The sequence below is a fragment of the Sporosarcina sp. G11-34 genome, from assembly GCF_026931025.1.
In genome coordinates this window covers 57,672-288,357 of sequence record NZ_JAHNZW010000005.1, presented here as the reverse complement: position 1 = coordinate 288,357, position 230,686 = coordinate 57,672, and the positions used below count along the sequence as shown (strand labels likewise).

General features: G+C 38.0%; 180 protein-coding genes, 2 pseudogenes and 1 riboswitch (2 of these 183 only partly in view). Of the genes and pseudogenes, 133 read left to right on the top strand and 49 right to left on the bottom strand.

Annotated features, from left to right (window positions below):
- The 4 genes from KSU66_RS09280 to KSU66_RS09265 all read left to right on the top strand — a co-directional run.
- Positions 1 to 1,116, top strand: the 3' portion of a protein-coding gene (locus KSU66_RS09280; protein WP_269051158.1) for a uracil/xanthine transporter. Its footprint begins 177 nt before the window's first position; only the last 1,116 of its 1,293 coding nucleotides appear in the window; the start codon falls outside the window, past its left edge; the stop codon is at positions 1,114 to 1,116.
- A gap of 20 nt (positions 1,117 to 1,136) precedes the next feature.
- On the top strand, positions 1,137 to 2,741 hold the full coding sequence (locus KSU66_RS09275; protein ID WP_269051157.1) for a gamma-glutamyltransferase family protein: 1,605 nt from the start codon (positions 1,137 to 1,139) through the stop codon (positions 2,739 to 2,741).
- Positions 2,742 to 2,879: 138 nt separating this feature from the next.
- Positions 2,880 to 3,788: a DMT family transporter gene (locus tag KSU66_RS09270; protein WP_269051156.1), complete on the top strand. Its 909-nt coding sequence runs from the start codon at positions 2,880 to 2,882 to the stop codon at positions 3,786 to 3,788.
- A gap of 148 nt (positions 3,789 to 3,936) precedes the next feature.
- Positions 3,937 to 4,848 carry a DMT family transporter gene (locus KSU66_RS09265; protein ID WP_269051155.1) on the top strand — a complete coding sequence of 304 codons (912 nt, stop codon included), beginning with the start codon at positions 3,937 to 3,939 and terminating at the stop codon, positions 4,846 to 4,848.
- Positions 4,849 to 4,907: 59 nt separating this feature from the next.
- On the opposite strand, the gene KSU66_RS09260 is transcribed toward KSU66_RS09265, so the two are convergent.
- On the bottom strand, positions 4,908 to 5,504 hold the full coding sequence (locus KSU66_RS09260) for a helix-turn-helix domain-containing protein (protein ID WP_269051154.1): 597 nt from the start codon (positions 5,502 to 5,504) through the stop codon (positions 4,908 to 4,910).
- Positions 5,505 to 5,901: 397 nt separating this feature from the next.
- Here KSU66_RS09260 and KSU66_RS09255 point away from each other — a divergent pair, with 397 nt between their 5' ends.
- The 3 genes from KSU66_RS09255 (at position 5,902) to KSU66_RS09245 (ending at position 10,852) form a co-directional block, all read left to right on the top strand.
- Complete coding sequence (locus KSU66_RS09255) at positions 5,902 to 7,242, top strand: aldehyde dehydrogenase family protein (protein ID WP_269051153.1); 1,341 nt, start codon at positions 5,902 to 5,904, stop codon at positions 7,240 to 7,242.
- A 401-nt stretch (positions 7,243 to 7,643) separates the two neighbouring features.
- Complete coding sequence (locus tag KSU66_RS09250; protein WP_269051152.1) at positions 7,644 to 9,470, top strand: N-acetylmuramoyl-L-alanine amidase; 1,827 nt, start codon at positions 7,644 to 7,646, stop codon at positions 9,468 to 9,470.
- A 185-nt stretch (positions 9,471 to 9,655) separates the two neighbouring features.
- On the top strand, positions 9,656 to 10,852 hold the full coding sequence (locus KSU66_RS09245) for an aminotransferase class I/II-fold pyridoxal phosphate-dependent enzyme (RefSeq protein WP_269051151.1): 1,197 nt from the start codon (positions 9,656 to 9,658) through the stop codon (positions 10,850 to 10,852).
- Between the two features lie 269 nt (positions 10,853 to 11,121).
- On the opposite strand, the gene KSU66_RS09240 is transcribed toward KSU66_RS09245, so the two are convergent.
- From KSU66_RS09240 to KSU66_RS09205, 8 genes are all read right to left on the bottom strand, one after another.
- Positions 11,122 to 12,225 (bottom strand): C40 family peptidase, encoded by a 1,104-nt coding sequence (locus tag KSU66_RS09240; RefSeq protein WP_269051150.1) that lies wholly within the window; start codon positions 12,223 to 12,225, stop codon positions 11,122 to 11,124.
- 121 nt (positions 12,226 to 12,346) lie between these two features.
- Positions 12,347 to 13,441, bottom strand: a complete 1,095-nt coding sequence (locus KSU66_RS09235) for a CapA family protein (protein WP_269051149.1) — start codon at positions 13,439 to 13,441, stop codon at positions 12,347 to 12,349.
- A 66-nt stretch (positions 13,442 to 13,507) separates the two neighbouring features.
- The gene (locus tag KSU66_RS09230) at positions 13,508 to 14,677 is read right to left on the bottom strand and encodes an acyltransferase (protein ID WP_269051148.1); all 1,170 of its coding nucleotides are present in this window, start codon (positions 14,675 to 14,677) and stop codon (positions 13,508 to 13,510) included.
- A 322-nt stretch (positions 14,678 to 14,999) separates the two neighbouring features.
- The gene (locus KSU66_RS09225; protein ID WP_269051147.1) at positions 15,000 to 16,169 is read right to left on the bottom strand and encodes a CDP-glycerol glycerophosphotransferase family protein; all 1,170 of its coding nucleotides are present in this window, start codon (positions 16,167 to 16,169) and stop codon (positions 15,000 to 15,002) included.
- Positions 16,170 to 16,558: 389 nt separating this feature from the next.
- Positions 16,559 to 19,219, bottom strand: coding sequence for a CDP-glycerol glycerophosphotransferase family protein (locus KSU66_RS09220; RefSeq protein WP_269051146.1), 2,661 nt, complete (start codon positions 19,217 to 19,219; stop codon positions 16,559 to 16,561).
- A gap of 532 nt (positions 19,220 to 19,751) precedes the next feature.
- Positions 19,752 to 21,821: a CDP-glycerol glycerophosphotransferase family protein gene (locus tag KSU66_RS09215; protein WP_269051145.1), complete on the bottom strand. Its 2,070-nt coding sequence runs from the start codon at positions 21,819 to 21,821 to the stop codon at positions 19,752 to 19,754.
- Positions 21,822 to 21,943: 122 nt separating this feature from the next.
- The gene (locus KSU66_RS09210) at positions 21,944 to 24,151 is read right to left on the bottom strand and encodes a CDP-glycerol glycerophosphotransferase family protein (protein ID WP_269051144.1); all 2,208 of its coding nucleotides are present in this window, start codon (positions 24,149 to 24,151) and stop codon (positions 21,944 to 21,946) included.
- A 64-nt stretch (positions 24,152 to 24,215) separates the two neighbouring features.
- On the bottom strand, positions 24,216 to 25,106 hold the full coding sequence (locus KSU66_RS09205; RefSeq protein ID WP_269051143.1) for an O-antigen ligase family protein: 891 nt from the start codon (positions 25,104 to 25,106) through the stop codon (positions 24,216 to 24,218).
- Positions 25,107 to 25,569: 463 nt separating this feature from the next.
- Between KSU66_RS09205 and KSU66_RS09200 the strand changes: the two genes are divergently transcribed.
- The 9 genes from KSU66_RS09200 (at position 25,570) to KSU66_RS09160 (ending at position 38,479) form a co-directional block, all read left to right on the top strand.
- A complete protein-coding gene (locus KSU66_RS09200) occupies positions 25,570 to 27,951 on the top strand; it encodes an SH3 domain-containing protein (protein WP_269051142.1) in 2,382 nt (793 codons plus the stop codon).
- Between the two features lie 198 nt (positions 27,952 to 28,149).
- The gene (tagD, locus tag KSU66_RS09195) at positions 28,150 to 28,539 is read left to right on the top strand and encodes a glycerol-3-phosphate cytidylyltransferase (protein ID WP_269051141.1); all 390 of its coding nucleotides are present in this window, start codon (positions 28,150 to 28,152) and stop codon (positions 28,537 to 28,539) included.
- A 278-nt stretch (positions 28,540 to 28,817) separates the two neighbouring features.
- Complete coding sequence (locus KSU66_RS09190; RefSeq protein ID WP_269051227.1) at positions 28,818 to 29,942, top strand: CDP-glycerol glycerophosphotransferase family protein; 1,125 nt, start codon at positions 28,818 to 28,820, stop codon at positions 29,940 to 29,942.
- Positions 29,943 to 30,152: 210 nt separating this feature from the next.
- Complete coding sequence (locus KSU66_RS09185) at positions 30,153 to 30,971, top strand: ABC transporter permease (protein WP_269051140.1); 819 nt, start codon at positions 30,153 to 30,155, stop codon at positions 30,969 to 30,971.
- 14 nt (positions 30,972 to 30,985) lie between these two features.
- Positions 30,986 to 31,783: a teichoic acids export ABC transporter ATP-binding subunit TagH gene (tagH, locus tag KSU66_RS09180; protein WP_269051139.1), complete on the top strand. Its 798-nt coding sequence runs from the start codon at positions 30,986 to 30,988 to the stop codon at positions 31,781 to 31,783.
- A 367-nt stretch (positions 31,784 to 32,150) separates the two neighbouring features.
- Complete coding sequence (locus tag KSU66_RS09175; protein ID WP_269051138.1) at positions 32,151 to 33,146, top strand: YcjF family protein; 996 nt, start codon at positions 32,151 to 32,153, stop codon at positions 33,144 to 33,146.
- Between the two features lie 503 nt (positions 33,147 to 33,649).
- The gene (locus KSU66_RS09170; RefSeq protein WP_269051137.1) at positions 33,650 to 36,883 is read left to right on the top strand and encodes an InlB B-repeat-containing protein; all 3,234 of its coding nucleotides are present in this window, start codon (positions 33,650 to 33,652) and stop codon (positions 36,881 to 36,883) included.
- Between the two features lie 425 nt (positions 36,884 to 37,308).
- A complete protein-coding gene (locus KSU66_RS09165) occupies positions 37,309 to 38,169 on the top strand; it encodes a ComEC/Rec2 family competence protein (RefSeq protein WP_269051136.1) in 861 nt (286 codons plus the stop codon).
- Between the two features lie 97 nt (positions 38,170 to 38,266).
- The gene (locus KSU66_RS09160) at positions 38,267 to 38,479 is read left to right on the top strand and encodes a DUF3006 domain-containing protein (RefSeq protein ID WP_269051135.1); all 213 of its coding nucleotides are present in this window, start codon (positions 38,267 to 38,269) and stop codon (positions 38,477 to 38,479) included.
- 350 nt (positions 38,480 to 38,829) lie between these two features.
- On the opposite strand, the gene KSU66_RS09155 is transcribed toward KSU66_RS09160, so the two are convergent.
- Positions 38,830 to 39,558 carry a WecB/TagA/CpsF family glycosyltransferase gene (locus KSU66_RS09155; RefSeq protein WP_269051134.1) on the bottom strand — a complete coding sequence of 243 codons (729 nt, stop codon included), beginning with the start codon at positions 39,556 to 39,558 and terminating at the stop codon, positions 38,830 to 38,832.
- A 502-nt stretch (positions 39,559 to 40,060) separates the two neighbouring features.
- Between KSU66_RS09155 and KSU66_RS09150 the strand changes: the two genes are divergently transcribed.
- Positions 40,061 to 41,413 (top strand): S1C family serine protease, encoded by a 1,353-nt coding sequence (locus KSU66_RS09150; RefSeq protein WP_269051133.1) that lies wholly within the window; start codon positions 40,061 to 40,063, stop codon positions 41,411 to 41,413.
- A 43-nt stretch (positions 41,414 to 41,456) separates the two neighbouring features.
- On the opposite strand, the gene KSU66_RS09145 is transcribed toward KSU66_RS09150, so the two are convergent.
- Positions 41,457 to 42,533 (bottom strand): C40 family peptidase, encoded by a 1,077-nt coding sequence (locus tag KSU66_RS09145; RefSeq protein ID WP_269051132.1) that lies wholly within the window; start codon positions 42,531 to 42,533, stop codon positions 41,457 to 41,459.
- A 658-nt stretch (positions 42,534 to 43,191) separates the two neighbouring features.
- Here KSU66_RS09145 and KSU66_RS09140 point away from each other — a divergent pair.
- Entirely contained in the window at positions 43,192 to 44,253 is a 1,062-nt protein-coding gene (locus KSU66_RS09140) for a nuclease-related domain-containing protein (protein ID WP_329958799.1), read from the top strand.
- Positions 44,254 to 45,328: 1,075 nt separating this feature from the next.
- On the opposite strand, the gene tagU is transcribed toward KSU66_RS09140, so the two are convergent.
- Both tagU and KSU66_RS09130 read right to left on the bottom strand, forming a co-directional pair.
- On the bottom strand, positions 45,329 to 46,261 hold the full coding sequence (tagU, locus tag KSU66_RS09135; RefSeq protein ID WP_269051131.1) for a polyisoprenyl-teichoic acid--peptidoglycan teichoic acid transferase TagU: 933 nt from the start codon (positions 46,259 to 46,261) through the stop codon (positions 45,329 to 45,331).
- A 48-nt stretch (positions 46,262 to 46,309) separates the two neighbouring features.
- Positions 46,310 to 47,113, bottom strand: coding sequence for an SGNH/GDSL hydrolase family protein (locus KSU66_RS09130; RefSeq protein ID WP_269051130.1), 804 nt, complete (start codon positions 47,111 to 47,113; stop codon positions 46,310 to 46,312).
- Positions 47,114 to 47,277: 164 nt separating this feature from the next.
- On the opposite strand from KSU66_RS09130, the gene KSU66_RS09125 reads away from it, so the two are divergent.
- The 18 genes from KSU66_RS09125 (at position 47,278) to KSU66_RS09040 (ending at position 70,676) form a co-directional block, all read left to right on the top strand.
- Positions 47,278 to 48,003, top strand: a complete 726-nt coding sequence (locus KSU66_RS09125; RefSeq protein ID WP_269051129.1) for a YveK family protein — start codon at positions 47,278 to 47,280, stop codon at positions 48,001 to 48,003.
- Between the two features lies 1 nt (position 48,004).
- Positions 48,005 to 48,715 (top strand): CpsD/CapB family tyrosine-protein kinase, encoded by a 711-nt coding sequence (locus KSU66_RS09120; RefSeq protein WP_329958795.1) that lies wholly within the window; start codon positions 48,005 to 48,007, stop codon positions 48,713 to 48,715.
- 443 nt (positions 48,716 to 49,158) lie between these two features.
- Positions 49,159 to 50,988 (top strand): polysaccharide biosynthesis protein, encoded by a 1,830-nt coding sequence (locus KSU66_RS09115; protein ID WP_269051128.1) that lies wholly within the window; start codon positions 49,159 to 49,161, stop codon positions 50,986 to 50,988.
- Between the two features lie 508 nt (positions 50,989 to 51,496).
- Positions 51,497 to 52,945: a lipopolysaccharide biosynthesis protein gene (locus tag KSU66_RS09110; protein ID WP_269051127.1), complete on the top strand. Its 1,449-nt coding sequence runs from the start codon at positions 51,497 to 51,499 to the stop codon at positions 52,943 to 52,945.
- Between the two features lies 1 nt (position 52,946).
- Complete coding sequence (locus KSU66_RS09105) at positions 52,947 to 54,272, top strand: O-antigen ligase family protein (protein WP_269051126.1); 1,326 nt, start codon at positions 52,947 to 52,949, stop codon at positions 54,270 to 54,272.
- Positions 54,238 to 55,308: a hypothetical protein gene (locus KSU66_RS09100; RefSeq protein ID WP_269051125.1), complete on the top strand. Its 1,071-nt coding sequence runs from the start codon at positions 54,238 to 54,240 to the stop codon at positions 55,306 to 55,308. The genes KSU66_RS09105 and KSU66_RS09100 overlap by 35 nt, the downstream gene beginning before the upstream one ends.
- Positions 55,309 to 55,362: 54 nt before the next feature.
- A complete protein-coding gene (locus KSU66_RS09095) occupies positions 55,363 to 56,373 on the top strand; it encodes an NAD-dependent epimerase (RefSeq protein ID WP_269051124.1) in 1,011 nt (336 codons plus the stop codon).
- An 11-nt stretch (positions 56,374 to 56,384) separates the two neighbouring features.
- Entirely contained in the window at positions 56,385 to 57,665 is a 1,281-nt protein-coding gene (locus KSU66_RS09090) for a nucleotide sugar dehydrogenase (RefSeq protein WP_269051123.1), read from the top strand.
- Positions 57,666 to 57,691: 26 nt separating this feature from the next.
- Positions 57,692 to 58,831 (top strand): glycosyltransferase family 4 protein, encoded by a 1,140-nt coding sequence (locus KSU66_RS09085; protein WP_269051122.1) that lies wholly within the window; start codon positions 57,692 to 57,694, stop codon positions 58,829 to 58,831.
- Between the two features lie 2,718 nt (positions 58,832 to 61,549).
- Positions 61,550 to 62,725, top strand: a complete 1,176-nt coding sequence (locus KSU66_RS09080; protein ID WP_269051121.1) for a glycosyltransferase family 4 protein — start codon at positions 61,550 to 61,552, stop codon at positions 62,723 to 62,725.
- Between the two features lie 814 nt (positions 62,726 to 63,539).
- On the top strand, positions 63,540 to 64,616 hold the full coding sequence (locus KSU66_RS09075; RefSeq protein ID WP_269051120.1) for a DegT/DnrJ/EryC1/StrS family aminotransferase: 1,077 nt from the start codon (positions 63,540 to 63,542) through the stop codon (positions 64,614 to 64,616).
- 4 nt (positions 64,617 to 64,620) lie between these two features.
- The gene (locus tag KSU66_RS09070) at positions 64,621 to 65,655 is read left to right on the top strand and encodes a lipid II:glycine glycyltransferase FemX (protein WP_269051119.1); all 1,035 of its coding nucleotides are present in this window, start codon (positions 64,621 to 64,623) and stop codon (positions 65,653 to 65,655) included.
- 43 nt (positions 65,656 to 65,698) lie between these two features.
- Positions 65,699 to 66,532, top strand: a complete 834-nt coding sequence (locus KSU66_RS09065; protein WP_269051118.1) for an aldolase/citrate lyase family protein — start codon at positions 65,699 to 65,701, stop codon at positions 66,530 to 66,532.
- On the top strand, positions 66,516 to 66,986 hold the full coding sequence (locus KSU66_RS09060) for a MaoC family dehydratase (protein WP_269051117.1): 471 nt from the start codon (positions 66,516 to 66,518) through the stop codon (positions 66,984 to 66,986). Before KSU66_RS09065 ends, KSU66_RS09060 begins: the two co-directional genes overlap by 17 nt.
- Complete coding sequence (locus KSU66_RS09055; RefSeq protein ID WP_269051116.1) at positions 66,976 to 67,869, top strand: HpcH/HpaI aldolase/citrate lyase family protein; 894 nt, start codon at positions 66,976 to 66,978, stop codon at positions 67,867 to 67,869. The genes KSU66_RS09060 and KSU66_RS09055 overlap by 11 nt, the downstream gene beginning before the upstream one ends.
- Before the next feature lie 47 nt (positions 67,870 to 67,916).
- Entirely contained in the window at positions 67,917 to 68,585 is a 669-nt protein-coding gene (locus tag KSU66_RS09050; RefSeq protein WP_269051115.1) for a hypothetical protein, read from the top strand.
- Positions 68,586 to 68,657: 72 nt separating this feature from the next.
- On the top strand, positions 68,658 to 69,308 hold the full coding sequence (locus KSU66_RS09045; protein WP_269051114.1) for a sugar transferase: 651 nt from the start codon (positions 68,658 to 68,660) through the stop codon (positions 69,306 to 69,308).
- 213 nt (positions 69,309 to 69,521) lie between these two features.
- On the top strand, positions 69,522 to 70,676 hold the full coding sequence (locus KSU66_RS09040) for an aminotransferase class I/II-fold pyridoxal phosphate-dependent enzyme (protein WP_329958794.1): 1,155 nt from the start codon (positions 69,522 to 69,524) through the stop codon (positions 70,674 to 70,676).
- Positions 70,677 to 71,713: 1,037 nt separating this feature from the next.
- Here the strand turns inward: KSU66_RS09040 and KSU66_RS09035 are convergent.
- From KSU66_RS09035 to KSU66_RS09010, 6 genes are all read right to left on the bottom strand, one after another.
- Entirely contained in the window at positions 71,714 to 71,962 is a 249-nt protein-coding gene (locus KSU66_RS09035; protein WP_269051112.1) for a transposase, read from the bottom strand.
- Between the two features lie 5 nt (positions 71,963 to 71,967).
- On the bottom strand, positions 71,968 to 72,807 hold the full coding sequence (locus tag KSU66_RS09030) for an IS110 family transposase (protein WP_269051111.1): 840 nt from the start codon (positions 72,805 to 72,807) through the stop codon (positions 71,968 to 71,970).
- 158 nt (positions 72,808 to 72,965) lie between these two features.
- A complete protein-coding gene (locus KSU66_RS09025; protein ID WP_269051110.1) occupies positions 72,966 to 73,388 on the bottom strand; it encodes a transposase in 423 nt (140 codons plus the stop codon).
- Between the two features lie 168 nt (positions 73,389 to 73,556).
- Positions 73,557 to 74,339, bottom strand: a complete 783-nt coding sequence (locus KSU66_RS09020; protein WP_269051109.1) for an ATP-binding protein — start codon at positions 74,337 to 74,339, stop codon at positions 73,557 to 73,559.
- On the bottom strand, positions 74,318 to 75,226 hold the full coding sequence (locus tag KSU66_RS09015) for a magnesium chelatase domain-containing protein (protein WP_269051108.1): 909 nt from the start codon (positions 75,224 to 75,226) through the stop codon (positions 74,318 to 74,320). The genes KSU66_RS09020 and KSU66_RS09015 overlap by 22 nt, the downstream gene beginning before the upstream one ends.
- 399 nt (positions 75,227 to 75,625) lie before the next feature.
- The gene (locus KSU66_RS09010) at positions 75,626 to 76,108 is read right to left on the bottom strand and encodes a sigma-70 family RNA polymerase sigma factor (protein ID WP_269051107.1); all 483 of its coding nucleotides are present in this window, start codon (positions 76,106 to 76,108) and stop codon (positions 75,626 to 75,628) included.
- A 726-nt stretch (positions 76,109 to 76,834) separates the two neighbouring features.
- Between KSU66_RS09010 and KSU66_RS09005 the strand changes: the two genes are divergently transcribed.
- The 16 genes from KSU66_RS09005 (at position 76,835) to KSU66_RS08930 (ending at position 94,922) form a co-directional block, all read left to right on the top strand.
- On the top strand, positions 76,835 to 77,611 hold the full coding sequence (locus tag KSU66_RS09005) for a DNA sulfur modification protein DndB (protein WP_329958798.1): 777 nt from the start codon (positions 76,835 to 76,837) through the stop codon (positions 77,609 to 77,611).
- Between the two features lie 207 nt (positions 77,612 to 77,818).
- Positions 77,819 to 78,184, top strand: a complete 366-nt coding sequence (locus KSU66_RS09000) for a hypothetical protein (protein WP_269051106.1) — start codon at positions 77,819 to 77,821, stop codon at positions 78,182 to 78,184.
- Positions 78,135 to 78,869 (top strand): DNA sulfur modification protein DndB, encoded by a 735-nt coding sequence (locus KSU66_RS08995; RefSeq protein WP_269051105.1) that lies wholly within the window; start codon positions 78,135 to 78,137, stop codon positions 78,867 to 78,869. Before KSU66_RS09000 ends, KSU66_RS08995 begins: the two co-directional genes overlap by 50 nt.
- Positions 78,870 to 79,018: 149 nt before the next feature.
- Positions 79,019 to 79,600 carry a competence protein ComK gene (locus KSU66_RS08990; RefSeq protein ID WP_269051104.1) on the top strand — a complete coding sequence of 194 codons (582 nt, stop codon included), beginning with the start codon at positions 79,019 to 79,021 and terminating at the stop codon, positions 79,598 to 79,600.
- Positions 79,601 to 79,866: 266 nt separating this feature from the next.
- On the top strand, positions 79,867 to 81,915 hold the full coding sequence (locus tag KSU66_RS08985; protein WP_269051103.1) for a BglG family transcription antiterminator: 2,049 nt from the start codon (positions 79,867 to 79,869) through the stop codon (positions 81,913 to 81,915).
- A 61-nt stretch (positions 81,916 to 81,976) separates the two neighbouring features.
- Positions 81,977 to 82,252: a PTS sugar transporter subunit IIB gene (locus KSU66_RS08980; RefSeq protein ID WP_269051102.1), complete on the top strand. Its 276-nt coding sequence runs from the start codon at positions 81,977 to 81,979 to the stop codon at positions 82,250 to 82,252.
- 1 nt (position 82,253) lies between these two features.
- Entirely contained in the window at positions 82,254 to 83,516 is a 1,263-nt protein-coding gene (locus KSU66_RS08975; protein WP_269051101.1) for a PTS ascorbate transporter subunit IIC, read from the top strand.
- 765 nt (positions 83,517 to 84,281) lie between these two features.
- A complete protein-coding gene (locus KSU66_RS08970) occupies positions 84,282 to 85,298 on the top strand; it encodes a DctP family TRAP transporter solute-binding subunit (RefSeq protein ID WP_269051100.1) in 1,017 nt (338 codons plus the stop codon).
- A gap of 462 nt (positions 85,299 to 85,760) precedes the next feature.
- A complete protein-coding gene (locus KSU66_RS08965) occupies positions 85,761 to 86,240 on the top strand; it encodes a TRAP transporter small permease (protein WP_269051099.1) in 480 nt (159 codons plus the stop codon).
- Positions 86,237 to 87,517: a TRAP transporter large permease gene (locus KSU66_RS08960; protein ID WP_269051098.1), complete on the top strand. Its 1,281-nt coding sequence runs from the start codon at positions 86,237 to 86,239 to the stop codon at positions 87,515 to 87,517. Before KSU66_RS08965 ends, KSU66_RS08960 begins: the two co-directional genes overlap by 4 nt.
- 12 nt (positions 87,518 to 87,529) lie before the next feature.
- Positions 87,530 to 87,868, top strand: a complete 339-nt coding sequence (locus tag KSU66_RS08955; RefSeq protein ID WP_269051097.1) for a cupin domain-containing protein — start codon at positions 87,530 to 87,532, stop codon at positions 87,866 to 87,868.
- A gap of 47 nt (positions 87,869 to 87,915) precedes the next feature.
- Positions 87,916 to 88,581: a GntR family transcriptional regulator gene (locus KSU66_RS08950; protein ID WP_269051096.1), complete on the top strand. Its 666-nt coding sequence runs from the start codon at positions 87,916 to 87,918 to the stop codon at positions 88,579 to 88,581.
- Between the two features lie 95 nt (positions 88,582 to 88,676).
- Positions 88,677 to 89,837 (top strand): aminotransferase class I/II-fold pyridoxal phosphate-dependent enzyme, encoded by a 1,161-nt coding sequence (locus tag KSU66_RS08945; RefSeq protein ID WP_269051095.1) that lies wholly within the window; start codon positions 88,677 to 88,679, stop codon positions 89,835 to 89,837.
- Positions 89,838 to 90,169: 332 nt separating this feature from the next.
- The gene (locus tag KSU66_RS08940) at positions 90,170 to 91,774 is read left to right on the top strand and encodes a M20/M25/M40 family metallo-hydrolase (protein WP_269051094.1); all 1,605 of its coding nucleotides are present in this window, start codon (positions 90,170 to 90,172) and stop codon (positions 91,772 to 91,774) included.
- Between the two features lie 257 nt (positions 91,775 to 92,031).
- Positions 92,032 to 92,137, top strand: a riboswitch (SAM riboswitch).
- 150 nt (positions 92,138 to 92,287) lie between these two features.
- Positions 92,288 to 93,880: a glutathione ABC transporter substrate-binding protein gene (locus KSU66_RS08935; protein ID WP_269051093.1), complete on the top strand. Its 1,593-nt coding sequence runs from the start codon at positions 92,288 to 92,290 to the stop codon at positions 93,878 to 93,880.
- Positions 93,881 to 94,052: 172 nt separating this feature from the next.
- Positions 94,053 to 94,922 carry a hypothetical protein gene (locus KSU66_RS08930; RefSeq protein WP_269051092.1) on the top strand — a complete coding sequence of 290 codons (870 nt, stop codon included), beginning with the start codon at positions 94,053 to 94,055 and terminating at the stop codon, positions 94,920 to 94,922.
- A gap of 385 nt (positions 94,923 to 95,307) precedes the next feature.
- Here the strand turns inward: KSU66_RS08930 and KSU66_RS08925 are convergent, their stop codons facing one another.
- Positions 95,308 to 96,468, bottom strand: coding sequence for an ROK family transcriptional regulator (locus KSU66_RS08925; protein WP_269051091.1), 1,161 nt, complete (start codon positions 96,466 to 96,468; stop codon positions 95,308 to 95,310).
- Positions 96,469 to 96,621: 153 nt separating this feature from the next.
- Between KSU66_RS08925 and xylA the strand changes: the two genes are divergently transcribed.
- The 3 genes from xylA to xylE all read left to right on the top strand — a co-directional run bounded on the left by xylA (position 96,622) and on the right by xylE (position 101,147).
- The gene (gene xylA, locus KSU66_RS08920) at positions 96,622 to 97,947 is read left to right on the top strand and encodes a xylose isomerase (protein WP_269051090.1); all 1,326 of its coding nucleotides are present in this window, start codon (positions 96,622 to 96,624) and stop codon (positions 97,945 to 97,947) included.
- Between the two features lie 39 nt (positions 97,948 to 97,986).
- Positions 97,987 to 99,486, top strand: a complete 1,500-nt coding sequence (xylB, locus tag KSU66_RS08915; protein ID WP_269051089.1) for a xylulokinase — start codon at positions 97,987 to 97,989, stop codon at positions 99,484 to 99,486.
- Between the two features lie 203 nt (positions 99,487 to 99,689).
- Positions 99,690 to 101,147 carry a D-xylose transporter XylE gene (xylE, locus tag KSU66_RS08910; RefSeq protein WP_269051088.1) on the top strand — a complete coding sequence of 486 codons (1,458 nt, stop codon included), beginning with the start codon at positions 99,690 to 99,692 and terminating at the stop codon, positions 101,145 to 101,147.
- Between the two features lie 379 nt (positions 101,148 to 101,526).
- Here xylE and KSU66_RS08905 read toward each other — a convergent pair whose 3' ends face one another.
- Complete coding sequence (locus tag KSU66_RS08905) at positions 101,527 to 102,129, bottom strand: hypothetical protein (protein ID WP_269051087.1); 603 nt, start codon at positions 102,127 to 102,129, stop codon at positions 101,527 to 101,529.
- A gap of 29 nt (positions 102,130 to 102,158) precedes the next feature.
- On the bottom strand, positions 102,159 to 103,007 hold the full coding sequence (locus tag KSU66_RS08900) for an SHOCT domain-containing protein (RefSeq protein ID WP_269051086.1): 849 nt from the start codon (positions 103,005 to 103,007) through the stop codon (positions 102,159 to 102,161).
- A 359-nt stretch (positions 103,008 to 103,366) separates the two neighbouring features.
- Here KSU66_RS08900 and KSU66_RS08895 point away from each other — a divergent pair.
- From KSU66_RS08895 to KSU66_RS08835, 14 genes and pseudogenes are all read left to right on the top strand, one after another.
- Positions 103,367 to 103,561 (top strand): annotated as a pseudogene (locus KSU66_RS08895) (transposase domain-containing protein); the annotation flags it as partial.
- A 148-nt stretch (positions 103,562 to 103,709) separates the two neighbouring features.
- Positions 103,710 to 103,778, top strand: a complete 69-nt coding sequence (locus KSU66_RS21435) for a hypothetical protein (RefSeq protein ID WP_443028961.1) — start codon at positions 103,710 to 103,712, stop codon at positions 103,776 to 103,778.
- Positions 103,779 to 104,224: 446 nt separating this feature from the next.
- Positions 104,225 to 105,196: an asparaginase gene (locus KSU66_RS08890; protein ID WP_269051085.1), complete on the top strand. Its 972-nt coding sequence runs from the start codon at positions 104,225 to 104,227 to the stop codon at positions 105,194 to 105,196.
- Between the two features lie 25 nt (positions 105,197 to 105,221).
- A complete protein-coding gene (locus tag KSU66_RS08885) occupies positions 105,222 to 105,887 on the top strand; it encodes a GntR family transcriptional regulator (RefSeq protein WP_269051084.1) in 666 nt (221 codons plus the stop codon).
- Positions 105,888 to 105,908: 21 nt separating this feature from the next.
- Positions 105,909 to 106,292 carry a RidA family protein gene (locus KSU66_RS08880; protein WP_269051083.1) on the top strand — a complete coding sequence of 128 codons (384 nt, stop codon included), beginning with the start codon at positions 105,909 to 105,911 and terminating at the stop codon, positions 106,290 to 106,292.
- A gap of 7 nt (positions 106,293 to 106,299) precedes the next feature.
- Positions 106,300 to 107,406 (top strand): D-TA family PLP-dependent enzyme, encoded by a 1,107-nt coding sequence (locus tag KSU66_RS08875; protein WP_269051082.1) that lies wholly within the window; start codon positions 106,300 to 106,302, stop codon positions 107,404 to 107,406.
- Between the two features lie 128 nt (positions 107,407 to 107,534).
- Positions 107,535 to 108,950 carry a Na+/H+ antiporter NhaC family protein gene (locus KSU66_RS08870; RefSeq protein ID WP_269051081.1) on the top strand — a complete coding sequence of 472 codons (1,416 nt, stop codon included), beginning with the start codon at positions 107,535 to 107,537 and terminating at the stop codon, positions 108,948 to 108,950.
- Between the two features lie 642 nt (positions 108,951 to 109,592).
- Positions 109,593 to 111,266: a M4 family metallopeptidase gene (locus KSU66_RS08865; RefSeq protein ID WP_269051223.1), complete on the top strand. Its 1,674-nt coding sequence runs from the start codon at positions 109,593 to 109,595 to the stop codon at positions 111,264 to 111,266.
- Between the two features lie 888 nt (positions 111,267 to 112,154).
- A complete protein-coding gene (locus tag KSU66_RS08860; RefSeq protein ID WP_269051080.1) occupies positions 112,155 to 113,651 on the top strand; it encodes a hypothetical protein in 1,497 nt (498 codons plus the stop codon).
- A gap of 28 nt (positions 113,652 to 113,679) precedes the next feature.
- The gene (locus KSU66_RS08855) at positions 113,680 to 115,524 is read left to right on the top strand and encodes a peptidoglycan-binding domain-containing protein (RefSeq protein ID WP_269051079.1); all 1,845 of its coding nucleotides are present in this window, start codon (positions 113,680 to 113,682) and stop codon (positions 115,522 to 115,524) included.
- A gap of 450 nt (positions 115,525 to 115,974) precedes the next feature.
- On the top strand, positions 115,975 to 121,035 hold the full coding sequence (locus KSU66_RS08850; RefSeq protein WP_269051078.1) for a glycoside hydrolase family 2 TIM barrel-domain containing protein: 5,061 nt from the start codon (positions 115,975 to 115,977) through the stop codon (positions 121,033 to 121,035).
- Positions 121,036 to 121,381: 346 nt separating this feature from the next.
- Positions 121,382 to 123,595, top strand: a complete 2,214-nt coding sequence (locus KSU66_RS08845; protein WP_269051077.1) for an EAL domain-containing protein — start codon at positions 121,382 to 121,384, stop codon at positions 123,593 to 123,595.
- Positions 123,596 to 123,624: 29 nt separating this feature from the next.
- Complete coding sequence (locus KSU66_RS08840) at positions 123,625 to 125,259, top strand: thiamine pyrophosphate-binding protein (RefSeq protein WP_269051076.1); 1,635 nt, start codon at positions 123,625 to 123,627, stop codon at positions 125,257 to 125,259.
- Position 125,260: 1 nt separating this feature from the next.
- Positions 125,261 to 125,632, top strand: a complete 372-nt coding sequence (locus KSU66_RS08835) for a carboxymuconolactone decarboxylase family protein (protein ID WP_269051075.1) — start codon at positions 125,261 to 125,263, stop codon at positions 125,630 to 125,632.
- 766 nt (positions 125,633 to 126,398) lie between these two features.
- Here KSU66_RS08835 and KSU66_RS08830 read toward each other — a convergent pair.
- Positions 126,399 to 126,575 carry a hypothetical protein gene (locus tag KSU66_RS08830; RefSeq protein ID WP_269051074.1) on the bottom strand — a complete coding sequence of 59 codons (177 nt, stop codon included), beginning with the start codon at positions 126,573 to 126,575 and terminating at the stop codon, positions 126,399 to 126,401.
- Between the two features lie 356 nt (positions 126,576 to 126,931).
- Between KSU66_RS08830 and KSU66_RS08825 the strand changes: the two genes are divergently transcribed.
- From KSU66_RS08825 to KSU66_RS08780, 10 genes are all read left to right on the top strand, one after another.
- Positions 126,932 to 127,207 carry a hypothetical protein gene (locus KSU66_RS08825; RefSeq protein ID WP_269051073.1) on the top strand — a complete coding sequence of 92 codons (276 nt, stop codon included), beginning with the start codon at positions 126,932 to 126,934 and terminating at the stop codon, positions 127,205 to 127,207.
- Between the two features lie 1,347 nt (positions 127,208 to 128,554).
- Positions 128,555 to 129,298 carry a toxin regulator gene (locus KSU66_RS08820; protein WP_269051072.1) on the top strand — a complete coding sequence of 248 codons (744 nt, stop codon included), beginning with the start codon at positions 128,555 to 128,557 and terminating at the stop codon, positions 129,296 to 129,298.
- Positions 129,299 to 129,487: 189 nt separating this feature from the next.
- Positions 129,488 to 130,723 (top strand): YHYH domain-containing protein, encoded by a 1,236-nt coding sequence (locus tag KSU66_RS08815; RefSeq protein ID WP_269051071.1) that lies wholly within the window; start codon positions 129,488 to 129,490, stop codon positions 130,721 to 130,723.
- 834 nt (positions 130,724 to 131,557) lie between these two features.
- Positions 131,558 to 132,475 carry an ArsR/SmtB family transcription factor gene (locus tag KSU66_RS08810; RefSeq protein WP_269051070.1) on the top strand — a complete coding sequence of 306 codons (918 nt, stop codon included), beginning with the start codon at positions 131,558 to 131,560 and terminating at the stop codon, positions 132,473 to 132,475.
- 164 nt (positions 132,476 to 132,639) lie between these two features.
- Positions 132,640 to 133,896 carry an extracellular solute-binding protein gene (locus KSU66_RS08805; protein ID WP_269051069.1) on the top strand — a complete coding sequence of 419 codons (1,257 nt, stop codon included), beginning with the start codon at positions 132,640 to 132,642 and terminating at the stop codon, positions 133,894 to 133,896.
- 448 nt (positions 133,897 to 134,344) lie between these two features.
- Complete coding sequence (locus tag KSU66_RS08800; RefSeq protein ID WP_269051068.1) at positions 134,345 to 135,052, top strand: carbohydrate ABC transporter permease; 708 nt, start codon at positions 134,345 to 134,347, stop codon at positions 135,050 to 135,052.
- On the top strand, positions 135,049 to 135,879 hold the full coding sequence (locus KSU66_RS08795; RefSeq protein ID WP_269051067.1) for a carbohydrate ABC transporter permease: 831 nt from the start codon (positions 135,049 to 135,051) through the stop codon (positions 135,877 to 135,879). The genes KSU66_RS08800 and KSU66_RS08795 overlap by 4 nt, the downstream gene beginning before the upstream one ends.
- A gap of 14 nt (positions 135,880 to 135,893) precedes the next feature.
- The gene (locus KSU66_RS08790; RefSeq protein WP_269051066.1) at positions 135,894 to 137,705 is read left to right on the top strand and encodes a glycoside hydrolase family 2 protein; all 1,812 of its coding nucleotides are present in this window, start codon (positions 135,894 to 135,896) and stop codon (positions 137,703 to 137,705) included.
- The gene (locus KSU66_RS08785) at positions 137,663 to 138,643 is read left to right on the top strand and encodes a glycoside hydrolase family 43 protein (protein ID WP_269051065.1); all 981 of its coding nucleotides are present in this window, start codon (positions 137,663 to 137,665) and stop codon (positions 138,641 to 138,643) included. The genes KSU66_RS08790 and KSU66_RS08785 overlap by 43 nt, the downstream gene beginning before the upstream one ends.
- A gap of 272 nt (positions 138,644 to 138,915) precedes the next feature.
- Positions 138,916 to 139,491 (top strand): SRPBCC family protein, encoded by a 576-nt coding sequence (locus tag KSU66_RS08780; RefSeq protein ID WP_329958792.1) that lies wholly within the window; start codon positions 138,916 to 138,918, stop codon positions 139,489 to 139,491.
- 75 nt (positions 139,492 to 139,566) lie between these two features.
- On the opposite strand, the gene KSU66_RS08775 is transcribed toward KSU66_RS08780, so the two are convergent.
- Both KSU66_RS08775 and KSU66_RS08770 read right to left on the bottom strand, forming a co-directional pair.
- A complete protein-coding gene (locus tag KSU66_RS08775) occupies positions 139,567 to 140,391 on the bottom strand; it encodes a hypothetical protein (RefSeq protein WP_269051064.1) in 825 nt (274 codons plus the stop codon).
- A gap of 22 nt (positions 140,392 to 140,413) precedes the next feature.
- Positions 140,414 to 141,856 carry a TcaA NTF2-like domain-containing protein gene (locus KSU66_RS08770; protein WP_269051063.1) on the bottom strand — a complete coding sequence of 481 codons (1,443 nt, stop codon included), beginning with the start codon at positions 141,854 to 141,856 and terminating at the stop codon, positions 140,414 to 140,416.
- Positions 141,857 to 142,385: 529 nt separating this feature from the next.
- On the opposite strand from KSU66_RS08770, the gene KSU66_RS08765 reads away from it, so the two are divergent.
- From KSU66_RS08765 to KSU66_RS08755, 3 genes are all read left to right on the top strand, one after another.
- A complete protein-coding gene (locus KSU66_RS08765) occupies positions 142,386 to 142,526 on the top strand; it encodes a hypothetical protein (protein ID WP_269051062.1) in 141 nt (46 codons plus the stop codon).
- Positions 142,527 to 143,247: 721 nt separating this feature from the next.
- Positions 143,248 to 143,907, top strand: coding sequence for an NEAT domain-containing protein (locus tag KSU66_RS08760; RefSeq protein WP_269051061.1), 660 nt, complete (start codon positions 143,248 to 143,250; stop codon positions 143,905 to 143,907).
- A gap of 23 nt (positions 143,908 to 143,930) precedes the next feature.
- Positions 143,931 to 146,267, top strand: coding sequence for an NEAT domain-containing protein (locus KSU66_RS08755; RefSeq protein ID WP_269051060.1), 2,337 nt, complete (start codon positions 143,931 to 143,933; stop codon positions 146,265 to 146,267).
- 115 nt (positions 146,268 to 146,382) lie between these two features.
- Here the strand turns inward: KSU66_RS08755 and KSU66_RS08750 are convergent, their stop codons facing one another.
- Complete coding sequence (locus KSU66_RS08750; RefSeq protein WP_269051059.1) at positions 146,383 to 146,736, bottom strand: hypothetical protein; 354 nt, start codon at positions 146,734 to 146,736, stop codon at positions 146,383 to 146,385.
- A gap of 40 nt (positions 146,737 to 146,776) precedes the next feature.
- On the opposite strand from KSU66_RS08750, the gene isdE reads away from it, so the two are divergent.
- Genes isdE through srtB form a run of 4 tightly spaced genes read left to right on the top strand, consistent with a single transcriptional unit; the run spans position 146,777 to position 150,271 of the window.
- On the top strand, positions 146,777 to 147,727 hold the full coding sequence (gene isdE / locus KSU66_RS08745) for a heme ABC transporter substrate-binding protein IsdE (protein ID WP_269051058.1): 951 nt from the start codon (positions 146,777 to 146,779) through the stop codon (positions 147,725 to 147,727).
- 24 nt (positions 147,728 to 147,751) lie between these two features.
- Positions 147,752 to 148,735 (top strand): FecCD family ABC transporter permease, encoded by a 984-nt coding sequence (locus tag KSU66_RS08740; RefSeq protein WP_269051057.1) that lies wholly within the window; start codon positions 147,752 to 147,754, stop codon positions 148,733 to 148,735.
- Positions 148,725 to 149,495 (top strand): ABC transporter ATP-binding protein, encoded by a 771-nt coding sequence (locus KSU66_RS08735; protein WP_269051222.1) that lies wholly within the window; start codon positions 148,725 to 148,727, stop codon positions 149,493 to 149,495. Before KSU66_RS08740 ends, KSU66_RS08735 begins: the two co-directional genes overlap by 11 nt.
- Before the next feature lie 20 nt (positions 149,496 to 149,515).
- Positions 149,516 to 150,271 (top strand): class B sortase, encoded by a 756-nt coding sequence (gene srtB, locus KSU66_RS08730; RefSeq protein WP_269051056.1) that lies wholly within the window; start codon positions 149,516 to 149,518, stop codon positions 150,269 to 150,271.
- 162 nt (positions 150,272 to 150,433) lie between these two features.
- Here the strand turns inward: srtB and KSU66_RS08725 are convergent, their stop codons facing one another.
- Entirely contained in the window at positions 150,434 to 150,724 is a 291-nt protein-coding gene (locus KSU66_RS08725; RefSeq protein ID WP_269051055.1) for an RNA polymerase sigma factor, read from the bottom strand.
- Between the two features lie 743 nt (positions 150,725 to 151,467).
- Here KSU66_RS08725 and KSU66_RS08720 point away from each other — a divergent pair.
- From KSU66_RS08720 to KSU66_RS08700, 5 genes are all read left to right on the top strand, one after another.
- Positions 151,468 to 152,235, top strand: a complete 768-nt coding sequence (locus KSU66_RS08720; RefSeq protein WP_269051054.1) for a tyrosine-protein phosphatase — start codon at positions 151,468 to 151,470, stop codon at positions 152,233 to 152,235.
- Positions 152,236 to 152,650: 415 nt separating this feature from the next.
- Complete coding sequence (locus tag KSU66_RS08715; protein WP_269051053.1) at positions 152,651 to 153,826, top strand: aminotransferase class I/II-fold pyridoxal phosphate-dependent enzyme; 1,176 nt, start codon at positions 152,651 to 152,653, stop codon at positions 153,824 to 153,826.
- A 379-nt stretch (positions 153,827 to 154,205) separates the two neighbouring features.
- On the top strand, positions 154,206 to 155,345 hold the full coding sequence (locus KSU66_RS08710; protein ID WP_329958791.1) for a M20 peptidase aminoacylase family protein: 1,140 nt from the start codon (positions 154,206 to 154,208) through the stop codon (positions 155,343 to 155,345).
- Between the two features lie 205 nt (positions 155,346 to 155,550).
- Positions 155,551 to 156,819, top strand: coding sequence for a M20 family metallo-hydrolase (locus tag KSU66_RS08705; RefSeq protein ID WP_269051052.1), 1,269 nt, complete (start codon positions 155,551 to 155,553; stop codon positions 156,817 to 156,819).
- A gap of 328 nt (positions 156,820 to 157,147) precedes the next feature.
- A complete protein-coding gene (locus tag KSU66_RS08700) occupies positions 157,148 to 157,783 on the top strand; it encodes an HD domain-containing protein (RefSeq protein WP_269051051.1) in 636 nt (211 codons plus the stop codon).
- A 730-nt stretch (positions 157,784 to 158,513) separates the two neighbouring features.
- On the opposite strand, the gene KSU66_RS08695 is transcribed toward KSU66_RS08700, so the two are convergent.
- The 6 genes from KSU66_RS08695 to KSU66_RS21330 all read right to left on the bottom strand — a co-directional run bounded on the left by KSU66_RS08695 (position 158,514) and on the right by KSU66_RS21330 (position 163,567).
- Positions 158,514 to 159,269: an amino acid ABC transporter ATP-binding protein gene (locus KSU66_RS08695; protein WP_269051050.1), complete on the bottom strand. Its 756-nt coding sequence runs from the start codon at positions 159,267 to 159,269 to the stop codon at positions 158,514 to 158,516.
- Positions 159,270 to 159,293: 24 nt separating this feature from the next.
- Complete coding sequence (locus KSU66_RS08690) at positions 159,294 to 160,007, bottom strand: amino acid ABC transporter permease (RefSeq protein ID WP_269051049.1); 714 nt, start codon at positions 160,005 to 160,007, stop codon at positions 159,294 to 159,296.
- 12 nt (positions 160,008 to 160,019) lie between these two features.
- The gene (locus tag KSU66_RS08685; protein ID WP_269051048.1) at positions 160,020 to 160,727 is read right to left on the bottom strand and encodes an amino acid ABC transporter permease; all 708 of its coding nucleotides are present in this window, start codon (positions 160,725 to 160,727) and stop codon (positions 160,020 to 160,022) included.
- Positions 160,728 to 160,813: 86 nt separating this feature from the next.
- The gene (locus tag KSU66_RS08680) at positions 160,814 to 161,680 is read right to left on the bottom strand and encodes a transporter substrate-binding domain-containing protein (protein ID WP_269051047.1); all 867 of its coding nucleotides are present in this window, start codon (positions 161,678 to 161,680) and stop codon (positions 160,814 to 160,816) included.
- Positions 161,681 to 161,713: 33 nt separating this feature from the next.
- The gene (locus tag KSU66_RS08675) at positions 161,714 to 162,883 is read right to left on the bottom strand and encodes an acyl-CoA dehydrogenase family protein (protein WP_269051046.1); all 1,170 of its coding nucleotides are present in this window, start codon (positions 162,881 to 162,883) and stop codon (positions 161,714 to 161,716) included.
- A 534-nt stretch (positions 162,884 to 163,417) separates the two neighbouring features.
- Positions 163,418 to 163,567: an arginase family protein gene (locus KSU66_RS21330; protein WP_329958790.1), complete on the bottom strand. Its 150-nt coding sequence runs from the start codon at positions 163,565 to 163,567 to the stop codon at positions 163,418 to 163,420.
- Between the two features lie 665 nt (positions 163,568 to 164,232).
- On the opposite strand from KSU66_RS21330, the gene KSU66_RS08665 reads away from it, so the two are divergent.
- The 3 genes from KSU66_RS08665 (at position 164,233) to KSU66_RS08655 (ending at position 168,029) form a co-directional block, all read left to right on the top strand.
- A complete protein-coding gene (locus KSU66_RS08665; RefSeq protein WP_269051045.1) occupies positions 164,233 to 165,588 on the top strand; it encodes a catalase in 1,356 nt (451 codons plus the stop codon).
- A gap of 222 nt (positions 165,589 to 165,810) precedes the next feature.
- Positions 165,811 to 166,512 carry a glucosamine-6-phosphate deaminase gene (locus KSU66_RS08660; RefSeq protein WP_269051044.1) on the top strand — a complete coding sequence of 234 codons (702 nt, stop codon included), beginning with the start codon at positions 165,811 to 165,813 and terminating at the stop codon, positions 166,510 to 166,512.
- Between the two features lie 176 nt (positions 166,513 to 166,688).
- Positions 166,689 to 168,029 carry a cyclic 2,3-diphosphoglycerate synthase gene (locus KSU66_RS08655; protein ID WP_269051043.1) on the top strand — a complete coding sequence of 447 codons (1,341 nt, stop codon included), beginning with the start codon at positions 166,689 to 166,691 and terminating at the stop codon, positions 168,027 to 168,029.
- 61 nt (positions 168,030 to 168,090) lie between these two features.
- Here the strand turns inward: KSU66_RS08655 and KSU66_RS08650 are convergent, their stop codons facing one another.
- The 3 genes from KSU66_RS08650 to KSU66_RS08640 form a co-directional block, all read right to left on the bottom strand.
- Positions 168,091 to 168,423 carry a hypothetical protein gene (locus tag KSU66_RS08650; protein ID WP_269051042.1) on the bottom strand — a complete coding sequence of 111 codons (333 nt, stop codon included), beginning with the start codon at positions 168,421 to 168,423 and terminating at the stop codon, positions 168,091 to 168,093.
- A 111-nt stretch (positions 168,424 to 168,534) separates the two neighbouring features.
- Positions 168,535 to 168,723, bottom strand: a complete 189-nt coding sequence (locus KSU66_RS08645; protein WP_443028957.1) for a hypothetical protein — start codon at positions 168,721 to 168,723, stop codon at positions 168,535 to 168,537.
- Positions 168,724 to 168,869: 146 nt separating this feature from the next.
- A complete protein-coding gene (locus tag KSU66_RS08640; protein WP_269051040.1) occupies positions 168,870 to 169,694 on the bottom strand; it encodes an aldo/keto reductase in 825 nt (274 codons plus the stop codon).
- Positions 169,695 to 170,001: 307 nt separating this feature from the next.
- Here KSU66_RS08640 and KSU66_RS08635 point away from each other — a divergent pair, with 307 nt between their 5' ends.
- The 4 genes from KSU66_RS08635 (at position 170,002) to KSU66_RS08620 (ending at position 174,452) form a co-directional block, all read left to right on the top strand.
- Positions 170,002 to 170,898: a choline kinase family protein gene (locus KSU66_RS08635; RefSeq protein ID WP_269051039.1), complete on the top strand. Its 897-nt coding sequence runs from the start codon at positions 170,002 to 170,004 to the stop codon at positions 170,896 to 170,898.
- Positions 170,895 to 171,878 carry a DMT family transporter gene (locus KSU66_RS08630; RefSeq protein ID WP_269051038.1) on the top strand — a complete coding sequence of 328 codons (984 nt, stop codon included), beginning with the start codon at positions 170,895 to 170,897 and terminating at the stop codon, positions 171,876 to 171,878. Before KSU66_RS08635 ends, KSU66_RS08630 begins: the two co-directional genes overlap by 4 nt.
- 563 nt (positions 171,879 to 172,441) lie before the next feature.
- Positions 172,442 to 173,266 carry a protein-glutamine gamma-glutamyltransferase gene (locus tag KSU66_RS08625; RefSeq protein ID WP_269051037.1) on the top strand — a complete coding sequence of 275 codons (825 nt, stop codon included), beginning with the start codon at positions 172,442 to 172,444 and terminating at the stop codon, positions 173,264 to 173,266.
- A gap of 211 nt (positions 173,267 to 173,477) precedes the next feature.
- Positions 173,478 to 174,452, top strand: coding sequence for an alpha/beta hydrolase (locus KSU66_RS08620; RefSeq protein ID WP_269051036.1), 975 nt, complete (start codon positions 173,478 to 173,480; stop codon positions 174,450 to 174,452).
- Between the two features lie 117 nt (positions 174,453 to 174,569).
- On the opposite strand, the gene KSU66_RS08615 is transcribed toward KSU66_RS08620, so the two are convergent.
- Positions 174,570 to 175,187: a GntR family transcriptional regulator gene (locus KSU66_RS08615; RefSeq protein ID WP_269051035.1), complete on the bottom strand. Its 618-nt coding sequence runs from the start codon at positions 175,185 to 175,187 to the stop codon at positions 174,570 to 174,572.
- 171 nt (positions 175,188 to 175,358) lie between these two features.
- Between KSU66_RS08615 and garR the strand changes: the two genes are divergently transcribed.
- From garR to KSU66_RS08600, 3 genes are read left to right on the top strand one after another with little or no spacing between them, the layout of a single operon-like run.
- Positions 175,359 to 176,267, top strand: coding sequence for a 2-hydroxy-3-oxopropionate reductase (gene garR, locus KSU66_RS08610; protein WP_269051220.1), 909 nt, complete (start codon positions 175,359 to 175,361; stop codon positions 176,265 to 176,267).
- Positions 176,260 to 177,675 (top strand): four-carbon acid sugar kinase family protein, encoded by a 1,416-nt coding sequence (locus tag KSU66_RS08605; protein ID WP_269051034.1) that lies wholly within the window; start codon positions 176,260 to 176,262, stop codon positions 177,673 to 177,675. Before garR ends, KSU66_RS08605 begins: the two co-directional genes overlap by 8 nt.
- A gap of 18 nt (positions 177,676 to 177,693) precedes the next feature.
- Positions 177,694 to 179,043: a GntP family permease gene (locus tag KSU66_RS08600; protein ID WP_269051033.1), complete on the top strand. Its 1,350-nt coding sequence runs from the start codon at positions 177,694 to 177,696 to the stop codon at positions 179,041 to 179,043.
- A 135-nt stretch (positions 179,044 to 179,178) separates the two neighbouring features.
- Here KSU66_RS08600 and KSU66_RS08595 read toward each other — a convergent pair whose 3' ends face one another.
- The gene (locus KSU66_RS08595; protein WP_269051032.1) at positions 179,179 to 179,712 is read right to left on the bottom strand and encodes an ECF transporter S component; all 534 of its coding nucleotides are present in this window, start codon (positions 179,710 to 179,712) and stop codon (positions 179,179 to 179,181) included.
- 490 nt (positions 179,713 to 180,202) lie between these two features.
- Between KSU66_RS08595 and KSU66_RS08590 the strand changes: the two genes are divergently transcribed.
- The 3 genes from KSU66_RS08590 (at position 180,203) to KSU66_RS08580 (ending at position 185,866) form a co-directional block, all read left to right on the top strand.
- Positions 180,203 to 183,640, top strand: coding sequence for a S8 family peptidase (locus tag KSU66_RS08590; protein WP_269051031.1), 3,438 nt, complete (start codon positions 180,203 to 180,205; stop codon positions 183,638 to 183,640).
- Positions 183,641 to 183,810: 170 nt separating this feature from the next.
- Positions 183,811 to 185,154, top strand: a complete 1,344-nt coding sequence (locus KSU66_RS08585) for an AAA family ATPase (RefSeq protein ID WP_269051030.1) — start codon at positions 183,811 to 183,813, stop codon at positions 185,152 to 185,154.
- Positions 185,141 to 185,866, top strand: a complete 726-nt coding sequence (locus tag KSU66_RS08580) for a hypothetical protein (RefSeq protein WP_269051029.1) — start codon at positions 185,141 to 185,143, stop codon at positions 185,864 to 185,866. The genes KSU66_RS08585 and KSU66_RS08580 overlap by 14 nt, the downstream gene beginning before the upstream one ends.
- Before the next feature lie 55 nt (positions 185,867 to 185,921).
- Here the strand turns inward: KSU66_RS08580 and KSU66_RS08575 are convergent, their stop codons facing one another.
- The 3 genes from KSU66_RS08575 to KSU66_RS08565 form a co-directional block, all read right to left on the bottom strand.
- Positions 185,922 to 186,458 (bottom strand): helix-turn-helix domain-containing protein, encoded by a 537-nt coding sequence (locus KSU66_RS08575; protein ID WP_269051028.1) that lies wholly within the window; start codon positions 186,456 to 186,458, stop codon positions 185,922 to 185,924.
- An 85-nt stretch (positions 186,459 to 186,543) separates the two neighbouring features.
- On the bottom strand, positions 186,544 to 187,770 hold the full coding sequence (locus KSU66_RS08570) for a DUF819 family protein (RefSeq protein WP_269051027.1): 1,227 nt from the start codon (positions 187,768 to 187,770) through the stop codon (positions 186,544 to 186,546).
- Between the two features lie 19 nt (positions 187,771 to 187,789).
- Positions 187,790 to 188,788, bottom strand: coding sequence for a dipeptidase (locus KSU66_RS08565; protein ID WP_269051026.1), 999 nt, complete (start codon positions 188,786 to 188,788; stop codon positions 187,790 to 187,792).
- 485 nt (positions 188,789 to 189,273) lie between these two features.
- On the opposite strand from KSU66_RS08565, the gene KSU66_RS08560 reads away from it, so the two are divergent.
- The 6 genes from KSU66_RS08560 (at position 189,274) to KSU66_RS08535 (ending at position 196,826) form a co-directional block, all read left to right on the top strand.
- Positions 189,274 to 190,845 carry a BCCT family transporter gene (locus KSU66_RS08560; RefSeq protein ID WP_269051025.1) on the top strand — a complete coding sequence of 524 codons (1,572 nt, stop codon included), beginning with the start codon at positions 189,274 to 189,276 and terminating at the stop codon, positions 190,843 to 190,845.
- A 296-nt stretch (positions 190,846 to 191,141) separates the two neighbouring features.
- Positions 191,142 to 193,043 carry an N-acetylglucosamine-specific PTS transporter subunit IIBC gene (gene nagE, locus KSU66_RS08555; RefSeq protein WP_269051024.1) on the top strand — a complete coding sequence of 634 codons (1,902 nt, stop codon included), beginning with the start codon at positions 191,142 to 191,144 and terminating at the stop codon, positions 193,041 to 193,043.
- A 63-nt stretch (positions 193,044 to 193,106) separates the two neighbouring features.
- On the top strand, positions 193,107 to 194,276 hold the full coding sequence (gene nagA, locus KSU66_RS08550) for an N-acetylglucosamine-6-phosphate deacetylase (RefSeq protein ID WP_269051023.1): 1,170 nt from the start codon (positions 193,107 to 193,109) through the stop codon (positions 194,274 to 194,276).
- On the top strand, positions 194,273 to 195,010 hold the full coding sequence (nagB, locus tag KSU66_RS08545; protein ID WP_269051022.1) for a glucosamine-6-phosphate deaminase: 738 nt from the start codon (positions 194,273 to 194,275) through the stop codon (positions 195,008 to 195,010). The genes nagA and nagB overlap by 4 nt, the downstream gene beginning before the upstream one ends.
- A 366-nt stretch (positions 195,011 to 195,376) precedes the next feature.
- Positions 195,377 to 196,099 carry a GntR family transcriptional regulator gene (locus tag KSU66_RS08540; RefSeq protein WP_269051021.1) on the top strand — a complete coding sequence of 241 codons (723 nt, stop codon included), beginning with the start codon at positions 195,377 to 195,379 and terminating at the stop codon, positions 196,097 to 196,099.
- 4 nt (positions 196,100 to 196,103) lie between these two features.
- Positions 196,104 to 196,826, top strand: a complete 723-nt coding sequence (locus KSU66_RS08535) for an SIS domain-containing protein (protein WP_269051020.1) — start codon at positions 196,104 to 196,106, stop codon at positions 196,824 to 196,826.
- Positions 196,827 to 197,264: 438 nt separating this feature from the next.
- Here the strand turns inward: KSU66_RS08535 and KSU66_RS08530 are convergent, their stop codons facing one another.
- The 3 genes and pseudogenes from KSU66_RS08530 to KSU66_RS08520 all read right to left on the bottom strand — a co-directional run bounded on the left by KSU66_RS08530 (position 197,265) and on the right by KSU66_RS08520 (position 199,112).
- Positions 197,265 to 198,446 (bottom strand): NAD(P)/FAD-dependent oxidoreductase, encoded by a 1,182-nt coding sequence (locus tag KSU66_RS08530; protein WP_269051019.1) that lies wholly within the window; start codon positions 198,444 to 198,446, stop codon positions 197,265 to 197,267.
- Between the two features lie 97 nt (positions 198,447 to 198,543).
- A pseudogene (locus KSU66_RS08525) lies at positions 198,544 to 198,840 on the bottom strand ((2Fe-2S)-binding protein); the annotation flags it as partial.
- The gene (locus KSU66_RS08520) at positions 198,837 to 199,112 is read right to left on the bottom strand and encodes a (2Fe-2S)-binding protein (protein ID WP_443028960.1); all 276 of its coding nucleotides are present in this window, start codon (positions 199,110 to 199,112) and stop codon (positions 198,837 to 198,839) included. The pseudogene KSU66_RS08525 and the gene KSU66_RS08520, both read right to left, overlap by 4 nt.
- A gap of 165 nt (positions 199,113 to 199,277) precedes the next feature.
- Here KSU66_RS08520 and KSU66_RS08515 point away from each other — a divergent pair, with 165 nt between their 5' ends.
- Both KSU66_RS08515 and KSU66_RS08510 read left to right on the top strand, forming a co-directional pair.
- Positions 199,278 to 200,456, top strand: coding sequence for an NAD(P)/FAD-dependent oxidoreductase (locus KSU66_RS08515; protein WP_269051017.1), 1,179 nt, complete (start codon positions 199,278 to 199,280; stop codon positions 200,454 to 200,456).
- Positions 200,457 to 200,502: 46 nt separating this feature from the next.
- On the top strand, positions 200,503 to 201,573 hold the full coding sequence (locus tag KSU66_RS08510; RefSeq protein WP_443028956.1) for a YkvI family membrane protein: 1,071 nt from the start codon (positions 200,503 to 200,505) through the stop codon (positions 201,571 to 201,573).
- Between the two features lie 175 nt (positions 201,574 to 201,748).
- Here KSU66_RS08510 and KSU66_RS08505 read toward each other — a convergent pair whose 3' ends face one another.
- Positions 201,749 to 201,964 (bottom strand): hypothetical protein, encoded by a 216-nt coding sequence (locus KSU66_RS08505; protein ID WP_269051016.1) that lies wholly within the window; start codon positions 201,962 to 201,964, stop codon positions 201,749 to 201,751.
- A 168-nt stretch (positions 201,965 to 202,132) separates the two neighbouring features.
- Positions 202,133 to 204,250 (bottom strand): helix-turn-helix domain-containing protein, encoded by a 2,118-nt coding sequence (locus KSU66_RS08500; RefSeq protein WP_269051015.1) that lies wholly within the window; start codon positions 204,248 to 204,250, stop codon positions 202,133 to 202,135.
- Positions 204,251 to 204,464: 214 nt separating this feature from the next.
- On the opposite strand from KSU66_RS08500, the gene KSU66_RS08495 reads away from it, so the two are divergent.
- From KSU66_RS08495 to KSU66_RS08425, 15 genes are all read left to right on the top strand, one after another.
- Positions 204,465 to 205,175, top strand: a complete 711-nt coding sequence (locus KSU66_RS08495; protein WP_269051014.1) for a DUF5058 family protein — start codon at positions 204,465 to 204,467, stop codon at positions 205,173 to 205,175.
- 21 nt (positions 205,176 to 205,196) lie between these two features.
- The gene (locus KSU66_RS08490) at positions 205,197 to 205,937 is read left to right on the top strand and encodes a small-conductance mechanosensitive channel (protein ID WP_269051013.1); all 741 of its coding nucleotides are present in this window, start codon (positions 205,197 to 205,199) and stop codon (positions 205,935 to 205,937) included.
- A gap of 39 nt (positions 205,938 to 205,976) precedes the next feature.
- Positions 205,977 to 207,194: an amidohydrolase gene (locus KSU66_RS08485; RefSeq protein ID WP_269051012.1), complete on the top strand. Its 1,218-nt coding sequence runs from the start codon at positions 205,977 to 205,979 to the stop codon at positions 207,192 to 207,194.
- Between the two features lie 352 nt (positions 207,195 to 207,546).
- Positions 207,547 to 209,088 (top strand): AbgT family transporter, encoded by a 1,542-nt coding sequence (locus tag KSU66_RS08480; protein ID WP_269051011.1) that lies wholly within the window; start codon positions 207,547 to 207,549, stop codon positions 209,086 to 209,088.
- A gap of 18 nt (positions 209,089 to 209,106) precedes the next feature.
- Positions 209,107 to 209,532 carry an OsmC family protein gene (locus tag KSU66_RS08475; RefSeq protein WP_269051010.1) on the top strand — a complete coding sequence of 142 codons (426 nt, stop codon included), beginning with the start codon at positions 209,107 to 209,109 and terminating at the stop codon, positions 209,530 to 209,532.
- A gap of 202 nt (positions 209,533 to 209,734) precedes the next feature.
- The gene (locus tag KSU66_RS08470) at positions 209,735 to 210,619 is read left to right on the top strand and encodes an ROK family protein (RefSeq protein ID WP_269051009.1); all 885 of its coding nucleotides are present in this window, start codon (positions 209,735 to 209,737) and stop codon (positions 210,617 to 210,619) included.
- A 108-nt stretch (positions 210,620 to 210,727) separates the two neighbouring features.
- Positions 210,728 to 211,423, top strand: a complete 696-nt coding sequence (locus KSU66_RS08465) for a YesL family protein (protein WP_269051008.1) — start codon at positions 210,728 to 210,730, stop codon at positions 211,421 to 211,423.
- Positions 211,424 to 211,713: 290 nt separating this feature from the next.
- Positions 211,714 to 213,015 (top strand): ABC transporter substrate-binding protein, encoded by a 1,302-nt coding sequence (locus tag KSU66_RS08460; RefSeq protein ID WP_269051007.1) that lies wholly within the window; start codon positions 211,714 to 211,716, stop codon positions 213,013 to 213,015.
- Positions 213,016 to 213,109: 94 nt separating this feature from the next.
- Positions 213,110 to 213,970 carry a carbohydrate ABC transporter permease gene (locus KSU66_RS08455; RefSeq protein WP_269051006.1) on the top strand — a complete coding sequence of 287 codons (861 nt, stop codon included), beginning with the start codon at positions 213,110 to 213,112 and terminating at the stop codon, positions 213,968 to 213,970.
- Positions 213,970 to 214,788, top strand: coding sequence for a carbohydrate ABC transporter permease (locus KSU66_RS08450; protein ID WP_269051005.1), 819 nt, complete (start codon positions 213,970 to 213,972; stop codon positions 214,786 to 214,788). The genes KSU66_RS08455 and KSU66_RS08450 overlap by 1 nt, the downstream gene beginning before the upstream one ends.
- Before the next feature lie 20 nt (positions 214,789 to 214,808).
- Entirely contained in the window at positions 214,809 to 215,834 is a 1,026-nt protein-coding gene (locus KSU66_RS08445) for a LacI family DNA-binding transcriptional regulator (protein ID WP_269051004.1), read from the top strand.
- 77 nt (positions 215,835 to 215,911) lie between these two features.
- Positions 215,912 to 216,637 carry a ThuA domain-containing protein gene (locus KSU66_RS08440; protein ID WP_269051003.1) on the top strand — a complete coding sequence of 242 codons (726 nt, stop codon included), beginning with the start codon at positions 215,912 to 215,914 and terminating at the stop codon, positions 216,635 to 216,637.
- A 23-nt stretch (positions 216,638 to 216,660) separates the two neighbouring features.
- Positions 216,661 to 217,692 (top strand): Gfo/Idh/MocA family protein, encoded by a 1,032-nt coding sequence (locus tag KSU66_RS08435; protein ID WP_269051002.1) that lies wholly within the window; start codon positions 216,661 to 216,663, stop codon positions 217,690 to 217,692.
- Between the two features lie 272 nt (positions 217,693 to 217,964).
- Entirely contained in the window at positions 217,965 to 218,933 is a 969-nt protein-coding gene (locus tag KSU66_RS08430) for a sugar phosphate isomerase/epimerase family protein (RefSeq protein WP_269051001.1), read from the top strand.
- 103 nt (positions 218,934 to 219,036) lie between these two features.
- Positions 219,037 to 220,077, top strand: coding sequence for a Gfo/Idh/MocA family protein (locus KSU66_RS08425; RefSeq protein WP_269051000.1), 1,041 nt, complete (start codon positions 219,037 to 219,039; stop codon positions 220,075 to 220,077).
- A gap of 64 nt (positions 220,078 to 220,141) precedes the next feature.
- Here the strand turns inward: KSU66_RS08425 and KSU66_RS08420 are convergent, their stop codons facing one another.
- The gene (locus KSU66_RS08420; RefSeq protein WP_269050999.1) at positions 220,142 to 221,074 is read right to left on the bottom strand and encodes a helix-turn-helix transcriptional regulator; all 933 of its coding nucleotides are present in this window, start codon (positions 221,072 to 221,074) and stop codon (positions 220,142 to 220,144) included.
- A gap of 177 nt (positions 221,075 to 221,251) precedes the next feature.
- Here KSU66_RS08420 and KSU66_RS08415 point away from each other — a divergent pair, with 177 nt between their 5' ends.
- The gene (locus KSU66_RS08415) at positions 221,252 to 222,553 is read left to right on the top strand and encodes an alpha-glucosidase/alpha-galactosidase (protein ID WP_269050998.1); all 1,302 of its coding nucleotides are present in this window, start codon (positions 221,252 to 221,254) and stop codon (positions 222,551 to 222,553) included.
- Between the two features lie 121 nt (positions 222,554 to 222,674).
- On the opposite strand, the gene KSU66_RS08410 is transcribed toward KSU66_RS08415, so the two are convergent.
- Positions 222,675 to 223,604: an aldo/keto reductase gene (locus tag KSU66_RS08410; protein WP_269050997.1), complete on the bottom strand. Its 930-nt coding sequence runs from the start codon at positions 223,602 to 223,604 to the stop codon at positions 222,675 to 222,677.
- Positions 223,605 to 223,621: 17 nt separating this feature from the next.
- Complete coding sequence (locus tag KSU66_RS08405) at positions 223,622 to 224,614, bottom strand: Gfo/Idh/MocA family protein (RefSeq protein WP_269050996.1); 993 nt, start codon at positions 224,612 to 224,614, stop codon at positions 223,622 to 223,624.
- 507 nt (positions 224,615 to 225,121) lie between these two features.
- Here KSU66_RS08405 and KSU66_RS08400 point away from each other — a divergent pair.
- From KSU66_RS08400 to KSU66_RS08380, 5 genes are all read left to right on the top strand, one after another.
- A complete protein-coding gene (locus KSU66_RS08400) occupies positions 225,122 to 225,817 on the top strand; it encodes a copper homeostasis protein CutC (RefSeq protein ID WP_269050995.1) in 696 nt (231 codons plus the stop codon).
- A 1-nt stretch (position 225,818) separates the two neighbouring features.
- The gene (locus tag KSU66_RS08395) at positions 225,819 to 226,790 is read left to right on the top strand and encodes an ROK family protein (protein ID WP_269050994.1); all 972 of its coding nucleotides are present in this window, start codon (positions 225,819 to 225,821) and stop codon (positions 226,788 to 226,790) included.
- Positions 226,791 to 226,859: 69 nt separating this feature from the next.
- Complete coding sequence (locus KSU66_RS08390) at positions 226,860 to 228,542, top strand: alpha-L-fucosidase (protein WP_269050993.1); 1,683 nt, start codon at positions 226,860 to 226,862, stop codon at positions 228,540 to 228,542.
- 676 nt (positions 228,543 to 229,218) lie between these two features.
- Complete coding sequence (locus KSU66_RS08385; RefSeq protein ID WP_269051218.1) at positions 229,219 to 230,130, top strand: ABC transporter permease; 912 nt, start codon at positions 229,219 to 229,221, stop codon at positions 230,128 to 230,130.
- 17 nt (positions 230,131 to 230,147) lie between these two features.
- Positions 230,148 to 230,686: the 5' portion of a carbohydrate ABC transporter permease gene (locus KSU66_RS08380; protein WP_269050992.1), read on the top strand. 358 nt of this gene lie beyond the right edge of the window; 539 of the gene's 897 nt are visible here — the first part of the coding sequence; the start codon lies at positions 230,148 to 230,150; its stop codon lies beyond the right edge, outside the window.

Below are 230,686 nucleotides of genomic sequence, written 5' to 3'. Positions count from 1 at the left end.
TTGTTGCAGGGCTTTATCGGACATCGTTTGGCGTTAATGGAAGGGCAATCTGGACTTTGGTGGGGCGTTATTCTGAGCCTAGCCGCAACAGCAAGCACGATGAATCTTGAACTTGCGACAGTAGGTGGAAGTATTGCTGTTGGGATTATTATTTCTGGTGTGCTTGTGGCAGTCTTTGGGTTGCTTGGCATCGGCGAGTTGTTGAAAAAATGGTTTACGCCAATCGTGATGTTTGTCTTTCTTATATTACTCGCCAATCAACTGATCACGATATTTTTGAAAGGGATGCTTGGGCTGAATACGAGTAATTCTATCGATGTGAAAGTGGCTATTTTTTCGATTGTACTCGCAGCGATTACAATCCTCATTCATGTGAAGGGCAAGGGGATTATTAGTAGTTTAAACTTGCTCATTGGTATGACGATTGGGTGGATTGTGGCCGTTCAACTCTTCCCGATAGTCGCGACGGAAACAATACATACAACGCCGTTTCTCACATGGTTCCCTTGGGGACAGCCAGCGTTTGAGTGGGGGATCATTATAACGGTCGTCATTACCGGGTTACTCAACACAACGAACACAATCGCAACATTAAAAGGGGCCGAAGCTATTTTCGAAAAAGAGACAACCCCTGCCCAGTACAAGGCTTCATTTTTCATGACGGGCTCACTATCAACATTCGCAGGTGTACTTGGCCTTGTGCCGTATGCACCGTACGCGTCATCTATAGGCTTTTTGCAATCAACAGGAATTCGCGAACGCGCGCCGTTTTTCATTGGCTCACTGTTATTCATCATGTTAGGAATGAGCCCGCAATTAAGCGCTTTTTTCTCTACAATTCCGGAAAGTGTCGGAAACACAGTGCTATTTGTCGCTTACATACAACTGTTTGGATCGGCTATTAAAAACATAGATGGGTTATCTTTCAATCCGAAAACGGTTTACCGAATCGCCCTTCCTACTTTACTAGGGTTAGCAATTATGTCGCTTCCAGCAGTTACTTTTAGCACATTGCCACAACTCGTCCAACCGATCCTTTCAAACGGGATGCTTGTCGGAATCATAGCGGCACTATTTATGGAGCTATTGTATTATTTAGGAACGAAAAATAAATGACTACAAAGGGGAAACACACAATGGATTACTTATACAATCCCTATCCATCACTAAGACACACAGCTTTCGCGAAGAAAGGCATGGTGGCGACGTCACAACCACTTGCAGCGCAGGCAGGTATTGAAATTATGCGGCGAGGTGGAAACGCGATAGATGCTGCAATCGCAACAGCGGCGGCACTTACGGTGGTTGAACCAACATCAAACGGAATTGGCGGCGACGCGTTCGCACTCGTTTGGGTGAAAGACAAACTTCACGGACTCAACGCATCAGGCCCAGCACCAGAACAACTGACAATCGATACTGTAAAAGCGGCGGGACATGAAAAGATGCCTATTCACGGCTTAACGCCAATTACCGTTCCAGGCGTTCCTGCAGCATGGGCTGAACTGTCGCGTAAATTCGGGAAATTATCTTTAAAAGAAGCGCTCGAACCAGCAATTCGCTACGCGGAAGAAGGGTACCCCCTGACACCAATTCTCGGAAAGTACTGGAAGATCGCATACAAACGTTTTAAATCAACGTTCACAACAGCAGAATTCGACGAGTGGTTTAAAACATTCGCGCCAGATGGTCGTGCACCGGAAATCGGTGAAATGTGGAAATCACCAGGACATGCCGAAACACTGCGCCTAATCGGCGAATCAAATGCGGAGTCCTTCTATAAAGGAGAACTGGCAGATCAAATTGATACGTTCATGCAACAACACGGCGGCTATCTTCGGAAATCAGACTTGGAAAGCTACAAACCAGAATGGGTCGAACCGGTTTCAACAAACTACCGCGGCTACGATGTCTGGGAAATTCCACCGAATGGCCAAGGGATGATCGCGCTAATGGCACTCAATATATTAAGTGAAACCAACGTACCTAATCAACACGAAACAAACTCTTTACACGAGCAAATCGAAGCGATGAAACTCGCATTTGCAGACGGCTTAGCATTCATTACAGAACCAGATGCAATGCCGATTTCAACCGATTATTTATTATCACAAGAATACGCAAAACTGCGCGCCCCAAAAATCAAAAAAACAGCAACACTGCCAGAGCCAATGGAATTGCCAAAAGGCGGCACGGTTTATCTTGCGACCGCAGACGACGAGGGGAATATGGTGTCCTTCATCCAATCGAATTATATGGGCTTCGGATCAGGGATCGTCATTCCAGGCACAGGAATTTCGCTACAAAACCGCGGTGCTGATTTCTCATTAGACCCAAATGCACCAAATGCGCTAAAACCAGGAAAGCGCACATACCACACCATTATTCCAGGGTTCTTAACGAAAGATGGACAAGCAGTTGGCCCGTTCGGCGTTATGGGGGGCTTTATGCAACCGCAAGGCCATTACCAAGTCGTTATAAATACCATCGATTACAAACTTAATCCACAAGCAGCGCTCGATGCACCGCGTTGGCAATGGGTTGAAGAAAACACCGTCGACGTTGAGCCAGGATTTCCCTATCACCTTGCACAAGCCCTAACGCGTCTAGGCCACAACATTCGACCGACACTGGACTCAGGATCATTCGGGCGCGGCCAAATCATTTGGCGGGACCCAGAAACAGGCGTACTCTCAGGCGGCACAGAATCGAGAACAGACGGTGCAATCGCCCTATGGTGAACCGTAGTGCTCCGACTTGTTAGCCCCGTAGACATAAATGATGTATACTAGATAACTGTCCATGAAGGTATGTAAGGGCGATCCAACAGTATACATCCATCGTTACGGGTAATCTTTTAATTAAAGGAGACGACCGTTATGTGGAAGATTTACGCGATACTTGTAGGGGTCATGATCTCTTGGGGATTGAATGTGGCCGCACTAAAATACCTGATTGTATATATCGGGCCAATTACAATGACGTCGTTTCGTATTTTATTAGCAGGGATTACTGTGTTTATAATACTTTTTGTATTTAAACTCATTCGACTGCCGACACGAGACGAATGGAAATTAATTGTGCTCGGCGCATTGCTGAATGTTGTCGGCCATCATTACTTTCTAACGGTTGGGCTTATGAGTACAACGAGTTCAAATGCGGGGTTAATTCTTGGTACAGGGCCTCTACTTACAGCAATTTCAGTGTCCCTTATCTTCCGTAATTATCCATCGAAAGTGCAGTGGATAGGTTTTTTTGCTGGGCTATTTGGCGTGAGCATTATCGTTCTTGCGAGTGGAGAAATAGGTGGTGCCTCAATCGGTGATTTCTATATATTTATATCAATCCTTGTACAGGTGTTGTCGTTCCTAGTCGTTTCAAGAGCAGCCAAAACACTGGATCCACGACTGATGACGGGCTATATGTTAGTCATTGGGGCAACAATATTAGTAGTAATTGGTTTAATACGAGAACCTGGCGAAATAAAGGCCTTCGCCGCAGTTCCACCTATTTTCTGGTCAGTGTTTCTAGCGAGTAGCCTTGTCGCAACGGCTATTGGACACATGCTCTACAACTATTCTGTCGGAATGGTAGGCCCATCGAAATCTGCGATATTCATAAACTTCAGCACGGTATTCTCCCTAGTTGGCTCAGCGTTATTCTTAGGTGAAGTGATCACGTTACTCCATCTATTTGGACTGATTTTCATTATTGCAGGTGTGATTTTTGGATCAGGGGCCGCAGAAGATTTGTGGAAACAGAGAAAAAGACGAAAGCAACCTTCATAAAGCAGGTTGTTTTCCGGAATTAAATCCAGAACTAAGCACAGCCAATATAACTCATTTTAGGGAAATCGCAACTACTTCAAAGTATACTAAGTAACCCCCAAAATAGCACAATGAAAAAGACATATTAAAATCAGGAGTGAACGCTTATATGTGGAGAATCTACGCACTACTAACGACCGCAATGCTTATTTGGGGCTTAAATTTACCTCTTCTAAAATATCTCCTCCTACACATAGAACCAGTAACGATGACAGCGTTCCGACTTCTACTGGCAGGTATCTCGGTATTCATTATTTTATTTGCGTTTAAATTAGTTCGCTTACCCACTAAAAATGAATGGAAATACATCATACTTGGGGCACTTTTAAACGTCGTCCTACACCATTACTTTCTAAATATGGGCCTTTATCGTACGAGCGGTACAAATGCGGGACTCATTCTTGGAACGGGTCCGGTGCTGACTGCTGTTTTAGTATCGCTCATCATCCGCAACTACCCATCTAAAGTACAATGGGCTGGTTTCGTACTTGGGCTCACGGGCGTTGGTTCCGTTGTCCTTGCAGGCGGCGGACCCGCAAGTCTTGCACTAGGCGATATATTCGTCTTCCTTGCGATTTTGGCGCAAGTCTTGTCATTTTTAGTCATTTCAAAAGCGGCTAGAACAATTGATCCACGGCTCTTGACCGCCTATATGATGGTAATCGGTAGCTTCGTTTTAATTATCATCGCCGTTATTCAAGAACCCGGAGAAATAAGAGCATTCGCAGAGGTACCTCGACTGTTTTGGCTAGGTTTCGCAGCTAGTGGAATCATTGGAACCGCTGTAGGACACATGCTCTACAACTATTCGGTTGGAATAGTCGGCCCATCAAAAGCCGCGATATTCATTAACTTCAATACGATTTTCTCCTTAATGGGATCTGCATTATTCCTAGGCGAAATCATCACAGGTCGACATATAATCGGTCTCTTCATCATCATCGTAGGCGTAATCCTAGGCTCAGGAGCTGCTGAAGATATGTGGAATCAACGAAAGAAACAGAAAAAACCTTCACTCTAGAAGGTTTTTTTCTTTGGAATAAAGTTTGTGCAGCATGCTACTTTCAGTTTAGAGGCTTGCTAATTTGTGTTGTTCAAAACTTGCGCTACATAGTTAAAGTCGGCAGGTACATATTTACCTTCGAATACTTTTCTAAATTGGGTCGGGGTGTATTGTGTAGCCTTTTTAAAAACCCTGCTGAAATAAGTGATATTCGAATAACCTACTTGCTCGGCGATATCGGAAACCTTTAAGTCAGTAAGTTGAAGTTTCTTTTTTGCTTGTTCGATTCGGTAATGCATCACATATTGCGTGAAAGGCATGCCTACAATATCTGAAAACGTTCGGCTTACGTAAGTTGAATCTAGTTGGACTTTATTTGCCAAACGTTCTAAAGACAAGTCTTCATCATCATAATGCTGGTGGATATACTGAATCATTTTGTGGGCGTTATTACTTTTTTCTGCCCCAGCATCAGCGCTGTTAATATAGAGCAGCGAAACTTGATTGAGTGAAACAATTGCACGATGGATAGCAGCTTTACATTCATCTGCTTGTAAAGGTTTTACCAAGTAATCAATTGCTCCGCTACGCAGTGCAAGTTGTAAATGGTCTGCGTTTTGTTGATCATCTAATAAAATCACTTTAACATTCGGTTGTACTTTCAAGATCTTCATTTTATATTTAAAAGTTAGTTCGGGAGCATTACTTAAATCTAAAATTAATATATCGACTTGTTCTATATTAGGTAAGTAATAAGCTTCATCGCTGTGTTTTACATCGGGTAAAAGTAACGTTAAAAAAGTGATCCGTGAAAATGTCCAGAAGAAAACGTCGATCCTCTGTACCGGGGATTGCTAATAGAACATTACACATTATAATTCCTCATTTCCCTATTTCTATTCTTCTGTTACTAATGTTACTAGAAAGGAGAAAAATAGGAATAAATGTGAACTAAAGACATAAAGAAACAGTATAAACACAAGAAAAGACTATTTAACAACAGGAAAGTCCTAACGAGGAGTAATGAAAGCGCTTTATAATTAATGTATAGCATTTAGAGGAGGAATTAACATGACACAAGTAATGACGAAAGAAGTAACGGTTTTAATTGAAGAAGCAAAGGCAGCACAACAAAAATATGAATCATTTAACCAAGAGCAAGTCGATAAAATTGTCGATGCGGTAGCAGCTGAAATGACAGCAATCACCAAAGAACTAGCGCAAATGGCATTTGAGGAAACAGGATTTGGAAAAGTTGAAGATAAAATAACGAAAAACTTATTCGCGAGTGAAGCGATTTATTCTTCCATCAAAGATGAACGTACAGTGGGTATCATCCATCATGATGAAGCAGAAGGAATATATGAAATTGCTGTACCGATGGGCGTAGTCGCGGCTTTAATCCCGATGACAAACCCGACGTCCACAGTGATTTTTAAAGCATTACTTTCATTAAAAACAAGAAACGCGATCGTCTTTTCTCCTCACCCAGCAGCTGTTAAAAGCATCGTGGAAACAGCTCGCCGGATTGAAGAGGTAGCTGTAAAAGCGGGAGCACCTGCAGGACTGATTCAAGTAATTGAACAACCTTCTTTAGAAGAAACAGAGCGTATGATGCAGCATGAAGATACAGCGATTATTTTAGCGACAGGCGGCAGCCAAATGGTAAAAGCTGCGTATTCTTCAGGAAATCCGGCAATTGGTGTTGGTGCAGGAAATGGGCCAGCTTTCATAGAGAAAACAGCAAATATAGCACAAGCTGTGGAACATATTTTGGCAAGTAAGTTATTCGACTACGGGGTAATCTGTACTTCTGAAGAATCTATTATTGCAGAAGCAGCTGTAAAAGATGAAGTTGTGAAGACTTTACTTGAGAAAGGCGCTTACTTCTTAAATGACGAACAAGTAGAGAAGTTAAGCAAAATAGCTATACGTGAAAATGGCACGCTAAATCCTGCAATTGTTGGGAAACCTGTATCTGTTATTGCGAAGCTTGCAGGAATTGATGTGCCAGAAAGCGCAACAATCCTTATTGTAGCGCAAACAATTATTTCCGAAGATAATCCTTACTCACGTGAAATGTTAGCGCCAATTCTTCCGTTATATATAGCTAACAATTGGGAAGATGGCGTAGAGAAAGTGAGTCAATTATTAAATATTGAAGGAATCGGGCATACGGCAATTTTACATTCTACTGACAAAGCAAAGGTTGAAGCATTCGGCTTATCCATTAACGCTTCACGTATCCTTGTCAATACGGGAGGTACGCTTGGCGGAATAGGTGCGACAACCATGCTAAATCCTTCTTTAACATTAGGTTGTGGAACTGCTGGAGGTAGCAGTACGACAGATAATATCAGCGCGAAACATTTGCTAAATATTCGTCGTGTTGCAATGCATTACGATCGTTAAGTAATAAAGAGATGCATTGAGTAGACTTTTATATAGATAAAAAACACATATAAACGCCTTCATTAGGCTGCCAAGACACACTATTTTAGTTGTGTTTAGGCAGCCTGTTTTTTTGTCTTAAGGCATCCACCCATTAAGGGATATGACGTTTTCTTTTAATTGCTAGAACCTATTTGTCCTATCTTTTTGGTCAGTACCAATGGCTAAGCATTATTTTTACTCAACTGATACGATACTGGGCAAAAAGTAATGGTGTATCATTTTTAATTATGATAGACTAAAAGTTATAGAGTGGTGTAATGATGGAAAGGACTTTCGGGTGCTGTTATTGTCAGGAAGAAAATACAAAACCTACCACCATAAATATTTCACCATAATAATTAAATAAGGGGTTAACGAGCGTGAAAAGATTAGTGGCAGTAATGATTGTTGTTCTAGGCATCGGTCTAGGAATGACTTCAGTAACGGTAAGTGCGGAGGAGCCATTTAAGAAAGTAATGATTGACGCCGGACATGGTGGAAATGATTCGGGCGCAATAGGTAACGGGCTACGTGAAAAAGATTTAACGTTAAAGCTGGCAACTTTGATTAATAACCATTTGAACAATAATTATGATGTAGAAACGATGATGACACGAACATCAGACACCACCGTATCATTGACACAACGTTCGAGAATGGCTAATGAGTGGGATGCTGATATCTACTTATCAATACATATCAACGCAGGTGGGGGAACGGGATACGAAGACTTTACATTCAATGGTCGAATGGTACAACCCCCAAGCGTAGAAGCAGAATCGAAAGAAATTCAACAGGTAATTCATGCAGAAATAAAAGAAGTTTTAATGAAATATAATGTACAAGATAGAGGCTCTAAAGAAGCCAACTATCATGTTTTAAGAGAAACAAACATGCCATCATTATTAACTGAAACTATGTTTATTGATAATGCAAAAGACGCGGCGCTATTAAAAAATGAGAACTTCATTAATGATATTGCGGTTGCACACAGTGTAGGAACAGCGAAGGCATTAGATTTACCAGCTAAGGGTACAAGCTCAGGATTCAAGGAAGAGCAAGAACCAGAACCAGAACCAGAACCAGAACCAGAACCAGAACCAGAACCAGAACCAGAACCAGAACCAGAACCAGAACAGACTCCAGCACCCGAAGTTGAACCTGAAGGTGAAGTTTATGAAACAACAGCGAATTTAAACGTAAGATCAGGCGCAGGAGCCATGAATAGTTTTTTAACAAACGCCAAAAAAGGCACGAAGATAACAATCACGAAGACGCAAAAAGTAGGGAATGAAACATGGGGGTACGGAACAGCTAATGGTAAAACCGGTTGGATGTCAATGGCTTATCTGAAGGCCTACAATGAACCGACGGTGAAACCAACACCGCCAGTAGTAAAGCCAACACCGCCAGCAGTAAAACCAAACCCGGCACCGGCACCAAAGCCGACGCCAAAACCAGAAGTTAAACCAAATTATAAAGTATATGAAACAACAGCGAATTTAAACGTAAGATCAGGTCCGGGGGCTAAAAACCAATTTTTAACAAACGCTAAAAAAGGCACGAAGGTAACAATCACGAAGACGCAAAAAGTAGGAAGTGTAACTTGGGGTTACGGAAAAGTTAATGGTAAAACCGGCTGGATGTCGGTGGCATATATGAAGGCATATAACCAACCGACAGTGAAACCAAAACCACCAGTAGTAACACCAAAGCCAGAAGTTAAACCAAATAATAATGTATACGAAACAACAGCGAATTTAAACGTAAGATCAGCAGCAGGTGCCAAAAATAGGTACTTAACAAACGCTAAAAAAGGCACGAAGGTAACGATTACGAATACCCGAAAAGTAGGAAGTGTAACTTGGGGATACGGAAGAGTTAATGGTAAAACCGGCTGGATGTCAATGGCTTACATGAAGGCATACAACCAACCCACTGTGAAGCCAAAACCGGTAGTAGAAAAAGCATCAGCAAAACCAAAAGTCCAATTTACATCATCTAGAGTGTTGAAAGTTGGCGACAGAGGTGCTGATGTAGGTTCATTACAACGCACATTGAACAGTTTTGGATACAAATTAACAGTCGATAGTATTTTTGGGAAAGCAACAGATAATGCACTGAAAAACTTCCAACGTAAAAACGGTTTAATAGCTGACGGGAGACCGGGGGCATTAACGAAAAAAAGGTTAAACCAATTAAAATAATAGCGAATAAAAATAGAAGGCACCTAATTTATTAATTGGGTGCTTTTTTGTTGGTAATATAAAAAGTATTTCATTTAAATTTAGAATTATCACCAATAAAACTACTATTCATCCCCCTCTCCTAGTAAACTATACTTAAGAAAGCAGATTATTCTAACACCTACTAACGAAAAGGGGGAAGTACGTTGACACCTACCATTAACCCGCGTATTCAAGCAATTAAATTATCGGGCATCCGCAAAATCGCGAATATGCTTGTTGATTACCCGAACGCCATTAACTTAACAGTGGGACAGCCTGATTTCCCGACACCGGCCAAAGTAAAGGCGGCGGCGGTGAATGCAATCGCTGCGAACAAAACGGGCTACACGCATAACGCTGGATTACTAGAACTACGACATGCCGCCAGCGAATACTTCAACAATAAATACGGGTTCACCTATGATCCGCAAACGGAAGTGCTTATTACAGCAGGGGCAAGTGGGGGAATGGACGCGACTTTTCGTACAATCTTAGAAGAGGGTGATGAAATTATCGTACCAGCGCCAATTTTCGCAGGATACGATCCGCTCATCACGCTAACAGGGGCAACCGCCGTCTATCTTGATACAACAGAAACAAACTTCATCCCAGACCCAACGCAACTCGCCGCACTAATCACACCAAAAACGAAAGCAGTCGTTTTTAGTTTCCCTTCCAATCCAACAGGCGTTATCATTCCACACGAAACAATGGACCAACTTGTAGATGTAGTTGTTAAACACGACATATTCATTGTTTCAGACGAAATATATAGCGAAAACACATTTAAAGGTACACACCGTTCATTCGCTCAATATCCACAGCTCAGAAGTAAACTCTTTCTCATCCACGGGCTATCCAAATCACACGCAATGACCGGTTGGCGTCTCGGCTTTTTATTCGCATCTGCGGAATGGATGCGGCATGCGGTCAAAGCACACGCCCATAATACAATATGCGCAAACGCACCTGCGCAGCACGCAGCAGTCGTTGCGCTAACCGAATGCCCTAACACGCCAGCGGACATGAACAAGCAATACATCAAGCGGCGGGACCTCGTGTACACCCGACTTACCGCTATGGGGCTCCCTACTGTCAAACCGAACGGTGCATTTTATATTTTTCCTTCTATTAAAGAGTTCAACATGACATCCGAACAATTCGCCCACACCTTATTAAAAGAAGCAGACGTCGCAGTTGTACCAGGGAGTGCATTCACACCAATCGGTGAAGCATACGTCAGACTCTCATTCGCGAATTCCTACGACCAACTAGAAATCGCAATGGACCGGATAGAAGAGTGGATCGTCTACTGGCGCAACAACGAACGCCACATCGTTCCAGATCCACCGCTTATGTGATTAGAATTTGTGTTGAATCATCGGGTTTTAATGAATATCATCTTTTGGACGGGAGTTATCAGCACTCACGGGCGTATTATCGGCGTTCAAATTGAGGATATCAGCGCATAGAAGCCAAGTATCAGCGCCCACGGCATAGTTATCAGCGAATAGTACCCTTAGACCTATAAAGTTTGAATTAATTAAATCACATCCTAAGCAATTTTCCCAAACAAAAAAGGTTCAAGGACAATAAAGTCCCTGAACCTTTTAAATTTATCTCTATTAAATCAATCAACTGCGTAAAGACGCTTGTAGCTATTAAATTTATTTTTCCAATAGCTATCATTGACGTGTGCAATCGTAATCCCTTTAGAACCCGCATGAACGAATTTTCCGTTACCTAAGTAAATGCCCATATGAGAAAGACCTCTTTTGTACGTGTTGTCAAAGAATACTAGGTCACCCGGTACAGGATTGCTAATGTCATATGACCTGCTGTAATAGCCGGAAACGTTTGTACGAGACATAGAAACACCCGATTGGTTAAAGATATAGTGAATGAATCCACTACAGTCAAATCCTCGTGGGGATTGTCCGCCCCATACATAAGGAACACCTTTTTGAGCAACCGCATTAGCAACTACGTTAGCGTAAACACCGCTACCTGAATTTGAAACTGCTGGTGCTTGTGGTTTAGGAGCTGCCGTTTGGCCAACAGCAGGTTTTGAAACCGCTACGCCATCAAGTTGAAGCTTTTGTCCAATATGAATGATATGCGAATTCAAACCGTTCATTGTCATAAGTGAATTAACACTTATGCCGTGCCTGCTACTAATCCCTGACAGTGTATCTCCGCGAACAATCGTATAAGATGTTGCCCCCGCTACACTTGTATTAGGTTTAGAAGTTGATGCAGCTGGCTTCGACGGTGTTGGTGCCGGAGCTGCTGTTGCAGTTCCAGTAACTTTTAACACTTGTCCAACGCTAATTCTATTAATGTTTGCAATGCCGTTTAAGCTTGCTAGAGCAGAAACCGAAGTTTTATGCGCTGATGCAATTGCACCCAACGTATCTCCAGATTTCACCGTATATGAGTTAGTCGTAGTAGTTGGCTTTGAAACAGTTGTCGATCCAGAAGATGCGCTTCCTGTTGAAGGCGTAGTACTAGCGCTCCCAGAAACGATCAGTTTTTGATTTGGGAATATTAGGTCAGAACTTAAGTTGTTCAATTTTTTCAAGTTGCTTACTGACGAATTATGTTTTGTCGCAATTTTCCACAGGGAATCACCTGGTTTTACATCGTATGTATTTTCAGAAGCATCAGCGTCGCCGACTGCTATCATAGTTGCAAGGGCAGTTGTAGCCATAACAGAAAAAACAGTTTTCTTCATTTTCTTATCTCCCCTTATAAAAAGTAGTATATCTCTATCCAAGATACTACTCTATAGGAAGGATTTAACAAGGACTATTACATTACAAGTATATTACAGTTATGTTACAAGGTGACAAAAACTACTCAAACATGACGGCATTCATGTGTTTAAGAACCCAATCGTTCGTAACAATCTTGTCCTTTTCGACAGATAAGAGGGGAACAACTTTATAAATGCCTTTGTCATCTTCAATGACTGCGGTCGGATAAAAAGAATTTTGGTGAATTGTAATGGGATGCCCATCGATATTTGTATTCTTTTCAATCGTCAACCGCGCAATACCGCCAATATCCGTATAGTCAAAACTTTGTCCGGAATAAAAATTACCCAACGAATAAAACACATGCGTATCATTGCCATTTTTCCCTGTTAATATATCAAACTGTTGTAAAACATGAGGGTGATGCCCAAAAATAATATCCCCACCAGCATCCGCGACCACTCGCGCTAAATCGATTTGCGACTGGTTGGGGGTTAGCTCATATTCATTGCCCCAGTGCATCGAAACGACAGCAACATCGACAAGCTCTTTCATCTCCGCAACCTCACGTGAAATCCGTTCTGGGTCTATTCTTGCAACTAAATAATCTTTTCCTTTAGGCGTCAAAATCCCGTTGGTACCGTATGTATAAGCCAAAACGCCGAGTGTAATGCCGTTAACCGTCACAATACGGGGCTCGTTTTGATCCTTATCAGACATATACGCACCGACATACGGCATGTCATACGACTTAATATTCTCGATAGCCGCCAAAATACCTTTTTCACTTCGGTCGAGCGTATGGTTATTCGCAATGGACACCATGTCCACCCCAACATTTTTCAGCCCGTCAATGATATGAGCGGGACTATTAAACGCGGGATAACCGCTGTACGGATACAAATCGCCAGAAGGCATAGATTCTTGGTTCGCTAGTAAAAAATCGATTTCCTCAAGCGGCGCTTTCACCTCTTCAAACGAATACGCATAATCATCATAGGTGTATAGCGGTTCATGTAACAATATATCTCCAATCATCCCAATGGTCATATGAGACGGGGGTTTTTGATAACTTGTCAAAATAGACTCTTTCTCAGTAAAATCTTCTGGAATAAAAGCCTCATCTTTTTGTGAAAATGAACAACCAGATAACAACATAGAAAATACTAATAAGAAAAAGATGTTTCTCTTCAATAAATTCACTTCCTCAGTTATAGCATAACTAGATTCAAATTCACTCGAAAATCCTTCTGTAGGATTTTAAACATACAATTCGCGTTCTTTTCTATCAATACTATCGTCAGGATTCATTTTCCTAATTAAATCTTGGGTCTCCCTAATGTTGAAATCTATATTACTATTATTATTTTTAACTAAAGTTATAATGTACTGATTGAATGGAAGAAGCGATAATCCCTTTAAAATAATCATGCAAATTATAACAACCATTATAAAATAAATGAAAATAAAAGCTGGATAGGCAGTAACATTATACGGTGCATAATCTAGATATAAATAAATAACAAAGTGGTGAATTAAATAAATCCCCATAGACATATTACCAATCTTAATGAAAACTTTTACAATAAATTCATTTATCATAATTAAATTATAATACAAACTAATCAAAACCATAAATGCTATAGGAACTGTTAGCATGTTAATGACATTTTTATTTGATGAAATAACCATTTGATTTGTATGATAGTTAAAAACATTAAGTGCAATAACAACACAACCTAGCAGTAACATATAGCGATTATTCTTTGTTATAATAAGGAAACTATGAATTTTAGGCCATAACTCTACTAATAACATACCCAGCATAAAGTAGAAAATCCATTGGAACAAAAATGCTCTACTAGTTACAAATTGATCAATATACATATTTTCAAAAGCGAAGTTATTGTTAATAAATGTATAATTAAGATAAAATGATACTACCGTCAAAAAAACAATTGATTTTAAGTTGAGGAACTTTCGAATTAATAAAAATAAAACATAAAATTGTATTACCAAAACAATAAAATATAAATGTGAATGCGCTCCGCCAGTTAAAAACATGTAAATAAAGTCCACTGACTCTTTAGTAGATGAAAAGTTTGGGAAAGAATAATTACGGAAAATTGACTTGTAAATCAAATAAAAAAAGCTCCAGAAAAAAAAGGGAGAAATAATTTTCACAAATCGACTTTTGAGGAACATACGAGTACTGAATTCTCTATTTAAAGTTTGATTATATAATAAAAAACCACTTAATAACGCAAATAAAGGGGTCCCGATTCTACCTATTTGAGTCAAGAAGTTAGTCAATGTGGTATGGCTTCTATCATATGCAAAAAAGTAGATGGCGCTAACATGTACCATTACTACAAGTAGGCAAGCGATAGCCCGAACAAAATTAATTTCGTATAAATACTTTCTTTCCAACTTTATCCATCCTTAAACTGACTGTATTTTATATGTACATTCCTTTTTTGCTTTGTAAAAAAAGGATTCTATTTGAAATTATAATACTAATAATTAATATGATTATATCATAGATATATTGACTTTGGGCTAATTTTATCCCACGTAGAGTACAGTGTGGATAAGTGCGAAGTGTTGTGGGGAGTTTTTGACGCTTATTATATCCAACGGAAGTAGGTTAGTGAATAGATATAGTAGTTAGCAAATCTTTAAAATGTAAAATTTAATGATTATTTCCATCTATACTATAAAAAATAGAATTAAAAATGCCTTCTAGTAATATTTAAGAAGGCATTTTTTTATGCAAGTATTCAACAAGACTACCAGAAGATTTTCCTAAAGAATATTTATTCCATTGAGACGAAAAGTGATGAATTTGTTCAAAGTTAAAATTATCATTTTCAATGAGTTGAATAATTTCATCCGTCGACCTAACAACTGGCCCTGGAACTGATTCTTCATATAAACCCCAAAAACCACTCTCTTTTTCATACTCCTCAAGATCATACGGATAAAAAATTTGAGGACGATTCAATAACGCGAATTCATATGGAAGGGATGAGTAATCCGTAATTAAGTAATCCGTAACAAGCAACAGTTCGTTTACATTCGGATACCCCGAAACATCAATAACTCCGTCTATTCGCGAACGATCTTCACTCATTTTAACAGCAGGATGCATTCGAATAAACAATAAGTACTCAGGCCCCAGTGAAGCAGTCATAGATTCAATATCAATAGGAATATCCTGCCCATTCAACTGATCCCAGCGAAAGGTTGGCGCATAGAGAACCACTTTCTTATTCCCAATTTCCGGATACGCACGTAAAACAGACTGCTCAGCAATATCCATGGCAGCTTCATCAAAGAAAAAATCAGTTCTCGGAATGCCGGTCGTCAAAAATTGATCATCGGTTAAATTAAATGCCTGCTTAAAAATCGGAATCATCTCATCCGAACCAACGACAACTTTGTCGAAACGGTCATACACTTTCAGAAAACGCTTCTGTGCAACTGCCGGCCTCTCATAAAAGTTCGGATTTGCCATTCCGAATTTCTTCACAGCTCCTGCAGCATGCCAAAGTTGAATGCATTCAACACTCGACTTAAAATCCATCACACTTAAAAAAGCAAAATAATTATCAACAAAAACTGTACGAGCGGTCGCCAAATGAAAAATACTCTTTATGTAATGAATAACATTCAAACTATCAAAATGAATCAAATGATAATCACTTAACCCTAAATCATCAAACGAATAATTACTATTACGCGATGTCAAAATCACAACATCACCCTTAAGATCACCAAGAATTTCTCGAGCAACTGATTCAATATTATCCCTGTAACTTGAAACCATCACATACTTATCACGAACTGGGAACAACTTACACAAAACAAACACAATCTTCGTAAACAATAGATAAACCGCAATCAGAAACTCCTTCAACAAACGAAAACACCTTCTCTAAATTAATATAATTATGTAGATTGCACTTATGAAAACAGGTTTCCGCATTAGCATACCTGGAAATTATAGAATAGGGAGACACTCCAGTGCAAATGGGTCGCATTGAAAACTACTGTCGGTATAAGTAGAATCTAGTTGATTCAAGCGAAGTGCAACGATTCCTGTTGAAATTAGTAGACGCCAAGACCGAAAAGGAAGAGCCGTCACGAAGAACAGCTATTACGACCGAGGAGCGCCATCGTTTTATGAACGCCTTTTTAGGGTTGATGTGGCAGGGAAGGGTGTACTGCATCTTTCAGCACTTATGCGCTTGCCTGCGGAAAGCGCGGTTGCTCGGGACAGTATTTAACGGGATTGCATTCAGCGCAATACTACTCTTTTTGTCCATGAATAAACAGTTTCTGCACATGGCGATATATACGTTCACAATTTGACAAGTCATCATATTTAATTATACCAGAGATATCGTAGTCATAATTGGATAATTGGTGTTTAATCCGTTCCCTTATCAATTCCACCATTTCGTCCCCAGTTGTTGCAATGCCACCGATGAACGTTTCCTCGATAGGCCTCAAAATACCGCGTCTGAAAAAACGGTCTACATCAAAATGAAAATAAATGACCGGTTTTTTAAGTAATGAAAAATCAAAACTTACGCTGCTGTAGTCCGTCAGCAATAATGCGTGTCGAAGCAACAGGTTTTGTACGGTTTCAGAACCAAAAGGGATAAACTTAATGCGGTCGTGTAGATACTCGGACTCATGTACGAAGTAGTCTTGCGCACGGTAATGCGGATAAAAGTTCAAGTTCACCTCATAGTCATCCAATAACTGTAACAACTTTTTATTTTTAATTAATTTCGAGTATGCAGTATAATAGTCACTCTCCAAAAAACGCGCATCCGTATTGATCCAATCACGCCATGTGGGCATCAACAAGATGTCTTTAGGTGCCACCGAGGTAACCAACTGATCAAACCTAGCCAAACCCGTGACGACAACATCTTCTTTATCATAGCCCATTTCACCAACGACAATATCCGATTTCTCAGCTTCACTGCTGACAATGAATAAATCGAAAGGCAGGTCATAATATTTTTTATGGTACTCAACGTTTTTCCGCCCCAACACCCCGTGTTGAAGAAATACTTTATACGTCTCCTCATAACCAAAAAAACCACCGGCTGCTTTATATGGCAAGATGTTTTCCAAGTCATGCGTACCAAGCAATACTTTCGCTTTCAATGACACATTAAAGTGCTTTTGGGTCCCAAAAGCAACGACATACGGATTGTCGCGAATCAATTCAAAGTCGGCATTATTCTCCTCAATAACATAATAGGCCTCAACTGAGGTATTTTCTCGTAGCCAGTTGAAGAACACAATGCCGTTATCTTGCGCCGTATTATAACGTTCACCAATGAGCCAAACATTGTCGTCCTTCTTCACATTTAGGGGTAGCTGAATGTCGTTTAGAATCGTAAATGACTCTATTTTTAAATTATCAAAAGGTGTTGTTGTAAGCAAGAAGTGGTGCTCGTTTTGATCAGCATCCTCAATCATTTGGTATTCGTAATACGTATCCTTTTTATAATCCGCATGTCGGTAAGCGATTTTCTCTTTCCGAATGACTTGTGATTCGCTATTCTCCACGACAATGTAGAAATCAATAATTGTCTTGTCCTTACTTTTCAACTGAACTAAATCCAACTTCATCAAGTCAACAGAAAAGCGATTATGGATAGGGACTTTTATAGACGCCCCAGAATCTCGTTCCTCCAATAATAGGAAAGCCTGACACTGAATGAATCTATTCAACAAAAGAACAAATCCTTTAATCTTGAAATCATTAATGCCAACAATCATACGTCTAATAACAGGTTTCGTTACTTTTAGCCCTAAGGAGTGATCTTTTTGCTTATAAAACTTCAGTGTAATAACTTGCGAGTCACACGTTATTTTATAAGTAGTCAATGCGCTCGATAAATGATGTTTTTGGAGATCAAATTGGTATTTTTTTGGTTCAGCACTATCATCGACAATGAAAAACTGTTTACTGAAAAAGGTTGTACATAAATCATTCAAGGCGATTTTTGTAATTAACGAATCCATCGTCTTCGTTAATGGATAGTTTTTCACATCGGAGGTTGCCAATTCATCTAAAATTAATTCAAAATTAGTATCTGCGCGTTTATCATAAGATTTAATCGCCAATTGAAGTTGTTCATCTTCGAACATATTAATAGCGATAGAGCCATGAAGGAATAAATGAGGCTCCGCATGCAAATAAAAACAGTCCCCCTTAGTCAACAAAGAGACTTCATGATTATATGTATCGAAAGACCGATGATAGTCATTCACAATTTCAAGCGGATAGAACGCATCGTTTATCTTGAAAAATAAACGCCATAATCCAATTAACAGAGGAGAGAATTCAGTTATCACAATATCAGCACTCGCAGCATCGCGAATTCCGTTCAAAATAATAAACTTATCATGATTAAAAGCGTAAACTTCAAGGCTATCTAAATCGGTGAATACATCCGAGTCTTGAAGAGAAAGCACCAGCGAATTGTACTTAGTAGTGGGCACGGTTACGCGAACCTTCTCTGGGATAAAAGTTAACTCCTTAAAATGGTTGGCAATTATTATACTTTTATATATATTCGTCGTTATGTATTTCTTTTCTATTAAAATACTTTCACAGAAATTATCCCAACGCGTCGATTTTGTAATCCAAACCAATTTATTATCAATCGTCAACTCAATATAGGCAACCTCATTAATCGAGCGCAACTCATGAACAGGAACCCTTACGAACAAAAGCGTCCCATTATTATCAACAAATAAATTAAGTTCAATATCGCCGTGTATAAACTTGGCACGCATACTTTTAGGACTGAGCCAAAAGTTAATTAGTTTGATTTCATAAACCAAATATTCATTTTCCAAATAATATTTGTTTGCGATGGCTTTTTTAATTAAATGTTTCTTAACTGGTTTAACCATACGCCGAAGTCTATTTTTGATCATTTTGCATACTCCTAGCTACACAATTATTTGAGAATCAAGAATCCGAAGTGTGCTAGTTAGTATATGCAATTTTATGTGTAGTTAATCATTGGACTGGTTATTCCAATATAAGTATTAAAAATAACGCCCACCAGTATTATAGGTGGGCGCTATTTTACGCTTGCTGTAGATGAATTGAGAAGCTCGTGCGTAGCCATTATAAATACACAAGGACTGTGAAAGTCTTTGCAAGGAAATTCAGAACGTATTCCTATCTACTTGGCTTGTGATCCCGTTCTAGTAGAAATTTTTGAGTCAAGTTGGTAATTATCGCATTCTATTTCAGGGCATATTGAAATTGAGCTTACTCCCTAACTTTTATTGATATTAATGTATTCGCATATACATTTATTGATTTCGTTAAGTTCCTTTACAATCATCGGTGAAAAACATATCGGTGCGGTATATTCTCATGATTGTAATGATCACAGGTGCTAATTCTATCCGAAATTCTCACTAAGTGCTCAAGAATCTATTAGCGTGAAACAAAAGGTTAATCTTCTAGTTTTTCTTTAATAACACCGTAAATGCGCTCGCATGATTTTTGATCACTGTATTCAAAAAGTTTTTCGGATTTTAATATGTACTCTTTATCCATATTAAAATTTCCTTTAGCATACCTTAACACTAATTCATTTACCTCTTGTATTGAAAAAGCAATTGGACCAGGTAAATCATTATCTAAATCCAAATGTGAGGAACTATTCGAAAAAAACCTTTCTTTATCGAATTGATAATATATTAAGGGTTTCTTTAAAAAACTAAAGTCGAAACCTACACTTGAGTAATCGGTAATCATCAAATTACTCTCTTTTAATAATTGTTGAACGTCAACTTCTCCTTGATTTATGATTTTAATGTTAGTTGCAGTAAAATACTTTTTATAATTTCGCATATTCGGATGCAAGCATAACACTATATCGAGGTTGTACTGTTCTGTAATATTACGAAGTTTAGAATTAGTAATAAGTTGATTCCAGTACTTGTAATAATCACTTTCAAGAAAGTCATAATCAGATAGGATCCAATCTCGCCACGTAGGAATAATTAATATCTGATTTTTTAAGGGGGTATCTCTATTTAATAGTTTGTCAAATCTCGAAAGACCAGTTATTTTCACTTCGTTTTGGGAATATCCAAGATCGTTTATTACAATGTTTTGTTCGCGTTTAGAGCTAACTAAAAATAAATCTGTATAAAAATTACTTGAGTTCTTTCCGTAAATGTTAGCCATATTTTTAGTTCCTAAAATACCATGTTGTAAAAAGATCCTTTTTGCTTTAATCATTTTTATAAAGTTTTTGCTTTTCAAGGGATATAAATAGTCAGGGTGATGTGAAGTTATAATTGCTTTTGCTGCAATTGAATAAATAAAATGCTTTTTTGATTTGTAAATTAAATAATTATTATATTTTTTTACTTTCTCAATCTCTGGTGATGTCTTATCGATTACATAATATGCATTAATTTCAGGATGCTCTTTTTTTAAATACTGGAAAAAGTGAAACCCCGTATCTTGAGCTTTAAAAGGTTGTTCGCCAATTAACCATATTTTTTCATTCCTGAAAAAGAATCTAATAGCTTTATGAAAAAATCTAATAAAGTAATAATAGTAATAAAATGTCTGCTTACTATAAACATCACAGTTTAAGGATAGGTTCTTGGCTTTAAATGTAAAATAAGGAACTATAGATATTGCATGATCATCCTTAACGAAAAAACTACTATTAATAAATAAATTTGTAATATAACGAGGTTTTCCAGCTCTTTTAATAATCACCTCATTGATGTCTTGAAATTTAATGGAACAGTAAATATCGATAATATCACTTTCGAAATTGTCATCAAGAATATCAAGAAAGCTAGAAGATATTTTGAAAGAATAATGATTTTGACCGTTATTCTTCATAGTTTTATTTGTCATTAATTTTACATCTAATTTGAAACTTCTGGAAGAACCTGTTTCCCTACCCATATAAACAATTGTGACCTCTTTTGGAATATGATTAAAGGTATTAATAAAACCAGATATATAAATTTTATCTTTGTTGACTTTCACGAGGTTTAATCTAGTTGTATAGGTATTAAATTCCTTTTTATTAATGAATATTAGATCACCTTGTGTTGAAGTTCCAAGGGTTATTTTTTTATCGAGTAAATCAAATTCATTAATAATGCTAAAAGTAGTCTTTTTAAACTTATTAAGCGAAATTGTTTGAAAGATTTCCTTATTGGATTTATCAGTAGTAGATATTAATAAAGAAAAAGTTAAATCACCAAGTTCCAGTTCGGAGAAGGTCGATTGTGTTAGTTTAGATAAGTCTAATGAAGTAGTGAAGGTTCTGTTATTATATTTTAAAATACAGTTACAAACGATATCGTTATCATGTTTAATATACAACTTGCTTACTTTTATTTTTTTATTTGAAATGGACATACTTATCGTAATGTCTTTACCATTTTGAATAACATCTAATTTATTTAAGGAGTTATTACCATTTTTACGACTTATTTTATCTCTAATTTCTTTAGTTTTGTTATTTAATATCTCAAAAAGTTTCACTGGTCATCAACACCTTTACTAAACATAATATATCATATTAACTATCTGGTTTTCATAATAAGATTTTTTTAGTTCTAATATAATAATAACCTATCCGAAAGAATGGATAGGTTATTATTATATTATTTATTTTGGCTTAGTGTAATTTTATTTTCTAATTGTAGAATTTCTTGATAAACTCGTTCACTAAATTGATTGTCTAAATCAAAGTGAAAAAGATCATCCACTTTATTCATGTGATTTTCAGCCATCTGGAAATTATTATCGATAACCTTTTTGATACTGCTAATTGTTTCATCAATATCATTTGTTACATAGCCTAGTGGGTAATCTCTAAGATTTAAATAGCCTTCTTTATACTGTTTTTCATAAAATTCCTCATAGTCGAAATGACAAAAAACAACAGGTTTTTTCATTGCCAAGAAGTCGAAAAATACAGAGGAGTAATCTGTAATTAGTAAATCGGCAGAAATTAATAAATCTTGTATATCAGTGACTTCTTTATTAAGCACTTTTATTTTCTCATTATTTAATTGAAAGCTATCGAGATATGGTTGAATTTCATAGTGTGGATAAAATTCGAAATCCAGGTTGTATTCGTCAATCAATGCAGCAAGCTCGTCAGATTGCAATAAAGAATTATAAAAATTAAAGTAGTCAGATTCAATGAACTGTTTCTCCATTTCAATCTTATCATTCTCATCTTGTTTTAAATAAGACTTTAAAGACAAATGACGTCTCCAGGTAGGCATTAAGAGTATTTTTCTTTTAATTTGATTTCTATTTTTCAAATTATCATATCTAGGAAGACCTGTTAATACTACCTCTGATGACGGATAATCCATATGTGATTCAATGAACTTTTTTTCTTTAGGAAGTGATGCAATTACTAAATCATTACCTATTCTATTTTTGCTCATACTTGCAGATACATCATTATAAATTATACCGTGTTGAAGGAAAACTGTTTTGTAGTTCAGTATATCGCCAAATATTTTCAAGTACTGTCTTTTGGTATACATACCAGGTTTTGTATAAGCTTCAACATCGTAAGCATTTATTATTATTTGAGAATGTAGTAAGTAAACTCTGTGTTTCAGAGAATCTTTATTAATAATATTATCCAAATTTTTTATTTTCTCATAATCTGAACTTTTTTTATCAATAATATAATAAACAGGCTTCTCCGGATAATTTAATCGAATATGTTTAAAGAGGTGATAAGAATTATCCTGGCATGTGTCGCCTCTTTCTGAAATCAACCAAATGTTTTTGTTTCTTAGAAAAGGAAAGGTGAATAGGTATGCTAATCGATCCAAACCACCTTTTTTTAGTTTTCCTTTTTTCAAATTAAAGATTGCATTAAAATGAGTTGCTAAACGAGTCAATTTCTTTCGCGCCTTAGAATAATGCCCTTTGACTTTTAGATTTATATGATTTCTTCTGTTGACAGATATAAAGAAAAGTTTATCTGAAGTAGTAAAGTATCCTTTAAATCTGTTGAAAACCGTGGCAGCTGAAATGCGTTGATTATAATAAGTTTGGCCATCCTCACTAAAAATTCTTAAGTAAAAGTCATGACTACCCTCAGTTAGCTCGGTTAAAGGTATACTCATTTTTAAACCAACGTATCCATTATTCTCGTAATGAGAATTATTGATATCGTGGCGGTAAAACTTTTGAATATCGTATACATGTTCAGTTGAGGTAGAGGGTTCAAAAAGTACCAGTTTAAGTTTATTTTTTAATAAACCGTTTGAACGAAAATAAGGAACCCTAAAATATCCAGTAATGTCAATGTTATTATTAACGAGTGTCAACCTCTCAAAGAATACACGAAGTGCATTAATAGATAATAGGTTTTGGAAATTCTCGTTATTAGATTTTCCATAATAAAGCTTTTGATCTTCAACATGTAACTTTTCACTTTCAAATATCACATTACCAAATAGTTCCTTATTATTCGATATTAAAGAATGTAGAAGCAATTTCCTTGAGAGTGTTCTTTGAAGGGGGTGCAGGGTATTGTAACCCAACAATCCAATCGATTCTTTAAGTAACTTAAATAATAATTGGAAATCATTTGATGAAAGATCCATTTCATTGGGAAAAATTTGATTATTAGAAAGGTAATCTAAAAAAGTTTTTATTATAAAGTAGCTGCTTAACTTTTCTTGATCAATATCCTCAAACTCATCCGTGTTGTAATGCAAATATATATAATTGCTCATATCATCCAAATATATATCATATAAATTGTTGTACTCATCATGATTGACAATTTTTACTTTGCAATAAATATCTTTTACAATCGATTTTTCATAATTCATATTAAATCTCCTATCACTAACTGATAATTAATTGTGGTTTTTAATAGCTATCAATGAACAAAAATTATTTATCTTTAAAGTTAATCCCAATAGTCATTATTAACCACATTAAAAGTCCAATGGAATAATTATTTTGAAACAATGATAATTCAAAACTTTCATAAACAAGAATACCAATTAGAAAAGAAGCAGATAAATTGGACGTAAAGTTGTTCTTTTTGATAAGTAATATCCAGATACTCCACAGTAATACGATGAAGGCTATTAAACCTACTAAGCCAACTTCTGTGAGTAATTGAAGATATTGATTATGTGAAGACAATCTATATTCTGTTATATCGCCTGCACGGGTACCTACTCCAAAACCAAAAAACAGCTTGTCATTTATCTGAACAAGCATGTCCTTCCAAAGTACTTGCCTACCTGAAAAGAAATTTTTTCCGAATATATCTATACTTTTTTCATTTAGAAATAAACCAATTTTTGATTCAGGAAGATTAATATAAGTAAATAAGAACAATAAATTGAATATAATTGTAGTTGGGAACAAATAGGTCGAAAAAGTCGGGAACTTTTTTAAAACAAGCCACGTTAAAAGTATTATACCAATTGTTATTAATACTGCACGAGAGTTTGTATTATAAATAAGTATGATGTTCAATAAAATTAAAGGTGAAAATATGATACGGCTAATTTTATTTCCAAATTTAATTGCAAGAACCTTAAAATATAACATTAAAAGCAACAGAATTGCTAAGTAGTTCGGATTTCTAAATATACTCTTGAAACGATGACTCGGGAAGTCCAATGAAATCCAATGAAGAAAAATGAAAGTGAAAAAGGCTCCTAATAAATAGGCGAATACTTTAACATGTATTATGCGCCAGTTTATTCTTACTGAACCTAATATAAATAAGAATATAAATAAGACTTTAATAAACTCAATGTTCGTCATGACTGAATTAGTTAATAAAAAGCTTAAGCAAAATATAATAATTAATGAAGTAGTTGACAAATAAATATATTTGAGATTTACGTCATAATGTTTTTTGGGGATAAAGCTTTTAGTTAATAAAATAAACATGAGTAGTAGAGTTATCGTAATACTAACGCTGCCAAGATCTCTTAGAATATCAAATTGAGTCCGCTGAAACGTATTAAAAATTAACGTTGAAAATAGTAGAAATATGATTACAAATTGAAAATTAATTGTTCTATTGTTATTATCCATTGATTGCCCCTCTGAATACATGATATTAGTAATAGTATCATTAAACACAATCATTTAGAAAGGAAAAATACTACGAAGCTATTATTTACCAGAAAAACTTTACATAGTGACATTTGTTGTCGATAATAGGAATATTGTGGAGGTGATATAAGCATATTGAGATTTAAATAGTCGGAGGGATAATTTAGTGAGAAGGTTAAAGGGATGCAAGAAAGTTGCCATTAGTTTATTAGTAGTATTGCTTGCATTGGTAGTATTTTCGGGAAGCAATAGCGTATATGCCGCTGGATATAATAAAGGTGTTGCACTTAAAGGTATTACCAATGTTTATAGTGATACTACTAAGAGTTCACAAGTTTTAAGGTCATATAGTGAAGGAACTATATTGCTATATTTGGATTATTCGCGAGATTGGTACAGCGCAGTAGTATTTATTAATGGGGTCAGAAAAACAGGTTATATCCATAAAGCAGATGTAGAGACATCTGTAGATAAGCAAGAGGGAATTAAGGGGATCGGTATAAGTCAGACGCCAATATACGCTAAAGCCTCGACCGGATCCAAACAAATCAGATCATATGTTGAAGGTTCAATATTATATTATAAAACCTTTACAAGCGAATGGTATGAGGCCCTCGTCTATATTAACGGAGTTGCGAAAAGTGGTTATATCCATAAATCGCATGTAGAAAACATCAGTGGAATGCAAGAGAATTTAAAAGGTATTGGATTGGGTAGTCCTACTATTATTTATGGAAAACCTTCAACAAATTCCAATCATCTCAGAAAATATAACGAGGGATCAATTCTATATTATAAGACGCTTTCAAATAACTGGTATCAGGCACTTGTTTATGTTAATGGTGTAGCAACAACCGGTTATATTTATAAGGCCGATGTAGAGAATATTGTAGACAAACAAATAGGCTTAAAAGGCATAGGTTTGGAAAATCCAACCGCAGTATATTCAAGGGCGTCTACGAACGCACGTGCGATTAGATCATATGCCGCCGGATCGATTCTACACTATAAAACACTCTCGAAAAACTGGTATGAAGCTCTAGTATACGTTAATGGAAAAGCGACCAAGGGGTATATCTATTCAAGTCATGTTGAAGAAGTTTATACATCAAATGAGTCATTAGATGGGGTAACTTTAAAAGCACACACTAATATTTATACTAGAGCTTCTACAAGGTCAAGAGCATTAGCGAGTATGGGAAAGGGAAGCTATGTACAAATTAGTACATTTTCTCCGAACTGGTTTACGGCGAATGTTACTGTGAATGGAAAGGCAATTACTGGATACATACATCAAAATGATGTTAGTACAGATAGAGTTATAACGAAAACAACGCAATATAGTACAGATTATAATAGTGCTGTCGACATCCAGATGGGACGAGCACCTCAAGTTTCAGGTGAAAGCGGCGGTTGGGTAAGTGCTTCAAGACCACAAGTTGAGTATTATATTAACTCGTCGAACTTCGGAAAAAGTTCCAAAGATTATTATCAATTTCTAGTATTATCTCAACCAGCTTCACTAGATGCAGAAGAGGTAAATCAAAACATATTGAATAATCACGGAACGCTTACCGGGACAGCGCAAGCATTTATTGATGCAGGCGCTAGCTACGATGTCAATGAAGCGTACTTAATTTCCCATGCATTATTGGAAACCGGGAATGGCCGTTCTGCGCTAGCGCGAGGGGTTCCAGTTGACAGTAAAGGAAAAGTTGTTTCGGCAAAAGATGCTGTATCTACGGTCTATAATATGTACGGTATCGGAGCTGTAGATAGTTGTCCTATAGAATGTGGTGCGAAAAAAGCATTTGATGAAGGATGGGCTACGCCGGAGGAAGCAATCATTGGCGGAGCGAAATTTATTAATACGTATATAGCGAGAGGGCAAGACACGCTGTATAAGATGAGATGGAATCCTATAAATCCAGGACATCCACAATATGCAACGGATATTGCTTGGACAGTGAAACAAACATCTAATATAAAACGAATCTATGATTTACTAGATAGATATGTATTAGTATACGATGTTCCGAAATATATTAACCAGCCAGCCAAATCGGGAGATCCTGACTATTATGATATCGGAAAACCGAATTCAGGCACGACAATCGATTATCCAAGTGAAGTTTATGGTGTGACAAGTACACCAATTAATTTAAACTTACGTGAAGAGCCGAGTACAAGTTCGGGCGTTATGGGAAGTATTCCAAGTGGCTCAAAAATAGAGTTGCTGGGTACGAACGGAACATGGTACAAGGTAACCTTTGGTGGGAAAATTGGTTGGGCTCATGGAGGATATATAACAATTTTAAATTTACTAGAAGTATCAACAGGTAACTCAACATTAGGGATTCGTCCAGATCCAAACACATCAAATACAACAATAGAGCGTGTGGATAGTGGGACCTTATTAGCTGGAATTTTAGATAAACACAATAAACTAATTCGAAGCAACGAATGGTACCAAATTTCTTATGATGGTAAAGAAGCGTGGATCAGTGGCGGAACTAATGGTGCAGAATATATAAAGATTAATAACTAAGAGTCATTAGTCATATGCGAGTATAATTCGCATATGGCTATTTTTTTGTCGAATAACGGTGGAAATAGGTACTATATATATTTAAGCGTAAATCATGTATAATGATAAGCGTATATTAAAATAAAAGACATTTAATAAACTACTGGCAGCCAATATATATCTATACTTAAATTCATAAATCCTAATGGAGGTATTATCGTGAAAAGAGTTATCACATATGGCACATTTGATTTACTACACACGGGACATATAAATATATTACGTCGTGCGAAAGAATTCGGTGATTATCTAATTGTCGCAATCTCATCCGACGAGTTTAATGCGCTAAAAGGAAAAAAGGCATACTATAGTTTTGAACAACGCAAGTTAATATTAGAAGCTATACGTTATGTTGATGAAGTTATACCAGAACATACATGGGAACAAAAAATTCGAGATGTAAGAGATTATAATGTTGATGTCTTTGTAATGGGTGACGATTGGAAGGGGAAATTCGACTTCTTAAGTGATATGTGCGAAGTGGTCTACCTACCTAGAACTGTTGGAATATCAACAACGAAAATAAGAGAAGATTTAACTAAATCCTAACTAAATCAATATTAGATGATCAAATAGAAGTTAAAAGATAAGCCCCTCTCTACAATACTTTACTTAAGTATTGTAGAGAGTATTTTTGAATGTGAGCTGAACATGCCTATATCATGACTACAAATCTATAGCTTCGCCAGGCGATTATAAATAATAAGAGAAAACATCAATAAATTCTCTGTAATAACTGCTAAGCGAAAGTATATAATGAGCGAATTGAGGGAGCCCTAGTGTTAACTAAGATTAAACGAAATAAATCATTTCTATTACTTTTTAAAATGATTTTCACGGTGATTGGATTACTTCCTAAGAAAGAGAAATTGATGGTATTTGAAAGCTTTCACGGAAAACAATATAGTGATAGTCCTCGTGCAATATACGAATATATGCGTGAGAACTATCCGAACTATAAGTTATTATGGAGTATTGATAAGAGAAGCAAACCACTATTCGAAACGCATGGTATTGACTATATTCAGCGATTCTCGTTAAAGTGGTTTTTTACGAAACCGAGGGCCCATTATTGGATTAACAACGTCCGTCTACCGAAATGGATGCCAAAGCCTAGAGGAACGGTATATCTTCAAACGTGGCATGGTACACCGTTGAAGAAACTAGGTCTTGATATTGAAGAAATTCATATGCCTGGAACCAAAACCGAACAATACAGACAGAACATTATTAGTGAATCAGAAAACTGGTCATTCCTAACTTCGCCAAATAAGTACTCAAGTAATATTTTTGAGCGTGCATTTGGATTTAATGGCGAAATAATAGAAAGTGGTTATCCCAGAAATGATATACTTTACACTGCTGAAAAAAGCCATGTTGTAGGAATTAAAAAGAAGCTTGAGATTCCGAGTAATAAAAAAGTGATGCTTTATGCACCTACATGGCGGGATGATGATTTTTATGAGCAAGGAAAATATAAATTTGAATTTCAATTTGAAATTGAGAAAATGAAGGAACGTTTTGGTAGTGAATTCGTTCTATTAACAAGAATGCACTATCTTATAGCGGAGAGTTTTAATTTCGAGGTTTATGGGGATTTCGTCAAGGATGTATCGTCTTATCCTGATATAGCTGAATTATATTTAATTAGTGATTTACTTATTACTGATTACTCATCTGTTTTTTTCGATTATGCAAATTTGAATAGACCGATTATATTCTATATGTATGATTTGGAAGACTATAGGGATCGTTTAAGAGGGTTTTACTTCGACATTGAGAGAGATGCACCAGGCCCAATTGTCGACAGTGAAGAAGAGTTATTTAATGCAATTGAATATGCGTCAAAAAATGGACATGTATCAACGGAAGCATTTAACTCATTCTATGAACGTTTTTGTTACTTAGAAGATGGGAATTCTACAAAACGAGTTGTAGACCGACTAATTTAGGTGTTGTAATCTATAGTTAACGATATAAAAATCTGTATTGGTCTTTTCAAAAAAACAGATGGATAAATCGTGACGTTTAATTTGAACTTGATTTTTTATGACAAAGCGTTGGTCTTACTAAGTTGTGTTATAGGTTTAGTGGTTGTATAATCGTAGAACGTATTGATTATCATAAAAAAACATAATGTTGAAAGTTGATGGGATTTATTTATGAATAATGCACTTACAGTTCTAAAAGAACAAATAAATAATTTTTACTTAATTAGAAGGCTTTCTGTATATGAAATAAAAAGCAAAAATAAAAATAATTATTTAGGAATGGCTTGGGAAGTAATCAATCCCACTATTCAAATTCTAATTTATTGGTTTGTATTTAGCAGTATACGGCAAAGAGGCCCTATGGAAGTTGTGCCTGGGGTGGAAGTACCATTCATTCTATGGTTACTAGGTGGATTCGTAATATGGATATTCTTTTATCAGTCAACAATCCAGGGATCCAGCTCCATTTATAGTAGGCTTCGTATCTTATCGAAAATGAATTTCCCGATGAGTGTCATTCCTAATGTTGTGATTTTTTCACAGTTTTACATTCATTTAGTTATGTTATCAATTACGATAGTGATATTCCAACTCATGGGCTTTTTCGTTAATATCCATTACTTACAATTTATTTACTTTATTTTTGCAGCTTTCTGTTTAATGTTCTCGTTATCGCTTATTACGTCAACACTTTCTACGATGATTAGAGATGTCCATATGCTTTTAAACTCTATTTTGCGTATGATGTTGTACTTATCACCGATACTATGGCAAGTAACGATTTTGAGTGAACCACTTCCGACAATATTGAAACTCAATCCCTTATATTATTTAATAGAGGGTTACAGATCTGCACTATTTGGAACGGAATGGTACTTCATTGAACATTGGCAGTACACCCTTTACTTTTGGCTTGTAGTCCTTGTATTGTTCTTGATAGGCTCGACGTTACATGTGAAATTTAGAAGACACTTTATCGATTACTTATAATGGTTGTGAATATAATGGAAAAGACGATAATTGTTAAAAATATTACAAAGAAGTATAAGCTCTACACTGGTATGAAGGAGCGCTTATTAGATTTGATTGCTCCAAAGGAGTATGGAGAAGATTTCTATGCATTAACAGATGTAAGCTTTGAGGCCAATAAGGGTGACATTATAGGTTTCATAGGGGTAAATGGTTCAGGGAAATCAACCTTATCAAATATTGTAGCTGGCATTGTGCCTGAAACTTCAGGAACTGTTGAGGTAAAAGGTGAGGTATCGATTATTGCCGTCGCTTCTGGATTAAAGGGCGATCTCACTGGCAGAGATAATATAGAACTTAAACTTTTAATGCTAGGGTTCAATAAACAAGAAATCGTGGCTTTAGAGCCGAGTATTGTTGAGTTTTCGGAACTAGGTCAATTTATAGATCAGCCAGTAAAATCGTATTCCAGTGGAATGAGATCCCGATTAGGTTTTGCTATATCAGTAAATATAGACCCAGATATTTTAATTATTGATGAAGCTTTATCTGTTGGAGATAGGGCATTTGCAGACAAAAGTTTACAGAAGATGCATGAGTTTAAAGAACAAGGTAAAACAATAATCTTTGTAAGTCATTCGGCCAGGCAAATGAAAGACTTTTGTGAAAAGATACTATGGTTGGAGTTTGGAATGGTAAAAGAATTTGGACCCGTAGACGAAGTCATGCCAAAGTATGAGAAATTCATCAAAGAGTACAAAGGTATGTCTAAAGCGGAAAAGGCAGCATATAAAGAAAAAGCAATAAAGACGAAAAAAACTTATAGTAAGTAGAATAAAAAATACATTCAGATGCGTTCTTGCATCTGAATGTATTTTTTTGTTCGAACTGTGAGAGCAGTTTTGAGGATTCATCTAAACAGTAATCAATAAATAACCTGCTCATGTAACATAGACAGCGAGCGCGACGGAACCTACAGAGATTATTCCGCTAGACTGCACACCCATTCAGGGTTATTCCCTGTCGAAAAATGCCCTTTTAAAGTATGTACTTGCCCAATGCATATGGTAACATTACCTCAATTGAACAAGACGAAATAATAAGCTAGACACGGATCATAACCCACACTTAAAAAAAGAAGTTATTCCGACTGCATAGAAGGGTATAGGTGTACTAAGCGTAATTGAGGAGGAGTACTAAATGGACAACCATAACACGATTTCAGATGAAGAATTCAATCGGATATTTGATGAGCAAACAGAAGAGATTAATGAGCAATTAGAGCGTGAAATTCTAATCGCGATGATTGGTGATGTCAATGCAGGGAAATCGTCTACTATAAATCGACTAATGGGTGAGGACGTTGCCTTAGTTGGTGCGAAGCCTGGCGAAACGAAGGATATTAAGAAATATATTTATAAAGACCAAATTGTCTTTGTAGATACACCAGGGCTAGATGATATTCACAGTGAACATTCAGCTGAGACGATGAAGTTTTATAAGGATGCTGATATTATCTTATTTTTCTTAAATGCAGCTGGAACGGTTTTATCTGAAACAGAGCTCGCTTCTTTTAAGAAAATAGCAGAAAGTAATAAATCGATTATATTTGTATTGAATAAAATAGACGCAGCGGATGATATCGGGGAACTAGTGAAGTATGTACAGGATCATACGAACTACGCGTACGCAGTTGCTCCGGTATCTTCGAAGACAGGCGAGAACTTTGGTATGCTGCAAGATGAAATTTTGAAGCTGTTAGAAGTTGTAGGTAAAGATGTAACGATGGGAAAGTACATGGCGGATAAATCCCGCACAGCGAATCGGTGGATTTTGGCGGCGGGCGGTTCGGCGGCTACAATCGGTGCAGTACCAATTCCAGGTGCTGACTTTGTTCCGTTGACGGCACTACAAGTTGGGCTGATGTTACGCCTATCGACATTATATGACAAGCCAATATCTAGAGATAATGCGAAGGAGTTAATCATCGCAACAATTACAGGAAACATAGGCAGAACAATTTTCCGTCAAATTGTAAAGTTTGTACCTGGAGCGGGCATGGCAGTGGGCGCAAGTGTTGCTGGAGGCATGACACTAGCACTGGGTTATGCGGTTAGGTATGCACATGAGCATAATATCGAACTGACTTCAGAAGCACTGGAACCGATTTATAAGATGTTTTTGAAGAAGGGGTAGTATGATTGATTTCTATTCAGTATAGAGGGTTCAAGTAAATCTCTACATAAAACAGAGGGTATAGCCAAGAAGAGGTTTTTTAGATTATAATCTACTCGTACAAGTAGGTTATTGATATCACTGTGTAGCAATTTAAAAAAGATATATATATAATAAACAGCCATTGGCCCCGAAGCCAGTGGCTGTTTGTATTATATGGTTTACTAACGAGCAGGACAGCAATACTCACCAAGTCGTCTAACAACTCGTTCTTTCAGTATCTGTTTCGCGCGCTTAACGCTACCTTTATTATGTGTATAACGCTTGGAACGTGGACTTTGTAAGGTGATGGTAAATATAATTTAAAAGTACTCTTGACTATCTCGTGAAGCTACAAGACAATTAAGAGAAAACTAGAAACTATTTAATTTTAACCTAGATAGGGAAATGTATTAAAGACTGTGGTTTCTTGCAAATGATAAATATTTAGTGCGACTATCAAAAAGAAAATGGGGGGGATAGAAATGAAATCAATTGTAAGTAAGGTCATTGTATTTATATTGTTTTTTCTTTTTATTAATCAAGTACCACTGCAGGGCGGGACGATTTTTTCTGAAAATCTAGTAAAAGCAGAAGGTTTAACCAAAGAATATAACTATCTTACAGAAGTACCGAATGGATATATAGGTATTGAAAGTATAGAGGATTTAAATAAAGTACGGAGCGGGCTTGGTGCTAAATATATATTGATGAATGACATTGATTTAACTAAAGAAACATCAGTAGATGGATGGATTCCAATCGGAAATAGAGATAAACCATTTACAGGTGTTTTTGATGGAAATGGTTATAAAATAATTGGCATGAATATCAATATTATTTCCGATCAGATAGTTTATGCCGGACTATTTGGCTATATAAGTAAAGCAGAAATAAAAGGCTTAGGAATAGTGGAGAGTACTATTCTTGTAGAAAATAATTCAATCTACTCAACGACTTCTGATGTTTATGTTGGAGGGATTACGGGTTACGTTAATCAGACTAGTATTATTGTAGATAGTTACACAACTGGAAGTATTTTGGCTAGCTCTTTGTTCAATTCCTATGCTGGGGGATTAGTAGGAGCAGCGGGGCAAGTCTCTGTGATTGATTCCTACAATGAAGGAGATGTAAGTGCCAAAGAGGCAGGTGGGATTGCAGGAAAAATTACAAGTAAGCTGTCAAAAGTTGGAGATAGCTATAATACGGGTAAGATTACAGGGAGTAATTACGCAGGTGGAATAACTGGGACCTTTTACGGTGAAGAAATTAGGGCTAGTTTTAATGAGGGCACGATTAGTTCCAGTCAAGGGCACGCTGCTGGAATAGCTGGATATATCAGTTCAACTATTATTAAAGAGACTCGTAACGAAGCCGATGTTACTGGTTATTATACAAGTGGTGGAATTGTTGGTAGGGCGATTTCTTCAACGATCGAGCAATCAGCAAACACAGGGGAAATAAAGGTTGAAAGTTCGTTAGGCGCGGGTGGAATAGCTGGTGGCGCTCAAAGCTCTATTATATTATATAGTTCAAATTCTGGGGATATATATTCAAAAGGAACTGCCGGTGGAATAAGTGGAGGTTTGACAAATACCACAATAGCGCAATGTGTTAACGAGGGCGCAGTGGTAGCGAGTGGATCAAAAGCTGGCGGAGTAGTAGGGGATGCCAATATAGGTTCAGTCGTTGATAATTGTTATAATTTAGGAAGTGTAAGTGCTAAATTTACGGTGGGGGGTATAGTGGGCGATAATGCCGGCGTAATTAAAAACGTTTATAATGTTGGTAATAACAAAGAGGGTTCTTCCATTACTGCTGGTGGAATAGCAGGGAAAAACACTGGAAACATTACTACTAGCTATTATCTTGATGCAATTAAGAGGGGCGTAGGAAACGGGAACCTAGAAGGTGTAAATAAGAAGACTTTCGATGAAATGAAAAATAAATCTACATTTAAAAACTTCGACTTTCAATCAACTTGGCTTAGTGGTGAAAATGAAGGTTATGAATTTCCTGTATTAAGGGACTTGAAAGTGCCATCTATCGAAAAAGATGTAGCCATACATTGGGAGAAGAAACCAGAAAAACTGGAGTATCTTGTAGGGGAACCACTTGACTTAACCGGGGCAATTATCCGGATGCAAACGAATTTAGGTAGGGAATATGGAGTTGAAATAACAGAGGACATGGTTGGTCGGTACTATCCAAATAACTTGGGTTCCCAATCAATAAAAATAACGATTGGTGATGTATCAACTTATTTTACAGTCAGGGTTCTTGCAAAGTATACTGTGGTGTTTATAGACGATAACGGTCTTGTGCTGAAGACTGAAGAGGTGATAGATGGTGATTCTGCAAGTGCACCAGAAATCCCGTATAGAGAAGGGCATGACTTTATTAAATGGAGTCGAGATTTTCAATCTGTGCGATCGGATTTAACGGTAGGTGCAATCTATGAGCCGCACACCTATTCAGTGATATTTGAGGACGATGGAGTAGTGCTCAGTAGACAAACTGTGACTCATGGTCGCTGGGCAACAGCGCCGAAAGCACCTACGAAGACTGGTTATAAATTCACAGGTTGGGATAACGATTATAAGAATATCACCTCAGATATAACGATATCATCAACATATCAGTTAAATGAGTATACAGTGGAATTCAGAGATTACGATCGACAAATATTGGAAAGACAGTTGGTTCCTCATGGTTCAGTGGCTAAGAATCCAGAAAACCTCAATATGCTGGGTTATAAGTTTATAGGTTGGTATAGTGATGCTGGTCTTAGAAGAAAAGTTAACTTAGAAACTGAAGTAAATAAGAATCTTGTCTTGTATGCAAAGTTTGAGGGTCAGCAAGTATATCTACACGAGCTAGATATAGTCTCAACAGCTTATAATAAGTTGAAAGTAAGTTGGGCGGAACATAAAGGGGTAAGCGGCTATGAGGTTTACCGAGCCACCTCCTCTAATGGAACCTATAAATTGGTTGAAACAAAAAATGTTGCCAGCAGTACAACTCATGTTAGTAGTGGTTTAATAACGGGGAAAACATACTATTATGAGGTAAAACCATATGGAATAATTGATGGAAAGAAAGTATACAGTCGAAGTCCGGGAAAAACAACATTATATGCAAAACCTATTCCAGCCAAACCAACAGGCGTTAAGACTACAAATTCTAGTAGTACCGCAATTAATGTATCATGGAAGAAAGTAGCTGGGGCAAGTGGATACGAAGTCCACCGGGCAACGTCGAAGTCTGGAAAATATAATAGGGTTAATACCGTTACTAATGGATCGACGCTAAGCTATACAAACAATGATTTGACTACAGGGAAAAGTTATTATTATAAGGTTAGATCATATCGTACTATGAATGGAAAGAAAGTGTATGGTTCTTATTCAAGTATCGTTAGCGGGAAACCTGCACTTGCAAAACCTACTGGAGTTACCGCAACGAAAATGAACAGTAAATCAATAAAAGTCTCGTGGAAAAAAGTAAATGGAGCAAGTGGGTTTCAGGTATACCAAGCCACTTCAAAAAACGGGAAATATAAAAATGTAAAAACAGTTACGAAAGGTTCAACAGTAAGCTATACAAACAAAAATTTAAAGCCAAGGCAGGGCTATTACTATAAAGTTAGAGCATATCGTACAGTGAGTGGGAAAAAAGTGTATAGTCCCTTTTCGCTAGTTAAATACTGTAAAATATAAAAGTCGAAGTATTAAGGAACTTTCTATCGTCAGCTAATCACTGCGGATAGAAAGTTCTTTTTTGTTAAATATAGGGATGCGTGGATAATAAAGTGCGGACAAACAAGAATAGGTATGGGTTTTTCAGTTACTTATTGAATAGCTTTGTTCGCAAATTAGGTAACGGTAAATAAAGAAGGGATAGGTATATATAGGATATAGAACAGTGATGCATATTATTTGGATTCATTTCTGGGGAAATACGGTACAAATATCATAAAAAAGGTAGGAAGTTACCCAATCAATTCTTGGGTGACTTCATTTTGCGTTATTGCGTTTTTTGTCGGAATAAAGATCTAGGTATAAACTAGTGCAAAATAGCATTAACTGTTAATGTAGATTATGAATATAGGTACTTATAAATTTTATCTAAAAGGGGATAAAACATGAAACATAAGCTGGGGATTGTAGGGATTGTAGCGGCGTTATTTATTTCATTGGTATTTGGAACAGAGGTAACGACTGTAAGTGCAGCACCAAAAGATTTAGTCGTACATTTTATAGATATTGGACAAGGTGATGCAATCTACATTAAAACGCCTAGTGGGGAAAACATCTTGATTGATGCAGGAAATAAGGCAAAAGGACATGATGTAGTTAAGTTTCTTAAGAAGCAAAAAGTCAAAACGATTGACGTCATGATAGCGACACACCCAGATGCCGATCATATCGGTGGATTAGACGAAGTGCTTGATGCATTCGTAGTGAAAAACGTATATGCACCAAAAATATCCCACACAACACAAGCCTATAAAGACTTCCTAAATGCTGTGAAAAGAGAAAAAGTTAAAATAAAAACGGCAACGACCGGCGTAAAAATACCTTCAAAAGACAAGTCAGTGCAAATGAAGTTTCTTGCGCCAGTAAAGAGTTATGCTAAAAGCGACCTAAACAATTGGAGTGCAGTGCTATATCTAAAGCATAATGAAAAAACTTTCTTATTCACTGGTGATGCTGAAACGAAATCAGAAAAAGATATGATTGCTAAAAAAGTATTATCCAAGGTAGATGTTTTAAAAGTAAGTCACCACGGATCAAAAGGGGCGACATCTAAAGAGTTTTTAAATGTTGTGAAACCCAAATATGCAGTGATTAGCGTCGGTAAAAAGAATCAATACAAACATCCAACTAAGGAAACATTAAACCGTCTTAAAGCAGCTAAAGCGAAAGTGTATCGAACGGATACGCAAGGGACAATTAAAGTAACTTCAACTGGGAAGACTATAAAGTTTTCTACGACTAAGTAGACTGCTAAGAGCCTAAAGATCGATGTTAGCTAAAGTTACAAAGTGAAAGAGTATAGAAAGAAAACTTCATTTACTACCAAATAAGGATGGTGTCTTTATGAAAGGGATTATAGATCGATTCGAAGATGACTTAGCGGTTGTTGAAATCGATGGTGAAACAAAAGATTTTAAAAGAGAGATTTTCCCGAAGGACGCAGTAGCGGGGGATGTTGTGAAAATTGAGGGTAATGTAGTCACCATCCTAAAAGATGAGACAAAACGGTTAAGACAAGAGATTGAAGATCTAATGGATGATGTCTGGGAGGATTAAGGTGTACAGGGAGTAGCCAGACCTGTTGCACTAAAAGTCGATTATTCTCATTCTGATGTTATCTACTCTAGTTAAAATCAGTCCACCGAAAATAAAAACATTCCGAGGCATTCGTGCATCGGAATGTTTTTCTGTAGCCGGATATAAGGTTCTATTGATTGCGTTTGTCAGCTCATTCGCAGTCTATCCCTTAAAAGTACAGTGTTATTGACCTGCTTTTTGATAACCATAGATAACGCTACCCGTCAGTATGCCTTGCCAGATTACAAACTATCTAGACTATGTAGGGTGCTAAAATATGAGCATCCAAGGGAAATTGGCCATTCAGAATCCTCTCGAATAAAATCAATTCACCTGAAAACCCGCTCTTTCACCACATGCAACAAGAACAATGGAATTTTCAGCATCCGCTTCGCCCTTGTCGGTTGTGTAACGAGCCTATACAGCCATTCGAGGTTATTGCTAGTCCAAAACTTTGGCGCGCGCTTAACACTTCCTGAGAGGACATCTAAACTCCCACCAACTCCGATGAGCACAGAGGTGGGGAACAGGCCTTTGAATTTGGCAATCCACTCTTCTTGGAGAGGCGCACCCATTGCGACAAATACGAAATCGGGCAGGGTGGCGGCAATTTCCTCGGCGGCCTCTAATCCTTTTTTCGTATAGCCATCCATATATCCGGCGACAGTTAGCTCGCTATACTGATCCACAGCATTATCCGCAGCTTGTTCAGCAACTCCAGGTTTCGCACCGTAAAAGTAGACGCTTTTGCCATGCGCGTTAGCATAGGCCAAGAAGTCCTGCATCAATTCGAACCCTGGTAGTTTCTGTTCGAGTGGGGTCCCCAATATCTTCCCCGCAATCATAACGCCAATACCATCAGGAACGACATAATCCGCAGTAGCAAGCACCTCTTTATAAGAAGGGGTATTTTTTGCCGTTATAATAATTTCCGGATTAGCCGTTACGATGAATAAATTTCCGTTTAATTCGCAGAAATGGTCATCTATTTGTTCAAGCAACGTTTCCTTACGTATATTGGTTATAGGGATATCTAAAATTTTAATGTTGTTAGTCATGTTGAAACTCCTTTGAAGAAAAGTAATCGTTTTAGCTATATATGTCGAACGAATGAATACGACACCTAGTTGATTGGAGTGCAGAGCGGCGACTCCTGTGGGATGAAGCGTGACAGGCGAGACCCTGGACGAAGCGAAGCGAAGGAAGCGGCTCGCCTCACGCCCCACGGAAAGCGCCAGGGAAAGATTGAACTGTAACTTTCCGCACTGTCCGCTCGGAACGGAAATCAACGGTTAGGGTGTTTGCATCAACTCATCTAGTTATACCATAAAACAGCAAGAATTAACCGTCCCACATCCACTAAAACTTGAATAATTGTATTCTATAGATGGTGATATGCCCGTATCGCCTAAGGCCCATAATTCATAGTCAAATACCTATTAATCAATAAAACTGCTATAATAGATTTAATGCATATGTTATGCATATGATATGCAAATGAAACTAAACAGGCTATTGGTACGTCTATATAAAAATGTCACTAAAGCGAGGGTGTTGAGGATGGATAAACGGATGGACAAACGGATGGACAGACGAAGTGGACAAAATCCGAGGAGAAAGCGCTTATTTACTTCCGGATTGCTATTACTTTCAATTGCAGTAATCTCTATTATCTTATATTTTAGCTTCGCAAATAAAGCGCCAGAACCAGAAGTGGAAAGCGAAGCGTTCTCTGAACGATCATACGTCGAAATGTCAATGGACCTGGAATTCAAAGAAGAACCTGAAGGTAAACTGAGCGATGAATCCACAGAAGAAGAAAAAGAAAAAGAGGAAACGCCAAAAGTAAGACAAAAAGAAAAAGAAGAAAAGGTAGTAGAGAAGACTTCTGAAGAAAAAGAAGTTGTAGAAGTTCCTGTAGCGCCAGAACAAGACTTGTCATTAATCATTGCGAACGCAAAAACACATGTTTATACAATCAATACAGACTTGGAGCAAGGTTCCGGCTTTCTTTTTAACACAAAAGGGGACATCTTAACGAATGCCCATGTTGCGAAAAATGCATCATTTGTGACACTGACAAATAGTAATGGTCAAGAGTTTAACGGTGAAGTCATCGGGATCTCGGATACCATAGATATTGCACTAATTAGGGTTCACGAGTTGGCAGGGAAGCAGCCAATGGAAATTGAGGGATCGAAGGTGCCAATTGGTACTGAAGTATTTGCGCTAGGAAGCCCCGAGAATATTGCCAACACTTCTACTGAGGGGAAAATCCTGAGTACAGGAAAAAACTTTCATGACGGTTACCAATACACTGATTTGTACGAGATGGATGCATTGATCAAAAAAGGATCCAGTGGTGGACCGCTCATCGATGCGAAAACGGAGAAAATACTCGGTATTAACTCAATTATTCTACTTGATGATCCCAATATTGCCTATGCGATTCCAATTTACACAGTCATGAACCAATTAAACGATTGGGCAGCGAATCCGATAATCGATACAAGCTGGTCGGAGGGTGACTTGAACCATGTGGCGGAAGCATACTTCGATGAAGAGTTACTAGATTCATTCATAAAAGGTTATTATGAACTTATTCCTTACTCGCTCAATGATCAGGAATTAGATTATTATATGACTTACTTACTCCCAGATAGTCAGGGAGCGGCAGAGGGTAAGAAGTTTGTTGAAGAAAATAGCGAAGAACAACGCGTATTCGATGCTGTAGATCCAACGATTATAAATATAGAAATAAACGAAGATAATTCAACTGTCGAAGCGAAAAGTGTATTCACCTACCACGATGTAGAGAGTGATGAAGTGCATACGATTGACCATCACGCAACGTATACTGTCGTCATTGATGAATACGGAGATTATCAAATCGAAAATATCGAAACAAAATAAAAAAAGACGTTCGCCCATCAAGGGCGAACGTCTTTTTTAACGATTATAAACGTTTGAAGCTATGGAAATGTTTTTTCCAATAAGAATTATTTAGGCTAACAACTTCAGTTTTTCTTCCACCTGCGTGAATGAATTGGTTATTTCCGATGTAGATACCAACGTGTGAAATACCTGCACGGTAAGTACCTGCGAAGAATACTAAATCGCCAACTTGCGGCGTGCTAACTGTTTTCGATTCTGCGAACTGTCCTAATGTAGTTCTTGAAACTTTCTTTCCTGATTGGTTGAATACGTATTGAATGTAACCACTGCAATCAAAACCGCTTGTTGTTGTACCGCCGAATTTATACGGTGTACCAAGGTGTGACTTAGCGTTACTTACTAGATTAGATGGAGCTGAACTATTTGATGCTTTTTTAGTAGCTTTCTTTTTCGCTGGTGCTTTTGCTTTAACAGTTGTCTTTGTCAATAAAGTTCCTGAAATCCAACCTGTTTTACCGTTTGCGCTAATTTTGTACCAAACAGTATTACCAACTTTTGTTTGATGAGTTGATTTAACAGTTGTACCTTTTCTTGCAAGTGTTACAATTTTATTTTTTGTTCCTGCATTAGAGCGGACATTCGAATTGTGTTTTACTTTGTAAGTGCCGTTACTAGCAGTTGCTTTTGAAGAAGAAACCTTATTAACAGTTGCTTTTTTAGCCGGTGCTTTTTTCGCTGGCGCTTTTGCAGCTGCTTTAGCTGGTGTTAGTAGCGTGCTTAACACCCAACCAGTTTTGCCGTTCACTTTAACTTTGTACCAAGTTTGGTTACCAACTTTTTTCTGGTGAGTCGCTGTTGCAGTAGATCCTTTTTTCGCAAGTGTTACAACACTATGTTTTGTACCTGCATCTCTACGGATGTTTGTATTATATTTTGTTTTGAAAGTTCCTTTTTTAATTGTTGCTTTACTTGCGGATACTTGCTCAACTGCTTCGTATGTATATGAGCTATCCTCGTTTACGCTTGTCCAAGGTGCGGCAGTCTGACTAGCTTGTCCTTCTGTTACGTTTGCATGAATTGCTGTGTTAGTTAGTAGCAACGAACCTGCTGCTAATAATGAAATGACAACTTTTCTCATGTTTACTCCCCTTAAATTGTTTTTTTTTATATGTTTTATTAAGTAATGGTTGATTTAATCTCTATCTATCACTTTATAGAATTTTAAATGTAATAATAGTCCAATATGGTTACAGTTATATTACAATTGTGTAACAAGGGTGGAAATTCGTGTTAAATCGATAGATTCGGTCCTTAAAGGTGGTCCTCTCAATCCGCCAAGATGTCCGCTCAATCTTGGCGGATTCCCCGGGATGTCCGCTGAATCCAACAAAATGTCCTCCCAATCTCGAGTTGTCCGCCGAATGGCGTGTAATGTCCGAGCAATCCAGGTGCAAAGTTGAAGATGTCCGCTCAATCCTTGCGGATTCCCTCGGATGTCCGAGGAATCCAGCAAAATGTCCTCCCAATCTTGAGTTGTCCGCCGAATGGCGTGGAATGTCCGAGCATTCCAGGTGCAAAGCTGAAGATGTCCTCTCAATCCTTGCGGATTCCCTCGGATGTCCGCTGAATCCAGCAAAATGTCCTCCCAATCTCGAGTTGTCCGCCGAATGGTGTGGAATGTCCCAGCAATCCAGGTGCAAAGTTGAGGATGTCCGCTCAATCACCTATGATGTCCTCACTAATTCAAATGCAGTAGAAGCGATGCCAGCCGCATCCCTTTTCCATCGTGAAACCCTATTGTCGTTTCCTGTCCAACCTGTTATCTTTTAATAGAACTAACTAATAAATCAGAAACGGAGAAGAGGCCAATCAAAATAACGAGGAAAAAACCAGAGTTACTATACGCATTACCAAGGCTTATCGCCCGATTACCGCCAAAGTATCCGCGCCAAGAAGAACTAGATTTCGCGCAAAAACTTTACCAAATTGAAGCAGGTTATTCAGGAGAACAAAAAGTCGACCGATATCTCGAACTTCTCGAGCTCCCCAAGTCGTCGATCATACTCACAGATGTCCATCTAGCCCTTTTCCCGGGGCACACCTTCCAAATTGATACCCTTATTTTGACCGAACAGTATGTATTCCATCTTGAAATTAAAAATATTACAGGTGAACTCTATTTCCAAACAAATCCCCACCAATTAAGAAGAGTCCTTCCGAACGGGGAGGAAACAATTATGGAATGCCCGCTAACGCAACTTGAAGTAGCGCGAGTGAATTTGCAGTCATGGCTCTCGAAAAGAGGCGTGAACGTCGAAGTCCAAAGTCAAATCATCCTTCCCAGTAAAAACGCAACCGTAAAACTAGTGCCACCAAATTCACCAATACTCTACCTGAAAAGGTTGTCTATTTTCTTGCGCGAAATGGAAAGGGGACCGACGATGTACAACGTCACCCAGCTGAAGAAAATGAGCGAGTTAATACAGCGAGAGCAAACGGACTACAGTCCATATCCCCTTTGCAAATACTATAGACTCGATGCAAACCTTCTGAAAAGGGGACAACTTTGTTCGATATGTAACTCAACAATGAGCTTAAAAAATCACAAACAACGCTTTTGCAAAAAGTGCAATTTAGTCGAACCAAACAATTACTTGCGGTCAATCCAGGATTGGTTCATGCTCATTAGCGGCTCTATCACAAATAAACAATGTAGAAACTTCCTTCAACTGAAAAATAAAGACGATGCATACTATGCACTAAATTCACTACGTCTCAATAAAGAAGGGAAGTCCGTAGCCACAACATACTACTGGCCAAAAGGAATCCCCTTCGAACCAAAAAAGCCACCTCGCTAGTCGAAGTGGCTTTCTAAAATTCAAATTCAAATGCAGTGAGGAAGGGATGCTGCGGCATCCCTTTTCATTAGGGCCTAAAGCTCGTCCTCTGAATCGGACAAGTTGTCCGCTCAATCCTTACGGATTCCCCCTGATGTCTGCTGAATCTAGCTAGATGTCCTCTCAATCCGAGGTTGTTCTCCGAATCATGGGGAATGTCTTCCCAATCCTCGACAACGGCCAATGATGTCCCCGCAATTGCCGAAGTTGTCCGCGGCAGTGACCTGTCCAGCACTAATTCAAATGCAGTGAGGAAGGGATGCTGCGGCATCCCTTTTCATTCAGCTCTAAAGCACGTCCTCTGAATCGGGCAAGTTGTCCGCTCAATCCTTTCGGATTCCTCCGGATGTCCGCCGAATCTAGCTAGATGTCCTCTCAATCCGAGGTTGTCCTCCGAATCATCGCGAATGTCCGATCAATCGTCGTCGACAGCCAATGATGTCCACTCAACCGCGGAAGATCTCCGCTGCGCCGACGAGTTCAGCACTAATTCAAATGCAGTGAGGAAGGGATGCTGCGGCATCCCTTTTCATTCAGCCCTTAAGTACGTCCTCTGAATCGGGCAAGTTGTCCGCTCAATCCTTAGGGATTCCTCCTGATGTCTGCTGAATCGAGTTAGATGTCCTCTCAATCCGAGGTTGTCCTCCTAATCATGGGGAATGTCCGCCCAATCCTCGTCGACAGCCAATGATGTCCTCGCAATTGCCGAAGTTGTCCGCTGCGGTGAACAGTTCAGCACTAATTCAAAAGCAGTGAGGAAGGGATGCTGCGGCATCCCTTTTCATTAGGGCCTAAAGCTCGTCCTCTGAATCGGGCAAGTTGTCAGCCCAATCCTTACGGATTCCTCCGGATGTCCGCCGAATCTAGCTAGATGTCCTCTCAATTCCAGGTTGTCCTCCTAATCATGGGGAATGTCCGCCCAATCCTCGTCGGCGGCCAATGATGTCCTCTCAATCTAAGAAGATGTCCGCGCCTACCGCTAAACCCGGCCAACCCTCTAGCCACAAAAAAAAGCAAGGCCGCGGCCTTGCTTCTCTCACTTCAACTCTAAATGTTCCTTCAACTCATCCTGTATGCTCTGTAATTCAGCATCATTCATCATGTAGTACCAAATCTTATTGATTGTTTCTCCTGTGCCTTTTTCGATGTACAGCTGGTCGACTTTACCTGCTGCTGCACGGTAATTCTTTTGGACTTCGACCATTTCGTCAAAAGTCATATTCGTTCTAACGTTGTTACCAATGGCACCGAAAATGTCTTTATAATTTAACAAGCTATTAACAGATGCGCCTTCACGTATAACCCCTTGAAGGACTTGTTTCTGTCTGTCTTGACGTCCAAAGTCTCCGCGTGGATCTTGTTTACGCATGCGGACGAAATCAAGTGCTTTATCACCGTTTAATTCAATTGTACCTTTAGGGAACGTGTAACTACCTACATTGAAATCCAATGCATTATTTACAGTAATACCACCAACAGCATCTACAATATCTTTAAAACTCTCCATATTTACTTGCATGACGTAGTCAATAGGGATGTCTAAGAAGTTTTCGACGGTTGCGAGCGCCATTTCAATGCCACCAAAGGCGTATGCATGGTTAATCTTATCCTTTATATCTTTACCAACAATCTCTGTATATGTATCACGCGGGATACTGACCATTTTTGTTGAGTTTGTTTCAGGATTAACCGTTAAAACGATAAGTGTATCCGAGCGACCTTTATCTCCATCACGTTCGTCGACGCCTAAGACAAGCATAGAGAAAGGTTCCTTGTCCTTGAAGGCGACAGGTTGGACGCGCATTTCCGATACTTCACGGTCGATCGGTTCGTGCATATTCTTCGCAGTTTTCGTTAAGTTCAAGTAGATCATCACACCGTAAACAATTACAGCGAGTAGGACAAGACCAATCCCGCCAACAATCCACGGCCACACTCTTTTCTTTTTCCTTCTAGCAGCTCTGCTCATTTTCCATTCCTCCAATAAAACCTTTAAGCGTTTTTTAGCTTAAATAGTTTACTTACCTACAAAATACTCAATCAACACATTAGCCCAAACCTCAGCACCCTCTTTATTAGGTGAACCATTATCATCCAGATAATCATTTATTTCATCAGTATCTGGATCAGGCCATTGTTTCCAGTGGTCGATATAAGGGATACCTGCTGATTCTGCGAATGAATTAAGGGCACTCACTTGTGTCGGATAGTATGAAGCCGCATGAATCGGGTTTGGCGGATGAAGGACAACGACAGCATCTTCAGTTTCTTCCTTCAAACGTTCTTGGAAGATTTTAATGTGTTGATGTTCATCATCTATCGAAACCTCACCGTTGTTATTCAATGTGAACGGTTCAAATAAGACGACATCAAATCCTTTGTCAAAATCAATCTCAGTGCTCAAGTTTTGGATAAATAAATCAGAAGTTTTGTCGAATGCTTCTATAGTTACTTCGATAAAATCTCCGTACGCCTCTTCTAGCGCAGAACTTAGTTGTTCAGCATAACCCGGCGCACCGTCCTCCATTGAGGTGGACCCTGCAATTAGGAAGTTGACTTTCTCGTTAGCTTCCAACCGTTTAATGAAAACATCTTGAACGCTTTCATCGACATGATTCGTCAATGTTAGTAGACGTTCGACTTCTAGTTCAGGTTTCAAAGGTTGTTCAATTTTGTCGGTAGGTGCCGTTTCCGTGGTAATTTGTTCACTAGCACCGCCTTGGAATGAAGAGGTTTTTTCTTTCCACTGCATGTAACTCCCGATAAGTAGTGCGATACAGCCAATTAATACTATGTAAGCAAATACTGTCTTTTTATTCATTTGCTACTCCTTTCATACAAGTCTGTTTTTGTAGTTTTATGTAGTATAGTGAATACTTCGATTATCTCACATATACGTCGAAATTCATATATCAAATTTTGTCGCATTATGGTAGGATGAGACTTATGGCAATTATTAGTGAAGAAAAAAGGGGTATATAACACATGGAAGAAACGATTAGCTTACAAGAACTATTTAAAACGCTAAAAAAACGAATTGGCCTTATAGCTTTGATTACAATTATTGCGATTACTGTGAGTGGCGTCATTAGCTTTTGGTTACTGACACCAATCTATCAATCTTCAACACAAATCCTCGTCAATCAAACGAAACAAGAAACGCCAACAACCTCGCAAGATATAAACACAGATTTACAACTAATAAATACATACAATGTCATTATAAAGAGTCAGGTCATCCTGTCAAAAGTCATCGACGAACTTAACTTAGATATGTCGGTGGGGGCACTTAATGCACAAGTGACAGTCGGTAACGTTCAAAACTCACAAGTTGTAACAATTGGAGTAAGCGATCCGGATCCGGCAGCCGCGGTTGAAATTGCCAATACCATTACAACAGTCTTCCAAGAAGAAATAAAAGAAATGATGAATGTTGATAACGTAAAAATCATTGCGCCGGCAGAGTTGGCGGAGAACCCGTCACCTGTTAAACCAGACCCGAAACTTAATATGGCGATTGCAGCCGTGATTGGTCTGATGCTCGGTGTTGGTATTGCATTCTTACTTGAGTATTTAGATACAACGATGAAAACAGAAGAAGATATAGAAGAGTTACTCGGTCTACCAGTCATCGGATTAGTAAGCCCAATCCCGGATAAGGACATCGAGAAGATGAAAGTCGAAGTTACAAATAGAAGAAGGAGGGGTTGAAATGGCGAGAAAAGCTAAACAGAAAAAAGGTATGCAAACAGCGGCCCGTAAACTCGTGACGAGCGTCAACCCAAAATCAATCGTATCAGAACAATTTCGCACAATGCGGACCAACATCAATTTCTCTATGCCGGATAAAGAACTGCAAACAATTTTAGTAACATCAGCTTCACCTGGTGATGGTAAATCAACAGTTGTAGCGAATACGGCAGTGGTCTATGCGGAAGAAGGAAAACGTGTACTCCTTGTAGATGCTGATATGCGAAAACCGACCGTTCATTATACGTTCCATATGACAAATACCTTGGGATTGTCGAATTTACTTACGCGCCAAGCGACATTTTCTGAGGTCGTTAACAAAAGCGAAACAGAAGGGCTCGATATTATTACATGTGGACCGATTCCACCAAATCCAGCCGAATTACTCAGCTCGCGCACCATGGACAAAGTATTAGAAGAAATGAAAAATCACTATGACATCATCCTTTTTGACGCACCGCCAGTTCTATCGGTGACAGATGCACAGATCCTTTCAAATAAATGCGATGGCACCATCCTTGTATTGAGTTCTGGTCAAACAGAAAAAGAAGGCGTCATTAAAACAAAAGAAGCACTTGTTGCTTCACAAGCCAATATTATCGGAGCCGTGTTAAATAACTTCGTACTCGACAAGGACCACTACTATTACCAATATTACGGAACTGGAGAGTAAATGAAAGTATTCATTTACTCTTTTTTACAATGGTCAACTTAGCTAAGGTGAAAAGTAGAGTGCTAGACATGTATACACTCATACTACCAAATGTGGACGATGAACCAGCTACACTAGAACAATCTATTCAACAAGGCATTACAGATATCATTGGAACTCTGCACGCATATAACCCCACAGTACGTGTATCCAAGAACGAGACGTTAGAAAAACTTCGAATAATCTTCATAACACAGTAGATATCTTACCTTGAGAATAACGCAGAATCTTACCAAATGAAGACTTCATTCAGCTGGAACCAAATGAGCTAGAATCAAAAAACAGGTGGTAATTGATAGGCTGAAATGCTATAATAACTCAGATGAGTTAGTTAATAAGATATCCCAATTAATGTAATTGCTATATCAATATACCTATATTACTTGTTTGAGAGAGGGTTACCTATGACACTTAAAAAGAGAATAAGTCTGCTATTTATCGTCGACTCCTTAATTGTTTGGTTTTCGATTTACATAGGCTATTTCATATTGAACCCGTTTACGAATGTATTTATGAACGAGACGTTACTCATAAGTGCAATCACCATTCAAATTGCCCACCACGTCATCGCATGGCGTTACGGCTTATATAGAAAAGAATGGGCATATGCGTCAATTGGAGAGCTCAAATCGATATTCAAAGCAGTTACTTGGACGATTATCGTTGTGTTTGCGGTGCAACTAATCGTTACGCAAAATGTTTATGTACGCGCACTACTCCTCACATGGATGCTACATATCCTTCTTATCGGTGGATCGCGATTATCATGGCGGCTCATGCGAGATACCCTTACAAAACATAACGGGGATGCGACAACACGGACAATGATCATCGGAGCAGGAGAAGCTGGTACGATGATTGTGCGCCAAGTCCTCAATAACCCCGAAGCGGGCATGAAGCCCATCCTATTTGTTGACGATGACCAAACCAAAAACGGGTTAGAAATCTTCGGGTTACAAGTATACGGAGATAAGGCACGTATTCCGGAACTAGTGAAAGATAATGACATCGAAAAAATTGTCATCGCAATTCCATCCCTTGGAAAAAGGGAATTAGCGGATTTAATGAAGATTTGTGTCGATACAGGTATCCGCACACAGACCATTCCACGCATTGAAGATTTAATGACAGGGAAAGTATCCGTCAACGATATGCAAGATGTGAAAATCGAAGACCTACTAGGCCGCGATGAAATCGAGCTAGACCTTAAAGCAATTGCGGACAAGTTGACGAATAAAACAATACTTGTTACAGGCGCAGGTGGTTCAATCGGTTCTGAAATCTGTCGGCAAGTGAGTGAATTTAGACCGAAACGATTGATTCTACTTGGGCACGGAGAGAGTTCTATCTACAATATAGACATGGAATTACGTCAAAAGGTTTCACCTGATACAGAAATCATTCCAATCATTGCCGATGTAAAAGATAGAAATCGTATCTTTGATATCGTAAGTAAACATAAACCAGATGTGATGTACCACGCAGCTGCGCATAAGCATGTTCCATTAATGGAAGCAAACCCAATGGAAGCTGTTAAGAATAATATCTTTGGTACGAAGAATGTTGCAGAAGCAGCGGACACCTTCGGCGTCCCTTATTTTGTAATGATTTCTACGGACAAAGCAGTGAATCCACCGAACGTCATGGGGGCGACGAAGCGCTTTGCTGAAATGATTGTGCAGAATTTGGCGAAGAAAAGCGAAACGAAATTTGCAGCTGTCCGATTTGGGAATGTGCTAGGTTCTCGTGGTAGTGTGGTTCCTTTGTTTAAGAAACAGATAGCTAAAGGCGGTCCGATTACGGTGACGGATCCTGAGATGACGCGTTATTTTATGACGATTCCGGAAGCCTCTCGGCTTGTGATTCAGGCAGGGACGCTAGCGGCAGGTGGTGAAGTGTTCGTCCTTGATATGGGTGAACCGGTGAAGATTGTGGATCTTGCTAAGAACCTTATTAAACTTTCAGGCTTTAATGAAGGGGAGATAGGGATTGAATTTTCGGGGATTCGACCTGGTGAGAAGTTGTTTGAAGAATTGTTGAATGAGAATGAGAGGCAGAGTGAGTATGTGTTTCCAAAGATTTTTGTTGGGAAGGCCGAGCCGATTAGTGAACTTGAGATGGAGTATGTGATGGGTAAGTTGCTTGATATGGGTAATGAAGAGATGAAAGATACTTTGGTTGGGTTGGCTAATCGGAAGGTGGCTAAGTGGAAAGGGAAGTTCACAATGGCATAAAGAATTTACTGAAATAAATTCATGGAAAGAAGCATTCAATATACGGGACTGTGATATGCCTGCCAAAGCAAAGTTTGCTGCTTACGTTTTGGAGGTGTGTTGGATCATGAGGTGGAGTTATCCTATTATGCAACGAATTGGTAGAAACGACTTAGCGCTGCTAGTCAACCATAAATGACCAGCTTTTCAGCACAATACCAGATGTCAAGACTGTTTTCTTTCGAAGGCACGATTAACTATAGGAGAGTAGGTATTCATCATAAAGTAGGGGCTGTGGAGCCGAATTATTGAATAGATTCTGAATGACAACGAAAGACAGAGATAAAGTGTTTCACCATAGAACTTTATTGAAAGAAATGGCATATAGTTAGTTGAAGAAGGAGCATGTTTTTGGAAGTAAGTTCTTCGAAATAAATAAGGTAGGGAAAGGAAGGGGCCTTGATTGGCTGTTTAATTTAAGAGTAGGTAAGGACAACCTAATAGTTATTTTTCGAAAAAACAAAAAGATATGAGAGAGGTACAAATGTTAAGAAATATTAAAAGTGGCATGTTCTGGACCTTTTTAGGTACCTTTACCCAAACAGTATTACAGGTGATATTACTGGTAGTAATGTCTAGAATTCTCACGCCCCAGGATTTCGGTATAGCCAACTTAAGTTTAGCAATAATAGCATTCTTATCAATATTTTCGTTAATGGGTATCGGGCCAGCGGTTATTCAAAAACAAGATTTAACAAATATACAAATTAAAATCGCTTTTTTTCTATCAATTACTTTTGGTTTAATAATAGTTACAGTTTTATATTTCGGATCAAATTTAATATCTAGTTTTTTTAATACTAATGAACTACAAAATGTAATAAAGATATTGACTATAAGCGTAATTATTCAAAGTATTATCGTAGTTCCGGAATCTTTATTGAATAGAAAATTAAAATTTAAATACTTAGCTACTGTTCAAATTTTTAGCTATATTGGATATTTTTTGTTTTCAATAATATTTGCAATGATTCTAGGGAACTACTGGGCTATAGTAATTAGTTATATTATGCAAAATGTTATTAAGTTTTTCTTTATTATACCAAAAGTTCAGATGGATTTTAAAGTCCCTTTGGTAATAAGAGAGTCAAGAGAGCTATTGAAATTTGGAATAGGTATTTCAATAAGTAGAATATTTAACCAGGTAGCTTTACAAGGAGATAATTTTGTTGTCGGAAAAATGCTAGGGAGTACTAGTTTAGGTAATTATTCTCGAGCTTATCAACTTATCTCGATGCCCATCACTATAGTCAATACTGCAATGGATAAAGTTATGTTTCCAATCTTATCAAAGGAACAAACTAATGATAAGTTATTGAAACAATTCTTTATAAAGATGTTGACAATTAATGTAATTATATCTTTGTGTATTATAGCCTTCTTACTGAACTTAACCGATATATTTGTTCTGATAGTATTGGGGAATCAATGGGATACTGCAATTATAGCGATTAAAATATTATCATTATCCATATTATTCAGGGGTGGCTATAAAATATCAGATACTATACTAAAATCAAAAGGTAAAGTATATGTACATGCAAATCTTCAATTTTTTTATGCAACCAGTGTAATAACCTTCACAGTAATTGGTAGCCGTTGGGGAATACAAGGGGTATCGTGGGGGGTTTTCCTATCTATTCTTTTGAACTTTATAATTGTCACATCTGTTTGCATGAAATACCTTAAGGTAAAAATCAATAGTCTCTTTAAGGGTAATCTAAAGTTAATATCACTTTTTTTATTTTGTGAGTTGCTATTTATTATTACTAAATCCAAAATAGTGTTTGTTAATTCAAGTATTACAAGTGAATTCTTATTATTCATAGCAGTTTTTGGTGGTTTTTTCTATTATTGTTATTGGATACTGATCAAAAATATAAAAGAGATAAATATAATTAAAGTAGGAGATAAATAAAATGCGAATCAATAAAAAAAAATTTAATTTAGTATTTATCTCACTAGTTTTTATTACTTTAATTTATAATTTTAATGGACAAGTTTTTGGATTACCTAATTTTGTGACAACCCAAAGAATTGTTTTTTTATTTATTCTATTCAAAGTAATTATATTTGGAAGTATATCGGCCAGGGGTATGAAATTAATTCCAGAAAGTAAATTATTAATAGTTGTATCATTATTTATTTTCACGAGTGGATTATTAACATATATAACATCGCCTAATTTAAATATTAGTATTTCTAGCGTGATATTTAATTCATTATTCTGGTTAATGCTAGCTATCTTTATTATTATATTGAGTACTATTGAATTTGATGTAAATGAAAAATTTATAAAGATATTTATTAATTGTACTATTAAGTTCAGCGTAGCTGTAATAATTACAACTTGGTTAATAATGGTATTTATTATTAAAATTGATTTTAATAACTTTTTTTCTTTAAGAACCGATTTTAATAGTTTTTTTCCAATGGGTTTAAATAGATACTTAACAGGATTAATATTCTTGAATATATTTAATATACCTATAGTTTTAAGTGTAATTAAAACAACAAGGACCAATGAGGTATTATCTTTTTTTTCACTAATAATGTTTTTAATTTTGGTCTTACTTTTAGGATCAAGACAGACATTGTTATTTCTTATACTGTATATGGTAGTACTGTACATCCTTAATTTGATATATTTGAATAACACTTCCCGGAAAGTAGATATTAAAGTATGGATTCGAAAAGCTCTTCTAGTAATAGTTTTTTTATATACTTTAATCTATCTTTATTTCAGGACTCTATTAGGAGATTGGATAGATCGAAGGATAATACAAACAACCATTGATCAGGCAGACACATTGTCTGGAGCAAGGGAGAGAAATCTTCAACTGGGATTAGATTATTTATTAAATCATCCATTTCGAGGATTAGGTCCCAATAGCTTTTATACATTGACCCAAAATCAAATTCATGCACATAATGGTTTTATAAACTTTGGGATTGGATTTGGATTGTTATCTTTAGTTTTACTAACAACTTTCATTATAGTTATTTTACTGAAAAGCTTCTTGGCAATTAAAGAGGATAATAGTGTTTCTGTAACACACAAATCATTTCATCTAGTTATTTTTTCATTTTGCTTTATTTTTTATTTTATTTCTAACTGGTTTAATGATTTAATAGAAGAATTTTCATTTTGGATATTGATATTCTTACTTATTAAAATTTTAAGTGAGACTAGAGAAAGGAAAAGAAAACATGGATTACATATTGATGGAAAAACAAGACATTAAATCATTTAGAATTTCAGAAGAACTTAAAAAAAGTAATATTAAAGTGATATTCTTACCTAATAACCCTATCTATAACATCTTCAAAATAATTAAATGTTTATTTAAATATGGTAAACCAAAAGCGATAATTTATAGATACTTAAACGATTTTGATAATTTACCCAAAAATTTATTGAAAATATTATTTGAGAATATTGAATATAACTTAATGAAGATTTTAAAGTCTAAAGTTTTATGGATCTGTCATAATATAGATAGGGAAACCTATGTTTACTCAAAAAAAATCAATTCTTATAGAAGAAGGTTACTATTAAGATATGTAGATAAAGTATTTGTAACAGATCCAGAGTTAAAGGAGGTTGCAATAAAATACTTACATATTGAGGAAAACGATCTTTCCTATATAACATTCGGAAATATGTCTAATGGGTCTGAAGTATACCCAAATCAAGATTTTATTTACGAAAAAATTGTGGATTTTGTGGAAAACGAGAAAAGAGTATATAAAGATAAGGTGTATTTTACGTTTTGTGCGGGGAAGGCCAATCATAAAACAGAGCATTATAGAACAATAAAAAGATTAATTGAAGAAGGAGAAAAAAAGAATATAATAATACGCGCAATTATTATAGGTCCCCTTGAGGAATATTACTTGAAGAAGGATAGTGAAACTTTACGCTTTTTAAAAATAGATTCAAGAGTATTATTTATTAATGGGTTCTATAGATTTAATGAAAAAGAGTTTGAAGGTTTAATAGATTTTTATTGGCGTGTTTATTCTGATTATTCGATGCCGGGTACCGTTTATAAAGCAGTGGAATTAAGAAAACCTATTATTACAATGAATTTAGGAATACTACCAAAGGTAATAGAGAAAAATGACATAGGATTTGTTATTGATAATAAATTTAGTAATATTGGAAATGTCTTTAATTCTTTAAATTCAATTCCATCAAGCAACTATAAAGATTTCGAAACGACTCATAGCTGGGAGATTGCTGCCCAAAATATTATGAGGGTAATAAATGGTGTGTGAATATTTAAATTACTCTAACTTTTACTGTTCGGATAATAATACTAGGAGGATAAAATGAAAATATTAATTACAGGTGTTGCCGGTTTCATAGGCTCACAATTAGCAAAAAAACTTTATTCATTAGGGTATAGTATAATAGGTATTGATAATCTTAATAATTACTATGAAGTATCATTAAAAGAAAATCGTTTAAAAGAAATAAATAGTAAAGACTTCATTTTTTATCAAGAAAGCCTTGAAAAACATGAAGCAATCAATCGAATATTTGAAATAGAAAAACCTGATGTGGTAATTAACCTTGCCGCTCAAGCAGGTGTTCGGTATAGTCTTGAAAATCCACATGCTTACATTGATTCTAATATTGTCGGTTTCATGAACATACTAGAGTCATGTCGGCATAATAAAGTTAAGCAACTCATATATGCTTCATCAAGTTCGGTTTATGGAGCTAATACTTCTTTGCCGTTTTCTACAAGTGATAACATCGATCATCCTTTAAGCCTCTATGCAGCTACCAAAAAAGCGAATGAGTTAATGGCTCATACATATAGTAGCCTATACAATATTCCGACCACTGGTCTTCGTTTCTTTACAGTATATGGTCCTTGGGGACGTCCGGATATGGCACTATTCAAGTTCACGAAGAACATTATAGAGGGCAAGCCAATCGATGTTTATAACAATGGTGATATGATGCGCGACTTTACTTTTGTGGATGATATTGTTGAAGCAATTAGTCGACTAGTGGAGAAAAAAGCCGTACCAAATCCTGAGTGGTCTGGTAAGAGTCCAAATCCTAGTTCAAGCTATGCACCTTATAAAGTTTACAATATCGGAAATAATAGTCCTGTTAATTTGATGGACTTTATTGAAGCGATAGAAGAAAAAGTTGGTAAGAAGGCAATTAAGAACTTTATGCCTCTTCAAGCCGGGGATGTTCCTGCAACATATGCAGACGTGGAGGATCTTTATAATGACATTGAGTTCCGCCCTGAAACTTCGATTAAAGACGGAGTAGGTAAGTTCGTTGATTGGTATATTGACTATTACAAGATAAAACTGTGAGGATGGTTGAGATGAAAAGAAAAATTGCGATTGTCGGTTTAGGATACGTAGGACTACCTGTTGCGGTAGCATTTGGGGAAAAACATTCTGTTGTGGGATTCGATATTAATAAGAACCGTATTGAAACTTTGAAATCCGGCATTGATTATACGAATGAAGTGGAACCCAAGGATTTAGCAAAGGCGAAGATTGAATTCACATCTGAGGGTGCGAAGCTAAAAGAGGCAGATTTTATTATTGTATCTGTACCAACACCAATTAATGCACATAATCAACCAGATTTGACACCTTTATTGAAAGCATCGGAAACTGTCGGTGCAAATCTTCAAAAAGGTGCAATTGTTGTGTACGAATCAACTGTTTACCCTGGAGCAACGGAAGATGATTGTGTTCCAGTTCTTGAGAAAGCTTCGGGATTAGAATGTGGAAAGGATTTCTTTGTGGGGTATTCTCCAGAACGTATTAATCCAGGAGATAAAGTACACACATTCACGACGATTACGAAAGTTGTTTCTGGTCAAACTTCAGAAGTGTTGGAAATTATAGCAGATGTATATGCGAGTGTTGTTACAGCAGGTGTACATAAAGCTAGTTCAATTAAAGTGGCAGAAGCAGCAAAGGTTATTGAGAATACACAACGTGATGTGAATATCGCGCTTATGAATGAACTTGCATTGATCTTTGACCGTGTCGGCATTGATACAGCTGAAGTCTTAGAAGCTGCAGGAACAAAATGGAATTTCTTGAAGTTCACGCCTGGATTAGTCGGTGGACACTGTATCGGAGTTGATCCTTACTATTTGACACATAAAGCGGAAATGGTAGGTCATCATCCCGAAGTCATATTAGCAGGCCGCCGTATAAATGATGATATTGGTCGATTTGTCGCAACTTCATTGGTGAAGAAATTGATTAAACACAATTTGCCAGTACAGGGTGCAAGAGTAACTGTTCTTGGTTTGACGTTTAAAGAGAATGTTCCAGATTTACGAAATTCGAGAGTCATTGATATAATTCGTGAATTACAGGAGTATGGGATAGATGTCCAAGTGACTGATGCATATGCAGACCCCGGTGAGGCCGTACGCGAATACGACGTTACTTTAACACCATATGATGAGCTCCTTGCGGCAGACGCAGTTGTTTTAGCTGTTTCGCATAATGAATATATTGAAGCGGGATGGACGCAATTTGAACGACTTTTGAAACACGGTAAAGGAATAGTCATGGATATTAAAAGTGCACTAGATAAAGATAGCAGACCAGAGATTATTGACTTGTGGAGATTATAAATGGGTATTGGAAGTGATAGATATATATGAAAGTCATACATTTATGCACATATTATATTGGAAATAAACTATATGAAAAGTTATTCTTTGAAATCAGTAAGAATGAAATATCACAAGCTATTTATATACCTATTAGGGATAAAGAACTTGTAAATCGTAATTTTTTATCATTGCATAATATTGAATTTTATTACGACTTAATATTAAAAAAGTATGATCGTTATTTTTATAAAGGAAAAGTTAAAAAACAAAAAAAAAGAGTGGAAATGAAAGTATCTGACTTACAATTAACAAATGTTATACATGCCCACACCTTGTTCAGTGATGGGGGAACTGCTTATCTTCTTAAGAAAAAATACGGAATTAACTATGTAATAAATGTAAGAAGTACTGATATCAATACTTTTTACAAATATGCAATTCATCATAGAGATTTTTCCCATGAAGTGTTATTAAATGCAAGTAACATTATTTTTATTTCGCCCGCATATAAAGAAAAGACTTTTAGTCTCTTACCGGACAAAGTCGTAAGTCAAATAAAAAATAAAACGCATATAATACCAAATGGTATTGATAATAAGTGGTTTACAACAGAAATAGTTGAAGTAAAGAAGGATTTTATGAAAGGACTCCATCTTTTGTTTACTGGATCATTGGATAAGAATAAAAATCTAATTACTGTATTGAAGTTAGTCCAAAAACTTGTTCGAGAAGGACAAGATGTATATTTAAATGTTGCAGGTGAAGGACCATTTAAAAAAAAGCTAATGTCTTATGCAACTAATATGGGAGTGTATGATAGGGTAAAATTTCATGGGAAAGTTTCAACAGAAAAATTAATAGAACTAGTAGATCAATCCGATATTTTTATATTACCATCTTATAAGGAGACATTTGGGATATCTTATATCGAATGTATGTCAAGGGGAGTTCCAGTTATTTACACTCGAAACGAAGGTATTGACGGTTATTTTCCTGAAGGCAGTGTTGGATATTCAACAGACCCGAATGATATTAATGAAATGAATATCAATATTAATAACATTCTAGATGATTATGAACGGATATCGCAAGAATGTATAGCAGCATCAAGAAAGTTTAATTGGAAAGATATTTCTCGGATTTATATAAACATGTATAAAAGAATTGGAGATTTAAAGAGCTAACGATTGAAAAACAACGCTAGGCCTATTAGAACAGTGTTCAGCAATTAAAAATATGTCGCAACGCAGAATATCTTTGGTTCTGTAATTAAGATACCTTGTTCTATATAAGATTATAAAAAAGTCAATAGAGATATCGTAATACTGGAGAGCATTTTTCAATTGATATTGTAAATTATTATGTGTATAAAGAATATAAAAATTGCTACGATATAACTTACTTATTTTACAAAAACAGGTTCGACTAAAGGTTATAATGTATAGTTTTTTCCTATTAGTACTAAACAAATCTAGACATCACTTTTGAAATAATACAAAGAACCCCAAAAAGTTTTATTTTTACTTCTTCAATAATATGGCGGATATGAACCTGAACTTGGAAATTATAACGAACTATAATTTGCATGTCAGTTAATATACTGTATTAGCAGAAGCCATAAAGAATTAAGGCTGAAAAGTTATTTGAATAAGTAAAGTGGTCTTCATGCGGAAGAACTTGGGTTGTACTTAATGGTATTAGGGCCATTAGGAAGAGATATAAGTAACGGCATAAAGCATTAAACTTTATAATTGATCTGCTTGGAATGAAAACTAATATTGTTGCGGAATACTTTTTAAGATGAACTTTTTTATATCCTGAAACACAGTCTATCAATTATTATATCTAGATATCGATTCACTTCATTCAAAAACGTAGTTATGTTCTTTTTGTTTTTTCCTACGCTTGGAAAAAATCATTGTTGAAGTAGTCCATTTTTAACCACTTCCATTAGATTCAATTGAGGGCTGTATGGAGAAGGGAAGTCATGTTCCAAATGATCTTTTGTGAACTTCGAGAAATGGCTGAATCAGTATTGCATTATGAATTCGTTCATTTTCAAGTATCATAACTCTCTTACCAGCTAGATACATTTGCAGAATCTCGTTTAGGAACGAAGGAAAAACGACTACGTCATAGCACTTGTTTCCTATACGGGAGATTTAGCCCGTTTCATAATTGAGTGTCCAAGAAGTTTCACGCTTTTGTGCTTACCATATGTGGGAATAATTCGCTGTTGTCTTTGAAAAAAACCATTTGTGTCCAATGGCTTGATAATCACGAATTATTGATTCATTTTAAACAAGAATGCAATCGATTTCTTCATTTACAGTATTCTTTTGACGATGAAAATGTATCTTTTTTGAAGTTTGTTGCTTTCCAGGATCTGCTTAACTCAATTTATCCATCGGTAGTATATTGCTAAAGCTTAATCTGTGTAGGAGTAAGTAAACACCTTTTATCATATTATTAGTTACCCAAATACGCTTGAATAGGCGAGCATGAACGGAAGCGTTCGATTGTAGTGTGATTACGGCCACGCGATTTTACCACTTGTGACATCTATTTTACCATTGAACGCCAAGATATTTACCACGCAACGGCAGCCCGTGTATCAGTAAACCGAGATGGCCTGCCAGCTGGGGAGATAACGGTTTTAACAAGCATGATCACAAAGCGATATGTGCTGGTTAACAACTTGGCGCCGAGCCTCCACAGGGATGAGTCCCAAGCCAGGAAACCAGCAACACGTGCTGGCTTGTCCCGCCAAGGCTATCATGCCAGGCCACTGGGTGTAAAGTTGTGAGTTTAAGTATCGGCGGCCCTCCCCAACCATTGGCTATCCTGTATACATAGCCTCCCAAGCATTGAGCAATTAATTAAAGTGGGGACTGGTAAACTACTTGTCATTCACTGGTACATTTGTTGTCATTCCGTGGTAAAAAACATGGCGAGGCTGGTAATTTCATTGGCTGTAATCTGTGGTGGGCTGGGGAACCGAAATCTTCCGGGAGATGATAAGCTATCGTATCCATTAGCCTATCTATATGTTGTTGCCGTAATTTGAGAGGTTTAACAGCTGAAAGCCCGAGAAAAAGTCCATCCAACTAATTCTGATTATAAGTATAAAGATAGCTATAGTTGGTCTTGATTGTTGGACAAGTAAATCTTAGCAATATTTTTTCACATATATCCTTGTAAGCTTAGATAGAAAGTTTGCTTAGGCTCAAAATGACAACGATCTTTGGTGCTAAGCATAGCTATTTGGAGTTTAGAAATATTCACCTCACGCGCCCTGGTTATTCTTCTTTTTATACGGGTTATTTACTATTTCTTTACCCGAATGAATAGAAAGTAAATATTAAAATTAGTTTATATAATTAGTGAAGCTAGTAGCAATAGATTCAGGTTATCGCCACCACTGGTACATGCTACGAAAATATGTAAACTCGAACGTTTGAATACTCCTTGAATATATAGCGGGAACTTGTTGGAAAATAAGAGTCGCTTTTAATAAATTGTAATAAACTATTGTTTTCTTTTTCATAAGCTTAATGAATTGTTCCAGTTACATCTTGCCCTAAGCATAAGTTGGTGTGAAAGTTAATTGCTAAAAACTAGGCGGTATTTGTGAGTTGAGAATTTGTATGCAGTAACTGAATTTATTATGCATATTGATTTCTGCGAGACGTTGACGGATATATTGACCTAATAATTGAATTACACACGCATTGTGAACTCGACTTTGAAAAAAGTCTTGGATCCGCAGCCATTACGATTTAAGTAAGCCTGTTGTTATTGATTAAATTTTTAATAAGAATGATATTTACCATTGAAGAAATAGTTTAATAATTACTAGATAACCAATATAATACTTCATGGTTTATAGAGGGAGTGATTTTTTGAAAGTTTTATATTTACATCAGTATTTTACGACAGATGGCGGTGGTACAAGATCATATGAATTAGCTAAATATTTAGTAAGAAACGGCAATAAAGTAACTATTGTCAGTGGTGGGATTGGTAATGAAACGATTGATGGAATTAATGTAATAAGAACCGGAACCAAATATTCTCAAAAAATGGGTTTTAGTAAAAGGGTTTATTCCTTTATTCATTATTTAATTAAAGCTACCTTTATTGGGTTGAAGGAGAAAGATATAGATTTAGTCTATTCAACTTCAACCCCTCTAACCATAGGAATACCTGCATTAATATTGAAAAAAATAAAAAATAAAAAATTCATATTCGAAGTTAGAGATTTGTGGCCCGATGTCCCTGTAGAGTTAGGTTTTATTAAGAATAAGTTATTAATAAAGTTATTATATAGACTAGAACTATATATATATAATCAATCTGAAGGAATTGTAGTATTGTCTTCTGGAATGAAAAACAGATTACTACAAAAGGGAATTCCGAAGCAGAAAATAACTATAGTGGAAAATATGGCTTTTCGCGATGATATGGCAAAGTCGCCCAAGAAAGAGCTTACCGACTTGACTGATTATGACTTTAAAAAAAAATTAGTTTGTGTCCATCATGGAACTATGGGCTACGTCAATGGGCTTGAATATATACTTGATTTAGCATCTTCATATCATAATAAAGATATTGTCTACCTACTAATCGGAAATGGAAAAGAAAAACAAAAGTTGATTAACAAAATTGAAAACGAAGATATAAAGAATGTGTTTATTATTGATTCAATGAAAAAAAGTGAAGTTTTTGGAGTTTTAAAATCATCTGATGTAGGACTAATGATAGTAAGTGATGAAGCAGTTTTGGAAAATAATAGTGCTAATAAGTTTTTTGATTTCCTAGCTGCGGGATTGCCTGTTGTGGTTAATTATGGTGGCTGGCAAAAGAAAGTTCTCGAAGAACATAATGCTGGGAAGGGATTTGAATACAAGGATAAAAAGTCGGTATATGAGTATTTAAAGAAACTTTTATCTGATAAAGAATTTTTAATGGAAGTATCCCAAAACTCTCTTGATCTCTCTAAAAAATACGATTCAATGGCATTAAGTGAAAGAGTTTTGAACCTAATTGAATCAACTAAATTAACAAATACAGAATAAAAGTATTAAAGCTAGTTCCTTAATTATGAATTCACTGGATACTCATACTCTTACTTAAATAATTAGGATTATATCTAAAACAGTAATTACCCCCTATAATCAACAGATAGTCTTTTAAGATTGCCCAAAGATTAGTATATAAAAGGGTTTTGCATACATAATTATGTGGAAAATAAATTATTTGTTAATAAAAATGGGTAATTTTTTTACAATTGAGAAAAAACTAGTGGTTGTTACCGGAGTGTTAAATAAGGGTTCTAATCGCGTGAAAATAAATTTATCACTGGTTGTCTTTAGTACTTGAATACTGGACAATTAATTGTCTGGAAAAGATGGACTATTATCAAAAAATCCTTAACCTAGGTTTAAATAATATATGGTCCTTGGATTAAACTTATTTCTAACTGTGGCTATATCCTTGAGAGCCATTATAACATCTTGTTATAATGGAGGCTTGATGAGGAAAACAGATTCAAATTTCAAGCAGAGTTTATTAGCAAGTGTAGGAATAGATATCATATAAAAATTCTATCTATATAGGTAGTGGGAAACTATTTATTGGTAAAACTCAAATAATGGAAAAGTATGCGTGTTTGATCACTGAATATAAGATGTAGTAATATGTGGGACACAGATGAACATCGAAAATTCGGTTTTGTTGGGAGAATATTGCACTCCAAGCTGTTCAGAAGAGGAATAAAATTGGATAGAAGGAACAAGTGATATATATAATCTAGAAATGAGATTGATGCAGCTGACCCGCTAATATTATGTAATAAACTATTTATTAACAAAATTATTAGGAGTGGATTTCATGGAAATAGGTAGTGAATTCCATATTAGCCATAACAAAATTTTATACTCAGAGGTATTCATATATAAAGACAAAGATATTCTACTTAACTATGGTCGAACAGCTATAAAATTTCTGTTGGAAAACCTTCAAGATCTGGAACATATAAGAGGAGTGCTACTTCCGAACTATTTATGTGAGAGTATTATACAACCATTAAAAGAAATTAATATACCATATGAATTCTACAAAATAGACAAAGATTTCAAAGTAATTATAAATGATATGGAAAGTAAGCTTAAACCTGGATGGGCAGTATTTGTCTTAGATTATTTTAACGTTAGACAAGAAAAGGAATTACTTAACTATATTAATAATATCAGGGACACTAATATTATTATTGAGGATATAACACACAGTCTATTTGATATAAAAGAATCGATTGGACATTTTCAGATCGCAAGTATAAGAAAATGGCTGGGTCTTCCAAGTGGGGCCTTGATCAGAGATTTCTATAATGGAAAAATGCACAATCTTGTTATTCCTGAAACTTCGAATATCAATTCTGAATTAGTACAAAAAAGATTCTATGCTGCCATTTTGAAAAGTCTTTATTTGAAGGAGCAGGGAAATGAACACGTAAAGTCAGAATATCTTAATTTGTTTAACGAAGCAGAAATGATATTAGATAAAAGCAATATTGAGGCCTCAAAAATTGATAGTATATCGAAAGAAATTATAAGCCACTATAATTTTGAATCGATGTTAGAAGTTCGTAAAGAAAACTATAAGATTCTATATACTGGACTAAAAGAATTACAAGCTGTTGAAGTAATTAATGGTCGACCAGATGATAATAAAGTACCCTTAGGATTCCCTATTAAGGTACATGACAGGGATAGTTTAAGAAACTCACTAATTCAAGCAAATATTTATCCTCCAATTCATTGGCCATTGCCAGAGGAATTGTTATATGAGCCAACAGATGCTATTCTTAATATATCCAGAAGTATTCTGACATTACCTTGCGATCAGCGATACACTGAAAAAGATATGAATCGTATGATAAAAGTAATAAAAAATCATTACTGGAGTTGAAAGAATGTTAAAGGTTATAAGTTGGGAAAATCATGCCCAATGGAACAATATTATTAATAGTTTTATGGATGAAGATGTCTATTTCTCTTATGAATATTTTGCAAGTTCTTTGTTAATAGACTTAGGTGAACCCATTCTTTTTTACTATGAAGATGAAAATGGAAGAGTGGCGTATCCAGTTGTGAAAAGGAAGATAGAGAACATAGCTGGCGAAGAGCTATATGATATTACGACTCCCTATGGCTATGGAGGACCCTTAGTTTCCTACTTGAATGAAGAAAAAGAACTGCTTTATAAATTTAGAATGGAAATTAATAAGTACTGTAATAAAAATGATATTGTTTCGGAATTTGTTAGGTTTCACCCTGTCCTTGGAAATGAAAAAAATTTAGAAAAGGACTTAGACTTAGATGTAATTTATATTAGGAATACTATTGAAATGAAGTTACAACAAGGCGAGGAATTGTTATCCGAAATTCCGGGTAAGACTCGAAATATGATTCGTAAGGCAATTAGAAATGGAGTAGAGGTGAAAAAACTCGACAAAGATGAAAGTATCAAGGATTTTTTAGCTATATACCATTCTACTATGAATCGTAATGATGCAGCTGATTACTACTATTTTAATGAAAATTATTTTAAAGAAACGTTTGAATTATTAAATCCAAATATACATATGTTTGGTGCTTTTGTAGAAGAAAAAATCATTGCAGCAACGTTGATTTTCACATACGGGGATTTTATGCACTATCATCTTTCGGGTGCGTTAAGAGAGCATTTATCTCTAGGGGCTAATAATTTACTGCTCTATGAAATAGCGGAGTGGGGAAGAAAACAAGGAATGGAGTCCTTTCATTTAGGGGGCGGTTATTTTGGAAATGAAGACGGTCTATATAGATTTAAGAAATCGTTTTCGCAATTAGAGCCGTTAAACTTTTATATTGGGAAGAAAATTCACAATGAAGATTTATATAGAATGCTTGTTAGCGAAAAGGGTATAACTGAAGACAATGGATTTTTTCCTTTGTATAGAAAATAGATATAAATGCAATTCCAGATACATCTGAATTGGAGATGATAAATTGTTTGAAAATTATTTTTTTGTTCCTGCGAATAAGCAACAATATATATTGAAGAGTGAAACACTTCCCGGGATAAACAATAGAATTTTTGACTTCGAGGACTCAATTTTGAAAGAGGACATAGACCTGTCTATCGATTTGCTAAGTATGACTGTGGTAAGGAGTAACGATTGGATTCGGTTACCATCAGAAATTCCAGCTTTGACAAAGGTGCTAAAGGGAACCCACAGTCTTGGATTTAACAATTATATAATACCGAAATTCAAAGGTATAAAAGAGCTGACATTAATAATTCAACAGATATTGATCTATAATAAACACCCAAAGCTAATTTTGCTTATAGAAAACTCGTTAGCTTTGATCGAACTTAAAGATATAATAAATAAGTTTGATGCTTTGATTTATGGGTTTGGATTAGGAAGTCATGATTTTTCTTTGGATACAGGAATTGAAAATGACCTGCCATATCTACAAACTATTCGAATTAATTTATTGATTTTGGCAAAAGCATATAATAAAGAGCCAATTGATATAGTTTCAATGAATATAAGTAATGAAAAAGAATTTAGAAATGAAATCGATGATGGATTTAATTGTGGTTATAGATCAAAGTTCTTGATTCATCCATTACAATTGAAGATGTTAAATAACCATTCCTATTATTCGTTTGAAGAAGTAATGAAGTATAAAGAAATTCTTGATTACTTTAAAATGAATATCAAGGATAAGAATGCTTTATTCTTTTATGAAGGAAAAGTTTATGAAAAAATGCATATAAAGAAAATTGAACAAATTGTGAATTGGGGGATAATACATTATGAAACAATTAGGTAGATACTTTGAGGAATTTATCGTTGGAGAAGTAATTAAACATCAAACATCAAAAACTATTTTTGAAAGTGATAATAATCTTTTTTCCTTGCTAACAATGAATCATCATCCTGTACATACAAATCTTGATTACGCATCAAAGCAACAACATGGAGAAATATTAGTGGTTGGGACGTTAGTTTTTAGTCTAACGGTTGGCATGACAGTTCCTGATATTAGCGGAAAAGCGATAGCAAATTTGATGTACGAAAATGTAAATCATTTATCACCGGTATTTATAGGGGACACTATATATGCAGAGACAAAGGTATTGGAGACAAGAGAATCGAAATCAAAAAATGATCGTGGAATTGTCTATGTAGAAACAATTGCTTACAATCAACAAAATACTGAAGTTTTAAAGTTTAGACGTAAGGTACTTATTAAAAAAGTGGAGGGAACTTTAAATGAGCATTAATCATCCAATGAGATCTTTGATGTTTGTACCTGCTCATAATAATAAGCTACTGGAAAGCGCCCTGAAAACAGATGCGGACATTTTATTATTGGACTTAGAAGATTCGGTTCAACCTAAACAAAATAAAGAAATAGCGAGAAAAAATATTAAGGAATACGTCATGGATGGCAGATTTGCTGGATTTGGAGTTTTCCCAAGAGTAAATGACAGAGAAAGTGGTGAACTTCTAAAAGATGTCCTGGAACTTTCTATAAATGGGGTAGATGGTTTTGTGTATCCTAAAGCATATACTGGAGAAGATATTTACTTTTTCGACAAACTGTTGGAAGCCATTGAATATGAAAAAGGATATGAGATTGGGAAATTTAAAATCATTCCGCTTATAGAAACTGCATCCGCTGTTTTACATGCAGAGGAAATATGTAAAGCTTCAAATAGAGTGATTGCCATAGCGTTCGGAAACGAAGATTATTTAACAGATTTACAAGGTATTAATGATGAAACTGCTTCTACAATCTTCACTGCAAGATCACTAATTGCTATGGCGGCAAGAAGTCAAAATGTAGTCCCAATCGATACTGTACATATTAATGTTCATGATTTAGAAGATCTAGAAAAAAACATTCGAATTGCTAGAAAACTAGGATTTGAAGGAATGATGATACTACATCCAAAAGAGCTTGAATTGGCACATAAATATTATACTCCAACAGATGAAGAAGTAGAATCAGCAGTGAAAATGGTTGAAGCATTTGCAGAAACAGAGCAAAAAGGTGCTGGAGTAGCAATTATTAATGGTAAATTTGTGGGACCACCCCTAGTTAAAAATGCAGAAAAAATACTTGAACGGTTTAATAAAATTAATATGAAGAAAATTAATTAAATATGAGTTGAACATGAGTTATAGAATAATAACAGGGGGGATTATATATGGACAAAGTAATTATTATTGGTGGTAGAGGATCTGCAGTCGTCATCGGAGAACAAATTTATGATACCCAAATTAAAAATGGTGGTGTTGAATTTTTAGGTTATGCTTTTGATGACGAAACACTAGGGGATAATGTTAATGGCTTTCCAATTTTATGTAAGACTAATGAAGTTAAAGAAAAATATGAAGCGTATAGCGATGTAAAGTTTATTTATCAACTTTACAGACCAGATGTAATGCAAGAAAGAATTAATTGGCTGGAAAATCTTGGAATTAGTCCCAATAAATTTTACACATTTATTCACCATTCGGCAATGGTAGCAAAGTCTGCCAATATCGGAGTAGGATCAGCAATCCTTGCTAATTCAGTTATTAATCCAAATAGTGTGATAGGAAGTCATTGTACTATTCACTCAAATAGTCTTATTGGCCATGACACTAAAATTGGTTCTCATAACTTTATTGCAGCGCACAATGTTGTAGGAAGTTCGTCAATAATAGGAAATGGTAATTTCTTTGGAATAAATAGTACATTTAACAATTATAGTAATATTGGAGATTTAAATTTTGTCGGTATGGCAACAAATGTTGTAAAGGGCCTAGAATCTAACCAAAAAGTTTATGGGAATCCTGCTAGAGAATTCAAGAAAAAAATTAAACCATTATAATACTAGATTTTTTTGAAATCTATTTAATACTATAACTACTAAGTTCAATTAAATGATAGGATAGTGCTTGCTATGAAAAAATATGTTAATTTAAAATATGTACTAGATAGATTATTTGCATTTACCATGCTATTAATTACTTCACCGATAATGGCAATCGCAATATTATTTATACTACGCGAGGATTCCAAAGCATCTCCTATATATAAGACAGAAAGAGTAGGAAAAGACAATAAAGTATTTTATGTATATAAATTGCGAAGTATGATTGCCACAAAAGAAATAAATGGAATGAAATTAAGTGATGCTGAGAGAATGCTAACTGTAGGTAAGTTTTTAAGAAAGACAAGTATCGATGAGTTGCCTCAATTAATTAATATACTAAAGGGCGAAATGAGCTTTATTGGACCTAGACCTTTACCAAAAGTTTATCTACCTTATTACAATGTAGAAGAACTGCGTAGACATAAACTAAAGCCTGGTATTAGCGGTTGGGCGCAAGTAAGGGGTAGGAATAATTTAAATTGGGAAGACAAATTCAAACTTGATTTGGAGTATGTAAACAAAGTATCATTAATGTTTGATCTTAAAATATTTTATTTAACACTGATTAAAGTATTTAAGCATTCGGATGTAGTTACTAGAGGAGACGGACAAGAAGTTGATTTTCATACATACAGGACTGAACAAAATGAAGAATTGGTAATAACAGGAAAGGATTGACTTGTTATTATTTTAATTAATTATAACTTGTTTACATGCTGCAATGAATTACCCTAATTGTACGATGTTAAGAGAAATTTACAAATGTAATCTGAATGTTACTTTATATTGTATTTTGAATTGACACTGTAATTTTTCGGGGTGACTGTATCTCGGGTATTGATTTGTTAAGCAATCTCAAGTAAAATCCAATACGATATTTTTGAAGAGGGAGTGGTAATCATGTCTGAAAAAAAAAGAATCTTTTTATCCTCCCCTCACATGAGCGGGAATGAACAGGAATACATAAATGAAGCATTCGAAACGAATTGGATTGCGCCACTAGGAACGAATGTCAATGCGTTTGAAGAAGAAATGACTACGTATACCAGAACAGCCGGATCCGCTGTGTTGTCTTCTGGAACTGCCGCGATCCACTTGGCATTGGATTTGGTAGGTGTAGGGCAAGGTGATGTGGTATTTTGTTCTAGCTTGACGTTTGTTGCAAGTGCAAACCCAATCCTGTATTTAGGCGCTGAGCCTGTTTTTATCGATTCTGAGGAAGAGACATGGAATATGTCGCCAGATGCGTTATCACGCGCTATGGAGGATGCACAAGCTGCTGGGAAGCTTCCAAAAGCAATTGTGGTGGTTAACTTGTATGGCCAAAGTGCAAAAATGGACGAGCTAATGGCTATCTGTAATTCTTTTGGTGTACCTATGATTGAGGATGCTGCGGAGTCCCTCGGCTCGTCTTATAAAGGGAAGAAGAGCGGAACGTTTGGTAAGTTTGGCATCTATTCATTTAACGGCAACAAAATCATCACAACGTCAGGTGGAGGCATGCTTATATCTGAAGATGTAGATGAATTGGGACGTGCCCGCTTTTTAGCAACACAAGCTCGAGACCAAGCAAAACATTATCAACATAGTGCAGTTGGTTATAACTATCGAATGAGTAATATCCTTGCAGGTGTTGGTCGAGCTCAGCTTGAAGTGTTAGATGACCGTGTAGAGGCGAAACGTGCAGTGTTCACCCGCTATCAAGAGGCACTTAGTGGGATTGATGGTGTCATGTTCATGCCTGAGCTAGAAGACACGTATTCGAATCGTTGGTTGACGGCGATGACGCTGGATCCGGATAAAGTACGGATAACGCCTTATGCGCTAATGGATTTACTTGAAGCTGAAAATATAGAAGCAAGGCCTGTATGGAAACCACTTCATATGCAACCGTTGTTTGAAGCATGTAAGTTCTATCCGCATGCGGAAGATAATGTTGTGAGTGAACGGTTATTTGAGACAGGTATTTGTTTGCCATCGGGGTCGAATATGACTGTGGAAGAGCAAGAGAGAGTTATTGAATTAATTATAAAAGAATTGAAGTAAGAGAAAATTCAAGTGACTTGGATAATACGAAAAAAGCGCCCAGTATGGGTGCTTTTTTCGTATCGGTGTTAGTGTATGTATCATTTAGGTCTTCTTAATGACATAACAGACTTCTGGCAGCGTTGATGACCTTAGGAATATTCCTTTGATTATACATAAGTCGGGAATGTAGCTTAATAATGGACTCAATAAAAGATTAGGAAAAGGGCGATACAGCGTAATATTTTGTGCTGGGGGAAAACAAACACAATGTATGCTTGGGAAAGCAGATTAACTCCAAATTAGGGGCGGTCTCGGTTATCGATTCCCGGTACAAGGGAGGAGAGGTTAGGAATTGAATAAGGTATATGAATATGGAGCTTGCAAGCACTACGTTTGATCTTCCGTCTAGGCTTTATTTTCATTAATAGATGGATCCGAAGAATAGAAAGTGGAAATAACTGAAATTTAATTTAATTTAAGGTACCTGTGCGTGAAACTAATCAGTTAATTCACTACAATTGCATAAAATACGAAGGGGATACCGACTATATAGCACTTTGTCGATATCCCCTAGAATTATTATCCGAATTCTTGAGTTGTCATAATTGCACCTCGCACAGCGTTTAATGTGAAATAAGTCAAGCGCTAAGATAATAGATTTTTGGCCGCACGAAACCAAAGCCTCGTAATGGTATTTTTTTGAAACTCAACAATCACAGAACAATATAATGGCGTTTTTCCGCAACGTGAAAGGTCTTGCGTTTCATTCCACAGGGATACATCCTATTAAATACAAGCTCGTTTCTTTAACGTTTTATTCGTATTTGTGGAACAAGAACCATAACGCTGTGCGACGAGGTCATAAAAGCCTCAGGTACCTTCCAATGTGGTCTACGTTCCGGGAAAACGCCTATGTTTATTCCTAAATCTACTATTTACAGTTCTTCTGTTTTTAAATAGCGTTGATTGAACAGCTCTTGTTTTGCTGTATTTCTTAGTTTGCCAGCGATGACTTTTTCAAGATAATAATCCAGTTGACTACTCTTATAAAGCTGTTAATCCTTTATCATAGCGAAAGCAATCCGTAGGATCCGATTGCCTAAAGCAATATAGGCCTGACCTGGTTTCTTACCCTTTTCCTTCATTTCCAGGTAACGTATCTTCATTTCTGGATTCTGATTCGAAACATTTTTGCCGACCTGATAGACCACGTTTCTGAAGGCGGCCCTGCCTTGCTTCGATATGCGATAATGACTCGCACGTTTCCCGCCAGATTGTCTTACAATTGGATTTGTTCCGGCCATCTTGATTAGTTGCCCCGCATGTGTAAAGTCATGAACTTAGGTTTAGATATCGAGTTCTCGGCATAATCCAAAAGCCTTTCAATTACATCATCACGGAGTTTTAAGTTATTTTCTATTGAAATCTTCCTTAGTCCTGCTTTTCCAAGAGCCAAGATATCCGAAGGATGTGGATGGTTTCTCATCAAGAAGAGCGATGTTTTTGAAACGAACTGATCCAGGATTTTTATAACTTTTTTTTCACCACCAATTTTCACATTTTTCCCTTGAAACTCTCGGAAAATATGATCCATATACAAACGTAGGTGATTGATAGTCCTAGTTTGTGTGTTGACAAGCGTCCGTCTGGCCCTTGTTAATGTCTTTAACGACTCCAGTTCAAGTAGGGAATCAACGCTCGTCCCACCACGCCCATGAAGCAATGACTGGACAATCGCCATCAGATCCACACGGTCTGTTTTCGTGTAATTCAACACGGTTTCTCTTTCGCGGGCTGTCGTTGCCGCATTCAATATCCGGACGACATATCCTTCAACCATGCATAGTCTCACAAGGTCTTCATAGTAGTGCGCAGTCGTTTCAATTCCGACAATCACTTGTGAAAGTGAGTAAGCTTCACATGTCGTATCAATGTGTTTCTTCATCAAATGAAACCCTGTCATTGAGCCATCAAATTCGAATGGGTCCTGTAAAATATCGCCGTAAATTGTACACACCATCGCTGTATTTACATACTTCGCTGCGTCAATCGCTACAATACAATATTCTTCTGCTTTTTCTTCTCTCATTAAGCGGTTCCAGTGGCTTCCATTCTTCCCCTGAATATGATTAAATGATAGTGTAACCATTGTTTTCAGCTCCTCCTTTTGGTGGGGATTGTATATTGGAAGTTCTGTGATTGGTACTTCTCCTATACCCTGAAAACAATGGTTTTTTCATTTGCCTACTATCTATTTAACATTATAGGTACTTTTTCACAGAATCCCGAACAGGCTCCCTTTCCAAGTCATTCATCCATATGCTTGTCCTCCTCTTCTATTTGCTTGTATGTTAGACAATACTGGCAATAAGCTTGATTTGTTTTATCAAACGGGTTAGGTAGGAAATGGGCCAAGATGTTTGTTTTTAGATAGCTAGGTGGAACTAGTTCATTATTTACATAATAGGGATAAGAACTGTATGGGTAGTCTTCGAGTTTTTTGACCATCGGAATATTTGTGTCGATTGGGTTTCGGTGTATGCAGCTACTGACGGCGAGTATTGCCTGGGGTCCGTCGGCTTGTTTTGAAAAGTATCTTTTTTCATAAATGCGACCGATGTGTGAGTAGCGTTTGGCATAATAATCGCTATATCTTCGATTGATTCGCGCCATGACTTTAGCTAGATCGACGTGTTCAGAGCGTATAAGTAAATGGTAATGGTTTGTCATGATACAGAATGCGAGCATTGTGAAGTGGTGTATCCCGCCGCGTATTCAAAAGTTCGCATCAGCTCCGTCACGTCTTCTTTGGACTGAAATATATTTTGTCTATTGTTTCCGCGCATAATGACATGAAAGTAGGCATTAGGGTGCCAGTTTCTTTTTCGCCTTGGCAATTTAACGACCTCCTGGCATCGGGGATTGGGGCAACAGGGAGGGGCTACGTTTCCAGTCAATTGCTTCTTGTAAAGCCAGATCAGTGATGGAGTGCTCACCTTCTAGGTCAGAAATTGTTCGCGCAAGTCGAATGAGTTTTACTTGTGTACGATTACTCCATTTCTGCTCAAAACAAGTTTGTTCGATTAGGTTGGCTTGTTTGTTTGAGAGTCCACATGTTTCATGTAGTATCTGGAAAGCGACAGTTCCGTTGAGCTCTTCATTGCCATAGCGGTCCCGTTGCATTTCTCGTGCGCGTGTTGTTCGGATTCTTATTTCAGCAGACGATTCAGACGTTTTATCTTGTTGCAAGCCTACGTTTTTCAAGCTTAAGATAAAATCTAATCGGTCAAGAAGGAGGCCGGATGCTCTGTGTTGATAATTAGTCACTTGCTTTGGTGTGCATGTACAATACCTTTCATTTGAACCGAAATAGCCACAGGGACAAGGATTTGTCGCGGCAATTAAAATGAAAGTTGATGGGTAGGTAACTGTTTGCTTTACACGGCTAATTGTCACTTCACCGCTTTCGAGCGGTTGTCTCAGCATGTCGAGCGTTTTTCTGGAAAACTCGCCAAGCTCATCTAAGAATAGAACACCGTTATGGGCTAATGAAATTTCGCCGGGTTTAGGAAATGTCCCGCCGCCAATTAAAGATATGGATTGCTGTCTAGTCTTCAGGCGCCAACTCCTCGGGACATAAGTCGTTTCGCTACGAGGGGCTAAAGAACGCCCCCTACGCAAACCGTCTTATGCCTGTCGGAGCTGAACGGCGCCTTTCGCTTTTCTCGTGACGCGGAATGATGGGGGTTCCGATAAGGCGGTCGGCTGGAGAATCCGCGTGCCTCGCGTGCTAAATGGTAAATGCCATAGAGTTCAAGCATGGCTTCATGGGGCAGGTCTGGGAGTATTGTATGGAAAGCATCCGCAAGCATGCTTTTCCCGCATCCAGGTGGACCCGACAACAGAATATGATGTCCGCCCGCGGCCGAGATTTCCATCGCTCGCTTTGCTGCCTTGTGACCACGGATAGAAGAAATGTCTGTGGTGGATTGGGTTGTAGTTGATGATTCATGTTCTTCGACTAAAAGCTGTGTGGGGTGATCAAAGACGAGCGATGGTTGCCCCTGTAAATAGGAAACGAGCGTATTGATATTGGGCAGGGGAACAAGCTCCACGTCCGATACTTTTCGTAAAAAACTCACATCGATGGGCGGCAAGATGATTCGCTTGAAACCAAGAATAATCGCTTGTTGAATGGCAGGAATCATCCCGTGAAATTGCATAAGCTCGCCGTTAAGTGATAATGCAGATAGAACACACGTCGAATCATCGATCGGAAGCGGTTTTTTCAGTACTTCCTGCATAACGGCAAGAAGCATAGCACAGTCAAAACCAGTCCCACTCTTTCTGACATCAGCAGGCGACAAATGGATTGTGATCTTTTTCATTTCAATATCAAGATCCAGCGCATGTAAACAACTAAGCACGCGTTCTTTAGATTCTTTTATTGATGCATCGGGTAGTCCAATAATCACACATTGCTCTTTATCACTCCTCACGCTCGCCTCGACCCGAACTACATGCCCTTTCATCCCTTGGAGTCCGACACTCATAATATGCGAAGCCATTTATGGACCTCCCTCCCATTTAAATTGACTCAAGCATACTCAAAAAGCAATAGAGAATCAATCACCTGGCATATAGGTAAATACACACAATGGAAATTTGACGCCATTATTTGCTGAAAAGGTGGTCAAAATTCGTTTTTGGTGGGAAAAACGAGGTCAAAAAATTATTTTGAGGTTATTTCATTTTTGATAGGTTAAAAATCGGTACCTGTGCATGAAACTCCATGGCATAAAATACAAAGGGGATACCGACTATATAGCACATTGATTCGTGAACAGCAGCGTCAAAATTGGTATGCAAAATAAAGCGAGTTAAATCCAACCAGTACAACAACTGGTTGGATTTAACTCGTTTTTACTAGTTAGGGCCTGATGTTACATATATACAAAACTTGCAAGTTATATTAATACACCTCTCAACTTAACGAGCATTCGCTCACGGCGCTTTTTAATGCCGGCTACAGAAATACCTGCATTTTCAGCGCATTCGGCTTGCGTAAGTCCCTCGACGAACAGCCATTGGATAAGACTACGCTCAGATTCAGTCAACGATTCAAATGCAACCGCAACTCGGTCCGACCACATATCGGATACGGGGCCTTCGAAATCATTTAGCAATTCTAGCACATCATCTTCTGTCTGCATGACATTTTCCTCAAATCGGATTTCGCCTTTTAACCTATCAAGCATGGCACCCCGTATACTTCGAGATGCATAGGGCGCGAAATGCCCCCGCCCTTCCTCATAGCGTGTCCACGCTTGCCATAACGCAACGCGTCCGGCCTGCCTAAAGCTTTCATGATCACGGTAAATATTTAGTTTTCGAATGGATGCTGAAATCATTGGTTCATACTGGATTAATACGTTCTCAAATTCTGTCAAGATACGGTCCCTTCGACCGTGCACGATATGTTTTATTCCCGGGTACCCATATCGTAGGACATACGAGTTAAAGGAGCGAACGAACATTTTGAACGTTTACCTGGTGAAAGAGTACCTTTCCCTAGGCGAAAGAGAGTGAATGGTGACCAGTTAATTCATGAATAAGAATAAGTTTGAAGGTGATTGTCAAAAGGACTTATCGAGTGTATTGGACATAGGAAGCTTAGATAGTAAAAAGATTATCCATAAGTGTCGAGTTGAAATAATCGAGTAGCCTGGAATTTAGCTTTAGTTAATGGCAAAGGGAAGCGAAGACAAATCAAGATATTGACTGGACATTATGATAGATTCCGCGGAGATCCGAAGCAATTGGGATAAGATAACCTAGGGTTGTGTGGATAACCTTGAATAGAGCGCTTATTCCAGTCTAGTCTGAGGGAGGAAATGTATAAAAAAATGATCAACATAAATCAAGTGATTATTTTTGTCAAGGTTCAAGTAAAAATAGGAGATACTTCATCTAATAATCAAGTTAAACAGAATAAGAGTTAAGAAAGATTAGACATATTAGAATTAATAGTTATAATGAATAAAAAGGCAGGGGTGAAATTTACTATGTCAAATACTGGATTTTTCGCTACTCTACAAGGAGAAACGTATAATCAGTTTGGAAAAGAAGTCTTAACAACACAAATGCGCTTCTCGGCGTTAGAGGCGATTTTCTAGATTGACCATGAGGTACAAAGGCACTTAGATCCAAGGCGGCGTGCAGAAATTAGGACGTTTATCATCACATCACTTGAGAAAAACAAACATTTCTACTTTTCACCTCTAATCTTCTCAAGTCGGAAAAGTATACAGGAAGTAGCGGGAGGATTTGAACTTGAACAAGGGAATAAAATCTACATAATTGATGGACAACATAGGCTGTCAGCACTATCTTCGGCAATTAGTACCTTGAAAACTCAAAAGGAAACAGCAGAGGAAAAAAGTAATATCGAAGATGCGAATAAGCAACAAAGTTATATTGATTATCTTTCTTCCTATCCGATAGCGATGCAAGTTTATTTAGATTTAGATCAGCAAATGGAAAGGCAACTTTTTACGGATCTGAATACAGAAAGAAGAGAAGCGCATACAGGACTTGTTATGCAGTACGACCAGCGTGATACATACATAGAATTAACGAGAAATACCGCAAATCAATTACGAAATGACTTAGACATTGAATTCAAAGCATCAAGGTTAACAACCCAAAACTCGGCAGTTACATCCTTGGCAACGATGAGAAAGTGTCTGATAGCGATGTTTGAAGGGAAGTTGAGCGTTAAAACAGGAAATCTATACTATCGCGGTTGTAATCCAGCAGATGTGCCAATGATGTCAAAACAATTATTTACAATTTGGCCAAGCTTATTTCCACGGCAGATGGGCAATCGCAAGAAGTACGTTACGGGATTAACCGGCATTCAAATTGCGCTAGCCTTACGGTCTATTTGTTGACAAAATCTTATACTATCACGCATACCGAAGCGATAGATCTGTTGAGGCTGCTTAAAAAACAATGCACATGGGAACATGATGATCCCATTTTTGCGCATATGTACAACCCCGAGACGCTACAAATAAGAAGTCATTCAACGACTACGGCGATTAAGAAAACAACAATTGAATTTTTAAAAATCATTGAAAGAGAAAGGAGGTAGGTCATTGCTCATCAATGATGTTTTTACGAAACGCCAAACAATTATTAACTATCCAATCAAAGTAATACTTCAAATGTTAACGGACAAGGAGTTAACATTGAAAGAAATAAATAAAATGCAAGTGCGAATGATTCGACGCTATATATTGGATAATTTACTTACAGAGCAAATCTATCTTCCCCCAATTGTTGCACGTTTAGAGGAAGGCAGTTATTTTATGGATAGCAAACCGGCTAAATTAATTGTCATTGATGGAACGCAAAGAGTATATGCATTGGCACAGCTATCCACGTATATCGGGAAGGCGATTAGTAGTGACGATGAAGAGACGAGAGACAAACAAAGGCTTACAGCTCCTATACACACTTGATAAAATTGAAATTTCAGTTCAAGTATTTGAGGGACTTGATACGAATGAGGCGGATCAACTCTATATAGATCTAAATACAAAAAGTAAAAAGGTAGCACTTTCAAAGCGGATTTCTTTTGATTCGAGAAATGAAATCAATCAAACAACAAATGAAGTTCTGCATGGTAATCGCTTATTGAAAGAAGCGGGCGTTGAACAGGAGAAGCGTGCAGTCATGCGTCCTAAAAACAAAAACTTTGTATCACTGTCGCAACTTCGCCAGCTGGTCGCCTATTTTATAACAGGAAAAAGAATATCAAGTAGTCTCGCCTTTAAGGCGGAGATGACTTCGCAAAATGACGAAAATATCGCGTTAATAAATGTGTGGTTCGAAGAGGTATTTAAACTACATCCGGTTAAAACAATAGGGAATTACGAAGTGTCTATGTTAGCAAGTTTTCCGTTGTTGTATGCAGTTGCCGTGTACGCTTCCGAAGGACTGGAAGAGGAATCAGTTGAAGGGAAAGCACAGACAATTGTTTCGAGAATGCAACATTTGAAAAAAGTGAATTGGGCACGATCGAAACCGGAATGGAGAAAGTTTAAGGGTTCTGAAAGAGGACGCGAGAAGTATTATTATTTAGCGAATGACAAGAAGAATATTGAGGCATTAATCTCATGGCTTCGGCGTCAAGGAGGTGGGTAGGATGTGATTAAAAACGTTGGAAAAATCCCCGGATGAGAGAAGTCGTAGCAGACCAATCCGGGGAAGACAGTTGGCGTATACCAACCTATTGTTAGTATACTCCTTTTGCTGAAAGAAGTTAAGAGCAAACAACACAAGGGGGAAACAAGATGAAGGTAGTAAGCGAGCTCATTTTGAACAATGAAACGATTTTATTTTATCCTCAATTTGATGAATATGGAAACTTATTAACTGGTGTCATGGAAAAACACGGGACATATCTAATAGATATGCGCCCTTTGGACTTGATTGATTATAATCTAAGATACTACGGTACGAGCCTTGAAGGGGCCTCGGCAGGAACTAAAATGATTTTAGGAAAGATTGATATGAGACCCCTCGTCATGAATGAAAAACTTGGCTTGTACTGGTTTCCGAGTAGGTCGCCCTCTAGCGAAGATTGTGTTTGGTTTGCCTTACATCACATTAAAGATTATAAAAGTATTGGTGATAAGAAAACACTCGTAAATTTTAGCAATGGGAGTACTATTATTATGGACATTAGTTTCACATCGTTAGATAAGAAAGTTCAACGGGCATATAAGTTAAAGGGAAAAGTGGAGGGAAGAACTAGTGCATCAGCTTCACGCGTGACAGAATCGCATAATGTCTATCATTTGAATAAAAAATCAAAAAGCATAAATTATGAAATTAATCTTTTACGGCGTGAAAAAGAGTTGAAGCCTAGATAGTTTTTTTGGTGCCTGTGCATGACACTATTCTGGCTATTCACTACAATTGTATAAACAACAATAGGAATCCAACCAAATCAACATGTGGTTGGATTTATATTGTTTGTTTATTAAGTAATTTGAATTGTCATAATTGCACCGTGCACAGGCACCGTCACAAGGGAACACGTACCAATGCAGTAGGAAAAGGCGAGTAACTTTTGTGACCAAATGTTATATGAATTGAAAGCGTTTTCCGTTATAGTTTTTGTAAGGGGGAGCTAGTCGTGTTGGAAAGCCGTAGCTTAAATACTTTCTATCAAATGATGAAACTACAACCGGTGCAGCAAGCTTGGTTTATTGACAAGCTGAACTTAACTGGACATCAGTTTCAATATGATGTAGAAAAAATTAATAACTTTTTAGTTGATAGCGGGCTGTCGCCCATTCAAATTTCGACGGACCGAATTTTGATCCCTCAGGAAGTCATCGATTTTTGGAAGGAAAAAGGTGCAGGTTTTGAAGCTAGCCAATTTTCTTTTGATCCGGAAGAACGTGTAATTGTCATTTTGTTATATACCTTTATTAGACGTGAACCTATTTCTAATTTTCATTTTCAACAAATCCTTGGAATTAGTAAAAATACAGTGAGTGCAGATGTGAAGCGGGTCAATCAGTTTTGTATTGATTTTCGGGTTGAACTTCGCTATACACGTGAGCATGGGTACCATCTAAAAGGGTTAGAAGAAGATAAGCGGAATTTAATGCTCAAGTCGATTTCCCTGTTGAATGTTAAGTCTCACGCCTATGAAAAATTAACGTTTATCTTTCATCAGCAACAGTTAGAAAATAAGTTCGATTACTATCAGGAAATTTTAAGAGACTTTGAACAGCAATACGAGATCACATTTATTGAAGAAAGAATGGATGAATTTATCTACTTACTTCAAATGGTACATGTTCGTCAGCAACAAGAAAAACGAGTATTAATCTATCCGGATACGGTTAGTTATTTGGAGAAAAAAGAAGCTTATTTAATCGCTAACTTGATTCAGCAACGTTTGGGCTATACGACCGAGTCGGAAGAACTTGCCTTTCTAACAATCCAATTGCTCGGTATTAGCCAAGGAGAGATGACTCCTGCTAGAACGGATGCACTGCTTGGGATTACTGAACAAATTGTAGAGAGTTTTGAGCGTTATGCACTCATACAGTTTCACAATCGAGATAAGGCAATCGAAACATTATATTTACATTTCAAACCGGCGTATTACCGAATGCTCTATAAAATACCGATTACAAATGTCTTACTGACCGAAATTAAGAAAGAGCATCAAGATTTATTTATCGTTGTAACCGAAGTACTCAAACCGGTCGAAGAAATGTTGAATATTAAAATACCTGAAGATGAGATTGGTTTCCTTACGCTCCATTTTGGTGGGTTACTCAAACAGAATAGTGAGATACCAGTAAAAGTATTTAATGCAATCATTGTTTGTCCAAATGGGATAAGTTCAAGTTTGATGTTGGAGAACCAATTGAAATCACTTTTCCCAGAATTTCAGTGGACTTCATCGCTTTCATCTTATGATTTTCAGCGCCTAGATGAGGCGGAGTATGATCTAGTATTCTCAACTGTTCTACTTAAAACAACAAAACCATTATATGTGATTAGACCAATAATGAGTAGGCTGGAAAGAAAAGAACTTGTCCAAGCGGTAAAAGGGCGGACACTTCAACAGCACTATCAAAGTCCAACCTCTGATGAATTACTGAAGATTATTCGTCAATACGCGGACATTAAACAGCCAGACTTGTTAAAAAAAGCATTGCAACAAGTGTTATATCAAAGTGATCATTTGAATAAGGGGAGGAACCAACCAGTGTTAAAAGATTTATTAGTCGAGGGAAATATTCAGTTTGTAGATCAAGTCGTTGATTGGAAAGAAGCGGTCAAAATAGTCGCAGAACCGTTATTGTTAAATGATTCAATTACTCCTCAATATATCGATGTGATGATTGAGAATGTGGAAACAACAGGACCCTATATTATTATAGGTGAGAAAGTTGCAATTCCTCATGCGCGTCCAGAATTTGGTGTGAAAAAGTTGGGGATGACCTTGCTGAAATTACAAAAACCTACTCACTTATTGAATGATGAGGCTAATGAAGTTGAAATATTTATTTGTTTAGCGGCAATAGACAACCAAACACATCTCAAGGCTTTAGCTCAGTTAACTACGCTTTTGAGCGATCCTGTAAAATTAAAGCTTTTAAAAGAGGCGGAAGTAAAACAGGATATTCTAGATCTAGTTGAAGAGTTTTCAGTACAGTAATTTTACCGTCTTCGAATTTCAAATAATAAATTAAATTTAAAACCAATAGGAGGAAACAAAAATGAAAATTTTAGCAGTGTGTGGAAATGGATTAGGAACGAGTTTTATTTTATCGATGAACGTTAATAAGGCATTAAAAGAATTGAATATTGATGGCGAATGTAAAAATATGGACTTGGCCAGTGCGAAAACGGAAGTGGCTGATTATTATATCGGTACGCCTGAAATTATGGAACAATTGCAAAATGGTGATAAGAAAACAATTGACATCATCAATATGGTAAGTGCAGATGAAATACAAAAAGCATTAAGTTCTCATATTTTGGGGGAGAAATAAGTTGTTCGATTTGATCATGAAGGATATATTAGGTACCCCAGCTATTTTAGTTGGATTGTTCGCTTTAGTCGGTTTACTGTTGCAGAAAAAGGCGATTGCTGATGTTGTTTCTGGTACATTAAAAACAATCATGGGCTTCATTATTCTTGGCGCAGGTGCGGGTGTATTAATCGGTTCACTAGATATCTTCGGTGAAATGTTTGAGAAAGCATTTAATATTCAAGGTATCATTCCTAATAATGAAGCGATTGTGGCACTAGCACAAGATACATTTGGTACTGAAACAGCTATGATTATGTTAATTGGTATGCTAGTTAACATAGTGTTGGCACGTTACACGAAGTTTAAATACATATTCTTAACCGGGCATCACACAATGTTTATGGCTTGTTTACTAGCCGCGGTTCTTTCAACTTCAGGTATGGGAAGCGTCATGCTAGTAATTGTAGGATCCCTTATTTTAGGTACATTAATGGTCCTACTACCTGCTATGTTGCAACCCACAGTACGAGAAATTACTGGTTCAGATGATATTGCTGTAGGTCACTTCGGTTCATTTGGTTATTTACTTTCTGCTAAAGTTGCGAAATTGACTGGAGACAAAACGAAATCAACTGAAGATGTCAAAGTACCAAAATCACTTGGATTCTTACGTGATTCTTCAGTCGCGTTGGCATTAACAATGGCAATCATGTTCCTAGTTGTATCTTTAATAGTTGGACCTACTTATATTGAAGAAAACTTGAGTGATGGTGCAAACTTCTTAGTGTTTTCATTACTACAAGCTATTACATTCGCTGCGGGTGTTTTCATCATCCTTGCAGGTGTTCGTATGCTAATTGCTGAAATTGTTCCGGCATTTAAGGGGATTGCGGATAAAATTGTACCAAATGCAAAACCTGCATTAGACGTACCAATTGTATTCCCTTTCGCACCAAACGCGGTTATTATTGGGTTTATGGCGAGCTTTGTAGCAGGATTATTAAGTATGTTTTTACTTCCGCTTGTAGGATTAGCCGTTATTGTACCTGGACTTGTTCCACACTTTTTCTGTGGAGCTGCTGCAGGAGTATTCGGTAATGCTGTTGGCGGACGAAGAGGCGCAATAATTGGTGCTTTTGCCCAAGGGTTGTTAATCAGTTTCCTACCAGCCATGTTGTTACCAGTTCTAGGTTCACTAGGATTCCAAGGAACCACTTTTGGTGATTCTGACTTTGGTGTTGTAGGTATTCTTATTGGTTATATAATTAGTCTGTTTAGTTAAAAACGTGAAACTATTAACCTAATAGGTGCCGAGTTCTGGCGCAAAACTGAATTGGGTTTTAGTGTTGGATACATTGCACTAGAAGCTATTCAGTGAGTTAACTGCAATTGCATAAAGGAAATTAGGAGCCCAATCAAAGATTGGGCTCTGTTTGTATTCTTAAACATCAAGTATAAAGAAATTGGTGTGTATTTAGTCTGATGATTTATTCACTAGATCTACTGGTCTAGTTGATTGGAGTGGAAGTCGGCGACTCCGGTGGGATTTAGCGTGAGGCCACTGAAAAACTAGTTCCCTTTGGATATTCTAGTTGATTGGAGTGCAGAGCGGCGACTCCAGCGGAAACAACACGATCTGAAAGCCCCGCAGGAGCGCGCTTTTCGCGACGAGGAGATTGAAGAAGTGTCCGCGGAAAGCGTCCGCTCGGAACGGAAATCAACGGTGTTACAGAAAGCGTCAGGGAAAGATCGAACTGTAACTTTCCGCACTGTCCGACTCGAACGCAAATCAATGTACTTTATATAAAAGAATAACAAGTAAGTATCGTGAAATACATATTTAAACTACTTGAAGTATTCCATAAAATAAGAGTTGACAATTAATTCCGCCTACTGTAATCTACAACAAAGACCTGTATACAGTATACAGGTGATTGGGAGGCTAGAAGAATTAACATATAAGCTGCTGCAAACAATTACGGTTGTAAGCGATTACACCACGTGACTGAAAGCTAACTTTAAAACTAAAAATAGGGGGAAATAAACTATGAAAAAGATTACATATGCGTTAATGGGTTCGCTTATCTTTTTACTTGTAATGGCTGGATGTTCTGATGACTCATCAGATGGTTCAAAAGATGGCGGGGAGAAAGTTAAATTACAACTAGGTCACGCATTATCAGAAGGAACACCAGCTTCAGATTTAATAAAGGATATGGCCAAAGAAATTAATGAGAAAACAGAGGGTCGCGTAGAAATAGATATATTCCCAAACAGTCAACTAGGATCAGAAACAGAAATGCTGGAGCAAGTTCAATTAGGAACGATGGAATCAGCTGCAATTATGGTTGGAACTATGCAATCACTTGATATGAAAATGGCAATTGAAGATTTACCTTATATGTGGAAAGATATTGACCATGCTCGTGAAGCTTATAATGGAGAATTTGGAGATTACTTAGCAAATGTAATGGATGAACAAGGTATGAAAAAGATCGGCTACGTTGAGTGGGGTTTTAGACATATTACAAACAATAAAAAACCAATTGTAAAACCCGAAGATGTGGATGGTCTGAAAATTCGTGTCGCTCAGTCTAAATTACGTATTGATGCATTTGAAGAACTAAATGCACTGCCAACCGCAATGGCTTTTAGTGAAGTATATGGTGCTTTACAACAAGGCGCTTTGGATGCACAAGAAAATCCTTTAGCGAATATCGTTGCACCAAAGTTTAATGAAGTTCAAAAATATCTTTCGTTAACAGGGCATTTTTACAACACAATTATGATGGTTGTTGCTAACGATACTTGGGACAAGATTTCTGATGAGGATCAAAAAGTTATTTTAGCGGAATCAGAAAGAATTTCAAAAGAAGTTCAAGTTCAGAACGATAAAGTGGAAACTGAATATGTCGAAGAACTGAAAGAAAAAGGAATGCTTGTGAACGACGATGTAGACACAAATGCTTTCCGTGAAAAGATGTTGCCTGTGTATGAGAAATGGGAGAAAGATGTTTTCGGGGAAGAGTTAATGGATATTTATAGAGCAGCTTCTGGTTGGTAATCATAACGTTTCCTTGTTTGAACAGTTTTGTTTAAACGAGGAAATTTTAATCTATATAGGTTGAACTAATGATTCTCACTAAATAAGAATAGTGTTGATTTCCATTCCGAGCGGACGCTTTCCGCGGGCACGTCTTCAATCTCCTCGTCGCGGGGACAGTGCTCCCAAACGCTAACGCTTTTCGGTCGCAAAAGCCGTTCTTCGTGACGGCTCTTCCTGCGGGGCATTCATTAAGTACATGTATAATTTCTGTAAAGAACACAGAAATTATACAAACCGAACCCTACGTCGTTCGGCTCGCTGGGGTCGCCGCTCTACATTCCAATCAACTGAATGTCACATTCTTTTGTTCAACACTTATATTTTGGGAAAAACCACTGATTCTCGAGTCTTTAACGATTGCTCAATGTACATTGGCATTAACTTCACTTATAAAAACCGATTGAAAAGGAGGACATCATGTTGAATAAATTGACCAATAGTATCGTTAAATTGCTGTCAATATTTTGTGTCATAGTCATTACAGGCTTAACGCTCATTGTATTTATTCAAGTATTTTCAAGATTTATCAAATACTCAATTCCTGGTACAGAGGAGTTGGCAAGACTATTAATCGTTTGGTTAACGTTCCTTGGTTCAAGCTTAGCAATCTACGAAAAAATGCACTTAGGAGTTCGTTATTTTGTAGGATTGGTTAGTATCAACAAACAGAAAAAGATTGACTTTTTTATACATATTTTAATGATTTTATTCTTTAGTGTCTTAGTATTTTATGGATTCAAATTAACGATGTCTACTGTGGCGACAACATCTCCTGCATTGCAGATTTCTATGGCAATCTTTTATGGTGTCATCCCCATTAGTTCATTGTTTTCTATCTACTTTATTATTGTGAATATGATCAATCCCTCTCATTCACGACAAGGGGAGGCGACACTATGATCATCGCTATTTTAGTTTTATTTTTCGCATTGCTATTTCTAGGGATGCCTATCGCATTTACAATCGGTATTGTTTCAGTAGGCGTATTATTTTTCAGTGATATCTCATTAGAAGTCATGGTTCAAAGAATGTTTGCTGGCGTAAATAACTTCTCTTATTTAGCATTACCCCTCTTTATATTAGCCGGTAATATTATGGGCAAGGGTGGACTTACGAAGAGACTGATGGCTTTGGCAGATGTGATCGTCGGTAGATTTTCAGGTGGTTTAGGAATGACTGCAGTTGTAACAAGTGCATTTTTCGGTGCAGTATCTGGCTCAACTGTAGCGACTACCTATGCTGTTGGTTCTGTCATTGTCCCAAGAATGAAAGAGCAAAAATACAGCAACTCCTTTATTGCGGCAATTATTGGTCCCGCCGGCGTGTTGGGACTCATTATACCACCGAGTATTACGATGGTTATTTTAGGGATTACAGCAAATATATCAATAGGTAAGCTATTCATTGCAGGATTTTTACCAGGTGTTTTATTAACAGTTGCGCTCTGTATTTACGTAGCCTACATGTCTAAGAAAAAAGGTTTTGGCGTAGTAGAACAAACTAGGCCTTCGCGTTCAGAGTTTTTGAAGATTTGTTTACGAGCGTTCTTCCCGTTAATGGCGCCGCTCTTTATATTAGGTGGTATTTTCAGCGGACTTGTCACTGCGACAGAGGCTGCGGTCATTGCAGTCGTATATGGTTTCATCTTGTCAATGTTTTATAAAGAATTGACATTCAAAAAGTTCAAAGAAATCATGATCACCTCAGCAACGACTTCTGCAATCATATTAATTATTATTTCAGTTGCTAGCGCATTTACTTATGTACTAACAGCCAACAGAATTCCTGATATGATTACCGAGTTCTTTTTACAGTTCGCTAGTACGCCGTTGCAATTCTTATTAGTTGTATCACTTATTCTATTTATTCTAGGTACGCTAACTGAAGTTACTTCTTTAATCATTTTGTTAAGTCCGATATTCATGCCGATCGCTTTGCAATACGGCATCGATCCAATTCATTTTGGCATGGTACTCATTATGAACTTTGCTTTAGCAAACATTACGCCACCAGTTGGCTTATCGTTAATTGCAGGTTGTAGCATTACGGACAGAGATATGGGCATTGAAAAAACCTTCCCGTACATATTACATGTGATCGGAATTGTGGCTTTTGTCGTATTACTTATCATTTTCTTCCCAGCAATTTCAACATTTATTCCAAATCTATTTGATTAAGGAGGGGTGCTTATGATTAGAGGTACAAAAGATAAAGTCGTGATTCCAAACTGTCGTGGTGGTGTTGGCAGTGTTGAAATTCACAATAAAGTGACCAAAGAAGATTTAGTAGATGGCTTATCTCTATTTGCCAAAGTGGTGATTCACCCTTATTCAACAATCGGTTATCACCTGCATACCGATGATGCAGAGGCTTATTATTTGTTGGAAGGTCAAGGTGTTTTTCTTAATCATAATGAAGAACGCATTGATGTGAAAGCTGGAGACTTATGTCTCATTAAAAAAGGTCAAAGTCATGGGTTAGAAAATCATAATGATCAAGAATTACACATCATTGCGATTGTATACTAGCACTTCATATATGTAGGATCGAAACTTAATTTATAGGAGGTGTGGCATTGAAAAAAGTTAAACCTGCTGCTTCATTGGCTGAGCAAGCCTATTCTTCAATCAAAACAGCCATCATGTCCGGTAAGTTAGCTTCAGAAATTGAACTACCTGAAGAAAGGCTCGCAACAGATTTAGGCGTTAGCCGGACACCCTTCAGAGAAGCAATTAGAAGGTTGGCTGCTGAAGGGCTTGTTGTGTTAAATAAAGGAAAGCCTGCGACAGTTGCTACCTTCACAAAAGAGGATTCACTGGATTTTATGGAGCTACGGAGTGTACTTGAGATTTACAATATCCGAAAAGTTGTCTCTATGGACGATCCGATATTTATTCATGCGTTAGAAGAAAATCTAAAAAGACAAGAGGATGCAATAAAAGAGGATGATTATGAAGAATTCATCGATTATGACCGAGCGTTTCATCTGATTTTGGCTTCAAAAAATGAGAATAGTAAAATCAGAGAAATGATACATCAAATGAACTCCGGTGTTAATCGCGCTTTTCTAATGTTATCCAATACAGTTCATATGAGTGCGATGGGCGCATATGAAGAACACGAACGAATTTTGGAAGCAATCAAACTGAAAGATATCGAATTAGCTACTAAGGAAATGACGATTCATTTAGAGAATATCGAAGAAAGATTTTTATTTTATTATAAAAAAAGAAATGAATAGCATTCGTACGAATACAGTTATTTAGGATGACTACCTGTCTGCTAGTAATTAGGTCAATCCATTCAGGTAAATAAGGTTGTTAAAGGATGAGTGAAATGAAGATACAAATTAATGAAAAGGCTCAAGCATTGCAAGTTCCTGGAATTCGGGCATTTTCAAATCAACTTGTAGATTATCCGGATGCTGTCAATTTAACGATTGGACAACCAGACTTTCCGACACCTGAAGCAGTTAAGCGTGCAGGTATTGATGCCATAAATAATGATCTAACCGGTTACTCACATAACGCAGGTTTACTCGAACTTAGACAGGCTGTTTCATCGTTCTTTTCGGACAAGTATGGTTTTACATATAACCCAGTCAACGAGATCGTAATTACAGCTGGTGCAAGTGAAGCGATCGATTCCACATTCCGCACAATACTGTCACCGGGTGATGAAGTGATTTTACCAACACCGCTCTATCTTGGATATGAACCTATTATCGAACTATGCGGGGCAAAAGTTGTTTATATGGATACTTCAGATACGGATTTCCGTCCATCACCGGAACGACTCAAGTCGCTGATTACGTCAAAAACAAAAGCAATTCTCTTTAATTATCCATCTAATCCTACAGGCGTAACGCTTGAAAAGGAGCATATGGATAAAATTGTAGCAGTGCTTGAAGAACATCCAATTTATATATTGTCGGATGAAATATACAGTGAAAATACTTTTTCAGGTGAACATATTTCATTTGCGCAATATGAAAGTTTAAGAGACCGTTTATTTTTAATTCATGGGTTATCTAAATCTCATTCGATGACAGGTTGGAGAATTGGCTATGTATTAGGGCCAGAAGAAATTATGAATCATATTGTAAAAGTCCATTTATATAATACTGTTTGTGCTTCATTGCCAAGTCAATATGCGGGGATTGAAGCTTTAAATAATTGTAGACATATACCAGATGAAATGAATGAGGAGTATATGAGACGTCGTGATTTTGTCTATGAAAGACTGGTGGAGATGGGGCTAGATACGGTTAAACCAAATGGCGCCTTTTACATTTTTCCTTCTATTGAAAAATACGGGCTGGATTCTTTTAGTTTCGCGACAAAACTTCTAAAAGAAGGCGGAGTAGCAGCTGTTCCTGGAAGTGCATTTTCTGAGTACGGGGAAGGTTATCTTCGAATCTCTTACGCGTATGCAATGCCTGTGTTGGAAGAGGGAATGGAGCGTTTGGAAAAGTTTTTAACAGCGTTAAATTCATAATTACATAAACTCTATATGTTGACCTAAAGATTCTGGCTCAAATAAGCCTTTGATTTGCGTTCCGAGCGGACAGTGCGGAAAGTTACAGTTCAATCTTTCCCTGACGCTTTCCGTGGGGCGGGCGGTGAGCCTCCTCAGTCGCTTCGCTCCCTGTGGGGTCTCACCTGTCCCGCTAATCCCACCGGAGTCGCCGCTCTCCACTCCAATCAACTAAATGTCGGATTCTTCATTTCAACTTATATCGCTATTTTTTGTGGAGGTAAAGCAATAAAATCCTATTTTGAAATTCATAAAAAAACTATACTATTTTTAATGTTAAAGGGGTAAATTTTATGACTAACTACTTATGGAACACACCTGAAAAACTGCGTGCCTTATTATGCGAACTTGTGAGCTGGGATAGCCGAACGCTCACAGAAGGCGAAGTTACGTTTGCGCCTAAATTAGAAGCGAAGTTGACGCGTCTATCTTATTTCCAGGAGAATCCCAATCATTTAGAGCTACATGATGCGGGTTTAGGAAGACAAACGGTAACGGCATTATATAAACACCCCGAAGCGACTGAAACAATCGTACTGATTAGCCACTTTGATACAGTACAGACTGAGGAATATGGTGTTCTAGAAGCCCTTGCTTTTAATCCAGAGGAATTAACAAGAAAATTACATGATCATAAAGACGAACTTCCAGAACAAGCGCGAATCGATCTTGAGACTGGGAAGTACTTATTTGGTCGTGGAACGATGGATATGAAAATGGGACTTGCGCTTCATATAGCAATGATTGAGAAGGCGAGTATCGAGCAATGGCCAATTAATCTTTTACTCACAACGGTTCCGGATGAGGAAGTAAATTCCGCGGGTATGCGTGTCGCAGTGAGTGAACTGGTTCGCTTGCGTGAAGTTCACGGACTTACATATAAATTGTTCTTAAACGGGGAGCCATCGTTTTCACAAGGACCTGAAGACAATAAAGAATATATCTATTCAGGGACAATTGGTAAGATTATGCCGTCAGCTCTTTTCTACGGAAAAGAAACGCATGTCGGTGAACCGATGAGGGGGATTACAGCGAACTATATTGCTTCTTTCCTTACACAGCGGATGGAGTGGAATCCATTGTTCAGTGAATCAGACCTTGGCGAAACAACACCGTTGCCGGTTTCGCTGCAACAGAAAGACTTGAAAGCACAATATTCCACGCAAACGCCTTACCGCGCAGCAGCTTTGTATAATGTCTTCCTATTTAAGCGTACGGCCGATGAAGTGATGGATTTGTTTGAACAAGTAGCAATGGAAGCGATGGATGAATGCAGTGCTGCGTATCAAGCGGTTTGTGACAGAGAGCAAGTTAAAGGTGTAGGGAATCCTCGTGTCATTCGCTATGAGGAATTGTTAACGTACGCGACTGAGAAACTTGGGCAAGAAGAAGTTGAACGATTGAAAAATACGGTGCTTGACAACATCGAGGCGGATGATCGTGAACTCTGTATTGAAATCGTAGATAATTTAATGATTCAATGCCAAGAACTTGCACCGGCTACGGTTATTTTCTATGCACCGCCGTATTATCCGGCTGTCAATACGTCTGATAATCCTTTAGTGAAGGAATCAATCGCTTTAGTTCAAAAGGAAGCGAGTAAGTTCGATCTAGAGTTGGATCAAATTCATTACTTCAATGGTATTTGCGATCTAAGTTATGTTAATTACGAAGATGATGGCGATGGTTGGGTGGCGTTTGAGCGTAACACGCCGGTTTGGGGAGATACATACAGTATTCCCTTTAATGAGATGGCGGAGTTGAGTGCGCCTGTATTGAATGTGGGTCCGTTTGGTAAGGATGCACATCAACGGACGGAACGACTTCAAGTAGATAGTGCGTTTGTGGAGATGCCTCAGATGATTGAGGCTTTGATACGAAATATGTTTAAAGAGTAGTACAGATTTTTAGGTACCTGTGCATGACACTATTCTGACTATACAAACAAATTGTATAAAGTGAAAAGGGGAAGCTGACTACTTCGTACTTTGCAGATTTTTATTTGACCTTTTATTCAGATCCTTGAATTGTCATAATTCAGCGATGCGCAGTGCCCTTTTCTATCAAAGTATTGCATGTTTACTTGTTTTATTTAAGGGGTCATGCTAAAGTGAGATAAATTAGTTGCTTAATTCAAACAACTACATACTTTTAATTCTTATCACGAGAGACGGAGGGAACGGCCCTTAGATGTCTCAGCAACCAGCTTTTTAGCATGGTGCTAATTCCAATAGGTATTTTTTATACCTTGCAGATGAGAAGATTGTCTTATCGTTCGGGACCCTCTTCTTAATAGAGGGTCCTTTTTATTTTGGAAAAATGAAATACTTATAAAATGATAGACAAGGAGTAGAAGAAATACATATATTAAAAGCCGATCACTAGAAGAGAAAAATGGAGGATGGATAACAATGAAAATCAACAGGAAATGGTTAAATATATTAGTATTAGCATCAGTCATGGCGCTTGCAGCCTGTACGGGTGGAGAAAGTAAAGAAGAAGCCAATGCGCCAAAGGAAGGAAAAGCTGAAATAAGCGGCGACTTGGTTCTTGCTGTTCAATCGGATGCGAGTACGTTAGATCCTGCTGGGTCGGATGACGTCCCTTCGCATAACGTGCAACAAGCAATTTTCGAAGGCCTTATAAAACGAGATGACGAAAACAATCTAATTCCAGGTTTAGCAAAAGAATGGACAGTTGTAGATGAATTAACTTATGAGTTTACGTTAGAAGAAGAAGTTACATTTCATGATGGAGAAGCATTCAATGCCGAAGCAGTAAAAATTAACCTTGAGCGTCTAATAGATCCAGAAGTGGCTTCTTCAAAATATAATAGGTATGAAATGATAGCGGACATAGAAGTACTTGATGAATTTAAATTAAGAGTGACAACTGAATATCCTTTTTCACCTATATTGGCCCATCTTTCACATAGTGGTGCTGGCATAATCAGTCCAAAAGCGATTGAAGCAGATTATGAAGCAATTAAAAATGGAAAAAACCCAGGAACAGCAATTTCTGAAAATCCGATTGGAACAGGTCATTTTAAGTTTGTAAGCTGGACGCCTGGTGATGAAGTAAAACTTGTCAAAAATGATACATATTGGGGAGAGCAAGCACTTGTAGATACGGTCACTTTTAAAATCGTACCGGAAAGTGGCACACGTAATGCTGATCTTGAGCGTGGATTTGTACAAATTGCTGACCCAGTTCAACCGATTGAAGTGGATTTGCTGAACGGCAGTGATTACGCTGAAGTGATTCAAACACCTTCTACTGGTATTGCGTTTGCTGGCTTTAATATGGACAAAGCACCATTTAATGATGTAAATGTACGGAAGGCTGTATCAATGATAGTCGATAAGCAGGCAATTATTGATGGCGTATATGATGGCTTTGGAACGATTGGAGAAGGTCCACTCGCACCCAATGTATTTGGTTATTCTGAGGACATTAAAGGAATTGAATATAATGTTGAAGAGGCGAAAGCATTAATGAAGGAAGCGGGTCATGAAGATGGCTTTAAAGCAACGGTTTGGACTAATGATAGTCCGCAACGCTCTGACACGGCAGTCTATCTTCAAAGTGTGTTAAAAGAAATCAACATAGAATTGGCTATTGAACAAATGGAGTTTGGAACATATATTGAAAACCTTAAATCAGGCGACCATGATATGTATATCCTAGGTTGGACAAATCCATTAGCAGAGGCTGATAACGGGTTATTCTCGTTATTCCATTCATCCACTGCAGGTGTTCCACCAAATGCCATGTGGTATGGTTCAACAACCGTTGATGAATTACTTGATAAGGGTCGAGAAGAGACGGATATTAAGGAACGTTTAAAACTATATAAACAAGCACAAGAGGAAATTGTAAACGATGCGCCGATGATCTTTTTAAGCTACCCAGAATATTTAACGGGGGTTAGTAAGAAAGTGACTGGATTTAAGATTGACGCGGGTGGGATTTACCATTTGGATCAAGTTCAGTTTGTGGAGTAATTTAGACAACAGATTAATCCAATTATAATCACCTGTCAATGTAGATCCAGCCCCAATGCTGTTGTAAGAATTCATTTATTGGGCTGATGCAACTAGTGGCTCATAAACTGTTATTGGCTCAGGGGTCGTCCCTCTTAGATTGCATTATTATAACTGGGGAGATGAATTTGTAATGCAATTAAATGAGTTACTAAACATATATAAAGACGTTTTTAGCATGAAAAGCGGATATGAAAAAATCATTAAGTTACATAAAGTGGTACGTATTTTATTAATAATTGCAGGCTTAATGGGTATAGCAGTTATTATTTCTGGTATATTTTTTGTAAAGTATATTTTTCTTGCGATAGTAGCCTATCTCGCAAGCAGTATCATAATAACTCTAGTTATTAGATCTATATTAAAGCGAGAATATAATGATATTAATTATTTGGAAAAAAAGTCGAACGCCGAATTTATTGAAAGGATATCCAGTGCTTTATACCTGGATTTCGGGGATGAAAAGGTACTAAATACAATCGGGGACTACTTAAATTTCCATTGGAAAAAGGAAAAGGATAAGTTATCATTTTTAACTCTATTTAAACCTATGATAACTTGGGTCATTTTTATTTTACCAATTTTGTTTACGTACTTTATTGAAGAAATTGATCTTGAGAGCATGTATTTATTGACAGTTCTTTCACTCTATATCCTTGGGTTTTTGTTTATTAGTAACGCTATTTTTATGGAAGTAGATAACAAATCGAAACATAATACAATAAAGTCGGTATTGGGAATATTGAATGAACAAAAAATGTTCATTCTTCGAAAAGAATTGGCAATAGATGAGATAGAAAAATTACTAATTAATAGAGATTATAAATCTCTTTCCCAAAAAATATTAAATGAAGCTGGCTTTCATAACATTATCAAACAAAACGTGTCACATTATATTTCTTCATTAAATTCGATTAAAGGCGTTACATGTAAGAAAAGATTACAAGAAGTTATTAATGACTGTAATCAAATAATTAAAAAGAATACAGGATTGAAAGAATAGAAGCTATGGGTGAATAGTTTTGATGAAGTTGAGTATTGCGGACAGAACGAGCCACTAGAGCGGAGTTTTGAGCCACCGATTGTGGAAGAGAGAGCCAGTAAGTACGGAGAAGGAGGCCACTGGTTGATAAAGGGGCCCAAATAACAAACAGCTATTGGGCACAAGCGTCCAATCGCTGTTTGTTTAATTTGATTTATTTCAGGTACATGGCACTACTCTGAATACAGAATATGATTGTATAAAGTGAAAAGGGGAAGCTGACTACTTCGTACTTTGCAGATTTTTATTTGACCTTTTTTAGATCCTTGAATTGTCATAATTCAGCGATGTACAATTACCTTTTCCAAAATTAAAAGTAAGAACTGTCATAAGTGCACGCTTATCTTCATTTCATCCCCAAGAAATCTTCTATTGCAAATGCAACAAGGCCTAGCGCAGTGGAATGGGTCGCTGGATCTAAAAAGACTAAATTATCTTCGTGAAAACCTATTGTTTGATCTATCTGTTTGTGAATAGGGGCTTGTAACCACTTCTCGGCTGAAGCGATTCGGTTGCCGATGATGATTTGATCAGGATTAAATATATTTATAATGTTTTTTAGTCCGACCCCTATATAATTCGCGACTTCCTCAAACAATTTTAGGGTTTCTTGATGACCAGTTTCGGCAAGCGACAATAAGTATTCCAAGGAAAGTTCTTCATCATCGCCGGCACTGATTCCTAATCGTCGAGCATTTTCAAGTAAAGCCTGTTCTGAAGCGTATAATTCCCAGCAGCCATCACTTCCACATTTACATTGCTTCCCATTCACTTCAATTGTCATATGGCCAAGTTCACCCGAAAAACCGTGTTTCCCTTTATAGAGTTGTTCCTTTATGATTAAGCCTGTTCCAATTCCGATGCCAATACTTATATAAACAATATTACTGTAAGCTTTGCCCACACCAAAATGTTTTTCTCCATAGGCTCCAGCGTTTGCCTCGTTTTCAATGATAATCGGCAAATCATACTTCTCCTGTAAGATTTGTTTCAATTTGATGTTTGTCCACCCTAAGTTGGGAGCCAGTAGAATTTCTCCATTTTCCCATATAGTTCCCGGCACGCCTATGCCAATCCCTATGATTCCATATGGGCTTGGGGGAGCCGCGTCAATAAGGAAATCTATTGTTTTGTACAAGACATCCTCTATTTCATTAAACGATAGGTTCGAAAGTTTTGTTGTTTTTTCATGACGGATATTTCCTTTTAAGTCTGTCAAAATACCGAGCAAATAGTTTACGCCGATATCAATGCCGATTGAATAGCCTGCGAGTTGGTTAAAGATTAACATGACGGGTCTTCTCCCACCACTAGACTCGCCTATACCGGACTCATAAATGAGTTGTTCTTCTAGTAAATCATTGACTAGGGAAGAGACAGTCCCTTTATTCAATCCTGTCACATTAGCGATTTCTGTCCTCGATATCGGAGAGGAATTTAAAATAATCTTTTGAACTAAGGATTTATTTTCCTTTTTCACAACGTGCTGATTCCATGTTTTCTTCACAAACTCAATCCCTTCAATTCAATCGTTAGTGTTACTAGTATAGCATTGAGAAAGTTAAATATAAATACTTTGTTTATACGATGGACAAAGTAAGTCGTTATTGTTATAATCGGAATTGTAAGCACTTACAAAAAATATTGGAGGCAATCATTCATGACTTATTTCAAAAACATAAACGCCATTAAATACGAAGGTGCAAATTCAACAAATCCATTTGCTTATAAATTTTATAATCCAGAAGAAAAAATCGGTGACAAATCGATGAAGGACTATTTACGTTTTGGCGTCGCCTACTGGCATACGTTTACGATGGATGGGTCGGACCCATTTGGTTCGGGGACGATGCTTCGCTCTTGGGATAAATACACGGGGATGGATTTAGCGAAAGCGCGTGTAGAGGCTGCTTTTGAATTCTTTGAAAAGCTGAATGTACCGTTTTTCTGTTTCCATGATATTGATATTGCACCAGAAGGTAGTAATTTACACGAAACGAATAAAAACTTAGATACGATAGTCGGCATGATTAAAGAGTATATGAAGGACAGTCAAACGAAATTGCTTTGGAATACAGCAAATAACTTTACAAATCCACGTTTTGTTCATGGAGCTGCTTCTTCGAATAGTGCTGATGTTTTCGCTTATTCTGCTGCGAAAGTGAAAAAAGGGTTGGAAGTCGGTAAGGAACTAGGGGCTGAAAACTATGTGTTCTGGGGTGGACGTGAAGGGTATGAATCACTTCTGAACACGGACATGAAACTGGAAATGGATAACTTAGCTCGTTTCTATCATATGGGCGTTGATTATGCGAAAGAAATTGGCTTTGATGCACAGTTCTTAATCGAGCCTAAACCAAAGGAGCCAACTACTCATCAATACGACTTTGATGTTGCTACAGGCTTTGCATTCTTACAAAATTATAATCTTCAAGATCATTTCAAATTTAATATTGAAGCGAACCACGCAACACTTGCAGGACATACCTTTGAGCATGAACTTCGTTACGCACGTATCAATAACATGCTTGGTTCGGTCGATGCAAACCAAGGCAATCCGTTATTGGGATGGGATACCGATGAGTTCCCGACGGACGTGTACTCAGCTACATTGGCAATGTACGAAATCATTAAAAACGGTGGGCTTGGACGCGGAGGATTGAACTTCGATGCGAAAGTAAGAAGAAGTTCCTTCGAACCGGAAGATTTGTTCCTTGCTCATATCGCTGGAATGGATACTTTTGCAGTAGGCGCGAAAGTTGCGCAAAAGTTAATTGACGACAAAGTGTTTGAAGATATCGTAGATAATCGTTACAAGAGCTATACGGAAGGCATCGGCTTAGATATTGTTGAAGGAACGACAGATTTCCACAAGCTTGAAGCACATGCATTAGGCTTAGCAGATGTGAAGCTTGCATCTGGTCGTATCGAGCATATTAAAGCAACGATTAACCAATATGTATTGAAAGCTTATGCAGGAGAATAACTTGTAGGCATATCGATCATGTGTAAAGGTGGGATGGTTGTGAAGTACGTAATTGGTATTGACCTAGGAACAAGTGCTGTAAAAATCTTGTTAGTGAATCAAAAGGGGGATGTAGTTCAAGAAGTATCCAAATCGTATCCTTCGATTCATGAAAAAACTGGCTATAGTGAGCAAGATCCCGGGAGATGGGTAAATCAGACGGTTGCAGGATTGTCTGATTTACTAAAGACCTTCGATGGAAATGTTGAAGATATTGAAGGCATTAGTTTTTCCGGGCAAATGCATGGGCTAGTATTACTAGATGAAGAAAATGATGTGTTACGAAATGCGATCTTATGGAATGATACACGCACAACGGAACAATGTCAGCAGATTTATAATGCTGTAGGGAAGAAGCGTCTTCTTGAAATTACCAAGAATCCTGCCTTAGAAGGTTTTACATTGCCTAAGATATTATGGGTGAAAGAACATGAGCCTGAAATATATAAGGAAATTAACAAGTTTGTCCTGCCTAAGGACTATTTACGTTACAAGCTAACAGGTGAATTGCACATGGAATACTCCGATGCAGCTGGAACTTTATTGTTAGATGTAGAGCGTAAAACATGGAGTGAAGAAATCTGTGATGTCCTCGATATTAATGTGGACATTTGCCCGCCTTTAGTAGAATCGCATGCAGAAGTAGGAACAATTACTTCCGAGATTGCCGCATCTACAGGATTGTCACCTAAAACGCGTGTTTTTGCAGGCGGTGCGGACAATGCATGTGGCGCGATTGGATCTGGAATTCTGGAAGATGGTAAAACGCTTTGTAGCATCGGTACGTCCGGCGTTGTGTTATCTCATGAGTCGAGCAGTGATAAAAACTTTGATGGGAAGGTCCATTATTTTAATCATGGTGTTACAAATGCTTACTATACGATGGGTGTTACACTTTCGGCTGGGCATAGCCTAAGTTGGTTCAAAAACGTTTTTGCTGAAGGTGAATCATTTGAGGAATTACTTGCTGAAGTAAGTTCTGTACCAGTCGGTTCGAATGGCTTGCTGTTCACGCCGTATTTGGTTGGGGAGAGAACTCCACATGCAGATGCAGTCATCCGTGCAAGTTTCATAGGTATGGATAGTTCCCATGAAAGAAGGGATTTTGTCCGGGCTGTTTTGGAAGGTATCACGTTTTCTCTCAATGAATCTATTGAAATTTTCCGCAATAAAGGAAAGACCATTGAGACGATTGTTTCAACGGGTGGCGGTACAAAAAATGAGGATTGGCTACAAATGCAGGCTGATATTTTTAATGCCAAAGTCATTAAACTGTCTAGTGAGCAAGGCCCGGGCATGGGTGCCGCAATGTTAGCAGCTTATGGTTGTGGATGGTCTAACTCGTTACAAGAATGCGCGGAGAACTTTTTAACAATCGATAAAGAGTTCGAGCCAAATGAACAACATGTAAGGAAATATGAAAAACTATTTCAGGTTTATAAAGAGGTTTATCAACAAACGAAAACCATTAATCAAAAATTAGTGGAGTATCGTAAATGAATAATATGTTTTTAAGTGATGTCGTGGTTATCCCATTGTTGGGCTAACCACGAAAAATCACTGGCAAACTCAGGATGATTGCTATTTATTACATGCGAAAAGGAGGATAAAGACCGGATTTTAAACTGATAGGTATTCATTCGAAAACTGTCAGATTTGAAAGCGCTTTATTATTTTTTTATAAAATCCGTCTTTAGTAAATTATGAAATCAAAACCTAACTCCCTTTATATTATTTCACTTACATTAGTTGCTGCATTAGGCGGTCTGCTCTTTGGTTATGATACTGCTGTTATTTCAGGTGCCGAAAAGTCAATCGAAGCCTATATGATTACTAGTTTAGGGCTGGGCCCGATGGCACATGGCGCAACGATTTCAAGTGCGTTGATCGGCTGTGTGATTGGCGGGATCATCTCCGGAGTAATCTCCTCTAGATTTGGGCGGAAGAATACGCTCATCGCAGCTGCATTATTATTCTTATTTTCAGCATTGGGATCTGCTTATCCAGAGTTTCTATTTTTCACAAAAGATAATCCTACGTTAGGATTATTGCTAACATTTAATACTTATCGAATTATGGGTGGAATTGGTGTTGGTTTAGCTTCAGCGGTCGTTCCTGTTTACATCGGTGAAATTGCGCCTGCCAATATTCGAGGACGACTTGTATCATTTAATCAGTTTGCGATTATATTTGGAATGCTAGTTGTGTACTTCGTGAACTGGGGAATTGCAAATGGTAATACGCTAGAATGGATTAACGATATTGGTTGGAGATATATGTTTGCTTCCGAAGCAATTCCAGCGTTAATCTTTGCTGTATTATTATTATTTGTCCCGGAAACTCCTCGTTATTTGGCTTTGAATAACCAGGATGATAAGGCATTGGCAATTTTAACTAAAATTAATGGTGAAAAGGTCGCAAAATCTATCTTGAGTGAAATTAAACAAACCGTTTCGATTTCCTCTGGGAAAATATTTTCATACGGAAAAAAGATTATTGTCATAGGGATCCTACTTTCCGTATTCCAACAATTTGTAGGAATTAACGTTGTCCTTTATTATGCACCACGTATTTTTGAAAGTTTAGGTGCCGCAAAAGATGCTTCTATGCTACAAACAATTGTGATGGGATTGGTGAATGTTATTTTCACTGTGATCGCAATCTTGTCCGTTGATAAATTGGGACGTAAGCCGCTATTAATTACTGGATCGATCGGGATGGCAATTGGGATGTTTGGGGTAGCGGGCCTGGCGTACTACAATATTATTGGGATTAGTACGTTAATCTTCATTATTATTTTTACTGCTTCATTTATGATGTCATGGGGACCAATTTGCTGGGTGCTTATATCCGAAATCTTCCCGAATCAAATCCGCGGACAAGCAGTTGCCATCGCTGTCGCAGCGCAATGGGCAGCGAATTACTTTATTTCATCTACCTATCCAAGCATGATGGAATTCAGTAACGTATTAACCTATGTATTCTATGGTGTGATGAGTATACTTTCCGCTATATTTGTTTGGGTGATGGTTCCAGAAACGAAAGGGAAGTCACTTGAACAAATGGAAAGCATATGGACGGTTGCTAAGGAAGTAAATAGTGATAAAAAATCATCTGAGAAAGCAAAATTCACTTCACCTGAAGAAGTCGAAGTCCAATAATAATTTTGCAGAGCACCTAATTTCCAACTAGGTGTTCTTTTTTACTACTAAATTTAGGAGTGTTTGCATGGAGATTGAAACGAAAAGCATGGAAAGAAATTGGAAACAATTTACCTTGAGAAATGATCATGGAATGGCTGTATCTATTTTTAATTTCAGGTACCTGTGCATGGAACTATTCTGACTATACGCTATAATTGTATGAAATTAAAAGGGGAAGTTGACTAATCGGTACTTTCCGGACTTTTATTTGATTATTTACTCAAAGCTTTGAATACTCATAATTCAACCGTGCACAGGTACCTTTCAAATTTCATTTAACTAATATTCAGGGTAATAAAAAACACTCTTAATGAGTGCTTTTTAAGAGCATTTATAATTATTGACCAAGAAAATCCCCTAATATTTCTTCAAGTTCTGCTTCTATTTCTTCTTGATTCATATCTTCAACAGGTTTATATTCCCCTTTTGAATTATTATCCGCTGGATTATGCGGAATACCACCAGATGGAACATATGGTACTTTAGATTTTGGGGAAAAGTCTTTATCGTTTTTATAAATAGAAAATCCAAGTGAAGGTTCTACTCTGTATTTATCAGAGTCACTAATAAGTGTAAATGTTTCGACATTACAATATGAATTTTCTCCTATAAACATTCCATCTAATTTAATGTAATCAAGTTCTTTTAAAAGAGTATACTTTTCTTCATCAGTTAAACTATTAAATTCATTACTAAGTTCCGCTTCTAAGTAAAAATCATAAAACAATAAACTTTCTACTTTATGACTTTCAACTTTTATTAATTCTATACCGCCTTTTATATAGTTCTTTATGGAACTATCAGCAATTTCTTCATTAACTTTAGACATCGTTTCTGTTTTTACATCTTCCGGATTATCTTTTTTTTCACAAGCAACTAGTAATACTATTATAAATGTTGCAATACCTAATAAATAAATATATTTTTTTAGAAAGTCCACCGTATTATTACCTCCACCTAATTTAAATATTACGAAATTACTTTTTTCTTCTGATTATCAAATTCCTCTTGGGTAATAATTCCTTCGCTAAGCAAATCGTGTAATTTTCTAATCTCATCAGCAGTTGTATATGAATTTATTTCCCGAAATTGTACCTCCTTGCTTTCTTCTATCTCTTTTTTTACTACCCTATCTTCTTTATCTGCATGATTTATTAACACACTTATCAACTTATGCCAATGAGTAGCATGACTTAAAGCTTGTTTATAAACCACATTATCTTTTTTCACTTCTGTTTTTAAATTTAATAACATGATTTCTTGTACAGGTGTTTCTGTGTTATTAACTACTATTTGAAGTATCACGCTTTTTACATCCTCCGAAGTTTTGGTATTGCTAGATAAACCACCAATAATTGCCCCTACTCCACCGGCTAGGACACCCCCTATTAATGCTCCACCTATTTGATTAGTTCTAGAAGTTTGTGTTGTAGAAACGCCATCTTCTAATATATGAGATTCTAATAAATCTTTATAGGAATAATATTTTATATAAAATTCATTACTTTCTATAAAATTATGCTCTTTTGTTCTTACAATTGCTAATTGTTTTGATTCCTCATCAAGTGCTAACAAAGAAACATTAATGCACGAAAAAACTTGTTGGGAAGGCTTAAAATTATCGCTTTTAAATTCTTCCTCTATCTTTGCTTTAGTTACACTTAGTTTTTCTGCTCGTTCCATCTCATCACTATTACTAATAATAAGCATTCCTACTAATATTAAGATAAGTATAGTGAGAAAGGCTATACCTGTTCCCACACTTATTGTAAATCCGTAAAGAACTGCAATAATTAATATGCCAGCTAAACAACCCATACAATCCCCCTATTTTATTAGTCCCTAATAAATTTCTCCTGCTTCATTTATAACATAACTTGTAAAGACTGTAACTATAACTTTAGAACTTTAGAACTTTTGTGTAGTGCAAAATAGAAGTATAGAGGTTTGAAAAGGAAAAGTACATAACGTTGGGATATAAATTCCAATAAAAAAGGCTTGCCAGCCCTCCAAAATTACTCTATTTCAGGTAACTGTGCGTGAAACAACTCAGTTAATTCACTACAATTGCATAAAATACGAAGGGGATACCGAATATATAACACTTTGTCCATATCCCCTTGAATTATTACCCAAATCCTTGAGTTGTCATAATTGCACCACGCACACCACAGTTAGGTGCCCAAGCAAGTACAATAGTTTATAGCGTTGTAGAAACAGCCAAAGAGAATGGTTTGAATCCCTTTGTCTATCTTACTTATCTCTTTGAAACGCTTCCCAATATCGATACTGAAGATATGGATATTTTGGATCAGCTGCTCCCATGGTCAACTACGCTGCCAGAAACCTGCCATATCATCAAGAATACGTAAATAATACATACAATAACGCCCACCCGTTTATAGGTGGGCGTTATTTGACGCATACTTTTAAATTAATTTCCGAAAAGATTAAGGAGTATTCGAATAACGGCAAGCATAGTGCTTTCTATTTGGATACGAAGAAAGCTATGGTTATCTAATCGTAACGCTTGCAAGGGATAAGGATGCAGTCCAGGATGCACTTTTGACGGCTAAAATGGTCGACTAATATAAAACGAGTGTATCTCATTGTATGAGGCGTTAATGGACCTGTAGTACGAGTTGGGTCATTACCGTGAGGGCTTAAAGTCTATTACGCTTGTAGGGAAAGATGGCCAAGCCAAAATCGCTGGCATTATGAAAGAATTCCGAAATAATCCGCTAACTTTCATAGTTGGAATTGAAGTCGTTTCTATAGAAGATTACAACACCGCCAAGAAGCTTACAAAAATAATAATATCCTCATCCGAATGAGCCACCTAGGATATATTTGAGAGCCACCCAGTATATTTTGGGGCGTTCTTCTTTGACACGCTACCAAATCTACCAATTTTAAAAATGTATTGACATTATTCAGAATTTGGTTTATTGTAAGTAATTAGTTGCAACTGTTTACTGTTAACAGCAAACAGTTGATTTAAATTAATTGAAAATTTAGAGAGTGGGGCGACAGGATTGAATGTAAAGAAAATCATAATGCTTAGTACCGGTGGAACGATTGCGAGTAAAAGAAATCCTGAAACGGGTTTATTAACAGCTGGAGTTATGTCTGGTGAAGAACTTTCGAATATGTGTGATTTACCTTCAAACATTGACGTTGAAGTGCAATCGGTTTTTCAAATCCCGAGTAACCACATGACCTTTGAGCATTTATTTACATTAAAAGATAAAATTGAAGAGGTATTCGAAAATCAAGAGGTTGACGGCATTGTCGTAACACACGGGACTGATACCTTGGAAGAAACATCTTATTTCTTAGATTTAGTTATTTCTGATGAAAGACCAGTAGTTGTTACGGGTTCACAGAGAGGGCCGACTGTTATTGGAACGGATGCTTTTGTAAATTTACGACAAGCGATTTTATTAGCAGCACACCCAGAAAGTCGCAACACTGGAACAATAGTATTATTCAACGAACGTATTTTTTCAGGGCGTTATGTTCAAAAAAGACATGCTTCGAATGTCGATGGGTTTACGTCATTTGGTTTTGGCTACTTAGGTATTGTAGATCAAGACAATGTTTCGTTCTATCAAAAACCGATTAAGAGAGAGGTTTACACGATTACAAATAAATTACCAAACGTTGAACTTATCAAGTGTGCACTTGGTTCAGATGGTAGATTTATTGATTGTGCCGTGGATTTTGGTGCTTCTGGAATAATCGTTGAAGCTCCGGGCAGGGGACATGCACCACCCTTCATTTTGGAGAGCGTGAAGAAAGCGGTTACAAAAGGAGTCAATGTCCTGTTGACGACAAGCGCAAACGAGGGGGAAGTTAAAACAGTTTATGACTTCCCAGGCAGTGCTTGGAGTTTACAAAATGAGGGTGTCCTATTAGCGAGTGATTATGATAGTAAAAAGGCAAGAATTAAGTTGGCTGTTTTATTAGCAGCCGGGAAAGAAATCGATGCAAGTTACTTTAATTGAAGAATTTTAAAATGGGAAGGAGAGGGTGAAAATTAATCCCAAAATTGTACAAGTACCACCATTGTATTTACAAGTCTATGATGGTATACGGGAAGAAATATTAACTGGTCGAATTGAGGCAAATGGGCAAATCAACGAAGTCCAGTTAGCAAAACAACTTAATGTGAGTAGAGGACCTATTCGTGAGGCGGTTGGGAAATTGGAGCAGGAAGGATTGCTCATCCGAAAAAACAAATCATTATATGTCTATAAAACTTCGAAAGAGGATTTACAAGAAATTTATGCGTGCAGAATAGCCTTGGAATCACTTGCAGTCAAGCTAACTACAAAAAACTTATCTGAAGATGCTATTGCAGAATTAAATGAGGTATTCAGAGAAAAAGAGCGTCTCCTGAAAGTGCAAAGTGTAGAGAATATCTCAGATCGTTTTACAAAGGAATGCTCCAAATTTCATGAAATTATCCTACGCGAAAGTGGGAATGAAAGACTTTATCAACAAACAAATCAATTGCGGAATTTAACACGATTTTATCGAAATTCTAAGCTTCGTATTGCCGAAATTCGTAAGAATATGTACGAGCAACATTTAGGAATATTTGAAGCAATGAAAGCAGGAAAAGGTGAAGAAGCCGCGATTTTAATGAAGGAACATATGGAAAGCGATTTAACATTTTTATTGGAAAACTTTTAAGTGAAATATTAGGGGGATACTATGAAGCCAATCGTGACGAAATACTCCACTAGAGATGGTGGACACTATGTACCAGCAATGGAACACAATGGTGTGCTCTATGTATCGGGACAGTTATCCATTAATCCGAAAACCGGAAAAGTACCGGAAGGCGGCATTAAGGCGGAAGCAGGGCAAGCACTAACGAACTTAGAGTATGTTTTACAAGCTGCGGGAGTCGAAAAGTCTGACGTAATTATGTGCAGAGTTTATATGCCGGATGTAAAGTATTGGCCAGATCTTAATGAAGTTTATTCTGAGTTTTTCGGTAACCACAAACCGGCTAGAGTTGTCATTCCATCGAACAATTTATATGCTGGTTGCCTCGTAGAAATTGAAGCAACAGCAGCAGTAAAGGAGAAGTGAAGGAATCGTGAAATTTACTGAGCTTGACACACCAGCACTATTAATAGATAAAGAAATACTTCTTGATAACTTAAAAAATATGCAGGAATATGCGAATGAATACGGAGTGAATTTACGACCACATACGAAAACACATAAAATGCCTGCAATTGCTAAGTTACAAGAAGAATTAGGTGCAAACGGGATTACCGTTGCAAAAGTTGGCGAAGCAGAAGTTATGGCACAACATGGCATAACTGATATTTTTATTGCGAATCAAATAGTCGGTAAATCAAAAGTTGAACGCATTCGTAAACTTGCTGAGTCGATTGACATTTCCTTTGGGATAGACGATCCATATCATGTGCATGAAATTGAAAATGTTTTCGAAGGAGCAGAAAAAAAAGCACAAGTTGTCATTGAAATTGAAGTAGGTGAAGAACGCTCTGGAATTATTGAAGTAAGTGCTTTCCGTACTCTGTTGGAATTAATCAAGAACAGTAAGAACGTTGAATTCAAAGGAATTTTCTCGCATGATGGTCATTCATACGCGGCGGAAAATCTCGAAGAATGTAAAGAGATATATTTCGAAAGTGTGGATCGAACATTGTTATTTGCAAAAATTGCGGAAGAGATGGACTTGAAAGCAAAAGTGGTTAGTATTGGTTCTACGCCGTCTCTAATGCAAGGTTTTGAAATTCCTGAGGGTGTTACGGAAATTCGACCCGGAACATATGTGTTGATGGATGCATCACAAGCGAATGTTATTGATACTTATGCGCGTTGTGCTGCGTCAGTTCTTACAACAGTCATTAGTAAACCGACCTCGGAAAGAGTAATTACGGACGTTGGTGCGAAAGGAATAACTGCGCAAACGAGAAGCAAAGGGATTACAAGAACGAAAGGTCTTGGCTATATTAAAGGCTTTGACGATGTTTATATTTACGATGTTTTTGATGAGCATGCAATCATTTACGATGAGAAGTTTAGAAATCAAGTGAATATCGGCGATAAAGTAGAAATCATTCCGAATCATATTTGCCCAGTTTGTAATTTGCATGAGAAAGCGTACTTAATCTCAAACGATGAAGTGGTTGATGAATTACTCATTGAATGTAAGGGGAAATTGCAGTAATTAACAGGCCAATATAGTGTCCAAGAAAAACTTGGACACTAGCTACTTATAAATTGATTATCATTTTAAGTACAATTATCAGAAACCCTAAAATGTTCAGAATTCCATGTGAAAAGGGGAGAGTAAATATGCAGCGTATCGAAAATAAAGGTCCAAATGGTTGGGCGTTAGTTCCTTTACTGATTTTTGTTGGACTAATGATTGGAACAGGGGCAATTATGTCTAGTGCGGGAGTTGAAAAGCCGTTTCACCAACTTCCGGCATCAGCTGCATTGTTTATGGCTGTAATAGCTGCATTTATCATTTATAGGGATCCAATCGAGAAGAAAGTTGGTTCGTTCATTCACGGATGTACGAATGAAAACATCCTTATTATGGTGTTAACGGTATTACTTGCAGGTGCATTTTCAGAAGTAGCTGGGGCAATGGGCGGCGTTGAATCTTTTGTTAATTTAGCACTCACGTTTATGCCACCGTCACTCTTAATTGCAGGTTTCTTCATAATTTGTTCATTGATGTCACTGGCAACTGGAACATCGAGTGGAACGGTTGCGGCATTAGCACCGATTGCATTAAGCATCGGACAAGTAGCAGACCTAAATATGGCGATGTTATTTGCAGCAGTTCTTGGAGGTGCATTTTTTGGCGATAACTTGTCGATTATTTCTGATACAACAATCGTTGTAACACGCGGACAAGGTGTCGCTATGAAAGATAAATTCAGGGTAAACCTTTGGATAGCATTGCCCGCAATGATAGTAACGGTAATCTTGTTCCTTATCTTTGGAGGTCAAGAAACTGCAGCGGCACTTGAAATTGGTGAATATAGTGTAATTAAAGTCTTACCATACATTTTTGTTTTGCTCTTTGCGGTGCTAGGCGGGAATGTGTTTGTCGTCTTAACAAGTGGAATTATTCTTTCAGGATTAGTTGGAATATTCCATGGAGATCTTACTTTCATTACTTTGAACCAATCTATATTTACTGGTTTTGAAGGTATGCTTGAAATTATTGTGCTCGCACTATTCATTGGTGGACTTTCACAAATGATGAACGACGGTGGAGGCCTTCAATTTATTATCGATAAGGTTACAAAAAGAGTGAAAGGGAAAAAGACTGCCGAGCTTGGAATAATTGGTATGGTTTCACTAACAGATGTAGCGGTGGCAAACAATACAGCTGCGTTGATTGCAACAAATGATATTGCAAAAGAAATAACCGAAGAATACAAAGTTGACCCAAGAAGAACTGCGGCGATTATGGATATTTTCAGTAGTGTTACCCAGGGACTTCTTCCTTATGGGAATCAAATACTCTTACTCGTCGGGATTGCGGGTGGAATTGTGTCACCACTCGAAATCATTCCATACATGTGGTATGTAATGCTCTTAGGTGTATTCGGAATTATCTCAATCTATATACCTTTCGCAGATCGTGTGATAAAGAAAGAGCCATGGGTTTGGGACAAAGAAGATGTAACAGCGGAATCAAAAATTATTGTAGACAAACCAATAATTAAGACAAAGAGTGCTTCGACTGTTTAATTGAGAGATAGATGAAAATACTTCCACTAAAGTGTAAGCGATTTCATGAAGCGGAAAGGGAGTCACCCTATTTATATAGGGGGGGACTTCTTTTCTTTTTGGACAGATAATTATAAATGATAGTTTAGATATGTGCACAAATACTTGAATAAATATGTACAAATATGTACAGATACAATCGTATTCTTCATAATTATTATAAGGTGATTGGAATGTATTTGGAATTAGATATTAAAAAAGAAATAGAAATAGAGGATCTTTTTGATTTATCAAAACTAAAACTACTAATGTAATTTCAGCTACCTGTGCATGACACTATTCTGGCTATACACTACAATTGCATAAATTGAAAAGGGGGAAGGTGACTACACCTTAATTTATAGATTTTTCTATGATTCTTTATTCAAAACCTTGAATTGCCATAATTCAGCCGTGCACAGGTACCTTTTGGATAAACATATATGTAGGGTTGACTGGAACTTTGGTAATCCTTTTTCCTCTTTCAAATGGTTAGTTACACCTGTGTTATAGGGGTACGTCAAGTTATCTCAATGGTAAGATGATTCTAACTATTCATTCATATTAATCATCCTTAGTCTATACTAAAGATGGTAAATATGAACAGGGGGGTACCAAACATTGGTGAAAAAGAAAAAGTTTATTGTACCATTAGTTTTGTCATCTGCGATATTGATAGGTTCTACCTCAGTAAGTAGTGTACTTGCACAGCCGGTTGGTTCTAGTGAACTTAGTGATGTACAAGCTTCTAAGAAGTGGAATGAGCGGGCAAGCGTTCCTGTTTTTGTGAAGGAGCGACATGCAGAGAAATTCTCTTCTAGTAACTCTTCCAATGCACTTACTTATTTAAAGAAAAACGAAGGTAAAACTGGAATTAAAAATCCGGACAAAAAACTAAAGGTAAAAAAGACAGAGATTGATGATCTGGGTATGACGCACGTCCGTTTTAATCAGTCCATTAATGGCGTAAATGTGGAAGGTTCGGAAGTAATTGTTCATTTTAATGAGGATCATGAAGTTGTAGCTGTCAACGGAAGAGTGAATGAGACCATTGATAATGAGGCCGTGGATACAACTGCCACTATAAGCAGTGATACTGCACTTAAGAGAGCCGTGTCATCTGTCAACGCCCCGGAAGAACTGACTTATGAGCCGACTACTGAACTAGTTGTATACCCTTTTGATAATGAAAATCATACGGCTTATAAAGTGAATGTGAACTTTATGGGGGACAAGCCTGGTAACTGGTTTGTCTTTGTCGATGCAAAAAATGGAGAAGTGATTGATAAGTATAATGGCATAATGCATGCAGATGAAGTGAAAACACAAAATGGGGTTGGGAAAGGAGTACATGGTGATCATAGGAAATTGCATATTAGCAAAGTGAAGGAACCGAAATCTGGAACTAAGTTTGCGTTAGCGGATTACGCTCATGAGAATCTTGAAGGGATATTCACATATGATTCCAAAAATGATACGAATACCCGAAATGATACGCTATATACGGGGAACTCCGCTTCATTCAAAAGTGATTATGATCGAGCTGCAGTCGATGCACACTATAATTCTGAAAAAGTATATGAATACTTTCTAAATGAACATGATCGTAATTCACTAGATGATGAAGGAATGGCAATTACTTCCTACGTTCACTATGGTAACAATTATAATAATGCCTTCTGGAATGGGCGCTGGATGACGTATGGTGATGGTGATGGAGAGTTATTTATTTCACTTTCAGCCGCCCTTGACGTTACTGCTCATGAAATGACGCATGGTATTATCTCCAGTACAGCAAATTTAGTATACCGTGACCAGCCAGGTGCATTAAATGAATCATTCGCTGACGTCTTTGGCGCAATCATTGATGATAAAGATTGGGAAATAGGTGAGGACATTATGGCACCAGCAGCAATAGCTGACGGTAACTGGAGATTGCGCAGTATGAGCGATCCAAATAGTGTTGTCGTTACTAACCAACAAAGAGCAGCTTATGGTAGTGGGGTTTATCCAGCTCATATGGATGAATATTATTATATGCCTCGTAACGTAGATAATGGCGGTGTCCATGTTAACTCTTCGATAACCAATCATGCTGCCTATTTGATTGGACAAGAAATTGGCAGAGAGAAGTTAGGGAAAATTTATTATCGAGCATTAACTGTTTACTTAACACCAAATTCGGTCTTCAGCGATGCACGTAAGGCAATTGTACAGTCTGCAATCGATATTTATGGCGAAGGCAACGCGGAAGAGACTGCAGTTCATGCAGGGTTTGATGCGGTAGGAATTTATTAAGCTAAAATCGGTTGCCTGTACAAGACACTACACTAGACTTGTATGAACAAAAAGGAAATTCATCCGAGGTAAAATTTGGATGAATTTCTTTTGTGTATTTTCTCAAGATTGTAATTTGCACAGGTATAGTCTAATTAATAAAGAGCACTTTGATTTCTTTGCAAATTGGGCATTTCCCTTTGCCATACCCTCGTTGTTCGATTCTTGTTTTGGCGCTGACATAGATTACTCTCCCACGACAATTCTTATATTTTAATGATGGGTTGTCTGCATTCTTGCATAATAAAGAAATGGATTTTACATTCAATTGGGATTCCTCCTTTCACCTATTATTATCAAAACCATTAGATTTTGACCTGTCAAGAGTTATTTTCAAGTATAGAAGAAATCAGGTACACCTATTAGAGTCGCAGTATTTATATTTGATTTAATTTGAGGTACATATGCGAGACGCTAATCAGTAAATTCATTACAATTGCATAGGGATAATAAGGAGATGTCGACTAAACAAGACTTAGTCGGCATCTTCTTTTTGTTTATTCAAAGACGTGTGGTGTCATAATTACACCGCGCACAGTGGCCCTTAAGTAACCCAATTGCTCCGAATTTAAACCAATTTTTGTAATGTTGAAAGATTGGGTATAGGTGTTTAATCGACAGAGTATTCACACTAATAATGAGGGTCTTTAAAAGTTATATTTATCATAGAGTATCTTGAACGCTATTTTTACTGCCATGGAAAAAGTATTGACTGGTGCATTGGTAACTTTAATGTACTGCTTAATTATGTAAAAAGGGGGGGAATCATCAAGTAAAGTGATTCAGCATTGGTTAATCGGCCGTGTTTGGAATTATATTGGGGATCAAAAAAACTAGGGAGGTTTTGAAATGACTGTAGATCATTCTGCTGAACTTATGAAAAGTATGATCGCAAAATTGTACAATACGATTACAGGAGATGATGAAAAAATCAAATTGCCTAGAAATAAGTCTGTGACATGGTTGTTACCAGGCTTGCCGTTTTCAACGAAAGATTTTGAATACTGCGCCGGGGGCTTGGGTTATTCCGATGAATCGGATATTGCGGAGACATATAATATGAGGCATCATCAGGCCTTTGCGCTTTCCCGTCTTTTAGATTTTATCCCGGATGTGTCCAATGAATTTTTGGATGCAAGTATGCAGCAATCCATATTCACTTCGACTCAGGATACAATCAGTTCGGTTTATGGAGATGTCCTTAAATACAGCAAAGTAGTTCACAAGGAATTGAGTGAACCAGAAAAGGAAAAGCTGCAAAGGTTTCGCAATCTGCTTTCTGTTACCAAAGAAGTGAAAGACATTTTTACTGATGAAATGAAGACTGTAACAGAACCCGGACCAATGACGCTAGCCTACCTTACTTATGAGGAAAAGTATGATTATGCGGTTAATGAATATAAGAATCTATTGGTTAATGCCCAAACTGCAAGAGGGAATGACCCTGAGGCTATGAGAAGAGTCGCCGAGTTTGCGAACAAGGCACAGTTCATGAGAAGAAGGATGGAATCTGCCGAAATGGCATGGTCAGCCTTAGGTTATAAAAATGAATTTAAACAGATTGGTTCCTACATTGATCAGGTAACCTCAAAGAGCATGGTGTTGTACAAGCAGGACTTGATCAACAAGTATAATAACGGTCTTCTTTCGAGTGCGCTTGATGGGGGAAGCGATTTTTATTACACCACCTTGATCCCGGGTAATTTTGCCACTAGTCCAAGCTGGACAAGGTTTACTTTTTATCAAGGGGATTATGAAAATAATGCCAATAAAAAAACAAGTCAATCGGGTGCCGGGGGTTCTGCCGCTTTTGGTTGGTTCTCTGTAGCTTCAAAGGCAGGCCGCTCGAAGATTAACCAGTCTAACAATCAAAAATCAACCAATTTTAGAGCAGAACTGGAATTCGTTCAAGTGCCGATATGTCGCCCTTGGTTCGATCCAGGTTTTTTCTCGATGAGAAGTTGGACGCTCGATAAATTATGGGATTTAAATTACGATGAAATGGTTTCAGATGGCGGTAAAAATCCTTCTGGCAGACTTGTCGCTTATCCAATCACCGCGTTATTCGTCAGAAATGTTAAGTTGAAATTTGATGAAGCTGATTCTCAGATGCAGCATATGGACGCCCAGACAGAGGTAGGTGGGAGAGTTGGATTCGGACCCTTCAGTATTAAAGGTTCCTATGATTTTGGACATGAAAAACGTGATTTAGATTCGCGTGTAGAAGGCGGAAGAATCGATATTGATGGAATCCAGCTCATTGGATTTATTAATAATATCATTCCTAAATCACCAAACCCGCACCCTGATATCAAGCCGGAAGAATTTGTCGGTGGCGACTTATAAACCATAATAGCTCTTCAGGAGGTGTATGATGGAAGAAAAAGTATCCCTTGCTTTGGCTATCAAGTTGAAGAAGATTTACGAAGAAGAAAACCAGTTTCTAACTTTTCCATTGGGCCTGGCTTATCCCTATAGATCGCTGGAATTCATGAAAGAAGGGTCTAATCTATCCGCACTTGAGCGACTGAATTACAGAGCTGACTTTTCGAGGATGGTCAATCAGATCCCTGCAGACGGGGCATCTGTATTCTCTCCATCCGGCATGTTTTTATGGAATGAGATGAAAAATGTTTTAATTAATGCAGAATTTGCTACAAGCATATTGTCGCAGGAAGAGGAAAAGCAGTTAGCGGAAGCGAAAGACTTTTTAACTGTCGAGGGAGTTGATATAACCGGTAAGAAGTCAATCATTCCATCAGAGGCAACCCAAATATATATTGATTATAAAATTGCATACGAAGAAGCGAATGATATGTATATGTCCGAAAAAATAACGGTTGAAAACACAACAGGAGTGGAAGCGGAGAAACTCCAAGAAGTATGGAAGGAGTGGCGTGAAAAAGAGTTACGCGATTTAAGGGATCAGGCAATGTTCAATTGGGTTAACTTTGGATATAAAAACAAGGTTGAGGCCAGCCAGAAGATACGGAATATCTTGGAAGTGAAAAAGTATTCAGTCCTATACAGAGACGAGTATTTGAATGACATCAATATCGCTGAGTTGGCTGATACAGACGCCCAGGGGATTCCATTTTGTGTCACTGATTTCAATCCAAGGGACGCCTTTGATAAAGACCAGCCTTGGATTTATGTACCATTGTTAAGAAAGGAAATAGACTCCCTCATTCAACAAGCACCCGATTCCTTAAAGGGAGTGTTTACAGCGGATCAGGAAAACGATGATATCCAATCGTTGTCTTTGGAATATAAATACATCGGTATTAAAAGGTCCTGGTTCAGACCCGAGTTTTTTCAAAGTCGATATTGGAAAATGTCCGATGAAAGTATCGTATCTGATGGTGAAAGTCCTGCCCAAGGAAGAATTCCTGCCTATATCACAGGAATGCTTGCTGTAAGGAACATTACAGTGACGAAAAAGAAAAAGACAGGTGAACAGAAAAATAGTGTCCTTCCAATATTAAATATAGCTACACTCCAAAATAATGCAGTGATTAAAGCCATACCCGAATATCGTCTTGCAATTAATCCGGGAACAATGACATTTATGCAAAGTGTAAAGCCGCCAGTTGTGGATGTCGATAACAGATTGAAAAATAATGCCGATTTGTTGCAGACAAGAACAGGTGAACTTGAGCAGAAGCCTGCTATTAGATCAATTGAAATGCCGAATCCCAAGCTTCAAGCGGTGTTTAAACCCCCGGAAACAGCTAAACTGATCTCCAACTTGCATATATATAAGGCTGAAGAATTAATATTTACTCAAAATATCAAATCTATGGGCATTGGCAGTCTAATAGAACCGATTGACAGGATTGTTGCGACACCGGAAACAGTCACAGAAACATACGATTTTGACGGCGTTGCCATTCTTGCTTTTGTATGCCGAAGGGTGCCGCTATCGCCGAATCCGGATCCTACAAAATTTACTTCTCCCCCAGAGCCGGAAGTTGTAAGTCGAAGGGTATCTCTTCCTGTACTAAGTATAGGGAGTAAAGGTGAATACGTTAAACAACTTCAAGAAGCATTAATAGTAGCTAAACTTTACACGGATGTATGCGATGGAATTTTTGGTCCAAATACAAAAAAAGCTGTTGAAAGTTTTCAGGCATCTAATCATCTAACCGTTGATGGAATTGTAGGTCCGATCACATGGGAAGCGGTTCAAAAATTAAGGGAGATAAAGATCCCAGATTAAGTTTTGGATACAGCGCAAGATACTAATCAGTAAACTCACTACGATAGTATAAAACAAAGGAGATACCGACTTTGTCTGTATCCTCTTTTTAATTTGTCCGGATTTTCTGGTACCATTTCGAGATTTTACCGATAAAATAGATGCGGTTACCCAATGTAAAATACTTGCCAGAAGACACCTTCGTTTTGAATTGACAATTTTCTGTCTACTTGGTAATCTGTACAGAGAAAGGAAGGAGTATTGAGAGACACATAGAATTTGGTTTCCAGGTGCTATGTATCATATCATCGCAAGGGGTAAATGAAGATGGAATTCATCTTCATTTTGTTCATGGAAAAAGAGAATAATAGAATTAGAAAGAGAACTACAACTAGTAAAAACGAAAAAGGTATTGTTAAGTAGGGGAATGTTTTATGAATTGTACTTATCTCATTGGGGAGGGCATGAAATGTGCAGAAAATAAAAAAAGTAGTTGTATTGTTATTAATTGTTTTTTTAGTGGCAGGTAATGGGAGTCCATATGTTGTTAGCGCAGAGGAAGAAGATTATTCAATTAGTTCGCCTGAAACTTTTATCTATAATACCGATTTAAGTGAAAATAAACGTCGTCAATTATTTAATGATAATTGGAAGTTTTTTTATGGTGAACAAAGTAATGCTCAGTTTAATGCATACGATGATTCAAAATGGGATGATGTGCAATTGCCGCATGATTACAGTTTAAGTCTGCCATATAGCCAAGCAGGTGAAGCAGAGAGTGGTTATAAACTTGGTGGAATTGGTTGGTATCGCAAGTCATTTACACTAGGTGAAGCCATTAAAGACAAGCGTGTGGTTGTTGAGTTTGGCGGCGTTTATATGAATGCTAGTGTATATATTAACGGACATAAATTGGGTGATCATCCAAATGGGTATACACCATTTGCTTATGATTTAACGGACTATATCAATTACGATGAGGAAAACGTAATTTCTGTTCGTGTTAATCATCAATTTCCATCAAGCCGTTGGTATTCAGGAAGTGGAATTTACCGTAATGTGCATCTTACAATAACAGATGATGTTCATGTTGATCATTATGGTGTTCAAGTGTTAACTCCAAATCTTGAAAATCAAATAGGTAAGGATATTGATGTAGTAGCTAATGCTAAAATTATGAATCAATCATCTGAAGATGTTAATGCAATTGTAAAACAAAGTATTCGTGAAAAAGGTTCGGAAGAACATATAGTTAGTGAACAAAGTGACTTATTAAAAATAAATGCTAATAACTCAGTCCCGTCTATTGTTTCTTTGAAAATGCCTAATCCAACACTTTGGTCTCTATCTAATCCACACTTATATGAAATTGTTACAGAAGTTATAGTGGAAGATAAAGTCATTGATGAATATGTAACGGATTATGGTTTTAGAACTATCGAGTTTAAAGCGGATACAGGGTTTTATTTAAATGGAGAAGCAGTTAAGTTAAAAGGTGTAAGTATGCACTCTGATCAGGGATCATTGGGAGCAGCAGCGCATTATCGCGCTATGGAACGCCAAGTCGAAATCTTGTTAGATATGGGTGTCAATGCAATCCGTGTTACACATAACCCTGCTGCTGATGAACTCATTGAAATTGCAAATAGAAAAGGTATGCTCATCATTGATGAAGCATTTGATACTTGGATAGGCAGCAAAAATGGTAACTACAATGATTATGCTAAATGGTTTAAAGAATCGGTTGGTGATAATCCATTATTGGGTGCAACTGCAGATATGACATGGGCAGAACTTGACATTAAGACCATGGTTCGACGTGGAATTAATGCACCATCTATTATCAACTGGTCAACAGGTAATGAAGTTATGGAAGGTAACAGCGGTCCTTATAATGAATATCCAGCTATTTTAGAGCAATTAGCAACGTGGGTTGTAGAAGTTGATCAAACTCGTCCAGCTACTATTGGTGACAATAAATTTAAAGCCAATTGGAAAGAGTCAGTAAGCTTTGGTAACAAACTGACAGATCTCGGTGGTACTGTTGGTTTTAACTATGCAGATGGACATCAATTTGACCAATTTCATAAAAATTACCCAGAGTGGAAAATGTATGGTGCAGAAACAGCATCATCCATTAACAGTCGTGGCGTTTATAAACCTTCAAATTATAATAAACACTTAACATCATATGATGAGTCAGCTGTAGGATGGGGAAAACTTTCAGCAGATTCATGGTATTCAATTATTACCCGTGATTTTATGGCGGGAGAATTTGTTTGGACTGGTTTTGACTATCTTGGGGAGCCAACACCTTGGAATAATGTGGGTCCAGGTGCGACAGGTGGCTGGCCTTCTCCAAAATCGAGTTATTTTGGTATTGTCGATACAGCTGGGCTGCCAAAGGATCGATTCTACTTCTATCAATCACAATGGAATGAAGAAGTAAATACGCTTCATGTACTTCCAGCTTGGAAAGAAGATATGGTTAATATCGATGATAAAGGGAATGTTCGTGTTGATGTTTATAGTGATGCAAGTAGTGTGGAATTATTTTTTAAAAATGCCAAAGGTGAAGAACAATCACTGGGCAAGAAAACATTCACACAATACACTACAGATGCGGGGCATACTTATCAGGTATATGAGGGTGATGATAAAAAAGGTCAAGATTTCAGAAATCTTTACCTAACATGGGATGTTCCTTATGCAGATGGAACAGTCTATGCTAAGGCCTATGATCAAAATGATAATGTTATTACTAATACAGAAGGCCGTGATAGCGTTACAACATTTAAAGAGGCATCTGAACTAAAACTAAAAGCCGATCGCGACTCTATTGTGGCTAATGGACGTGACTTGTCCTATATTACAATCGATGTATTCGATAAAAATGGGGATATCGTTGAGGATGCTGCAAACTTAATTAATGTAAGTGTAAGTGGTGATGGGGAATTGATAGCACTTGACAATGGTGACCAAGTGGATCATGAACCATATGACAGTGGAAAACGTAAGGTATTTAACGGAAAACTGGTTGCTATTGTAAAGTCAACAACTGATGCAGGCACAATGACACTTCATGTAGAATCTGAGGGAATCAAAGGGCAAAATATAACAATTTCAACCACACCTGATCCTGAAGTACCAACAGAAAAACATGTCATAGGGTATACAATGCCTAAAAATTACTATGTTAAATTAGGATACCAGCCAAATCTTGTATCAAAAACAAAGTTACTTTTTAGTGATGGAACTGAAGAAACTCTTCCAATTACATGGGATATTGAAGGAACCATTTTTGATGAACCCGGAACTGTTAACGTTATAGGACAAGTTGATAAGTATAATCATCGTGTCTTAACTAATGTTACGGTTATTGAATCAGTTGGTGCACTTCTAAACTATTCACTAGCAACTCCGACAGGAAGCGATAATGTTAACTTGCCTTCAAGTAGGCCTCTTGTTTTAGAAAACGGTGATGTTTTACAAACTGAATTCCCAGTAGAATGGGACACTCAAGATGCTGAAAACTATAAAAAACCGGGACTTGTAACCGTTAATGGAACTTCAACAGTGTTTGGTGAAACAATTCCTGTAACTGCGTCAGTTCGCGTTAATGATGCAGAAGTTACGTTAGGTGATAATGTAGCAGATAATAAATTAACATTAACACAAGATATACCAAAAGAATTGCAATCTGATAATTTGGAGTCAATTATCGATGGTAATACAGGATTCGAAACGGTTCAATCAGGACCTAACCCATCTGTTTGGACAAACTATAATATGGCTCAAACAGGACATAGCAAAGCAGAAATCATTTTCACATATGCAACGGCTCAATTCCTAGGATCTGCAGACTTATACTTCTATCAAGATGCTTGGGCTGCACGTTTACCTGAAAATGTTGAACTTTTTTGGTCCAATGAAGGTACAGAGGACGCAAACTGGACAAAATTGGAGAATGTGATAGAAACACGTGGAGAAACATCCGATGGTACACCGAATATCACGAAAATTAATTATCGTTTCAATGGTGTTCCAGCTGTTGCATTTAAGATCGTTTTAACAAGCGATCCTGGAACCAATAGTGCCGGTAAGAAATTAGCGGTCGGACTTTCAGAGGTAGAGTTACGTGTTGAACATAGTTCGCTTAAGATAAATGCCGAAGCAACACTTGGGGATATACTTCTCAACGGTAATAGTGTTTCACCTAAAGAACTAAAGGATAAAGTGATTAACACTGAATACCAAAAAGCAGTTGTTGAAACAGTAAGTGATAAAAACGTTGCAGTAACAGTACTGAAACCGTACGAGAATGTGATTCGCATTATTACAGAATCTGAAGATCACTTGACTAGGGAAATATATACGATAAATTTAGATGGAAATGCACCCGATACGAATTTACCAGCAGATGATGATTCTCGGGACTATCCATACGAAAAAACTACGGCAACTGCAGGAGATTACCACAAAAATCATGCAATAGAAGGTGACCCAAAGTTTGCTGTGGATAACAAAATATCAACAATATTCCATACTCCGTGGGGTGGAACAGATAAATCAAACTTCTGGATTACCTTGGAAATGGAAGAAGTAACAGAAATTGATGCACTCCGTTATTTATCACGTAGTGGCAGTAGTAACGGTATTGTAAATGAGTATAAAGTTGAAGTTTCTTTAGATAACGAAACATGGGAAGAGGTATCGGTTGGTAATTGGCAAAGTAAAACTGATACATGGTCTATTGCAAAATTCGACGAACCAAAAGAAGGGAAATTCGTTCGACTCACAGCCCTGTCAACCTACGGTGATGGAGGTCAAGCTAATCGATTTATGACAGCAAAAGAAATTAGACTTCGTAAAGTAGCTGCTGCAAAAGAATCATTAGAAAGTGCAGAAGTTACTCTCAATCAAGATTTATTTTTATATGATGGGAAAGCAAAGACTCCTAAAGCAACTGTAACATTAGATTCTATCGTGCTTGAAGAGGGAATCGACTATCGTGTAACTTATGAAAATAACGTTGAAGCCGGTGAAGCTAAAATCATAATTAAGGGTCTTGTAAAATACGAAGGTACCTTAGAAAAAATATTCATAATCCTAGACAAGACTGAACTAGTATCCCTAATATCGGAAGCTAAGCAGCTTAATCCAAAGGATTACTCAGAGGACTCAGTTAAGTTTGTAAATGAAGCAATTAAAGCGGCAGAAGAAGCATTAGAAAAGGCTACAACTCAAGCTGAACTGGATGAAGCACTTACTAATTTAGAAGAAGCCATAGGGAATCTTGAAACTATTGAAACCGTGGAAGCTTCTGCAGTGGTCAACCAGTTGAGAGGAAATCAGAATGAATTGGTCATCACCATCGATGAAGTCTATGCAGACGATACTGGAAGCAGGATGTTTACTGAGACAATACTCATCAAAAATAATGCCGAGGGAATTTACCGGGTGGGACGTTACGATGTATTCGTCAACACGAAAGGGAATACTAAGGTCCTTGAAATCTATATCGTCGAATAGCAAAAAAACGGTTCAGCCTTTGGGTTGAACCATTTTTTCTTGATTTCAGGTACCTATAATGTTAAAAAAATCGGTACCCGTGCATGAGACTATTCTGGCTATACAATACAATTGCATAAAGTGGAAATGGGAAGTTGACTCCCCGGTAATTTATAGACGTTTCTTTGAATTTTTAGTCGAAACTTTGAATTACCGTAATTCAATCGTGCACAGGTACCCCAAGCGAGTTCTCCGAGCGTAACACAAGAGATTACTGATTCTGTTATACTAACATAGTAGAGATACTCATTATAAAACGTTAATTAATTAATAACCAACATCCAGAAGTTAGTCAGGGAGTGTTTAGATGAAAGAACCTTATTACATAACAGCATCTAAGAAAATGTGTCAAGAGGCAGGGATGAATCCAAACGAGCCTTCAAGACCCAAGAAAATTTTAAGCGAAGCAGCGTTTAAAGAAAAAAGAGAAACCTATAGCGAAATATTATCCGTTGTGAGTTTTTTCTCGAATAAGTTACTGGACTCCTTAAAAGGGACGCCTATCCTCGTAGCTGTTTCAGATGCAGAGGGGTATCTTTTGAATATTGAAGGAGATGCATCGAGCAAAACGGTAATTGAACAATTTGGCATTAGAAGTGGCAGTCTTTTCATTCAAGAAGATACAGGAACGAATGTGATCAGTCTTGCGTTGCAACAGAAGCATCCAATCAGCCTCATTGGCGACCAACATTATCACAAGGTTCTTCATGGAATTGCTTGTTACGGAACAGCGTTTTACATAAGAGATGAAAACAAAAAACTAGGAAGCGTATCTATCATGATGCCGATTCAGTTTCAAAATCCGCTCTTTTTAACGATGTTAAGTCAATCGGTAGACTCTATTGAAAGAGAATTATTACTTAGGAAACAAAACAGCAAGCTAGATATTCTCAATCAAATTATGTTAAGTAGAACCCGCAATGGAATTGTCATTACAGATGAAAAAGGAATCACTACCGAGTTTAATGACTTTGCCCAAAAGGTCTCGGGTATTAGCCGAAATCTAGTCATTGGAAGAAACATTCGTGAATCTCCTCATACTGGCGACTATTTCAAAGAAGTACTTGAACAAGGAATAGTATTTACTAATGAAGAACTTATGTTTGAAGATGAATCCGGCGATCTTGTCGTCTGCCTATTCGATGCGCAGCCTATTTACGAAGGGAACAAGATGATTGGTGCTTTCGGTCAGTTCAGGGATATTTCAGAACGGTATTTATTGCAAGAGCAATATAACTACTTGGCCTATCACGATGACTTAACAAAACTGCCTAACCGCCGATATATAAAGAAAGAAATAGAAGATATCATCGAGGAGATTCACACAGGCGAGCATCGTACGTTAGCCCTTATATACATAGATTTGGATCGTTTTAAAGTGATTAATGATAATTTTAATCATTCATACGGGGACAGTCTCTTAGACGAGGTGAGTAAGCGTTTATCAAATGGTCTAGGTGAAAATGAAGTTCTCGCCCGAATGGGTGGAGACGAATTCATTTTCTTACTGGTCGATTTTGATGAGCCAGATTACGTAACGAAGAAAGCAGAAGAAATTCTCAGTCTGTTTGATCAGCCGTTTTCTGTTAAAAACAAAGAAATTCATACGACAGCAAGCATTGGGATTGCGATTTATCCCGATTATCCACTTTCATATGAAGAGCTAATGGTTTACGCTGACAACGCAATGTTCCAAGCGAAATTACAAGGTAAAAACCGTTATGTCGTTCACACATCCAAATTATTAGAGGGTATGCAAGACGAATACAGCCTTGAGATAGATTTAAGAAAAGCGCTGGAGAACAACGAGTTTTTACTTCATTATCAACCTCAAGTTCATAATCTTACCGGAGAATTGGTTGGATATGAAGCTTTAATTCGCTGGCAACATCCCGTACATGGGCTTTTATATCCCGATAAGTTTATCAAAGCAGCAGAAGAAAACGGTTTAATTATCCAAATTGGCGAGTGGGTCATTAATGAAGCCTGTACCCAGAACAAATTGTGGCAAGATGCAGGTATGCAACCACTGAAAATGTCCATAAACCTATCTACACAGCAATTCCTTACGACAAACCTTATTACATATGTGGAGGAAGTATTGGAACGTACTGGACTTGATCCGCAGTACTTTGTTGTGGAGATTACGGAATATATGGCAATGGAATACGATTATTCCATTCGTGTATTGAAACAGCTAAAAGCGCTCGGTATCGGAATCAGTATTGATGATTTTGGAACAGGATACAGCTCGCTCAATTATCTTAAAAACTTCCCAATCGACTCGATTAAAATCGACAAATCTTTCGTCGACGAATTACTGAAGGATGAGAACAACGCCTTTATTGTGAGGGCAATCATTACGTTAGCGCATAATCTTCAAAAGGAAGTCATTGCGGAAGGCGTCGAAACAATAGAACAGCTAAATTTTCTAAAAGAACATCATTGTGATATTAGTCAGGGCTATTACTTCAGCAAACCACTTCCACCAGAGGAAATTGAGAAAAGGTATTTTCAATAATAAAGATATAGAGGGAGCACAATAACAACATGAAAACGATATCATCCGTATTAGTAGCGAATTTTAAACATTGGGGAATTAACCATATATTTGGTATTCCGGGTAAAGCAGTCTCTCCAATCTTATTTGAAATATTGAACCATGAATTAGAATTCGTATTAAGCAAACACGAAGCAGCAGCGGGATATGAAGCGACAGGCTATTCGTTGATGAATGGAAAAATGGGTGTCGCCGTGGGTACGTCCGGTCCAGGAGGTACAAATCTAATTTCAGCAGCTGGTCAAGCGAAAGCGTCCAATGTGCCTCTATTAATCATTACAGGACATCCTTCGATGAAAGATACAGGTAAACCAATGGGACAGGATTCCAGCATATTTGGTACAGATCTTGTGGATATGTTCAAATCAGTCACAAAGTTCAGTGCACGGGTAGAACGTGGAGACATGCTGCAGCCTTTCTTAGAGCACGCACTAGCAACCGCGGTAGCAGGTGTAAGAGGACCAGTGCATCTATCCATTCCTTTTGATGTTTTACTGGAAGAGATTGAACCATTTGAAATCGACTTGCCCGAGTCTCATGAAATGATTTCCCCAAGAAACGCAGAAGTTATTGAAAAGTTGAATGCGGCAAATCGCCCCCTTCTATTTTTAGGGAAAGGCGTTCATTCTAGCAAGGCATATGAAGAAGTACAGCATCTTGCTGAGCATTGGAATATCCCAGTCATCACCACACCGGGTGGGAAGGGAACATTCCCAACGAATCATACGCTTTCTTTAGGAGCATTTGGTTTGGGTGGTACGCCGGAAGCAACCGCGTATTTTGGAGACCGTGTTGACTTATTAATTGTTATCGGCTCGAAGTTAAGTGACATGTCGACGGCTGGCTTATCTGTAGAGATGTATCCCGACGAAGTCATCCACTTTGACTATGACCCAACTTATATTGGAAAAACAGTTCAAGTACCCACTACGCCTGTCCTTGGCGATATTAAGTCTAACTTGACCGAAATTCTAAAAGACATTCCGGCAACAAATAGTGAAACCTATTTATTACCGATTGAGAAAAAAGAACTTCAGGTCAATGAACCAGGCGAACCGATGTCTGCAGTCCAAGTATTACGGGCAATGCGTAATGCACTTCCAGAAGACGCGATTATTTTTGGTGATGATGGAAGCCATTCATTTTACGGAATAAAATATTTTGATATTTACAAACCAGGGACATTTTTCTTCGATGATATCTTCGGTGCGATGGGGAACGGTATTGGTTATTCCATCGGAGCCAAGTTAGCTGCGCCAGAGGAAACGATTATCTGCCTAGTTGGGGATGGTTGTATGTTCATGCACGGAACGGAAATTTCAACAGCGTACAACTATAATTCAGCAGTCCTGTTCATCGTTTTGAATAATGGACGTTTGGATATGGTGGAAAAGGGAATGCAAAAAATGATTGGAACATCGATTGGTGGCATTTATGAGACGCCGCTCGATGCAACTAAATTTGCGGAATCTATGGGGCTAGAAGCATACACATGTTATAATCCAAATGATTTAGTAGAAATGATTAATAAAGCATTAATTAAGATCGAAAAGACCAACAAGCCAATTCTAATTGAAGCGATTGTTGATGAAAATGAAATTCCACCTACAATGGGGAGGCAATAAGATGGAGAATAACGAACGATATACGGCTGGTTTAAAGGTAATGGAGGAATTATTTCCCCAGGAAGTACGCAGTATGATGGAGCAAATGAAAGAAGTCTCACCAGACCTATGGAATATGATCGTCTCCTTTGGTTTTGGAGACCTTTATACTAAAAATACTCTTACCCTCCAACAACGGGAAATCATTACAATTACCTCACTCATCACACAAGGCGCTTTTGGGCAGCTTGAAGTTCACTTTCGTGCAGCCTTGAGAGTAGGGTTAACAAAAGAGGAAATTTCCCAAATCATCATTCAGTGCGCTGGATATGTAGGCTTTCCAAAGGCTGTTCAAGCAATGGGAATGGCTGGGGAGATATTTAAGGAGAATTGATTTTGGGTTGCTGACGAGATAGCACTTTGAATGTACAAAGTGCATTGATTTGCGTTCCAGTCGGACAGTGCGGAAAGTTACAGTTCAATCTTTCCCTGACGCTTTCCGGTGTGGCGGGCGGTTAGTCTCCTCGTCGCTAAAAGAGTACTCCCAAACGCTATCGCTTTTCGGTCGCAAAAGCCGTTCTTCGTGACGGCTCTTCCTGCGGGGTCTAAATCAAGTACATGTATAATTTCTGTAAAGGGCACAGAAATTATACAAACCGAACCCTACGTCGTTCGGCTCGCTAAATTCCACTGGAGTCGCCGACTTCCACTCCAATCAACTAGAGTGGTAGGTCTAGAGAATAGATTATCAGCCTAAATAAGATTTGAGATACATCTGCAAAACAGTGTTTTGACTACACATTACAATTGTATAAAGTGAAAAGGGGAAACTGACATATAGCGCTTTGTCAGTTTCCCTTTGTTTATTAATTGCACCGTGGATAGGTAACTTTTCCGGGTACTATTTCCGAATTTAAATTACGGGTACCTTCCACAGTATGTTACCCAATAATTGGAAACCCCGAAATTGGTGCGAACTATTTTACGCTTACTTTTGAAAGGTGAAAAGCCAACGAGATTTGGGTATTAAAAGCAACGTAAACTAGTATGAAAACCAACTATTTTATAAGACGGCCAAAGAAATGAAATAATGAAAAGTAATTGGAATACTAATCCCTTCATAATTGGACCCACCATAAATTCACCGGTAATTTTATTGATTAATGTTTTTTACCATCGTTATAACCTTTATCATAGCTCTTTCCATGTCCGTGTGGTAAATCAACTGGCCTTTCTGAATCATTGGTTTCCCGCCTATCCTTAGAAATTGCGTCTGCATAGCCCCTTCTGTAACTTCTCTCATGTCCAGTTGGTAATTCATTGCGATCATCAGTCATTAATTACAACTCCTCTCGCCATTTTTGTAAAAGTCTATTAACTAAGGTTACCATGAAAATATCTTTATACAAACTAAAGAGTATACTCGTGAGTATTGCGGACTGTATGAACATCTTATGCAGTGGTTTTAATTTTATTCTGGGATTTTGTGCATGATGGCATTCAGTGCATGCAATAATATCGCATAAAGTAAAAAGGGAAGACTGTTAATCGACATTTCGTCCACTCCTTATTTCAATTAAACTCAAATATTTGAATTGAGGTTACGGACCCATACACGGCTGCCTCTTAATATGCTATGATAATTACGGGAATATTCCTTTAAGTATACATAAGTTGGGAGTGGAGCGTACTCATGGACTCATTAGAAAATTGGGCAGATGTTGAAGATATCGAAACATCGTTACATTTTGTGCTTGGAGAAAACAAACAGAATGTTTGGTTAGCAGAACAGATTCACGCCAATTTTGGAGCGGTCTCGGTTATCGATCCCCGGTACAAGGGCGGAGAAATCAGGAATGGGATACAGTATACGAATATGGAGTTAGCAAGGACTACGTTTGATCTCCCAGATAATCTTTATTTTCATTCGTATATGGATCCAAAGAACAGAAAGCGGAAGCGGAAATAACTTTAAATTTTTATAGAGGAAAAATTGGTACCTGTGCATAACGGTATTATTCAAGTCTTTGAATTTTTATATTTCCACCACGCACGGGTACTTTCCACTATTTAAACCGTTCCTCATTTATTATTGCGGTAGTCGCGTACGTCGACGAACATCGATCTTTTGTTGTCCCACATTTCGACCTGCTCTAAATCCTCGAAAGCCTTTTGATTCGCACCGGTTCCTCAATCGCCTTCTCATATTTTTCTCGTTTACAATTACATCTATGACATTTTGAATTCCTCAGGCTAATATCCTCCACTTAAACACCTTGCACCAAATAGTTGTGTTGTATTTGACAACGCTTTTAATTACTTGCTTGCTTTTAAAAAAATGGATGACAGACACACCGTCGAGATCCTACTCGACATATATATTCTTAATACTCTTAAAGTCTTAGGTTATTGGTAGGGGCAAATTGCGTTTCACCTTCGGCTGAATTTGCTACACTGGTGAGGGTATTTTGCATTGTCGGGGCATGCAAAGACAAATACCCAAACTTGTACCATTTTGACCTGTCCATTTACATACGATTATACTGAGCCTTCGAAACGATGTACCCCTTGTTTTCAGCCAACGAATCACTCTTTTAATTGTCGCGATGTACCAACGTAATAACTCTTTATTTTTCCACTTACCATACGTCTCGTACACCCACTTAAATTTACCTCTCATCTTGTTGAAGTTAGGCAAGCTAAAGTAGGAGTTCCGCAGCAAAATGCCCGTGTTTAATCCGACTCTGATCACTAAAGATGAAAGAATCAGAAACAGTGACCCACTTAATAATAAATACATATTCAATCTCCTCTCGTTGTTATAAATGTAAGTATATTATTCCTTGTATGTCGATAGGGGTATTTAGCTATAAGCACGATAGCTTTTTCATAGAGCTGGGGGTGTTCATTTTTTATATAGGCTTTTAATTCGTGGAAGGATACAGTGGGGTGTATTTTATTTATGAAAAGAGGTTGGTAGAAATGGTTATTTTTCAGATAGCTATTTCTATTCGTGTAGAAGGCGTGAGCAATTTATACAACCTTTTGGGCCCTAAATGAATTAGAGGGAAATATATTATCTATCAGTAATAATTACTTTTGTGTGATGGAATTTATGCATCAAAAGTATTGAAAATGGCTTGCCTGCTGATAGGTAGTGCTATATAATTACTTGAGGATATATTACCCATGAAGATCTTCAACTCGTTTAGGACCAAGTGTCTACTGAATTGTTGATAGGTTAATCACTACTAGTGCCATGAAAACTGATGGTGTAATGGATAGTCGTCTTACATATGTTATTGGAGGAGTTAAGTTGGAGAAAAAGGATATTCTGAAAAAACCTTATCTAATTGGTGGCGGCATAGTAATTTTGATTGTTATTATCATAATCGCATCTATGTCTAGTTCATCGGCTAAGGCAGTAAGTAAAAAAGAGAATGAGATTACTGTTTTACAGGACGAGCTTAAAGCGAAACAGGGAATCATAGAAGAGAAAGATACTGAGATTGTTGAATTGAATGAGAGAATTGAGGAAGCGAAACCGTGGTTCGAACTTAAGGAAAAAGAACGGAAAGAGAAAATTGAGCAAGCGGAAGCAAAAGAAAAGGCCAAAAAAGTAGCTGAAGAAAAGAAAGCCGCCGCAGCCAAAAAAGAGGCTGAAAAGGTAGCTGCAGAAAAAGCTGCTAAGGAAGCCGCAGCCGAAGCAGAAGCTAAGAAAAAAGCAGAGGCTGAAGCTAAAAAAGGTTATGATACTGGGATTACATTTAATCAGCTAGCAAGAACTCCTGATAAGTATGAAGGAGAAAAAGTGAAATTCCGTGGTAAAGTAATCCAAGTAATTGAAGGTGACGGAGAAACACAAATTAGATTTGCAGTTAATGATAATTACGATACAATTCTTTTCGCGGCATTCGAGTCAGATATTGTAGAATCAAGGGTATTAGAAGATGATGTGATTACGATAATGGGGATATCAAATGGATTGTTATCCTACGAATCTACTAACGGTGGAAATATTACGATTCCGAGTGTACTAATAGATAAGATTGATCAGTAATTTGGTGATTGATTCTAGCATTGAAAAATGCTTACACTTGCATAAAGCAAACAAAAATCTAGCTGAATTTAATATCTGCTAGATTTTAAATATGTGATAAGGCCCGAGCTTCAACTGCATATATTGCGGTTGGAGTATTTTATTGGTTTGTATAAAACATAAAACACTTTAATATATAGGAGAAGAATGATGAAAAAATTATTAGTTGCATTAATTATAGGGTTACTCAGTTTTACCTTTTTTGTTGGTGATGCTTGGGCACATCCGGGTCGAACAGATAAGAACGGTGGGCATACTTGTAGGACGAATTGCGCAAAGTGGGGATATAAAACGGGAGAATACCATTTTCACAATAAAAATAAAAGCACAACTTCGAGTTCCAGTGCTACTACTAGTCGAAAAACTAGTGCACCCGCTACCACACCAGCTCCAAAGCCTGCATATACCCAAGAAGACGTTGATAGTGGAAGAGAGTCAGGAAGGAAACTTGGCTATGAAGACGGATATGCCAGAGGAAGTCAAACCCCTAAATCTGCCACTGGCAATGAAGGATATAAAATAGGATATGCAGCGGGGTACGAAGCAGGTTATAATGATGGCCTTAGAAAAATCAGGGATGAAGATAAGTTAGCTGGAACTACTTCGGGTGAAGCGGATGGAAAGACCAGTTACCGAGATGGTAAAGATAAAGAAGTTGCGTATATCAGTGATCAATCAGATGATTGGAATACCGCCTATAAAGCAGCATTTATCAAAACATATGACTATGAAAAGATTATACATAGTTCTGAGCAATCAGGACATGAATTAGGGTACTCCCTAGCAGAATTGGTAGTACCGGCTAATCTTGCCAAGGATGAAACGTTGAAAAAAGCATTCGAGTCTCATTATAAGATAGGCAATGAAGAACGAGTGAAAGAAGAAAAAAGTAACCATTTGGCGCTAGGGAAGAAAGACGGATATGCCTTAACGGCGTTGGCAATAGATTCGCTTGACGACCGATTTGTTGATTCTTATAAACAGGGCTATGAAGAAGGAAAGTTAAAGTTAAAAGCTGAAATTTTAGATGAGGGGCATCAATCTGCTTTTATTAATATGAAGTATGAAGTACCAGGGACCTATGAACAACAGGAATTAAAAGATTGGCATAAAGAGGGTTATGAAGCCAATGACATTGCCGTGGAAATTAAAGAAAAAGCCTTTGAAGAAGGTCGTACAAATGCTGAATATGTCATTCCTGAAGAATTTAAAGTGAATGCTGAAGCCACTGCATTGTATAATTCACTGTTTGAGGAAGGCCAGGAAAAAAGAGCTGAGGAAAAACGAAAGAACATGATCTATACTGCAGGAATTGGAATACCCTCTGCCGGCGCGGCTGTGGGGGGATACTTCTTGATGAAACGGAAGAGGAAGAAAACGATTTAATATATTATTTTATAGCCCCAGCTACTAATGTCTTAGGGTGTTGCTGGGGCTATCTTTGTGCTTAAAAATGGATGCCTGTGGAAAGCACCATAGAGACTATATACTACAATCATATAAAGTGAAATGGGAAAGCACACTGGTCAATATTTTTTATATTTTTCTTTGAATCATTATTTGAAACCTTGAATTGTCATACTTCAGTCGTACACAGGTACCTATCACTAACTAACAAATCATATCCAAATTTTGATTGGTTTATCTTGTTGAGGTAAAAAAAATGGTGTTAGTTACTGTATGAAACATCAAGTAATTTTGGTTGATAGAAAAAGTATCCACCTCTAATTGGTGCTTTCACAATATAACGCTTTGTCGATAAGCCATTGGTTTTATTCATATTAGTGAATTAACAGGGGGGACTGCCAGAGTAATAACTGAGCAAATAAATTTCCAAGCTTCGAAAACCTATAAGCCTGCAAATACTTATTACTTTTTCCATTAATAGACCATATCATCAGCTTGTTAAGCCGAATTTCCATTGTATCAACATATTCTTTCGTTGGTTTAAAATATTATTCATATGTTTTAAGGATATTTCTGCAAGAACAGTTGCTCTCTGTTTAATACCTACTTTCCAATTATTCCGAACCTACCGCATACAAATGTGAAGTTGATTGACTAATGGTCATCTAGCTATACTTGAATTGATTCTATGATTCCCTAGCATTGACAAATAGATGGAGCTACATCTATTCTAATAGTGGGTGATGGAACACTGAGTCTAACTCAATTAAAAATTACTATTACAATAAAACATGTAATAACAAGGAGACTGAATTGAGGACATTACAACTAACACTTCATGAAGCAATTGAAATAACAAAAGCATTAGCAAATGAAAACCGAATGGAAATTATAAAAGAATTAACTGGTGGTCCGAAAAATGTTAACGAAATATCGGCCGCGCTAAATATACCTTTTTCTACGGCAGCAGCCAGCATTAGCAAACTTGAGGAGTCAGGATTAATAAATACGGAGATTGTTCCCGGGCGTGGAAATCAAAAAGTTAGTTCAAAACGCTATGACAGAATCATTATAGATTTGGAGGAGAAGATACATTCTACAGAAGATATGATAACGTTTGAACTAGAAATTGGGGATTACGTTCATTGTGAAATTGAGCCGACATGTGGACTATTAAGTGATAAAGGAATAATTCATACACTTGATGATCCCCGTTCATTTTTTGAACCAGAGAGGAAAAGAGCTCAGCTCATCTGGTTCCGATCAGGTTTTATCGAGTACCATTTTCCTAATAGGATACCTTATGGGACAACGGTTGAGGAGTTAAGTTTTTCAGTTGAACTGTGTTCTGAAGCCCCCTATCATAATGAAAATTGGCCCTCTGATATCTCATGCTGGATTAATGGAGCAGAAATCGGTTTTTGGACCAGTCCTGGTGATTTCGGAGGTGAAAGAGGCTTTTTAACTCCAAACTGGTGGGAGACACATAACACACAGTTTGGAGTACTGAAGTATTGGACTATTAATAAGGAGGGAAGTTTTATAGATGGAGTCAAAATTTCTCCCCTCACAATCGATGATCTAAAGCTACAGGAATTACCTTATATCTCACTAAGGTTAGGTGTGAAGAAGGATGCTTACAATCCTGGAGGAATGAACATATTCGGTTCTCAATTCGGTAATTATGAACAAGGAATTATTATGAAAATAAATTACACGAAAACTGTATAGTTGACATTTGCTGACAAAATTATCTAGCAAGATAATATGTCAGTTTTTTTGTTACGTAAATACTTGATTTACTATACGTTTTAGTGTAATAATAAAGAGGAGCAAGTGAAAGCGTTATCATTCAGTTTAAACTTGTTACTATGAAAGTCATTGGGGGAAGAATTATGAAGTTCAAAAAATTAGTTATTGTAGCGTTATCAGCACTTATTGCCTTAAGTGCCTGCTCATCTCAGTCCTCGGAATCAAAAGATGGAAAGATTGAGATTTCATTTATTAATGGATTTACTGGTGGTGACGGAGCCTACATGAAAGAAATTACAGAAGGCTTCAATACATCCCAGGATAAATACAGAGTCGTTGAAAGTCAGGAAAAAGAGCATTATACAAAGTTTAAATCTAGTAATTATGATTTAGTAGTTATTCATGGAAATAATTTAGAGACTTATAGACTCGATGGATTGATTGGAGATGTCGATGCTCTATATGAGAAAGCTGGAATATCAGAATCGGATTTTCATAACGCCGGTATCGACTTGGCTAGGCTTGATGGAAAATTATACGGGTTCCCACTCGATATCCATCCATTAACAATGTTTTACAACGAAGAACTTACTCAAGAAGCGCCAAAAAATTATAATGACTTAGTCGCATTAAATTCGAAATTACATGCTGAAAATAGTGATCTTTATGCACTTGGTATACCTTCAACTGGATTAGTTGAATTTTATATGCTGATGATTGCAGCGCAAAATGGGATTGATTTACAAGATGGAGATTATCTGAATTTCGCACAACCAGAGTATGCGGACGCATTAATGACGTTTCATGACATGGTTTGGAAAGATAAAATTTCCCCGTCTGGTTTAGGTCTTGATGGAGAATTTAAAGCATTTATGAAAGAGGCGGAATCGGGTACAGCTGTTCAAACGGCTGTTGCACTAACTGGACCATGGTATTACGGGGCTGCCAAAGAAAAGTATGGTGATAGTCTAGGAGTTGCTCCTATTCCACAAATTGGAAATCAGGAAGCTGCATCTGGAAATGCGCACATTCTTTCTGTCTCTTCGAAAGTAAAGGATGAAGAGAAGCTAGAAGGAATTGCGGAATTTCTTAAATATACGTTTACTCCGGATAATCTGATTCACTGGGCGGATGGAGGCCAGGCACCTGTACATTTACCAACGATTGAAAAAATAATAAATGAACAAGAGAAATACCAAATTGCTTATCAAAATCAATTACAATTTGATTCATATATAAGCCCTCCTCAGGTTTATCTATATGGAGAGCAAATTCGTTACATGAATGAAAAAGTATTTAGTCAACTTGTTACTAACGAAAAATTAACAAAAGAAAAGTTAATGGTAGAACTAGAAAAAGCTACAAAGAACGCAAAACAAGTTGCAGAGACAAAGCCATAAGAAAAGCGTAGTGTGTCTGTTTATCGGTGAAAGCACTAGTATCATTTCAATGATAAATGATACTAGTCTGTGGTCTCAAAACAGTAATTAATCTTACTAAAAGAGTGACGTGTAAAAATTAGCGTCACTTCTTTCACTAATAAAGTACTAAACTAAGCTTCTGTAGTAAAAGTCGAATTAGTCAGATAAAAAGGTGCAATCTAAGTTTTTTTGTCCCTTTTATATGGAGGTAAAAAATATGCACAAGGGAATGTCGAGAAAAACCTGGGCCTTAATTATGGTCTCGCCTTTTGTTCTTTGCTTTATATTATTTTGGGGTATCCCCATGCTGCTAGGATTATGGGTGAGCCTTCATAATTGGAATTTATCATCAGGAAATAATGGATTCGTAGGCTTGCAGAATTATATAGATATATTAACGCCAGGAACACTTTATAATGGATACTTTATGACAGCATTAAAAAACACATTGGTGTTTGTCTTCATAAGCGTACCACCATTAGTGATTGTATCATTAGGCTTAGCTCTTGTTCTGGATAATTTGCCGGAAAAACTTAAGCCGCTATTCAGAACAATATATTTTGTTTCGTATTCAATTTCTGTTACTGCGGTTTCGGCAATATTTTTATGGTTGTTTAATGAAAATGGAGGTTTTATTAATAATACCCTCGTTTCCTCAGGATTATTAATTGAACCTATAAATTGGCTTAGTGAACAACCTTATGCATGGTTGTCTATTTTAGTCGCGACAGTTTGGTGGACAATTGGCTTTAATATGATGTTATTCATTAACGCGCTAGATGATGTTGATGGTAGTTTGTATGAGGCGGCGGATCTTGATGGTGCCAACTTTTTCTCGAAGTTTCTCTTTATTACGCTGCCTCAAATTCGAAATGTTGCTCTCTTTATTGTGATAATGACAGTCATAGCATCTTTCAACCTTTATGGACAATCGAGGCTTATTACTACAGGTGGACCACAGCAATCGACCACTACTTTAACAATGAATATCCAAGAAACTGTTCTAAGTATGAATCAGCTAGGAATCGGATCCTCAATGGCCGTGTTAATGGGTATAATTATGCTACTTATTACTGCTGGGCAGTATTTTCTTGCTTATAAAAAGAATGATCTTAAGGAAGTGAATAAAAAATGAATAGACGGCAAATAAAAAATCTATTTGTAATTAGTCTGGCGATTTTCATTGCTATCTTATTTCTTCTGCCGCTCATTTGGATGATATTTACATCCTTCAAAACCTTAAGCGAGTCAATGTCCAGCGCTGCCATTTTACCGAAGGTATGGACTTTACAGAATTATATAGAGATATTTTCCTCAACGAGTGATGCTCCAATAATTAGGTGGATATTTAATACTGCTGTCATTACTGCAATAGGAACGATATTAGTTGTTGTGATTGATGTTTTAGCAGCTTATACTTTAGCCCGATTAGATGTTCCGGGTAAGAAGGTAATTATCGGTATGATAATAGGGGCTCTAACAATTCCTGGCATCGTAACTTTATTCCCTGCTTTTTATATTTTCAAGAGCATGAATCTATTGGATACGTTTATACCGCTTATATTTCCTTACACTGCTAGTACAATGGGAGTCTTTCTCATTTACAATTTTCTTCTGTCATTTCCAAAGGATCTAGAAGAAGCAGCCTATATGGATGGGGCTTCACAGTTGCAGATTTTAAGACACGTGATTTTCCCGGCGATTAAACCTGTTACTACTACATTAGGGATCATTACTTTTATGGCCATCTATAATGACTATTTATGGCCATCACTTGTAGTTAACTCAAACGAAATGAAGACAATCACTTTAGGAATAGCTACACTAATACAGGGATCGAACTTTGTAAATCCAGCCAAAATGATGGCTTCTACAGTTGTAGCCACACTTCCAGCCATTGTCGTCTTTTTAATGGCTAATAAATATTTTGTGCGAAGTGTAACTAATTCAGGAATTAAATAAAGGAGCTATATAAAATGATGCGTCATGAATATCCAAGGCCACAATTAAAAAGAAATGACTGGTTAAATTTAAATGGAGAATGGCAGTTTGACTTTGATGACCAAAATCAAGGAACAAAACTAGGCTGGCATAAAAATCCATCACAACTGACTAGAAAAATTAATGTCCCTTTTGCATACCAAACCCAATTAAGTGGAATAGACGATCCGTCATTCCATGACTGGGTATGGTATAGCCGAAACTTTACAGTACCATCCAATTGGGAAAGCAAAAGAATTATTCTTCATTTCGGTGCAGTAGATTACCGTGCATGGGTATATGTAAATGGAGACTTAGTAGGTTTTCATGAAGGCGGAGGTGTTTCATTCTCATTCGATGTAACAGATTATCTTAATTGGACCAATGAAACTGTTACTGTAAAAGTTGAAGATCCGTCAACAGATGAAACAATTCCAAGAGGAAAACAATTCTGGCAGGAAAAATCTGAATCGATTTGGTATACACGAACAACGGGAATTTGGCAGACAGTATGGTTGGAATCAGTAAATTCTACTCATCTTTCTAATATTAAATTTACTCCCAATATTGATCTCGGAGAAATTCAAATTGAATTTGAGGTAGAAGGTGATTATGCAGGAAAGCAATTTGAGATTGAAATTACATTTCAGAATGAAATAATTGCAAATGATATTATTTTTCTGTACGAAAAATATAATAAGCGATCGATTGACCTTTTTAATAATAAAATATTCCGTACCGGTTATCATCATGATGGTTGGTGTTGGACACCTGAAAATCCTAACTTATTTAATTGCAAAATAAACTTGAAAAAAGATAGTTTACTAATCGATGAGGTCCATTCATATTTTGGCATGAGAAAAGTTCATACTGAAAATGGTATGTTTTATCTCAATAACAAGCCCTATTATCAAAAGCTCGTTTTGGATCAGGGATATTGGCCAGAAGGTTTGCTTACAGCTCCATCGGATCAAGCATTTAAGCTAGATATAGAACTTTCGAAAGAAATGGGCTTCAATGGTTGTCGAAAGCACCAAAAAATAGAGGATCCACGCTTTCTTTATTGGGCTGATCATTTAGGGTTTTTAGTGTGGGGGGAGTGTGCATCGGCTATTTCGTACAGTGAAAAGGCAGCTGCTCGCCTTACAGGTGAATGGATAGAAGTTATTGAGAGAGACTATAACCATCCTTCGATAGTAGCCTGGGTACCACTCAATGAAAGTTGGGGAATTCCAAACGTCAGAAGTAATAAACAACAGCAAAATCACTCTCTAGCAATGTATCACTTAGTAAAATCACTTGACACAACTCGCTTAGTTATATCAAACGATGGTTGGGAGCTTACAAAGACGGATATATGTGCTGTCCATAACTATAACCATGGAAGTAATAAGGAAGTTGGAAAGCAGGAGCTATTTAAGCAATCATTATTTTCAAGTAAAGATATACTTCAATCCCAGCCAGCTAAACGGAAAATATATGCTAACGGCTTCGAATATACAGGAGAACCAATTATGCTTACAGAATTTGGTGGAATTGGTTATAAGTTCGGTGAGGATGCGGGTTGGGGTTACACATCAGTCGGAGGGCCTGAGGAGTTTTTATTGGATTATAAGCGAATTATGAAGCACGTATATTCCTCTAAGATTCTTCACGGTTATTGCTATACCCAGTTAACTGACGTTGAGCAAGAAATTAATGGACTCCTAACTTATGATAGAAAACCAAAGTGTGATTTGAAAGAAATCAAAAAAATCAACTGCCAATGGCATTCAGATACTATTTTGGAAGCGGTGAACATCGAATGATCACCGGCAGCAGGTCGATAGGGACGATAAAGACAAGTGATATTCATATGAGAGATCCATTTGTTTTCTCCTATGTAAAAGAAAACAAATATTACCTATTTGGCACTACATTTGCAGATGGAATAGGTGATCAGGAGCCGGTCTTTGAGGTATATGTTGGGGAAGACCTAGTAAACTGGGAAGGTCCTTATGTCGCTTTTCAACCGCCGAAAGGTTTTTGGGGTGTCAGACATTACTGGGCACCAGAAGTATTTGAAATTGATGAAAGGTTTTATATGTTTGCTACTTTTAAGGGTGGAATCGGGGAACACCGAGGCTCAGGAATATTAGTAGCGGATCATCCAGCCGGCCCATATACGCCACACAGCAATGGGCCGATAACTCCGAAAGAGTGGGAATGCCTAGATGGGACTTTCTATGAAGACGATGAAGGTCTTCGTTGGATGATTTACTGCCATGAGTGGACGCAGGAATATGAAGGAAAAATCAAAGCAATCCGCCTAACGGATGATATGAAAGAGTCATTAGGAGAATCAACCGAAATATTAAATGCTGCGCACATGAAATGGATCCGTTATTTTGGAGACCCTCGAATTAAAAAAGAAGGTTACTTAACTGATGCTCCATTTATGTATAGGGCAAAGAATGGTGAATTGCTCTTACTATGGTCAAGCTACTCAATCCCCAATTATGGAGATAAAGGTTATGGCGGATATACAGTGGCAATAGCTCGCTCTCGCTCTGGAAATATACATGGGCCTTGGATCCATGAAGATTTGTTGTTAATGGACCGTAACTCTGGTCATTCAAGTTTATTTAGAGGTTTAGGTGATCGGTTGTATATATCTACTCACTTTCCAGATACTCCCCATGGAAAAGAACGACCTTTATTTATTAAGTTACTAGAAGTTGAAAACGGGCTAAAATTAGATGAATAGCTTATGAAATAAAGCTATGGCCCGAAGAATAGCCACCTAACTAGGGACTATTTCGTGTTCATTGTCAAATTGTGTGGGTGAAGAATTTCGACTTACAATTATCCAATCTTTTATTTGCTATAGGACTGTCCAGAAAGTCAGTATAACTGATTTTAGGGGCAGTCGTTTTTTATATAGGTATCCAAATATCCAGTACCATTCTATTTTAGTGCCTCACTAATTCCTAATAAAATGAAGGTGAAAACTATCTTTTCAAAGAGACGGCCGCATTATTGAAAGGAACAAATAATGCCGACAATATAAAGCTAATCTTCATAGTGGCACCAATCGAACTGTGCTTCGACCTGGCAAGAACGGTTGAAGTACCCGAAGGTAAACATTTATTGAAGGTGCAAATAGCAGTTGACGGCGTCACTGTGGGGATAATGGAAAACGCCGACTCAGTCACTTGGGAAACGAAAAATTTCGGTATTAAACAACACATAACAACTAAAATCATCGAGATGGAAAAACCATATACTTTCACGGATATGATGATAGAAGGAGCCCTTCACTCATTTAGTCATACGCATGAGTTCATTGAAAGTGATGGCGGCACAATGATGACGGATACTTTTACGTATAGCAGTCCTTTTGGCGTATTGGATAAAGTAGCTGATCGATTGTTTTTGGAAAGGTATATGAGAAGCTTTATTTCAAATCATGCGAAGAAAATTAATTTTGAGGTACCTGTGCATGACACTACTCTGACTATTCCGTACTTATTAGATCTTTCACTCAAAACCTTGATTTGTCACAATCAGCCGTGCACAGGTACCTTTTCCTATGTTGCACTAACAATAAAATAACAAGAAAAAACTCAATCAAAAAATCGATTGAGTTTTTCGTATTAGAAGAATTGTCTATCCTTATAAAAGGTTTTGTTAAAAGTAGTACATAAACTCCTGTGCGTACTTCGTCAATTTCACGAATGTTGATTCTAAAATGATGAAATATAATATATACGATGCGAGTGTGTAGGCACCTAGATAGATGAGCCCAATATGGACCCGGTCAATTTTAGGCTCAGTATCTGTTGCAGTTTGATACAGAACCACGAGTGGTAAAATAAGTACCACCATACTTAAAGTAAGGGAGAAGGTGACAGTTGCTACGGTATAGGAACCAAGTAAAATCAGTAACCAAGTTGCAACAGACATAAGAATTGCAGGTATTAGAACCGTTCCGTACATTTGAGTAACCCACTTGAAAGTAATTGGGCGAATAAACAAGTTAATGAGTCCGAATAAAATAAAGATAATTGTTCCTGTGATTATGGCTGCAAATAGCGCTGCCCTTGTAAAGATGGTCATGAAATAATTCGAAGGTAACACTTCATCGAAATCCAAATCTTGTAGAATAATAAATTGAATGAAGACGTCTATTGCAGCATAGGCAATCATTCCAATCATTCCAATAAAAATTAGCCAAGAGACAACACCGTTTAAGGTATTTCCAGATGTGTTTGTAAATATAGCAGATGGATTTTTAAGGTGTTTCTTAAAGTACGCAAAATATTGTGTAGAAGAATCTTTTACTTTATCAAATTTAGGATTTGTTTCTTCTTGCGTACGGGAAACTTCCGCAATAGGTATCTCATTATGCTGCTTTTCCGAAGGTGTGTCATCAGTGTTTACAGCAAGTACATTACCGCATTTCCCACAAAAGTTTCCGCTTTCTTGTACATTTCCACAGTTATTACAAGTCAAGTCGATTATTCTCCTTTTAGTATCAGTATTTTTTTGTATCCTTAATATTGATCTTTGATATCTCGTATTGTTCCGGCGAAACTTCTATAAATACATATTCTTTTGTTCTTTCGTAGCGGGTAGTATCTCCGTATTCATTTTCAAAATCAAACACTTCAAACACATTAAGATGAATCGAGTCATCGATTACTTCTCCGCTCTTTACTTCGTTTGTAATAAAGTTATACGAATAATACGTATCATCAATGCCCTTAATAAAGTCTTTCATTTCTTCATATGCCGTTCCAGAACCGTATAAGTAATATTCAATAGAGGAGAAACTTTTATAGTTTAGCGCATCTTCATATACATTTCTGAAGTCATCATACACATAGGAAGCCGCGCGTACTTTTTCTTGATTTATTTCTGCTTGTTGTGCTGAAACTTCTATTTTTTCCGCTTCAGCAACGGCTTTCTTTTCTGCATCTTCTTCGGCTTTTGCAAGAAGTGGAAATTTGAACGATAGTGTTTTACCAATAGCATCTACGATTTCCTCGGACTTTTCAGATTTACCATCCTCTAACTTTCTGACAGCGTGGAAAGTAGCGCCGTTTTCAAAAATAGGGCTAATTTGGGCAATATCTTTAACTAAGCTCTTTGTAGATACGTCGTTAATGAATAAGGTAGCGTCTGCCGGAGCATCTGCAAAGGACACGGAGTACTCAGATGCCGGTAAGTTTATTTCAACAGGCTTTGCGAAAGCTGGTTTATCAATTAATACTTTTCCAGTAGATTCGAAGTAAGGATTTTTTCCGCTAAGTACAATTTCATAGTCGGTAGGTACTACTTTGTTAATCGTAACTGGTTTACCATCCAACTTAAATTCTGTGCCGGCAATTACAAGTGTTGAATCAAGAATCTCGGTATTTACAAGAATTGAATAGGTGATAGGCTCAATAATTATATTTGAATAGAAAAATAGTAACTTTTCTCTATTCATTCGAAATAATTCAATTCCATCTTGGTCCACGATAATTGCAGTAAGCCCGCTTTCTTTTACGGTGTCCATAGAACTTGATAAGTCATCTATTAATGCCTTGAAGTCACTTTTTTTCAAGCTTTTTACAAAGCTAGTCTTATCGTATATCGTCTCATCAGAGATAGAAAGCTCTTTGGAAAGGGCCTCTCCATTCTCATCGACAATGGCATTATGTATCGCCTGTAGCTGCTTTGTAGAATCGGTTAGATACATTAAAACAAAGTGGCCGCCAATGGCAATGACCGCAAGTATGGTAATGAGTGAAATCAAAACCTTCTTTTTTCTTGAAAAAGGTTCTTTCTTTACAACCATTTTTGTTCTACTCGGCACATTCCCGGATGGTTGTGGACTCGGATCAGCAGCAATAATCGCCGTACCACAATGCAGGCAAAATCCCTCACCTGCTTGTAAAGTTGTCCCGCAACTTTTACAAAATTTCTGATTCATATTAATCCCCCTCGTATATTAGTAGGTTGGAAAGTAACTAACTAGGTATTTCGCAATTAGTATCGTGTATATAGGACTACTGAAAATGCAATCTACAATTGCAGGAATCTTGATTTTTACTACTTAGGTTATGAACCAGCATTAAGGAGTCTATGCGAAAAATAATTAGGATAATACACTAGAATTTTAGTAATAATAGAATAAGGACGAGGACTAAGGGAAGAGGCTGTATACGACTTATTAGATATTGATTACCGTTCAAACAGACAGTGTTGTTTTATAAAGACAGCCCCGTGGAGAATAGCCCTCCTAAATTAAGGACAGAATAAAGTAGAGCTTACTATCGAATTCATTGAGAGGGAATAAATAATGCCAACCTTACAACACGTAATCTTATAGCAGCCCTGATTGAACTGTGTTTCGACCTCGCAAGAACGGTTGAAGTACATGCCGGAAAACAATTGTTGACCGTACAAAGAGCGGTTGGCGGCGTCACGGTGGGAATGATGGAAAGTAGGGGCGCAGTCACTTGGAAACGAAACATTTTTGTATTTTCGGTCAAATGACAGATCGATTGTTTTTGGAGAAATATATGAGGATTTTTATCTCTGAACAAGCGAAGAATGTAAAGTGGTACGCTGAAATTACAGAAACCAATAACGTTAAGTAGATAGTTTACAAATGAAAAAACGTTGTTTTCAGGGTGTTTGTGGGTTTTGCACGCTAATTTGACAAGGCAATAATGTTGAAAAAATCTTAGGTCCACAAAATTGTTATATAAAAATAGTATTAAATTTATAATATGCACGTTGAGATTACAAAAACTATTGTTATGATGTTTTATAGAATTAACAATACGTCATTCTGGGAATACATGAAGTGAAAAAATAATAAATTTATAATTACAGAAAAGGCTATAAACGTTGTTAAATAAACATTTATAGCCTTTCTTTGTTTTTCGAGAATACGTATGAAAATAATTAAAGGTGAGGGAACCTATTTATTATGCCTTAAATTTCAAGGCCCCTAAGGTAGCTAAATTATAAAATTTGACACGAGTTTATTCTTAGGCTAGACACTAGTTGTATCTATCTTTCAACAATACTGGGTAGTGATCAGTGCCAGAAATGCAACTATGATCACCTTAAGTATCAGACAATAGGAAACGTTCACATATCATCCATTGCTCTTTTAGGCCCTTATGATACGCTTATTAGTGATAATAGCCCCACCAAATAAGAAATGTATGGGCTAGAAGGTTAATAGAGCGAATACCTGCGTTCACGCTTATTGAAATTATTTACAGAGTTTATAGTTATGTTAAAGGTTGACGTATATAAAAAGGGATTTTGCTTCTATTAAACCTTACAAACTGTTAGGAGGAAAAGAGAATGAAGAATAAGTTTCCACTATTAATGGTATTAACTGCGATGTTTTTGACTATCTTCCTTATTGCAACGCCAGTATCTGCAAAGATTGCGGATGGTACATATAAGGTGAATTACGAGATGAAAGAGGCTGGTAACGGGAATACTTCCATTGCGGATGGTTACTTCTCTAAGCCTGCAACTTTAATCGTTGAAAATGGCGTGCAATATATCCAATTAACCTTAACTAGTGCAGATATGATAAAGTCGCTTGGTACACCAGCTGGCACTGCATCAATTATTAGTGAGAATAAAGCAAATAAAACAAGAACAGTAAAGTTTAAAGTAAACGGTGACTTATCACAACCTTTAAATATGGACATGCACATTGTCGTTCCAGACTTATATGATATGAAACATACTGCGCGTGCTGTTTTCGATGTAAGCGGATTAAAACAAGCTGCTGCACCCGTAAAACAGAAATCAGCGGACAGTGGATCAGAAAAAAACAGCAATGCAAAGGAATCAGTAGAAAGTGGAACAGAAAACGACGCTGACGCGAAAGAAGTAGTTGAAAATCCAAAAACGGGTGATGACTCACCCATTGCTCTATATGCGCTATTACTGATTGGCTCAGCAATTGCTTTATTTGCAATTAGGAAACTCAAGCCTGCACGTAACTAACTTAATTAAAGGGAGAGAAAATGATGCGAAAAAAATGGATTTTGCCAATAGTAATGGCGCTATTTACACTGCCATTCTTTAGTGGCGCAGTGTTTGCGGAAGAAAAAGTCGTATATGTAGATGGAGAATATCCGATAACTGCCAAAGCTATTAATGCTGATACGGGTGGGAAATCAGGTGCAGCGGGATTTCTAGAAGAGGATGCTACATTAAATATTGTAGATGGTAAAGCTACACTGACTATCACCGTACTACATAATGAAATGGCAGAAATCTCTGGATTACAAATTGAAGGTGTTCAACCTGAAGTGAAAAAAGGTGAAGCTGAAAAATACCTGACATTTAAATTAGCAACCCTTAAAAAAGAGTTAAATGCTCAAGTACAATATGTAGTTCCGATGGCGGGAATTGATCATGATGTCCCTTTAAAATTTGTTTTAGAAGGAATAGATAAAATACCAGTCGTTGTAGAAGAACCGATAAAGCCAGAGGAAAAACCAACAGAGCCAACAAAACCTGAAGAGAAGCCGGCAGAACCAACCAAGCCGACAAAACCTGAAGGAAAACCAACAGATCCAAAAGATCCTGAAGAAACGCCAACAAAGCCGGAAAAGCCCTCAGTACCTAAAGCAATTGATTTAACAGATGGTTTCTACACTATAAAAGGTAGCTTTCTACACCTTGAAGAAGAAAAAGCCTCTTCAATGGCAAGATATTTAGGAAGCTCAATGTTTTTAGAAGTTGTAAACGGAAAAGTAGAATTAACAGTAACTGTAAGTGAAGATGAAACTGTAACGCTACTTAAAGTTGATGGTAAAAATGCAGTCAAGAGTAAAGTCGATGGTAAAAAACGTTACGACACATACGAATTAGATAGTTTAGCAACAGTTCTTAACGGTTATGCGGAGTATCAAGCACCTATGGGCAATGGAAAGATTCATTATGGTAAAGCAGATTTCAGAATTTCATTAGCTGACGAAAGTATTGTAAAAACTGAAGCTTCAGCAAAACCAGGCTATGAAAAAGAAGCCGAAGTTGAAGTTCCAGCGAAACCAGAAAAACCTGCACAGCCAGAAAAGCCTTCAAAACCTGAACAACCAATTGTGACCGATGGTGACAAAGACAAAGGCAAGGACAAAAATAAAAATTCAGCACAAACGCCTGATAAAGCATACAAAATTAATTATGTTTCTGAATCTGGTTCAGTAAATCGTCAATTTAATAACCCAGCCGTTTTACTGTATAAAGATGGCGAAAAGTATATTCAAATGACCGGTACTGGTGGACAGTATATAGAATCATTAACGATTAATGGAACCGAAGTAACTTGGGGCAAGAAAAATGCTGATGGAACATTTACTTTCGAGTTTAAAGTAGAAGGTTCCCTGTCAGATGTATTAAAATTTGGAATGAGAATTAATACAGGCTTTAATATTATGCAACATGATGATATTGGCCTGTCATTTGATGAAAGCACTCAAAAAGCTGCTAACATTAAAGATTACACACTTCTAACAGTAATTAATGATCCTAAAGAAGAAGGCAAAGTTCCACCAAAACCAGAAAAACCTTCAAAAGGTGAAGAATTAGTTAACAAAGAAAAACCTGCAGATAAAGGCAAAAACAAACCAAAAACACCTGCAAAGAAAGATCAATTAGTGCCAGACAAAGCATATAAAATTGGTTTTGTCATTAAGCATGAGACAGAAGATAAACCTTCTGCGGCGGATTCGTTCTTTAAAGGACCAGCTATTTTATTATATAAAAATGGCGAAAAATATATTCAAGTAACTGTAACGAATAGCCAATTTATTGATTCTCTTACAACAAAACACGGTGATATGGTTCTAGTAAAAGATAATGGAGATGGCTCCATGGTTGTTCAGTTTAAAGTGGATGGTAAAATATCAGACGTGATTGATTTAAATATGATAATTACAGTTCCAGGGGTTTATGAAGGTGCAAAACATATTGCACGTCTATTCCTAGACGAAAGCTCGATGAAAGAAATCGATGCAAGCGATTATCTTTTGGCAGCTTCAAGCAATGGAAATGGTCCAAGTGCTGAAGGTGAACCTGATAAAGATATTCCGTTACCAGGCGCTAAGGAAAACCCACCAAAAACAAATAATAATGATACTAATAACAACAAAAACACTAAAAACGATCCAACAATAGAAAAACCAAAGTTTGGTTCTAATGGAACGAATAAATCAATAATCGAAACAGTAATTGCTGGCAAAGAAAAGAACCCACAAACAGGAGATACGACAAACATTCTTCTCTACGTCCTCCTATTAATTGGTTCAGCAATACCATTAGCAGTAATGGCTAAAAGACGTTTCGCTAAAGTTGCATAATCATATTCATTTATAATGGATAAGGTTAGATGCAACAGTTAATTGGAGTGAAAGGCTTTGTCTCCTATGGAGTTAACGGGGAAGGCACTGAAAAACTCCCTTTCTATATCGATACCTAGTTGATTGTAGTGAAGAGCGGCGACTCCAGCGGAATCAGCGAGACAGCCAAGACCCAGCAGGCGCGTAGCGACGATGCGGCTTGGCGCTCGCCCGCGGAAAGCGTCAGGGAAAGATCGAACTTTAACTTTCCGCACTGTCCGCTCGGAACGGAAATCGACGGAAGTGATGGAATCTGGACTTCTTCAGTGGCTTCAATATCCGCCTGGAACGCAAATCCGTAATATTCGAGCTTCAAGGCTAAAAACTCTATTATGAAGTAGATTCGTTTAGAAATAAATTCATAATTAAAGAGAGTCTTACTGTTTATGACAAGCAGTAAGACTCTAAGTTTTATATAAGGTTTATTCAAAAAGCAGATTTACAACGATTCGAAAAGAGGTGTACCAATCATGAAAAATAAATTAAGTTATATACTCATTATGATCCTTCTCATCGTCCTAGCAGGTTGTGGCACAGATGGAAAATCGACTGAAGTTGACAGTCAATCCTCACAAGATGATCCTCAAACAAGTACAGAAGAAGTAGATGTAACTGAAAAAGCAAACAAACTCGAAACCGATGGCCAAATCATTTCAACAACCGTAGCATTAACAGAAATTATGGATGAATTGGAATTAGATCTCGTTGGTATTCCAACATCGTATAAAGATTTACCAGAACGATATAAAGATTTACCAGAAGTCGGATTAGCAATGGATCCAGATATGGAATTGATATTATCTTTAAAGCCAACAGATGTATTGACAGTTACGACATTAACATCATATGTCGAAGAAACATTCAAGCAAACAGATACGCCAGCAACATACATTGACTTAGAAAGTGTTGAAGGCATGTATGAAGGCATCCAATATCTCGGTGAGAAATATAACCGTATGGAACAGGCAGAAGAAATGGTAAACGCTTTTGAAGAAAAAGTGACTGAGATTGAAGCGAAAATAGAAGGAAAAGAATCTCCAAAAGTGCTTATTTTACTAGGTGTTCCAGGAAGTTACCTCGTTGCGACAGAAGAATCCTATGTAGGTGATCTTGTTAGACGTGCTGGTGGCGTAAATACGATGGAACAAAAAGGTGTGGAATATGTTGCTGCAAATACAGAAAACTTGCAGCAATCCAACCCAGATATTATATTGCGCATGGCGCATGGGATGCCAGAGGAAGTCGTAGACATGTTTAACAAGGAATTTAAACAGAATGATATATGGAGTCATTTTAAAGCAGTACAAAATGACCGAGTTTATGATTTAGAAGAAACACTTTTTGGTTCAACTGCGAATTTAGCTGCTGCTCAAGCATTGGAAGAGTTAATTGTGATGCTTTATCCAGAATTAGCCGAATGATTGGTTACGAAAGAGGTTTTCATCATGTATAAAAAGCTGCTTAGTTTTATCGTCGTGATTGCTTTGCTTATTATCGTAACCATCTATTCGATGATAACGGGAAGTATTGCGATTACGGCGGGAGAATTGCTGAAGGGTCTCTTTACAGGAACGAATGAACATGTAGAAATTATTAAAGATTTACGTTTGCCACGGATTGTAATTGCCCTTTTTGCCGGTGCAGCTTTGTCGGTGTCTGGTGTTCTCTTACAAGCGGTCATGCGGAATCCATTGGCTGAACCAGGAATTATCGGTGTCTCATCCGGCGCGGGCTTCATGTCCATTATTATGATTACATTTTTCCCTACCTTATTTTTCTACATACCCTTATTTTCATTTATCGGCGGAGCGGTTGCCTTTTTATTTGTTTATCTATTCGCCTGGAAATCTGGACTCGATCCACTCCGAATGATTTTAATAGGTGTTGCCATCAATGCGTTGTTTACGGGACTAAGCGAATTAATTAAAGCTCAAAACGCGGGTAGTATGATGTCGGGGATTTCTGTCACGTCATCAACACTTGCGATGAAAACATGGGGCGACGTACAAGTGATTGTCCTTTACGGTTCCATTGGACTTATACTCAGCATGCTCGTTTATGCATGGTGTAACCATTTGGGATTGAGGGATAAAACTTTGAAAAATCTTGGTTTTCGTGTAAACCGAGCCCGATTCGTTATTTCTATCATTGCTGTGTTGCTTGCATCCATTGCCACTGCAGTAGCCGGTATGTTTACTTTTGTTGGGCTACTTGTCCCACATATTGGGCGAACGCTCGTCGGAAATGATCATAAACTTCTAATCCCATTTTCCGCTATTACCGGGGCGCTACTGATCTTAACAGCAGATACATTGGGAAGAACGCTATTCTCACCAATTGAAATTCCAGCATCTATTATCATGGCGGTTATTGGTGGACCGTTCCTAATCTTCTTGCTTAGAAAGAGTGATCGTATTTATGGAAATTAAGCATATATCATTTGCATATCAAGATAAAGTTAGACGGCTGGACAATGTAGAGGCTGAAATTACTAAAGGTCAAATCACCACAATTATTGGTCCGAATGGTTCTGGTAAGTCGACATTGCTTGGGGTGCTAACAAATAATTATCAGCCACAGGAAGGGCAAGTTATCATTGATGGGAAAGCAATCAACAAATATAAGCCGAAAGAACTTGCTAAAAAACTAGGTGTTGTCCATCAGCAAAACTCAGCGCCATCAGACATGACCGTAGAAAAACTTGTGTATTATGGGCGCCTCCCTCATAAAAATACGTTCTCTCCTCAGTCGGAAAAGGACGAACAGATGGTGAACTGGGCGATTGAATGTACAGGGTTGTCTGAAAAACGTCATGACGCGATTGATACATTATCTGGTGGCCAGCAGCAGCGTGTTTGGATAGCAATGGCCCTTGCGCAGGATACGCCATTTTTATTTTTGGATGAGCCGACTTCTAACCTAGATATTTATTATCAATATGAGATACTTGAGTTAGTGAAGCAACTATGTGAAGCGCATGGCTTGACGATTGTGATGGTTTTACACGACATCAATCAGGCCATTCAATATAGCCATAACCTAATTGCCATGAAACAAGGAAAAGTGGTTGTAAAGGGCAATCCAAAACTGGTTGTTACGAAACAGTTGATGCGAGAAGTTTACAATGTAAATGTTGCCATAAAAAATGATGATGATGTCGGGATGTATATTGTTCCTTTAGGAATTTAACAGATTTGAGGGCTGTTTGTATGAGCGATAAAACAAAGAAATACTTATATAGAGTGATCATGGTTATATGTTTAGGCGTGTTTATTTTTGCGTCATATGGACTTATTACAACGGCGATAGATTACAATAAAAACCGCAAAGTGATAAACAGTATCCAGGAAACATTTTACGGTGTGGATGAAGGAGAAACTAGCGACGAGTCCAATTCCATTCGTGCAGGATTTGATCTATTACAAAAAGAAAATGATGAACTTGTCGCCTGGATTACAATGGCGGGTACACAAATTGACTACCCCATCCTAAAAGCAGACAACAATGTTGATTATTTAAAACGAGACTTTTATAAAGAAACTAACATTGCCGGCAGTATTTTCATGGATTATCGGAATGATGTTGGATCCCTAGGTAAGAATACAATTGTCTATGGCCATAGGATGAAAGATGGATCCATGTTCGAGCAATTAACAAAATATCAGGATCAGGAATTTCTCGAAAACAATCAAACGTTTGAATTTGATACGTTGTACGACAGTTATGAAGCAGAGATATTCGCTGTATACATTACAAAGACTGAATTTGATTATATACAAACTGATTTTGAAAATGATATAGAATACGAACAGCTGCTTACAAGGATTCAAGAAGAATCGATGTTTGAAACAGATGTGGAAGTAAATGCGGATGACCACATTCTTACGTTATCAACATGTGATTATCAACTTGATCCTAATGACGGAAGGTTGGTCATTCAGGCAAAATTAGTGAAGAAAGAGTAACAGTGGCCAGGTGATTATAGTGACAGTATTGGTCTACGAAGAACAGCTAAATCATATAAAACGAACTCCGTGTGAACCGAAGGGCAATGTTCTTTCTATTTATTATATAAACAAACTTAAACAGCCACTCTAGGTAAAGAGTGGCTGTTTTTAACGTTCAAGTTAGAATAATTCTTTTCTCAACTTAACGAGCATTCGCTCACGGCGCTTTTTTATACCGGCTACAGAAATGCCCGCATTTGCAGCGCATTCGGCTTGTGTTAGACCTTCGACAAAAAGCCAGTAGATAAGGCTTCGTTCAGATTCGGTTAACGTTTCAAATGTAATGTGAACTCGGTCCGACCACTTTTCGGATACGGGAGCTTCGAAGTCATTTAGCAATTCGAGCACATGATCTTCTGTTTGCATGACATTTTCCTCGAATCTGATTTCGCCTTTTAGCCTATCAAGCATAGCGCCCCGAATACTTCGAGATGCATGAAACTCATAGGAAAAGTATTTGGTTGAAAAAGAAGAATTTGGCGCAAAAACAACCTATTATTGATCCGAAGTACATAGATAGTAGGGCACCCGTTAGATAATATCGATTAGAAACGCGAACTTAAATTTAAGGTACCTGTACACTACAATATTCAGTCAATACAATGAAATTACGCAAAGTAATATGGAGGAAGTCGACTATGTAATAAATTGTGGGCTTCTTTTTTGCGTGCATTCAAATTATGGATTCTAGAGTGCTAGCTATTACGTATACATATGATTAGGAATTCTAGAACCGGGTATAGGTTAGGTAGAGAATGAGGGATTATGGGATTGTAGGTATCTAAGCACGCCAGTATTCGGTTAATAGTAGATTGCAGTTTCACTCGAAACCGAAGATGAGATATAATATGGGAAAAAGGCGGTTATCGGGTCCTTACTTGGAATTATTGTGGTATTCTTACGTGAGTATTTGTATACCGAGTTGATAATGGGATAAGATAAAGAAAAGCTACTGGAAATATCAATCATGGGTTATGTTAGAAAGACTATCGGAAAAATTTAATATTTGCAGACAGAATTATCTATAATAGGCAGTGTATTAAAGAAATTCGTACACGATATGGATCACTACTAATACTACTGGGAGTGAACGTGTGTTTAATTTCATTTGCTTTATTTTTTTTGAACAACTTTAATAAAGGTGAGGGATTACGATGCTAGATATGCATGCACACATTTTACCGGCTGTAGACGATGGACCAAAAACATTAGAAGAATCTATACAACTTATTGAGATAGCGATAGCAGAAGGCATAACAGACATGATTGCGACGCCGCATGCATACAGCCCTCATTATGATGTGTCGAAAGAGCAAGTTCTAGAAAAACTTATGGCTTTACAAAGAGAAGTGGAAAAAAGAGGCTTATCAATTAACTTACATGCAGGCCAAGAAATACGCATTCAAGACTTTGTACCTGAGAAACTTGAAAGCGGAGAAGCGCTCACGCTAGCGGGTTCTAAATACATGTTGCTCGAGCTTCCATCATCTGGGATCCCGGCTTATACAGTGCCAGTTATTCAAGCGATTTTAAGTATGGGTATCGTGCCGATCATTGCGCATCCCGAACGGAACCGCGCGATTGCAGAAAAACCGAGCCGTCTCTCACGCCTAGTTAACCACGGGGCACTAGCACAAGTGACAGCGGGAAGTCTTGCGGGGCATTTTGGAAAAGGCGTTCAAAGTCTGTCAATGCACCTTATAGAAGCAAATCTAATACATAGCTATGGGTCAGATGTCCACAACTCAAAAACACGCCCAGCTCTCTTTGAAAAAGGTCTAGATTATTTAGATAAACGAAAACTACATAATACAGTGGATATTTTACTCGAAAATAATGCACGAATTTTAACAAATGAAAACTTCTTACTGCTAGAACCAAGAGAGATAGCACCAAAGAAATGGTGGCAAGTGATAGGGTGAGCCTGTTAAATTGAGGAACCCTTCATTAAGGAAGCGATTCAGTGTATCGATTTGAATTAACTGGGTTGAACGCGACTACTTCTGTGAAAACTATTATTCAATATTGGGTATTAGAATAGATTCTAACGAAATGCTATATCTAGATTAATAGTTACATTCCAAAGCGTCCAAATCCGGGCGCTTTTTTGGATTTTCAACTAACGGTTGCCTTATATACAGCAAGATTTCCAAGGCTGTTTCATTCAGTGATTCTATTTGATTTCGGCAAATATTATTCTGCTTATGATAGAATAGAGGAGCGAACGATGCCACTGTCTTTGAAGCGGTGCACCATCTCGCAATAAAACAGAATTTACATACAGTTTAATTCAATCATGCGTAAAATTAAAAATTACTTAAACAAGGAGTGTTTTCATTGAAAATTGAACCATCATTAAAGATGTCCATATTTCAACCCGCTATCTTCGGAGAACTGAAAGCAGCGGCCGAAGCAAAAAAAGCAACAGGTGCTGGGTTATTTGACTTAAGTCTAGGTAGCCCGGATCTTCCGCCGGATGAAAAAGTAAGACGTGTGTTATCGGAACAAAGCCTACAGGCAAGTGCATATGGCTATACACTCGGCGGTACAAAACGCTTTCATGAAGCAGTTGCGAATTACTATAAAAGACGTACTAACGTAATACTCGATCCGGATACCGAAATCATACAAACGATGGGGTCCCAGGAAGGGCTTGTTCATTTACCGTTAGCCTTTTGTAATGAAGGGGATATTGTCTTAACGACGAACCCTGCCTATATCGCATACGAAGCTGGCATCAAGTTAGCGGGGGCGGTTCCCTACGAAATGCCGTTACGTGCAGAAAATGGCTTCTTGCCTGACTTGGATGCAATTCCTGAAGATATCGCACGACAGGCAAAGATGCTCATTTTGAATTTGCCAGGCAATCCTGTTCCGGCTCTGCCCGATGCAGTATTTTTTGACAAAGTTGTTGCGTTTGCTAAGAAACACAACATAATCGTACTTCATGACGCCGCTTATTCGGAATACTATTTCAGTGGGGATGCACCGACCAGCTTCTTATCGACACCAGGGGCGATGGATGTTGGAATAGAAATTAATTCTTTATCTAAAAGCTTTAGTCTTGCGGGGGCGCGCATCGCTTATATCGTTGGTAATGCAGAAGTTATCCGTATCTTTAGAGAATTGAAATCGAATTTGGATTACGGTACGTTTGGGCCAATACAAGAAGCGGCTGTCACTGCGCTGGATCATGCAGAAGAAATTACAGATCGCCTGCGTAAAGAGTTTTCGCAACGCCACAAAGTGTTAATGGAAGGGTTAGCTGAAATTGGCTGGACTGTAACCCCTTCAAACGGCGGCATGTTCGTTTGGGCGAAATATCCGTATGACATGGACGATAAGGAATTCGTCTTCAAAGCGATTGAAAAATGTGGTGTTGTCATGGTTCCAGGAAGTGTCTTCGGTTCAGAAGGTGTTGGATACGTCCGTTTGGCACTCGTCCAGGACGTCGAGACGCTACGAAAAGCAGTTGAGCAATTAAGTAACTTTAACGTTGTTGTGGAAGCTTAATAGAATTAGTAGATAGGGTTAGAAAAGACATGGATATACATGTTTTTTCTAGCCTTTTTTATTGGATATATTTTGGTGTATGAAAGGATTATCGTTAGGCGTAAGTCGCTCCGTAAAACTATTTGTATACTTTTAATAAACGTGATAAGTTAGTTAATAATGAACGTTTGATGCGTTAAAGTTGACTAGCTTAATAAAAGAAAGAGTATTGAACCCAAAAGTAGCTATTCCAGGAACACTACATTAAACTATCAAGAAGCCGAGCTAGAGCTTGAATAATAAACATGTTTATTTCGAGCACGTACTAGAGATATTATTAAAGAGAGAAATTAAATATCAATTAATCGCGATAGATTTAAATCATAAAGGGGACGGAATAATGATGAAAACAACGCTGAAGGAAATCCAACGTATTGTCGAAGAAGTGTTTACTCATTTACATAATAATCCTGAGATTAGTTGGGAAGAAGAAGAGACGACGAAGTATTTACAACGTTTACTAGAGAATGAAGGCTTTGAGGTGACGACATTCGACGATTCTACGGGGCTAGTTGTAACGGTTGGTACCGGTGAGCATTGTGTTGCGCTCCGTACGGACATCGATGCACTTTGGCAGGAAGTTGACGGCGTCTATCAAGCGAACCATTCATGTGGACACGATGCGCATATGACGATGGCGGTTGGCTCATTACTCGTTCTGCGTAAATTTGGCATTCCTGAAAATGGTCGTTTAAAAGTAATTTTTCAACCCGCTGAGGAAAAAGGGACAGGAGCCTTAGCGTTTATAGAAAAAGGCGTAGTGGACGATGTTGATTATTTATATGGTGTCCACCTTCGTCCGATTCAAGATATCGGTCATGGCTACTCGTCACCGGCTACTTTACACGGTTCTGGAAAAATGATCGCTGGGAAAATCAATGGTTCAGATTTACACGCTGCAAGGCCGCATCTTGGTCACAATGCGATTGAAGTGATGGCACAACTTGTTCAGGCCATCAATGCTATCCACGTCGATCCGATGGTTCCACACTCCGCAAAAATGACCAAGTTCGAAGCGGGTGGGGAGTCGGCAAATATTATTCCTGGAAATGGCGTGTTTACCTTAGATGTTCGTGCCCAAACAAATGAAGTCATGGAGAAATTAGTGAGCCAGGTGAAAAGCAAAATAGACTCCGTTGCGGAAATGTTTGATGCAAAGATTGATTATGAAATAACAGCAGAAATTGCAGCTGCGGAAGTCGATGAAAATGCGCAGGAAATCATGGCACAATCGATAAGGGATACAGTTGGGGAAGCGTTTTTAGTACCTCCAATTGTCTCTCCAGGCGGAGAAGATTTTCATTATTACACGTTAAAAAGACCGAATATTAAAGCGACGATGCTCGGACTTGGTTGTGATTTATCCCCAGGGCTTCATCATCCGAAAATGACATTCAATCATGACAGCATCTTAACGGGAATTGAAATACTTTCTCGATCAGTGCTTCGTACATTTGAAGAGCTGGAAAATAAGCAGTGAATTGAATTTTAATTATGTTCAATTGAAAATACTGTGGTTTCATAAAAAGGGGGCGTCGACTATTTGTTGACTCCCTCTTTTATTTATATATGGACATCCAATAAACTAATCTACTGTAAGCCACAAAACGGTTGTGTGAAATTACAGAATTATGTGTTACCATTGTGGATACTATCATTTTTTGTTGTGAAGGGGATGAGGGTTATTGGAGATAAATATTAATAGACTTATGAGCGATATTGAAGCTTATTCACAGTACGGATTGGGTTCAAATGGAGGGGTCACAAGACCTAGTTTTAGTGAAGCTGACTATACAGTTCGAGATGTATTTAAAACTCAATTAGAAGAGATGGGCTTGGAAGTAACGATTGATCCTATCGCCAATATATGGGGGAAACTTCAAGGTAGCCGAGCAAACAATGAGGCAATTATCGTCGGTTCGCATTTAGATACTGTTCCTAATGGGGGAAAATTTGACGGGGCATTAGGTGTACTCGTTGCGAAAGAAATTGTTCAAACGCTAATCGATCATAAGGTCAAATTGAAGCATGATTTAGAGATTGTATCGTTTACTGCTGAAGAATCAAATGAATTTAACTATTCAACAATGGGGAGTAGAGCTTTTGCAGGGAAATTCAAAGAGGCTGAATTAATAGACGCGGTGGACTCTAAAGGTATTAAGCTTTCGGACGCAGTGAAAAAAGCTGGGGGCGATATCAGTAAAATTGAAAAGCTTCCGAACAAGAATATTGCCGCATATCTCGAACTCCATATTGAACAAGGTAGGAAGTTGGAAAAAGAAGACCTGTCGATAGGGATTGTTGATAATATAGTAGGTGTTTATCGAGATAAAGTTATTGTAGAAGGTGTCGCAAATCACTCTGGAACAACAATCATGGAAGAGAGACAGGATGCCTTAGTGGCGGCAAGCGAGATGGTTGTATCTGTGCAGAAACATGCTAAGAAGGTGAATTCTGATGCAGTAGCAACTGTCGGTAAATTAGAGGTTTTTCCAAATGCTACAAATGTTGTTCCGGGGCGGGTTGAATTTATGTTGGAAATCCGTTCGGCAAATAAAATAGAACGAGAATTATTAATCAAGGATATTCAACAATCTTTTAAAGATATTTCGGAAGCTCACAATGTAAAACTATCGTTTATAAACAGGCTAAATCATCAGGAATGCTCATTTGACAAGCAACTCATCGAAGCAATGAAAGACGTCGCCGAGTCACTTGGTCACCCGTATATCGTGATTCCAAGTATGGCAGGACATGATGCGATGCATATGGCAGACATAACAAAGGCCGCAATGTTATTTGTGAAAAGTGCGAATGGTATCAGTCATAATCCGAAAGAGTTCACTGATTCGGAGGATATACGAAAAGGTGCCAACACACTATTACAATCGCTTATAAAAATTGATAAGGAATTAACATTAACTGAGATGCATGAAAGTAGTGTTGATATTTAATTATTACAGTTAAATTGTATAAAGTGAATGATGAAGTCAAGCATATTATCGCTTGGTTTCTTTCACTTTGGCTTTTATTCGGAATGCACGCGAAAATTATTTGCTTAACGGGTCTTGTGGCTAGGAATATGACATAATATAGAAGTAGAGCGTGTGATCAAATTGACGAAAATAACCCCATTCCTGCATACTTAAGTCTAGATTAGGGAAAGTAAGATAAGACAATACAATACTTTATGTAAACGCAACCCTGTTAAGAAATTATAAATTGTGTGTAAGACTAGTTTTATACCGTAAACCTCGAAAATATAGAAAGGTGATGAATACAATGGGTGTACATCAATATTTTAAAAGCTTATCTGATTTAGAACAAATTATTCGCTGTCCAGGAAAATTCAAATTTCAGGAGCACTCCGTTGCTAGCCATTCATTTAAGGTGACAAAAATTGCTCAGTTCCTTGGAACAGTTGAAGAGGAATCTGGACAGAACGTGGATTGGAAAAGCCTGTATGAAAAGGCGTTGAACCATGATTATGCAGAACTTTTCACCGGAGATATTAAGACGCCTGTAAAATATGCTTCGAAAGAATTGAAGCAACTATTTAATGAAGTGGAAGAGGAAATGACCAGAAAGTTTATAGAAAAGGAATTTCCGGCAGAGTTTCAACAAATTTATTTGGAGCGATTGAAAGAGGGCAAAGATGAGACTTTAGAAGGGCGCATCTTATCCGTTGCTGATAAAGTCGATTTACTATATGAATCATTTGGTGAAATTCAAAAAGATAACCCAGAGCCATTGTTTTTAGAGATATTCGAAGAAGCATTGACTACAATACTGCGGTTTCAAGATATGAACTGTGTACAATACTTCCTAGAACATATTCTCACTGATCTGCTCAGCGAACGATTTACAGAACATAGCGAACTAGCAGGCATTGCAATGCGGATTATCAAAGAGAATTAAGGGTAAAGGGCATTTGTAAAATGAGTGTAGAAGCCTGTGCGCGTTATTACTTAGAAAATCCATTACAACTTAATAACTTAAAACGAGGAAGCCGACTATGATGTCGGCTTCCCTTTGGGTTTTTATTCAAACTATTGGATTGTCATAATTCAACCAAGCACAGACGTATTTCTGTTAGAAACGTTCACTAAATTGAATGTAGATAAAAGGATTTACTCCTTTTTTGCCGTATAATCCTTGAAAAGGGGGGAAGTAATTCAGTTGATTGGTCCTGATGAGAAGTGCATTAGCGAACAACCACTAGACACAATGGTTGAGAATCCCCAAAAAACAACCGACAGCACTATACCCCAAAGGTCTAACAGTACATATTGGCGGTACAAAATTTACCGTTGAACAATCTCAATATTATAGAGATGAAAAAGCACTTTTGTTTATTTCATTTGATTTAAACAAGCAGTTTAATAGAACCTAACGTTGAGCCTCCATACGGGCGTTTTTTGTTTACTGAATTTCAGTCGATATAATGGACTCAATAAAGTTAATATTTTTCAACCCGTCATGTCTTACAGCGTAAGCCAACTGTTATAAACTTTATAGTCGTATCGATCTCCCTTGATCTTAGCGTAATGGGCACCTCTGGCGTAAATTTGATTACATCCAAATCGAATTATTTAGTGAATTCACTTCACCTCTGTGAAGCCTGGTGGTACTACTATAAAAACAAAACTCAAATATGATAAGTGAAATCTTCGGGTAAGACTCTTTTTAAGAATTGTTGTGTTCTTTCTTTTTTGGGATGTACGAAAATATCCTTGGGTGTTCCTTCTTCTACGACAACACCGCCATCCATAAAAATCACTTTGTTTGCCACATCTTTTGCAAATGACATTTCATGTGTAACAACCAACATCGTTGTTCCTTCTTGCGCAATATTTTTCATGACTGTTAACACCTCACCGACTAATTCTGGATCCAATGCAGAAGTAGGCTCATCGAATAAAATGATGTCCGGATTCAAAGAAACTGCTCTGGCAATGCCTACTCTTTGTTGTTGACCCCCTGATAATTCACTGGGATACGCATCGTATTTATCTGAAAGTCCGACTTTGTCTAACGACTTTTTTCCAATCTCAACTGCCTTCGCTTTTGGGATCTTCCTTCCAATAACAAGTCCTTCAGTTACATTCTCTAATGCTGTTTTATTATTAAATAAACTATAGTTTTGAAATACAAAAGCAACTCTTTGCCTAATTTTATGAATTTGTTTTTTAGATGCGGTTTTAAGATTTACTTCAATATCCCCAAATAGCGCATGTCCTTTGTCGGCCTTTTCTAGAAAGTTGATGCACCTTAGTAATGTTGTTTTGCCGGAACCACTTGGTCCAAGTATGACGACAACATCGCCCTTATCGATTGTTATGTCAACGCCTTTTAAAACTTCAGTTTTCCCAAAAGATTTATATATATCCTTAATTTCTAACATGCGTATAGCACCCCCGTTTTACTTTCAAGCATTTGCTGGTTTATATTTACTTAAACGTTTCTCATAAAGTTTAAATGCGAATTCCACTAGACTACATAAGATTAAATAAACGAGGAAAATATCGATATAAGCCTCAACGTAATTGTACCCAACATTTGCAGCGACCTTGGCTTTCAGCGTGATTTCTTGTAGTGACATGGCATAGCCCAAGGACGTTGCTTTAATCAAATTGACAGTAGCTGTACAAAGATTTGGCATGGCCACAACTAACGCTTGAGGGATGATAATTCTTCGATAAGCTTGCGAATTTGTAAGTCCGACTGAATGTGAAGCTTCTAGCTGACCTTTATCTACTGTGCTTAAAGCGGAACGAAACACTTCTATTAGAACAGCTGTCGTATTAAAGGAAAAGACAATGAATGCATACCAAATTGGATTCACATCGTACACGTTCATATTGATATTGTATTTTGTGAATATCGAGGTGAGCAGTATAGGAACACTGCTATACACAATGAAAATTTGAATAATGATTGGTGTCCCTCTAACAAAAGAAACGTATACCTGTGCGAAACGATTTAAAACTGGGATTCTATTGATTCTTGTCAAGGCAAGGGAGAAACCTGCTGGTACCGCGATGAGTAAAGCTACAAATGTAACAATCAACGTGATAGGAACCCCCGATAACGCAACAAAAAATGTATCGAATAGAAATTTATAATTTAGACCATCTGACACATTCTCACCACCTTATGTAGTTTCTAATGATTGTTTTCCTTTGCTAAATACCTTTTCTAGTTTCAGGAAGACTTGTTCGATTAAAATTGAGAGCACCCAGTAAATCATTGCTAAAGCAATAAAGATTTCTAATGTATGTGTATTGTAGTTGCTTGCGATAATTAGATTTGCTTTTCCGACGACATCGATTAACCCAATCGTATATGCTAAGGACCCTTCTTGGAGTAGGGCGAGCAAGCCGTTACCGAAATTTGGGATTGCGACTACAAACGCTTGTGGAGCTACGATTCTTCTGTAGGCCTGTGTATTGGTTAACCCAACGCTTACTGCAGCCTCGAATTGCCCTTTGTCTATAGATTGATAGGCGGATCTGATAACTTCAGACATAATGGCCGCGAATTGAAGCGTAAAGGTGATGACAACAAATACCGCTGTGTTAACGTCATGAAGGTATAGCCCGAAGTTATCTCCGATGGCAGGAATTCCGTAATAAACTAAAAATAGAAGCACAATGGAAGGGGTACATCTTAATACTGTCGTGTATCCATTCGCTAATACGCTGGCAAATTTATTTTCCCCGATTTTTGCAGCTGCAATTACAAAGCCTAAAAGTGTTCCGAATAGTACAGATAGACCGGCAACCATAAATGTTACTTTTAAAAACGGAAGTAACAGTGGAAGTGATTCCCATATAAATGTTGCGTCAAAATACTTTTCCATATCTTCACTCCATCGTAAAAAGGTAATAATCAAAGGCTGTCGAGTTTACGGCACACCCAACAGCCTTTCATTATGTAGCTATATACTTATCGATTCACGGAATCCAATACTTCAAACAAATCTTTGCCATAAAACTCTTTGCTCAATTCACTTGTTTTCTTATCGTCTTTTATTTGTTTGATGGCTTTATCGTAAGCATCTGCAAATTCTTGTTCTTTTTTGTTAAATAGGGGCCATGTTTTGATGACGTCGAACTCATTGTAAACAACTTCGTCTTTCAAATTATGATATGGGCTATCTACATCAGATACTTGTTTTTCAAAATGTCCTTCAATCGCCACTCCGCCCTCTGCACGCCCTTCAATTACCCACTGAACGACGTCAACTGTAAAAGCATCGCCAGCTACAAGGTTTACCTTGTTGTCGGGGAATTCATTGTTATATTCCTCGATGATTGTATATTGTGCATTGTTGGCAGCTATCGGAGCCAATGAAAATCCAGCTGAAGCAAAATCTGCTAGTGTCTTTATGTGTTCATTTTCTTTTTTAAGCAATAAGCCAGCGCTACTTAATCCAAGGAATTCCTCAGGAAAAATAAACTTTGCCGTTCTTTCCTCTGTCCAGAAAGCATTTTTCACACCAGCTTGAAATTTTCCTTGTTCTACGCCAATGAGCAGGTCGTCGCTTGTTGTCCCGATATATTCAAATTCATATTGAGGAAGTAGCTCATCGACTAATTTCATGACTTCGACGTCATAGCCCGTTGGATTTCCATCATCATCCAACCAAGACATCGGTTTTGAAGCTTGATCATAAGCGACTTTTACCTTTCGAACATCGGAATCGTCGCTGGCAGTAGAACTTCCTGATTTGTCACCTGAGTTACAAGCTGTTAAAACAGCGACCAAAGCCGAACCGATAATAATTCCTTGCAAATACTTTTTAATTTTCAACTTATACAACCCCTTTTGTTTTTATTTGTCCTATTAAAATAAAGCTTTAGATTTCTTTTGTTCTATAGCTGACAAGGCCAAGTTTCTAATCGTCATGTCATCCGCTGGGGGATTATGCAAACCTGCCCGAACGTTTCGGTAGTATCGTTGTAAAGGATTGCCGCGCTGTAGACTTTTTGCACCTACAATTCTCATCGCCTTATCGACAATCGTAATTGCTGAATTTGTAACAGTGTGTTTGACGACACCAACCTCATTTGTTAGATAGCCTCTTCGAGATTCATCGTCATATGCTTCAGCAACACTATAAATAAGATGCCTTGCTTGTGTTAGCGCTAAATCTATTTCACCAAGCAGTTGTTGGACATTTGGTAATTGGCTAATGGGTCCATTTAAACTATTTGGGGAATGAGTATTGGCGAAGTGTACAGCGTAATCCCTTGCGGCTTGCGCAATTCCGAGATAACAAGCGGGAATATGAAGGAGCCAGCCATTAAATTTTCCGCCTTTCGGAACATCAGGAAGTTCAACTAGTTTTGACTCATCGACTTTTACATTTTGGAGAACGAGATCGTGACTTGCAGTTCCCTTCATTGAGATGACGTCCCATGTCTCATCAATCGATAGACCTTCTAAATCTTTATGTAGCAGGAAGAATCCAACCTTTTGTTTTTCTTCAATCCATGCAGATGTTAGAAAATAAGTTAATACTGGAGAGGCGGTTGTAAAACTTTTACGTCCCGAAATCTCCCAATACCCATCTTTTTTTACCGCATTTGTTCCTGGGCGTCCCCCTCTGGTAGGGCTTCCTGTTTGTGCTTCGCTGACTGAACGATTTGTTAATGCACCATTTAAGACTTCTTTGGAAAAAGACTCCAGATCCTTTTGTTTCCAAAGTTTTTGTTCAAAAATGTCTCCAACAACCCCAAAATTCCAGCCGATAGAAAGAGCTGTGTTTTCGTCAAAGCTGGCAAGCGTTTCTTGAAAAAGGATCATTTCGTAGACTCCTAATCCCTCACCTCCATAAGCCTTTGGCAGTGTGATACTACTGTAGCCCATATCTATCAAGTCTTGGATGTTATCTTTAGGGAAGATTGAGAATTCATCGGTTTGTACTGAAGTATTTTTAAACTTTGTTTCTTTCTCATACAACTTTTGCATCCATTTTTTTTGGGGTTCCGTTTTTACAAACAAATTAATCACGTATTCACTCCTAGTTATTATTGAAAAATAGCATGCTCTTTCACCTTAATATATTAAACCTATCAGTTTAGTAGGACTACTAATTACTAAGTCTAACTAAGCTTAGTTGAAGTGTCAAGATGGTTCTGTGATTGACAATTTCATTTCACATCAATATTGGGGTATCCATCATAAATGCATGAAACCAACAAGAACGGTTAAACTTTCATGATTGTTTGTGGTATAGGTTTCGATTTTAGAGTTCAGGTGCCTATGCGCGGAAACATTTAGACAATAGACTTGAACTGCATAAAGTGAAGTATGTTAGTCAACTAATTCAGCATTTGGTTGACTAACTTTTATAATATTTATAGAGATCCTTGAATTGCCATAATTAAACAATGCACAAGTACCCGTCAAAATAACGGACAGAATAATCCTATTAAGGATGGGCTCATCTAATATAATTGACTTGTTTTTGTTAACTATTTGATAAGGAGGAGCGCGACTATAATCGCGCCCGTATTTATTTACAATGCACTTCGATAATCTGTATTATTTTTTACGCTCAATAATGCCTGCTTTTATCCCTTGTTCTGTGGGTGCTTTCACAAACGGGAATGTTATATCATGATCACCACCAAGGCCAATTAGAAACTTCCCGCTATTCCAAAGTTCACTAGTAAAGTTTGTGATAAGCTCCATGGTTTCATCAACATCGGATGGTACGACATCGACATCGCAATATTACCAATCCCATTGTGTTCGAATACATCGATATATTATGCACTGGCAAATAGCCACTGTATCTTGCTGATGTTAATCGCATCACTTTTGGGCCAAGCTCGCAACCGGCAAAATCGCCCCAAGTAACAGCACCTACCCATGGAACTCCGTATACAACAGCGTCTATATCCTCCAATGATTTGTCAGTAGATATATTTTTTGTTCCAAGGAAACAAAGTGTATTCCCGTAAATATTGTTGGCTATAATTGTTCAAACCCCTTCTCGAAGGATTTACAATGTTATATTTGATTGAATATTTCATGCTCTTTTAAATTTAGTCATGTTATATTTAAAATTAATTAAAAGCCGTTTCTTTTAGTCAAACTTCTAACCTAATTTTGGAGAATGTATATTTTTTTTAACTGATTATAAGATTATCCTGTTTTAACGATAGGAAGGGATGCGCAGATAAATACTGGATAGTGGAATATATCAATCAAGTGTCACTATTCCGTTCGTCTAAACAGGTTTTGTCACAGTAACAGATTTCGATGGATATTTAATTGTTTTACAGATATAAAAATTCATAATTGCATGCTGCCTCACATAAATAATAGTGTATCTACAGGAGGCGGGAATAATTATGAAAGAAAATAATAGACGGGAATCGAATTCTTCCAATCATCTAAAGGGACTGCATTCACAGACAGTAGGTGAAAGGGGTCCAGTGCTGGAGCAGGACACGATATTACATGAAACATTGGAGGGGCTTGTTCATACAAAAATTATAGAAAGACCTGTACATGTTAAGGGGTTTGGCGCTTTTGGGTATTTTGAGACGGTGTATTCTATGGCGCAATACACCAAGCTTTGTTTTTTACAAAATCCTGGGCAGCAAGTTCCTGTTACGGTAAGATTTTCACTCGCCGCAAGTAATAAAGGTACGCCGGACGCTTCGCGAAATATACGTGGCTTTTCCTCTAAGTTTTATACCGAACAAGGGATTTTTGATCTGGTATGCAACCATATCCCTGTATTTTTAATACGTGATGCCATTCGTTTTCCAGAGGCGATTGCGGCTTTATCTCCCTCGCCGGTCAATAACCTGACGGATCCGGAAATGTTCTGGAGCTTCGTCGAGAGAGCGCCAGAATCGACTAATTTAGTTGTTCGGCTTTTCTCTGATTCCGGCACTGTAAAAAGTTTTCGCCACATGCCAGGTCATAGTGTGAACACCTACGTTTGGAGGAATAATCAGGGCGTTCGCAGTTATGTTAAATATCACTGGTTTCCCGATGCTGGGGAGCAGTATTTAAACAGCGAAGAAGCGGCAAGGTGTAACGCTGAGAATCCGGATATTGCAGGTCAGGATTTGTATGATACGATAGCGAACGGAGAACCAGTTATCTATGGGCTGTATGTGCAGCTTATGAATCCAGAGGACGAAAAAAGTCTTCCCTTTGACCCGTTAGATGACACAAAGATATGGGATGAACGGCAGTATCCGCTTATACCAGTAGGCCGATTGACGTTGAACCAAAATCCGGAAAATTATATGGAACAAGTGGAGAAAGTGGCGTTTTCACCATCTAATCTCTTGGAGGGAGCAGAACTATCAGATGATAAGTTGCTGCAGGGACGTGCCAATATTTATTGGGATTCGCAGCGTCGGCGATTGGGACCAGATTTTCGCAAAATACCTATCAATCATCAGCAATACTGGTCGCCAGATTCTCTTGTGACCAGCGGCAATGGCAGATATGTGGAGGGGCATCTTGTACGATCAGATATACCAATACAGGATGATTTTACGCAGGCTGGTCAATTTTATAATGCTCTATCCCCTGAACAACAAGACCGTCTAGTCAATAATCTTTCGGCTGGGCTTGCCGGCATATCTCAAGAAACGCAACGTACTGTTTTGACCTATTTGTCCAACGCATCGCCGGAAATGGGGGAACGCGTTACCGGGAAAATCGAAGAAGTGACAAAGGGTTAAATTGAAAAAACATAAGGAATTTCAGCAAAAATACGGGATTGATGCAAGGGCCATATTCGATTGAGCGTGGCTTTTTTTGTTGTGTAAATAATGGGGTCACCACTGAAAATGTTTCAAATTGAACAACTACTTTTCATTAATAAATGGATGAACATTGACACTAGACGGGTTAGTATTTAAAATTAACAAGTAGGTATATAAGAATAGGGTAGGGTGAAACAAATGAAGGTTATAACAGTAGAGAATCAAGAACAAGGTGCTCAAAAAGTACTGGAAATGATGAAGGAACAGCTTGATGCAGGAAAACTAGACGTGCTCGGCCTGGCGACAGGAAGTACGATGATTCCGATTTATGAAAAATGGGTAGAATCTGATCTCTCATTCGAAAATGTGACGACTTTTAACCTTGACGAGTATGTAAGCCTAGAGGCGAATGACAAAAACAGCTATTCATTTTTTATGGATGAGCATTTATTTGGGAAAAAGAAATTCAAGAAAACATATATTCCGAACGGCGTTGCTGAAGACTTGGAGGCTGAGTGTGCTGCGTACGAAGAACTGCTTCGTCAGCACCCACTTGATGTCCAGTTTCTCGGCATAGGAGTAAATGGTCACATCGCATTCAATGAGCCAGGTACATCGTTTGAATCTGTTACGCATATTGCACAATTAACTGATTCGACACTGGGCGTAAACAGCCAGTTTTTCGACAATGATAAGCAGATTCCTGACACTGCATTAACTATGGGTATAGCCTCAGTTCTAGCAGCGAAAAAGATTATATTGCTAGTATTTGGCGAGAAAAAACGCTTTGCGCTTAAAAAGCTCATGGAAGGTAAAACGACTACGGAATATCCGGTAACTGCACTGATTAAGCATAGTGACGTAACTGTTATTACCGATATTAAGGATTTAGTTAAGTAATTGAAAGGTCATTTAGGGAGAGAATATTGCCCTAGATGGCTTTTTTATTTGGTCATTTTAATAAAGTAGATCCTATTTATTGAGGTTTTAATATTTATTTTCAAAAAAGACTCGTATTAATATACATTTAGTAGTATAATTATAACTAGTTATTATAATTGTAGGAGGACATACATATGAAAAGAAAAAATATAATTATTATTGGTGCGGCAGGAAGGGATTTTCACAATTTTAATACAGTCTATCGTAATGACGAAACCTATAATGTTGTGGCGTTTACGGCGGCACAAATTCCTGATATAGATGGGCGTAAATATCCAAAAGAATTAGCGGGTGAATTATATCCAGAAGGCATTCCGATTTATTCGGAAGATCAATTAGCTGAGTTGATTGTGGAACTGGAAGTGGATGAATGTATTTTCTCTTATAGCGATTTAAGCTATGAAAAAGTAATGGGTATCGGCGCGCTTGTCAATTCAGCGGGTGCGAACTTCACACTACTCGGGCACAAAAATACGATGATAAAAAGTAATAAACCGGTCATTTCGGTTTGTGCTGTAAGAACGGGAACAGGTAAAAGCCAAACGTCACGAAAAATTATCGAAACGCTACTCGAACACGATTTAAAAGTGGTCGCCATTAGACATCCGATGCCATACGGTGATTTAACTGCGCAGCGTGTTCAGCGTTTTGCTACAGTAGAGGATTTAAAGAAACATAATTGTACGATTGAAGAAATGGAAGAATATGAGCCACATGTGATACGTGGAAATATTATATATGCGGGCGTTGATTATGCAGATATTTTGGCGGCGGCTGAAAATGATCCAGATGGTTGTGACGTGATTTTGTGGGACGGTGGAAACAATGACTTCTCATTCTACGCGCCTGATTTAGCAGTGAATGTGTTGGATCCACATCGCCCAGGTCATGAGTTGAAATACTATCCGGGCGAGGTTTGTTTAAGAACAGCCGATGTTAACATCATCAATAAAATTGATAGTGCATCAGAAGAAGCAATTGAAATTGTAGAAAATAACATCAAGCTGGTAAGCCCTAACAGTACAATCATTAAAGCAGACTCTACGATTACCGTGGATCGTCCAGATATTATTACTGGAAAACGTGTACTCGTTGTGGAAGATGGCCCGACGTTGACACACGGTGAGATGAAAATAGGTGCAGGTATTATTGCGGCTGAACGTTTAGGTGCGAAGGAAATTATTGAAGCGCGTCCCTACGCAGTAGGTTCGTTAATCGAGACTTTTGAGAAGTACCCGCATATTGAAAATGTACTTCCAGCAATGGGGTACGGTGAGCAGCAATTAAAAGACCTTGAAGCAACGATAAACAATGTGGACTGTGACGCGGTGATCATTGGAACACCGATGGATTTATCGCGAATCATTTCAATAGATAAGCCTTATACACGTGTCCACTATGAATTGGACGAAGTAGGTAGTCCGAATTTAGATGAAGTCTTAAAAGACTTTATTCAAAAACATAAACTTGTTTGATTACGCACGGCATTTGAATAAATTAGGAGGAAGTCGACTAGATTGTCGACTTCCTTTTTGTCTACTTAAATTCGAATAGTTTAATGGCATAAATATTAGCACCTAGCCCGCCGATATCAGGATGAATATAATGGACACGGTCGATGATGCCTAGCTGATTCAATTTACGGAGTGAACGGCGGACTGTTGAATTGGATTTGCCAATCCCTTTTTCAATGGTGTCATGCTTCAAATGTGCAGTGCCTGATTTAACAGAGTGACGGCGAATCATTTCAAGTGTGTCGTGATCTGTGTCATTCATTTTGTGTATGTTTTGGTCTCTGTGTTGCTTGAAGGCCTTGTCTAGCTCTCGTTTACTTGTGAAGTATGAGTAGTTTCCTAAGTACGTATTCAATAAAAATCTCCCCTTTTACTATCTATATAGAGGGAAAATGTTTGAAAGTGGACTATGTGATCAATAAATCCTTCATTCACTTGGATTAAGTAAATGAAGAATTTTTTGTCGTTACTTATTTTTTTTAGATTGCTGATTCTTATTATTATCTTTTGGATCAAAATCAGCAGCAAATTCTCCTTTTAGGATATTCTTTGGGTCGTTGTTGTTACTATTGCTGTTTTTATTATTTTTGTAGGTTTCGAAGCTATTATTGGTTCTTTCATTCATTGTTTTTTTGTTGTTTTTACTCACGGACATCACCTCCCATTGTTTATTGTGCCTTGTAAGGGAGGTTTTATTCAGAATGGTATTTAGAGAGGTGATATAAGTCGAGCTAATCGTGTGGAAAATAAATAATCCCCAATTTACCGTCAATAGGTAAAAAGGGGATTATTTATTGGTGCTTATCGATGGTTCATTTCATTTGGTACTGCATTATGTCTTTCACCGCGGTCTAGGCTAGCAATCTTAGTAAGGTCATCTGAACTTAGTTTGAAATCAAAGACCTTTATATTTTCCTTCATTCGTGATGGTGTCACTGTTTTAGGAATGACAGCAACATCTGATTCTAGATGCCATCGAAGAATGACTTGGGCTGGTGTTTTATAGTGTCGTTTTGCGATTTCTTGAATAATAGGATCTTCTAAAACCTTGGTGCCGTTCATTAACGGGCTGTATGCTTCAACTAAAATACCATGTTCTTTACAAAACTGCTTGAGCTCTGTTTGTTGTAAGTACGGGTGGCATTCAATCTGGTTTACGGCCGGTAAGACTTCACACTCATCAATGATCCGCTGTAAGTGTTCGATATCGAAGTTACAGACACCAATCGCCTTTGTGCGGCCTTCTTGATAGAGTTTTTCTAATGCTTTGTATGTGTCTACATATTCATCGTACTCCGGTGTTGGCCAGTGGATTAAATAGAGATCAACATAATCCAAACCTAATTTTTCAAGACTTTCGTCAAATGCTTTTAGTGTATTTTCATAGCCTTGATCGGTATTCCATACTTTGGTTGTGATGAATAACTCTTCGCGTGGTACATTGCTTGTAGCGAGTGCTTTTCCGACGCCAATTTCGTTTCCGTAAATTTTAGCGGTGTCGATTAAGCGATAGCCCGTTTCGAGTGCTTGTTTTACTGCGTTATCCGCCTCTTCATCAGGTATTTGCCAAACCCCGTAACCAAGTTGTGGAATATCAAGCTCATTGTTTAACGTTTTAAAGTCCATTTCATCGCTTCCTTCCATCTTTGCTATTCACTTAGTCTATCATAGGCAATTAGTAATTTGAATTTTTAGGTATTGGCTAGCATTCGATAACAAATTCACTAGATTGCAATTCTTAAAGCCTATTGCAGACTCCTTTATTTGAATGGCATTTACATATTTCTAGTATATTGATATACTAATAGGAATACCTAATTTTACAGAAAATTAAGCGTAATTTTTGTAAGCGCTTACGCAATGGTAGGGATGGGAAAATTGTTCCTTTATTCAACATTAGTATTACTTGTAAGGCAAAAGGGGAGAATGACAAATGAGAAAAGTAGCTGAAATATTAACAGAAGTGCTAGATGTTTCCGAATCAGAAATCACAAATGTACAGCCATTTGGTGGAATGACAAATATTAATTATCTAGCTTCCGTTAGCAACGAACACTATATCGTGAGAATACCAGGCGTGGGAACGGATCAATTAATTAATCGAAGAGAGGAAAGAAACAACCTTGAAATCGGTGTGCAATTAGGCATTAATCCGGAACATATCTATATTGATACAGAAACTGGCTTGAAAGTAACGCGTATGATTCCAGGAGCTGTGACGTTGACACAATCCGCCACAAAAGAAGAAGCAACGATGAAGAAAGTTACGAGTGTGCTTCGGAGATTACATTGTTCTGGTGTTCAAATGGGCAACCAATTCAAATTGTATGAACTGATGGGGCTTTATGAAAAAAATGCAGTTGTAGAAAATGCGCAATTTTATCCTCATTTTGCAGAAGTGAAAAAGGAAATACAGCATGTAAAATCAGCTTACGATGCACTAGAAAGAATAGAAGTGCCGTGTCATATTGATACGCTATATGAAAATTTTGTTTTGGATGAGAAAGGAAAACTGTACTTAATTGATTGGGAGTATAGTGGCATGTTTGATCCGTTATGGGATGTGGCGACACATTTGATTGAATCGGAGTTTGATGGACAAGAGGAGGACCTCTTTTTAGGGCACTATTTCCAACGAGAAGCAACAGAAGTAGAGAAGGAAATAATTCTTATTCATAAGATTTTTCAAGATTACTTATGGTCGATGTGGACGTTATTTAAGGAAGCTAAAGGCGATGACTTTGGCTCGTATGGAAGCGATCGTTTTGAACGCCTACAAAGGAACTTAACGCTTTACAAGGATATGTATGCTAATCGGCTAACTACATGAGGAATTCCAAGACAATTAACGGGGTAACGTTTGGTATTTTCTCGGGCATTTTTTGGGCAGTAGACACTGTATTAATTGGTATTGTTTTATCGATGACGGGATTTCTGGCTTTTGAAGAACTGCTATTTGTTGCGCCGTTATTAAGTACTTTTCTTCATGACACATTTTCTGCGATTTGGATGACGGTTTACCTTGGCAGTAAAGGAGAGTTTAAGACTGCGATTTCTAGTTTGAAAAGAAAGCCGGGCCGAATCATTATATTGGCTGGGACTCTCGGGGGACCTATTGGGATGACCTTTTATGTCCTTTCAATTCAAAGTATAGGTGCGTCTTACACAGCCGTTATTTCGAGTATTTATCCAGCAGTAGGTGCTTTTTTTGCGTATTTAATATTGAAAGATAAATTACGTTTAAATAATTGGTTTGGACTTATCATGAGCATTACATTCATCATATTACTGAGTTATTCCGGGGAACTTGCTGTAGGTTCCAATGTATCCTGGGGGCTCGTTTTTCTCATCATTTGTATTATAGGTTGGGGAATGGAGTGTGTTGTAAGTGCCTATGCAATGAAGGACGATGGCATCAAACCTGAACATGCTTTGCTTATTAGACAATATACTTCTTCGATTATCTATGGACTACTCATTATCCCGTTTTTTGTCGGGCATTCTTATACACTTCAAATTATCGCGTCACCAATCATTCTCCTTGCACTTGCCGGTGTCGCACTTGCCGGAACATTATCGTATGTCTTCTATTATAATGCCATTAATGTCATAGGCCCTAGTCGTGCAATGGCTATGAATATTACCTATGCAGCATGGGCTGTTGGCTTTGAGGCGCTTCTATTTGGAACCGCCTTTACGTTCAAGGAGTTTATGTTTGCTGTCTTTATTATCGCGGGTTCGATTTTAACGGTTGTAGAAAAAAGAGATCCGCAATTGCTGCCAATTGGGAAACAATCATTTGTGAAATGAACTTTTGGAAATAGTCGTATTGTATGTCTATCCTAACTTATTTAATATTAATAGAGCCAATTTCATTATCGAGTATTTAGCATTAAAATCCGAATAATATAGATTTTCGTTCCAGGCGGACAGTGCGGAAAGTTACAGTTCGATCTTTCCCTGACGCTTTCCGTGGGGCGGTCGTTGAGCCAGCCGAACAGCGAAGGGTTCGGTTTGTATAATTTTTGCGTACTCTGCAGAAATTATACATCTATTAATAATGCTCCCAAACGCTGGCGCTTTTCGGTCGCAAAAGCCGTTCTTCGTGACGGCTCTTCCTGTGGGGTCTCAACTGTCCCGCTAATCCCACAGGAGACGCCGCCTTCCACTACAATCAACGAGGCGTTAGGCTTAACCATTATAGACGAAGAGTTGCCAAAAAACCTTGACGTTCGCATTTATAAATAAAAGAGGTAATTGTGCAACTAGTTCAATAAAATGGTCACTGTTCTTAACTTGTTACTTTGAAATGACTTATCAGAACAGCAGTTGAATAGGATGGATTACTAGATAAACATGGAGAGAGGTATAATATGATTAAAATATCGGGGAGTTCCTATCAACAAAATGACAGATGGAAAACCGGTAGCGTTGAAAATACAATCATTCAATGGATGAATGCAAATCCAACTATTTATTCGTATCAATCCATGGATGAATTATCTTTTGAACTTACATTGCGAAAAAATATTATGGAAAGTGCAAAGGCTATGAACCGAAGTAATGTAGAGTTTTCGTTATTTAAAAATTCCCATTGTAATCCTAAATACTGGGATTTAACGAGTGTAGGTGGATTCTTACTGCGGCATGACGTAAAACCATCAGACGCAATTAAAGATATCTACTTGAACAGTTCAAAATATGGATTTGAATGTGCAACAGCAATGATTATTATTTATTATGATGCGGTCTTAAAGCTTCTTGGTGATTCCTTATTCAATAAAACATTTCGAGAAATCTATTTATACAGCTGGCATGCTAATGCTAATCTCGGAGTAATGCCCTTTGAAACTCGTGATTTAATACCTGGAGATGTGGCTTATTTTACTAATCCGGAATTTAATCCCAAAAGTCCTCAGTGGAGAGGAGAAAATGCGGTTGTTTTTGAAGATAATACGTACTTTGGTCATGGAATTGGAATTCAGACAGGCGAAAAAATAATTCGAGAACTGAATAAAATGAGAAAGTTAGGGAGCAATCAATCAGCCTATTTGTCTACTGTAGTTACAAGACCATCATTTAAGCAGTTGTATAACATTTCGAAAGCGGAACGCGATGATTCAGTGCCTAGTTTACAACATCGAGTTAACCATCATGACGTTACTTCAATTCCATTTTATCAATACTTATACTGGTAAAATAAATTGGTTTAATGTGGACAAAATCTAGCATAGGCGCCATATTAGGGGGTCACTAGAGCTTCCGAAATGAATATGCACGCATTAATAAGTAGTTCGAAATTCCTTTGGTAATTTCATGCAATCGTCTATTATTTTTCATATTCCCCTATTTTTCTATTATAATAGTCATAGACACCATGAATGCGACTAGACGGAAAATGAAGGGGCGATGTGTGTGTTTCGAGTTAATTGGAAGAAGCTGTTTTTAGCTTTTATTACTGTCTTCTTGGTCATTCAAATCATCGGTAGCTTCTTTTTCTATGGTCTCGCGATTAACCGGGGACCCAAAGAATTCTTGCAAAATAATGCTGACTTAGAAGTTTCAGATAAGGCAATGGACCTTTTTATAAATGGAAGTTGGAAAGAATGGGTAGGTGCCCAAAACTTTGAACAGCTTACGATACAATCACGCGACGGACTAGAACTGTCTGGTTACTATTTGCCGGCATCGGAACCAACAGATAAGTTGGTTATTTTAACGCATGGCTATTTGGGGAATGCGAAGCAAATGGGATTATACGGACAGTATTATCATAAAGATTTAGGCTACAATATTTTCATGCCGGATGCACGTGGGCACGGGAAAAGTGAAGGCGACTATTATGGATTTGGTTGGCCTGACCGGTTAGATTTAATTGATTGGACGCAGGATTTGGTGAAGAAGCTCGGGGCTGATACTGAAGTTGTCTACCATGGTTTGTCGATGGGTGCGGCGACGGTTTTGATGGCTAGTGGAGAAGAGGATCTTCCGCGCCAAGTTAAGTCAATTATTGCGGATAGCCCGTATGAATCTGTCTACGAATTATTTGCGTATCAAATGAATCGCATGTTTTATCTGCCTGCATTTCCGTTATTGGATAGCACGAGCTTGTTAACGAAAGTAAGGGCAGGTTATTCATTTAGGAATGCGAGTGCATTAACAGAAGTGGCGAGGACGGATGTTCCAATTCTATATATCCACGGGGAAGCCGACACGTTTGTTCCGACTAAGATGGCTATCAACTTGTTTCAAAATACGGCAAGTGATGCGGAGCTCATGCTTGTCCCAGGTGCGAACCACGGAGAGGCCTTTGCATTGGCTGAAGACGAATACAAAATGAAGGTCGATCGTTTTCTGAAGCGTCATATCAATACCAAAAAATAAAAAGAACTAAAGGTAACACCCCTCATAATTTCGACGTGATTTAAGAGTCGATAATATGAGGGGTGTTTTTTCTTTCTTTCATATAGAAGCTAGTAGTCTGTTCTGGATTAATCATCCTTATACTTTCATCAAATGAAGGGCGAATTCTAAATCTGCTTCTAAATGATTCTTCATCAAAACACTTGCTAGTTCTGGTTTACGCTCTGCGATTGCTTGGCAAATTTTATCATGCTCTTCTATTAAAAGTGGTCTTTTATGTATAACAACAGCTGTGCTAAACATGTAAATAATTGCTTGCATTCGATCGACTGTGTCAATCATGATGGGGTTGTTGCATGTTTGTACAATTAGGTCATGAAAGAGTTTGTTAGCTTCAATGACTTCATTGGGTAATCCAGTTCTCCCAATTTCCACGCATTCTCTCAACTTTGCAACATCTTTTTCTAGCATAAATGAAGCAGCTGTAGAGGCTGCGTGACATTCTATGAGTATACGCATTTGAAATAGATGTCTAAAGTCAATTTCGCTTGGTTTAATGACCTTTTTTCGTTTGATTAAGCCCTCTTGCTCCAATCGGCGGATGGCCTCTCTAATGGGTGTACGGCTTACGCCAATATCTACAGCCAATCTTTCTTCAACCAACTTAGTTCCACCGGCATACTCTCCATTGAAAATTCGGTCACGAATTGTATCGTATGCAAGAGCTTGTGCAGTACCTTTTTTGTTGTTGATCACGAATGAACCCCTCCGAAATAAATGATATAGCTACTCTCTACTATACTAAAATATATGGAAAAGTGTTGAAATTAAACGAAATGTATCCAAAAACAAGTTTATTGTATACAAAACAGAAAATTTATTATATGATAGATGTATAGATTAATGAAAGCGTTTACCACAGGAGGAATCGTAATGAAAATTGGATTTATCGGACTTGGTATTATGGGAAAACCAATGGTCCTTAATTTATTGAAAAACGGCTATGAAGTGAAAGCTTTTGATTTAAATGAACAAGCACGGAAAGAGGTTGTCGAGGCAGGTGGAGTAGAAGCTAGTAATCCAATGGAGGCAACAGCTGAAAGCGATGTCATTATTACGATGCTTCCTACTGCAGGTATTGTGAAGCAGGTATTATTGGGTGAAAACGGTGTGTATGAAACAATAAAACCGGGTGCAGTTGTAATTGATATGAGCTCGATTTCCCCAGTAGATTCCCAATATTTAGCAAGTAAGTTTGTCGAGAAAGATGTAGCCTTTTTGGATGCGCCTGTAAGCGGCGGAGAACCAAAAGCAATTGATGGAACGATGTCAATCATGGTTGGCGGTAAGGAAGAAGCCCTTACTAAAGTACTCCCTGTGCTAAAGACAATGGGGGAAGAAATCACATATGTCGGTGGAAGTGGTAGTGGGACAACAACTAAACTTGCCAATCAAATTCTAGTGAATGTCACGATTGCTGCAATGTCAGAAGCAGTTGTGCTTGCTGCCAAAGCGGGGATCGACGTAGAAAAAATGTATCAAGCCATTAGGGGTGGACTTGCGGGAAGTGCAGTACTTGATGCTAAGATGCCGCTAGTTCTTGAACGCAATTTCGTTGCAGGTGGAAGAATCGATATTAACTTGAAAGACTTAACGAATGTACTTGAAGCGGGTCACGAAATAGGGGTGGCGATGCCACTTACATCTAACGTAGTAGAAATGTTCCATGCACTTAAGGTTGACGGGAAAGCTGCGGATGATCACGTTGGGCTCATCCAATACTATGAAAAACTAGCTAACTTTGAAGTTCAGATGGGTGGGAAACAAAGTGAATAACGTAGTAGAGCGTGTAAAAAAACTTCCATCGTATGGCCCGGAATTAAATGAAATGTGGAACAAAGAACGTGAATCATTTTCAACGAAAATTATCGTTCTTGATGACGATCCGACCGGAGTACAGACGGTACATGGTGTTCCAGTATTTACGGATTGGGATATGGATACGATTGAAGAAGTGTTTAAAGAGGACCGCCAACTCGTGTTCATATTAACGAATTCACGTGCGTTTTCAGTATCTGAAACAACACAAGTACATAAGGACATAGCACAGCGTATTGCTCAGGTTTCAGAACGATTGGGTCAGCCCTTTCTTCTTGTAAGTCGAGGGGATTCAACATTACGGGGGCATTATCCTTTAGAAACGGTCACGTTAAAAGAAACAATTGAAGAACAAAGCACGCTCTGCTACGACGGTGAGATAATATTACCGTTCTTTAAAGAAGGCGGCAGAGAAACAATTGACGATGTACATTATGTGAAACAAGGGGAAGCGTATATTCCAGCTGGTGAAACAGAATTCGCAAAGGATCGGATGTTTGGCTTTTCAAGCAGTAATTTACGGGATTGGATAGAAGAGAAAACAGATGGTGAATTTAAACGGGAGTCTGTACATTCAATTTCGTTGGACGAGCTACGGGCTCTAAATGTAGATGCAATAACAGAAAAACTAATGAAGTTAAAGAATTTCGAAAAGCTCATCGTAAATGCAGTTACAGAAGACGATGTTAAAGTATTTTCAATTGCGTTACTGCGTGCGATAAAGTTAGGAAAAAATTACTTGTTTAGAACAGCGGCTTCATTTACTAAGGTGATTGGTGATATTGCTTCTAAACCATATTTAGAAGCAAATGATTTATTGCGTGAAAATAGCCCGTACGGCGGACTTGTAGTTATCGGTTCGCATGTTCAAAAGTCGACGGAGCAGCTAAATCGATTGAAAGAGAAAAAGTCACTTCATTTTATAGAGTTTTCTTGCAACCTTGTTATCGACGAAAGTCTATTTAATGAAGAAATTAAACGTGTCCAACATGAAATTAATGAGAAAGTTTCTAAGGGGACGACAACTGTTGTTTACACTTCGAGAGAACGACTCGATTTAGGGGAAGGACGCGGGGAAGAAGAACTTGCATTGTCTGTGAGAATATCAAGTGCAGTTACGCAGTTTGTGAATCGGTGTCATCCACAACCACGCTTCGTCATCGCAAAAGGCGGTATTACGTCGAGTGATGTTGGAACGCTTGGCCTTAAGGTGAAAAAAGCAGAAGTATTGGGGCAAATTGCACCAGGCGTTCCCGTTTGGAAAACGGGGAAAGAAAGTGTCTTTCCAGCCATACCTTATGTCATCTTCCCAGGAAATGTAGGAGAAGTAGATACATTAAAAGAAGTAGTGGAAAAGTTACAATAAACAATTGGGGGAATTAAAATGGTAGAAGGAAATATGTTAATTGTGATTTTCCTATTATCGCTAGCCGCGTTATTTTTCTTGATATTGAAGCTCAAAGTTGAGCCTTTTATGTCACTTATAGCGGTTGCGCTGGTAACGGCAATCTTTCTTGGATTCCCATTAGCCGATATTCCAGGAGTCGTAGCAACAGGATTTGGAACAACATTAATAGGCGTAGGGATATTAATTGGATTAGGTATTATATTTGGCCAGCTTTTAGGTGCATCCGGTGCGATTGAAAAAATTGCAGAAGCTGTGCTTAAATTATTCGGTGTCAAACGAGCAGCGGCAGGATTGTCGATTACCGGTATTCTTGTATCAATTCCTGTCTTTTTCGATGCAGCATTCGTTATTTTAAGTGGACTTGTAAAGAGTTTGTCGAAAAAAACAGGTATTTCGATTGTCACATTTGTAACGGCGCTTGGTGTCGGTCTGATTGTAACTCATAGTATGATTCCACCAACGCCAGGTCCATTAGTTGTTGCGGAAAATACGGGTGCAGATTTGGGCTTGTTTATAATATATGGACTGATTTGTGCAATCCCCGCAACCCTTATTGGCGGGTACTTTTACGGTACCTTTATCGGAAAACGTATAAAAGTTGCGGATGTTGAAGGTATGGAAGAGGAGCTTCCTGTTGAGCCAACAAAAACTGGCAAGGAGATTTCCACTGGCTTATCATTAGCCTTACTTGCATTACCTATAGGTTTAATTCTACTGAACACTGTGACAAAACTATGGCTTCCAGAGGGGCAGCTCACGACGGTCCTTGGTTTTATCGGGGATAAAAACGTAGCACTCTTCATTAGTGTGGTTGTTGCATTGATTGTTTTACGACCATATATTCAAGTGCCGTATAGTAAATTATATGATGAAGCGATGAACTCGGCTGGAATGATTATGTTAGTGACTGGTGCTGGTGGTGCTTTTGGGGCTGTTATTAGCAAGAGTGGTATCGGAGATCACTTAGTCATAACCATGCAGAGTTGGAGCATGCCCGTACTATTATTGGCGTTTGTATTCTCGCAAATTTTACGTGCTTCTCTTGGCTCGGCTACGGTCGCTCTCATTACGACATCTGCCATATTAGGTCCGCTTGCCACGGAATTAGGCGCATCACCAGTATTGCTAGGACTAGCAATCTGTGCAGGCGCAATTGGTCTATCGTTACCGAACGATTCAGGGTTCTGGGTTGTTAACAAGTTCGGTCGTTTAACAATTCCACAAACGCTACAGGCTTGGACGATTGGTGGATTTATCGCTGGGCTTTCTGCATTAGGTATGGTCTATATACTTAGTCTGTTTAGTGGCTTCCTACCTGGTTTATAATATTAAGATATATTTGCAGTAAGTTGTTATAGTTTTTAAAATAAAAAAACAAAAGTCAACCAAGTACTGATTTGGTTGATTTTTGTTTGCCTATTGAGGTATTCGATAGTTACGGTGAACCAACACTTTATAATATCATTTAAAATACGGAATTTTTTTCAGTGCAATACAAACGGGTATGGCTACGGCGATCCCTACAATGTTTTGAACGAGGTTTCCTGGAATAGAGGCCGCTGGTATAATCCAATTGCCAAACAGTACTCTTTCACAAATATAATAACCTGCGATCATAAAGGGAATAGAAACGATTGTCGCAAAAATATTTATGCCGACACTATTTCCTTTACGGCCCATCGACCATGCAATTTTACCGACGATATAGCCTTGTAATCCACGGGTTAAAATGGTGAATGGTGCCCACAATGTCCAGCCAGAAATTAGGTCGAATAATCCCATCCCAACGGCACCAGCGATGGCACCTTTTTTCGGGCCAAATAAAATGGCAACAATATAAAGCATAGCTGTACCCAGGTGAACTAAACCGCCATTTGCAGTAATGGGTAGTTTGATGTTCAATAACAACGTGGCAACAAATACGAGCGCAATTAACATAGAAGTTATTATTAAATCAAAAGTGCGTGGGTTTGCGTAACTTGTTGTATTTTGCATAGTTATAAACCTTCTCTCATCAACTTTTTTGAGTATACTGATAACCTTAGCAAATGATTGACGCCTTTGAAAGAGTCAATTTAGTATAAATCTTAGGGGTCAGTTTGAATAAGGTAACTATTTACCTAAGAAAAACATCCCGAAAGAGAACTTTTAATAAAATCTCTCTTTCGGGATGTTTTGTAATTGGGGTATTGAAGTTCCTTTTTCCTTACTAGACTCATCCACTTAAAAGTAGGCTTTTCAAGGTTCTAATTTGTCATATTACTAGCTATTAAACAGAAACTCATCAAAAATTAACGGTCTATGAGAGTGCGCGAAAATTGTCGAAAGATTTATTTTTATTCAAGAAGAATAGCTATTTACTTCGTGATTTTCTATGGGATAATAATCTAAAGAACATAGATTAGAGAGGAGCTAGAATACGCTACAGTACTGTTTTCAGTACAAAAAAGAATAAAGTATTTTCCAAAAACTGGAGGTTAGTTACATGGCGAAGAAAAATATTCATAGACTAGTTTTAATGCTTCTTGTGTTTACATTATGTTTTAGCTTAATTTTACCGGAAACTGGTTATACCAGTAATGAAGCAGTTACAAACTCGTTTGATAACCCTAGTTTACTAAATAAAGGGGAAACACTTAATCAATCTTATGATGAAACGGGCGATGTCCACTGGTATGAAGTCATACCTTCAAATGATGACATAAATGCAAACACACATATGAGACTTACAGTGTCAGGTGAAGCAGATCTTGAGGTCAAAGTTTATCCGAGCAAGGAAAAGGCAATTGATGATGACACATTTGAAAGGTATCAGGCATTCAACTCAGGAGGGGAAACAGCTCAACTAGATTTTCCTTTTGCATGGGATACGCCGTATTACATCATGGTAGCGTATAGAGGTGAAAGTGAAGAGGAATTTGGCGAGGAATCAAGTGAAGAACCAAGTGAAGAACCAAGTGAGGAACCGAATAACGAACCAATAAATTATGACATAAGTTATGAGGCTGTCTATCTTCCGCCCGGTAATCCGGAGGAAGGCGAGACTTGTCCCGTAGAATTAAGCGCGTCGAAGAAAAAGTCGGGCACTGAAATCATAACCGCGTTACATCAAGTCAGGGACGGATTACTAAAAGAATCGGACAACGGAAAAGAATTAACTTCGCTATATTACAGTGCCGCACCGTACCTGATTGCCGATATGGTCTTTGATAAAAAAGTAAAGGAAGCGGTCTATCAAAATCTTGTTCAATTGAAACCGTTGTTTAATAACCTTGCTAAAAATGGAGGAAAAACGTCTTACCGAGTAACAGCTGAAGACCAGCAAGCGATACAGAACTTGCATGCCATAACGATACAAGCTGTTCCTGCCAACTTGAAGAAAAAGATCAACCAAATTGCTACGGAAAAAGAACTTTCACAGTTAGCAGAAAAGAATTTAAAAGATATATTGAATGTCCACGGTCTACTAGATACAGAACCAAACAAATTGATTATTAAAATGAAAGAAGATAAAAGCATCAAATCACTTTCTAAGAAAATAGCTGGCCAGGGCATTGCAAGAAATAATGTCTCGGCTTTAACTTCCAGCGTTGAGTTATTTGAAGATGTCTATGTCACGAATTTAGACGAAGAACCAAACAAGGCTTTGATCGACAAGTTGGAGAAGCTACCGGAAGTTGAATTTGTCGAGCCCGTTCAGAAATATCATGCGCTAACTGCAGATGTGCAATATGAACACCAATGGTCATTAGGTAATACTGGTCAAGAAGGCGGAATAAGTGGCGCTGATATTGGTCATACTTCCCTCCAAAATTTATTGAAACAGGGAAATGTAAACGAAACGTTAATCGCAGTTATTGATACGGGTGTAGACGGTTCCCTGGCAGATTTAAAAGGGAAAGTTCGTGCAGACCTAGGTTATAACTTCGTTGGACGTAATAATGATGCAATTGATGATCACGGACATGGTACGCATGTGAGTGGCATTGTCGCTGCAGATGTCGACAATGGATACTCGATGGCAGGCGTTCATCCAAATGCAAAAATAATTCCAGTCAAAGTGCTAGATTCGTCTGGTCAAGGGGATACAGATCAAATCGCTTTAGGTATTATTCATGCGGCAGACCAAGGTGCACAAGTGATCAACCTCAGTCTTGGCGGTGGTTACAGCCGAACGATTGAGTATGCTTTACGATACGCCTCAGCTAAAAACGTTACGATTGTAGCGGCTAGCGGGAACGATGGGTATGAGGAAATTTCTTACCCAGCCTCCTCTCAGTATGCAATCGCAGTAGGTGCAACAAACCGACTTGATATCGTAGCGGATTATTCCAGTTACGGGGATGAGTTGGCACTAGTTGCTCCGGGCACAGACATTCCGAGCTTACTCCCAGACGGAAATGTCGCTTACATGTCTGGAACATCGATGGCAGCACCGCATGTAGCAGGAGTTGCGGGCTTGCTATTGTCACAAAATTCGAAGCTTAAGCCAAAAGAAATTAAGAAGATTTTAATGGATACAGCAACGGATGTAGTTTTTGAAGAAACCGACAATAAAGGTCTAGAATGTTATAACGATGATTATGAAGTGGTACCTTGTGTTCAACAACCTGGGCATGATTATATTTCAGGTGCGGGCAGGTTAAATGCACACAGCGCAGTCAGTGCCTTTGATGTGAAATTAAAGGTCAATCCGTTACTAGATAATAGTAATATTGTAACGGGCACTGCCAAAATAGGATCAGTCATTGAAGTGAGTAATGGCAAGGGAGCATTAGGTAGTGGCAAAACCGACGCCAAAGGTAATTACACTGTAAAAATTAATAAAGTGCAAAGTGCGGGTACGCTGCTTAACGTAACAGGATCTCATGGAGCAGCGAAGACTTCGCTAAAAACCATTGTGAAAAAAGGAACACCCCCAACGGCACCAAAAGTGAATGCTATAAGCAATTTGTCCACTTTTGTTTCGGGGAAAACAGGCGCTAATTTACAAGTGAAAATAAAAGATCAATCCAAGAAGGTTGTCGCATCTGGTAATGCAACAGAAAAAGGTGATTTCAAAATTGCAATTAAGAAACAAAAAGCTGGCACAGCACTGTATATCACGACAACTGATCTAGCGAAAAGAGAAAGTAAAGCAACCAAGATTGTTGTAAAAGACGAAATGCCACCATCGGCACCAAAGGTTAATGCGGTGAGCAATGTGTCTACTTTTGTTTCTGGAAAAACAAGCGCAAATTTGCAAGTGAAAATAAAAGACAAATCTAACAAGGTCATTGCATCTGGTAATGCTACAAACAAAGGTGACTTTAAAATTACAATTAAGAAACAAAAAGCTGGTACAACGCTATATGTGACGGCAACTAGTAAGGCGAAAAAAGAAAGTAAGGCAACCAAGATTGTTGTAAAAGACGAAATGCCGCCAGCAGCACCAAAAGTAAATACGGCGAGCAATAAGTCTACTGTGATCACGGGAAAAACAGCAGCAGGTTTAGAAGTTAAAATAAAGAATAGCTCCAAAAAAGTCATCGCTTCAGGTAAAGCGAACAGCAAAGGTGACTTCAAAATCACAATTAAGAAACAAAAAGCTGGTACAGCGCTATATGTGACGGCAACTAGTAAGGCGAAGAAAGAAAGTAAAGCAGCCAAGATTGTTATTAAGGACAAAATTCCACCAAATGCACCAAAAGTAAATGCAGTAACAACGAATGATACGGTAATAAAAGGGAAAACCGAAGCTCTTGCGACAGTGACTGTCAAACATAAAGGCAAGAGTATCGGAACCAAAAAGGCGGACAGCAAAGGTAACTTCAAAGTTACAATCAAGAAGCAAAAAGCGAACACCGTTCTTTATGTAACAGCAAAAGACAAAGCCAGTAATACGAGCAAGTCGACAAAAGTAACTGTTAAAAAATATAAATAGAAATAAGCGTTTAGACTGACATTGCGAAATGTAAAGCATCATTATTAGGCTGCCTTGACACCATATTTTGTGGTGTCATGGCAGCCTATTTTTTCGTTTTTTTATGAATAGTTGAAGTACCCTAAGACGATACTAAGAAGTATATATCGCTATTTTCTAGGAGGACTTTCATGACTTGTATCGTCAGAATCACCAACGTCGAAATTACTAATTTAAAAAATGTCAGGAAAGGTGCTTTCCATACAAATTCAAATTTCACTACGTTGGAGAAAGCGGATGTCATTGGATTTTACGGACAAAATGGCTCTGGGAAAACAGCCGCCGTGGAGGCTTTTAATTTGTTGAAAGCTTTACTATCGGCTAATCAAGATGTCAGTCTTCCAAAGATCACGTCCAATTTATTATATTTTAAAGAAAAATTGATTGGCTTGAAGTTTGAATTTATTGTGGAAAATGAATTTGGAGAGTATTTCGTCCAATATAGTGTTTCTTTATCGCCAGGAAGGGTGAAATACCGTGTTCTTGAAGAAGAAATATCTTATAGGGAAAACAAGGAGCATACATCATTTAAATCCCTCATTTCAAAAGGTGAAAACGGGGTTTTAATTGGCAATAAAAAAGGGCAGGAAATGGATGAATCTGACCGGGTTTCAGTGATGGTCGCCAATCGAATGGCTGTTACTAATTCAACTTCTTTTGCATTTCGTGAAGAATTAAAGGAAGTATTTGAAGGATTATTAGAAGAACAAGAAACTGAACTTATGAAAAATCTTTCATCTGATTTTAATAGAGATTTACATGTAATAGATACGATTCAATATGGGCTTTTAATTGCCAATTTGGTTATGCCTTTCAGCGTTCATTTGGAAAAGAAGCGTGGGTCTATCCCATATGAGATGCAGGATACGATGGTGTTGCCAACAGGATTATTTGATACGATTGACAAGGTTGTCGGTCAAACGAATATTGTGTTAGATACCATCATTCCTGGCCTTCAAATAAAGATCCATCAGATCAATAAGCAAACATTGAGCGACGGAAATGAAGGCATTCGATTCGAGTTTTTATCTGTAAAAGGGGAAGTTGAACTCCCATTACGCAGCGAATCGGAGGGTACACTTAAAATCATTTCGATATTAAGCACACTCATCGCAGTTTACAATAATCCAAATGCATGTGTGGTCATCGATGAGCTTGATGCAGGGATATTTGAATATTTACTTGGTGAGATATTAGAAGTTTTAAACGAAAATGCACAAGGCCAATTGTTTTTTACGTCGCATAATTTACGAATAGTAGAAGTGCTTCCAATTCAAAACTTGTGGTTTACAACACTCAATGAAAACGATAGATATCATCAATTAAAAGGCGTAAAAAGGCTCGATAATGCACGTGATGTCTACTTACGTGCTGTGCAATTAGGCGGTCAAACTGAGGAAGTATATGCGGAAACAAATTTATATGATATAAAAATGGCGTTCAGAAAAGCGGGGATAGCCCATGACGATAATTAGAAGGAAAGTCGTGTTATTAATTGTCGAAGGAAGCTGTGAAGAAGTCTTGCTTAACAATCGTTTGCGCAGCTTGTTTGAGCAGCATAATATTCGTTTTCATATACAGCACGGTGATATTTTATATGATTTAAGCAAACCAGAAGAACCCATTAAGTCAGTCATAGGCAATGCGGTAAAGGAGTTTATGATCAAAAGTAAATTTCGTTCGGAAGACGTGTTTTGTGTGCTACATATTATTGATATGGACGGGTGCTTTATTCCAGATGAAGCGATTGTCATTGATAAAAGTCAGAAAGAGTTAACGATTTATCACGCGGATAAAATTACTGTGCCGCACGACAAACAAAAACAACAAATCGCTACTAGAAATGCGGAGCGAAGTAGCAATATCGATACGATGAAGGGATTAGGTACAATTCTGTCCGGTGAAATCAATTACAGGATGTATTACTTTTCGAGAAACTTGGAACACGTTCTTTTTAATGATGCCAACCCAGAAAAAGGCGCAAAGTATCCGGAAGTCGAGCAATTTATAGAGCAGCTGGACATGCCGATAGAAACCTATTTACAGCAATCGATGCCGTCAGTTACTGGGGCGGATCCCTATATGGAAAGTTGGGAACTGATTTCCAAGCAGACGGCTTCATTGGAAACCTACAGCAATGTCCCTTTATTATTTGAATTTGTTGAAATGGAGTCGAAGAGGGAATAGGTGTTGTTGGATAGAAAGAGAAAACCACCTCATCTATGTCGATGGGTGGTCTATATTACAGTACTCGTCCTGTCATTGCCCAGACAGAAACGGCTGTTTTATCTGAATGATTGAAGAAGCGGTGGGGTGTTGTACTTTTAAAGCGAATGCTATCGCCTTCTTGCAAGAGTACTTCGTGATCTTCCATAATGATGGTCATTTCGCCTTTCATAATGAAACCACATTCTTCACCTGAATGTTCAACCAGTTGCTGATCATCTTGGCCGGGTTCTAAATGGATCATAAGCATTTCAATGGATCCTTCATTAATAGGCGTTAGTAATTCGTATTTTGAATAAGATTTTGGAAAGGATATGGTTTTACGCTCGTTTTTCCGAACAACTTGGGTTGTTTGTTCATCGGTTCCTAGTAGTGTGGAAATCGAGACGTCTAATCCTCTACATATTTTATATAAGGTCGTTAGTGTTGGGTCCGTATTTCTACGTTCAATTTGACTAATCATGCTAATGCTGACACCGGACTTTTCAGAAAGGTCTTTTAAGGAAAAACCAAGATCTCCACGGAGTTGCCGAATTATCCTACCATCAAACATTCTAACTGCCCCCTTTGGTATATCTATATACTAATCATATCTTTAAAAAACCCCGGCAGTCCGTAGACTACCGGGTTGATTACTATTACATCATCGTTGCGAACCAAAGTCCTAAAGCGGTTCCGATGTAGTTACCTATTATATAACCAATCGTTCCGACAACTAAAATTGGTCCGATTAAGTTCGTCCAGCCTTTTGCAATTGCCATCGCAGCTGCTGTTGTTGGGCCACCAATGTTCGCGTTACTTACGAGAAGAATTTCTTCCAGGTCAAACTTGAATAGTTTCCCGGCAGTAAGTGAGATGAGCATATTGATCGCGACAATTATTGCTACAAAGACAAGAAGCAACGGTGCGTTCTGAACAATAAGTGGAATAGAAGCGGGTATCCCTATAACTACGAAGAATAAGTAGATTAAGAATGTACCCATCTCCTGACTACCATTGATACTTTCAAAGTATTTCGGGAAAAACGCAAGTGCTAGGAATGTGATTGTCGTTAACACTAAGTATTTATCGCCGAATATGCCACCTAATAAATTAATACCGAATGAAGCTTCTTCTCCGCTTGGGATCCAACTTCCAAACAGTTCGGCTAACTTAAAGGAAATGACAACTAGGAAAAAGGCAGTACCCATAGATAATGCAATATCTTTTAATGAGATTTCTTTACGTTTCCAAAAACTCTCAGCTTGTGTTGTCTCTCCGCCTGCTTCAGCCGCACGTTCAACTTCTAAAACATGTGGATGAGAAAATCTTTTTCTGAAAAAACTCAACGCTGGAATAATCATCAAAATGACGAAATAGAGAGCCATCATCAGGTTATCAGCAACAATAGTTGCGGACACCATTTCACCAGGCGTTTCAAACTTACCCGCCATTGCGGCGAAGTTCACGCCGCCTCCGACGTATGAAGCACTCATCATCCCACCGATTTTATCGAGATAAGGGATGTAGTCTTTCAGTAAGAAGAAACTTATAATGGTACCTGCTACTGTACCTATGGCGCTAAGTAGGTAAATAATTAATAGCCTTCCACTTTCTGTCCATATCTTCTTAAAGTTTACATGGAATAATAAGAGTGGAATCGCTAGCGGGATAATGAATGCCCAAACTGCGTCATAAACAGGGGACTCAGTCGGAATTATACCGGTGTTCGATAAAATAATCGCACCTATTAGTGAAATAATTGCACCTGAAATCTTTGCAGCCCATTTGAATCTTTGTTCCAAATAAATACTAATTGCAGCCCATATGACGATAATTCCCCAAAGGGTGATCATGTCATCGGATTGAATAAGTGAACTTCCCATTTTTTATTCCCCCAGTAGTTTAATTTTTAAAATGACTTTCCATAAATCGGTACGCATTATTGAAGCTAATATCTTCAATTTCATTGGTGCTGAAACCTCTAGCTTTCATGCAATCAAGTAAGTCAGGTATTTTCGCTACATTTTCAAGTCCAAGGGTGCTTCCTTTAATGGGACCGCCTAAATCATATGTAGATAAGTAATCGATAAAGTCAAAACCGAAAGCTATGTGTTCGGAACCAACAAGATCCGCCATGTACGCGGCGTGATCGACGAAGCGTTCTAATGTAGGGTTTTCCTTGTCGACGAACCCGTGAAATGCATTCAATCCGATAAGCCCACCCCGTGAAGCGATTGCTTTGATTTGCTCATCTTTTAAATTTCGTTCGTGTGGACATAAGGCATAGGCGTTGCTGTGTGAAGCAATCATCGGTTGGTCAGTCGCATTATACATATCCCAGAAGGAAGCTTCATCTAAATGTGAGGCGTCAAGAATCCAATTTAACTCATTAGCCTTTTGAACTGCCAATTCACCGAAACTCGTAAGTCCTCTAGATGTTGGCTCGTCCTCAGAACCGGTCCCACTCGCCAAAGCATTCCATTCGTTCCAAACAAATATTGTATGCCGGACATTATTTTCATGGAGTACTTCGAAAGCGCTTTCAATGTTAGCGTCTAATGAATCTTTTCCCCACGCTTCAAGAAATGTCATGCCTTCAATTCCTAAAAAGAGATTTATCTTATTAGAAAAAATTTCATTTTTCATATCGTCGACTGTTAAACAGACGTTGGCATGTTTGGATGTTCGAAGGTCGTCTAGTGTGTGTCGTAACAATTTTTGGAACCTGGCGATAGGATCTTCGCGGAATGCTGGTTCAACCCAAAGGACGCAAATTATTGAATCCACGCCACCTTTTTTCAGTTGCGGATAATGAATGCGGTCAAAAACATTTGTTTCACCTTGGCTTCTTCTCCAAGCTACATCTGTAAAAAGGTCCGAATGTATATCAAATATCTTCAAGCATATCTCCCCTTGCTTATTAAACTAGGTTTTCATATAGTATAATTTATTCTGTATATTAAAACAAGGGTGGAAATGAGAAAGGGGCTCAAATCAGATAAGTTACTATTTATAGGCCACTGAAAAGTCCAATTTGCTGAAATCAAGTTGATTTCGTCTTGAAAAAGCAAGTGTAAAAGTACCCAATCGATAATTATATTTCAACAAAAGACGACAAGTTCTTTAAAGCGTTGTCGAGTTGTGTTAGACTGTACTAATCTCATAGATAAAACATTCGTGTTGATTGTGTTTTTTCGTACCAATCAGATACGGTTTATCTATGTTTTTTTTCGTCTACTAGTTGTTATATTGATATATACAAGTCGATCTATTTGGTGAAGTTGTGGTTAATGACACTTAGATAGAAGTAAGTTGTATGTTGTATGTTGTATGTTTTAGCGCCACAACAATAGAGAAATTAAAGATTGAAGTTGGAGGAGAAATTATTGAATAACAAGAGTCGCCAAATAGATTGGGCGGTCCTCATTATCAGTGGGGGATTGCTTTTACTTTTTGTATTAGCATCAATTATAAATCTTGAGTTTGTATCGAATACGGTAAATACATCGTTTTCATTCGCGGTTAAATATTTTGGAGGGTTTTGGCAGTTATTACTGCTAGCTACTTTCTTTGTCGCAATTGGGTTAGCGGTTTCTAGTTATGGTAAAGTCCGTCTGGGCTTAGTAAGCAGTCCACAAATCGGTAATTTTAAATGGATTGCCATGATTATGACGACATTACTTGCAGGAGGCGGTGTCTTCTGGGCAGCAGCGGAGCCGATGTATCACTTCATTACGGCCCCACCTATATTTGATGGGGTGCAATCTGGTGCCGAAGAAACGATTATCCCAGCTTTATCTCAATCTTATTTACATTGGGGTTTCCTAGCTTGGGCGATTTTGGGAACACTGAGTACGATTGTTTTAATGTACGCGCACTATCATAGAGGAATGCCTTTAAAGCCTCGCTCTTTACTCTATCCGATTTTCGGTGAGAAGATCATGAAGAATAGTGTACTTGGTACAGCAGTTGATGCGTTTGCAATTATTGCAGTAGCTGCGGGTACGATAGGGCCGATAGGATTTCTAGGTCTACAGGCTGCGCACGGTTTGGAAGCACTATTTGGTGTGCCGAATACAATGATGACGCAAGTTATTATCATTGTTGGTGTGGTTGCGATTGCGACTATATCTGCTGTGACGGGACTCCGTAAAGGAATTCAGTTTCTCAGTAACTTAAACGTTATTCTGACGTTGATTTTAATAGGTGTTGTGTTGATCTTGGGGCCAGGTGGCTTTATTATCGACACGTTCATCGCAACATCAGGTGTTCATCTTCAGGACTTCATGGGCATGGCTACATTCCGAGGGGATTCAGAATGGCTTGGCGCATGGACGATTTTCTTCTGGGGTTGGTTCTTAGGCTATGGTCCAATGATGGCAATCTTTATTTCCACGATTTCACGTGGTAGAACGATTAGGGAACTCGTCATTACGATTGCGGTTATCGCCCCGATAGTGACAGCTTTCTGGTTTACTGTCGTAGGTGGATCGGGTATATTTTACGAGCTTGCACAACCTGGGATTATCTCAGATGCGCTAAGTAGTGGTGGAATGCCCGCTGCGATGATTGCGATTACGCAGCAGCTACCACTTAGTTATATTATCGCGCCTGCATTTTTAATTGTAACAATTTTATTTGTTGTGACGACGGCGGATTCAATGTCTTACACGATTTCAGTTGCAGTTACGGGCAGTGCCAGTCCTTCAAAAGGATTGCGTGTTTTCTGGGCTATGATTATGGGTGCAGTCGCGATCATTCTTTTGATAATTGGAGAAGGAAGTATTGGGGCAATACAATCGTTTATCATTGTGTCTGCTATTCCAGTATCCCTTTTACTATTACCAATGTTGTGGACAGCACCAAAAGTGGCAGGTATATTAGCCAAGGAACAATTTACTGGTGGAAATCTACGCCCCCATGTAAAGAGAAGAGTTATAAAAAAAAGTAGTCAATAAAAAGAGTGAATAACGATTTGTATCTATCATCGTAATGGTTGTGATAGGACGAATTGAATCTGTTATTAACTATATAGATACTTCTAAATAAAAAAGGTCAGCCCGCTGAAAACAGCAGTGGCTGGCCTTTTTGTATACCTATTTATGAGGGTTCCTGTTCGCATAAAGTAGCTTATTATTACATATCATCTAGCAACTAACTAAAACTTCTTTGTATCGAAAAACCGGTATAGACAACTATACCGGACTAGTATATAGTGAATAGTGAGAATACTAAAAGGGGAGGTATATTGATTATGTTTGGTTTTTTACAAAGGGTTGGTAAGTCGTTAATGTTCCCAATCGCGACACTTCCAGCGGCAGCATTACTATTGCGTTTTGGACAAGAGGATATGTTGAATATCCCGTTTCTTGCGGCCGCTGGTGCGGGGATTTTAGATAATCTAGCACTAATATTTGCTATAGGTATCGCAATGGGATTGGCACATGATGGAAATGGTGGAGCCGCACTTTCAGGGGCTGTTGCTTATCTCGTGTTAACTTCAGCAATTGAAACGATTAACGATACAATAAATATGGGTGTTTTCGGGGGTATTATCTCCGGTATTGTTGCAGGACTTTTATATAATAAATTTTATGATGTGAAGTTTCCAGATTGGCTTGGATTCTTTGGTGGTAGGCGATTTGTGCCCATAGTCACCGCTGCGACGATGACTATTTTAGCAGCAGCATTAGGTTACTTATGGCCATATGTTCAGCAAGTGATTGACGGGGCTGGAGAATGGGTGTTGAATGCTGGGATGTTGGGTGTTGGTACCTATGGTTTCTTAAACCGTCTACTCATTCCTACTGGCTTACATCACGTAATAAACGCAGTGGTTTGGTTTGATTTTGGATCATTTACCGATGCTAGTGGTGAAGTTGTAAAAGGGGAAATCAATCGATTCCTAAAGGGAGATCCTACAGCAGGACCTTTCCTATCCGGATTTTTCCCGATTATGATGTTTGGTTTACCAGCTGCATGTCTGGCGATGTATGCGACTGCTAAGAAAGCAAATAAAGCGGTTGTGGGCGGAATGCTTGTAAGTATTGCGTTTACTGCTTTTCTTACAGGGATTACTGAACCAATTGAGTTTTCGTTTATGTTCCTTTCACCACTATTATATTTCGTACACGCATTGTTAACGGGTGCAGCGATGATGATTGCTTATGCATTTGATGTTCGACATGGGTTTGGCTTTTCTGCCGGCGCAATCGATTATGTATTAAACTTTGGGATTGCTGAAAACCCACTTATCCTTCTTGTAATTGGATTGTTTATGGGAGTCGTTTACTTTGTCGTATTCTATTTCCTAATCTTAAAATTCGATTTGAAAACACCAGGACGTGAAGACGACGTTGAAGGCGAAGGTGTTAGTGTTGGCAACGAACCAGTGGATGTGAAAGCGTATTACACAATCGGTGCACTTGGCGGTACTGAGAATATTGTAGCGGTTGATTATTGTACAACGAGACTACGATTAAAAGTAAAAGATGCTGATAAAGTTAGTGAAAAAGAATTGAAGAAGTACGGAGCACTAGGGCTTATGAAAATAAATAAAACGGCTGTTCAAGTTATTATCGGTACGAACGTTGAATTCCTGGGAGATGCCATGAAACAACGTTTGCAAAACGGCAATCCTGCACCAGATGGAGATGTCGTATTAGATGTACCAAACGAGGAAGTTGTTCTAAGAGAGTTATCTGAGAAGGAATTCGCAATGCCAATGGACGGAGAAATTATTCCACTATCCGAAGTTCCAGATGAGGTATTTGCTCAAGGTATGATGGGGCAAGGATTTGGGATTATTCCGACGGGTGACACAGTCTATTCACCATTTGATGGGAAAGTCGTAAGCGTTTTCCCAACGAAACATGCGATTGGACTTGAGACGGATACGGGTATTGAGGTACTGATCCATGTTGGATTAGACACAGTTAAGCTTAAAGGGGAAGGTTTTGACCTCCTTGTTGAGCAGGGCCAGCTACTGCAAAGTGGAGATCCCTTGTTGAAACTTGACCTAGCTTATCTTGAAGCGAATAGCACTTCAATGATAACACCAGTTATATTTACGAATTTAGAAAAAGAACAATTACAAGTATTGAAAAAAGGCAAGCAGCGTCACGGCGAAACCTCAATAGTGAAAATCGAACAATAAAACAAAATGAACCAGAAAAATCCATCGTGGTTTTTCTGGTTTTTACATAAGGAGGAAACATTTGTGGCAAGCACAGTATTGATCGCAAATATTACAATCGCAGATTCGATGAAAGCAAGTATCGTTGGGGATGTGTTGTTGGAAAACGGAAAAATTAAAGAAGTGGGTCCTACTATTAATAAAGAAGCGGATATCCGAATTGATGCCACGGATAAAGGATGGATTGTCGTCCCTGGATTTATTGATGTGCATATTCACGGGGCATCGGGTTTTGATGTGATGGATGGCACTGTTGAAGCGTTAAATGGTTTGGCGCATGCACTTCCTCGTGAAGGGACCACTAGTTTTCTAGCGACGACAATGACACAAACAGAGGAAAATATAGAAACAGCATTAGAAAACGCCAGTCATTTTACGGCTGATGAGACGCAGGCTGAAATGATTGGCATTCATTTGGAAGGACCTTTTATTTCACCGATTAGAGCAGGTGCACAGCCGATTGAACATATTGTATCCCCTTCTGTATCATTATTTAAGAAGTGGCAAACACTAAGTGGCAATCGAATTAAGCTTGTTACGCTTGCGCCCGAAATGGATGATGGGCTGGCGTTTATTGAAGAAGTAACTAAAGAAGGTGTGATTGCATCTCTCGGTCATTCAGATGCGACAGTGGAATTGGTCGGTGAGGCGGTTGCGGCCGGAGCGAGACACATCACTCATTTATATAATCAAATGAGCCCTTTTCATCATAGAGAGCCTGGTGTAGTGGGTGCCGCTTTGATTGAAGATGATTTGTCGGTTGAAATTATTGCGGACTTAATCCACAGTCATCCGAAGGCGGTTGAAGTTGCTTACCGTCAAAAAAAGGCAAGTGGCATTATCTTAATTACCGACGCGATGCGTGCGAAAGGGCTTGCGCCTGGTCTATATGATTTAGGCGGACAAGATGTCGTGGTCACTGATGAGGATGCCCGCCTTGAAGATGGAACGCTTGCGGGAAGCATATTAACGATGGAAGATGCTGCGAAAAATATGAAGGCCGTAACGGATTGTACGTTGTCTGAACTTGTAGCGATGACTTCTGCAAATGCGGCAAAACAGCTTGGACTTACGAATAAGGGTAAAATCGAGGGTGGTAAAGACGCAGATTTAACAATTATCGATGAAGCTTGGACGGTTCAAATGACAATTTGCAGAGGGAACATCTCGTATACAAAGGAGGATTTATTATGAAAGTGATTGTACTTGCTGATTACGAGGCGGTTAGCAAAGAGGCGGCCCGGTTGGTAGAGGAAAAAGTTAGTGAAAATGACCAACTAGTACTTGGACTTGCTACAGGCTCAACACCACTTGGGCTTTATGAAAATCTAATTGATGGTTATAAGACGCGTGGGATATCTTATCAGAATGTGAAGACCATTAATCTGGATGAATATCTTGGTCTCGAAAAAGATCATCCGGAAAGCTATCATACATTTATGGTCGAGAAATTATTTAAGCATATCGATATAGCGCGCGAAAATACATTTATTCCCGATGGACAACCAAGTTCTATAGAAGCAGAGTGTGCGCGTTACGAAAAGGTGATGAATCGTGTAGGTCCTATTAATCTACAAATACTGGGAATTGGTTCGAATGGTCATATCGGATTTAATGAACCAGGAACTGACCCTGAGAGTGAGACGCATGTTGTTGAACTTAATGATTCTACTCGCAAGGACAATGCTCAGTTTTTTAATTCTATTGAAGAAGTGCCGACTCATGCAATTACACTCGGGATTCAGAACATATTAAAAAGCGATAAAATTATTTTATTGGCCTCCGGAAAGAAGAAGGCTGAAGCGATAAAAATTTTGCTAGAAAAAAACGTCAGTGCAAGTTTTCCAGCCTCCTATTTATGGAATCATCCCAATGTAACAGTCATTGTCGATGAGGATGCGTACCAGTTAGTTAGGCAGAAACAGTAAAAGTGAACGCCGTAGTACTGTCAAACTTAGTTGATTGGAGTGTAGGGCGGCGACTCCAGCGAGCCGAACAACGTAGGGTTCGGTTTGTATAATTTCTGTGTCCTTTACAGAAATTATACATGTACTCGATTTTGTCCCCGCAGGAAGAGCCGTCACGAAGAACGGCTTTTGCGACCGAAAAGCGTTAGCGTTTGGGAGCACAGTTTTAGTGACGAGGAGATTGAAGTCGTGCCCGCGGAAAGCGTCAGGGAAAGATTGAACTGTAACTTTCCGCACTGTCCGCCCGGAACGGAAATCAACGATCTTCCTGCCAAGTAATAATCCATATTTTAGCGTATCGAGGTATAAGGAAAGGAAGTGATAGCTTTGCTCGATAAACAATCCACAACACCAATATATGTCCAAATTGAAGAATACTTGAAACACCGAATAGTGAATGGCGAATATTCAAAAGGGCAGGCAATCCCGTCCGAACGTGAATTGACGGATTTGTTTGGTGTCAGCCGCATGACCGTGCGTCAATCCATCACAAACCTTGTCAATGAGGGACTTCTTTATCGTGAAAGAGGGCGCGGCACATTTGTATCTTCTCCGAAAGTTGAACAAACGCTTAGTGGGCTTACCAGCTTTACGGAAGACATGATTGCTCGTGGAATGGCACCGAGTAATAAACTACTTAGTTTTGAGCGCCAGCTACCTACTATAGAAATAGCACAAGGGTTACAGTTAACTGAAGGTGATGAGGTATTTTCCGTTAAACGAATTCGGTATGCAGATGATATGCCAATGGCGATTGAAAGAACTTATATCCCTGTGAAACTGGTTCCGGAGCTTGATCAGGATGCTTTTGGTGGTTCATTTTATGTGTTTATCGAAAAAAGTAGTGAACAGAAAATTAGTCATGCCACGCAACAAATGGAAGCAGTATTGGTGAAAAAAGAAGATGCAGAATTACTTCAAATGAAGGTTCCTGCTCCTGTTTTAATAATAGAGCGAAAGAGTTATTTAACGAATGGCCTGCCTTTTGAAATCGTTCTCAGTACGTACCGCGCTGACCGTTATAAATTTGTCAGTGAAATTAGGAGATGATGAGTTGAATTCATATTTTACGGCAATCGATTCCTTGATGAAAGAAGTATTTTCTAAAGAACAGGAATCTGTAGAAATTGTTGCGGGTGAGATGGTGAAACGCCTTGCACGTGGGGGCATCATACAGTTATTTGGCTGTGGACATTCTCATTTAGTGGCGGCAGAACCCTTTTTTCGAGCGGGTGGTTTAGTACCGGTTCAGCCAATATTTATCGAGCCAATAATGCTTCATGAAGGAGTTTTACGATCGTCAGCAAATGAAAAAGATGCCGACTTCATACATACATTTGAAGAAGAATTGAGTATACGTCCGGAAGATACAGTCATTGTGATTTCAACATCCGGGCGCAATCCAGTGCCGATTGATGTTGCCAATAAGGCAAAAGAATCAGGTGCATACACGGTTTCCATCCAGTCGCTTAACTACACTGCATCCAATCAACCGGCCCGACACCATTCAAATCGCAGGCTTGAAGAGGTTGTGGATAACATCTTGAATACTGGTGTTCCGGTCGGAGATGGATTGCTTGATTGGGAAGGCCTTTCTTATGCACCTGCATCTGGAGTCATTGCAAACACGCTACTTCATGCGACATTAAGTCGTGTCATTGAACTAATGATTGAAAATGGCGTAGAACCACCAATTTTTAAAAGTGCCAATGTGGAAGGTAGTGTAACGCATAACTTACGATTGATTGAAAAGTATGGGGATTGTATTAAATTTTAATTGAAATACAAGTTAAGAATATCATTAAACGCTCACTTACTCGCTCTGTTTTATTGTATCCGCGCATAAATCGGTATAACGGCGCATAGAACGGTGAAACCGCGCATAAATCGGTATATCCGAGCATAGAACGGTATATCCGCGCATAAAACGGTATAACGGAGCATAGAACGGTGTATCCGCGCATAAAACGGTATAACCGAGCATAGAACGGTATATCCGCGCATAAAACGGTATAACCGAGCATAGAACGATGTAACCGCGCATAAACCGGTGTAACCGCGCATAGAACGGTATAACCGAGCATAGAACGGTATATCCGCGCATAAAACGGTATAACCGAGCATAAATCGATATAACCGCGCAAACGAATAACAAAAAAAGCAATCCTCCTATCAAACTAGGTGGATTGCTTTATTAGATTAGATCATATTTATATTATACGTATTCCACAAAAGCTTTTTGGATCTTAGCACGGCCTGCGTCAATTTCTGGGTGGAACTGAATAGACGCTGCATCTCGAGTCGCTTGGACATCTTTGATGGCTTGTTGTACTTTCGCATCTTGTTTCGCGATAGAGTAACCAGCAAGTGCTCCTTGTGCACGGGCAACTTTAGCGCTTTCGATACCTGTAATGTTTCCAGCAACATAGAGGCCTTCAAGAGGGGTCTCCATTCGTTCGTTATGAATGGGAACATGACCGCCTAATTCTTCGACATACTGGAATGGACAACCGATAACAGAAGCTAGTTCTGCAAGTGGGTATAGTCCGCCGGCAATACAAACGAAGTCGACTTCAATCGTTTTTTCAGTACCTGGGATTACTTCTCCGTCCGTTGTAATATTGCACATTGTAACGGATTCAACCTTTTCAGTGCCGTTTATTCGAACGATGGCTTTTCTAATGTGAATAGGCATTCCCCACATTTTCACGCCGCCTGGTGGATAGAATTTCACAGCAATGTTGCGTACGAAAGCCGCCTTGGCAAACTTACTTCCAAAACGAAGGAAAGCAGAAGGTGCTAAGTGAGCAATCCGTACTAATCCTTCCATTACGATTTTTGGATCGGCATGGTTTTTGGTTACTGGATTTGAAACTGGTAGCGCCATGCTGTGAAGTTCGACGCCTGCGATTTGCAGCTCACGTGCGATTGCCGCCGACAATACGTTAACACCAACGACAATACCTTTATTACCTACACGAACGCGGTGGACGTTTGTCATAACTTGAGCGGCACCAATCGACATTACGCCAGGAAGTGTCCAACCTGGGATTGGTGCAGCAGTCTCAGCGGCACCAGTTGCGATAAGTAGCTTCTCTGTTTCAAGAATGCCGATATTGGTATGTATAAGATAGCCATTATCTGCCTTTTCGATATGGTGGACAGAAACGCCACATTTAATGTCTGTGTTTAACTTCTCAGCTTTATCAACTAAGATTCGTGTTTCTTCAACACCATTCCACCATTCACCGCTTGGTTCTTGGTGTAGTTGTCCAAGTAATCGACCTCCTGGCTTAGGAAATTCATCGATAACTAAAACATTCAAATCAGATTCACGGCAGGCGATTGCGGCTGATAAACCAGCTGGACCCGCGCCGATGACGATAACATCATGCATTGGTGTCACCATCCTTATTATTTTTGTTCGCTTTTTCGAAATCTGCATATGTACGTGGCCATTCATTAGGTGAAGAGCTAAACGGGGCAGCTTGAACTTTACCGCTTTCAACAACCATATTCTCTTGAATAGTCGTCATGCATGCACGTGTCGTATCTGTTTCGTTGATGGTGACACGGCATTCAAAACAATGTCCGATATTGCAATAAATTGCTCGCGGTGCACCAGTCTCCTCGTGAACGCGTAATTGCCTTACTCCATTTGCAAGGAGTGCAGATGCAATTGTATCACCTTCAAATCCTTCATAAGTTTTGCCATCAAAGGTAAAAGTTACCGGTGTCTGGTTTTTCAATTTCCCCAGAACTGGGTGATCTAGAATACGATTTGTTGTCATCTCATTTTTCCTCCTAACACGGATAATGAAACAGGTCTAACAGGTGGTTGAACCTTTAATGGAATATCGTGCCCGGCCTTCTCACCGGTAACCGCTTCCAAAACTGCATCTACAGCTGGTCGGCATGTACGTCCTCCGCAATAACCCATTCCTGCTCTAGTGCGCAGCTTAACCTCACGGGCAGTACAATTATACTGGCTTGCTGTGTTTTGTATGTCTTCCAAAGATACTTCTTCGCATCTACAAATGATTGTTTTCTCCACGAGATTAATTTCCTCCTTGTATTCAATTGTGATATAAATTTGACAGAGCCTCTTGTGCTATTCTAACATAGATAGGTGAGTAGTATTAACTTTTAGAAGTAGCAGAAAATAGATTGAAATCTCTATCTCTAGAATAGTATAAACTATAGTAATGTGTCAAAGGAGGATATTATTATGTCAAAGAAAAATCATGCAGAAGTAGCCATTATCGGTGGGGGTATAATCGGTTGTGCAACTGCCTATTATCTCGCGAAATCTGGTGTTGATTGTGTGTTAATAGAAAAAGATGATATTGCGAGTGGAACTTCTTCCCGCTGTGATGGAAACGTTACCATTGTAGATAAGGACCCGGGATTCGATAGTTTGATGTCATTGAAGAGCCAAGAGCTGACTGTTGATCTTACTAATGAATTAGATTTGGCGTTCGAATACCGTGCACTGGGGAGTTTGCTAGTGTGTGAGAACGATGTCGAAATGCAGGCGGCAAAAGAATGGGTAGATATTCAAAACGCGGCAGGATTAAAGTTCAACTTACTTGATCGTGCAGACCTTCGTCAAGAATCCCCGTATTTTGCAGATGATATCCCAGGTGGATTAGAGTGTGAAACAGATTCGCTCATCAACCCATACTTATTTTGCTATTCATTAATTGAAAAAGCAAAGCAATATGGTCTAAGAGTACATACGCAAGCCGAAGTAACTGGCATGACGAAAAAAGAAGACTTTACGATAGAAACAACAAACGGAACATTCACGGCTAAGAAAGTTGTCAATGCTGCTGGAGTTTGGGCGCCGTTCATTGGTAAAATGCTTGATATTGATATTCCAATCACACCAAGAAAAGGACATATTATCGTCGGGGCGAGACAAAAGCCTGTCATGATGAGAAATGTAATGGAATTTGGTTATTTGATGAATAAATTCGGTCGTGACCGTATAGTTGATGAGCGAACAGAGAAGCACGGGGTTGCATTGGTGCTTGAGCCAACTGAGAGCCAGAACTTCTTACTTGGTAGTAGCCGTCAATTTGTAGGATATGATGGCAGAATTGATATTAATGTTGTCGAAACAATGGCGAGAAGAGCAATGCGCTTCTATCCTAAAATGGAGGATTTCACAATGATTCGGGCATATACAGGTTTCAGACCATGGACCGCGGATCATTTACCAATTGTTTCAGCTGTTGATCACATTCCTGGCTATTACATCGCAGCAGGACATGAGGGAGACGGAATAAGCCTTGCAACAGTAACAGGAAAATTGGTCGAAGAACTAATTCGCGGAGAAAGCCAAACAATTATTCCAGCGGAACCGTTAAGATTTGACCGCTTCAGTAAAATGCCTGTTTCATAAAAAAACAGAAAATATTGATTAACAAACAAAAGGGGATTTATGTAAAATGGGTGGGAATAAACTGTTTAAAATATTAAAAATTGCAAGCGCTTTTGTAGGGATTATTGTAGGCGCCGGATTTGCATCAGGCCAGGAAATTCTGTTTTATTTCACAAGCTTTGGTCATATGGGGACATTTGCAGCAATCTTGGCAACCGCATTATTTGCCTATCTTGGAATGATCCTTACAAGGCTTGGAAGCCGAACGAAAACAAAGTCTCATAAAGAAGTCATCTATAAAATTAGTGGAAGATATCTCGGTGTGCTCGTTGACGCAATTATCGTATTCACGCTGTTTGGTGTAGGTGTTGTAATGATTGCAGGAGCGGGTTCCATTCTCAATCAACAGTTTGGTCTTGCGCCAATTATTGGAAGCACAATCATGATTGTTTTGGTAATGATAACCGTTATGCTAAACGTCCAAAAAGTAATTGCGATTATAGGAAGCGTTACTCCCTTTCTTGTACTCACAATTATAGCTGTTGGAGTGTACAGTCTTTCCACGATGGATATGTCGTTTAATGAACTAGAGCCAATTGCTAAAATGCAAGAGTCAGGTTTGCCGAACTGGTTCATTTCTGCCATCAACTATGTTTCGTTTAATATTGCAGTAGGTGCTGCGATGTCAATCGTTCTTGGGGGCGCGGAGAAAGATGAGAAAACAGCGGCACTTGGTGGATTATTCGGGGGTCTTACACTTGGTATAATGATTATTCTGAGCCACCTTGCTATCTTCTCGAAAATAGATACAGTAGCAGGTTTTGATATGCCTTCGTTGAAAATTGTTGACGATATTTCACCAGTACTAGCTATCGGGATGTCTATTATTCTATTCGCAATGATATTCAACACCGCAGTTAGTATGTTCTATGCATTTGTAGCACGCTTTTTTGAAATGAACACGAAGAAATCGAATTACGCGATTCTACTTACTGGTATCGTCGCATTCTTCGCAAGTTTCGCAGGTTTCACAGACCTTGTTGCTTTCTTCTATCCATTAATAGGTTATCTCGGGTTGTTCCTTGTAGCAGCCTTGATTTATTCACCTATTAGAATGGCGAAAGATCGCCGCAATTAAACTGAAAAAAACCTTGGTGCTAAAGGAGTGGGAACTCTTTTTAGCGCCAAGGTTTTTAATTGGCGATTTTTGATTCGGTGAATGTTCCTTCGACACTTTTAATGCTCAAAAAAACAGCAGCCCCGTATACAGGCTGCTGTCGAAAAAGAAACTAGTGTTAATAAGCTAGAGCTTGTTAATGTCGAAAACTTACTAAAAGCCTGGCAAGGCCCTTTAGTATGATTGCTGCTGCAAACAAGACGACAACAATCACAACGATAACAAGCACGACTAACACTAAAGTGGTTGCTCCGGCCATTAAATCAGGTACGAAAACTAATAATCCAAGAACGGCATAAGCTGCTAAAATACAGGCGAGAAAAAGAGACCCGCTACTTTTAGAATTGGGCATATTAACACCTCCTTCCCTGTAATATATGTACAACCTATATCAGGGGTGCCAAGGCGATTATCCCTGATGATGTAGAGAGGGTTGCAAGACTTCAGTAATCCCGAATACAAATCCCCTTTAAAAAATAAGAACCCAACCAAAGATGAAAAATTTGGTCGGGTTCTTATTTTAATGTAAAACCTGTGTATACGTTGTCCTTAAGTGACAGGCTAACTGTATTTTTAGAGAATCTTCATGGTCATTTAATTTAAGTTGGAGTAAATCTTCAATCTTTTTTATGCGTTGGTAAAATGTATTGATGTGAATGTGGAGCTTTTTAGCTGTTTGTGTAGCTGAACGATTTGTTGAAATATAGAGAAGAAGTGTTTCTTCTAACTCTTTGTTTCGCTCGTAATCAGACCAGAACGGGGAAAAAACATCGTCAATGAAGCGCTCAATTTCGGTATTCGATTGATTGATAAAGAGTTGGTTTAATCCAATGTCTTCATAGCGCATAATTTCCATCCGATCACGAGAAGCGAGGTAGGATAATGTTTTAGTTGCCTCGTCGTAACATTTTTTTATGTTTTCTAACCCTTTATAGGTGGAGCTTATTCCAACGCGGAAAAAGGGTCTTTTGCTATTATCCCATAGCTTCTTAATGGATTGAATATCTTTTTGTATCGGCATAAATAGGTCTGGCTTTGAAATTGTAAATAACAGAATGACTTGATCATTCAGGCCGTGAATCATCTTTGCGCTAGAAGGAAATACATTCTTGATTTCCGAAGCTAACTGATGGATTTCAATTTCTAACAACTGTAAATCCGTGTAACTAGTAATTTGAAAAATTGCCATGACCCAATAGGAAGAAGTGTTCAAGCCTATTTCTTTTCCGATTTGCAGCAATTGATCAGCGTCTTGGAGGGTCAGTAGTTCTTGAAATTGGTCATGTGTTTTCCGGTAATAGTATTCGGTAACGGTTTGTTTTTTTATTAATTCCAACGCCAATATTGAACTACCTTGTTCGAGCGTAATGCGATCAGCTTCTGAAATGGCATCATCAACATTAATCATAAAACAACCGAGGAACACAATGCCGTTATAAATTGGATAAAGATAAAACTTTTTGACATGGGGACTACTTCTTTCAAAGTGAAATGGTTTCGGGCTCGTTGAAAATAACTCTTTAAGTTCATGCATTGTGAAATCAGGTGTTAGATTTGAATCGTATAAATAAAACTTGTTTTCAAGGGCGTTATAAAAAGATACAGGCTGGCCAATCATCTGGTTAAATTCAAAAATGATTGTTTCTAATCCCTTATTTTCTAATGAAATATTGGTTAAGGATTCATGTACTTGGTGTCTTTTTTGTAGCTGGTTATTTTTCACTTTTAGTTCTTCGCTTAATTCTGTAATGACTGTAATTTTATTTTGAGCCTCGGAATAATATTGTGCATTTTGAATAGCAATCGCAGTTTGCCCTGCAAAGCCTTCTAGCAGACGTAGATCATGTTCAGTCATCACTTTTTTTCGTTTCCATTGATGAATAATCATCGCACCAATACGGACACCTTCAATTGAAACGGCTACACAGATGGCGGCTTCAGGTTTATAGGCGGCTGAGGTGATGTGGTGATAGTTATCATCTGAAATGCTATGACGGTCCATTTCCTTGAAAATCTCGTCTTTTGAGTTCAGAATGCGTCCTTTCCCGTCCTCGAAAACTTTTCCGGTAATCGATTCCCCAACCCTAACTTTAAAATTGTAAATATTATCATTAAAACCGATCGCAGCTTTAGGAATTAACCGGTCAAGGATGGGATCGTAAAGAAGTAAAAAACCGGCGTCTGTAGCGGGAATGACATTCAGTGCATTTTGAATAATATTGCCGAGCACTACTTCGAGATCCAGGCTAGATGTAATGGAGCGAACACTATCGACTAGATTAGTAAGTTCAGTCTCTTTAATTTGAAGCGTTTTTTTCATTTGTGACACGTAAAAAAAGTGATGTAAGTACGGGATTTCCTTTATCGATAGAATTGTGGAAGAGTCAAAAATAGAGACATGTACTTGATTTCCTTCTGGATAGAATAAGATGATTGATACATATTTTTCGTGTTTAATGACTTTATATGGTGATTCCGTGTTATTTATTTCGTGAAAAGATGGTGGCGTATTATTTTCGCGCCCAGAGCTATGTAGTAAGTGCATGTCATCCTGAAGATAATCATATTCCCATACTTGAAATGGAATATCCTTTAGCTTGTCTTTAAGAAATAAGAGACCAAACTCAGCTTTACTCATTAAAGATTCTCCCCTTTTTTGAAGTGTGGTAATGTACATAAAAAGCGATGATACTGTGTAAGAAAGTACATTGATACTTGAATACTCTAAGTGTATAGTAAAGTACATAGTTTGAAAAGGTGGAAGATTCTAAAAAATGTAAGCGCTTCATATTTATTGATTGCCCATCCAGGAACAAGTAGCGTAATTCAGTTTTCAATAAGGGGGAGTAATAATGGCTCAAGTAATGCAAACAGCAAATAGTTTTCCACTTTGGATTATTGCAGCACTCGTCATAAGTGTAGTCGTATTTCAAGCAATTGTTTTCATTCGACTTGCATCTAGAACAGCTAGCTCTGTTGGGATGACGACTCTGGAGGTAAGGTCAGCGATACGAACAGGGGCAATTAGCTCATTAGGACCTTCTTTTGCAATTGTTATCGTCGCCATTTCCTTAATGACACTTATTGGGGATCCCGTTACACTTATCCGAATTGGAATTATTGGCTCAGCTCCTATCGAAACAGTTGGTGCGAGTATCGGAGCGCAAGCAGCTGGGTCTGAACTAGGGTCTACTGGATTTACGGAGAAGGCATTTACAAATGCTGTTTGGGTAATGTGCCTAGGCGGAATGGGTTGGTTATTATTTACAGCACTATTTACAAAGTCATTAGGTAAAATTCAATCGAAAATTGCTAGTAAAGGCAACAAAAGCGTATTGCTTATGAAATCTATCTCTACAGCTGCGATGATTGGCGCATTTAGTTATCTTGGCAGTGGTGAAATGGTAAAGGGACTGAATGAGTCAATTGTGTTAGTCGCGGCATTTCTCGTCATGCCGATAATCTTATGGGCATCTACTAAGTTGAAAAAATCTTGGATTAGAGAATGGTCGCTTGGATTGGTAATCATTGTTGGTATATCGGTGGGGTACTTTATCTCTTAATCGGAAGGCAGGAGAGTATAGATGACAATTAGTAATGAAGTTAAAAGTACAGGACTAGACAAGTCAATAAGTGAGGGAATTCCGGAAATCCCAGCTGCACGGGCACTTGATTTTGATGCATTCCATGAAAAATCACACTTTTGGGGTCGTTTATCACTGTGGACGGTTATTGTGTTAACCTTACTATTGCCACTATATCTGTCGTTTGGGCTTGGATTTCATCCTGGATGGACTTCAATCCTTTCAGGTTTCCTTGCTTATGCCGCGATTGTTGGAGTTGTATGGGTCATTGAGCCAATTAGTTATTATCCGGTTTTAGGTGTATCCGGGACCTATCTTGCATTTTTAAACGGGAATATTGGAAGTATGTGTCTACCAGCGGCCTCTATCGCTCAAAGTGTAGTTGGCGCTGAACCTGGAACAAAAAAAGGGGAACTCACGGCGACACTTGCTATCTCTGGGGCAGCGATTGTTAACATTATCTTCCTACTATTTGTAGTACTCGGAGGATCTTACTTAATCACGCTTATGCCGGAATCGTTAATCAGTTCATTTCGCTTTGTTCTTCCGGCAATATTTGGAGGCGTTATCGCACAGTTTGCCGTTCAAAAACCTGTTTGGGGAGTCGTGGGAATAGCTTTTGGTTTATTCGTAAACCTGGGTCCCGTTCCGCGCTCGTTGCAAACGTTCTTGTGTATACTTGGAACAGTTGTCGTATGTTTACTTATAGATAAAATGAAAAAGCAAAAGAAAGAAGCGTAAAGTTTACATATGTGATTTATTTAAAAGGAGGAATTTAAGATGAAGCAAAAATTAATGGCAATGCTTGAAAGTCGTCAAGATGAAATGATACAAATTCGTCGTCATCTCCACGCAAATCCGGAGTTATCATTTAAAGAAGAGAAAACAGCACAATATATAGCGGACTTTTACAAAGGGAAAGACGTGGAAGTTCAAACGAATGTAGGGAATGGCTACGGAATTATTGTTACGATTAAAGGTGACAAATCCGGAAAAGTAATTGGACTTCGTGCTGATTTTGACGCCTTGCCGATTCATGAAGAGACGGATGTACCCTTTAAATCGAAAAGTGATGGCGTCATGCATGCATGCGGGCATGATGGGCACACGGCCTATATGCTCGTTCTTGCAGATTGTCTCATTCAAATTAAATCATCGATTGCCGGTACAATCAAAATCATTCACCAACATGCGGAGGAGACGCCACCAGGTGGAGCGAAAAGTATTGTCGAATCCGGTGTTCTTGATGATCTAGATCTCGTATTAGGTACGCATTTGTTCCCGATGTTTCCAACGGGTACGATCGGTTATCGTAGTGGTTATGCGATGGCGGGAAGGTCATATTTTAAACTAGTTATTCAAGGTGTAGGCGGCCACGGTTCTTCTCCCCAAAATTCGAATGACCCAATTGTCGCGGGCGCGCATTTTGTCACAGCGGTTCAGACCGTTGTAAGCCGTAGGTTAAACCCGTTTGAAATGGGTGTTGTTTCAATTGGTTCATTCGATGGGAAGGGTTCTTTTAATATCATCAAAGACAGTATTGAAATTGAAGGCGATGTCCGATACATGAATGATAAAACTGAGCAAGTAATAGAAAAAGAAGTTCGGCGCATCGTAAGCGGTATTGAACTGGAATTTGGGGTTACGTGTGTGTTGAGCTATGTGTCGGATTATCCACCTTTGTACAATGATCCGGAAGTAACTGCGGAAGTCGTTTCAATTTTGGAAAATGCAAATGACCCAACGATTACGGAAGTTACAGAAGTTCCTGTGTTTTCCGGATCTGAAGACTTTTCGTATTACTTGGAAAAAACGCCTGGTGTTTACTTTAATATCGGCTGCAAGCCTAAGGGTGTTGAAACGGCTTATTTTAATCATCATCCTAAATTTGATATTGACGAGGATGCTTTACTTGTTTCAGCTAAATCTGTCGCACATCTCGTCTGCAACTATGCTGGAATTAAAGAAAATAGTGACGCATTGGTCGCTAATGAATAAGGAAGTTAGGATTTCTACCTTTATCTAGTTATTTAATATTAAATAAGTAATACTCAGCCGGATTTATTATTGGCTGAGTATTTTTGTGTTTAGTAAGATAGAAGTCAACTGGTAAATTATTTTACGATTTCATGTCGTTTATAGCATAATTATTTCCCGGAAAATAAAACTATGGAACTTTTCATGAATGTCTCAGAAAAAGTCGAATCAACCGAGGATTAATCTTGGTTTCTTTCTAATGGTGAAATATTCAGGTAACTATAGTTGACTAAAGATAATGTTAAGTTCCAATTAGTATCAAATCCTATACTTGGTGATATAATTGGAAATAATTAAATCGAAAAGGAGGGACATGGTGAACAAAATAAAAAATCCCAAGTCGATTCGATTATTGAATTTTATTGAGGAAAAAGGAAATAAACTGCCTCATCCTGTTACGATTTTCATGATTTTCACTTTAATGGTCATTGCTGCATCTCATATTCTATATTTAATGGGGTCTGGTGTGCGCTTTGAAGGGGTAAATAATGAAACGGGACAGATTGAGATGCTTACAGTTAAAGCTGTTAGTTTACTTGTCCCTGAAGGCATTGCCTATATGTTCTCCAATGTTGTCACAAATTTCACCTCGTTTGTTGCGCTAGGTCCGGTACTTGTTGCGATGCTTGGTGTGGGCGTTGCTGAAAAGAGTGGCTATATAAGTGCCTTAATGACGAATACTGTAACGAAGGCACCTAGAAGGTTTGTGACGCCGATTGTTGTATTGATGGGTGTATTATCCAATGTCGCTGCATCCGTGGGTTATGTAGTGTTAGTGCCGCTAGGTGCAATTATCTTTTTAGGATTTAAACGACATCCATTGGCAGGTTTATCAGCCGCATTCGCTGGTGTTGCGGGTGGATATTCCGCCAATCTATTCTTAGGGACAAATGATCCTCTATTAGCTGGAATAACTACAGAAGCTTCACATATATTAGACGCTGGCTACCTTGTTAATCCGACAGATAACTGGTTCTTCATGTTCGCATCGACTTTCCTAGTTGTTATTATCGGTACGCTTGTGACAGATAAAATAATCGAACCGAAACTAGGGAAATATGTACCCATTCAAGGTATGGAACATAAAAATGAAGTTTCTGCTTTGGAAAAACGAGGACTTATCTGGGCAAATATCTCTATTTTACTAACGGTGATCGGGATTGCTTTGCTTGTCCTCCCAGAAAATGGCGTGTTAAGAGGCGAGGGTGGAAACCTTATACAATCGCCGTTCATGAGCAGTATCATTTTTATTATGATGCTAATCTTTTTAGTGCCAGGTATTGTGTACGGCTTTGTAACGAAGACGATTAAAAACGATAAAGATATCGCAAACTTAATGACATCATCATTGGAAACAATGTCTGGTTTTATCGTGCTAATCTTTTTTGCGGCACAGTTTGTCGCGTTATTCAATTACACAAATTTAGGTACGCTGATTGCTGTTAAAGGCGCTGACTTTTTACAGGCTATTAATTTGGATGGAGCGCCGTTACTTGTGGCGTTGATTGTCATTACTGCAATTATTAACTTGTTTATCGCTGCGGATTCTGCAAAATGGGCCATCATGGCACCGGTATTTGTGCCGATGTTCATGCAAATGGGGATTGCGCCGGAAGTTACGCAGGTAGCTTATAGAATTGGTGATTCGTCAACAAATATCATTTCCCCATTAATGCCTTTCTTCCCATTGGTTGTCGCTTTTGCGCAGCGCTATGGTAAAGAGAACGGCGTAGGAACAGTGATATCGCTCATGTTACCATTTTCAATTATTATCCTGATTTGTTGGGTAATATTCTTTGCTGTCTGGTATATGCTCGGCATACCGGTTGGACCAGGTACAAGCTTATTTTATTAATAGAGAGGATGAATTGATATGAAAGTAATTACAAAATGGACGGGTGGACGCGCATTTACGGCTGTGGGCGACTCGGGTTACGATATTAATATGGATGCGACTGAATTATATGGTGGCTTAGGAAAAGGTGCTACACCAACTGAGATGCTTCTTAGTGCACTCGCAGGTTGTATCGGAATTGATGTGACGATGATTTTAAGACCTTATCTAGAGAAAGTCGATAAAATTGAAATTATCACTGAAGGAACACGAAAAGAAGAAGCGCCCAAAGGCTTTATTGCATATGACGTAACTTTCGTGGTAGATGGTGACATTGATAGCAAGAGAGTTTGGCGCGCGATTCGCCTTGGTAAAGAGAAGTATTGTTCCGTATCGGATTCATTGAAAGCGGATGTTGCGTTTAAATTGATTTTGAACGGCGAAGAAGAGTCAGATCCAAAGTAAGAAGTATATGGTAGAAGCCACCGAAATTTGGTTGGCTTCTTTTTATTTATCGGCTATTAGAGAATAGATTTTTATTTAGGGATTATTCTTGCTACTTTTCTTTAGAGCGCAATGGGTTTATTCGAATGTGGTGGATAGATTCAATATCTTGTGCTACAGTTAATTTATTAATGAATAAATATGCTAGATAAGGATGAATCATATGAAAATATTAGCAATAGACATTGGTGGAACATCTATTAAGATGTGTTTGTCTGATGAAAAAGGGAATACTACTGAGTTTAAGGAAATCGATTCTGAGGCGCAGAAGGGTGGTCCACACCTCGTTGATAATCTTATGAAGGTTATTGCAGAAACTTATTCTGGATTTGATGCAATTGGCATTAGTACTGCAAGCCAAGTAAATAGTGAAGAGGGATTCATCATTTATGCGAATGAAAACTTTCCGAATTATACGGGTATGAAAATCCAAGCTATTTTTGAAGAGAAGTTTGGTGTTCCGGTTAAAATTGAAAATGATGTAAATGCGGCTGCGTTGGGTGAAAGAAATTTTGGTGCTGGCCGTGAATACAATGACTTCTTATGCTTAACATACGGTACGGGCATAGGTGGCGCAATTGTTATTAATTCGACAGTTTATAAAGGGCTTAATGGGATTGCTGGGGAATTTGGCCATCTAGTATTACATCCAGGTGGCAAGAAGTGTAACTGTGGTAGTATAGGGTGCTATGAAATGTATGGATCAACAACTGCTCTAGTGAAAAGTGCGATGGAGCATAACAGTACTTACATTAATGGGCGCAAAATATTTGAAGGCCTTGATCAAGGCGATGATAAATTAGAAGAAATACTTACTGATTGGGTGCTTGAAGTCGCTTATGGTTTAGTATCTTTAATTCATATCTTTAATCCACCAGCGATTATTATAGGTGGCGGCGTGATGGAGCAAGAAAAGTTAATGGCAATGGTAAGAGACAAGGTGAAAGAATTAATTATTGAAAGCTTTTCCGAAGTGGAAATAATAAAAGCCTCTCTCGGAAATAAAGCGGGATTACTAGGCGCAGTATCTTTGCACTTAACTAAATAAGTATAGAGCGACTTTCCTACAAAAAGAGAGAGGTCAGATTAGCTGATTGCCTCTCTTTTTGATTTGACTTTTAAATAGTAAATCAGCATGAAAAGGGGAACACCAGATATGAAAAACGAATCGGGATTATTGGGTGGCTTGTACGAGATTACGGAGTGGATTATGAAGTTTGCTGTGGTTAATCTATTATGGATTCTGTTCAATCTACCAATCATCTTTATGACAATAAATTTATTCTTTATGGAACAGATCGAAGAGATTTTGTTTTTAATGATTCCAATCATTATTTTAATTCCATTGGTTTTCTTTCCGGCAACGACTGCCATGTTTGCCATGGTGAGGGGATGGATTGTTAAGGATGAGGGAACGGACCAATTTATTAAGCGTTTTTGGCGATACTATAGGGAGAATTATAAAAGAAGTGTATTAAGTGGTCTAATATTAACTTCTGCTTGGGTCGTTTTAGCAGTGGATATTTATTATTTCATAGATAAAAATATACTGATGTTGTTTCTATTTATTATCATGGGAATTATCTTATTTGTATTTACTGTGAATCATTTTTCGATAACTGTTCATTATCATATGAAGCTAAAGGAATCATTTAAAAATGCTTTCTTACTTACGTTAGGAAGCCCGTTGTTATTTGCCGCAGTGGCAATTAGTAGCGGTGCAGTCTTGTACGTTAGCTTTAATATTTTCAGGTATTTAATACCGTTTTTAACGGGCTCTCTTATAGCTTATTTATCATTCTCTGCTTTTTATAGAAGCTATCTGAAAACGAATGATAAAATAGAAGAGTAGGGTACTGTTGATAAATTAGAATATTCTCCTTCCAAAAAAAACTAGGTAGAATACCATTACCTAGTTTTTTGGTACCTATTCCAACCTTGTGGTATGAGTTATATTAACTGTTTATAAAACAAAAACAAAAAAGATGTTGCACTATTCAAAACGCCATGTTAATCTATAGATGTAGAAACAATGCAAGCGGTTTCATGAATAACAGAAGAAGGGTTATTATGACTCTTCTTTCATTTATATCAAATCATGCAACCGGTTTCACTAATTAAAAAAGAAAAGGGGCGTTTTATATGGGAAATAAGAAAATGTTTTTTAAACTAGTATCTGTAATGCTAGTTTCAGTTATTGCACTGATGGGGTGCTCTTCATCAGATGATGGAGGCAAAGATGCTGCCAAGGGAGATCAGGTAACAGTTGATATCTTTCAATTTAAAGTAGAGATTAAAGATCAATTTGAAGATTTAGTTAAAGTTTATGAAAAAGAAAATCCAGACGTAAAAATTAATGTTAAAACAGTTGGCGGAGGAAACGATTATGGTGCATCGTTAAAAACGACATTCTCTTCTGGTGAAGAACCTGCAATCTTTAACGTAGGTGGTCCATCGGCTGTAGAAGAGTACAGGGAATATTTAGCTGATGTATCTGATACAGCAGCAGCGAAGGTTGCACTTGAAGGAACTTTAAATACAGTTACAGATGGCGATAAAGTTTTGGGATTACCATTTAATCAAGAAGGTTATGGATTGATTTACAATAAGCGAGTTTTCGAAGAAGCTGGTGTTAATCCAGACGATATTATAACTTATGAGGATTTAGAAAAAGCAGTAGAAACAATAGACAAACAAAAAGAAGAACTAGGTCTTGACGCAGTATTTGCACTTGCAGCTAAAGAAAAATGGGTTATTGGTAATCATTTAGCCAACATTTTCTTTGCTCCAGAATTTAATAATGATACTTTGGAAGCTTATAATGCAAAGTCAATCGCTTTTGAAAAAAGTGACGAATTGAAAAGACATCTTGACTTGGAAAGTAAGTACTCTGCCCAGCCTATACTGAGCCTGGATTATTCTCAGCAAGTTGAGCAATTATTTTCTCTAGAAAAAGTTGCAATAATTCAACAAGGTAACTGGATATATAACTCTGTCTATGATATGGATCCAGAATTGGCTGAAGAAGGAATTGGTATTTTACCAATCCCAGTAGAAGGTTTTGAAGGAAGTATTCCGGCAGGTGTTCCGATGTATTGGGCGGTAAATAGCGAAAAAGATGAAAAAGTTGTACAAGCAAGTAAGGATTTCCTAGATTGGATGTACACATCTGAAACAGGTAAAACTGCAGTGCTAGAAGACTTTAAATTTGTCCCAGCATATGAAGGCTATGATACTTCAAAAATATCAGATCCTCTTTCAGAAACAATTTATGAGTATGCTTCTGAAGGGAATACGATAGCTGGATGGGTATTCCAAGGTGCTCCTACTGGATGGAGTGAACAAGTTCTCGGCGCTGCTATGCAAAAGTATTTAAGCGGAGAAGTTACTTGGGAAGTAATGATTAGCGAAGCACAAGAGAAATGGGAAGCAGAAAGAAAATAATTTAAACTGAATAAACAAGGCGGCTACCAATCAGGGTTGAGAGACTGCCTGATTGGAGCTTTGCTTTATAGAGATAACTAGTGGAGGTGTTTTAATGCGTAATCGTGATTTGTCATTTTGGCTGTTTTTAGCACCAGTCATTTTAAGTTTAGCAATTGTTGTTATCGTTCCGTTCATTTATGGTTTTATTTATTCCTTTACGAATTGGAATGGTTTGGCAGCAACTGAATTCCTAGGTTTTAAAAACTATATCACTTTATTTAAAGATGCAGAGTTTAGGGCGTCTGTCTGGTTTACGACCAAATTTGCGGTTACATCCGTAATACTCTTAAACTTTTTAGGTCTAGGTCTCGCTTTACTTGTAACGCGTAATATTAAATCGAATAGCTTTTTACGAACGGTATTCTTCATGCCGAACTTAATCGGTGGACTTATTTTAGGATTCATTTGGCAGTTTATTTTTATAAGTGTTTTCGGAAACTTAGGAGATTTATTAGGAATTGAGGCTTTAACAGGTTGGTTATCTACGACAGCAACAGGATTCTGGGGACTTGTCATTTTAACATCTTGGCAAATGGCTGGTTACATAATGATCATTTATATTGCGTACTTGGAAAACATACCAAAAGATTTACTTGAAGCAGCCGAAATTGATGGCGCGTCTGGTTTTCAACGTTTTCGTAGTATCATTTTCCCGTTAGTAGCCCCGGCATTTACAATTAGTATGTTCTTAACATTGTCTAGCTCATTTCAAATTTATGACCAAAACTTATCCTTAACTGATGGTGGGCCTTATAATTCAACACAAATGGTCGCGATGAGTATTGTTAAAACAGCATTTACTGAGAATAAAATGGCTCTCGCGCAATCACAAGCAGTTATTTTCTTCCTTATCGTTGGTGCAGTAGCGATAACACAAGTTTATTATAATAAGAAACGGGAGGTTGACATGTAATGAAGCATAGTAAACGTAATCTATTTATCATTGAAATTTTTGGACTCTTACTTGCTTTATTATGGCTCTCACCCTTCTACTTGATGATTGTCAATGCATTTAAAACAAAAAAGGAAATATTTTCAGGTGTACTTGGTTTACCTAAAGAGTTTACAACTGATAACTTTGTTCAAGCTTTCATAGATTTAGAATTTTTTAAATCGTTATTTAACTCATTATTAATAACAGTCGTGGCAGTAACAATTATTATCATCTTTTCATCGATGGCGGGGTATGCACTAGCGCGAAACAAGAGTAAACTTAGCGGTATTATCTTGTTGGTATTCGTTGGAGCTATGTTAATTCCGTTTCAATCGGTTATGATTCCGCTCGTTTCAATTTTTGGGAAAGCGGATATGCTGAATAAAACAGGTCTGATTTTCATGTATTTAGGATTTGGTTCAAGCTTATCGATCTTTTTATATCACGGTGCAATGACCGGCATATCGAATTCGATGGACGAGGCTGCATATATTGATGGCGCGAATAAATTCCAAGTGTTTTGGCATATTATTCTACCATTATTAAAGCCGATTTCTGTTACAGTGGGCATATTAAATGTCATTTGGATTTGGAATGACTACCTACTTCCATCACTCATATTGTCAGACTCAAGTGCAACAATTCCATTGAAAATGTTCCTCTTCTTTGGTCAATATACAAAGCAATGGCATCTAGCGTTGGCAGGGTTAACAATTGCCATCATTCCAGTTATTATCGGTTACTTCTTTGCGCAAAAGCAAATTATTGAAGGAGTATCTGAAGGGGCTGTCAAATAATCATCTAAGAGGTGTAAGTCATGTCAGTAACGATAAAAGATGTCGCAATGCGGGCAAATGTAGCCCCATCGACGGTATCGCGTGTCATTTCGGATAGTCCTTTAATAAGTGAGAAAACGAAGGTTAAAGTCCGAAAAGTTATGGATGAAATGGGTTACCATTTGAACTACAATGCACAGATGCTTGCCCTTCAATCAACAAAGACAATAGGTATTGTGATGAAAAATTCTACAAAAGAGTCGATGCATACTTCTTTTTTTCCTGAAGTAATTGGCGGAATTAGTGCCTTATGCAGTAAGTATGATTTCAGCATTAGTCTCACAACCGGTGAATCCGAAGAAGAGATATTTAATGATACTGTAAAGATGGTCCGTGGAAAAAGAGTGGACGGCATGATTGTCTTATACTCAAAAAAAGATGATAAAGTGGTACCTTATTTAATTGAGTCTGGAATTCCTTTTGTTGTGATAGGGAAACCGGTAATTGAATCTAGTAAGATTATGTTTGTAGATAATGATAATGTTCAAGCCGCAAAAAAAGCGACAGATTATTTAATAAATCTAGGACATGAACATATTTCGTTTATTGGAGAAGATGAGCAGTTTGAGGTTGGAGAAGCAAGAGTAAACGGTTTTAGCCAAGCTATGAGAGAAAATAATATTGACGTTCCTGGTGACTATATTCGGCATATGGAATTTGATCTTGACCAAGGAAAAAAAGTTATCGGCGAACTAATGGAGCTCGCTAAACCACCAACAGCATTTGTTATCCAAAATGATTTAAATGCATTAATTGTATTGACTGCCCTAAGTGAAATGAATATTAAAGTGCCCGATGACGTAAGTATAATTAGCTTTAATAATTCAATGATATCCAAAGTTTCCAATCCACCGTTGACGACTATTGATACACAGATATATCAATTGGGTTATGAAGCAGCGAGCTGTCTAATTGAGCAGGTAAAAGATCCTGCAATATTTAAAAAGAGCGTGATAATCCCAACGATTATATTGGAACGGAAATCGTGTTCGACTCCAAAAAATTAGATAGATGAGTTTTTTTTAGGGGTAGTGCAAACGCTTGCGTTAATTAGTGCAACAGAAACTATTAAAGGATGATGAAAATGAATATAGTCGTATGGAATGAAAATCGTCATGAAAAGAAAAATCCCGTAGTTTCAGAAATATATCCAAATGGGATACATGGAGCAATCGCGGAATTCTTAAAAGAGGATGCTGCAAACGTACAAACCGCGACACTTGATGAGCCTGAGCACGGATTAACGGATGAAGTTTTAAATAACGCGGACGTACTTGTTTGGTGGGGACATCTTGCGCATGATGAAGTAGATGATAAGATTGTTCAAAAGGTGAAGCAACGCGTGTTAGACGGTATGGGATTGATTGTCTTGCACTCCGCTCACTTTTCAAAAATATTCAAAACGCTAATGGGTACATCTTGCGACCTTAAATGGCGTGAAGCAGATGAAAAAGAACGATTATGGGTAGTTGATCCGAGTCATCCAATTACGGAAGGTATCGGGGAATATATTGAACTTGAAAAAGAAGAAATGTACGGCGAGCATTTTGATATTCCAGCACCTGATGAGCTGGTCTTTGTGAGTTGGTTTGAAGGCGGAGAAGTGTTCAGAAGCGGAGCCACATTTAAACGTGGGCAAGGGAAGATATTCTATTTCCGTCCAGGACATGAAACGTATCCTACATACCACAATAAAGATATCCAAAAGGTAATTCGTAATGCGGTCAAATGGGCTAAAAATACGAATACACCAACACCAATTTACGGGAATGCTAAACCATTAGAGAAAATTGCTAATCATAACGAATAACTATAAATAGAGGAGTGACGTTTGTGGAAAAGTTACGTGTTGCAGTTATTGGATGTGGAAGCATCGCCAAATATAGACATCTGGGTGAGTATCAAAATAATCCGGCGGTAGAAATTGTAGCGGTTTGTGACATCATTGAAGTTAGAGCCGAAGAGATGGCTGTTCAATATGAAGCAAAAGCCTATACAAGTTATGAGGAATTACTTAAATCGGAAAAGGTAGATGCAGTAAGCGTTTGTTTACCAAACTACTTGCATGCACCAGTTTCTATTGCGGCACTCAATGCCGGTTGTCATGTACTTTGCGAAAAACCAATGGCGACTTCTAGAGAAGAAGCAGAAGCGATGATTGAAGCTGCAAAAACGAATGATAAAAAGTTAATGATTGCGCACAATCAACGTTTTGTCTCATCCCATTCAAAAGCGCGTGATTTAATCGAAAATGGTGACTTGGGTAAAATATATAGCTTCAGAACGGCATTCGGACATGGTGGACCTGAACAATGGAGTGTGGATGGTAAGGACAGTTGGTTCTTTAAGAAGGACCAGGCGTTTATAGGAGCCATGGGTGATCTTGGTGTCCATAAAGCAGATTTACTTCGATTTTTACTTGGCGAAGAATTCGTTGAAGTGGCTGGGTTTATTGAGACGAATGCTAAAGAGGGTACAGATGTCGATGATAATGCGGTATGTATTCTGAAGTCTGAAAGTGGCATTATCGGTACGCTTGCGGCTAGTTGGGCTTACACAGCAGGTGAAGATAATTCTACAGTTATCTACGGTGAAAAAGGTATTTTACGTTTGGAAGATGATCCGAAATACTCGTTGATTATTCAATATAAAAACGGGGAAGTTGTCAATTATGAATTAGGCGGTATTCAGTCAAATGCTGAAGGTGGTCAGACAACGACGCATACGATTAATCATTTTGTAGACTCGATTGTTAATGATACTGAGCCGTTAACTAATGGTGAAGAGGGCATGAAGTCGTTGGAAGTAATTCTAGCTGCTTTGGAATCGATGGAAACGAAACAGTTTAGTCAAATTAAGAAGTAAGTGTTTATTGGGTTGAATTAACGGTGCTTACTAAATGGGGAAAAGGATATACCGTTGATTTCCGTTCCGAGCGGACAGTGCGGAAAGTTACAGTTCAATCTTTCCCTGACGCTTTCCGCGGGCTTGGCTTCAGCCGCTTCCCTCGCTACGCTCAGTCCAGGGTCTTCAGCTCAAGCTATTCCCGCTGGAGTCGCCGCTCTGCACTACAATCACCTAGTGTAGTATTCATTAATTCTAAGTATAGAGATAGATAATCATAGGAGGTTACATTCATGAAACTCGGTGTATTTGCTGTATTATTTGCACAAAAGCCATTTGAAGAAATGCTCGACTATGTCCAAGCTGCTGGTCTTCAAGCAATCGAAATCGGGACGGGTGGAAATCCGGGGGATGCTCATTGTAATGTCGATGAGTTACTGGCAAGTGAAGACAAGCGTAAGGAATACTTAGATAAAATACATTCACGTGGTTTAACGATTAGCGCATTTAGCTGTCATGACAACCCGGTATCGCCAAATAAACAAGTTGCACAAAATGCGCATGAAACTTTTGTTAAATCGGTTAAACTTGCGCAGTTAATGGGTGTACCTGTTGTCAACACGTTCTCTGGAACGCCTGGATCTCATGAGGGCTCGAAACATTCAAACTGGCCAATCTCACCTTGGCCGACAGAGTATTCCGACATTTATAACTGGCAATGGGAAGAAAAACTCATTCCGTACTGGAAAGAACAAGGGAAATTTGCGGAAGATCACGGTGTGAAAATTGGGATTGAACTGCACGGTGGCTTCTCAGTGCACACGCCCTATACGCTGTTGAAATTGAGAAACGCAACGTCAAAAGCTATCGGTGCGAACTTGGATCCAAGTCATCTTTGGTGGCAAGGAATTGATCCAGTTGCGGCGATTAAGATCTTGGGTAAAGAAAATGCGATTCACCATTTCCACGCAAAAGATACTTTCATTGACCAAGATAATGTGAATATGCACGGTTTAACAGATATGCAACCTTATGGGGATGTACAATCGCGTGCATGGACATTCAGGTCCGTTGGGTGTGGACATAGTATCCAAGAGTGGTCAGATATGATGAGTGCGCTCAGAACTTATGGCTATGATTATGTTGTGAGTATTGAACATGAAGATCCGTTGATGTCAGTTGATGAAGGATTTTCACGTGCAGTAACGAACTTGAAATCCGTTTTAATTAAGGATGAACCTGCGGATATGTGGTGGGTTTAAAGTATAAAAGTGGTTGTGGCATATGAATTTAGAACTCATATGTCACAACTTTTTTCGTGTTTTTATTAGATGAAATATAATCAAACAGAAGTGAGTGATTTCTATGAATGTAGTACGTGTTGGAATAATTGGAGCAGGTGCAATCGCTAGAGATGTACATATACCGGGTTATTTAAAAAAGGGAAATAAGGTTGAAATCGTTGCAGTCGCAGATGTTGCGCTAGAGCGAGCAGAGGAGGTTGCGAAGACGTTTGCGATTCCACATGCATTTGGTTCTTATCAAGAGATGCTTAAAGAGGTGGAATTAGATGCGGTGAGTGTTTGCGTGCCTAATAAGTTCCATGCGGAAGCAACGATAGCTGCACTCAAAGCGGGTTGCCATGTATTGTGTGAAAAGCCGCCCGCGATGACAGTAGAAGAAGCTGAATCGATGGTGAAAGCTGCCAACGACTCGGGGAAATTCCTAACTTATGGATTCCATTACCGCTTTACACCAGAGGTAGAAATCGCCAAAACATTTATAGACGCAGATGAGCTGGGCGAAATTTATTCGGCCCGTGTTCATGCGATTCGTAGAAGGGGGATTCCAGGTTGGGGTGTATTTACCAACAAGGAATTACAAGGCGGGGGGCCTCTAATCGATATAGGCGTTCATATGTTAGATACCGCTTTATATTTGATGGGCTATCCAGAACCAGAAGTGGTGCTTGGTAAAACGCATCAAAAGATAGGCACTAAAAAAGGCGTGGGATTACTTGGTGATTGGGATTACGAGAATTATACAGTCGAAGACATGGCGGTTGGAATGGTGACCTTTAAAAACGGTGCGACATTAACACTAGAGTCTGCATTCGCCGCAAACGTTGAGAAAGACGAAACGATGCAAGTAGCTCTAATGGGGGATAAAGGCGGAGCAGATATTTTCCCTTTGAAAATATTTCAAGAGAAACATAACACATTAGTGGATATCACGCCGGTCTATGCGCCTAAAATAGATGGACATCAACATGAAATTAGTCAATTTGTAGAAAGCTGTTTGAGTGGGAAACCACCGCTAAGCACACCTGAACAAGGACTCATCATTCAAAAGATTATTAACGCGATTTATGAATCTGCTGAAACAGGAAAAGCGATAGAATTTTGATAGGTATATTCCAAAGTGGACCCCTTGTTGTATTAACATACGATAAGGGGTTCACCTTTTTTTTCTATATTTTATCGTGAACCACTGGATATTTTCGAGGAAGTTGATGGTTCCCAACAAGGTGGTCTACAGTGATGAACGACTTAGTGTTTCTGTATTCACCCGGAGATATATCCAGGTAAGAACGAAAGACTTTTCCGAAATAGTTCCCATTCGAAAAACCTACTTTAAATGCAATTTCATCTATCGATAGGGTTTTATTCTTCAATAAATCAATGGACTTATTAATCCTAATGTTCGTTAGGTATTGTATTGGTGTTAAATTAATATATTTATTAAATAAACGGCTAAAGTGATATTTAGAGAGCTCAGAGGCAGCTACAATATCGTCTAAAGTGATGTGGTTGTGATAATTAATATCAATAAATGCCACCGCATTGGAAATGGCTACTGGCCATTCCTTACCTGTTTGAATATCCAATATATGGCGATTTAATTCCATTAAAAAAGAATAAGCATAAGAGGAAGCCTCATATCCATCGTTCATTTTATTACGTGTAACTTTTCCTAGAACTTCAAGGATGATTGAAATTGGTGCGGAATACAAGTCTAAACTAAAGATATGACCAACTTCGTTTACGATGTTTTCATAGAGTTTGAGCGCCTCCTCGCCAAACAAAGTTATATGTATAAACTCCCATTCCGAACTGTCTGAAGGCAAATAATAACGATGATCACTAGGTACTTTGATAAAGAAAGCATTACTAGTTTCAAGTCGATATATATGATTCTTAATACTGATTTCACCTACACCTTTTAGGGTGTATTGGAAGATAATTATATCCGTTTCACTTCTATTTAAACCATTCCAGTCATACGAATAATCTAACTGTTTTTCCCATCCCAGAGAGTGGATTCCTGCAATACGTTTCTGATGAAGTTCTTTAAATCGAAATCCAAAAGTACCATGTTGTAATGAATGAAAATTTAATAGCAATATTTTACCCTTCTTTCTGGTTTTATTCCTATTGTATTACTTAATTATCTGTTCTATGATGATTAAGATAGTAAACTGACAAGAATGAAAGATTAAAAATTTCGAACGGAATAAAAATAGATTCATCTAAAATTACTTTTATTCTCGGAATAACTAATGAAATTAGGAGGCTTATAGATGTCTAAAATTACATTTTTGGGTGCGGGTAGTTCGATTTTTGCAAAAAACGTTCTTGGTGATTGTATGAGGGTTGAGGCCCTACAAGATTTTGAGATTGCTTTATTTGATATTGATCATGAAAGACTAAAAGACTCAGAGCAAATGCTGAACAATATCAAAAAGAACCTTGAATCTACCGTAACTATTGTATCTTATACAGATAGAAAAGAAGCATTAAGAGATGCGAAATATGTTATCAATGCAATTCAAGTTGGTGGATATGATCCAAGCACAATTATAGACTTTGAAATACCTAAAAAGTACGGCCTTCGCCAAACAATCGCAGATACAGTTGGTATTGGCGGTATATTCCGAAGTCTTAGGACGATACCTGTCATGATGGATTTTGCTAAGGATATGCAAGAGGTATGCCCAAATGCATGGTTTTTAAACTATACGAATCCTATGGCTGCGCTAACGGGAACAATGCTAAGATACACTGGCATTAAAACAGTTGGGTTGTGCCATAGTGTACAAGGGTGCGCAGAAGACCTTCTAAAATCTTTGGATATGACAACAGATAATATTCAATGGGAAATAGCAGGTATTAACCATGTGGCTTGGTTACTTGAAATTACCGGAAATGGTGAAGATTTATATCCTGAAATAAAAAGAAGAGCGCTTGAGAAACAAAAAGAAAAACATAGTGATATGGTTCGTTTTGAGTTAATGTTACGTTTTGGTTATTATGTGACAGAGTCCTCTGAGCATAATGCTGAATACCATCCATACTTTATTAAGAGTCGATACCCAGAATTAATCAATCGTTTTAATATACCGTTGGATGAATATCCAAGGCGTTGTATCAGTCAAATTGAAGAATGGAAAAAAATGCGTACAGATTTAATCAACGACGAAAATCTGACCCACGAACGAACGAATGAGTATGGTTCATATATCATTGAAGCCATGGAAACCAACCAACCAATTAAAATTGGTGGAAACGTACTGAACACGGGTGGCTTAATTAGTAATCTTCCAGAAAATGCATGCGTTGAGGTCCCGTGTCTTGTAGATGCTAGTGGAATTACACCTACATATGTAGGTGAATTACCAGAACAGTTAGCTGCTATTAATCGGACAAATATTAATACACAGTTACTAACTATTCAGGCCGCGATGACAGGCAAAAAGGAGCATATTTATCATGCGGCTATGCTAGATCCACATACTTCAGCCGAACTATCAATCGATGATATTATAGCTATGTGTGATGAGCTAATTGAAGCACATGGGGATATGTTACCTAAGTATTATTGATAGTAGCAAGGCCTATTAGTAACTAAGGGTATCTAAAAGTTAATACCCAAATAAATATAACCCTAGTTGCGGAGGCTTAAGATAAAGTCTTCGCTACTAGGGTGTTTTTGTATCAAATATATTAGGATTGAAGGTTAAGCCATTTTACTTCATCTTCTGTTAAGATGATTTCAGCAGCTTCCCTACACGATAGCATCTCGGTATGATTTTGTGGTCCGATAATTGCTGCTGTTGGAAATGATTGATTTAAGACATATGCTAGGCTAATTTGAATGGTTTCAACGTTTTTATCCTTTGCTAATTGTTCTGCTCTTCGGTAACGCTCCCAGTTTTCATCATTGTAGAATACGCGAACTAAATCTTCATTAGATCGATCTTCAGGAGTGAAACGGCCCGTGAAGAAGCCCCGGGCTTGTGAAGACCAAGAGAGAATAGGAAGATTTGATTTCTCGTGCCAGGTTAAAATAGATTCGTCGACGGACACACAATCCGGCCAATAAGGTGACTGTGCTTTAGCCAAACTTAAGTTTGGGCTACTAAAGGAAAAGCCGATTAATCCGTGCTTTTCTGCATATTCATTTGCTTCTTGAAGTCGCTCTGCTGACCAATTTGAACCCCCAAAAGTGCCGATTTTACCAGCTTCAACATGTTCATTTAAGATTTCTAGAATTTCACCTACATGTACAGTAGGATCATCACGGTGAAGTGCATAAAGCTCAACATAATCTGTTCGAAGTCTGTCCAAGCTGATTTTTAGTTCTTCACCGATTGCTTTTTTATTGATTTGTGGGCCATCCTGATTTGGATGACCTCCTTTTGTTAGCAACATTATATCGTCTCGACGCTTGTTTTCCTCCATCCATATACCAATAGCTTGCTCACTTTGACCACCTGCATAAACATATGCAGTGTCGAGGATATTCCCGCCAATGTTAATATAGTTTTCTAGTACTTCAGTGACTGTATCTATAATTTCAGGCTTGAAGTAATCAGTCCCCATTACAAGTCCAGTAATCGGTTTTTCTAAATCACCAATTTTAATATTTCTCATTTTTATTCCCCCGTCTTTTATCTTAATAGTATTCTTTCTTGTTTTTCTGCGGAAGTAAGGGCCCCTTTTACCGCTCTGATGTTGTGAAGGATATCACTAGCTGGGAATTTAATAGGCTTTCCGTCAAGTACAGCTTCTGCAAAATTGTCAGCCTGTAAAGCATAAGAATTAATGTTTTCATCAAGAACTTTTTCTGTGTTTCCGTCTTTAATGATTTCATATGATTGGTCACCGAGAAAGGCTGCTTTCATCACAATTCTTCCCTTAGTGCCTAGAATTTCGAGTTCATTTCGAAACTCAGCCCACATACCACAATCAAATGTTAAGGCGACACCATTAGAAAACTCCATTATTCCGGAAGCCATCATATCGACATCACCATGTTCCGGAGAGAAGAAGGCATGTGCAGTTACTGCTGTAGGCTCTTCGTCTAATAAGAATCTAGCAGCACTAATTGGGTAACAGCCTACATCGTAAATCGAACCGCCACCCCATTCTTTTGTAAAACGGATGTTGCCGGTATTTTCGGCGCCATTAAAGGTGAAAACCCCATGAATACTACGTATATCGCCAATCTCCCCGTCACTGATTAATTTTTTAATATCTTCATATCTTTTTTGATGACGATACATATAAGCTTCCGCCAAAATAACACCAGCATTTTCACATGCTAAAATCATTTCTTCAGCTTCATTTTCATCCAAAGCAATTGGCTTTTCACATAGAATATGTTTCCCCGCCTTAGCAGCCTTTAGTGTCCACTCTTTATGTAAGTGATTTGGAAGAGGAATATATACTGCGTCGATTGTAGGATCATCTAGTAATTCTTCGTAACTACCATATGCTTTTGGTATCACTAATTCATTAGCATAGGCTTGAGCATTTTCCAATGATCGACTTGCAACCGCTTCCACTGTATTCCTATTTGACTCTTGAATCCCCGGTATTACTGAACGTTTCCCAATACTAGCAGTACTCATAATACCCCAACGTACTTTCTTTTCTGACATTATTTAACGCCTCCTTAGATTAAAAACAGTATAACATTAGTTTTTTAGAAAGAAAGAGTGAATTTACGGAGCATTAATTAATTAATTAATTAATTGTGTGTTGAATGTTAATTTAGGAATCACTTTATTTTTTAAAAAATAGGTTGACCTAGTACTTTTACGATGTTATGGTTCACAACAGAAAAAGTTTATTGGTTGTGAATAATGAGATAATTACTAGGGAGAGTGGTTATGATTCATCCCAATATATTTCTTTCTGTACCTCAATCAATAATATTCGAATGAACAGCGCTTATTATATTGACATACCAATTGGCAGCGCAATCACTAATGAATTATTTTAATAAAATTTTATTAAATAGGATAAAAAGTGAAATCATATTTACGTGGCGGGAACGATATGCCAATACAAAGTAGAAAGGTATTAAGCTTCGCGTGTAGCCTGGCTTTGGGTGCATTGTTAGTAGATATTGTACAACCCTACATTATAATAAAGGAGTAGTTGATATGATATTGGAAGTTATAGCAACAAGTTTAGAAGATGCAGTTGTTGCGGAACAAGCTGGTGCTAGTCGGCTAGAACTTTGTGCAGCTTTATCCAAGGATGGGTTAACACCTAGTTTGGGATTGATAGAGGCGGTTGTTGAAGGGGTTAATATTCCAGTGAATGTAATTGTTCGGCCGCATAATAGAGGTTTTCATTATACCGAAAGTGATTTGGCTGTTATGTTGGCAGATATTCATCATATTAAGTGCGCTGGCGCTGCTGGTATTGTCATTGGTGCATTAACAAAAGATAATAAAGTCGATACAAGGGCTATTACTATTCTATTAAAGAAAGCAGGGGATTTGGATGTTACTTTCCACCGTGCTTTTGACTTTGTAGATAATCAGTCGGAGGCATTGGATACAATTGCTGGATTCCCACAAATCAATAGAATATTGACTTCTGGAGGCCAAGCACCTGCTCCTGAATCTGCTGAACAACTAAAAAAATTAGTTAAGCAGTGCAAAGATAAGACTGTCCAAATATTGGCTGGCAATGGAGTAACGCCAGAATCGCTATCCACATTGGTTGAATTAACTGGAATAAAAGAAGTCCATCTAGGGTCTGGAATCCGTATTAACCGAAGCTTTATGCATCCTATCGATGCTGAAATTATTGCAACAGTAAAAAATAAACTAAAGCAATTGGGGAGATAAAATGAATGAATTAGAGGAATTAAACATAGAGAAAAAGCTGCGATATGTTGTAGGGGTAGATCTTGGTGGGACAAAAATAGCGACAGCTTTACATGACCATAAAGGAAAGGTACTACACCGTGTAGAATATCAAACAACTAAACTGAAAAATGCCGAGGAGGTAATCAACTGTTTAGTGGACTCAGTGAAAGAGGTCCGTGGAGACTATCCAATACTCGGCGTTGGCGTTGCCTCACCGGGTGCTGTAGACACAGAACGAGGAATTATTTTGAACGGTACGAATTTGCCCGGCTGGTCTAACATTCCACTTCAGCAGGTAATGGAGTCTAAATTAGAACTCCCTGTTCAAGTTGTGAATGATGCCAATGCAGCAGCTTGGGGAGAATACTATGCAGGAGCTGGAAGAAGATCCAAGACAATGGTTTATGTCACGATTAGTACTGGTATCGGTTCTGGTATTGTTTTAGATGGTAAATTAGTGATCGGTAGCAACGGCTTTGCCGGAGAACTTGGGCATACGTCAATAGGACAAGATGGTCCACAGTGCAGTTGTGGACAGATAGGGTGTTGGGAAGCGTATGCATCTGGGACATCTATGGCACGTTTTGCAGCGGAGGCAGCAGAAGAGAATGCCACGTTAATGACAGAACTTGCTGAAATGGATGGTACTTCGATTGGGGCAAAACATCTGTTTGAAGCCGCAGCACTTTTTGACAAGGTTGCGTGCGAGGTTGTTGATGAGGTAACTGATTATGTCGCATTAGGATTGAAGAATATTGTGCATACATTTAACCCTGATTGTATTGTTATTGGTGGGGGTGTTAGTTCAGCAGGCGATGATTTATTCACCCCAGTGTTTGAGAAAACAAGGAAATTGGTTATGAAGCCCTATCGAGACACATTCCGTATCGTACCAGCATTATTAGGTAAAGACGTAGGCGTAATTGGTGCCGCGACTTTATGCTTCGCTTGAATATGGAAATTGAAAATAAGTAAGGGCTTATTGGTTAAACTACAGTATTATTATTTGGAGGCTACTAAAATGAATCGTAAAACTAAATCATTAAGTGAGTTAAACCAAAATGGGATTTCAGGTATTATTGAATTAAGTAATGAAGAGAATATAGCTGCATGGCAGCGTCTGCAATATGGAATGTTTATACACTGGGGATTGTACTCTGAAATTGGTGGTGTCTGGAATGAAAAACCAGTTAAAAAAGGTTACAGTGAACAGATTCAAATGTGGGCTAATATTTCGAAAGAAGAATATATGAAAGTTGCTAAAAACTTTACAGCCGAGAAATTTAATCCAGTGGAAATTTGTACATTGGCTAAGGAAGCAGGCATGGAGTATATCGTGATAACGAGCAAGCATCATGATGGATTTACTATGTTTGACACAGCTACTACAGATTATGGCATTATTCAGCGCACACCATATGGCAAGGATCCTTTAAAGTTATTAGCAAACGAATGTCATCGTCAAGGATTGAAGTTTGGTGTTTACTTTTCATTAATAGATTGGAATGAAGGACACGATTTTGATGAAAATAATAATAACCCAATACCAGAGAGTATGGAGGTAATGATTGCAGCACAACTTCGAGAGCTAATGACGAACTATGGTCCAATTGCTGAAGTCTGGTTTGATATGTCTTGTCCTACGCAAGCCCAAAGTGTTAAGTTTGCTGAAATTATTCACGAGCTTCAGCCAAAGGCAATTGTAAGTGGTCGGGTTTGGAACAATAATGGAGATTTTCGTACGTTAGCTGATAATCAAGTGCCTTCAAATACTTTAGATGGTGCGTGGCAAACACCGGCATCTATTTACCATGCAACTTGGGGATACCGAAGTTGGCAGGACCGCAGTGATATCTCTGGAAAGGTTCGCGATCTTGTTAAAGGCTTAACAAGCGTCCGTGCGCGTGGTGGAAATTACTTACTAAATATTGGACCTCGTGGAGATGGATCAATGGTCGAATTTGAGTCAGATGTTTTACGAGAAATGGGGAAATGGTTAGATAGGCATCCTGGGGCAATTCTTGGGGCTTCTGGTACTAAATTCGGTGGTCAATCATGGGGGGAAGTAACTGTAAACGATAAAAGTATATTTTTGAATATTCTAAAATGGCCAGTTGGTAAAGAATTGACTTTACCGGGATTGGTGACAGGTGTACAAAAAGTGATAGAGGACGGTGCTTCTGACGAACTTGATTGGCGTATGGAGGGGAATAATCTTATTGTCACTTTACCTGACATTCCGTTGGACACAGTTTTACCGGTTATTCGGGTCGAGCTATCAGGGGAACTAAGGTTGATACCTGAACGTACAATTGTTGTGAATGAGAATAATACGTGGACGATTCAATCCCAAGATATTTACCGTGGTCGTAGTTATTCTGATAAAGGTAATTATAGCAGTCTTATAGAAACTACAGTTAAAAAAACTGCATACCTCTCTACTAAGGAAGGTGGAACAGTTTTATTAAGAATACAGGGTGAAGTTTCGAATCAAGATACGCTTTACAAAGTTGAATTTGGTACCGAGTTTCAAGTAGTGACTGGTCGTCAGTTAATAGAAACAGAGGTAGGACCAATTATTGTTCTAGCTAATGAAATTGTTCCGCTTACAATCACGTTAGTCGAGCCTAAACATGCGAATGAAGACATTGGTTTAGCGATTAATACAGCGTTCGTAAAACTAAAAAAAGAAGTGCTAGCATAACAGTAGAACCAGGATTACCAGTTTAATGCCTTTACAGTTATAACTGTTATTTTTCAAATTGCATTTGCGTTTTTAATTACGACCAGCGATCCATTGTTGGAAGAGTAATCAAGTGATCTTTCAGCTTTTTAAATAATGACGTATCATTTGCTGTTTGTTATTTTTGGTGCTTGACTAGGCTACTTATAAGTTAATTCATCTTAGACTTTATCATTTCACTGGCATGAAGAGTTTTTTGATTACTTTTATAGCGAGATAATTGAGTATTCAAATATCTCCAAACTAAAAATAGATTATCTTTAATAATTACGTTGACACTTTGGATACTTCATGCAAGAATGAATATATAGATAATTGAGATTCTAGGTTAGTAAATTAATTAACCTGTCTATTCTTTGTAAAAATGTAATCGAATTCATTAAAAAGAATCGCGGTAGACAATCTTTATCTGTTCCTACTATCAGATAGGCAGTATATTCATTCAACTTTTATTTAAAGGTGAAGATGCAAGTCTATTTTACTATAGTAAGGGATTGTCAAAAAAGAGTATAGTAAATAAGCAGAACATGTCGGTAGGCTCTTATTAAAATTAAAAAGGAGGTTTCAAATTTAAATGAAAACGATTACAAATGTGGACAAGAGGCAGTCTAAGAGAGAATTGAAAGTATTGAAACAGATGAACAGGAAGTCTAAGCGTCGTCAGGCACTTCAATCTTGGCAGTTATATGTATTTATTTTACCGGCGTTTCTTTACTTTCTTATTTTCCATTACGTGCCAATGTACGGAATCCAAATCGCATTTAAGGATTTCACACCTTCGGTGGGAATTTGGGGAAGCCCTTGGGTAGGTTTAGAGCACTTTAAAGCATTCTTTGATTCTTACTATTTCTGGGACCTACTTAAAAACACAATGGGAATCAGTATTTACTCATTAGTTGTAGGTTTTCCGCTACCAATCCTATTAGCATTATCACTAAACGAAGCAAAAGATGGATTGTATAAACGTGGTATTCAAACAATTACATATGCTCCACACTTTATATCAGTCGTTGTTATGGCAGGGATTATTATTACATTTTTGTCACCAACAACAGGTATCGTCAATGAGTTTTTGGGTTTAATTGGGATTGAGCCAATTGCATTTATGGAAGATCCAAAATGGTTCAAGACAGTCTTCGTCTTCTCAGGAGTCTGGCAAAGCGCAGGGTGGGGTACAATCATTTACTTAGCTGCATTGGCAGGTGTTGATCCTCAGCAACATGAGGCGGCAATCGTTGACGGAGCAACAAGATTAGAACGGATTTGGCATATTAATATTCCGGCAATTTTCCCGACAATGGTTATACTACTAATATTAAACACAGGTAGCTTACTTGCAGTTGGATTTGAAAAAGTTCTTCTGCTACAAAATCCATTGAACATGGAGTCGTCAGAGATTATATCTACTTTTGTCTATAGAGCTGGGTTATTAGATGGGGAATATAGTTTTTCGACTGCAGTTGGGCTGTTCAATGCAATTATCAATGCGATTTTATTAATCGTAGTAAACTATATTGCGAGGAAAACGAATGAAACTAGTCTTTGGTGAAAAGGAGGACAATTAGAATGAATACGGCTATTAAAGAAACAACCCCTGACAAGATATTTAAAGTTTTTAACTACTCACTACTTACAGTGGCTATGATTGCGGTTCTATATCCATTAATTTTCATTATTAGTGCTTCGATAAGTGATCCAGCGGCAGTCAACTCAGGAAAAATGTGGCTTTATCCCATCGATATTACTTTTGAAGGGTATCAACGAGTCTTTAATGACCCGAAAATTTGGGTTGGCTATCGGAACACTATTTACTATACGGCACTAGGCACATTTATTAACTTATTCGTAACATTACCGGCCGCTTTTGCACTATCAAGAAGAGATTTTATAGGGCGCAACTTTTTCATGACAATGTTCGTAGTTACGATGTTCCTTAGTGGTGGATTAATTCCGAGTTATCTACTAGTAAAAAACTTGGGGCTTATGAACTCAGTTTGGGCACTAGTAATACCTAATGCTGCAGCGATTTGGCACATTATTGTATGTCGCACATTCTTCCAATCTACTATTCCAGAAGACTTGGAGGATGCGGCTAAAATTGATGG

Excerpts from the sequence above, each read along its gene's own strand:
- KSU66_RS08415 (WP_269050998.1), top strand. The coding sequence starts at position 221,252 with ATGTCTAAAATTACATTTTTGGGTGCGGGTAGTTCGATTTTTGCAAAA.
- KSU66_RS08405 (WP_269050996.1), bottom strand. The coding sequence starts at position 224,614 with ATGTCAGAAAAGAAAGTACGTTGGGGTATTATGAGTACTGCTAGTATT.
- KSU66_RS09220 (WP_269051146.1), bottom strand. The coding sequence starts at position 19,219 with ATGATCAAAAATAGACTTCGGCGTATGGTTAAACCAGTTAAGAAACAT.
- KSU66_RS08595 (WP_269051032.1), bottom strand. The coding sequence starts at position 179,712 with ATGCAAAATACAACAAGTTACGCAAACCCACGCACTTTTGATTTAATA.
- KSU66_RS08590 (WP_269051031.1), top strand. The coding sequence starts at position 180,203 with ATGGCGAAGAAAAATATTCATAGACTAGTTTTAATGCTTCTTGTGTTT.
- KSU66_RS08830 (WP_269051074.1), bottom strand. The coding sequence starts at position 126,575 with ATGACTGATGATCGCAATGAATTACCAACTGGACATGAGAGAAGTTAC.
- KSU66_RS08945 (WP_269051095.1), top strand. The coding sequence starts at position 88,677 with ATGAAGATACAAATTAATGAAAAGGCTCAAGCATTGCAAGTTCCTGGA.
- KSU66_RS08835 (WP_269051075.1), top strand. The coding sequence starts at position 125,261 with ATGGAGAATAACGAACGATATACGGCTGGTTTAAAGGTAATGGAGGAA.
- KSU66_RS08485 (WP_269051012.1), top strand. The coding sequence starts at position 205,977 with ATGAAGCAAAAATTAATGGCAATGCTTGAAAGTCGTCAAGATGAAATG.
- KSU66_RS09105 (WP_269051126.1), top strand. The coding sequence starts at position 52,947 with ATGCGAATCAATAAAAAAAAATTTAATTTAGTATTTATCTCACTAGTT.
- KSU66_RS08930 (WP_269051092.1), top strand. The coding sequence starts at position 94,053 with ATGCAATTAAATGAGTTACTAAACATATATAAAGACGTTTTTAGCATG.
- KSU66_RS08470 (WP_269051009.1), top strand. The coding sequence starts at position 209,735 with ATGAAAATATTAGCAATAGACATTGGTGGAACATCTATTAAGATGTGT.
- KSU66_RS09100 (WP_269051125.1), top strand. The coding sequence starts at position 54,238 with ATGGATTACATATTGATGGAAAAACAAGACATTAAATCATTTAGAATT.
- KSU66_RS08515 (WP_269051017.1), top strand. The coding sequence starts at position 199,278 with ATGTCAAAGAAAAATCATGCAGAAGTAGCCATTATCGGTGGGGGTATA.
- KSU66_RS08960 (WP_269051098.1), top strand. The coding sequence starts at position 86,237 with ATGATCATCGCTATTTTAGTTTTATTTTTCGCATTGCTATTTCTAGGG.
- xylA (WP_269051090.1), top strand. The coding sequence starts at position 96,622 with ATGACTTATTTCAAAAACATAAACGCCATTAAATACGAAGGTGCAAAT.
- KSU66_RS09050 (WP_269051115.1), top strand. The coding sequence starts at position 67,917 with ATGGACAAAGTAATTATTATTGGTGGTAGAGGATCTGCAGTCGTCATC.
- KSU66_RS08815 (WP_269051071.1), top strand. The coding sequence starts at position 129,488 with ATGAAAAAATTATTAGTTGCATTAATTATAGGGTTACTCAGTTTTACC.
- KSU66_RS08870 (WP_269051081.1), top strand. The coding sequence starts at position 107,535 with ATGCAGCGTATCGAAAATAAAGGTCCAAATGGTTGGGCGTTAGTTCCT.
- KSU66_RS08660 (WP_269051044.1), top strand. The coding sequence starts at position 165,811 with ATGAAGGTTATAACAGTAGAGAATCAAGAACAAGGTGCTCAAAAAGTA.
- KSU66_RS09185 (WP_269051140.1), top strand. The coding sequence starts at position 30,153 with ATGAATAATGCACTTACAGTTCTAAAAGAACAAATAAATAATTTTTAC.
- KSU66_RS08580 (WP_269051029.1), top strand. The coding sequence starts at position 185,141 with ATGACGATAATTAGAAGGAAAGTCGTGTTATTAATTGTCGAAGGAAGC.
- KSU66_RS08795 (WP_269051067.1), top strand. The coding sequence starts at position 135,049 with ATGAATAGACGGCAAATAAAAAATCTATTTGTAATTAGTCTGGCGATT.
- KSU66_RS09030 (WP_269051111.1), bottom strand. The coding sequence starts at position 72,807 with ATGGTTACACTATCATTTAATCATATTCAGGGGAAGAATGGAAGCCAC.
- KSU66_RS08620 (WP_269051036.1), top strand. The coding sequence starts at position 173,478 with ATGTGTGTGTTTCGAGTTAATTGGAAGAAGCTGTTTTTAGCTTTTATT.
- KSU66_RS08575 (WP_269051028.1), bottom strand. The coding sequence starts at position 186,458 with ATGTTTGATGGTAGGATAATTCGGCAACTCCGTGGAGATCTTGGTTTT.
- KSU66_RS08700 (WP_269051051.1), top strand. The coding sequence starts at position 157,148 with ATGGGTGTACATCAATATTTTAAAAGCTTATCTGATTTAGAACAAATT.
- KSU66_RS09265 (WP_269051155.1), top strand. The coding sequence starts at position 3,937 with ATGTGGAGAATCTACGCACTACTAACGACCGCAATGCTTATTTGGGGC.
- KSU66_RS09110 (WP_269051127.1), top strand. The coding sequence starts at position 51,497 with ATGAGAGAGGTACAAATGTTAAGAAATATTAAAAGTGGCATGTTCTGG.
- KSU66_RS09165 (WP_269051136.1), top strand. The coding sequence starts at position 37,309 with ATGAAACATAAGCTGGGGATTGTAGGGATTGTAGCGGCGTTATTTATT.
- KSU66_RS09015 (WP_269051108.1), bottom strand. The coding sequence starts at position 75,226 with ATGGCTTCGCATATTATGAGTGTCGGACTCCAAGGGATGAAAGGGCAT.
- KSU66_RS08900 (WP_269051086.1), bottom strand. The coding sequence starts at position 103,007 with ATGGGTTGTTTAGCTGGCATATTAATTATTGCAGTTCTTTACGGATTT.
- KSU66_RS08860 (WP_269051080.1), top strand. The coding sequence starts at position 112,155 with ATGACTGTAGATCATTCTGCTGAACTTATGAAAAGTATGATCGCAAAA.
- KSU66_RS08390 (WP_269050993.1), top strand. The coding sequence starts at position 226,860 with ATGAATCGTAAAACTAAATCATTAAGTGAGTTAAACCAAAATGGGATT.
- KSU66_RS08980 (WP_269051102.1), top strand. The coding sequence starts at position 81,977 with ATGAAAATTTTAGCAGTGTGTGGAAATGGATTAGGAACGAGTTTTATT.
- KSU66_RS08760 (WP_269051061.1), top strand. The coding sequence starts at position 143,248 with ATGAAGAATAAGTTTCCACTATTAATGGTATTAACTGCGATGTTTTTG.
- KSU66_RS09115 (WP_269051128.1), top strand. The coding sequence starts at position 49,159 with ATGACACTTAAAAAGAGAATAAGTCTGCTATTTATCGTCGACTCCTTA.
- KSU66_RS08505 (WP_269051016.1), bottom strand. The coding sequence starts at position 201,964 with ATGCCCAATTCTAAAAGTAGCGGGTCTCTTTTTCTCGCCTGTATTTTA.
- KSU66_RS08500 (WP_269051015.1), bottom strand. The coding sequence starts at position 204,250 with ATGAGTAAAGCTGAGTTTGGTCTCTTATTTCTTAAAGACAAGCTAAAG.
- KSU66_RS08490 (WP_269051013.1), top strand. The coding sequence starts at position 205,197 with ATGACAATTAGTAATGAAGTTAAAAGTACAGGACTAGACAAGTCAATA.
- KSU66_RS08645 (WP_443028957.1), bottom strand. The coding sequence starts at position 168,723 with ATGTCCGTGAGTAAAAACAACAAAAAAACAATGAATGAAAGAACCAAT.
- KSU66_RS08630 (WP_269051038.1), top strand. The coding sequence starts at position 170,895 with ATGAGGAATTCCAAGACAATTAACGGGGTAACGTTTGGTATTTTCTCG.
- KSU66_RS09155 (WP_269051134.1), bottom strand. The coding sequence starts at position 39,558 with ATGACTAACAACATTAAAATTTTAGATATCCCTATAACCAATATACGT.
- KSU66_RS09035 (WP_269051112.1), bottom strand. The coding sequence starts at position 71,962 with ATGGCCGGAACAAATCCAATTGTAAGACAATCTGGCGGGAAACGTGCG.
- KSU66_RS08480 (WP_269051011.1), top strand. The coding sequence starts at position 207,547 with ATGGTGAACAAAATAAAAAATCCCAAGTCGATTCGATTATTGAATTTT.
- KSU66_RS09160 (WP_269051135.1), top strand. The coding sequence starts at position 38,267 with ATGAAAGGGATTATAGATCGATTCGAAGATGACTTAGCGGTTGTTGAA.
- KSU66_RS08785 (WP_269051065.1), top strand. The coding sequence starts at position 137,663 with ATGGCATTCAGATACTATTTTGGAAGCGGTGAACATCGAATGATCACC.
- KSU66_RS09270 (WP_269051156.1), top strand. The coding sequence starts at position 2,880 with ATGTGGAAGATTTACGCGATACTTGTAGGGGTCATGATCTCTTGGGGA.
- KSU66_RS08970 (WP_269051100.1), top strand. The coding sequence starts at position 84,282 with ATGAAAAAGATTACATATGCGTTAATGGGTTCGCTTATCTTTTTACTT.
- KSU66_RS08790 (WP_269051066.1), top strand. The coding sequence starts at position 135,894 with ATGATGCGTCATGAATATCCAAGGCCACAATTAAAAAGAAATGACTGG.
- KSU66_RS09120 (WP_329958795.1), top strand. The coding sequence starts at position 48,005 with ATGGCGAGAAAAGCTAAACAGAAAAAAGGTATGCAAACAGCGGCCCGT.
- KSU66_RS21330 (WP_329958790.1), bottom strand. The coding sequence starts at position 163,567 with ATGGAGCTTATCACAAACTTTACTAGTGAACTTTGGAATAGCGGGAAG.
- KSU66_RS09210 (WP_269051144.1), bottom strand. The coding sequence starts at position 24,151 with ATGAATTATGAAAAATCGATTGTAAAAGATATTTATTGCAAAGTAAAA.
- KSU66_RS09025 (WP_269051110.1), bottom strand. The coding sequence starts at position 73,388 with ATGACAAACCATTACCATTTACTTATACGCTCTGAACACGTCGATCTA.
- KSU66_RS08570 (WP_269051027.1), bottom strand. The coding sequence starts at position 187,770 with ATGGGAAGTTCACTTATTCAATCCGATGACATGATCACCCTTTGGGGA.
- KSU66_RS08805 (WP_269051069.1), top strand. The coding sequence starts at position 132,640 with ATGAAGTTCAAAAAATTAGTTATTGTAGCGTTATCAGCACTTATTGCC.
- KSU66_RS08845 (WP_269051077.1), top strand. The coding sequence starts at position 121,382 with ATGAAAGAACCTTATTACATAACAGCATCTAAGAAAATGTGTCAAGAG.
- KSU66_RS08935 (WP_269051093.1), top strand. The coding sequence starts at position 92,288 with ATGAAAATCAACAGGAAATGGTTAAATATATTAGTATTAGCATCAGTC.
- KSU66_RS08665 (WP_269051045.1), top strand. The coding sequence starts at position 164,233 with ATGAAAGAAAATAATAGACGGGAATCGAATTCTTCCAATCATCTAAAG.
- KSU66_RS08740 (WP_269051057.1), top strand. The coding sequence starts at position 147,752 with ATGTATAAAAAGCTGCTTAGTTTTATCGTCGTGATTGCTTTGCTTATT.
- KSU66_RS09190 (WP_269051227.1), top strand. The coding sequence starts at position 28,818 with ATGATTTTCACGGTGATTGGATTACTTCCTAAGAAAGAGAAATTGATG.
- KSU66_RS08450 (WP_269051005.1), top strand. The coding sequence starts at position 213,970 with ATGAAGCATAGTAAACGTAATCTATTTATCATTGAAATTTTTGGACTC.
- srtB (WP_269051056.1), top strand. The coding sequence starts at position 149,516 with ATGAGCGATAAAACAAAGAAATACTTATATAGAGTGATCATGGTTATA.
- KSU66_RS08635 (WP_269051039.1), top strand. The coding sequence starts at position 170,002 with ATGAGAAAAGTAGCTGAAATATTAACAGAAGTGCTAGATGTTTCCGAA.
- KSU66_RS08755 (WP_269051060.1), top strand. The coding sequence starts at position 143,931 with ATGCGAAAAAAATGGATTTTGCCAATAGTAATGGCGCTATTTACACTG.
- KSU66_RS08460 (WP_269051007.1), top strand. The coding sequence starts at position 211,714 with ATGGGAAATAAGAAAATGTTTTTTAAACTAGTATCTGTAATGCTAGTT.
- KSU66_RS09145 (WP_269051132.1), bottom strand. The coding sequence starts at position 42,533 with ATGAGAAAAGTTGTCATTTCATTATTAGCAGCAGGTTCGTTGCTACTA.
- KSU66_RS08770 (WP_269051063.1), bottom strand. The coding sequence starts at position 141,856 with ATGAATCAGAAATTTTGTAAAAGTTGCGGGACAACTTTACAAGCAGGT.
- tagH (WP_269051139.1), top strand. The coding sequence starts at position 30,986 with ATGGAAAAGACGATAATTGTTAAAAATATTACAAAGAAGTATAAGCTC.
- KSU66_RS08440 (WP_269051003.1), top strand. The coding sequence starts at position 215,912 with ATGAATATAGTCGTATGGAATGAAAATCGTCATGAAAAGAAAAATCCC.
- KSU66_RS08995 (WP_269051105.1), top strand. The coding sequence starts at position 78,135 with ATGAAGAGACGAGAGACAAACAAAGGCTTACAGCTCCTATACACACTT.
- isdE (WP_269051058.1), top strand. The coding sequence starts at position 146,777 with ATGAAAAATAAATTAAGTTATATACTCATTATGATCCTTCTCATCGTC.
- KSU66_RS09255 (WP_269051153.1), top strand. The coding sequence starts at position 5,902 with ATGACACAAGTAATGACGAAAGAAGTAACGGTTTTAATTGAAGAAGCA.
- KSU66_RS08825 (WP_269051073.1), top strand. The coding sequence starts at position 126,932 with ATGGACTCATTAGAAAATTGGGCAGATGTTGAAGATATCGAAACATCG.
- KSU66_RS09130 (WP_269051130.1), bottom strand. The coding sequence starts at position 47,113 with ATGAATAAAAAGACAGTATTTGCTTACATAGTATTAATTGGCTGTATC.
- KSU66_RS08840 (WP_269051076.1), top strand. The coding sequence starts at position 123,625 with ATGAAAACGATATCATCCGTATTAGTAGCGAATTTTAAACATTGGGGA.
- KSU66_RS09170 (WP_269051137.1), top strand. The coding sequence starts at position 33,650 with ATGAAATCAATTGTAAGTAAGGTCATTGTATTTATATTGTTTTTTCTT.
- KSU66_RS08990 (WP_269051104.1), top strand. The coding sequence starts at position 79,019 with ATGAAGGTAGTAAGCGAGCTCATTTTGAACAATGAAACGATTTTATTT.
- KSU66_RS08600 (WP_269051033.1), top strand. The coding sequence starts at position 177,694 with ATGGTAGAAGGAAATATGTTAATTGTGATTTTCCTATTATCGCTAGCC.
- xylE (WP_269051088.1), top strand. The coding sequence starts at position 99,690 with ATGAAATCAAAACCTAACTCCCTTTATATTATTTCACTTACATTAGTT.
- KSU66_RS08430 (WP_269051001.1), top strand. The coding sequence starts at position 217,965 with ATGAAACTCGGTGTATTTGCTGTATTATTTGCACAAAAGCCATTTGAA.
- KSU66_RS09070 (WP_269051119.1), top strand. The coding sequence starts at position 64,621 with ATGTTAAAGGTTATAAGTTGGGAAAATCATGCCCAATGGAACAATATT.
- KSU66_RS08465 (WP_269051008.1), top strand. The coding sequence starts at position 210,728 with ATGAAAAACGAATCGGGATTATTGGGTGGCTTGTACGAGATTACGGAG.
- KSU66_RS08385 (WP_269051218.1), top strand. The coding sequence starts at position 229,219 with ATGAACAGGAAGTCTAAGCGTCGTCAGGCACTTCAATCTTGGCAGTTA.
- KSU66_RS08625 (WP_269051037.1), top strand. The coding sequence starts at position 172,442 with ATGATTAAAATATCGGGGAGTTCCTATCAACAAAATGACAGATGGAAA.
- KSU66_RS08455 (WP_269051006.1), top strand. The coding sequence starts at position 213,110 with ATGCGTAATCGTGATTTGTCATTTTGGCTGTTTTTAGCACCAGTCATT.
- KSU66_RS08685 (WP_269051048.1), bottom strand. The coding sequence starts at position 160,727 with ATGGAAAAGTATTTTGACGCAACATTTATATGGGAATCACTTCCACTG.
- KSU66_RS09275 (WP_269051157.1), top strand. The coding sequence starts at position 1,137 with ATGGATTACTTATACAATCCCTATCCATCACTAAGACACACAGCTTTC.
- KSU66_RS08695 (WP_269051050.1), bottom strand. The coding sequence starts at position 159,269 with ATGTTAGAAATTAAGGATATATATAAATCTTTTGGGAAAACTGAAGTT.
- KSU66_RS09125 (WP_269051129.1), top strand. The coding sequence starts at position 47,278 with ATGGAAGAAACGATTAGCTTACAAGAACTATTTAAAACGCTAAAAAAA.
- KSU66_RS09095 (WP_269051124.1), top strand. The coding sequence starts at position 55,363 with ATGAAAATATTAATTACAGGTGTTGCCGGTTTCATAGGCTCACAATTA.
- KSU66_RS09090 (WP_269051123.1), top strand. The coding sequence starts at position 56,385 with ATGAAAAGAAAAATTGCGATTGTCGGTTTAGGATACGTAGGACTACCT.
- nagB (WP_269051022.1), top strand. The coding sequence starts at position 194,273 with ATGAAAGTGATTGTACTTGCTGATTACGAGGCGGTTAGCAAAGAGGCG.
- KSU66_RS09075 (WP_269051120.1), top strand. The coding sequence starts at position 63,540 with ATGGAAATAGGTAGTGAATTCCATATTAGCCATAACAAAATTTTATAC.
- KSU66_RS09085 (WP_269051122.1), top strand. The coding sequence starts at position 57,692 with ATGAAAGTCATACATTTATGCACATATTATATTGGAAATAAACTATAT.
- KSU66_RS08710 (WP_329958791.1), top strand. The coding sequence starts at position 154,206 with ATGATGAAAACAACGCTGAAGGAAATCCAACGTATTGTCGAAGAAGTG.
- KSU66_RS08855 (WP_269051079.1), top strand. The coding sequence starts at position 113,680 with ATGGAAGAAAAAGTATCCCTTGCTTTGGCTATCAAGTTGAAGAAGATT.
- KSU66_RS08400 (WP_269050995.1), top strand. The coding sequence starts at position 225,122 with ATGATATTGGAAGTTATAGCAACAAGTTTAGAAGATGCAGTTGTTGCG.
- KSU66_RS09205 (WP_269051143.1), bottom strand. The coding sequence starts at position 25,106 with ATGACGAACATTGAGTTTATTAAAGTCTTATTTATATTCTTATTTATA.
- KSU66_RS08445 (WP_269051004.1), top strand. The coding sequence starts at position 214,809 with ATGTCAGTAACGATAAAAGATGTCGCAATGCGGGCAAATGTAGCCCCA.
- KSU66_RS08510 (WP_443028956.1), top strand. The coding sequence starts at position 200,503 with ATGGGTGGGAATAAACTGTTTAAAATATTAAAAATTGCAAGCGCTTTT.
- KSU66_RS09260 (WP_269051154.1), bottom strand. The coding sequence starts at position 5,504 with ATGAAGATCTTGAAAGTACAACCGAATGTTAAAGTGATTTTATTAGAT.
- KSU66_RS09240 (WP_269051150.1), bottom strand. The coding sequence starts at position 12,225 with ATGAAGAAAACTGTTTTTTCTGTTATGGCTACAACTGCCCTTGCAACT.
- tagU (WP_269051131.1), bottom strand. The coding sequence starts at position 46,261 with ATGAGCAGAGCTGCTAGAAGGAAAAAGAAAAGAGTGTGGCCGTGGATT.
- KSU66_RS08395 (WP_269050994.1), top strand. The coding sequence starts at position 225,819 with ATGAATGAATTAGAGGAATTAAACATAGAGAAAAAGCTGCGATATGTT.
- KSU66_RS09055 (WP_269051116.1), top strand. The coding sequence starts at position 66,976 with ATGAGCATTAATCATCCAATGAGATCTTTGATGTTTGTACCTGCTCAT.
- KSU66_RS08425 (WP_269051000.1), top strand. The coding sequence starts at position 219,037 with ATGAATGTAGTACGTGTTGGAATAATTGGAGCAGGTGCAATCGCTAGA.
- nagE (WP_269051024.1), top strand. The coding sequence starts at position 191,142 with ATGTTTGGTTTTTTACAAAGGGTTGGTAAGTCGTTAATGTTCCCAATC.
- KSU66_RS08955 (WP_269051097.1), top strand. The coding sequence starts at position 87,530 with ATGATTAGAGGTACAAAAGATAAAGTCGTGATTCCAAACTGTCGTGGT.
- KSU66_RS08940 (WP_269051094.1), top strand. The coding sequence starts at position 90,170 with ATGACTAACTACTTATGGAACACACCTGAAAAACTGCGTGCCTTATTA.
- KSU66_RS08495 (WP_269051014.1), top strand. The coding sequence starts at position 204,465 with ATGGCTCAAGTAATGCAAACAGCAAATAGTTTTCCACTTTGGATTATT.
- KSU66_RS08530 (WP_269051019.1), bottom strand. The coding sequence starts at position 198,446 with ATGCATGATGTTATCGTCATCGGCGCGGGTCCAGCTGGTTTATCAGCC.
- KSU66_RS08585 (WP_269051030.1), top strand. The coding sequence starts at position 183,811 with ATGACTTGTATCGTCAGAATCACCAACGTCGAAATTACTAATTTAAAA.
- KSU66_RS08725 (WP_269051055.1), bottom strand. The coding sequence starts at position 150,724 with ATGCTTGATAGGCTAAAAGGCGAAATCAGATTCGAGGAAAATGTCATG.
- KSU66_RS08880 (WP_269051083.1), top strand. The coding sequence starts at position 105,909 with ATGAAGCCAATCGTGACGAAATACTCCACTAGAGATGGTGGACACTAT.
- KSU66_RS08410 (WP_269050997.1), bottom strand. The coding sequence starts at position 223,604 with ATGAGAAATATTAAAATTGGTGATTTAGAAAAACCGATTACTGGACTT.
- KSU66_RS08720 (WP_269051054.1), top strand. The coding sequence starts at position 151,468 with ATGCTAGATATGCATGCACACATTTTACCGGCTGTAGACGATGGACCA.
- KSU66_RS08800 (WP_269051068.1), top strand. The coding sequence starts at position 134,345 with ATGACAGCATTAAAAAACACATTGGTGTTTGTCTTCATAAGCGTACCA.
- KSU66_RS08475 (WP_269051010.1), top strand. The coding sequence starts at position 209,107 with ATGAAAGTAATTACAAAATGGACGGGTGGACGCGCATTTACGGCTGTG.
- KSU66_RS08640 (WP_269051040.1), bottom strand. The coding sequence starts at position 169,694 with ATGGACTTTAAAACGTTAAACAATGAGCTTGATATTCCACAACTTGGT.
- KSU66_RS09045 (WP_269051114.1), top strand. The coding sequence starts at position 68,658 with ATGAAAAAATATGTTAATTTAAAATATGTACTAGATAGATTATTTGCA.
- KSU66_RS09175 (WP_269051138.1), top strand. The coding sequence starts at position 32,151 with ATGGACAACCATAACACGATTTCAGATGAAGAATTCAATCGGATATTT.
- KSU66_RS09150 (WP_269051133.1), top strand. The coding sequence starts at position 40,061 with ATGGATAAACGGATGGACAAACGGATGGACAGACGAAGTGGACAAAAT.
- KSU66_RS09060 (WP_269051117.1), top strand. The coding sequence starts at position 66,516 with ATGAAACAATTAGGTAGATACTTTGAGGAATTTATCGTTGGAGAAGTA.
- KSU66_RS08655 (WP_269051043.1), top strand. The coding sequence starts at position 166,689 with ATGAAAAGAAAAAATATAATTATTATTGGTGCGGCAGGAAGGGATTTT.
- KSU66_RS08735 (WP_269051222.1), top strand. The coding sequence starts at position 148,725 with ATGGAAATTAAGCATATATCATTTGCATATCAAGATAAAGTTAGACGG.